The organism is Muribaculum gordoncarteri (assembly GCF_004803695.1).
Taxonomy (GTDB): domain Bacteria; phylum Bacteroidota; class Bacteroidia; order Bacteroidales; family Muribaculaceae; genus Muribaculum; species Muribaculum gordoncarteri.
On the sequence record NZ_CP039393.1, the window covers coordinates 2,249,186 to 2,479,871 of the forward strand.

At 51.7% G+C, this 230,686-nt stretch carries 200 protein-coding genes, 2 tRNA genes, 3 rRNA genes and 1 pseudogene (2 of these 206 cut by a window edge); 97 read left to right on the forward strand and 109 right to left on the reverse strand.

Features of this window, described 5'->3' with window-relative positions; all coding sequences use genetic code 11:
• A protein-coding gene (locus E7746_RS09965; RefSeq protein ID WP_136410698.1) for a SusC/RagA family TonB-linked outer membrane protein crosses the window boundary here: on the reverse strand, positions 1–496 show its 5' portion. 2,525 nt of this gene lie to the left of the window's left edge; only the first 496 of its 3,021 coding nucleotides appear in the window; it begins with the start codon at positions 494–496; the stop codon falls past the left edge of the window.
• 48 nt (positions 497–544) lie between these two features.
• Entirely contained in the window at positions 545–3,004 is a 2,460-nt protein-coding gene (locus E7746_RS09970; RefSeq protein ID WP_123396209.1) for a glycoside hydrolase family 127 protein, read from the reverse strand.
• Between the two features lie 293 nt (positions 3,005–3,297).
• Between E7746_RS09970 and E7746_RS09975 the strand changes: the two genes are divergently transcribed.
• From E7746_RS09975 to E7746_RS10010, 8 genes are all read left to right on the forward strand, one after another.
• Positions 3,298–6,021, forward strand: coding sequence for a glycoside hydrolase family 97 catalytic domain-containing protein (locus E7746_RS09975; protein WP_136410699.1), 2,724 nt, complete (start codon positions 3,298–3,300; stop codon positions 6,019–6,021).
• Between the two features lie 13 nt (positions 6,022–6,034).
• The gene (locus E7746_RS09980) at positions 6,035–8,440 is read left to right on the forward strand and encodes a family 43 glycosylhydrolase (protein ID WP_136410700.1); all 2,406 of its coding nucleotides are present in this window, start codon (positions 6,035–6,037) and stop codon (positions 8,438–8,440) included.
• An 11-nt stretch (positions 8,441–8,451) separates the two neighbouring features.
• Positions 8,452–10,860 (forward strand): glycoside hydrolase family 127 protein, encoded by a 2,409-nt coding sequence (locus E7746_RS09985; RefSeq protein ID WP_123396206.1) that lies wholly within the window; start codon positions 8,452–8,454, stop codon positions 10,858–10,860.
• Positions 10,861–10,979: 119 nt separating this feature from the next.
• Positions 10,980–12,107 (forward strand): aminotransferase class I/II-fold pyridoxal phosphate-dependent enzyme, encoded by a 1,128-nt coding sequence (locus E7746_RS09990; RefSeq protein ID WP_123396205.1) that lies wholly within the window; start codon positions 10,980–10,982, stop codon positions 12,105–12,107.
• Entirely contained in the window at positions 12,104–13,477 is a 1,374-nt protein-coding gene (locus E7746_RS09995; protein WP_123396204.1) for a pimeloyl-ACP methyl esterase BioG family protein, read from the forward strand. The genes E7746_RS09990 and E7746_RS09995 overlap by 4 nt, the downstream gene beginning before the upstream one ends.
• Entirely contained in the window at positions 13,477–14,103 is a 627-nt protein-coding gene (gene bioD, locus E7746_RS10000) for a dethiobiotin synthase (protein ID WP_123396203.1), read from the forward strand. Before E7746_RS09995 ends, bioD begins: the two co-directional genes overlap by 1 nt.
• Before the next feature lie 128 nt (positions 14,104–14,231).
• The gene (locus tag E7746_RS10005) at positions 14,232–14,864 is read left to right on the forward strand and encodes a 3'-5' exonuclease (RefSeq protein WP_123396510.1); all 633 of its coding nucleotides are present in this window, start codon (positions 14,232–14,234) and stop codon (positions 14,862–14,864) included.
• A 19-nt stretch (positions 14,865–14,883) separates the two neighbouring features.
• On the forward strand, positions 14,884–15,096 hold the full coding sequence (locus E7746_RS10010; RefSeq protein WP_123396202.1) for a hypothetical protein: 213 nt from the start codon (positions 14,884–14,886) through the stop codon (positions 15,094–15,096).
• 275 nt (positions 15,097–15,371) lie between these two features.
• Here E7746_RS10010 and E7746_RS10015 read toward each other — a convergent pair whose 3' ends face one another.
• The 7 genes from E7746_RS10015 to E7746_RS10045 all read right to left on the reverse strand — a co-directional run bounded on the left by E7746_RS10015 (position 15,372) and on the right by E7746_RS10045 (position 24,304).
• A complete protein-coding gene (locus E7746_RS10015) occupies positions 15,372–17,888 on the reverse strand; it encodes a TonB-dependent receptor domain-containing protein (protein WP_168184360.1) in 2,517 nt (838 codons plus the stop codon).
• Between the two features lie 59 nt (positions 17,889–17,947).
• Positions 17,948–18,622: a DUF4974 domain-containing protein gene (locus E7746_RS10020; protein WP_168184361.1), complete on the reverse strand. Its 675-nt coding sequence runs from the start codon at positions 18,620–18,622 to the stop codon at positions 17,948–17,950.
• Entirely contained in the window at positions 18,612–19,127 is a 516-nt protein-coding gene (locus E7746_RS10025) for an RNA polymerase sigma factor (RefSeq protein WP_136410703.1), read from the reverse strand. The genes E7746_RS10020 and E7746_RS10025 overlap by 11 nt, the downstream gene beginning before the upstream one ends.
• Before the next feature lie 124 nt (positions 19,128–19,251).
• Positions 19,252–19,360: ribosomal RNA gene (rrf, locus tag E7746_RS10030) — 5S ribosomal RNA — on the reverse strand.
• Positions 19,361–19,536: 176 nt separating this feature from the next.
• Positions 19,537–22,431: ribosomal RNA gene (locus E7746_RS10035) — 23S ribosomal RNA — on the reverse strand.
• 140 nt (positions 22,432–22,571) lie between these two features.
• Positions 22,572–22,645: transfer RNA gene (locus tag E7746_RS10040), tRNA-Ala, on the reverse strand.
• A gap of 121 nt (positions 22,646–22,766) precedes the next feature.
• Positions 22,767–24,304: ribosomal RNA gene (locus E7746_RS10045) — 16S ribosomal RNA — on the reverse strand.
• The 16S, 23S and 5S rRNA genes sit together here with 1 tRNA gene alongside, the layout of an rRNA operon.
• 580 nt (positions 24,305–24,884) lie before the next feature.
• Between E7746_RS10045 and E7746_RS10050 the strand changes: the two genes are divergently transcribed.
• Entirely contained in the window at positions 24,885–25,751 is an 867-nt protein-coding gene (locus E7746_RS10050; protein WP_136410704.1) for an N-acetylmuramoyl-L-alanine amidase-like domain-containing protein, read from the forward strand.
• 108 nt (positions 25,752–25,859) lie between these two features.
• Here the strand turns inward: E7746_RS10050 and eno are convergent, their stop codons facing one another.
• The 38 genes from eno to E7746_RS10240 all read right to left on the reverse strand — a co-directional run bounded on the left by eno (position 25,860) and on the right by E7746_RS10240 (position 49,207).
• Entirely contained in the window at positions 25,860–27,152 is a 1,293-nt protein-coding gene (gene eno / locus E7746_RS10055; protein WP_123395787.1) for a phosphopyruvate hydratase, read from the reverse strand.
• Positions 27,153–27,356: 204 nt separating this feature from the next.
• On the reverse strand, positions 27,357–27,857 hold the full coding sequence (gene rplQ / locus E7746_RS10060) for a 50S ribosomal protein L17 (protein ID WP_123395786.1): 501 nt from the start codon (positions 27,855–27,857) through the stop codon (positions 27,357–27,359).
• Positions 27,858–27,863: 6 nt separating this feature from the next.
• Positions 27,864–28,856, reverse strand: a complete 993-nt coding sequence (locus E7746_RS10065; protein WP_136410705.1) for a DNA-directed RNA polymerase subunit alpha — start codon at positions 28,854–28,856, stop codon at positions 27,864–27,866.
• A 21-nt stretch (positions 28,857–28,877) separates the two neighbouring features.
• Positions 28,878–29,483, reverse strand: a complete 606-nt coding sequence (gene rpsD / locus E7746_RS10070; RefSeq protein WP_123395784.1) for a 30S ribosomal protein S4 — start codon at positions 29,481–29,483, stop codon at positions 28,878–28,880.
• Positions 29,484–29,639: 156 nt separating this feature from the next.
• The gene (rpsK, locus tag E7746_RS10075) at positions 29,640–30,029 is read right to left on the reverse strand and encodes a 30S ribosomal protein S11 (RefSeq protein WP_123395783.1); all 390 of its coding nucleotides are present in this window, start codon (positions 30,027–30,029) and stop codon (positions 29,640–29,642) included.
• 9 nt (positions 30,030–30,038) lie between these two features.
• The gene (gene rpsM / locus E7746_RS10080; RefSeq protein WP_136410706.1) at positions 30,039–30,419 is read right to left on the reverse strand and encodes a 30S ribosomal protein S13; all 381 of its coding nucleotides are present in this window, start codon (positions 30,417–30,419) and stop codon (positions 30,039–30,041) included.
• Positions 30,420–30,455: 36 nt separating this feature from the next.
• Positions 30,456–30,572 carry a type B 50S ribosomal protein L36 gene (gene ykgO / locus E7746_RS10085; protein WP_068961805.1) on the reverse strand — a complete coding sequence of 39 codons (117 nt, stop codon included), beginning with the start codon at positions 30,570–30,572 and terminating at the stop codon, positions 30,456–30,458.
• A gap of 15 nt (positions 30,573–30,587) precedes the next feature.
• Positions 30,588–30,806, reverse strand: coding sequence for a translation initiation factor IF-1 (gene infA / locus E7746_RS10090; protein WP_121699817.1), 219 nt, complete (start codon positions 30,804–30,806; stop codon positions 30,588–30,590).
• A gap of 9 nt (positions 30,807–30,815) precedes the next feature.
• On the reverse strand, positions 30,816–31,598 hold the full coding sequence (map, locus tag E7746_RS10095) for a type I methionyl aminopeptidase (protein ID WP_135946843.1): 783 nt from the start codon (positions 31,596–31,598) through the stop codon (positions 30,816–30,818).
• A gap of 35 nt (positions 31,599–31,633) precedes the next feature.
• A complete protein-coding gene (gene secY / locus E7746_RS10100) occupies positions 31,634–32,977 on the reverse strand; it encodes a preprotein translocase subunit SecY (protein WP_123395814.1) in 1,344 nt (447 codons plus the stop codon).
• Between the two features lie 5 nt (positions 32,978–32,982).
• Positions 32,983–33,429 carry a 50S ribosomal protein L15 gene (gene rplO / locus E7746_RS10105; protein ID WP_123395780.1) on the reverse strand — a complete coding sequence of 149 codons (447 nt, stop codon included), beginning with the start codon at positions 33,427–33,429 and terminating at the stop codon, positions 32,983–32,985.
• Positions 33,430–33,442: 13 nt separating this feature from the next.
• Positions 33,443–33,622, reverse strand: coding sequence for a 50S ribosomal protein L30 (gene rpmD, locus E7746_RS10110; RefSeq protein ID WP_123395779.1), 180 nt, complete (start codon positions 33,620–33,622; stop codon positions 33,443–33,445).
• A 14-nt stretch (positions 33,623–33,636) separates the two neighbouring features.
• Entirely contained in the window at positions 33,637–34,155 is a 519-nt protein-coding gene (gene rpsE, locus E7746_RS10115) for a 30S ribosomal protein S5 (protein ID WP_123395778.1), read from the reverse strand.
• A 5-nt stretch (positions 34,156–34,160) separates the two neighbouring features.
• The gene (gene rplR / locus E7746_RS10120) at positions 34,161–34,502 is read right to left on the reverse strand and encodes a 50S ribosomal protein L18 (protein ID WP_123395777.1); all 342 of its coding nucleotides are present in this window, start codon (positions 34,500–34,502) and stop codon (positions 34,161–34,163) included.
• A 17-nt stretch (positions 34,503–34,519) separates the two neighbouring features.
• The gene (gene rplF / locus E7746_RS10125; RefSeq protein ID WP_136410707.1) at positions 34,520–35,074 is read right to left on the reverse strand and encodes a 50S ribosomal protein L6; all 555 of its coding nucleotides are present in this window, start codon (positions 35,072–35,074) and stop codon (positions 34,520–34,522) included.
• A gap of 20 nt (positions 35,075–35,094) precedes the next feature.
• Positions 35,095–35,493 carry a 30S ribosomal protein S8 gene (gene rpsH / locus E7746_RS10130; RefSeq protein WP_123395775.1) on the reverse strand — a complete coding sequence of 133 codons (399 nt, stop codon included), beginning with the start codon at positions 35,491–35,493 and terminating at the stop codon, positions 35,095–35,097.
• A 74-nt stretch (positions 35,494–35,567) separates the two neighbouring features.
• Entirely contained in the window at positions 35,568–35,837 is a 270-nt protein-coding gene (rpsN, locus tag E7746_RS10135; RefSeq protein WP_136410708.1) for a 30S ribosomal protein S14, read from the reverse strand.
• Positions 35,838–35,845: 8 nt separating this feature from the next.
• Complete coding sequence (gene rplE / locus E7746_RS10140; RefSeq protein WP_123395773.1) at positions 35,846–36,397, reverse strand: 50S ribosomal protein L5; 552 nt, start codon at positions 36,395–36,397, stop codon at positions 35,846–35,848.
• Entirely contained in the window at positions 36,397–36,717 is a 321-nt protein-coding gene (rplX, locus tag E7746_RS10145) for a 50S ribosomal protein L24 (RefSeq protein WP_123395772.1), read from the reverse strand. The genes rplE and rplX overlap by 1 nt, the downstream gene beginning before the upstream one ends.
• Before the next feature lie 25 nt (positions 36,718–36,742).
• Positions 36,743–37,108, reverse strand: coding sequence for a 50S ribosomal protein L14 (gene rplN / locus E7746_RS10150; RefSeq protein WP_123395771.1), 366 nt, complete (start codon positions 37,106–37,108; stop codon positions 36,743–36,745).
• 2 nt (positions 37,109–37,110) lie between these two features.
• Complete coding sequence (gene rpsQ / locus E7746_RS10155) at positions 37,111–37,371, reverse strand: 30S ribosomal protein S17 (protein ID WP_123395770.1); 261 nt, start codon at positions 37,369–37,371, stop codon at positions 37,111–37,113.
• A gap of 9 nt (positions 37,372–37,380) precedes the next feature.
• Complete coding sequence (gene rpmC / locus E7746_RS10160) at positions 37,381–37,578, reverse strand: 50S ribosomal protein L29 (protein WP_136410709.1); 198 nt, start codon at positions 37,576–37,578, stop codon at positions 37,381–37,383.
• A gap of 6 nt (positions 37,579–37,584) precedes the next feature.
• Complete coding sequence (gene rplP, locus E7746_RS10165) at positions 37,585–38,016, reverse strand: 50S ribosomal protein L16 (RefSeq protein WP_121699831.1); 432 nt, start codon at positions 38,014–38,016, stop codon at positions 37,585–37,587.
• 21 nt (positions 38,017–38,037) lie between these two features.
• Positions 38,038–38,766: a 30S ribosomal protein S3 gene (gene rpsC / locus E7746_RS10170; RefSeq protein WP_123395768.1), complete on the reverse strand. Its 729-nt coding sequence runs from the start codon at positions 38,764–38,766 to the stop codon at positions 38,038–38,040.
• 3 nt (positions 38,767–38,769) lie between these two features.
• Positions 38,770–39,183 (reverse strand): 50S ribosomal protein L22, encoded by a 414-nt coding sequence (gene rplV, locus E7746_RS10175; protein WP_123395767.1) that lies wholly within the window; start codon positions 39,181–39,183, stop codon positions 38,770–38,772.
• 49 nt (positions 39,184–39,232) lie between these two features.
• Entirely contained in the window at positions 39,233–39,502 is a 270-nt protein-coding gene (gene rpsS, locus E7746_RS10180; protein WP_123395766.1) for a 30S ribosomal protein S19, read from the reverse strand.
• 19 nt (positions 39,503–39,521) lie between these two features.
• Positions 39,522–40,349, reverse strand: a complete 828-nt coding sequence (gene rplB, locus E7746_RS10185) for a 50S ribosomal protein L2 (protein WP_123395765.1) — start codon at positions 40,347–40,349, stop codon at positions 39,522–39,524.
• A 6-nt stretch (positions 40,350–40,355) separates the two neighbouring features.
• Entirely contained in the window at positions 40,356–40,646 is a 291-nt protein-coding gene (rplW, locus tag E7746_RS10190) for a 50S ribosomal protein L23 (RefSeq protein WP_123395764.1), read from the reverse strand.
• A 27-nt stretch (positions 40,647–40,673) separates the two neighbouring features.
• Entirely contained in the window at positions 40,674–41,294 is a 621-nt protein-coding gene (gene rplD / locus E7746_RS10195) for a 50S ribosomal protein L4 (protein WP_123395763.1), read from the reverse strand.
• Complete coding sequence (gene rplC, locus E7746_RS10200) at positions 41,294–41,911, reverse strand: 50S ribosomal protein L3 (RefSeq protein WP_123395762.1); 618 nt, start codon at positions 41,909–41,911, stop codon at positions 41,294–41,296. Before rplC ends, rplD begins: the two co-directional genes overlap by 1 nt.
• A 46-nt stretch (positions 41,912–41,957) precedes the next feature.
• Entirely contained in the window at positions 41,958–42,263 is a 306-nt protein-coding gene (rpsJ, locus tag E7746_RS10205; protein WP_123395761.1) for a 30S ribosomal protein S10, read from the reverse strand.
• An 18-nt stretch (positions 42,264–42,281) separates the two neighbouring features.
• Positions 42,282–44,408 (reverse strand): elongation factor G, encoded by a 2,127-nt coding sequence (gene fusA / locus E7746_RS10210; protein WP_136410710.1) that lies wholly within the window; start codon positions 44,406–44,408, stop codon positions 42,282–42,284.
• 33 nt (positions 44,409–44,441) lie between these two features.
• Positions 44,442–44,918 carry a 30S ribosomal protein S7 gene (gene rpsG, locus E7746_RS10215; RefSeq protein ID WP_123395759.1) on the reverse strand — a complete coding sequence of 159 codons (477 nt, stop codon included), beginning with the start codon at positions 44,916–44,918 and terminating at the stop codon, positions 44,442–44,444.
• 174 nt (positions 44,919–45,092) lie between these two features.
• Positions 45,093–45,497, reverse strand: coding sequence for a 30S ribosomal protein S12 (gene rpsL / locus E7746_RS10220; protein WP_121699841.1), 405 nt, complete (start codon positions 45,495–45,497; stop codon positions 45,093–45,095).
• A gap of 394 nt (positions 45,498–45,891) precedes the next feature.
• The gene (locus tag E7746_RS10225) at positions 45,892–46,614 is read right to left on the reverse strand and encodes an MBL fold metallo-hydrolase (protein ID WP_136410711.1); all 723 of its coding nucleotides are present in this window, start codon (positions 46,612–46,614) and stop codon (positions 45,892–45,894) included.
• A 97-nt stretch (positions 46,615–46,711) separates the two neighbouring features.
• A complete protein-coding gene (locus E7746_RS10230; RefSeq protein WP_136410712.1) occupies positions 46,712–47,422 on the reverse strand; it encodes an energy-coupling factor ABC transporter ATP-binding protein in 711 nt (236 codons plus the stop codon).
• Between the two features lie 6 nt (positions 47,423–47,428).
• Complete coding sequence (cbiQ, locus tag E7746_RS10235; protein WP_136410713.1) at positions 47,429–48,226, reverse strand: cobalt ECF transporter T component CbiQ; 798 nt, start codon at positions 48,224–48,226, stop codon at positions 47,429–47,431.
• Positions 48,227–48,232: 6 nt separating this feature from the next.
• Complete coding sequence (locus E7746_RS10240; RefSeq protein WP_238337173.1) at positions 48,233–49,207, reverse strand: energy-coupling factor ABC transporter permease; 975 nt, start codon at positions 49,205–49,207, stop codon at positions 48,233–48,235.
• A 201-nt stretch (positions 49,208–49,408) separates the two neighbouring features.
• Here E7746_RS10240 and E7746_RS10245 point away from each other — a divergent pair, with 201 nt between their 5' ends.
• Positions 49,409–50,587, forward strand: a complete 1,179-nt coding sequence (locus E7746_RS10245) for a putative sugar nucleotidyl transferase (RefSeq protein WP_136410715.1) — start codon at positions 49,409–49,411, stop codon at positions 50,585–50,587.
• A gap of 2 nt (positions 50,588–50,589) precedes the next feature.
• Here the strand turns inward: E7746_RS10245 and E7746_RS10250 are convergent, their stop codons facing one another.
• The 18 genes from E7746_RS10250 to E7746_RS10335 form a co-directional block, all read right to left on the reverse strand.
• The gene (locus tag E7746_RS10250) at positions 50,590–51,510 is read right to left on the reverse strand and encodes a tRNA-dihydrouridine synthase family protein (protein WP_168184362.1); all 921 of its coding nucleotides are present in this window, start codon (positions 51,508–51,510) and stop codon (positions 50,590–50,592) included.
• Between the two features lie 22 nt (positions 51,511–51,532).
• Positions 51,533–53,701, reverse strand: coding sequence for a cation:proton antiporter (locus tag E7746_RS10255; protein ID WP_123395752.1), 2,169 nt, complete (start codon positions 53,699–53,701; stop codon positions 51,533–51,535).
• A 154-nt stretch (positions 53,702–53,855) separates the two neighbouring features.
• Positions 53,856–54,869, reverse strand: a complete 1,014-nt coding sequence (locus tag E7746_RS10260; RefSeq protein WP_123395751.1) for an aspartate-semialdehyde dehydrogenase — start codon at positions 54,867–54,869, stop codon at positions 53,856–53,858.
• A gap of 61 nt (positions 54,870–54,930) precedes the next feature.
• A complete protein-coding gene (argB, locus tag E7746_RS10265) occupies positions 54,931–55,722 on the reverse strand; it encodes an acetylglutamate kinase (RefSeq protein ID WP_123395750.1) in 792 nt (263 codons plus the stop codon).
• Between the two features lie 6 nt (positions 55,723–55,728).
• Positions 55,729–56,851 (reverse strand): peptide chain release factor 2 gene (gene prfB / locus E7746_RS10270; protein ID WP_136410716.1). Its coding sequence is split into 2 segments (ribosomal slippage): positions 55,729–56,787 and positions 56,789–56,851, totalling 1,122 coding nucleotides; the frame shifts between segments, so codons are not numbered across the junction.
• Between the two features lie 50 nt (positions 56,852–56,901).
• Positions 56,902–58,710, reverse strand: a complete 1,809-nt coding sequence (locus E7746_RS10275) for an AMP-dependent synthetase/ligase (RefSeq protein ID WP_136410717.1) — start codon at positions 58,708–58,710, stop codon at positions 56,902–56,904.
• Between the two features lie 207 nt (positions 58,711–58,917).
• Complete coding sequence (locus tag E7746_RS10280) at positions 58,918–59,436, reverse strand: outer membrane beta-barrel protein (protein ID WP_136410718.1); 519 nt, start codon at positions 59,434–59,436, stop codon at positions 58,918–58,920.
• Positions 59,437–59,583: 147 nt separating this feature from the next.
• The gene (locus tag E7746_RS10285; protein ID WP_136410719.1) at positions 59,584–60,891 is read right to left on the reverse strand and encodes a sensor histidine kinase; all 1,308 of its coding nucleotides are present in this window, start codon (positions 60,889–60,891) and stop codon (positions 59,584–59,586) included.
• Positions 60,888–62,240, reverse strand: a complete 1,353-nt coding sequence (locus E7746_RS10290; RefSeq protein ID WP_136410720.1) for a sigma-54-dependent transcriptional regulator — start codon at positions 62,238–62,240, stop codon at positions 60,888–60,890. Before E7746_RS10290 ends, E7746_RS10285 begins: the two co-directional genes overlap by 4 nt.
• Before the next feature lie 41 nt (positions 62,241–62,281).
• Entirely contained in the window at positions 62,282–63,766 is a 1,485-nt protein-coding gene (locus E7746_RS10295) for a TolC family protein (RefSeq protein ID WP_136410721.1), read from the reverse strand.
• Positions 63,767–63,791: 25 nt separating this feature from the next.
• On the reverse strand, positions 63,792–65,027 hold the full coding sequence (locus E7746_RS10300) for an ABC transporter permease (protein ID WP_168184363.1): 1,236 nt from the start codon (positions 65,025–65,027) through the stop codon (positions 63,792–63,794).
• Positions 65,028–65,032: 5 nt separating this feature from the next.
• Complete coding sequence (locus E7746_RS10305) at positions 65,033–66,295, reverse strand: ABC transporter permease (protein ID WP_123395742.1); 1,263 nt, start codon at positions 66,293–66,295, stop codon at positions 65,033–65,035.
• Positions 66,296–66,311: 16 nt separating this feature from the next.
• Complete coding sequence (locus E7746_RS10310) at positions 66,312–67,553, reverse strand: ABC transporter permease (RefSeq protein ID WP_136410723.1); 1,242 nt, start codon at positions 67,551–67,553, stop codon at positions 66,312–66,314.
• A gap of 12 nt (positions 67,554–67,565) precedes the next feature.
• Positions 67,566–68,864 carry an ABC transporter permease gene (locus tag E7746_RS10315; RefSeq protein ID WP_136410724.1) on the reverse strand — a complete coding sequence of 433 codons (1,299 nt, stop codon included), beginning with the start codon at positions 68,862–68,864 and terminating at the stop codon, positions 67,566–67,568.
• A 28-nt stretch (positions 68,865–68,892) separates the two neighbouring features.
• Positions 68,893–69,558: an ABC transporter ATP-binding protein gene (locus E7746_RS10320; protein WP_135946856.1), complete on the reverse strand. Its 666-nt coding sequence runs from the start codon at positions 69,556–69,558 to the stop codon at positions 68,893–68,895.
• A gap of 73 nt (positions 69,559–69,631) precedes the next feature.
• Positions 69,632–70,936, reverse strand: coding sequence for an ABC transporter permease (locus tag E7746_RS10325; protein ID WP_136410725.1), 1,305 nt, complete (start codon positions 70,934–70,936; stop codon positions 69,632–69,634).
• 6 nt (positions 70,937–70,942) lie between these two features.
• On the reverse strand, positions 70,943–72,244 hold the full coding sequence (locus tag E7746_RS10330) for an ABC transporter permease (protein ID WP_136410726.1): 1,302 nt from the start codon (positions 72,242–72,244) through the stop codon (positions 70,943–70,945).
• Between the two features lie 2 nt (positions 72,245–72,246).
• Positions 72,247–73,494: an efflux RND transporter periplasmic adaptor subunit gene (locus tag E7746_RS10335; RefSeq protein WP_123395737.1), complete on the reverse strand. Its 1,248-nt coding sequence runs from the start codon at positions 73,492–73,494 to the stop codon at positions 72,247–72,249.
• Positions 73,495–73,681: 187 nt separating this feature from the next.
• Here E7746_RS10335 and E7746_RS10340 point away from each other — a divergent pair, with 187 nt between their 5' ends.
• Complete coding sequence (locus E7746_RS10340; RefSeq protein WP_136410727.1) at positions 73,682–74,344, forward strand: B3/B4 domain-containing protein; 663 nt, start codon at positions 73,682–73,684, stop codon at positions 74,342–74,344.
• A 1-nt stretch (position 74,345) separates the two neighbouring features.
• On the opposite strand, the gene E7746_RS10345 is transcribed toward E7746_RS10340, so the two are convergent.
• Positions 74,346–76,061 (reverse strand): ArnT family glycosyltransferase, encoded by a 1,716-nt coding sequence (locus tag E7746_RS10345; RefSeq protein WP_136410728.1) that lies wholly within the window; start codon positions 76,059–76,061, stop codon positions 74,346–74,348.
• A gap of 106 nt (positions 76,062–76,167) precedes the next feature.
• Here E7746_RS10345 and E7746_RS10350 point away from each other — a divergent pair, with 106 nt between their 5' ends.
• Complete coding sequence (locus tag E7746_RS10350; protein ID WP_123395734.1) at positions 76,168–77,817, forward strand: fumarate hydratase; 1,650 nt, start codon at positions 76,168–76,170, stop codon at positions 77,815–77,817.
• Positions 77,818–77,889: 72 nt separating this feature from the next.
• Positions 77,890–78,390, forward strand: a complete 501-nt coding sequence (locus E7746_RS10355) for a hypothetical protein (RefSeq protein ID WP_136410729.1) — start codon at positions 77,890–77,892, stop codon at positions 78,388–78,390.
• Here E7746_RS10355 and E7746_RS10360 read toward each other — a convergent pair.
• Both E7746_RS10360 and E7746_RS10365 read right to left on the reverse strand, forming a co-directional pair.
• Positions 78,380–78,751 (reverse strand): DMT family protein, encoded by a 372-nt coding sequence (locus tag E7746_RS10360; RefSeq protein ID WP_123395732.1) that lies wholly within the window; start codon positions 78,749–78,751, stop codon positions 78,380–78,382. The two genes, E7746_RS10355 and E7746_RS10360, sit on opposite strands and share 11 nt — an antisense overlap.
• Before the next feature lie 10 nt (positions 78,752–78,761).
• A complete protein-coding gene (locus tag E7746_RS10365; protein WP_136410730.1) occupies positions 78,762–79,838 on the reverse strand; it encodes a C45 family peptidase in 1,077 nt (358 codons plus the stop codon).
• Between the two features lie 105 nt (positions 79,839–79,943).
• Here E7746_RS10365 and priA point away from each other — a divergent pair, with 105 nt between their 5' ends.
• Positions 79,944–82,424, forward strand: a complete 2,481-nt coding sequence (gene priA, locus E7746_RS10370) for a replication restart helicase PriA (protein WP_136410731.1) — start codon at positions 79,944–79,946, stop codon at positions 82,422–82,424.
• Between the two features lie 6 nt (positions 82,425–82,430).
• Here priA and E7746_RS10375 read toward each other — a convergent pair whose 3' ends face one another.
• Positions 82,431–83,828, reverse strand: a complete 1,398-nt coding sequence (locus E7746_RS10375) for a C1 family peptidase (protein ID WP_123395729.1) — start codon at positions 83,826–83,828, stop codon at positions 82,431–82,433.
• 407 nt (positions 83,829–84,235) lie between these two features.
• Between E7746_RS10375 and E7746_RS10380 the strand changes: the two genes are divergently transcribed.
• The 3 genes from E7746_RS10380 to E7746_RS10390 are packed head-to-tail and all read left to right on the forward strand — an operon-like array spanning position 84,236 to position 89,039.
• Complete coding sequence (locus E7746_RS10380) at positions 84,236–85,354, forward strand: MraY family glycosyltransferase (RefSeq protein WP_136410732.1); 1,119 nt, start codon at positions 84,236–84,238, stop codon at positions 85,352–85,354.
• An 18-nt stretch (positions 85,355–85,372) separates the two neighbouring features.
• The gene (locus E7746_RS10385) at positions 85,373–87,904 is read left to right on the forward strand and encodes an SLBB domain-containing protein (protein ID WP_394347698.1); all 2,532 of its coding nucleotides are present in this window, start codon (positions 85,373–85,375) and stop codon (positions 87,902–87,904) included.
• A gap of 4 nt (positions 87,905–87,908) precedes the next feature.
• The gene (locus tag E7746_RS10390) at positions 87,909–89,039 is read left to right on the forward strand and encodes a Wzz/FepE/Etk N-terminal domain-containing protein (protein WP_136410733.1); all 1,131 of its coding nucleotides are present in this window, start codon (positions 87,909–87,911) and stop codon (positions 89,037–89,039) included.
• Positions 89,040–89,119: 80 nt separating this feature from the next.
• On the opposite strand, the gene fabD is transcribed toward E7746_RS10390, so the two are convergent.
• Positions 89,120–89,998: an ACP S-malonyltransferase gene (fabD, locus tag E7746_RS10395; protein WP_136410734.1), complete on the reverse strand. Its 879-nt coding sequence runs from the start codon at positions 89,996–89,998 to the stop codon at positions 89,120–89,122.
• Between the two features lie 135 nt (positions 89,999–90,133).
• On the opposite strand from fabD, the gene E7746_RS10400 reads away from it, so the two are divergent.
• Genes E7746_RS10400 through E7746_RS10410 form a run of 3 tightly spaced genes read left to right on the forward strand, consistent with a single transcriptional unit; the run spans position 90,134 to position 92,625 of the window.
• Positions 90,134–90,364 (forward strand): Sec-independent protein translocase subunit TatA/TatB, encoded by a 231-nt coding sequence (locus tag E7746_RS10400; RefSeq protein ID WP_369698990.1) that lies wholly within the window; start codon positions 90,134–90,136, stop codon positions 90,362–90,364.
• Positions 90,348–91,178 (forward strand): twin-arginine translocase subunit TatC, encoded by an 831-nt coding sequence (gene tatC, locus E7746_RS10405; RefSeq protein ID WP_136410735.1) that lies wholly within the window; start codon positions 90,348–90,350, stop codon positions 91,176–91,178. Before E7746_RS10400 ends, tatC begins: the two co-directional genes overlap by 17 nt.
• A gap of 58 nt (positions 91,179–91,236) precedes the next feature.
• Complete coding sequence (locus tag E7746_RS10410; protein ID WP_136410736.1) at positions 91,237–92,625, forward strand: MFS transporter; 1,389 nt, start codon at positions 91,237–91,239, stop codon at positions 92,623–92,625.
• Here E7746_RS10410 and E7746_RS10415 read toward each other — a convergent pair.
• The 7 genes from E7746_RS10415 to E7746_RS15140 form a co-directional block, all read right to left on the reverse strand.
• The gene (locus tag E7746_RS10415; protein ID WP_136410737.1) at positions 92,600–95,071 is read right to left on the reverse strand and encodes a bifunctional UDP-N-acetylmuramoyl-tripeptide:D-alanyl-D-alanine ligase/alanine racemase; all 2,472 of its coding nucleotides are present in this window, start codon (positions 95,069–95,071) and stop codon (positions 92,600–92,602) included. The two genes, E7746_RS10410 and E7746_RS10415, sit on opposite strands and share 26 nt — an antisense overlap.
• A gap of 167 nt (positions 95,072–95,238) precedes the next feature.
• Positions 95,239–95,493 (reverse strand): type B 50S ribosomal protein L31, encoded by a 255-nt coding sequence (locus E7746_RS10420; RefSeq protein ID WP_123395722.1) that lies wholly within the window; start codon positions 95,491–95,493, stop codon positions 95,239–95,241.
• Between the two features lie 136 nt (positions 95,494–95,629).
• Complete coding sequence (locus E7746_RS10425) at positions 95,630–97,501, reverse strand: biotin/lipoyl-containing protein (protein WP_123395721.1); 1,872 nt, start codon at positions 97,499–97,501, stop codon at positions 95,630–95,632.
• 220 nt (positions 97,502–97,721) lie between these two features.
• Positions 97,722–98,123: a hypothetical protein gene (locus tag E7746_RS10430; protein WP_136410738.1), complete on the reverse strand. Its 402-nt coding sequence runs from the start codon at positions 98,121–98,123 to the stop codon at positions 97,722–97,724.
• 147 nt (positions 98,124–98,270) lie between these two features.
• Positions 98,271–98,744 (reverse strand): hypothetical protein, encoded by a 474-nt coding sequence (locus E7746_RS10435; RefSeq protein WP_136410739.1) that lies wholly within the window; start codon positions 98,742–98,744, stop codon positions 98,271–98,273.
• Between the two features lie 28 nt (positions 98,745–98,772).
• Complete coding sequence (locus E7746_RS10440) at positions 98,773–100,452, reverse strand: T9SS type A sorting domain-containing protein (RefSeq protein WP_168184364.1); 1,680 nt, start codon at positions 100,450–100,452, stop codon at positions 98,773–98,775.
• 13 nt (positions 100,453–100,465) lie between these two features.
• Positions 100,466–100,684 (reverse strand): hypothetical protein, encoded by a 219-nt coding sequence (locus E7746_RS15140; protein WP_168184365.1) that lies wholly within the window; start codon positions 100,682–100,684, stop codon positions 100,466–100,468.
• A gap of 498 nt (positions 100,685–101,182) precedes the next feature.
• Here E7746_RS15140 and E7746_RS10445 point away from each other — a divergent pair, with 498 nt between their 5' ends.
• On the forward strand, positions 101,183–101,941 hold the full coding sequence (locus E7746_RS10445; protein WP_136410741.1) for a tyrosine-protein phosphatase: 759 nt from the start codon (positions 101,183–101,185) through the stop codon (positions 101,939–101,941).
• Between the two features lie 16 nt (positions 101,942–101,957).
• On the opposite strand, the gene E7746_RS10450 is transcribed toward E7746_RS10445, so the two are convergent.
• Both E7746_RS10450 and E7746_RS10455 read right to left on the reverse strand, forming a co-directional pair.
• Entirely contained in the window at positions 101,958–103,178 is a 1,221-nt protein-coding gene (locus tag E7746_RS10450; RefSeq protein ID WP_136410742.1) for an S-adenosylmethionine:tRNA ribosyltransferase-isomerase, read from the reverse strand.
• Between the two features lie 75 nt (positions 103,179–103,253).
• Entirely contained in the window at positions 103,254–104,048 is a 795-nt protein-coding gene (locus E7746_RS10455) for an META domain-containing protein (RefSeq protein WP_136410743.1), read from the reverse strand.
• A 144-nt stretch (positions 104,049–104,192) separates the two neighbouring features.
• On the opposite strand from E7746_RS10455, the gene E7746_RS10460 reads away from it, so the two are divergent.
• Together E7746_RS10460 and E7746_RS10465 are read left to right on the forward strand one after the other, a co-directional pair.
• A complete protein-coding gene (locus tag E7746_RS10460; protein WP_136410744.1) occupies positions 104,193–105,230 on the forward strand; it encodes a DUF2027 domain-containing protein in 1,038 nt (345 codons plus the stop codon).
• The gene (locus E7746_RS10465) at positions 105,227–106,009 is read left to right on the forward strand and encodes an EFR1 family ferrodoxin (protein ID WP_136410745.1); all 783 of its coding nucleotides are present in this window, start codon (positions 105,227–105,229) and stop codon (positions 106,007–106,009) included. The genes E7746_RS10460 and E7746_RS10465 overlap by 4 nt, the downstream gene beginning before the upstream one ends.
• Here E7746_RS10465 and surE read toward each other — a convergent pair.
• Positions 105,986–106,753 (reverse strand): 5'/3'-nucleotidase SurE, encoded by a 768-nt coding sequence (surE, locus tag E7746_RS10470; RefSeq protein ID WP_136410746.1) that lies wholly within the window; start codon positions 106,751–106,753, stop codon positions 105,986–105,988. The two genes, E7746_RS10465 and surE, sit on opposite strands and share 24 nt — an antisense overlap.
• Before the next feature lie 193 nt (positions 106,754–106,946).
• On the opposite strand from surE, the gene E7746_RS10475 reads away from it, so the two are divergent.
• From E7746_RS10475 to E7746_RS10495, 5 genes are all read left to right on the forward strand, one after another.
• Complete coding sequence (locus E7746_RS10475; RefSeq protein WP_136410747.1) at positions 106,947–107,735, forward strand: ParA family protein; 789 nt, start codon at positions 106,947–106,949, stop codon at positions 107,733–107,735.
• A gap of 48 nt (positions 107,736–107,783) precedes the next feature.
• Positions 107,784–108,680, forward strand: coding sequence for a ParB/RepB/Spo0J family partition protein (locus tag E7746_RS10480; protein ID WP_123395710.1), 897 nt, complete (start codon positions 107,784–107,786; stop codon positions 108,678–108,680).
• 73 nt (positions 108,681–108,753) lie between these two features.
• Positions 108,754–109,650 (forward strand): DUF5683 domain-containing protein, encoded by an 897-nt coding sequence (locus E7746_RS10485; protein ID WP_136410748.1) that lies wholly within the window; start codon positions 108,754–108,756, stop codon positions 109,648–109,650.
• 22 nt (positions 109,651–109,672) lie between these two features.
• Positions 109,673–111,388: a LysM peptidoglycan-binding domain-containing protein gene (locus tag E7746_RS10490; protein WP_238337174.1), complete on the forward strand. Its 1,716-nt coding sequence runs from the start codon at positions 109,673–109,675 to the stop codon at positions 111,386–111,388.
• 151 nt (positions 111,389–111,539) lie between these two features.
• Complete coding sequence (locus E7746_RS10495; RefSeq protein ID WP_136410749.1) at positions 111,540–114,773, forward strand: S41 family peptidase; 3,234 nt, start codon at positions 111,540–111,542, stop codon at positions 114,771–114,773.
• A gap of 207 nt (positions 114,774–114,980) precedes the next feature.
• On the opposite strand, the gene E7746_RS10500 is transcribed toward E7746_RS10495, so the two are convergent.
• From E7746_RS10500 to E7746_RS10510, 3 genes are read right to left on the reverse strand one after another with little or no spacing between them, the layout of a single operon-like run.
• On the reverse strand, positions 114,981–115,538 hold the full coding sequence (locus E7746_RS10500; protein WP_123395706.1) for an FKBP-type peptidyl-prolyl cis-trans isomerase: 558 nt from the start codon (positions 115,536–115,538) through the stop codon (positions 114,981–114,983).
• A gap of 23 nt (positions 115,539–115,561) precedes the next feature.
• Positions 115,562–116,146, reverse strand: coding sequence for a LemA family protein (locus tag E7746_RS10505; protein WP_123395705.1), 585 nt, complete (start codon positions 116,144–116,146; stop codon positions 115,562–115,564).
• 44 nt (positions 116,147–116,190) lie between these two features.
• Complete coding sequence (locus tag E7746_RS10510; protein WP_123395704.1) at positions 116,191–117,735, reverse strand: glycine--tRNA ligase; 1,545 nt, start codon at positions 117,733–117,735, stop codon at positions 116,191–116,193.
• Between the two features lie 250 nt (positions 117,736–117,985).
• Here E7746_RS10510 and E7746_RS10515 point away from each other — a divergent pair, with 250 nt between their 5' ends.
• From E7746_RS10515 to E7746_RS10650, 28 genes are all read left to right on the forward strand, one after another.
• On the forward strand, positions 117,986–120,619 hold the full coding sequence (locus E7746_RS10515) for a DNA gyrase/topoisomerase IV subunit A (RefSeq protein ID WP_238337386.1): 2,634 nt from the start codon (positions 117,986–117,988) through the stop codon (positions 120,617–120,619).
• A 21-nt stretch (positions 120,620–120,640) separates the two neighbouring features.
• Positions 120,641–121,486: a DUF3316 domain-containing protein gene (locus E7746_RS10520; protein WP_136410751.1), complete on the forward strand. Its 846-nt coding sequence runs from the start codon at positions 120,641–120,643 to the stop codon at positions 121,484–121,486.
• Between the two features lie 9 nt (positions 121,487–121,495).
• Entirely contained in the window at positions 121,496–122,518 is a 1,023-nt protein-coding gene (locus E7746_RS10525; RefSeq protein ID WP_123395702.1) for a S41 family peptidase, read from the forward strand.
• Positions 122,519–122,590: 72 nt separating this feature from the next.
• Positions 122,591–123,217, forward strand: coding sequence for a thymidine kinase (locus tag E7746_RS10530; protein WP_202877154.1), 627 nt, complete (start codon positions 122,591–122,593; stop codon positions 123,215–123,217).
• Between the two features lie 27 nt (positions 123,218–123,244).
• The gene (locus tag E7746_RS10535) at positions 123,245–123,694 is read left to right on the forward strand and encodes a YhcH/YjgK/YiaL family protein (protein ID WP_136410752.1); all 450 of its coding nucleotides are present in this window, start codon (positions 123,245–123,247) and stop codon (positions 123,692–123,694) included.
• A complete protein-coding gene (locus E7746_RS10540; protein ID WP_136410753.1) occupies positions 123,694–124,458 on the forward strand; it encodes a DUF3108 domain-containing protein in 765 nt (254 codons plus the stop codon). The genes E7746_RS10535 and E7746_RS10540 overlap by 1 nt, the downstream gene beginning before the upstream one ends.
• A gap of 102 nt (positions 124,459–124,560) precedes the next feature.
• The gene (gltX, locus tag E7746_RS10545) at positions 124,561–126,084 is read left to right on the forward strand and encodes a glutamate--tRNA ligase (RefSeq protein WP_136410754.1); all 1,524 of its coding nucleotides are present in this window, start codon (positions 124,561–124,563) and stop codon (positions 126,082–126,084) included.
• Positions 126,085–126,108: 24 nt separating this feature from the next.
• Positions 126,109–127,341, forward strand: a complete 1,233-nt coding sequence (locus E7746_RS10550; protein WP_136411340.1) for a 3-deoxy-D-manno-octulosonic acid transferase — start codon at positions 126,109–126,111, stop codon at positions 127,339–127,341.
• A 138-nt stretch (positions 127,342–127,479) separates the two neighbouring features.
• Positions 127,480–129,324: a glutamine--fructose-6-phosphate transaminase (isomerizing) gene (gene glmS / locus E7746_RS10555; RefSeq protein WP_136410755.1), complete on the forward strand. Its 1,845-nt coding sequence runs from the start codon at positions 127,480–127,482 to the stop codon at positions 129,322–129,324.
• Positions 129,325–129,385: 61 nt separating this feature from the next.
• Positions 129,386–129,467: transfer RNA gene (locus E7746_RS10560), tRNA-Leu, on the forward strand.
• Positions 129,468–129,702: 235 nt separating this feature from the next.
• Complete coding sequence (gene rplM, locus E7746_RS10565) at positions 129,703–130,182, forward strand: 50S ribosomal protein L13 (RefSeq protein ID WP_123395696.1); 480 nt, start codon at positions 129,703–129,705, stop codon at positions 130,180–130,182.
• Between the two features lie 5 nt (positions 130,183–130,187).
• The gene (rpsI, locus tag E7746_RS10570) at positions 130,188–130,574 is read left to right on the forward strand and encodes a 30S ribosomal protein S9 (protein WP_123395695.1); all 387 of its coding nucleotides are present in this window, start codon (positions 130,188–130,190) and stop codon (positions 130,572–130,574) included.
• A 129-nt stretch (positions 130,575–130,703) separates the two neighbouring features.
• Positions 130,704–131,543: a 30S ribosomal protein S2 gene (gene rpsB, locus E7746_RS10575; protein ID WP_136410756.1), complete on the forward strand. Its 840-nt coding sequence runs from the start codon at positions 130,704–130,706 to the stop codon at positions 131,541–131,543.
• Positions 131,544–131,603: 60 nt separating this feature from the next.
• On the forward strand, positions 131,604–132,596 hold the full coding sequence (tsf, locus tag E7746_RS10580) for a translation elongation factor Ts (RefSeq protein ID WP_136410757.1): 993 nt from the start codon (positions 131,604–131,606) through the stop codon (positions 132,594–132,596).
• Positions 132,597–132,746: 150 nt separating this feature from the next.
• Positions 132,747–133,655: a GumC domain-containing protein gene (locus E7746_RS10585; RefSeq protein WP_168184366.1), complete on the forward strand. Its 909-nt coding sequence runs from the start codon at positions 132,747–132,749 to the stop codon at positions 133,653–133,655.
• A 6-nt stretch (positions 133,656–133,661) separates the two neighbouring features.
• Entirely contained in the window at positions 133,662–134,396 is a 735-nt protein-coding gene (locus E7746_RS10590; protein ID WP_136410759.1) for an MgtC/SapB family protein, read from the forward strand.
• 35 nt (positions 134,397–134,431) lie between these two features.
• Positions 134,432–136,726 (forward strand): cation:proton antiporter, encoded by a 2,295-nt coding sequence (locus tag E7746_RS10595; RefSeq protein WP_238337175.1) that lies wholly within the window; start codon positions 134,432–134,434, stop codon positions 136,724–136,726.
• Positions 136,727–136,730: 4 nt separating this feature from the next.
• Entirely contained in the window at positions 136,731–137,606 is an 876-nt protein-coding gene (locus E7746_RS10600; protein WP_136410760.1) for a DMT family transporter, read from the forward strand.
• Positions 137,607–137,692: 86 nt separating this feature from the next.
• Positions 137,693–139,216, forward strand: coding sequence for a glutamine-hydrolyzing GMP synthase (gene guaA, locus E7746_RS10605; protein WP_136410761.1), 1,524 nt, complete (start codon positions 137,693–137,695; stop codon positions 139,214–139,216).
• A 171-nt stretch (positions 139,217–139,387) separates the two neighbouring features.
• A complete protein-coding gene (locus E7746_RS10610; RefSeq protein WP_136410762.1) occupies positions 139,388–140,221 on the forward strand; it encodes an EcoRI family type II restriction endonuclease in 834 nt (277 codons plus the stop codon).
• 12 nt (positions 140,222–140,233) lie between these two features.
• The gene (locus E7746_RS10615) at positions 140,234–141,238 is read left to right on the forward strand and encodes an adenine-specific methyltransferase EcoRI family protein (protein ID WP_136410763.1); all 1,005 of its coding nucleotides are present in this window, start codon (positions 140,234–140,236) and stop codon (positions 141,236–141,238) included.
• 281 nt (positions 141,239–141,519) lie between these two features.
• A complete protein-coding gene (locus tag E7746_RS10620) occupies positions 141,520–141,825 on the forward strand; it encodes a helix-turn-helix domain-containing protein (protein WP_370640282.1) in 306 nt (101 codons plus the stop codon).
• 257 nt (positions 141,826–142,082) lie between these two features.
• Complete coding sequence (locus E7746_RS10625) at positions 142,083–142,289, forward strand: helix-turn-helix domain-containing protein (RefSeq protein ID WP_123395688.1); 207 nt, start codon at positions 142,083–142,085, stop codon at positions 142,287–142,289.
• Complete coding sequence (locus tag E7746_RS10630; RefSeq protein WP_136410765.1) at positions 142,289–142,612, forward strand: HipA N-terminal domain-containing protein; 324 nt, start codon at positions 142,289–142,291, stop codon at positions 142,610–142,612. The genes E7746_RS10625 and E7746_RS10630 overlap by 1 nt, the downstream gene beginning before the upstream one ends.
• Positions 142,613–143,130: 518 nt before the next feature.
• Entirely contained in the window at positions 143,131–143,583 is a 453-nt protein-coding gene (locus E7746_RS10635) for a DUF4494 domain-containing protein (RefSeq protein ID WP_136410766.1), read from the forward strand.
• A 22-nt stretch (positions 143,584–143,605) separates the two neighbouring features.
• Positions 143,606–144,277 (forward strand): YggS family pyridoxal phosphate-dependent enzyme, encoded by a 672-nt coding sequence (locus E7746_RS10640; RefSeq protein WP_136411342.1) that lies wholly within the window; start codon positions 143,606–143,608, stop codon positions 144,275–144,277.
• Positions 144,278–144,406: 129 nt separating this feature from the next.
• Positions 144,407–145,822 carry an MFS transporter gene (locus tag E7746_RS10645; protein WP_136410767.1) on the forward strand — a complete coding sequence of 472 codons (1,416 nt, stop codon included), beginning with the start codon at positions 144,407–144,409 and terminating at the stop codon, positions 145,820–145,822.
• 52 nt (positions 145,823–145,874) lie between these two features.
• Positions 145,875–147,905 (forward strand): transketolase family protein, encoded by a 2,031-nt coding sequence (locus E7746_RS10650; RefSeq protein WP_123395682.1) that lies wholly within the window; start codon positions 145,875–145,877, stop codon positions 147,903–147,905.
• A 189-nt stretch (positions 147,906–148,094) separates the two neighbouring features.
• Here the strand turns inward: E7746_RS10650 and E7746_RS10655 are convergent, their stop codons facing one another.
• The 3 genes and pseudogenes from E7746_RS10655 to E7746_RS10665 all read right to left on the reverse strand — a co-directional run.
• A complete protein-coding gene (locus E7746_RS10655) occupies positions 148,095–148,844 on the reverse strand; it encodes a succinate dehydrogenase/fumarate reductase iron-sulfur subunit (protein WP_135946792.1) in 750 nt (249 codons plus the stop codon).
• 31 nt (positions 148,845–148,875) lie between these two features.
• Positions 148,876–150,822: a fumarate reductase/succinate dehydrogenase flavoprotein subunit gene (locus E7746_RS10660; protein WP_123395807.1), complete on the reverse strand. Its 1,947-nt coding sequence runs from the start codon at positions 150,820–150,822 to the stop codon at positions 148,876–148,878.
• A gap of 362 nt (positions 150,823–151,184) precedes the next feature.
• Positions 151,185–151,844 (reverse strand): annotated as a pseudogene (locus E7746_RS10665) (succinate dehydrogenase cytochrome b subunit); the annotation flags it as partial.
• 585 nt (positions 151,845–152,429) lie between these two features.
• Between E7746_RS10665 and E7746_RS10670 the strand changes: the two are divergent.
• From E7746_RS10670 to creD, 21 genes are all read left to right on the forward strand, one after another.
• Entirely contained in the window at positions 152,430–153,224 is a 795-nt protein-coding gene (locus E7746_RS10670) for a DUF5715 family protein (RefSeq protein WP_136410769.1), read from the forward strand.
• On the forward strand, positions 153,196–156,633 hold the full coding sequence (locus E7746_RS10675; protein ID WP_136410770.1) for a hypothetical protein: 3,438 nt from the start codon (positions 153,196–153,198) through the stop codon (positions 156,631–156,633). The genes E7746_RS10670 and E7746_RS10675 overlap by 29 nt, the downstream gene beginning before the upstream one ends.
• A complete protein-coding gene (locus tag E7746_RS10680) occupies positions 156,630–157,373 on the forward strand; it encodes an HAD family hydrolase (protein ID WP_136410771.1) in 744 nt (247 codons plus the stop codon). Before E7746_RS10675 ends, E7746_RS10680 begins: the two co-directional genes overlap by 4 nt.
• Before the next feature lie 14 nt (positions 157,374–157,387).
• Positions 157,388–158,452 carry a 3-dehydroquinate synthase gene (aroB, locus tag E7746_RS10685; RefSeq protein WP_136411343.1) on the forward strand — a complete coding sequence of 355 codons (1,065 nt, stop codon included), beginning with the start codon at positions 157,388–157,390 and terminating at the stop codon, positions 158,450–158,452.
• A 116-nt stretch (positions 158,453–158,568) separates the two neighbouring features.
• Positions 158,569–159,165, forward strand: a complete 597-nt coding sequence (locus E7746_RS10690) for a YceD family protein (RefSeq protein ID WP_168184367.1) — start codon at positions 158,569–158,571, stop codon at positions 159,163–159,165.
• A 19-nt stretch (positions 159,166–159,184) separates the two neighbouring features.
• Positions 159,185–159,370, forward strand: a complete 186-nt coding sequence (gene rpmF, locus E7746_RS10695) for a 50S ribosomal protein L32 (protein ID WP_123395675.1) — start codon at positions 159,185–159,187, stop codon at positions 159,368–159,370.
• Positions 159,371–159,496: 126 nt separating this feature from the next.
• Positions 159,497–160,480, forward strand: coding sequence for a beta-ketoacyl-ACP synthase III (locus E7746_RS10700; RefSeq protein WP_136410773.1), 984 nt, complete (start codon positions 159,497–159,499; stop codon positions 160,478–160,480).
• A 239-nt stretch (positions 160,481–160,719) separates the two neighbouring features.
• Positions 160,720–161,046, forward strand: coding sequence for a PadR family transcriptional regulator (locus E7746_RS10705; protein ID WP_136410774.1), 327 nt, complete (start codon positions 160,720–160,722; stop codon positions 161,044–161,046).
• An 11-nt stretch (positions 161,047–161,057) separates the two neighbouring features.
• The gene (locus E7746_RS10710) at positions 161,058–162,089 is read left to right on the forward strand and encodes a PspC domain-containing protein (RefSeq protein ID WP_136410775.1); all 1,032 of its coding nucleotides are present in this window, start codon (positions 161,058–161,060) and stop codon (positions 162,087–162,089) included.
• A gap of 49 nt (positions 162,090–162,138) precedes the next feature.
• On the forward strand, positions 162,139–162,615 hold the full coding sequence (locus E7746_RS10715) for a cytidine deaminase (protein ID WP_136410776.1): 477 nt from the start codon (positions 162,139–162,141) through the stop codon (positions 162,613–162,615).
• Positions 162,616–162,877: 262 nt separating this feature from the next.
• Positions 162,878–163,792, forward strand: a complete 915-nt coding sequence (locus tag E7746_RS10720) for a GLPGLI family protein (RefSeq protein ID WP_123395669.1) — start codon at positions 162,878–162,880, stop codon at positions 163,790–163,792.
• Positions 163,793–163,800: 8 nt separating this feature from the next.
• Positions 163,801–166,398 (forward strand): TonB-dependent receptor, encoded by a 2,598-nt coding sequence (locus tag E7746_RS10725; protein WP_136410777.1) that lies wholly within the window; start codon positions 163,801–163,803, stop codon positions 166,396–166,398.
• 162 nt (positions 166,399–166,560) lie between these two features.
• The gene (locus E7746_RS10730; protein WP_136410778.1) at positions 166,561–169,383 is read left to right on the forward strand and encodes a TonB-dependent receptor; all 2,823 of its coding nucleotides are present in this window, start codon (positions 166,561–166,563) and stop codon (positions 169,381–169,383) included.
• A 233-nt stretch (positions 169,384–169,616) separates the two neighbouring features.
• Complete coding sequence (gene pheT, locus E7746_RS10735; RefSeq protein WP_136410779.1) at positions 169,617–172,079, forward strand: phenylalanine--tRNA ligase subunit beta; 2,463 nt, start codon at positions 169,617–169,619, stop codon at positions 172,077–172,079.
• A 46-nt stretch (positions 172,080–172,125) separates the two neighbouring features.
• Positions 172,126–172,851, forward strand: coding sequence for a YebC/PmpR family DNA-binding transcriptional regulator (locus E7746_RS10740; protein ID WP_136410780.1), 726 nt, complete (start codon positions 172,126–172,128; stop codon positions 172,849–172,851).
• Positions 172,852–172,937: 86 nt separating this feature from the next.
• Positions 172,938–174,125 carry a mechanosensitive ion channel family protein gene (locus E7746_RS10745; protein WP_136410781.1) on the forward strand — a complete coding sequence of 396 codons (1,188 nt, stop codon included), beginning with the start codon at positions 172,938–172,940 and terminating at the stop codon, positions 174,123–174,125.
• Positions 174,122–174,904, forward strand: a complete 783-nt coding sequence (locus E7746_RS10750) for a TIGR02757 family protein (RefSeq protein WP_238337176.1) — start codon at positions 174,122–174,124, stop codon at positions 174,902–174,904. Before E7746_RS10745 ends, E7746_RS10750 begins: the two co-directional genes overlap by 4 nt.
• An 82-nt stretch (positions 174,905–174,986) precedes the next feature.
• Complete coding sequence (locus tag E7746_RS10755) at positions 174,987–175,367, forward strand: DUF1573 domain-containing protein (RefSeq protein WP_123395663.1); 381 nt, start codon at positions 174,987–174,989, stop codon at positions 175,365–175,367.
• Positions 175,368–175,376: 9 nt separating this feature from the next.
• Positions 175,377–176,456 carry a DUF1573 domain-containing protein gene (locus E7746_RS10760; RefSeq protein ID WP_123395662.1) on the forward strand — a complete coding sequence of 360 codons (1,080 nt, stop codon included), beginning with the start codon at positions 175,377–175,379 and terminating at the stop codon, positions 176,454–176,456.
• A gap of 23 nt (positions 176,457–176,479) precedes the next feature.
• A complete protein-coding gene (gene meaB / locus E7746_RS10765; protein WP_135946780.1) occupies positions 176,480–177,577 on the forward strand; it encodes a methylmalonyl Co-A mutase-associated GTPase MeaB in 1,098 nt (365 codons plus the stop codon).
• A gap of 30 nt (positions 177,578–177,607) precedes the next feature.
• The gene (gene creD, locus E7746_RS10770) at positions 177,608–178,999 is read left to right on the forward strand and encodes a cell envelope integrity protein CreD (RefSeq protein ID WP_136410782.1); all 1,392 of its coding nucleotides are present in this window, start codon (positions 177,608–177,610) and stop codon (positions 178,997–178,999) included.
• 85 nt (positions 179,000–179,084) lie between these two features.
• On the opposite strand, the gene E7746_RS10775 is transcribed toward creD, so the two are convergent.
• The 3 genes from E7746_RS10775 to E7746_RS10785 all read right to left on the reverse strand — a co-directional run bounded on the left by E7746_RS10775 (position 179,085) and on the right by E7746_RS10785 (position 184,345).
• Complete coding sequence (locus E7746_RS10775) at positions 179,085–179,804, reverse strand: DUF4919 domain-containing protein (RefSeq protein ID WP_123395659.1); 720 nt, start codon at positions 179,802–179,804, stop codon at positions 179,085–179,087.
• 162 nt (positions 179,805–179,966) lie between these two features.
• Complete coding sequence (locus tag E7746_RS10780; protein ID WP_136410783.1) at positions 179,967–182,087, reverse strand: HD family phosphohydrolase; 2,121 nt, start codon at positions 182,085–182,087, stop codon at positions 179,967–179,969.
• Between the two features lie 14 nt (positions 182,088–182,101).
• Positions 182,102–184,345: a RelA/SpoT family protein gene (locus E7746_RS10785; protein ID WP_123395657.1), complete on the reverse strand. Its 2,244-nt coding sequence runs from the start codon at positions 184,343–184,345 to the stop codon at positions 182,102–182,104.
• Positions 184,346–184,485: 140 nt separating this feature from the next.
• Between E7746_RS10785 and E7746_RS10790 the strand changes: the two genes are divergently transcribed.
• Entirely contained in the window at positions 184,486–185,673 is a 1,188-nt protein-coding gene (locus E7746_RS10790; RefSeq protein WP_136410784.1) for a MalY/PatB family protein, read from the forward strand.
• A gap of 86 nt (positions 185,674–185,759) precedes the next feature.
• On the opposite strand, the gene E7746_RS10795 is transcribed toward E7746_RS10790, so the two are convergent.
• The 6 genes from E7746_RS10795 to E7746_RS10820 form a co-directional block, all read right to left on the reverse strand.
• Positions 185,760–186,554, reverse strand: coding sequence for a formate/nitrite transporter family protein (locus E7746_RS10795; RefSeq protein WP_123395655.1), 795 nt, complete (start codon positions 186,552–186,554; stop codon positions 185,760–185,762).
• A gap of 5 nt (positions 186,555–186,559) precedes the next feature.
• Positions 186,560–187,519, reverse strand: a complete 960-nt coding sequence (locus tag E7746_RS10800; protein ID WP_123395654.1) for a Rossmann-fold NAD(P)-binding domain-containing protein — start codon at positions 187,517–187,519, stop codon at positions 186,560–186,562.
• A 157-nt stretch (positions 187,520–187,676) separates the two neighbouring features.
• Positions 187,677–189,368: a peptide MFS transporter gene (locus tag E7746_RS10805; RefSeq protein WP_136410785.1), complete on the reverse strand. Its 1,692-nt coding sequence runs from the start codon at positions 189,366–189,368 to the stop codon at positions 187,677–187,679.
• Between the two features lie 61 nt (positions 189,369–189,429).
• A complete protein-coding gene (locus E7746_RS10810) occupies positions 189,430–189,873 on the reverse strand; it encodes a SufE family protein (protein ID WP_123395652.1) in 444 nt (147 codons plus the stop codon).
• 19 nt (positions 189,874–189,892) lie between these two features.
• Complete coding sequence (locus E7746_RS10815; RefSeq protein ID WP_123395651.1) at positions 189,893–190,888, reverse strand: M28 family peptidase; 996 nt, start codon at positions 190,886–190,888, stop codon at positions 189,893–189,895.
• An 80-nt stretch (positions 190,889–190,968) separates the two neighbouring features.
• Entirely contained in the window at positions 190,969–192,399 is a 1,431-nt protein-coding gene (locus E7746_RS10820) for an ATP-binding cassette domain-containing protein (RefSeq protein ID WP_136410786.1), read from the reverse strand.
• A 174-nt stretch (positions 192,400–192,573) separates the two neighbouring features.
• Between E7746_RS10820 and tyrS the strand changes: the two genes are divergently transcribed.
• Complete coding sequence (gene tyrS, locus E7746_RS10825; protein WP_136410787.1) at positions 192,574–193,866, forward strand: tyrosine--tRNA ligase; 1,293 nt, start codon at positions 192,574–192,576, stop codon at positions 193,864–193,866.
• A gap of 313 nt (positions 193,867–194,179) precedes the next feature.
• Here the strand turns inward: tyrS and E7746_RS10835 are convergent, their stop codons facing one another.
• Complete coding sequence (locus tag E7746_RS10835) at positions 194,180–194,626, reverse strand: DUF6291 domain-containing protein (protein WP_136410788.1); 447 nt, start codon at positions 194,624–194,626, stop codon at positions 194,180–194,182.
• Positions 194,627–194,780: 154 nt separating this feature from the next.
• Positions 194,781–198,353 carry a pyruvate:ferredoxin (flavodoxin) oxidoreductase gene (gene nifJ, locus E7746_RS10840; RefSeq protein WP_136410789.1) on the reverse strand — a complete coding sequence of 1,191 codons (3,573 nt, stop codon included), beginning with the start codon at positions 198,351–198,353 and terminating at the stop codon, positions 194,781–194,783.
• A gap of 334 nt (positions 198,354–198,687) precedes the next feature.
• Between nifJ and E7746_RS10845 the strand changes: the two genes are divergently transcribed.
• Entirely contained in the window at positions 198,688–199,419 is a 732-nt protein-coding gene (locus E7746_RS10845; protein WP_238337177.1) for a hypothetical protein, read from the forward strand.
• Between the two features lie 37 nt (positions 199,420–199,456).
• On the opposite strand, the gene E7746_RS10850 is transcribed toward E7746_RS10845, so the two are convergent.
• From E7746_RS10850 to glpA, 8 genes are all read right to left on the reverse strand, one after another.
• On the reverse strand, positions 199,457–199,840 hold the full coding sequence (locus tag E7746_RS10850; protein ID WP_136410791.1) for a DUF3037 domain-containing protein: 384 nt from the start codon (positions 199,838–199,840) through the stop codon (positions 199,457–199,459).
• Positions 199,818–200,600 carry a HipA family kinase gene (locus E7746_RS10855; protein ID WP_136410792.1) on the reverse strand — a complete coding sequence of 261 codons (783 nt, stop codon included), beginning with the start codon at positions 200,598–200,600 and terminating at the stop codon, positions 199,818–199,820. Before E7746_RS10855 ends, E7746_RS10850 begins: the two co-directional genes overlap by 23 nt.
• A gap of 198 nt (positions 200,601–200,798) precedes the next feature.
• The gene (locus E7746_RS10860) at positions 200,799–202,136 is read right to left on the reverse strand and encodes a porin (RefSeq protein ID WP_136410793.1); all 1,338 of its coding nucleotides are present in this window, start codon (positions 202,134–202,136) and stop codon (positions 200,799–200,801) included.
• A gap of 33 nt (positions 202,137–202,169) precedes the next feature.
• Positions 202,170–203,648 (reverse strand): glycerophosphodiester phosphodiesterase family protein, encoded by a 1,479-nt coding sequence (locus E7746_RS10865; RefSeq protein WP_136410794.1) that lies wholly within the window; start codon positions 203,646–203,648, stop codon positions 202,170–202,172.
• A gap of 27 nt (positions 203,649–203,675) precedes the next feature.
• Complete coding sequence (gene pgtP / locus E7746_RS10870; RefSeq protein WP_136410795.1) at positions 203,676–205,070, reverse strand: phosphoglycerate transporter protein PgtP; 1,395 nt, start codon at positions 205,068–205,070, stop codon at positions 203,676–203,678.
• A gap of 23 nt (positions 205,071–205,093) precedes the next feature.
• On the reverse strand, positions 205,094–206,368 hold the full coding sequence (gene glpC / locus E7746_RS10875; RefSeq protein WP_136410796.1) for an anaerobic glycerol-3-phosphate dehydrogenase subunit GlpC: 1,275 nt from the start codon (positions 206,366–206,368) through the stop codon (positions 205,094–205,096).
• 4 nt (positions 206,369–206,372) lie between these two features.
• Complete coding sequence (gene glpB, locus E7746_RS10880; RefSeq protein ID WP_136410797.1) at positions 206,373–207,614, reverse strand: anaerobic glycerol-3-phosphate dehydrogenase subunit GlpB; 1,242 nt, start codon at positions 207,612–207,614, stop codon at positions 206,373–206,375.
• Positions 207,615–207,626: 12 nt separating this feature from the next.
• On the reverse strand, positions 207,627–209,282 hold the full coding sequence (gene glpA / locus E7746_RS10885; protein ID WP_136410798.1) for an anaerobic glycerol-3-phosphate dehydrogenase subunit A: 1,656 nt from the start codon (positions 209,280–209,282) through the stop codon (positions 207,627–207,629).
• Between the two features lie 584 nt (positions 209,283–209,866).
• Between glpA and E7746_RS10890 the strand changes: the two genes are divergently transcribed.
• Positions 209,867–210,646, forward strand: a complete 780-nt coding sequence (locus E7746_RS10890) for a DeoR/GlpR family DNA-binding transcription regulator (RefSeq protein ID WP_136410799.1) — start codon at positions 209,867–209,869, stop codon at positions 210,644–210,646.
• Between the two features lie 9 nt (positions 210,647–210,655).
• On the opposite strand, the gene E7746_RS10895 is transcribed toward E7746_RS10890, so the two are convergent.
• Genes E7746_RS10895 through prmC form a run of 3 tightly spaced genes read right to left on the reverse strand, consistent with a single transcriptional unit; the run spans position 210,656 to position 212,729 of the window.
• Positions 210,656–211,354, reverse strand: coding sequence for a ComF family protein (locus tag E7746_RS10895; RefSeq protein ID WP_136410800.1), 699 nt, complete (start codon positions 211,352–211,354; stop codon positions 210,656–210,658).
• Between the two features lie 15 nt (positions 211,355–211,369).
• Entirely contained in the window at positions 211,370–211,861 is a 492-nt protein-coding gene (locus tag E7746_RS10900; protein ID WP_136410801.1) for a regulatory protein RecX, read from the reverse strand.
• Complete coding sequence (gene prmC / locus E7746_RS10905) at positions 211,854–212,729, reverse strand: peptide chain release factor N(5)-glutamine methyltransferase (RefSeq protein ID WP_136410802.1); 876 nt, start codon at positions 212,727–212,729, stop codon at positions 211,854–211,856. The genes E7746_RS10900 and prmC overlap by 8 nt, the downstream gene beginning before the upstream one ends.
• 58 nt (positions 212,730–212,787) lie before the next feature.
• On the opposite strand from prmC, the gene ribD reads away from it, so the two are divergent.
• From ribD to E7746_RS10985, 16 genes are all read left to right on the forward strand, one after another.
• Entirely contained in the window at positions 212,788–213,801 is a 1,014-nt protein-coding gene (ribD, locus tag E7746_RS10910; protein WP_136410803.1) for a bifunctional diaminohydroxyphosphoribosylaminopyrimidine deaminase/5-amino-6-(5-phosphoribosylamino)uracil reductase RibD, read from the forward strand.
• A gap of 172 nt (positions 213,802–213,973) precedes the next feature.
• On the forward strand, positions 213,974–215,503 hold the full coding sequence (locus tag E7746_RS10915) for a DUF6242 domain-containing protein (protein WP_136410804.1): 1,530 nt from the start codon (positions 213,974–213,976) through the stop codon (positions 215,501–215,503).
• A 25-nt stretch (positions 215,504–215,528) separates the two neighbouring features.
• The gene (gene porG, locus E7746_RS10920; RefSeq protein ID WP_135946757.1) at positions 215,529–216,230 is read left to right on the forward strand and encodes a type IX secretion system protein PorG; all 702 of its coding nucleotides are present in this window, start codon (positions 215,529–215,531) and stop codon (positions 216,228–216,230) included.
• A gap of 16 nt (positions 216,231–216,246) precedes the next feature.
• On the forward strand, positions 216,247–216,993 hold the full coding sequence (locus tag E7746_RS10925; protein ID WP_135946756.1) for an isoprenyl transferase: 747 nt from the start codon (positions 216,247–216,249) through the stop codon (positions 216,991–216,993).
• Positions 216,994–217,040: 47 nt separating this feature from the next.
• The gene (locus E7746_RS10930; RefSeq protein WP_136410805.1) at positions 217,041–219,662 is read left to right on the forward strand and encodes a BamA/OMP85 family outer membrane protein; all 2,622 of its coding nucleotides are present in this window, start codon (positions 217,041–217,043) and stop codon (positions 219,660–219,662) included.
• 75 nt (positions 219,663–219,737) lie between these two features.
• Positions 219,738–220,253 carry an OmpH family outer membrane protein gene (locus E7746_RS10935; protein ID WP_136410806.1) on the forward strand — a complete coding sequence of 172 codons (516 nt, stop codon included), beginning with the start codon at positions 219,738–219,740 and terminating at the stop codon, positions 220,251–220,253.
• A gap of 100 nt (positions 220,254–220,353) precedes the next feature.
• Entirely contained in the window at positions 220,354–220,848 is a 495-nt protein-coding gene (locus E7746_RS10940) for an OmpH family outer membrane protein (RefSeq protein ID WP_123395627.1), read from the forward strand.
• Positions 220,849–220,975: 127 nt separating this feature from the next.
• Positions 220,976–221,830 (forward strand): glutamate racemase, encoded by an 855-nt coding sequence (murI, locus tag E7746_RS10945; protein WP_136410807.1) that lies wholly within the window; start codon positions 220,976–220,978, stop codon positions 221,828–221,830.
• On the forward strand, positions 221,827–222,996 hold the full coding sequence (gene neuC, locus E7746_RS10950; RefSeq protein ID WP_136410808.1) for a UDP-N-acetylglucosamine 2-epimerase: 1,170 nt from the start codon (positions 221,827–221,829) through the stop codon (positions 222,994–222,996). The genes murI and neuC overlap by 4 nt, the downstream gene beginning before the upstream one ends.
• Positions 222,997–223,005: 9 nt before the next feature.
• The gene (locus E7746_RS10955; RefSeq protein ID WP_123395624.1) at positions 223,006–223,707 is read left to right on the forward strand and encodes an acylneuraminate cytidylyltransferase family protein; all 702 of its coding nucleotides are present in this window, start codon (positions 223,006–223,008) and stop codon (positions 223,705–223,707) included.
• Positions 223,704–224,759: a nucleotidyltransferase family protein gene (locus E7746_RS10960; protein ID WP_136410809.1), complete on the forward strand. Its 1,056-nt coding sequence runs from the start codon at positions 223,704–223,706 to the stop codon at positions 224,757–224,759. Before E7746_RS10955 ends, E7746_RS10960 begins: the two co-directional genes overlap by 4 nt.
• Before the next feature lie 52 nt (positions 224,760–224,811).
• A complete protein-coding gene (gene obgE / locus E7746_RS10965) occupies positions 224,812–225,999 on the forward strand; it encodes a GTPase ObgE (RefSeq protein ID WP_123395622.1) in 1,188 nt (395 codons plus the stop codon).
• Positions 225,974–226,738 (forward strand): peptidoglycan editing factor PgeF, encoded by a 765-nt coding sequence (gene pgeF / locus E7746_RS10970; RefSeq protein ID WP_168184369.1) that lies wholly within the window; start codon positions 225,974–225,976, stop codon positions 226,736–226,738. Before obgE ends, pgeF begins: the two co-directional genes overlap by 26 nt.
• A 250-nt stretch (positions 226,739–226,988) precedes the next feature.
• Positions 226,989–228,506, forward strand: a complete 1,518-nt coding sequence (locus E7746_RS10975) for an ATP-binding protein (protein WP_136410811.1) — start codon at positions 226,989–226,991, stop codon at positions 228,504–228,506.
• A gap of 223 nt (positions 228,507–228,729) precedes the next feature.
• Positions 228,730–229,224 carry an RNA polymerase sigma factor gene (locus E7746_RS10980; protein WP_136410812.1) on the forward strand — a complete coding sequence of 165 codons (495 nt, stop codon included), beginning with the start codon at positions 228,730–228,732 and terminating at the stop codon, positions 229,222–229,224.
• Positions 229,225–229,242: 18 nt separating this feature from the next.
• Positions 229,243–229,791 carry a hypothetical protein gene (locus tag E7746_RS10985; protein WP_123395619.1) on the forward strand — a complete coding sequence of 183 codons (549 nt, stop codon included), beginning with the start codon at positions 229,243–229,245 and terminating at the stop codon, positions 229,789–229,791.
• Between the two features lie 86 nt (positions 229,792–229,877).
• On the opposite strand, the gene ispG is transcribed toward E7746_RS10985, so the two are convergent.
• Positions 229,878–230,686 carry the end of a (E)-4-hydroxy-3-methylbut-2-enyl-diphosphate synthase gene (ispG, locus tag E7746_RS10990; protein WP_136410813.1) on the reverse strand. 853 nt of this gene lie beyond the right edge of the window, so only the last 809 of its 1,662 coding nucleotides appear in the window; its start codon lies beyond the right edge, outside the window; the stop codon is at positions 229,878–229,880.

Consider the following 230,686-nt stretch of genomic DNA (forward strand, 5'->3'; position numbering starts at 1 on the left):
CTTTACCTTTCACAAGTTCCGAAGCGTCACCGATTGCACCTACGGTGAAATCTTCAGCCTTAATTGATGACACGGCCGATGTCACATCGCCTTTGCGCTGTGTACCGTAACCGATCACGACTACATCGTCGAGCATCTGTGAGTCCTCCTCAAGCACGATGTTGAGCGGTGAGCTGCCCACGGTGACGGTGACGGGCTTGTAGCCGATTGATGAGATGGTGATTTCCTGTCCGGCCGATGCCTTTACGGTGAATCGTCCGTCAAGATCGGTGGCGACACCTTCCGATGTACCCTTAACGATTACACTGGCGCCGATGATCGGTTCACCCTGTGAATCGGTTACTACACCCGATACGGTTCCGTTCTGAACTGACTGTGTCGCTTGCAATGGTTCGGCGTAGGCCACGGGAGCGCTTATCGCGGTCCCGATGGCTAAGCACGCCGCAACTTTCAGTAAGTCTTTACTGAAATGGTTTAGATTTACATGCGGTTTCATTTAGTTGCTTGTAAGGTTAGAAAAATTATAAGATTAGATTATTTATAATCATGATTGGGGTCCCTCGTTGACCTTCCACTCGATTACGCCTCCGCTCTGTCCGTCCTGCAGCTTTGCGGCAAGTTTCAGCGCGGTAGTCGTGACGGGCTCGATGGTCACGTGGTTGTAGCGGTCCTTCTCGGTGCCGTAGGCCGATGTCGCCTTGACTTCGCGCCAGCGGTTGGAGGAGTCCTTGTAGTAGAGCTGCCAGCTTTCGGGCACTCGGTAGTTGCCGTCGTAGTGGTCAAATTCAAGCCAGTAGACATCGACGTCACGCACCTCGACGGGCTCGTCAAATGCATAGCACAGATTCTCGTTGGTGCCGTTGCGCAGCCACCAGTAGTGGTAGGGCTTCGAGGTGTCGGCGCTCGATGTGGGTTCCCACTGGTCGTTGTAGCCCCATGCCCACTGCAGGTTGGAGGTGGCGGCGGGAGCGTCGGAGGTGAGCGAGGTGGGCTCGGAGAACATGCGTGCGCGACTTGCCACTGTGGGAGCGGGAGTTGCGCGGGCATATTCGGCTGCCTCGGGAATCCACACTGCCATCTGGTCGGCTCCGCGGTTGTTCCATGTGCTGTAGGGTATTGCCTTGACTTCCACATCCTTGACTGTGCCGTCGGGGAGAATCTGCTTAGCATTGGCCGAGAGAGTCATCACGCCGTTGAGCAATTCGGGCTCGTAGGCGGCGGTGAAGGCGGTGCCTTCGGGGATGAACTTGTCAAAGACAGTGCTGTCGGCCTGGTCGCGGCCTTCGAGGCAGAACATCACGGGGCCGCGCTGTATGGCGAGCTTGCCGCGGTCGTCGGCCACGTTCTCATGAGCGCGTACCTGGCGCACATCCATCGGCAATTCAAGCTCGACTACATCGCCGGCCTTCCATGTGCGGCGCACTGTGGCGTAACCGTCGCCGTCAAGCACGCGTGCGCTTGTGCCGTTGACCTTCAGCGTGTAGGGTTGCTTGGGAGCCGAAGTAAAGGTGTAAAGGTCGGTGGGAACGGGTGACTCGCCGGCCCATCCGGGAATGCGGAGGCGCAGAGCCCATTCACCCTCGTTGTCGGGGGTGATGGTGAATGTCACCTTGCCGTCCCAGGGATAGTCGGTTGTCTGGGCTATTGTCACGCGGTTGTTGTCGGTGGCTATTTCGGCGCTCGACTGGATGAAGAGGTTCACGAGCACATCGTCGCCCTGAGTGGCATACATGTAGTTGGGCACGCTGGCCATGAAGCGGGTAACGTTGCCCGGGCAGCATGCACAGCCAAACCAGCGCTGACGCTCGTGCTGTCCCATCGATTCGAGAGGATTGTCGTAGAAGAACTTGTCGCCCGACAGTGACACACCCGAAATCACGCCGTTGTAGAGGGCGCGTTCATATACATCGGCATATTTTGCATCGCCGGTGGCGAGGAACATGCGGTAGTTCCAGTAGACATTGGCTATGGCGGCGCAGGTTTCGCAATAGGCGGTGTGGTTGTTGAGCTCGTAGTCGGGACCGAAGCCTTCGCCCTGTGCGCGGCTTCCGATGCCTCCCGTTATATATAGTTTGCGCGAGGCCATGTTGTCCCATATACGGGTGAGTGCGTTGAAGTAGGCGCTGTCGTTGGTGAGAGCCGCTACATCGGCCACTCCCGAATAGAGGTAGCCAGCGCGCACTGCGTGACCCACGATTTCATCCTGGGTGAGGATGGGCTTGTGGTCCTGCGAGTATTCGCTCAGGCGGTGTCCGTCGGTACCGCGACCTGTTTCCTCAACAAAGTACTTTGCGGTGTTGAGATACTTTTCGTCGCCCGTCACCTTATATAATTTAGCGAGAGCCATCTCGGCGATGGGGTGACCTGAAGGCACGTGCTTCTGGTTTTCGGCGGGACCGAACACCTCACACACGAGGTCGGCGTTCTTGATGGCCACATCGAGCAGGCTGCGCTTTCCGGTGGCGAGATAGTGGGCTACGGCCGCCTCATAGAGGTGTCCGCTGTTGTAGAGTTCATGGCTGTTGATCTTCTCCCAGCGGTGAGTTCCCCACCATCCTGAAAGGCGCGTACACTTATTGGTAACGCACGTGGTGAGATAACCGTCGGGTTCCTGGGCAGCCGCGATGAGAGTGATTACGCTGTCGAGATAAGCGTCGAGCTGCGGGTCATACTGAACCGCGAGCGAGTACGATGCACCTTCGATGATTTTGTAGGGGTCGGTATCGTCAAACGAGAAATCGCCGCGGTGCTCACCTTTCATAAGACCGCCGGCAATCGCGAAGTTGTCAAACCGTCCGTTCTTCTCACACTCCTTGAATGCCGAGGGAATCGACACGAGGCGGTTGGTTTCGATACGTGGTGCCCAGAACTTATCATCAATGTGTACTTGCGTGAAGGCAACCTCCTTGACCGGAGCGTCGGGAGCCTGGTAGGTGCCCTTTGTGCAAGCCGTGACCGTTAAAGCCACAGCACATGCAGTGATGAAATGGGGTACTAGATTCATTTCTCTTTTTTTGGTTAAAAATTGATTACTATATTCGACGGCAAATGTAGCGAAAGAGATTTTAGACAAATGAAAAATTCGTCCAATTTGATGCAAAAATCGTACACTATCGGGGTCTAAACAGCTGTTTTGGACGATTTTTCCATAGGTTTGGACATTTTTGTCAGTTTTATTCACGGCAATTTGCTTAATTTGCAATGTAAACATTTTTTCAATTTTCCACACGCCCGATGTAACAGATGTTACAATGCCGCAGGTGGACATTTTAGTAATTATATACCATCAATGCCAGCATGAAAATTTGCAGAAAAACATTAACGGTGCTATTGGCCGCGTTAACCTCAATCGCTGTTTGGGCCAAATCCTATACCGTGACATCACCCGACGGAATGCTTGAAGCTACCGTCGACGACACAGGCAAGGCAATCACACTGGGAGTTTCACGCGACGGCGTGGAGCTCATCAAGCCGTCGCGCATATCGCTCGACATCGAGGGCCGCAAGGATGCCTCGGCGATAAAGAGCGCGCGCTCGCGACGCAATGTCACCGAAGCCGTCGACGCCGAGTTTTACCGTCAGAAACATTTCGACATAACCTACAACGAGCTGTCGCTGCGGCTCGACAACGGCACCGGCCTGGAGCTGCGTGTATTCAACGACGGTGTCGCCTATCGTTACGTGACGCGCGACAAAGGCAAGCGCCTCACCATTGCCGGCGAAACAGCACAGCTCGACATCCCCGGCGACCCCACGGTCTATCTCCCCTACACTACCAACGACGAGAAGCCCATGGCAATGGCGTTTCAGAACATCTACGATATAACGCCGCTGAGCCACGCCAAGGACAAGCTCATATTTCTTCCCGCGACGGTCGACTACGGCAACGGGCTTAAACTCACGATCCTTGAGTCGGACCTTGAGGCCTACCCCGGAATGTGGCTGAAGGCCGACACCGTCAACGGCCGCCTCGACGCAAAGTTTGCCCCCTACCCCGTCAAGACCGACTTCTATCCCTGGCGCGTGCAGGAGTACGTGACCGAAACCGCCCCCTACATAGCACTCGCCGACGGCGCACGCACCTATCCGTGGCGCATCATGGCCGTCACCACAAGCGACACCCAGATGCCCGTCAACAACCTCGTCTACGCCCTCGCGTCACCTTCGCGTGTGCCCGACACTTCGTGGATCAAGACCGGCAAGGTGGCCTGGGACTGGTGGAACGACTGGGGGCTGAAAGGAGTGCCCTTCAAGGCGGGAATCAACACCGACACCTATAAATACTACATAGACTTCGCTTCGCAGAACGGCCTGGAATTCGTCGTACTCGATGAAGGATGGTATGACCCGAAGAGCGGCGACATGCTCACCGTGGTGCCTGAAATCAACCTGCCCGAGCTTATCGAGTACGGCCGCAAACGCGGTGTCGACATCGTGCTGTGGACAGTGTTCAACGTTCTCGACCGACAGCTTGAGGAGGCCTGCAGGAAGTACAGCGACATGGGCATAGCCGGATTTAAGGTCGACTTCCTCGACCGTGACGACCAGACAGCCGTCGAGATGACCTATCGCCTCGCCGATGCTGCCGCCCGCCACAACCTCACGCTCGACTATCACGGAATCTACAAGCCTGCGGGAATCAACCGCACCTACCCCAACGTGCTCAACTTCGAGAGCGTCTTCGGCATGGAGGAGGTGAAGTGGACCGACATTGCCAACGACATGCCGCGCTACGACGTGACATTCCCCTATATACGCATGATGGCCGGTCAGGTCGACTACACCCCCGGAGCTATGCGTAACGCATCGAAAGCCGACTGGAAAGCAGTCTATTACAACCCCATGAGTATGGGCACTCGCTGCCATCAGCTCGCCGCCTACATCGTGCACGACTCCCCTTTCACCATGTTGTGTGACGCTCCCACCAACTATCGGGGCGAAGAGGATTGCGTGGAATTCATTGCCGGATTGCCCGTGACATTCGACGAAACCAAAGTGATATCCGGCGAGATGGGCAAGCACATCGTGACTGCCCGTCGCAACGGCGGCAGCTGGTTTGTGGGCGGCATGACCGACTGGGAGCCGCGTGACATAACCGTCGACTACTCCTTCCTGCCCGAAGGCGCCACGTTCAAGGCCACAATGATGGTCGACGGAATCAACGCCGACAAGCAGGCGCAGGACTACGCCAAGACCACCGCCACCGTTACCCGCGACACAAAGACATCGGTGCATTTGGCCTCGGGAGGCGGATTTGCAATCCGTCTTGACCCGATGCCCGCCGGCCACGGCACAGTCACCGCGATTCCCGCCGAAAAGCGTGCGGCGATTCCCGATTTCTACAAGAAGTACATCGAAAGCGACGGCTTCTATGTCGTGTCGTCCGACAAAGTGAGCGACGAGGCGCTCGGACTGGCGTGTGACATCATCGGCTACATGCTTCTGAAGCGTCCCGATGTGAAGCGTCACATGGTACAGCGCGGAGCCCACCTGATGGTGATAGGCAAGGACGAGCAGACCTGCGACATACCTGAGTTTCAGCACATCTGCACCACCGATCCCGACTCTATAGCATTCTGGAACTGGCGCGCACGAGGCTTCGGCGGTGCGCCCGAGGACGAACTGTCGTCAAGCTGCGGCGAGGAGAATCTGCTTGCGCTGCCCGGCGACAAGTATGAGGGCGAAAACATTCTGATTCATGAGTTTGCCCACCTCATCCACATGCTCGGAATCGCCGAGATTGAGCCCGATTTCAACGACCGACTCGAAGCTCTGTGGCTCAACGCCAAGAAAAAGGGATTGTGGGAGGACACCTATGCGCTCTCCAACAAGGAGGAGTACTTCGCCGAGGCCGTGCAGTCATTCTTCAACTGCAACCGATATGCCGAACCGGCCAACGGAATCCACAACCATGTCAACCGTCGTGCCAAGCTGAAAGCCTACGACCCCGACATCTACAAGCTCCTGAGCGAATATTTCTACGAAATCGAAATTCCTATAAAAAACCAAATTCACAAATAACCAGCAACACAGTATGAGAAGACTGACAGCATGGCTCGTCACCGCCGCAGTAAGCCTCGGCAGTGCATCGGCCGATGTGCCCTACAACGCCCCCGGGGCTATGAATCCCGTAATTCCGGGATACTTTGCCGACCCCACGGTGAAGAAATTTGGCGACACATATTATATGTACGCCACTACCGACGGCAGCGGCGCCGGTTTCGGACCCGCCCAGCTATGGTCGAGCAAGGATTTCGTAAACTGGACCCTGATGCCCATGAACTGGCCCGACAGCCACTGGATATGGGCTCCCGATGTTATGCTCAACAAGAACGACGGCAAGTACTACTATGTCTACTGCCAGCCGTGCCAGATACATGTAGGCTCAGGCGAAACCCCGCGCGGCCCGTGGCACAACATCCTCGGCGAGAGCGAGGCGGTGCTTGTCCCCGACCGATTCGTCACCAACGCCATCACCCTTGACGGACAAACATTTGTCGACGACGACGGCTCGATATACATGTATTGGGGCACATGGGGAATATATGACGGTTTCGGCTGCGGTGCAGGCAAGCTCACCCCCGACATGAAGGGATTTACCGAAACCCGCCTCATCCCCAACACCGAGGTGACCGACTTCTTTGAGGCTCCCTTTGTGCTGAAGCGCAACGGCACCTACTACTTCATGTACTCGTCGGGCTCATGTCACGACCACACCTACCGCGTGCAATACGCCACCTCCGACAAGCCCCTCGGCCCCTACACCTACCGCGGCTGCCTGCTTGAGAGCAACGCCGACGGCACCGTACACGGCCCCGGGCATCACAGCGTACTGCAGGAGGGCGACAACTACTACATCGTTTATCACCGTCACGACAACCCGCACTCCAACCGAGGTTTCCACCGTCAGCTGTGCATCGACAAGCTTGAATTTGCCGCCGACGGCTCGATCAAGCCCATCACGCCCACCCACAAGGGCATCGGCGCTCTCGCCAAGAGCAGCGTGACATCGCCCAACCTCGCATTCGGCAAGAGCGTGAAGGCATCGTCATCCTACGACAATGACTTCAAGGCCGAATATGCCGTCGACGACAACAACGGCACCCTGTGGCGTCCCAAGGGCATGGGCCAGGAGTGGCTTGAAATCGACCTCGGTAAAAAAGAGGACATTCGCACGATATGGACTCAATGGGAGTACGGCACCCAGTTCTATCAATACCTCATCGAAACATCGCTCGACGGCAAGTCGTGGGACATCTTCGCCGACAAGCGTGACAACCGCCTCGCCGGAAGCCCCATGGTCGACTTCGGCAACACCGAGGCACGTTACGTGAGAGTGACATTCACCGGCGGCCAGAAGAACGGATTCGGCGGCGCGATATGGAACATCAAGATATTCGGTGACATCGAGGAATCATGTCCGCAGCAATGGCTGGGACTTACAGCCGCCGACTGGGACGGTCGCCGCTGGAACAACAACGAGGGTCAGCTCGGAGGCTATTTCACGCTGAAGTCGGGTGAGGCGCGCTCATGCCGTGTCGACGGCCGCGATGCGCTTGTGCTTCAGCCCGGTACGGTGCTTGAATATGCCAATCCTTTGTTGTCGCCTGCCAAGCCCCACACGCTCAGCGCAATGGAGCACATCAACGGCAAGTGGACGGCAGCCGACCTCGGCAACGCGCTCACCGACGGACGAATAACCATCAGCAGCGGTGACCGTCAGCTCACTATAACCAATCTGCGCTTCTATAACTGGAAGCAGGAGCCGGTGGAAACCGAATTTGACCTCACGACCGACATTCGCCGCATGCCCGTGGCCGACAACTTGCTTAACGGAATCGTTGTCGACATCAACGCCGACAACTTCGCTACGGGCGACACAATCCCCTATTTCGACAACAACGGTGTCGAAGGCTACTTTGAAGCCATGTCACAGCCGGCCGTAATCACCGAAATCGAAGGAAAGAAGGCGTTCAAGTTTGACGGCTCGCAAGTCTACATGTCATCATTCGCGTTGCCGGCCACCCTGCGCGACAACGCTCCTTACACTCTGGAAATGTGGATTCTGAATCCCGAAATCGCCGAAAACGAGTGCATCGCCGACTTCACCACCTCACACGACGAGCTTGAAAAGATAATGGCCGTGAACGGCACCGAGCCACGATGCGGAGTGATGCAGCACTACGGATGGTATGAGGACGCGGGCTGGAAGGATGTCAAGAACCTCGAAGGCAAGTGGCAGCATGTCTACGTGTGCTTCGACGGCCGAATGGAGCGCGTCTACATCAACGACAATCTGGTCAGCGAAAAGGACATACAGTTACTTGTCAAACCGTCGCAATACATAACCCTCGGACGCAATGCCGAGCGCGATTGGCCCTTTACAGGTTATCTGCATTCACTGAAACTCTGGGACGAATATATACCATATAATAAATAATCATTATCATCATGAAAAAGTTATTAGCAACAATGCTGTTGACAGCAGTCGTGGCAAGTGCCTCGGCCAAGTCGCCAAAACAGCAATCGCACGGATACCCCATCGACCCCGTGCCATTCACTTCGGTGAAAGTGACCGACAATTTCTGGGGCCAACGCCTTAAAGCAAGCCGTGAGGTGACTATTCCCCTCGCATTCAGCAAGTGTGAGGAAACGGGTCGCTATCAGAACTTCATCAACGCAGCCCACCCCAGCGACACAATAAAGGTTGGCGGCCTTGCATTTGACGACACCGATGTCTACAAGACAATCGAGGGCGCAAGCTACCTGCTGCAGACCTATCCCGACAAGAAGCTTGAACACTATATCGACAGCGTGCTCGTGATCGTGGCCGCAGCCCAGGAGCCCGACGGCTACCTATACACAAGCCGCACGATGAACCCCAAACATCCCCACGAATGGGCCGGCTCAAAGCGCTGGGAGATGGTGGAGGATCTGTCGCACGAGTTCTACAACCTCGGCCACATGGTTGAAGGAGCAATCGCCCACTACCAGGCTACCGGAAAGCGCAACTTCCTCGACATCGCAATCAAGTATGCCGACTGTGTGTGCCGCGAAATCGGCGACAATCCCGGACAGGTTGTACGCGTACCCGGACACCAGATTGCCGAAATGGCGCTTGCCAAGCTCTATCTCGTGACCGGCGACAAGAAATATCTCGACCAGGCAAAGTTCTTCCTCGACAAGCGAGGCTACACCACCCGCACCGACGAATACAGCCAGGCCCACAAGCCTGTTGTGGAGCAGGATGAGGCTGTAGGTCACGCAGTTCGTGCCGCCTACATGTATGCCGGAATGGCCGATGTGGCTGCGCTTACCGGCGACTCGGCCTACATCAACGCAATCGACAAGATCTGGGACAACATCGTAGGCAAGAAGTACTACATCACCGGCGGTATCGGTGCCACCAGCAACGGCGAGGCATTCGGCAAGAACTATGAGCTCCCCAACATGTCGGCCTACTGCGAAACTTGCGCAGCAATCGGCAATGTATATGTCAACTACCGCCTGTTCCTGCTTCACGGCGATTCAAAGTACTACGATGTGCTTGAGCGCACACTCTATAACGGTCTCATTTCGGGCGTGTCGCTCGACGGAGGAGGCTTCTTCTACCCAAATCCTCTTGAATCGATAGGTCAGCACCAGCGTCAGCCCTGGTTTGGCTGTGCCTGCTGTCCCTCCAACATCTGCCGCTTCATCCCGTCGCTTCCCGGCTACATCTATGCCGTTAAGGACCGTGATGTTTACGTGAACCTCTTCATGTCCAACACCGCCGACCTCGATGTCGCAGGCAAGAAACTCGTTCTCAGCCAGTCGACCCGCTATCCCTGGAACGGCGATGTTAACATAAAGGTCGACAAGAACAATGCCGGCAAGTTTACAATGAAGATCCGCATCCCCGGATGGGTTCGCAATCAGGTGGTTCCGAGCGACCTCTACACCTATTCCGACGGAAAACGCCTCGGCTACACCGTTACTCTTAACGGAACTCCACTCACCGGCGAACTAAAGGACGGCTATTTCTGCATCGACCGTCAATGGAAGAAGGGCGACCAGGTTGACGTTCACTTCGACATGGAACCGCGCACAGTGAAAGCCAACAACAAAGTTGAAGCCGACCGCGGACGCGTGGCTGTTGAGCGCGGCCCCATCGTGTACTGCGCCGAGTGGCCCGACAACGACTTCGATGTACTGAGCGTGTTCATGAACCGCAATCCCAAGTTTGAAGTTGTAGAGAAACCCGAACTTCTCTACGGCATCAATGAACTTGTAACCGATGCCCAGACACTGGGATATGACGACAAGGGCCGACTCACCACTACCGATGTCAAGCTCACCCTCATCCCCTACTACTCATGGGCTCACCGCGGATCGGGCGCAATGGCCGTGTGGTTGCCTCAGGAGCTTTCGGCTTCTCGTCCCACAATGCCCGCAACCCTTGCCTCGGAAAGCAAAATCAACGCATCGCACATGGCATCGTCAATCTCGGCAATCAACGACCGTCTTGTTCCGAAAGACGAAAACGACCGCTCTATGCCCTACTACCACTGGTGGCCCAAGCAAGGCACTACCGAGTGGATAAGCTACGAGCTGCCGCAGCCCTCAACCGTACAAAGCTCGACCGTGTACTGGTTTGACGACGCACCTTGGGGCGGTTGCCGTGTTCCCAAGTCGTGGAAAATATACTACCGTGACTCACAGGGTCAATGGCAGCCCGTAACAGGAGCCGACAATTACGGCACTGTAAAGGGAGCGGCCAACACCGTCAACTTCGACCCCGTGAAGACATCGGCTGTCAAGCTCGAAGTCACCCAGCCCGCCGAATACTCATCGGGACTCTTTGAGTGGGAAGTGAAGTAAGTAAGTCAACTCAATAACAATCCGCTTAACGGCAGTCGGAATCACCACCGGCTGCCGTTGCTTTTATAATTTGCGGTGTGAGTTATTTTAAGTAATTTTGTAGCCGAATTTATCATTGCATGACACATTACAGCGACATTCTAAACCAACTTCAATCCACAGGCAACTACCGTGAGATTCCCGCCGACGGAGATTTCCGGGGCATCGACTTCTCGACCAACGACTACATGGGGCTGGGCAACGACCGGGAGCTGCAAAGGCAGTTTTTTGACAATGTCGACAACCGCGCAATACCCATGACCTCGTCGGCGTCACGCCTGTTAGCTTCACGCCAGCACGAGCATGAAGCGCTTGAGCGGTTGCTCTCTGACCTATACGGTCGCAGCACGTTGCTGTTTAACAGCGGCTACCACGCCAACACCGGAATCATCTCGGCCCTTGCCGATTCGGGAACCTACATCGTGGCCGATAAGCTGGTTCATGCAAGCATAATCGACGGCATAGTGCTGTCACGCGCACCGTTCACAAGGTTCCGTCACAACGATTACGACCATCTGGAGCGGATACTGCAACGCATAGCCGACTCCCACGAGCGCATACTCGTAATAACCGAGTCAATCTTCAGCATGGACGGCGATGCGGCCGACATAGACCGGCTGACCGACATTAAGCGACGCTTCAACAACGTGATTCTCTACATCGACGAGGCCCATGCATTCGGCGCCGCCGGACATCGTGGGTTGGGATTGTCGCGCGACAACGCCAACTACAACGATGTCGACATCATAGTCGGCACATTCGGCAAAGCGGCAGCTTCGTCGGGAGCCTTCGCGGTAGTCGATTCCACAATAAAGAATTTCCTCATCAACCGCTCACGCAGTTTCATATTCTCAACCGCGCTGTCGCCCATGACATGCGCATGGACATCCTTTGTAATCGAGCGGCTTGTCACGATGGATGCTGAGCGCGACCGCCTGGCCATGCTCGGAAAGCACTTTGCCGAGAAGCTTTCGGCCATCTCAGCGAAACCGGTTGTGGAGAGCCACATAATACCCTTCATCGTAGGCGATGCATCGCTTACGGTCGACATGTCATTGCAGCTTCGCGCACTCGGCTACAAAGTGCTGCCGATACGCACCCCCACAGTCCCGGCCGGAACCGAACGACTGAGATTCAGCCTTAGCGCATCGATGGATGTCAGCGACATCGACAGAGTTGTAAATGCAATAAAAAGCATCATGAAATGAAGCAGGAATTCATAACCCGTCATAGTGGAAACCGCAGGCTCATACTCATCTTCCTGGGATGGGGCATGACCGATGCCGTGCTCAATTCGGTTGAACGGCTCGACGGCTATGACATCATGGCTGTGTGGGACTACCGCGACGAATCGTTTGATGCCGAAATCATCAACTCCTATCGTGAGATATTCGTATTCGCATGGTCGTTTGGCGTATTCATGGCCGCACGCACCCTTGCACGCAACAGTTCACTCCCAGTAGCGCTGAAGGTGGCGATAAACGGCACACTGAATCCCGTTCACGACACACTCGGCATACCCTCGGCCATATTCCACGGAACACTTGCCGGATTGAACGAGCGATCACTCGCAAAGTTCTATCGCCGGATGTGCAGCGACATCTCCCAATTCAACGAGTTCAAGGGCAACTATCCCGAACGTGACATCGACGGCCTCAAAGATGAGTTGACAGCAATCGAGCGTTACGCAGCCGACGGCTCACCGCTCGACACTTCATGGCACCGCGTAATCATCGCTGCCGACGACAGGATATTCCCTCCTGAAAACATGGCGAAGGCGTGGGAACACACTCCACGCACAAGCAAAATCGCAGGCGGGCATCTCCCGCAATGGCAAAAGATACTAGAGAGCGAAATAATCAACAAGAAGGCTGTAGGTGAAAAATTTGAGAGCAGCGCCTCGACCTACGATGAAAACGCGATTGTCCAGAATCGCATAGCCGCTACCTTGTGGAAACTTTGGCGCGAGAACATGACATCGCAGCCGTGCAGCATACTTGAAATAGGTGCCGGAACGGGAATGTTGACAAGAGAATATGCACCGGTGCTGACCGATGCCGACATAACCACCTGGGACTTGACCAATGCGATACGCCCGCTTCCGACCGGCAAAGCGGTCACAGGCGACGCCGAGGAGCTTGTCTACGACGCTCTCCCCGACAGCTTCGACACAATCGTGTCGGCTTCAACATTCCAATGGTTCAACTCTCTGCCCATGTTCCTGAACAACGCATCACGCATCATGCGACGGGGCGGCATACTGGCATTCTCGACATTCGGCCACGACAACATGAAGGAGCTGTCGGCGATAACCGGCTCATCATTGCGATATTTCAGCAAGCAGGAGCTGTGTGACATGATTCCTGAAGGATTTGAAATATGCGAAGCTCTTGAAGAGCGGATTACAATGTACTTCAATTCGCCGCGTGACATACTGGTGCATCTGCGCGACACCGGAGTTAACGGAGTGTACACTCCGTCCAACAACCTCGCACGCATAATGCACGAATATCCGCGACACGACGAAGGATGTCCGTTGACCTATCATCCAATCTACATAATTGCAAGAAAAAAATAATGGGAAAGACAATTTTCATATCGGGCATCGACACCGATGCCGGAAAGACATACGCCACAGGATGGCTGGCAAAAAACTACATGGACAAAGGGCTCTCGGTAGCCACTCAAAAGTTTATCCAGACAGGCAACAAGGAGTTCTCGGAGGACATTGAAGCCCATCGCAAAATAATGGGCATAGAGATGCTGCCCGAGGACATCGACCACACTACCGCTCCGATAATATTCAACTATCCCGCGTCGGCCCAGCTGGCGGCCCGAATCGACGGCAGGGAGATTGACCTGTCGCTTGTCGACAAAAGCCGTGAAACACTGTCGTCGCGCTACGACATATTGCTTATCGAGGGTGCCGGCGGACTGATGGTGCCCATAACCGACGACTACTTCACGATCGATTACGTGGCCGACCGGAATCTGCCCATAATACTTGTGACCAACGGCATTCTCGGCTCGATAAATCACACCATACTGTCGCTCGAGGCGATCAGCAAGCGCAACATCAAGCTACATTCGGTAATCTACAACACCCACTTCGACAAGGACAAGGTAATTGCCGAGGACACGCTCGGATTCATACAACGATATGTAGCTAAACATTTTCCCAATAGCGAAGTGCTGGTCATGTAGTTTTGATTTAATATCCGTTAATATAAGTCAAACTAACTTATACCGCAAACTCTGTTAAAACACATTTTATTATCTTTGAAGCGACACATATATACTAATTGGACATCAACGAGAAATCTAACATACAGATGAATGTCAAAACTATAATACTATCAATATCAAAAGAGCAGCTTGCAGCTCTACCGACCGTTACCTACCCGGGGCACATCGTGGTAGTGAATACGGTAGAGCAGGCAACGAGCGCCCTTGAGATAATAAAGAGGTATCCCGTAGTAGGCTTTGACACTGAAACCAAACCTTCATTCCGCAAAGGACGCACCAATCAGGTGGCTCTAATACAAATATCTACGGGAGATTGCTGCTATCTTTTCCGAATAAATAAATTCGGTTTTATCCCTGAATTGTGCCGATTGATCGAGGACGAATCGACAACCAAAGTGGGACTGTCGTTAAAAGACGATTTTCAGGTTCTGCACAAGATTCAGGAGTTCTCTCCTAAAGGTTTTATAGACCTTCAAAGCATGGTAAAGGAGTATAACATACAGGATTGCAGCCTGCAGAAGATATATGGCATAATATTCAACGAGCGCATTTCCAAGAGCCAAAGGCTATCCAACTGGGAAGCATCGACACTCACCGCTCCCCAGCAGATATATGCCTCAATCGACGCCTGGACATGCCTCAAGATATACAATCACCTTATATCAGGAAACTTCAAACCCGAAGAATCACCATATAAACAATCACAAGAATCTCAATAATAAAACCAATTTGCAATCCATGAAAAAATCGACTTACATCCCATTGCTGCTTACCATCTATCTGGGAGTAATGAGCTATATAGGACGTGATGAATTTTATGCGGGGAATTATGTATATTATTTCAGCATAATAGGAGCTACATTGCTGTGCATAGTGTTGCTGCACTTCTTTCTCAAGAAGCGTGACAAGCTTGCTCAGGAACGTAAGGACGACATGAACAAGAGCCGTTGAAACCCCGCGACCGGAAGAGTGCGATGTCAGTATAGATACTCATTGATCACCCTGTAGGTCAACTCGTTTTCCCGACCGATTTCCCTAACAGGCGGGCGCATGGCTTTAGAGCGGCACTCGTCATTATGCGGCTGCGCAGCCCGGCTTGGCTGTGCGGGCTCACAGGCACGTGCCGGTTGGGACGGTTTTCCATGACATTATCTTTTCTCACAAAGATAATAGCACGAAATGTCCGATTTCACCCCATAATGTCGCGAATCGCATTTTTAAGCTTGTCACATGCGGTTCTTTTCGGCTTGCCCGGCACCGGTGCCCTTGTACTTGGAGCGGGAAGTGTTGATGTTGTATCGCAGTGTAAGCATTACATTTCGGGATTCCTGATAATTTACCGTGGTGACCTTAATATCGCCATTGTACATCACTATGCGCTCATTATTTGTGTCAAATATATCGTTGGCATTAAATTGAATAGAAAACATGTCATCGAAGAATGATTTACGCACTCCGAAATTAAGGTAGCTTCTCGCCTTAAGATAGCAATTTTCGGCGCTTCCCGAAGTCTGTACCATAAAATCGGCATCGATTATCCATCCATGAGGAAGAGATATGGCGTTATCCCAATTGAAAATCAGAATCGGTCGATTAAGCTTCATTTCCCGGTCAAGAAAACGAGTGGCGTAACGACTGCAATATACGCCAATTGTGGGCTGTGGTGACCAGCAACCTACATGGGGTTGCGCACCTATGGCAAACTGATATTTATGACGCGCCTTACTGTTTTCAAATTTGATAAGCTTCACCAACGGGTCATCGTTGTAGCGGTGAGCCGTATAAAATATAGGATTCTTTTCATAAGAGTATATTGCCTGAGCAAAGAAACAGCTCCATTGTGCCATCAGTTGCACGGAGTATATGTCGACCGGTTTTAGTGAAGGGTCGCCACTCTGATAGCTATATCTGTTTATATATTGCAGCGCACCGTCAAGCTGATAATAAGAGGGGCGAGTTGTTCGACTTGTTATGTTAAGCGACAATCCCACTCGTCCTATTTTGGTGGATGCAAAAACCGAAGGGAACCAGTTGTTATATGTCCGGCTACGATCTTCGTCAAGGCGGCCGCCCTCATAGTATTTGTAACGTACATGCTCAAAACGGACGCCCAATCCGGTCTGAAATTTTCCGAAAGTCTGTGTCAACTCGACAAATGCCGAAATATTGTCCTCATTGATTCTTGTATCGCTTCCCGAAATATCGGCTCCCGTGTAAACTGAATTATAACTCACTTTGGAATTAGTGTACTCCTCACCCACTTCGATTTGACCATTCCATAGAGGATAAGACACATTGAGTTTTTCGGCCAACAACCTTTTGCGATTGTCGGCGTCAGTAATCACCGTCCGCTCACTATTGTTTTCGTCAGATTCAAAATGTGTAAAATCCTTTTTTGAATTATTCTCTACATAGTCGGCATTAAAGTCAACATAACCCTCCCCGATTTTGCCGCTATAATATACATTGGCTTCATGTGATGGCATTGTCCTTTCAACAGCCGACTGTATAGTGGACAGCTTCTCGTAGGGTTTTCCGTCATTGGTCACGACCGATTCGATCCTGCCATTCGGCTTGGCTTTCATGCTGCCGCTTTCAAAATATCCACCAAACGAATGATTCTCGCCTATCTGGTAATTGAATCCTATTTTGCCTGAAAAATTCCGAATAGTGTTTATAGTATAAGCATTAATAAGTTGCTCAAAAACACTTTCACCATAGGTTGTCATGCTTGGGACATCATGAAACCGCCTCTTTCCACCATGGAAATACCCATTGGCAAAAATCTCCAATCCTCCATGCCGATACTTCAATGACACATTATCGGTGTTCAAAGCGAAATGGGCCACTTTTAGCCTATTATACAGCGCAATACTGAATCCCTCGCCCTTAGGAGGAAGAGTGACAATGCGGATAACGGCATTAGTTTCAGCCGAATACTTGGCTCCGGGATTACTTATAACCTCGATGGACTTGATTTCGGAAGAGCTTAATTGGTCAAGCGCACTCGGATTAGTAACAACCTTGTTGTTGATGTATATTACCGCCGAACCTCGTCCAAAAACCGAATAATTACCGTCAGAGCCGAAGACAAGAGGAATTCCGGCAAGTACATCATTGGCTGTTCCGGCACTTGCAAGCACCGTGTTGGCTATGGTTGTAATCATTGCGTTTCCGACTATGCGGGTCATGGGCAATTCGCCTTCCACAACAACATTCTGCAACTTCACCGGACTTTCAGAGAGTGATATAACTCCACAATTACCCGATGGAGGAACCTTCATTGAAAAATCATCATATCCGAGATATGATATTTTCAACGTAACATCATTGCTGTCACACGGAATTTTGAAAGCTCCGTCATTGTCAGTGATACCGTAGGTCAACGGTTTTACTTCATCGCCCGACAAAATGTATATGACACCGGCCACCATCGGCTCTTTATCGCCATCCACAACACGGCCATGTATGGTGTAGTGGCCATGCTGAAAGGCTTCGACATAGTAATCGTCACCTTTCTTTATCACCGAAACGGGGTTTATTCCGATTGTTTGGCGCAATGCGTCATAAACATCATCAGTGTTGATTTTAGCCGATACAGTGTAGTTGTCAAGTTCCTTGTAGATGAACGAGATGTTTATTTCGGGGTGATCTTTACTGATTCGCACTATGGCATCAGATATAGGCACATTGTTGAATGTATAGGAATATTCATAAGCACCGGCCGAAATATAGGTCACCATTATTATGAAAGCGGTCAGCAGACTTCGCTTGACTGACAAATGATAAATCAACGACATTTTCAATCAATAATTAATGTGTCATCTTCTTGTTTTATATCTATGCGCTCAAATGTATTAAGCTGCGACACTACTTCATCGAGAGGCAATGCCGGGTCAAGTCTATAATAGAGATGCAGGGATGCGGTTTCTCTACTGTTGAACTTCACTTCAACACCGTAAGCCCTGGCAACCGTTTCCATTATTGCTTCAAGAGGCTCATTTTCAAACATTATAGGCCCTGCTGCCGATATTATCGTATCGGCCGGTGCAGTTATTAAGGAATCGGCTGATGCTACAACCGGTGATTCCAGACGATCGACATCATTTACAGTTGTTGATTGAGGCTTGCGCTCTATCACAGCAACAGTGACAGCAATTCCTGCAGCGACCGCCACAATGGAAGTGCATACCAACGCCGCAATCGAGGCTGCGCGACTTCCAAACCACAAAAGGTAACGACGAGGATTTACAGTGTGCTTACGAGAAAAAGCCTCCCACTCGGCATCGACATCAACAGCTTTGTCAACCTCTATTGCTGAATCGGTCTTGCAGAGGAGATTGTAGATTTCCCTTAACTCAGAATCGGAGAATATTTCATTCAGTTTCTCCTCGGTATATCTCTCGGGATGCTCGATAATGTCAAGCACAAGGGCATATTTACTGGTGCCCTTCGGATCGTCTAAATTACTGTTCATTTTCATTGAGCTTTTGACGGATGACAGTTAATGCATGACTTAGATGACGATAGACGGCTGTTTCACTTATGCCCATTGCAGCAGCGATTCGGGCAAACGGCATTCCCTCGGAAAACCGAAGTTCCATCACCTTGCGGGCCTGTGAGGATATATCCGACTTTATAAGAGCGTATATGCGAGCAATGGTTTCATCATCAGGCCAATCCTCGGTGTCGTATTCCTCGTTGTCGAGAAAGTAGCGATTGGCTATGCGCTGATGAATCTCACAATCCCTGATGTGGTTAAGGCAACGGTTTCTTACCGCTTTAAGAAGATAACCTCCGGCAAGAGTGATGTCGGCATCGGCCAGGGCTGCAACCCGCATATCTCCGCTCAACAAGGCTGCAAAGACATCATGTACAATGTCACATGCAAGATCCTCGTCGTGCAGGAGTGCAACAGCCAATCGATGCATTTTCGCATAATGAGCTTTGAAAAGCCTCTCTATGTCATTTCTGCTTGTCATACACTAATAAGACACATAACATTTTCAAAACTCAACCTTGAGGGATAATTTTTTTTATTAAAAATTTCGGGGAGGGTATAAAAAGAATCAGGCCGGCTGCGATGTGCAGTCGGCCTGATTGTGAAGGGGGCGGTTACCTACTCTCCCACTTTCGCAGTACCATCGGCGTGGCGGGGTTTAACTTCTCTGTTCGGAATGGGAAGAGGTGGAACCCCCGCGCTGTCACCACCTTAGTTTTTCTCTTTTTCCTGTCGTCGCCATCTCTTAGGCGACCGGTGTGGTGGAGGAAGCGGACTTCCTGGAAGCTGATACGGGTCTTCGACTCAATCGAAGCCTCGGACTGTGCATTGCGACCGTCCCGCGGCGGCGTGGCCTGCGGAACCTTTGCATTGAGCACGGGGACTTGCGTCCCGGAAAGGGTTCGGGCGATTAGTATTGCTCGGCTCTGGACGTTGCCGCCCCTGCACCTGCAACCTATCTACGTCATCGTCTTTGACGGCCCTGTGTGGAAATCTTATCTTGGGGAGGGCTTCGTGCTTAGATGCTTTCAGCACTTATCCTGACCAGACGCGGATACCCGGCGGTGCACCTGGCGGTACAACCGGTAAACCGGAGGTCTGTCCAACACGGTCCTCTCGTACTAGTGTCGGAGCCCCGCAAATTTCCTGCGCCCACAGCAGATAGAGACCGAACTGTCTCACGACGTTCTGAACCCAGCTCGCGTGCCACTTTAATAGGCGAACAGCCTAACCCTTGGGACCTTCTCCAGCCCCGGGATGTGACGAGCCGACATCGAGGTGCCAAACCACTCCGTCGATATGAGCTCTTGGGAGGGATCAGCCTGTTATCCCCGGAGTACCTTTTATCCTTTGAGCGATGGCCCTTCCATGCGGAACCACCGGATCACTATGCTCTAGTTTCCTACCTGTGCGACTTGTGAGTCTCCCAGTCAAGCACCCTTGTGCCATTACACTCTGCGGCCGGTTACCAATCGGCCTGAGGGTACCTTTAGAAGCCTCCGTTACTCTTTTGGAGGCGACCACCCCAGTCAAACTACCCACCAAGCAGTGTCCTCGATTGCCGAGTTAGAGACCAAATGTGCGAAGGTCAGTATTTCAACATCGGCTCCACAGGGACTGGCGTCCCTGATTCACAGCCTCCTGACTATCCTACACATCGCACACCCGGTCACAGTGCTAAGCTGCAGTAAAGGTTCACGGGGTCTTTTCGTCCCGCTGCGGGTAATCGGCATCTTCACCGATACTACAATTTCACCGAGCTCATGGTTGAGACAGTGTCCGGATCATTACACCATTCGTGCAGGTCGGAACTTACCCGACAAGGAATTTCGCTACCTTAGGACCGTTATAGTTACGGCCGCCGTTTACCGGGGCTTCAATTCAACGCTTCTCTTGCGATGACGTCTCCTCTTAACCTTCCGGCACCGGGCAGGTGTCAGGCCATATTCTTCGTCTTTAAACTTTGCATGGCCCTGTGTTTTTGTTAAACAGTTGCCTGGACCTATTCTCTGCGCCCCTCCCTGGGGAGGGGACCCCTTATCCCGAAGTTACGGGGTCAATTTGCCTAGTTCCTTAACCATGATTCACTCGAGCGCCTAAGTATGTTCTACCCGACCACCTGTGTCGGTTTGCGGTACGGGCCCGTCACGGATTGCTTAGCGGGTTTTCTCGGGAGCATGGTTACCACCGCTATCCGCTTGCCCGGGGGCTCGCGGTACTATCCCGTTTCACCAGGCGGCGCGTACTTCACTACGCCGCCTATAGCTACGCGGTTCAACGCACTATTCCGTCAGTGCGCGGGTGTGTCACTTCTCCGTCGCCGCATCGCTCCGTGCCGGGGTGCCGGAATGTTGACCGGCTGTCCATCGGGTCCGCCGTTCGGCTGCCCCTTAGGTCCCGACTGTGCCTGAACCGATTAGCGTTGTTCAGGAACCCTTGGTCTTTCGGCGGGGAGGTTTCTCGCCTCCCTTGTCGTTACTTATACCTACATTTGCTTTTCCGATGCCTCCAGCACGCCTTGCGACGCACCTTCAAGGGCCTACGGAATGCTCCCCTACCAATGTCGCTCTAAGCGACATTCCACGGCTTCGGCAGCGGGCTTATGCCCGATTATTATCCACGCGGGATCACTCGACTAGTGAGCTGTTACGCACTCTTTAAATGAATGGCTGCTTCCAAGCCAACATCCTAGCTGTCAAGGCAATCCCACCTCGTTATGGTCTTCAACTTAGCCCGCATTTGGGGGCCTTGGCCGGTGGTCTGAGTTGTTCCTCTCTCGGACGCGGACCTTAGCACCCGCGCCCTCACTCCCGGGATTCGTGCCGCGGCATTCGGAGTTTGTCAGGACTTGATAGGCGGTGAAGCCCTCGCATCCTATCAGTCGCTCTACCTCCGCGGTACATGTCCCGAGGCTGCACCTAAATGCATTTCGGGGAGTACGAGCTATCTCCAAGTTTGATTGGCCTTTCACTCCTACCCTCAGGTCATCCGAAAGCTTTTCAACGCTTACCGGTTCGGTCCTCCAGATGGTGTTACCCATCCTTCAACCTGCCCGAGGGTAGATCACTTGGTTTCGCGTCCACCTCCGCCGACTCAGCGCCCTGTTAAGACTCGCTTTCGCTTCGGCTCCGTGCGTCCTCGCACTTAGCCTCGCCGGCGACGGTGACTCGTAGGTTCATTATGCAAAAGGCACGCCGTCACCACATTACGTGGCTCCGACCGCTTGTAGGCACATGATTTCAGGGTCTGTTTCACTCCTCTGTTCGAGGTTCTTTTCACCTTTCCCTCACGGTACTGGTTCGCTATCGGTCTCTCGGTAGTGTTTAGCCTTGCGAGATGGTCCTCGCGGATTCACGCAGGATTTCTCGTGTCCCGCGCTACTCAGGTGCCGCCCTTGTCGCGTTCACGCTTTCGGGTACGGGGCTGTCACCCTCTCCGGCCCGGCTTTCCAGCCGGTCCCCCTAGCGTTCGCGCGTCCTTGACGGGCGGTCCTACAACCCCCGGTGCCGCCTCGACGGCCCGGGTTTGGGCTACTCCGCGTTCGCTCGCCACTACTTGCGGAATCATTGTTATTTTCTCTTCCTCCGGGTATTGAGATGTTTCAGTTCCCCGGGTTCGCCCCCGGCCATGAGCCGGGTGCCGGAATCGCTTCCGGCGGGTTGCCCCATTCGGAGATCCGCGGATCAATGGGTATTTGCCCCTCCCCGCGGCTTATCGCAGCTTATCACGTCCTTCTTCGCCTCCGAGAGCCAAGGCATCCTTCATGTGCCCTTGTCTCCTTTCCTTAGAGTTTATTTTTTTCGCCTACTCAATCTGTCGCATCGTATATGCATACCTAATGCTTTGATTTCGTCATTTGTTTCACTCGTATCTTGATTCTGATTGCTCAGAATCGCTTCCAGCATGTCAATGTCCTCTTCCTGAGTGGAGAATAACGGATTCGAACCGTTGACCCCCTGCTTGCAAAGCAGGTGCTCTAGCCAGCTGAGCTAATCCCCCCTCGACCCCCTGACGGGGATACAGGTTATGGTGTAAACGGACAAGAAGCACAAGAGCCTCAAATCGTCGTGACCAAAAAGGTCGGAAACCTCGCAGCTCCAATTGACTGCGGACGCTCCAGAAAGGAGGTGTTCCAGCCGCACCTTCCGGTACGGCTACCTTGTTACGACTTAGCCCCAGTCACCGGTTTTACCCTAGGGCGCTCCTTGCGGCAGCGCACTTCAGGCACCCCCGGCTTCCATGGCTTGACGGGCGGTGTGTACAAGGCCCGGGAACGTATTCACCGCGCCGTGGCTGATGCGCGATTACTAGCGAATCCAGCTTCATGGAGTCGGGTTGCAGACTCCAATCCGAACTGAGACAGGCTTTCGGGTTCCGCTCCCTGTCGCCAGGTGGCTTCCCGCTGTACCTGCCATTGTAACACGTGTGTCGCCCCGGACGTAAGGGCCGTGCTGATTTGACGTCATCCCCGCCTTCCTCGCAGCTTGCGCCGGCAGTCTCGACAGAGTCCTCAGCCTAACCTGTTAGCAACTGTCGATGGGGGTTGCGCTCGTTATGGCACTTAAGCCGACACCTCACGGCACGAGCTGACGACAACCATGCAGCACCTCGACACAGGCTCCGTAGAGCCGACCCCTTTCAGGGCCGTTCCTGTGTCGTTTGAGCCCGGGTAAGGTTCCTCGCGTATCATCGAATTAAACCACATGTTCCTCCGCTTGTGCGGGCCCCCGTCAATTCCTTTGAGTTTCACCGTTGCCGGCGTACTCCCCAGGTGGAATACTTAACGCTTTCGCTGTGCCACCCAGGGCCCATTCGCCCCGGACAGCTAGTATTCATCGTTTACTGCGTGGACTACCAGGGTATCTAATCCTGTTCGATACCCACGCTTTCGTGCTTCAGCGTCAGTTGGGCGCCGGTATGCTGCCTTCGCAATCGGAGTTCTGCGTGATATCTATGCATTTCACCGCTACACCACGCATTCCGCATACTTCTCGCCCACTCAAGACCGTCAGTTTCAACGGCGGGCGGAGGTTGAGCCCCCGTATTTTACCGCTGACTTGACAGTCCGCCTACGCACCCTTTAAACCCAATAAATCCGGATAACGCTCGCATCCTCCGTATTACCGCGGCTGCTGGCACGGAGTTAGCCGATGCTTTTTCTTCGGGTACTCTCGACTCCGCCACGCGTGGCGGAATTTGCTCCCCGACAAAAGAGGTTTACAACCCGTAGGGCCGTCATCCCTCACGCGACTTGGCTGGTTCAGGCTCGCGCCCATTGACCAATATTCCTCACTGCTGCCTCCCGTAGGAGTCTGGTCCGTGTCTCAGTACCAGTGTGGGGGACCTTCCTCTCAGAACCCCTAGACATCGTCGCCTTGGTGGGCCGTTGCCCCGCCAACTAGCTAATGTCACGCATGCCCATCCGTTGCCGGAATCGCTTCCTTTGGCCCCAGGGCCATGCAGCCCCGCGGCATTACGCGGTATTAGACGGGATTTCTCCCGATTATCCCCCTGCAACGGGCAGGTCGCATACGCGTTACTCACCCGTGCGCCGGTCGCCGGCGGCAAGGATTGCTCCTCGCCCCGATGCCCCTCGACTTGCATGTGTTAGGCCTGTCGCTAGCGTTCATCCTGAGCCAGGATCAAACTCTTCGTTGTTTGTATCTTTTCTTTTATTTTTCTCTGTTGTCTTGCGACCACAGTCGGCTTCAGGTTCCGCTGACCTATTGAATCACGTAGATTGACTTGAGGCGTCAGTCATTTAAGACTGACTGCTCTTGTACTACTTCTTGTCTATTTAACTCTTTCAATGTTCTCGTTGCTTTCGCTTCACCGCGCTTGGTGAAGTGCTTCAAAATTTAGAAGCGGAAAGGTTTTGCAAAGTTATATCAAATTTTTGGATTGGCAAAATTTTTAACAACTTTCTCACTGCAATCTTTGTTCTTAACTTTTCAAGCGGGCTTTTCAGAGCCTCGCAATCTCCATTGCATTACCCTTGATTACCAAAAGCGAGTGCAAAGTTAGAGGATTGATTTTAATTCTCCAAACATTTTGACCTTAAATTTTCAAATTATTTTTCATCGAATCACCAACGCCCTACCCCACAACCGATTACCGCGAAAATAAATTTTAGCCGGCAAATTGCAAAATCATGCATGATACGGAAATGAGCGGCTACGACGTTTGGTAATTACTGCTCTTTTTCGTAATTTTGTCATGTATAAGTACAGGAAAAATCATGAAAGGATTCTTAACAAGCATAATATTCACGGCAGCGGCATTGAGTGCAGCCGCATCGAGTCCGTCGGAGGTGAGATTTCACAATGAGGAATCGGACACCTTGCGCATAAACGAGATATTGATATCGGCCAAAGCGGAGAACGGCAATGCCAAACCGGAAGTCCTCATATCATATATAGGCAAGCAGCTTCTGGGTACTCCCTACGAGGCGTCGACTCTCGAGGGCTCGCCCGAGAGAATAACGGTGAACATGGACGGCATGGACTGCACGACATTTGTGGAAAATGTGGCGGCAATGGCCTATACCGTGAACGAAGGCCGCACTTCATGGCGTGACTTCCTATATAATCTTGAAAGAATGAGATACCGCGGAGGCAAGCTTAACGGATATGCGTCACGCCTGCACTATGTGAGCGACTGGATAATCGACAACGCGCACCGCGGTATAATTAAAGAGGTGACATCAAACTTCCCGGGAGTGCAATATGCCGTAAAGACTATCGACTTCATGTCGACGCACCGTGACCGATATCCGGCATTGGCCGACTCGGCGGAGTATGAGCGCATGAGGAGCGCAGAGATAGGCTACCGAAGCCACCGATACCCCTACATCAAGTCGTCGAAGTGCTCGTCGAAGGATGTGATAAAGGCAATGCGTGACGGCGACATAATTGCGATAACGACTAAAACGCCGGGGCTGGATGTGCAGCATTTAGGCATCATAGTGATGAAGGACGGGGTTCCGCACCTGATGCACGCGTCATCGGCCAAGAAATCGGTTGTAATCGACAGTGAGCCGCTGTCGGAATACATGAGAAAGAATCGCTCGGCATCGGGAATAAGGATAATACGCCTGGTGTATTAAGCGCCCTACCCCATAGTCTAAACAGAAGCAACGACATACAGCTATAAAAAACAATCGGCCGACTCAATGAGTCGGCCGATTTATTATTTTCAATGATTCAGGAATCAATTAAGCCTGAGGCATCTTGGTGCGCTTGCCATAACCGTAAGCGGCATCGCTACCGAGCTCTTCCTGGATGCGGAGAAGCTGGTTGTACTTAGCCATACGGTCGGAACGGCTTGCAGAACCGGTCTTGATCTGTCCGGCGTTGGTAGCAACTGCGATGTCGGCGATAGTAGCATCCTCAGTTTCACCAGAACGGTGAGAGATAACTGCGGTGTAGCCATTGCGCTGAGCGAGTTCTACGGCGCGGAGAGTTTCGGTAAGAGAACCGATCTGGTTAACCTTTACAAGGATTGAGTTGGCGCAACCCATGTCGATACCCTTCTTGAGGTACTTAACATTGGTAACGAAGAGGTCGTCACCTACAAGCTGGCAACGGTCGCCAATCATGTCGGTAAGAATCTTCCAGCCTTCCCAGTCGTTTTCGGCCATACCGTCCTCGATAGAGTCGATGGGGTAAGTTTCAACGAGAGTCTTGAGGTATTCAGCCTGCTGAGCAGAGGTGTACTTGGGACCGTCGGCCTGCTTCCAGGTGTAGTCGTAGATACCGTCCTTGTAGAACTCAGAAGAAGCGCAGTCAAGACCGATAGTAACATCCTTTCCGGGAACATAACCGGCCTTCTCGATAGCCTGCATGATTACGTTGAGGGCATCCTCAGTACCGTCAAGGTTGGGAGCGAAACCACCTTCGTCGCCGACAGCGGTAGAGAGGCCGCGAGCCTTAAGAACTGACTTAAGGTTGTGGAATACTTCAGTACCCATGCGGATACCTTCCTTGAAGCAGCAAGCACCGATGGGACGAATCATGAATTCCTGGAAGGCAATGGGAGCATCAGAGTGCGCACCACCGTTTATGATGTTCATCATAGGCACGGGAAGAGCGTAAGAGTTGCAACCGCCGATGTATTTGTAAAGGGGAAGGTCAAGATAGTCGGCAGCAGCCTTGGCAACGGCGAGTGATACACCGAGGATGGCATTTGCACCGAGGTTTGACTTAGTTTCAGTACCGTCGAGGGCGAGCATTGTTTCGTCGATCTTGATCTGGTCAAGAGCTGACATACCAACGAGAGCCTCGGCGATAGGACCGTTTACATTGGCCACAGCCTTTGTAACACCCTTGCCCATGTAACGGCTCTTGTCGCCGTCACGGAGCTCGAGAGCTTCATTAACACCGGTAGAAGCGCCGGAGGGAACAGAAGCACGGCCGCGTGCACCTGATTCAAGAATTACATCTACTTCAACAGTGGGATTGCCACGAGAGTCGAGGACCTCACGTCCAATGATTTTTTCGATTTTCATAATGTTAAAACTAAAATTATGTTGTTGGGATTTTTTGGTCAAATTTCTTGATGACAAAGTTACAAAAAAAAGGAATAGCCATTAACAAATTTCGTTAATAATATTATCGATTACATTTAATTATAGATAAAAGGGGGCAAAAAAATCGCCGTGCGCAATGCACGGCGATTAACGATATTAACAATTGAATGTAATTGTCGATATTTATTCGGCTGCGGGAGCCTCGGGTGCTGCAGTAGCCTCGGCAGCGGGTGCTGCGGGAGCTTCGGCTGCGGGAGCTGCAGTGCTCTTGCGAGAGCGGCGAGTGCGGCCCTGCTTCTTTGCGCCCTTCTCCTTGAGCATGTTTTCGTTGTAGTCAACGAGCTCGATGAAGCAAGTCTTGGCGTTGTCACCAAGGCGGTTGCCTGTCTTAAGGATGCGGGTGTAGCCACCGTTGCGGTCAGCGATCTTCTGAGCGATTTCGCGGAACAGCTCAGTAACGGCATATTTGTTCTGGAGATGGCTGAAAACAAGACGACGGTTGGGAGTATTGTCTTCCTTGGCGCAGTTAATAAGGGGTTCAGCGTACATGCGAAGAGCCTTAGCCTTGGCAAGCGTAGTGAAGATGCGCTTGTGCATGATGAGCGAAACGGTCATATTAGCGAGCAAAGCATCGCGGTGAGCTTTCTTGCGGCCAAGATGGTTGAATTTTTTATTATGTCTCATCGTTTATTACTCTTTATCTAATTTATACTTTGAAATGTCCATTCCGAATGACAGGTTAAGGTTGGCCAGAAGCTCATCGAGCTCGGTGAGAGATTTCTTACCGAAGTTGCGGAACTTCAAGAGATCGGTCTTGTTGAACACTACAAGTTCGCCAAGGGTTTCCACTTCAGCACTCTTCAAGCAGTTAAGCGCACGGACTGAGAGGTCCATGTCGACGAGCTTAGACTTGAGGAGCTGACGCATGCGGAGCACTTCTTCGTCAAACTCTTCGTTGCTGTCGTTTTCGGTAGCTTCGAGAGTTATCTTCTCGTCGGAGAATAGCATGAAGTGGTAAATCAAAATCTTAGCGGCCTCCTTAAGGGCGTCCTTAGGAAGAATGGAACCGTTGGTTGTAATCTCAATAATCAGTTTTTCGTAGTCGGTCTTTTGGTCAACGCGGAAGTTCTCAACGGTGTACTTCACATTTTTGATGGGAGTGTAGATTGAGTCGATCGCGATTACATCGATAGCATCGTTGGGGGTGCTATTTTCATCGGCGGGAACCCAACCACGACCCTTGTTGATTGTGAGGTCAAGCTGGAAACTTGCGTTGGGATCCAAATGACAAATGACCTGGTCAGGGTTGAGAACCTCAAATCCTGTAAGCGCCTTGCCAATGTCACCGGCCTTGAACACCTCCTGGCCCGACACGGTGATGGTAGCCTTTTCAGATTCGGTATCTTCGACAATCTGCTTGAGGTCAACCTTCTTGAGGTTGAGGATGATGTTGGTTACATCTTCCTTGACACCGGGCACGGTGTCAAACTCATGCTTAACGCCATCGATGCGAATCGAGGAAATGGCAAAACCCTCGAGCGAGGAGAGGAGAATGCGACGGAGCGCATTACCTACAGTTATGCCATATCCGGGCTCCAATGGCTTGAACTCGAACTTACCGAAGAAATTATCGGCTTCCAACATGACGACCTTGTCAGGTTTTTGAAATGCTAAAATAGCCATGGATCTACGTTTTTTAATTGATTACTTAGAATACAACTCGACGATTAGCTGCTCCTTAATGTTTTCAGGAATGTCTTCGCGAGTGGGCACATGGAGCATCTTTCCTACCTTAAGAGCTTCGTCCCATTCGAGCCAGGGATACTTGCTGTGGTTGAAACCGGCGAGAGCGTCGGCGATAACCTCGAGCGACTTAGAGCGCTCGCGAACACCGATAACATCACCGGGGTTTACATGATAGGAAGCGATGTTCACAACACCACCGTTAACAGTAATGTGGCGATGAAGCACGAGCTGACGAGCAGCTGCACGGGTGGGAGCTATGCCAAGACGGTATACGATGTTGTCGAGGCGTGACTCAAGGAGCTGTAGGAGCACCTCACCCTTGATACCCTTAGTGCGTGATGCACGCTCAAAGAGATTGCGGAACTGCTTTTCGAGGACTCCGTAGGTGTATTTAGCCTTTTGCTTCTCACGGAGCTGAACGCCATACTCAGAGGTCTTGCGGCGCTTGTTGACGCCGTGCTGGCCCGGAGGATAATTCTTGTGAGCGAGAACTTTGTCAGCACCGAAGATAGGCTCGCCGAATTTACGAGCAATCTTAGTTTTTGGTCCAGTATATCTTGCCATTTTTTTGTCTTGAATTTTAGGTTTGATTGAGGATTGACACCTTAGTGCAGCCGCGACCACAGAGAGGTGATAAAAATTGTGGTCTATTCACATTCAATGCTTATCCGCAGTCAAGCCGTAATTTTATAAATTAGTGAATTTACAGGAATTGACGGATTATACACGACGACGCTTGGGAGGACGACATCCGTTGTGGGGCAGCGGAGTAACGTCGATAATCTCGGTTACCTCAATGCCTTGTCCATGAACCGTGCGGATAGCAGATTCACGACCGTTTCCGGGGCCTTTCACATAGGCCTTCACTTTGCGCAGACCGAGGTCGTAAGCGACCTTAGCGCAATCCTGAGCTGCCATCTGGGCTGCATAAGGAGTATTCTTCTTTGAGCCACGGAAGCCCATCTTACCTGCGCTTGACCAAGAGATCACCTGACCTTCAGAGTTGGCTAAGCACACGATAATGTTGTTGAAAGATGAGTGAACATGGAGCTGACCGTTTGCGTCAACCTTAACGTTTCTCTTCTTTGCTGCGACTGTCTTTTTTGCCATACTAATTTATTATTTTGTAGCTTTCTTTTTGTTAGCAACTGTTTTCTTGCGACCCTTGCGAGTGCGGGCATTGTTCTTAGTGCTCTGACCGCGCACGGGCAGACCGATACGGTGACGGATGCCACGATAGCAACCGATGTCCATAAGGCGCTTGATGTTTAGCTGGATTTCGCTGCGGAGGTCACCCTCTACTTTGTAGTCGCGGCCGATAACTTCACGGACAGCTGCGGCTTGAGCGTCGGTCCAGTCTTTAACCTTAATGTTTTTGTCCACTCCGGCTTTCTCAAGGATAGAGTTTGCGGCGCTACGACCGATGCCGAATATATAAGTCAAGGCGATTTCACCTCTTTTGTTTTGGGGGAGGTCCACTCCCACGATTCTAACTGCCATATTGTTTGACTAAATTTTCTGCAAAAATAACAAAATTTATCCTTGACGCTGTTTATACTTAGGATTTTTCTTATTAATCACGTAAAGGCGACCCTTGCGACGCACGATTTTGCTGTCGGGAGTACGCTTCTTAATTGAGGCTCTTACTTTCATATCTTATGCTTTTTATTATTTGTATCTAAATGCGATTCTGCCTTTGGACAAGTCGTAGGGAGACATTTCCACCCTCACCTTGTCACCTGGCAATATTCTGATATAATGCATACGCATCTTGCCGGAGATGTGGGCAGTGATTTCATGACCATTCTCCAATTCTACACGAAACATTGCGTTGCTCAATGCCTCGACAATTGTTCCGTCTTGTTCTATTGCAGCTTGTTTTGCCATATAATAAGTTTAAATTGCTCTATCGCCCAACACTTGGTCAATATAATCAAAGGTAGTTAATATTTCAGTTTCTCCGTCATGCACGGCCACTGTGTGCTCGTAGTGAGCCGATGGCTTGCGGTCCTTGGTGCGACATGTCCAGCCGTCCCTTTCGATTACGATGTTTCGGCTTCCCAGATTAATCATGGGCTCGATTGCGATGCATAGTCCATTTTTAATCATGGGGCCAACACCGCGGCGTCCGTAATTGGGCACTTCGGGATCCTCGTGCATCTTCTTGCCTATTCCGTGTCCGCACATTTCGCGAACTACGGTGTAGCCGTGACGCTCGCAATATGTCTGGATGGCGTTGGCGATATCGCCGATGCGGTTGCCTTGCTTGCAGGCGGCGATGCCTTTGTAGAGCGACTCCTTGGTTGTCTTCATCAGCTGCAGCACCTCGGGGGCTACTTCACCCACGGGGAATGTGTAGCATTGGTCGCCGTTGTAGCCGTTAAGCTCGACGACGCAGTCAAGGCCAACGATGTCGCCCTCGCGCAGGGCATAGTTGGACGGAAATCCGTGAACGACTATCTCATTGACCTCGATACAGAGCGTACCGGGGAAACCGCCATAACCGAGACAAGCGGGACGACCGCCATTGTCCTGAATGAATTCACGGGCAATGGTGTCAAGCTTGAGCGTAGTGATGCCCGGAGCCACCCACTTGGCGACTTCGCCAAGTGTGCGACTCACGAGGTCACATGCCTCTCGCATCAAAGCTATTTCTTCAGGTGTTTTAAGATAGATCATTATATACTTAAAAAGTAGCTTTTAACGATTTTACATCAATAAGCACTACCGGTTGTGCGTCCCTTGATCTTGCCGTTTTTCATAAGGCCGTCGTAGTGGTGCATCATCAGGTGTGATTCAACTTGCTGGAGAGTGTCGAGCACTACACCAACGAGAATCAGCAGTGATGTTCCACCGAAGAACTGCGCGAAATTCTGGCTTACGCCGAAGAGGCGCGCGAATGCCGGCATTATGGCAACGATACCGAGGAACAACGATCCGGGCAAAGTTATGCGTGACATTATCGAGTCAAGATACTCGACAGTCTTCTTACCGGGTTTTACTCCGGGGATGAAGCCATTGTTGCGCTTCATATCCTCAGCCATCTGCGCGGGGCGCACTGTGATGGCGGTGTAGAAGTATGTGAACGCTACAATCAAGATGAAGTAAACGAGGTTGTAGGCGAATCCGTTGATGTCGGAGAACTTCACGAAGATGCTGTTTTCCTGGGCACCGAATCCGGCGAGTGTGATGGGGATGAACATTATCGCCTGGGCGAAGATGATAGGCATCACACCTGCTGCATTTACTTTAAGGGGTATGTACTGACGGGCGCCTCCATACTGCTTGTTGCCGACGATGCGCTTTGCATACTGCACGGGCACCTTGCGGGTTCCCTGTACGAGCAGTACAGCGCCTACAGTTACGGCGAAGAGGAGTATGAGCTCGACGATGAACATTACAAGACCGCCTTCAGAACCGGTTGAACCGGGCAAACGGCTTACGAATTCATAGTAGAGCGCCTGGGGCAGACGGGCGATAATACCCACCAAGATTATGAAAGAGATACCATTTCCTATACCGCGATCGGTGATGCGCTCACCAAGCCACATGATGAACATGGAGCCTGCGGCAAGTATGATAGTCAAGTAAGCGACTGTCCAAAATCCCATTGCGGCATGACCTCCTGCGCTGTTGACCTGAATCTGAAGGTTGATCAGATAGGCAGGACCCTGGAGCAAGAGAATAAATACGGTGAGATAACGGGTGTATTGGTTCAGTTTCTGGCGTCCGCTCTCGCCTTCCCTTTGCATCTTCTGGAATGAAGGGAGCACCATGCCGAGTAACTGTATCACGATCGAAGCCGTGATGTAGGGCATGATACCCAATGCAAAGATGGAGGCTTGCGAGAAGGCACCTCCCGAGAACATATCCAAGAGCTGCATCAGACCGCTACCGGCCGTGAAGTTGGCCAAGGCATCAAGGTCGTCGGGATGGATACCCGGCAACACAACGTAACATCCCAGTCGGTACACGAGTACCAAGAGGAATGTCACGATGAGGCGCTTGCGCAGCTCTTCGATTGTCCAAATATTCTTTAATGTCTGAACAAATCTCATTAGCATTAAACTTTAGCGATTGAACCACCGGCAGCTTCGATAGCCTTCTGAGCGGCTTCGGAGAATGCGTTGGCTTCAACAGCGATTGCACGAGTGATTGTTCCGTTAGCAAGAATCTTCACCAATTGCTTGCGCGAAATGAACCCTGCGGCACGAAGGTCGTCAAGGGTAACCTTTTCAAGGCCCTTTGCGGCAGCAAGAGTGTCAAGGTCGCCAATATTGATGGCCTTGTACTCAACACGGTTGATGTTCTTGAAACCGAACTTGGGAAGACGGCGCTGGAGGGGCATCTGACCACCTTCAAAACCGATCTTGTTCTTGTAACCTGAACGAGATTTTGCACCCTTGTGACCACGGGTTGATGTTCCTCCACGGCCAGAACCGGGACCACGACCAACACGCTTCTTATCCTTAACAGAACCTACTGAGGGTTGAATATTATTTAATTCCATAACTTCACGAAAATTATGCGTTGGTCACTTCTACGAGGTGACGAACTCTGTTAACCATACCCATCACATCGGGAGTGTCTTCCTTGATTACGGTGTGATGCATTTTTCTCAATCCGAGAGCATCGAGAGTGCGCTTCTGCACTGCAGGAGCGTTGATGCGGCTCTTTATCTGAGTGATTTTAATCTTTGCCATTGTGTCAAGTGATTTTAACCGTTATATACTTTTTCCAGTGATATACCACGATTCTGCGCTACCTGGAGCGGGCTGCGCATTTCACCGAGAGCCTCAATGGTGGCCTTTACCAGGTTGTGGGGGTTGGATGAACCCTTTGACTTGGCAAGCACGTCGGTGATACCCACGCTCTCGAGCACGGCACGCATTGCACCACCGGCCTTAACTCCGGTACCGTGCGATGCAGGCTTGAGGATTACGCGTGAACCGCCGAACTTGGCTTCCTGTTCGTGAGGAATCGTGCCTTTGTGCACGGGTACACGGATAAGGTTCTTCTTGGCAGCTTCAACACCCTTGGCGATTGCTGCAGTGACTTCATTGGCCTTTCCAAGACCCCAGCCTACGATACCGTCTTCGTTACCTACAACTACGATAGCAGCGAAGGTAAATGTGCGGCCACCCTTGGTAACCTTGGTAACGCGGTTGATGGCAACAAGGCGGTCCTTCAACTCTAAATCGTTGGTTGATTTTACTCTGTTATTCTTATATGCCATTTTTCTTAAAATTTAAGTCCGCCTTCGCGAGCTGCGTCAGCCAATGATTTAACACGACCGTGGAAGAGGTATCCGTTGCGGTCGAAAACTACCTCAGTAATACCGGCGGCGAGGGCCTTCTCAGCGATAGCCTTGCCAACCTTGGCTGCCATTTCGATTTTGGGAGCAGCCTCGAGGCCCTTTGACGAAGAAGCGCAGAGAGTCTTTCCTGCCTCGTCGTCGATGAGCTGAACATAAATCTGCTTGTTGCTGCGGAACACCGTCATGCGAGGACGTGCGGCGGTGCCAGACACTTTACCACGGATACGGGTCTTGATTTTATTTCTTCTTTGTATCTTTGATATCATGATTCTGTCTACTTTAATTATTTAGCACCTGCCGACTTACCCGACTTGCGACGGATAACTTCGCCAACAAACTTAATACCTTTACCCTTATACGGCTCGGGCTTGCGGAGTGAGCGGATCTTAGCGCACACCTGGCCGAGGAGCTGCTTGTCGTCGCTCTCGAGGATGATAAGGGGATTCTTGTTACGTTCAGTCTTTGCCTCTACTTTCACTTCCTTGGGAAGCTTGATGTATATAGCGTGGGAGAAACCGAGCGACAGTTCGAGAACCTGTCCTTCAGAGGTGGCGCGGTAACCTACACCGACCAACTCCATTTCCTTGCGATAACCCTGCGACACGCCTACCACCATGTTGTGGATGAGGGCGCGGTACAAACCGTGCTGTGCACGGTGCTCGCGGTCATCGGAGGGACGGGTTACTACTACGTGTCCGTCCTCAACCTTTACAGTGAGATCGGAATTTACTTTCTGCGAGAGTTCGCCCTTGGGGCCCTTTACTGTAACGAGGTCGCCGTTTACGGTGACAGTTACACCGGCAGGTATTTCAATGGGAGCTTTACCTATTCTTGACATTGTAATTTCCTCCTATTAAATTAGTATACATAACATAATACTTCGCCACCAATCTTGAGCTCACTGGCTTTCTTGTTGGTCATAACACCCTTTGAGGTTGACAGGATGGCGATACCTAAACCGTTCAAAACTCTCGGCATATCTTTGTAGCCAGTGTACTGGCGTAGACCCGGACGAGAAACACGCTTGAGATTCTTGATTGCGTTCACCTTGTCAACAGGGTCATATTTTAAGGCTATCTTGATTGTGCCTGCGGGATTTTCACCCTCTACAAACTTATAGTTAAGAATGTAGCCTTGTTCAAAAAGAATCTTGGTGATTTCTTTTTTCAAGTTTGAGGCGGGAACCTCCACTACTCTGTGTTGAGCTTTGATTGCGTTCCTCAATCTTGTTAAATAATCTGCTATTGGATCAGTCATTTTATAAATTGTTTAAATTGATTCGGGTTACTCCGAACAATATTTAATACTCTCTTAATCGATGGGTATAAGCGTTACCAGCTTGCTTTCTTAACTCCGGGGATAAGACCAGCCGATGCCATTTCACGGAACTGGATACGTGAAATTCCGAACTGGCGCATATAACCCTTGGGACGGCCTGTGATGCTGCAACGGTTGTGCAAACGCACTGAAGAAGCATTCTTGGGAAGCAACTGGAGAGCCTCGTAGTCGCCGGCGGCCTTGAGAGCGGCCTTCTTGGCGGCATACTTGGCAACGAGCTTGGCTCTCTTGACTTCACGAGCCTTCATTGATTCTTTAGCCATAATATAGTTTAGTTTTTAGCGTTCTTAAACGGCAGACCGAATTCCTTCAACAGTGCATAACCCTCTTCGTCGGTGTTGGCCGAAGTTACGAAGGTGATGTTCATACCCATCATCTTGGAGATGGTGTCGATGTTGATTTCGGGGAAGATAATCTGCTCTGTGATACCCAAAGTATAGTTTCCACGGCCGTCAAGCTTGCTCTCGATGCCCTTGAAGTCACGGATACGGGGAAGAGCGACACGGATAAGACGCTCCAGGAACTCGTACATTTTGTCGCGACGCAGTGTAACGCGTACACCGATGGGGTTCTTTTTACGCACCTTGAAGTTAGAGATATCCTTCTTTGACAAGGTGGGAACAGCTTTCTGTCCGGTAATTGCGGTCAACTCGTTGATAGCGGTTTCGATGATCTTCTTATCCTGAGTTGCAGCTCCAAGACCTTGATTGATTACAATCTTCTTGAGGCGGGGCACCTGCATTACGGTTGAGTAGTTGAATTCTTTTTCAAGGGCGGGAACGATGCGCTCCTTATAGTCTTTCTTAAGGGTGGTTGTGCTCATTACTTAATCTCCTCTCCTGATTTTTTAGAATAACGTACTGTCTTTCCCTCCTCGTTCTTGCGACGACCTACGCGGCAGGGCTTGCCTGTCTTGGGGTCGAGAAGCGCGAGATTAGAGATGTGCACCGGAGCTTCAATCTTGATGATGCCGCCCTGCGGATGCTTTGCATTTGGCTTGGTACTCTTGGATACCATGTTGATACCTTCAACGATAGCGCGGCACTTGCTTACCTGCACGGTGAGCACACGACCGGTCTTACCGCGGTCCTCGCCTGCAAGAACGTATACTGTGTCGCCCTTTTTAATATTAAGTTTGCTCATTGTGGTTTACTTCTTTTACTATGGTTTAAAGTACTTCGGGGGCAAGTGAAACAATCTTCATGTTTGTAGCGCGGAGTTCACGTGCCACCGGACCGAAGATACGGGTTCCGCGAAGCTCGCCGGCGTTGTTGAGCAATACACAAGCATTGTCATCAAAGCGGATGTATGAGCCATCGGGACGGCGCACTTCTTTCTTGGTGCGTACTACTACGGCCTTAGATACAGTACCCTTCTTTACGTCGGAAGAGGGGATGACATTCTTCACCGAAACTACGATGATGTCGCCCACTGAGGCGTAACGACGACCTGTACCACCAAGTACGTGGATGCAAAGGGCTTCCTTGGCACCACTGTTGTCTGCAACGGTTAAACGGGTTTCTGTCTGTATCATAATTACTTAACTTTTTCGATTATTTCTACTAATCTCCATCTTTTGGTTTTGCTCAACGGACGAGTTTCCATCAGCCTTACTGTATCGCCAATGCTGCACTCATTCTTTTCATCGTGAGCGTGGTATTTCTTTGTCTTGTTGACAAACTTACCATAGATGGGGTGTTTCTCCTTCCACTTCACCATAACGGTGATGGTCTTGTCACCCTTGTTGGACGATACAACCCCAATACGTTCTTTTCTTAAGTTTCTCTTTTCTTCCATTTCTTGGGATTATTTATTGTTAAGTTCACGCTGACGCAACTCTGTCTTCATGCGTGCAATGTTTTTACGGTCTTGTGTAATCTTTGAGGGATTATCGATGGGAGAAATCGTGTGGTTTATCTTTTGCTGAAGATAATCCTTTTGAGCCTGTTCAAGACGATCCTTGAGGTCCTGAGTGCTGAGTTCCTTTATTTCTTCGTTCTTCATAATCTATTACACATTTTGAGTTGGGTCATAATCGCGACGCACGATAAACTTGGTGGTCACGGGGAGCTTCTGAGCTGCAAGGCGGAGTGCTTCCTTTGCTACATCGAAGGGAACTCCTTCGAGCTCGATAAGGATGCGGCCCGGGGTAACAGGCGCAACGAATCCTTCGGGGTTACCTTTACCTTTACCCATACGCACTTCGGCGGGTTTCTTGGTAATGGGCTTATCTGGGAATATGCGGATCCACACTTGACCTTGACGTTGCATGTAACGTGTCACAGCAATACGCGCGGCCTCAATCTGACGACCGGTGATCCACTTTGATTCCAAAGTCTTAATGCCGAACGAACCGAAGGCGAGCTGATTGCCACGCTGAGCGTTGCCTTTCATGCGGCCTTTCTGTTGACGGCGGAATTTAGTTTTCTTTGGTTGTAACATTGTTGTGATGATTCAATTCGTTTAACGGTTGTTTTTAGGTTTGCGGAAACCACGACGAGGTGCGCCATTGTTACCGCCACGGCTTTCCTTGCCGGTGTTGGTGAATGAGGGAGCGAGCTCACGCTTGCCGTAAACCTCACCGCGGCAAATCCACACCTTTACTCCGATAACTCCCACCTTGGTGTGAGCTTCAACGAGAGCGTAGTCGATGTCGGCACGGAGTGTGTGAAGCGGTGTACGACCTTCCTTGAACATCTCGCTGCGCGCCATTTCAGCACCGTTAAGACGGCCGCTGACCTGAACCTTGATGCCTTCGGCACCGCTGCGCATTGTAGCTGCGACTGCCATCTTCACTGCACGACGGTAGGCGATTTTGCCTTCGATCTGGCGAGCGATGTTGGCTGCTACGATCTGAGCATCGAGTTCGGGACGCTTTACCTCGAAGATGTTGATCTGAACATCCTTGTCGGTGATCTTCATGAGCTCTTTCTTCAGCTTGTCGACATCCTGTCCGCCCTTACCGATGATGAGTCCGGGGCGTGAGGTGCAGATTGTGATTGTGATGAGCTTGAGTGTGCGCTCGATTACGATGCGTGAAACGCTTGACTTGGCTAAACGGACTTCAAGGTACTTGCGTAACTTTGAATCCTCGAGCAGATTGTCACCGTACTTCTTGCCACCAAACCAGTTAGAGTCCCAACCACGGATGACACCCAAGCGGTTGCTTATTGGATTTACTTTCTGTCCCATTTCTTATGCCTTAGTTTTAGCGTTATTATCTATTGTGTCTACAAACAATGTCACGTGATTGGCACGCTTGCGAATTCTGTAGCCACGGCCTTGAGGAGCCGGACGGAGGCGCTTCAACATCGGAGCGGGATCAACGAAGATTGTGCTGATGTACAATTCGCCGTTTTCGGCCTTTCTTTCGTTCTTTGCCTCCCAGTTGGCTATTGCTGAGCGGAGCAGCTTTTCTACTCGTGCTGCAGCTTCTTTATTTGAGAATTTAAGGATACCCAATGCACGGAACACTTCCTGACCACGCACCATGTCAGCGACGAGGCGCATCTTGCGAGGCGAAGAAGGGATGTTGAGAAGCTTGGCAAATGCCTGCGTCTTCTGGGCTTCCTTCCTTAATTCAGCTGATTGTCTTTTTCTTACACCCATTGTATTTAATTTCTTTTTTTATCAAAAATTTTTATATCAATGGCCCTTGTTATTTCTTCTTATTACCGCCGTGTCCACGGAAATTGCGGGTGGGTGCAAACTCGCCGAGCTTGTGTCCTACCATGTTTTCGGTGACATATACGGGAATAAATTTATTACCATTGTGCACTGCAAAAGTATGTCCAACAAATTCAGGAGAAATCATTGAAGCGCGGCTCCAGGTCTTGATGACCGACTTCTTGCCGCTTTCCTCCATTGCTTGGACCTTCTTCTCCAGCTTTACGCTGATATATGGGCCTTTTTTTAATGAACGACTCATAGTTACTTAATTAATCAGATTACTTTTTTCTTCTTTCAATAATGTACTTTGAAGAATGCTTCTTCGGTGCACGTGTCTTAAGACCCTTAGAGTAAAGACCCTTGCGTGAGCGAGGATGTCCTCCTGAGGCGCGGCCTTCACCACCACCCATGGGGTGATCGACAGGGTTCATTACAACACCACGGTTGCGGGGACGACGGCCGAGCCAGCGTGAGCGTCCGGCCTTGCCCGACTGCTCGAGTGAGTGCTCGCTGTTGCCTACAACGCCGATGGTAGCCTTGCATGCGGCAAGTATCTTACGTGTCTCACCTGAAGGTAATTTGATAATTGCGTAATCCCCTTCTCGCGAAGTCAACTGTGCGAAAGTACCGGCTGAGCGAACCATGAAGGCTCCCTGGCCGGGGCGCAATTCGATGTTGTGGATAACAGTACCTACGGGTATCTTGCTCAAGGGAAGAGCGTTGCCTACCTCGGGAGCTGCGTCGGGTCCACTTACCACCTTGTCGCCAACCTTTAAGCCGTTGGGTGCAATTATGTAAGCTTTTGCTCCGTCAACATAGTAAAGAAGAGCGATACGAGCCGAACGGTTGGGATCGTATTCGATCGACTTCACCACTGCGGGTACACCGTCTTTTGTTCTCTTAAAGTCTATGATACGGTATTTGCGCTTGTGGCCACCACCAAGGTAACGGGTGGTTAGGTGGCCTTCGGAGTTACGACCTCCTGAAGCCTTTCTACCGACTGTAAGAGATTTCTCTGGCGTACGGGCAGTTATCGTACCTTTAAATACGCCAATAACCTTGTGTCTTTGCCCCGGTGTAGTGGGCTTGAATTTTCTTACTGCCATTTCTTATTATATATTGCTATAAAAGTCAATAGTTTCACCATCAGCAAGCGTGATGATGGCTTTCTTGTAGTCCGATGTTTTACCCTTGATAAGGCCGCTGCGGGTGTAGCGGGCCTTATTCTTTCCTCGTACTATCATCGTGTTAACCTTAACAACGTGTACGCCGTAGAGCTTCTCTACCAAGTCCTGGATCTGGAACTTGTTGGCCTCGGGGGAAACACGGAAAGTGTAGCGATTAAGCTTTTCGGTAAGCATAGTCGCTTTTTCGGTAACGATAGGTGTTATTTCAAATTCCATTGTTGTAATATTTTCCTCCTATGTTGTTTAAAGATTGTTAATTACCTCAAGACTACCTTCGGTAAGGATGATAGCTTTGTTGTTGAGCAAACTATAAGTGTTTACATCTGAAGCAGTTATAATTTGCGCTCCGGGCACATTTCGAGCCGACAAATATACGTTTTTATTTTGGTCTTTTAAAACCAAAAGTACTTTTTTATCAGCGAGTTGTAGATTTTTAGTAAAATTTACAAATTCTTTAGTTTTGGGTGCTTCAAAGTTGAAGTCCTCCACTACGATTATCTGATTGTCCTGAGCCTTATAGGTCAAAGCTGAGCGACGGGCGAGCGCCTTGAGCTTCTTGTTGAGCTTGAAGCGATAGTCGCGGGGACGGGGACCGAACACGCGGCCACCACCTACGAGCACGGGTGAGTTGATGTCACCGATACGGCTGCCGCCGCCACCCTTCTGCTTGTGAAGCTTACGGGTTGAGCCTGACACTTCGCTTCTTTCCTTGGACTTATGTGTGCCCTGACGCTGGTTGGCAAGATACTGCTTTACATCGAGATAAACGGCATGCTCGTTAGCTTCGATGGCAAACACCTCGTCGTTGAGCTGTGCCTTGCGACCGGTGTCTTCTCCTTTTACATTATATATTGCGAGTTCCATTATTTCTCAATTAATACGATTGAACCTTTACTTCCAGGGATTGAACCCTTTATCAACAATAGATTGTGGTCGGCGATCACCTTAAGAACCTGAAGGTTCTGAACGGTTACGCGCTCGTTACCAAGCTGACCGGCCATACGCATGCCCTTGAACACCTTTGCGGGGTAAGAGCAGGCTCCGATTGAACCGGGCTTGCGAAGACGATTGTGCTGACCGTGGGTAGCCTGACCCACACCGCCGAAGCCGTGACGCTTTACGACACCCTGATAGCCCTTACCTTTTGAAGTGCCTGCAATGTCGACAAAGTCGTTTTCGTTGAAGAAGTCAACGCCAATGGTGTCACCAAGGTTGTACTCACCTTCAAATCCTTTGAACTCGGCCAAGTGGCGCTTGGGGGTTACTCCGGCTTTCTTGAAGTGACCTGCCTCGGGACGGGTGGTGTGCTTGTCCTTCTTGTCCTCGAATCCGAGCTGAAGGGCTGCATAGCCGTCGTTCTCGACTGTCTTAACCTGAGTAACTACACAAGGACCTACTTCGATAACAGTGCACGGTACATTCTTACCGTCGGCACTGAAAACGGATGTCATTCCGATTTTCTTTCCTAATAATCCTGGCATTTCTCTTGATTGTTTTAATGATTACCTTTTTCTTTTAAAATCTCATTTAGACCTTTACCTCAACTTGTACGCCGCTGGGGAGTTCAAGCTTCATCAACGCGTCAACAGTCTTGGCTGTTGAGTTGTAGATGTCGATGAGGCGCTTGAATGATGACAGCTGGAACTGCTCGCGTGACTTCTTGTTTACAAAAGTCGAGCGGTTTACAGTGAAGATGCGCTTGTGGGTGGGCAGAGGTATAGGACCGCTTATCACCGCACCGGTTGCCTTTACAGTCTTTACAATCTTTTCAGCCGACTTGTCGAGCAAGTTGTGGTCGTAAGATTTTAATTTGATTCTGATTTTTTGGCTCATATTGTTTCTAATAAAGTATTATTTCAATAAGTCTACACGGCCCTGGCATTCAGTGAGTACGTTCTTGGCGATTGAGCTGCTTACTTCAGCGTAGTGCGAGAACGACATTGTGCTGGTGGCACGGCCTGAGGTGATTGTACGCAATGCGGTTACGTAACCAAACATTTCGGCGAGAGGAGCCTTGGCCTTTACGACACGGGCACCGCTGCGGCTGGTTTCCATACCCTCTACCTGACCGCGACGCTTGTTCAAGTCACCGATCACATCACCCATGCTCTCTTCGGGGGTTACTACCTCGATCTTCATGATGGGCTCCATGAGCACGGGACCGGCCTTTTCCGAAGCCTTCTTGAAGGCCTGGATGGCACAAAGCTCAAATGACAACTGGTCAGAGTCAACCGGGTGGAACGAACCGTCGATTACGGTAACCTTGAGCTGCTCTACGGGATAGCCGGCGAGAACACCGTTCTTCATTGCAGCCTGGAAGCCCTTCTGGATTGAGGGGATGAATTCCTTGGGAATGTTACCGCCCTTAACCTCGTCGATGAACTGGAGGTTGCCCTCGAAGCCTTCGTCAACGGGCTCTACGCGTACGATGATGTCGGCAAACTTACCACGACCACCGGTCTGCTTCTTGAATACTTCGCGAAGCTCAACGGGCTTGGTGATTGCTTCCTTGTAGGTAACCTGGGGACGACCCTGGTTGCACTCTACCTTGAACTCACGACGAAGACGGTCGATGATGATGTCGAGGTGAAGCTCACCCATACCTGAGATAACGGTCTGTCCGGTTTCTTCGTTGGTTTCAACACGGAAGGTGGGGTCTTCTTCAGCAAGCTTCTGCAAGCCTACTCCGAGCTTGTCGAGGTCCTTCTGAGTCTTGGGCTCTACTGCGATACCGATTACGGGATCGGGGAACTCCATAGCCTCAAGCACGATGGGAGCATCCTCGGCGCAAAGGGTGTCACCTGTGCGGATATCCTTGAATCCTACTCCGGCACCTATATCGCCGCACTCGATCATCTCCTTGGGGTTCTGCTTGTTGGAGTGCATCTGGAACAGACGCGAAACACGCTCCTTCTTGCCCGAACGGCTGTTGAGAACGTAGCTTCCTGCCTCGATGTTACCCGAGTAAACGCGGAAGAAGCAAAGACGGCCTACATAGGGGTCGGTTGCAATCTTGAACGCAAGAGCACACATGGGAGCTTCGCTTGAGGGCTCGCGGGTGAGTATCTCATCAGAGTTGCCTACTGCGTGACCTTCAACTGCACCGGCATCGGTAGGACAGGGAAGATATGCGCAGACTGCATCGAGCAGGCACTGAACGCCCTTGTTCTTGAACGAGCTACCGCAAATCATCGGAACAACCGACATCGAAAGAGTGGCTGCGCGGAGAGCCTTGCGAATCTCCTCTTCGGTGATTGTGCTGGGGTCGTCGAAATATTTTGCCATGAGGTCATCGTCAAATTCGGCGATCTTCTCAAGCATCTTGTCGCGCCACTCCTCGGCCTCGTCGCGGAGGTTGGCGGGGATTTCCTCTACTGAGTAGTCGGCACCCATTGACTCGTCGTGCCAGTAGATGGCCTTCATTGTGATCAGGTCGACAACGCCCTTGAAGGTTTCCTCAGCACCGATAGGAATCTGGATGGGAGCGGGATTTGCTCCGAGCACTTCCTTGAGCTGACGAACAACCTCGAAGAAGTTGGCACCCGAGCGGTCCATCTTGTTGACATAACCGATACGGGGTACATTGTACTTGTCGGCCTGACGCCATACGGTTTCCGACTGAGGCTCAACACCGCCTACAGCGCAGAAAGTGGCAACGGCACCGTCAAGCACGCGGAGCGAACGCTCTACCTCGACAGTGAAGTCAACGTGTCCCGGAGTGTCAATGAGGTTGATTTTGTACTTGTCACCGTCATACTTCCAGAATGTGGTAGTGGCGGCTGAAGTAATTGTAATACCGCGTTCCTGCTCCTGCTCCATCCAGTCCATTGTTGCAGCACCGTCATGAACCTCACCAATCTTGTGGGTCAAACCGGTGTAGAAGAGGATGCGCTCCGACGTGGTAGTCTTACCGGCGTCGATGTGAGCCATAATACCGATATTACGGGTATATTTTAAGTTATCGTCTATTTTTGCCATTATCGTAAAGATATTAGTGAATCATATAATGTATTAGAATCGGAAGTGTGCGAATGCGCGGTTGGCCTCAGCCATCTTGTGCATATCCTCTTTGCGCTTGTAAGCACCTCCTTGTTCGTTGTATGCGTCTACGATTTCAGCTGCAAGCTTGTCGGCCATGGTCTTTCCACCGCGCTTGCGTGCGTAAAGAATGAGGTTCTTCATAGATATTGACTCTTTACGGTCGGGGCGGATTTCAGTAGGAACCTGGAATGTTGCACCACCTACACGACGCGACTTCACCTCCACCTGGGGAGTGATGTTTTCGAGAGCCTTCTTCCATATTTCGAGGGCGGTCTTCTCTTCGTTGGGCATCTTCGACTTCACAGTTTCAAGAGCCGAATAAAATATTGTGTAAGAGGTATTCTTCTTGCCGTCATACATCAAGTGGTTAACGAACTTTGATACTCTCACATCATTGAAAACGGGATCCGGCAGGATAACCCGCTTTTTGGGTTTTGCTTTTCTCATTTGTTAATTAAATTGTTGTTTTTGGTTGCTTGGTTGCTTTCTACTTTCTTCAACTCGGCTCTCTTGCCTCGTTTACTCAACCGAAATTGCTAAGCCAATAAATCAAAAACGAAGTTGTAAAATAACTGGGTTTTGTTTATCTCTTTGTTCAGCTTTATCGCGCAGGGCCGTTAATTACTTCTTGCCCTTTGCTGCGGGTGCTGCTCCCGGTTTCGGACGCTTTGCTCCATACTTTGAGCGACGCTGTGTGCGATCCTTTACACCGCTTGTGTCAAGTGTTCCGCGAACGATGTGATAACGTACACCGGGGAGGTCCTTAACACGGCCACCGCGAACGAGAACGATCGAGTGTTCCTGAAGGTTGTGACCTTCACCGGGGATGTAGGAGTTAACCTCCTTACCGTTAGTCAATCTTACACGAGCTACCTTACGCATAGCTGAGTTAGGCTTCTTGGGAGTGGTTGTGTAAACACGAACGCATACGCCACGACGCTGGGGACAGCTGTCAAGCGCAGGCGACTTACTCTTATCCTCAAGAGCTACACGACCTTTTCTTACTAATTGCTGAATTGTAGGCATCTTAGTTCTTGTTTTACTTAAATTTTTATTTTATCGTTATATAGTTTCGTTTATTGTCAGCATACATATAGATGCCGGCTACCGCATTGTCATTCAACATTATACGTTGCCCGGCACATAATCGCCCTCAAAAACTTTGCAAAGTTAGCTACTAAATTGCTATTTTCCAAATATTTCCAACTTAAAAATGCGAAAAACGTTTTTCGGCATCGATTTGTTTATTTTTGAATTGATGTTTTGTCGCATTTTGCATGCTTTAACATCTTTTAGCCGTTATTTCACCTCGACGCACTCGCAGGCGTGTCGGCCGGGCCGCAAAATGGAGCGGCGGCCGCCATGAAGCATTGTCGCTCCACAACTGCCGCCGCTGTTATTCTTTCGTTATTTATGCCTGTTATCTGAGCTCCACGGTTTCGCCCGGTTTATGCAGGCAATGGAATGTCGTTTCGGGACTTTCGGCATATTCCGAGAAGTCGCAAGCCTCTTTGTAGTCGCCGCCGAAGTGCATCGGGAAGAAGTCGTCGACCTTTATAGCCTTCAGGAACAGCTTGGCGCCTCGGGCGAAGTCGCTGCCTTGCCTTACATCGACAGGAAACATGGCTATATTAATCCTGTCGTTTTCCGATGCTATGCGGTTGAGAATCTTCTTGAATAGCTCGTCGGCCACTCTTGCCTCACGCTCGGTCGACTCGTCCTGCCAGTGCCAGTCGTTGAAATCGCCGGCATGGTATATGGTGGTTCCGTCGGCTGTCGTGACAAGGAAGCTAACGCCCTCGTCGGTCGACTTGTAAGCCTTGACCTTTATTCCGCCGGGAAGGTTCTCCAGGATGTCACCTGCGCTCATTCCGGCAACGGAGAGTGTCGACGGAACCTTTTCGGCCAATATGTCGTTCGACAGCACATAGGTGCGTTCATGATTCTGCGCTATCTCGAATATTCCGGTATTGTAGTGATCATGGTGATGGTGGCTTACAAAGAATATTACAGGAAGCTCGGCTTTCTTCTCAAGAATTTTATGGAGAGCATGAGCGGGGTCGCGATAGTAGTCAAACACCATTATTACATTGGGCAAGGTTACCACGAATCCGCTATGGTCCAAATAAGTGATTTCGGTCATGATTATATTAGTTTTGGTTGTTACAATCCTCTGTGGTGGACATCTTCATGTCCACTGATTATAACACCGGGCATCGGAGCTATGTTCATCCGTGATGTCACACAAGGCCTCCCTGACACAGCACCTCTTCGTCACGAAACACATCCTCTGTAGCGCCGTCGGCTATTATGCGCCCTTCGGCCATGACTATGGTGCGTGCACACAGCTCCTTTACCATGTCGATGTCATGGGTTGTCACTATGCAGGTGTGCTTGAATCGGCGCAATTGCTCCATCATCAGTCGGCGGGAATGTGGATCGAGATTGCTCGACGGCTCGTCGAGCACCAATATGTCGGGCTCCATCGACAACACGGTGGCTATGGCCACACTGCGTTTCTGCCCTCCCGAAAGCTGATAGCTCGCACGCTTGCGCAACGATGTCGCACCCACCGCCTCGAGCGCCATCACCACGCGACGCTCCACCTCGTCCTCGGGAAGCTTCATGTTCACGGGGCCGAAAGCCACATCCTCCTCCACGGTGGGCATGAAGAGCTGGTCGTCGGGATTCTGGAACACGAGCCCCACCGTCTGCCTTATTATCGGAAGCGTTGACTTCGTTATGGGGATGTCACCTATTGTCACGCTCCCCGAGGTGGGTTGAAGAAGCCCGTTGACATGGAGCATCAGCGTCGACTTTCCGGCGCCGTTGGCTCCTACTATGGCCACCTTTTCACCGTGGCTTATGTAGAGCGACACATCCTTGAGAGCCTCATACCCTCCGGGATAGGTGTAGCTTACGTGATCAAATTTTACATAGTGGTGACTCATATCAGGCTATCTTGTAAATGGAAACAATCCCGACACATCGCAGAAGCGACCCGCCGCAAAGAGAAGGCACCACACGACAACGTAAATCGTGTCGCTAAGCCGCCAGTGCATGTTGCCGCGCATCAATATCTTTCCCGTAAAACCTCGCGACAACATCGCCCGGTGTATGCGCTGGGCCCGTTCTACCGTACGCAGGAGCAACTGCCCGATGAACGTGCCCCACATCTTCAGCCCGTACTTCTTGCGCCCGTAGCTGCGTGACTTCCTCGCGCGGTCCATGCTCAAAGCCTCGTCCAGCAGCACGAATATGTAGCGGTAGAGCAGCATCAGCTGCGTAGTGAATATCGACGGCACACCAAGCTTGCCCATAGCCGCACACAGCCGGTTGAACCCCGTCGACATTATAAGAAGCAGCACGGCCTGAACCGACAGCAATCCTCTTATTATTATCGACACAAACTCGACCCAGCCCCTCGATATGGCCATGTCACCTATATAAAGCATGGGCTCACGGTTGAATATTGGGTTGAATATGCCTATGAACATTATGAACGGGAGCGTGTAGAGCGACTTGACGAAAACGGCATTGTAGCTTATTCCCGACATGGCGCTCACTATTATCGGAAACACCCAGAAAAGTATTATCCCCGCCGGCGAATCAAGGGAGAACGACAGCACAGCAACGATGTAGATTACCGTCACGATGAGCTTCGCCCTCGGGTCGATCGAATGCATGCGACTGCCCGTGCAGGCCATTCGCTCCACCTCGTTCAGCTCGGTCAATGCCTTTTCCAGCGCTCCCATACAGGTTTAGGCTTTGGAACCCACACTCTGATGTCGGCCGAGCAACGAAGCCACGACCCACACTATGGCCACGACGACAAGACACCCTATTATTCCCGACCATGTGCTGTCGTAGTCGGGCAGCAGTGATGTCGTGGACTGAACTCCCGCAAGGGTGTCGGCGACTTTGCTCCCCACTCCACCGGTCAGCTCACTGCTTCCCGTAAGATTCTCAATCGACCACTCAAGGCCGTCGGGATTGCTCGATGCAATCCACGTAAAGGCCACTCCGAGAAGCAGCGCGATGCTGATGAACACTATCGCGGCCTTGCCGTAGTGACCGCGGTGGCCTGCGCCGGCCTCGGCGCGACATTCGAGAAGCGAAGGCTTGTATCGCAGCACAAAGTAGAGCACGGCGGCAGTGGCGAGCCCCTCACCGATTCCTATAAACAGGTGTATCGATGTCATCAATGCAAGGAAATCACCAGTAGGCAACGCCGTGACTCCCGAGAGTTCGGTTTCGAGCGTCACGAGCACGGCGCCAAGTTCCAGTCCCACCACGCTTGCGGCTATCGACGCAACAATCATGCGCCATGTCGATGTGCCGTGTCCCATAATGGGCTTGAACACCAGCGGATAAGCTATAAGTGTCGACACTACTCCCATGTTGAGTATGTTGCAGCCAAGCGCCATAAGGCCGCCGTCGGCAAATATAAGGCACTGGACCACAAGCACCGATGCAAGCGTCAGCAGCGCGGCCCATGGCCCGAGTATTGCACCGAGCAGTATTCCTCCTACGATGTGTCCGCTCGACCCCGTCCCCGGAATGGTGAAATTTATCATCTGTGCGGCGAATATAAATGCGCCCATCACCCCCATCAGGGGCACTACACTACTGTCCGATGATTCTTTGCGTATTTTTTTCGCAGCGACCACCAATAGCGATACCGATACTACTGCGGCGACACCGGCAACTGCCGGCGACACCAATGCGTCAGCCATGTGCATAATCGTTCTGTGTTAAATCTATTTCTTAAATTAATTAACACGCCAACCGTCATTAAGTTTAGAGCCAGTTCGACAATAAATATTACCGGCTCTTATGGATCGCCACTGTCAAAAATTGCTATTGAAGGTGACAAATTTCTCGATTCGGCTTTTTTTTGCTATGTTTGCACATATTTAAAACCATCATCAATCACAATGCGCAACATTATTCTTTTCGATGAAACTGCGACGCGTGAAAATCTTCTCCCCATCACATTTACGCGCCCCGTATCCGATATCCGATTCGGAATACTTACCATCCGCCAGAAATGGGAAAAAGCCTTCCCCGGCACCTACTCCTATGCTACGGCCGAATACCTCTCGATAAAATATCCCCGCGTCGAGGCCGACCGTGACAACGACTACCACATAGTCGGCAACGTTTGCCCCACCCCCGAGTTTGTGACGATGCTTGAGAACCTCCATCCGGGACAAGCCGTGACATGCAAGGGCAAGACCATCGCCTACCGTGGCGAGAACCCCGCCGAGTCATTGGAAATCGCCGAAGCGCCCCTCGCCATAAACATGCTTCCCGACATATTCATGCTCAACGAGCAGGCTCTTCTCGACGACTTCATGACCATAACACGTAACGCCAAGAGCCAAAAGCTCAGCTCGACCTGCACCGTCATCGGCGACCCGTGCTTCCCCGACGGAACGCCCAAGATATTCCTCGAAGAGGGAGCCAAGGCCGAAGCCGCAATACTGAATGTCAACAAGGGCCCGATATACATAGGCCGTGAGGCCGAAATCATGGAAGGCAGCTGCATTCGCGGGCCTCTGGCTCTGTGCGAGCACGCTTATGTCAACATGGGCACAAAAATCTACGGAGCCACCACGATAGGCCCCTATTGCAAAGTGGGAGGCGAGCTGAACAATGTCGTCATGATCGGATACAGCAACAAGGGTCACGACGGATTCCTCGGTAACGCTGTAATAGGCGAATGGTGCAACCTCGGAGCCAACTGCGTGGCGTCAAACCTCAAGAACGACTATTCCGAAACCAAGCTTTGGAACTATCCCGCCCACCGGTTCCTGCGCACGGGACTTCAGTTCTGCGGACTTATCATGGGCGACCACACCAAGGCCGGAATCAACACGATGTTCAACACCGCCACCGTAGTGGGCGTGGGCTGCAACATCCACGGCTCGGGATTCCCGCGCAACTTCGTGGCATCGTTCAGCGAAGGCGGAGCGGCAGGATTCAACGATGTGTCGCTATCCAAATTCTTCGACATTGCACGCCGCGTAATGGCACGCCGCCATGTCGAGCTTACCGATGTCGACATCGAAATCTTCAACTCAATCTACGAAATAGCCGAAACCTACAAGTAGAATCACCCTATTGAGGCGACAGCCTTTTCATACTTTTCAATCGATGTCGCCTTCTTGATCATTTTAGCCGTTTTGTGGCCTATCTCCCATTCGAGATACTCCCAGAACGGCTTTATTTTTGACAACACCTGTGCGTCACCGCACAGTGTCGTACTGTAATGTTGGAATATCCCTGCGTGAAGCTGCAACAGGTGATCGACGCGCTCTTCACTGCTCCAATCCCTGCCCTCGCGCATCTCGGCGATAAGCGACGGACAGGCAAGAACACCCCGCCCTATCATGATGCCGTCAAGGCCGGGAAATGAATCGGCTATCCGCGCCGCATCGTCACGTGACATTATATCGCCGTTATACACCACCCGGTGCTGCAATTGCGAGAACATCGCGGCAAACGCATCCATGTCGACACTGCCGCCGTAACGCAAGGCTGCGACACGCGGATGCACCGTCACGTGCTCAAGACGCATGGCGTTTATGATGTCCACTATGTCACGCCACTCATCGTAAGCCGATATGCCGGGACGCATCTTGACCGAAAATGTCATGTCACGCTCTGCGTCAATCCGCTCAGCCACTTTCTCAAGTAACGCCTTGTTGCGTAACACTCCCGCGCCACGCCCCTTGTTGACCTGAGGCGGGAACGGACACCCCATGTTGAGGTCGACGCGGCGGCAACCGGCCTCCTTCAATGCCCCTATCAGGAGGTCAAATTCATCGATGTCACGGAATATTATCTGAGGAACCACATCATGATTGTCGTTCAGTTGCGATGTGACATCCCTCATGTCACGATGACGCGGCTCACCATGCTCAATTCTCAAAAAAGGAGTGTAATATCGGTCGGCGGCCCCGTATACCGATGCGTGACAATGCCTGAAAGGCGCTTCGGTGAACCCCTGAAGCGGTGCTACGTAAACATTCATTTCGTGAGTCGACATCTACAGTCTAAAGGTCTATCTTCTTAACCCTCTTGCGGTGGGTGAAACGCTTGCGCAACTGCACTAGTCGACGATAATAGCTTGCCATGGTGAGCCACAATCCGCCGGGAGCACCCGATATGTCACTCGACAACGGGTCGACAAACGATGTGAGAGGAACTTCATCGCCAAACTGCTCGGGATAGAGCACTATCAGGTTGTTGCGCGAGAAATATTTCTGCAAGAATCCCGGCAGCTCGTCCATCGACGAGTTAAACGACACCGATGTGCGACGTGCGCTGATCACGATAAACAGGTCATCGTCAAGAATCCTGTTGGCCAGCAGTACAAAGTCATCCCACTCCTCGACATCGCGATACTCACTGCGTATGTCGTAACGCTCATGACGCAACACGCCCCTGATGTAGGGCTGCACCTCGGGGTGACAACAGAATATGACGCGACATCCTATCTGGCGGGCGAGATTGGCTATCGTCATCACCCATGCCTTGAAACCGGTTTCAAACTGAGCCTTATCGGGTACCGACACCACTATTCGCGTTATCGTGCTCACCGGGATGAAGCATCGCGTTATGACAATCATCTTGTTGGTCGACTTCAGCAACTGCTCCACCTTGGAGCCGAAGAAGGAGTCTATCACCGTGGTTTTGCGATGCATGCCTATGATTACCTGCGATATGTCACGCTCCTCTATGGTATTCACAAGGCCGGTCACCACATTCAGGTCGTAACGCTCGATAGGCGTGAGCTTGGTGTCGACGCTTGCAGCCGTCTGTTCGGCTACATCGAGCGAATTGCGGCCTATCGCTCTCGAGCCCGCCGAATTGTCGTTACGCACGTGGAGGGCATAGAGCTTGTTGCCGTAGCGTTCGTTGCGCATCAGTATGGCAAGGTCTACAAGCGATGAAGCGGTTATGGGATTGGCAACCGAAATAAGGGTGTGACATGTGCGGTTTTCACTCGACATCTGCGACGAGTTATCGTCACGCAGCATATCGAGCTTCATCTTGGCGGCGGCTCGCTCGGTCACTATCGACGACACGGCACAGGTGACGAGTATCATCACAATCGTTCCGTTAAGCACCGATTCGTCAAAGATGCCTATGTTGAAACCAATCATCACGGCTGCAAGAGTAGCGGCCGCCTGAGCGTTGGATAGGCCAAACATCATGTTGCGGTCGGTCGAGGTCATGCGATAGCTCTTCTGCATGAGCCACGCGGCAAGCCACTTAACCAGCGTGGCGACAACCGACATCACCACCGCCACGTAGACGGTGTTCCAGTTTGACACGATGACATTGACATTTATCAGCATGCCCACTCCTATAAGGAAGTATGGAATGAAGATGGCGTTACCCACAAACTCGATGCGGTTCATCAGCGACGACATGTTGGGGATGTAACGGTTCAGCACAAGACCGGCATAGAAGGCTCCGAGCACGCTTTCAAGCCCTATCATCTTGGCCGAATAGCTGGCGAGGAACACCATTGCAAGCACATATATGAACTGCGTCACATTGTCGCTATACTTCTTAAAGAACCACCGAGTGAGGCGGGGAAACACATATACTATCACAAGACAGTAGACGACAAGCATCAGCAACAGCTTGAGCAGGTCGGCTACATTGAACGATCCCTCGTTGTAGATGCCCACAACCCCGGCAAGCACAATCAACGCGCCAAGCACCGTAACGATGGTACCGGCGATGGTTATGATGACAGCCGGCGACTTGGTGAGTCCGAAACGAGAAACTATCGGATAGGCTATCAAAGTGTGGGAAGCATACATCGAAGCCAGCAATATCGAAGTGAGCCAGTCGAAGTGCAGCAGATAAACCGATGTGAGCGTACCCACTATCATAGGCACCATGAAGGTGTACATTCCGAAACACAGTCCCTTGCTTAGATTCTTCTTGAGATGATACATGTCAATCTCGATTCCCGCAAGAAACATAAGGTACAGGATACCCACCTGACCGAATATCTCGAAACTGGCGTCACGCTCAAGCAATCCTATTCCGTAAGGGCCCACGACAATACCCGCCACAATCATTCCTATGATGTGGGGAATCTTCAACTTGTTAAGCAACAGCGGTGCGAGCAGAATTATGACCAGTACGATGAAGAATATCAGTACCGGATCAGTCACCAGGGGCAAAGTCGCTTTAAGCATCATAATTGTGGCTCGATATTTTTTACTGTTACAAAATTAAACATTTTTTCGCAATAACAAAAAAGGGAAGCGGCTCTCGCCGACTCCCTTCCTTAATAAAATAAAGGCTTAAATTAATATAAATCTTATTTGTACAGAGGTTCTTTCCAATTATTGCCTAAAATTTCTTGCCGTGGGCAATCATGTATTGGGCAATCTGCACTGCATTCAGTGCTGCGCCTTTCTTGATTTGGTCGCCAACCACCCAGAACGAAAGTCCGTTAGCGCAAGTCAAGTCCTTGCGAAGACGACCCACGTATACGGGATCCTCGTTGGCTATATCAAGGGGCATGGGATATTTCTTCTGTGCGGGATCGTCAAGCACTACGACTCCTTCGGCGTTGCTCAATGCCTCACGGGCCTGCTCTATCGAAATAGGCTGTTCGGTTTCAATCCAGATTGATTCGGAGTGAGCACGCATCACGGGGACACGAACGCAGGTTGCGCTCACATCGAGCGAGGGAGCATGCATAATCTTCTTGGTTTCGTTATACATCTTCATCTCCTCCTTGGTGTAACCGTTGTCGGTGAACACATCGACCTGAGGGATGACATTGTAAGCGAGCTGATAGGCAAACTTCTCAATCGTGGGCTCTTCGCCGCGCACAAGTTGCGCATGCTGCTCCATAAGCTCGTCCATTGCAGCCGCACCTGCGCCGCTGGCTGCCTGATAGGTTGCCACATGCACGCGCTTTATGGGCGAAATGTCGTTGAGGGGCTTGAGAGCGACCACCATCTGGATTGTGGTGCAGTTGGGATTTGCTATTATGTTACGGGGAGTGTTGAATGCATCATCACCGTTAACCTCAGGAACCACCAAAGGCACATCCTCGTCCATGCGGAATGCGCTTGAATTGTCAATCATGATAGCTCCATGCTTTGTAATAGTTGAAGCATATTCACGCGAAGTGCCGGCTCCTGCCGATGTAAAGGCGATGTCAACGCCTTCAAAGTCATCGTTATGCTTGAGCTCCTTGACTACGATATCCTTTCCTCGGAAAGTATACTTGCGTCCTGCACTGCGGCTTGAGCCGAAAAGCAATAACTCGTCAATCGGAAAATTCTGCTCGTCGAGCACTCTCAGGAATTCCTGACCTACAGCTCCACTCGCTCCTACAATAGCAATTCTCATAGATTACCGTTTTTCTTAAATTCGCTGCAAAATTAGCTAAAAACTTCTTTTACACAAAAAATTATATCATTTTGTTATCTACAATGTGGGTTCCGGCATCAAGATTGCCGAGTGACGATGCTTTTGTGATGATAACCTCGCTTACACCCGAGTCTATTGCATCAAGAGCATTCTCAAGTTTAGGCAGCATCCCTCCGCTCACAATTCCCTCATTTTTAAGTTGACCGAAAGCGGCTCGGTCGATTCGCGCTATCACCGAATCGTCATCGTTTTCGTCACGCAACACTCCGGGCTTTTCAAAACAGAACACAAGGCGCACATCGAAGTAAGGAGCAAGCCCCCGCGCCGTGCTGCCGGCCATCGTGTCGGCATTGGTGTTCAGCAGATGTCCCTCACCGTCATGAGTCAGAGGAGCGATAACAGGCACCACGCCCGAGCGTATCAGCGCTGAAAGAGCCTCGCCGTTGACGCGCTCAACATCGCCCACCCAGCCGTAGTCGACACTCTTTACCGGGCGCTTGCGGCTCAATATTATGTTCATGTCGGCACCGGTCATTCCCAGAGCATCCACTCCGAGCGACTGCAGTCGTGCAACGACACTCTTGTTGACAAGGCCGCCATAGACCATCGTCACCACCTTGAGCATGTCGTCGTCGGTAATCCTTCGTCCGTCGACCATCTTGGTTTCGATGCCGAGGTCGGCAGCCACTTTTGTGGCCGACCGTCCCCCACCGTGTACCAAAAGCTTGAATCCCTCTATCGAGGCGAAGTCGGCAAGAAGCTGACGCAAGGATTCTTCCTCCTCGACAATCTTTCCGCCAACCTTAACTATAGTAAGTTTGTCCTTTGTCATCCCACATTAAGCATTGTCGCCTTCAGCGGCAAATTCCATAAGATAGGCTTTTATAAATCCGTCAAGATCACCGTCCATCACGCCGTTCACATCGCTCGTCTGCCAATTGGTGCGATGATCCTTGACCCGTCGGTCGTCAAACACGTAGCTCCTTATCTGCGAGCCCCACTCGATTTTCATCTTGCCGTCCTCGATTTTACGCTGCTCGGCAAGACGATGCTGGAGTTCCTTGTCATAGAGTATCGACCTCAACTGACGCATGGCGTTCTCCTTGTTCTTGGGCTGGTCGCGGGTTTCGGTGTTTTCAATGAGAATCTCCTCCTTCTCGCCGGTATAGGGGTCGGTAAACTGATAGCGCAGGCGCACGCCCGACTCAACCTTGTTCACATTCTGACCGCCGGCACCGCCGCTTCGGAAAGTGTCCCACGACAGTAACGCAGGCTCAACCTTCACTTCGATTGTGTCGTCGACAAGCGGAGTGACAAACACCGAGGCAAACGATGTCATTCGCTTACCCTGTGCATTGTAGGGCGACACCCTCACAAGACGGTGCACACCGTTTTCACTCTTAAGGTAACCGTAGGCAAACGGTCCGTCGACCTCAATCGTAACCGACTTTATTCCAGCCTCATCACCTTCAAGAATGTTGGCAATGGCGGTCTTATAGCCCTTGGACTCGCACCAACGCAGATACATTCGCATCAACATCGACGCCCAGTCCTGGCTCTCGGTTCCGCCCGCGCCTGAATTTATCTTCAATACCGCACCGAGAGAGTCCTCTTCGCGGCGCAGCATATTACGCAGCTCCATGGCCTCCAGCTTTGAAATCACATCGGCATACATTGTGTCAAGCTCGCTCTCCTCCACGAGTCCCTCCTTCAGGAAGTCCCATGCAAGCGACAGCTCGCCCACCGCCTTGTCTATTTCATCGTAGCCGTCAATCCACTGGTGCAGCTCTTTTACTTTCTTCATCTGGGCTTGCGCCTCCTTCTGATGTTCCCAGAAATCGGGTACATGAGTGCGCAACTCCTCCTCTTCTACTTCGACACGCTTGCTGTCGATGTCAAAGATACCTCCCCAGCGCATCCTTGCGCTCTATCGTCTCTTTTAGCTGCTCGAAAGTTATCATAGCAAATTTATATGTATATGTTGTTTTGTTGAAAAAATGTAATTCGTCAATTATTGAGCGTACATCGCCTCGATTTCGTGAGCGTACTTGCGATTGATCACCGGACGGCGTATCTTAAGCGTATTGGTGAGCTCGCCGGTTTCCATCGAGAACTCCTTGGGCAGCAGCGTGAACTTCTTCACCTTCTCATAGTTGGCAAATCCGTTCTGAAGCTTGTCGATGCGCTCCTGTATCATGCGGCGTATCTCGCTGTTGTTGACAAGGTCGTAGACCGACTTGTACTGAATCTTCTTCTTGCGGGCATACTCCTTAAGAGCCTCAAAGGCGGGTATTATAATCGCAGTCACATACTTACGCTGGTCGCCTATCACAGCCACCTGCTCGATGTACTTGTCCTCGCCCAGACGGCTCTCGATAGCCTGCGGAGCGATATATTTTCCGTTGGAGGTCTTGAACAGGTCCTTTATGCGCTCGGTGAGGATGAGTGCGCCGGTGTCGTCGATCACTCCGGCATCGCCTGTGCGGAACCATCCGTCTTCGGTAAACGCATTGGCTGTTTCCTCGGGCTTGTTGAAGTAACCCGTCATCACGGTGGGGCCCTTGACCAGTATCTCGTTATCGGCGCCGAGCTTCACCTGTATTCGCGGAAGTACGGTGCCCACGGTGCCTATCTCGTAGCCCACGGTGGGGAAGCACGTAACGGTGGCGGTGGTTTCCGACAAGCCGTAACCTATCACGATGTTTATACCGCACGAGTGCAGAAACTCCACGATGTTGGCCGACAGCGGAGCGCCGGCGGTCGGGAATATGTTTCCGTGCTCAATGCCTATCACCTTACGCATGGGCGCAAACACCTTGCTGTCGTAGAAACGGTACTGTGCGGCAAGCCATGCCGGAACCTTGCGGCCGAGGCGCACATAATCAAGGTTGCGACGGGCACCCACTTTAAGAGCACGCTTCACGAGCAGCTTCTGCAACGGATTCATGCGTGAAATCTTGGCCTGAACCGCAGCGTAGACCTTCTCCCAGAAACGCGGCACACTGCACATACATGTAGGATGCACCTCGCGTATCGAATTCTGGATGTCACGCGGGTCATGGTTGATGTACACCTTCATGCCCTTCAACAGGCAGAAGAATGTCCACGCCTTCTCAAAGATGTGACTCAACGGAAGGAAACAGATCGAAGTATACTTGTCAGACAACATCGGCAATCGCTCAAGGTGAATGTCAAGCGCGGCATTGAAGCAGTCGTGAGTAAGCATCGCACCCTTGGGCTCACCGGTAGTACCCGAAGTATAGAGCAGAGTTGCAAGGTCGCTTCCTGTGGCCGACGACCTGCGTGACTCAACGACTTCGTGACATGACTCACCTGCGGCCTCTCCGAGTTTCAGAAATGACTCAAATGTCATCGTGCGGCAATCGTCGGGCTGCAGATTTATGTTCTGATACACTACAATCTGCTGAATGTGACGACTGCGTTTCTGAACCTTTCGGGCTATGTGATACTGCTCCTCGTTTCCCACAAAGAGCATATTGATGCGGGCATCGTTGACTATGTATTCAACCTGCTCCTCACTGCTTGTCGAGTATATGGAAACCGGCACCACCCTGTTGGCAAAGGCGGCGAAATCGGTAATAAGTATCTCAGGACGGTTGGCCGAGAAGACTCCAACAGTAGCCTCCGGTTCCATGCCCAGTATCTCTAATGAGCATGCAGCCATGTCGACCTTGTGGCTGAATTCATTCCAGGATGTGTCAATCCACTTTCCCTGCGGCTCAGCCTTAAAGCTAAATGCAGCGCGCTCGCCGTACTTCAAGGTTTGCTTGCCTATTAAGCTTGTCAATATATTTGGCATAAATACAAAATTTAGCGACAAAGTTATACACTTACCTTATTATTTAACAGCTAAACGCGAGAAATCGAGCCACGGGTTAACATTCATTTACAACCCATGATTGATTACACTTGCACATTTAACAAATTTTCATATTCACACCTGCTCCGCAACACAAAAAAGGCGGGTTGCCAAGCAATCCGCCTTGAATCGACAATAAATAGAGTATTACAGATTAAACTTGAATCCGACCTGAAGCAAACCCTGAGCACCGAAACCAAGCTCGCCAAACATCGAAACGACATTGCTTATGCCCACCTGAGCACCCAGCGGGTTGATCTGGAATGCGAAGTAGCCGTTGTTCTTGGAGCTGTCATCCCATGTCTGGTGCGAGATGATTGTTCCGATACCGCCCTTACAGTACAATGTCACGATTGAATTGCGGTAATAGTTGTAACGACCGTTAAGCATGATTGCGTGATAGTAGAACTTGTTGTCGGAATTGTGCTTGCGCGTAGTGCTTGAGAAAGTGTAGGAAGGGCCAATCCAGAAGTTGGGAGCTACATTGAAATTCACGCCCACGTTAAGAGCACCCCAGGCAGTGTTAACATCATGACCGCCGTCATGGCAATCCATGGCATCCATCTGAGTGTATCCGCCGTAGCTTACAGTCAATTCAGTACGTTGAGCCTGAGCGGCAGTAAAGATTCCCATTATAGCGCACAGCGCAAGTAAATACTTCTTCATAATTGTTAGTCTTTAAAATAAGTGAAAGTATCGTTAGTTACCTTAATAACATCTATAATCAGTTAAAGTTGACGCCGCAAGTGTTAAAATTTAACTTAGCCCCAGTTCCCCCAATATTTGTTAACGCCGGGAACGGGGGATTACGCATCATTTAAACCTTATACTGAAGCGAGTAAGTCCGTCATCAAAAGTACGTAACGAGAACAAACAATTATGTTTTGTGAGCACATCGCTGATAAATATCAATCCGAGCCCCTGTCCGTCGGGCTTGGATGAGAAGAAGGGGCTGAAAAGCTTGTTTTCTATGTCGGGGCTTATGCCGGCCCCGTTGTCGGCAATAGTGAGTGTGGCCGGTTTGGCGGTGGTGGTGATGTAGACATCGCCGTCGCTGCCGATGCTCTCGATGGCATTCTTGAGGATGTTGACAAGGGCCTGCTCAAAGAGCACGTTGTCGATCTTAACCTGCACACACTCGTCACACAGCTGCACGTGGAGGCGTATGTCACGCTCGTTGCACATGCTCTCCATGAACTCCTTGCAGGCATACACACGCTCGTTGAGGTCGGTAAGCATCAGGTTGGCTTCGGGTATCTTCACGACATCGGCATAGGAAGTTATGAACCGGCTCATGGTCAAGCAACGCTCCTGACACACCCTCAGCACATCGGCCGTGGCGTGCAGCGCGTCGTCGCTCTCCTCCTCGAGCATCGAAGCCACGGTGTCGAGCGTGGAGTTTACGCCGGCCACCGAGTTGTTGACCTCGTGGGCTATCATCCTTATCACCTTCTCGTAGGCTTTCTTCTCGGCCTTGACCATTTCGGATGTAAGATGCTCGATGAGCACAAACGGGTGGGCGTATCCGCTGTCCATGAACGACAGCCGCGAACAGCGGTATATCTTGGAGTTGCTGAGGCGCACAGTTTCTATCGTTTCGGGCTGCATGCCCTTTATCACTGCGGCAAGTGGCGACGGAATGCCTATGAGCTTGCGCCCTATCAGGTCGCTGCTGTCGTCATAGCCGAAAAACGACGCGGCGGCCTTGTTGCCCATCGTTATTACCTCCGACTGGTCGAATATCAATATTCCCATCGGCGACGCACCTATGAGCAGGTCAAGGAAATGATTCTGCTCACGCAGCTTCAACCGCTCGTTTTTCAAGCTGTCCATCATGCGGTTGAACACATCGACTATGCGGTCGGCCTCACGCTGGTTTACGTGGGCAAGACGGCTGCTGAAATCCTGTTCGCGAAGCAGGTCCATACCGTTGGACACCGACCTTATCAGTCGCATTGTCGTGCGATAGAACAAAAGCAGCACGACAAGACAGAATAGCATTATGCCCTCGACGATGTAGACTACCCATTGCGATGACACTTCATTGAGGGTCATCGCAAGGATGACACCCGCAGCGATAACCATCAAGGCAACGAGAGCAAACATCCATCTCAGCTTCATAGGCCGATGTGGTATTTTTCCATGCGGCGGTAGAGCGACTGGCGGGTTATGCCGAGCGCCTGTGCCACCTGCGACAGATTGTTGTTGTACTTCTCAAGCGCGTCGACAATCGTGCGCTTCTCGATTTCATCGAGCGTGAGGCCGTTGAGCGACATCATCTTGCCGGGCAGTTCCGACGACTGCTGCGCATACTGACGCTCAAAGTGCGACGCCTTCAGCTCATCGGCTCCACCCACGAGCAGAGTGCGCTCGACCAGATTCTTAAGCTCGCGAATGTTGCCCGGATAGGGCAACTTCGACAGATAGCTCATCGCCGTCTTGGCTATCTTCACCGGCGGCATGTCGTTGAGGCGGCATATCTCGTCGGCAAAGTAGCGCACGAGGAGCGGAATGTCGCTTCGACGCTCCCTCAGCGGAGGCAGCGTCACGGTAATAAGATTTATGCGGTAGAAAAGGTCTTCGCGGAATGTGCGGTCACGCACCATCTGCGCCAAATCGGCATTGGTGGCACACACCACCCTTATGTCGACCTTGCGCGGAGTGCTCTCGCCGAGCACCTCGAAAGTGTGCTCCTGAAGCACCCTGAGCAGCTTCACCTGACAGCTCATGTCGAGGTCGCCGATCTCGTCGAGGAATATCGTGCCCTTGTCGGCCACCGAGAAGCGCCCTTCACGGTCGGCGGTGGCACCCGTGAAGGCACCCTTCTTGTGTCCGAACATCTCGCTCTCAAACAGCGAGTGTGACACACCTCCGAGATTCACCTTGACAAAGGGCTTGCTCTTGCGTCGGCTGTTGACATGGAGCGCCTGGGCTATCAGCTCCTTTCCGGTTCCGTTCTCGCCCATTATCAGCACCGAGGCGTCGGTCTTGGCCACCCTCTTGATGGTGTCGAGCACGGCAAGCAGCTCGGGACTGTTGCCGATGATGAACGAGCGGTCAAATCCATCGGAGTCAACCGCCGCCCCGCCCTCATCGTCACGGCCGGCGATGTCGAGCAGCGTGCTTATGCGCTGTAGAAGCAGCTGATTGTTCCACGGCTTGGTGATGAAGTCGCTTGCACCCGCCTGTATGCCCTGCACCGCAAGGGGAATGCTGCCCCATGCCGTCATGAGGATTACAGGGACGGCCGGGCGAAACAGCTTTACCTGACGGAGCAGAATCAGCCCCTCGTCACCCGAAGTCGAACGCGAGAAGTTCATGTCCATCAACACCAGCTGCGGAGAGTTGCCGCGAACATAGTCAATGGCATCGGCCTGATTGCTTACCGAAGTCACTTCATAGCCGGCACGCTTCAACAGCAGCTCAAGCGACAGGCACACCGCCCTATCATCGTCAATTATAAGTATCATCGGTGCAAATTTACTCATTTCAACCCTATCGGCCTATTTTTTCAATGTTTAATTATCGATTCAATGTCGGCGTCAATGCTGGTGCTGCTGTCGAAATCCCACAGCGTCACGCTCCTCAACTGATAGTAGTAGTACCAGTAGTAGAAGAGTTCATTGATGTAGTCCCTTCTCGACTCATCCTTCTTGGCCTGCGAATCGTTGAGGTCGAGAGTCGAAATCTTGCCTATCATGAAGGTTTCCACATTGGTGTTGTAGCGTTTCTGTGCTATCTGGTCGGCCATGTCGGCGATATTGAGCTGTGCGCGCTGATTGTTGAAACGCTCTACGAGGATGAAGAGGTTCTGGTTGAAATCCATCGTTTCCTGACGCAGACGGTTCTCCACCACCTCGCGGTTGCTCTCGGCCACCTTCACCTGTCCGCGGCGTTTTCCCCAGTCCAGGATGGGAATCTTGAATCCCACCTCCACAATCTGGTTGTCCTTCAACCCGCTGTAGGCCATGTCAAAGTTATCGGCGGTTCCGGTGTATCCCACCTGAGCAAACAGCGTTATCTGGCGCAGATTGCCCTTTGCCCTGGCCACCTCGTAATCGGCCTCAAGCTGACGGCGACGGATGTTCTTGGCAAATGAGTTGTTGGAAAGCGCCTTATCGAGCGCATCGTCATAGTGTACCATCACTTCGGGCACTGTGCCGGGCAACACCGGCTCAAGATCCTCCGACTCGTCAAGGGCGAGGAATGAACGCAGCTGAAACATATTGTTTTTCAACGAGCTCTCGCTGTCGGTAAGGGTCGACTGGGCGTTAAGCTTGTTTAGCTCAAGCTGCAGCAGGTCGTTCTCGCTTATCTGACCCATCTGCCGCTTTGCCAGCGCAACCTCATAGAGCTTCTCGGCGTTGGCGAGATTCTGCTTGGCCACATTGACGCTCTCCTTGCTCATCAGCAGATTGAAGAAGTGGTTTATCGCAGTCATGGCCACCTGCTCGGTTGCCGACAGGAACGCGGCCTTGGCCTCCTCGTAACGCACCGGCTCTATGCGGCGGCTCCACTTGATGTGGTTGACGCCGAATATGGGCTGATTCAATGTCAGCGCGATGGGAATCGACATGAATCGGTTGTACTTGTCGCCCTCGAGCTGCTTCAGGAAGTCGAGCGAGGTGTTGAGCGACAGCGTACCGCCCGTAAACCAGATGTTCTGTGAAATCGACAGCTCACCGTTCATCTGCATGTAGTTGTTGCGCACAAATGTGTAGGAACCGTCGTCGAGCTGATAGGGTGAGTAGCTCTTATAGTAGCCCGGCAACTTAGCCGAGAAATTGACCTCGGGAAGCAGATCGGCGCGGAAAGTGCGATATTCCCAGTAAGCGGCCTTTAGCTCGTTAAGCGCCACAGCGGCGTTCACGCTCTGTGCGCGGGCCAGGTTGATGGTTTCCTCAAGTGTTATGTTACGCTTGGTTTCCTGCGCGTAACCGCCCTGCCAGGCCGCGGAGGCCACAAGCAGGCAGGCAAATATCTTGTTCAGTTTCATAATCGGTAATTTATTTAACGGGTTTTCATTCATCATGCAGTGTTTCAGCCGGGTCAAGATTCATGGCCTTACGGGCCGACGGATATATCGCAGCCACAATCACCAGCGCAAGCAGCAGCGCCGCAGTGCCAAAGGTTACGATGAACAGCAGTGCCGACATGTCGGTCAACGTGTTCACCGTGATGTCGGCGTTGATAATGTTAAGTGCCACGACAAGCGCCGGCAGCAATGCCAGTGCAAGCAGCAGTAGCCCCTCGCCCATCAGCTGCAGCATCACCATTCGGCGTGAGCTGCCCATGGCCATGCGTACACCTATCTCGCAGCGGCGGCGACGCGTGCGCATCATAAACGAGCCGAGCACGATAAGGAATACCATGAACATGAAAAACGCGATGAAAATGTAGGTAGTGTTGAGGTAGTTGACCGTTCCGTGCGACAGGTCGTAGGCTTCCTTCCTGGCCGACAACGGCTCGGCTCCGAGCAGGTAGAATACACCGCGTTCAAGAGGCTGACGCATGTCGGCATAGAACTTCTCGGCAAACGTGGCGCGATTCTCGGGCTTGACACTCACGACGATGTTGCTGTAGGGCAACGCCTCAGGCTGATTGGGCATGTAGATCATCTTCTCGTAACGGCTGTAGCCGAAAGGCTTCTGATCGGCTACCACCGCCACCACCTTGTAGTTGGTCGAAATGTTGGCCATCAGATAGTAGGGGTTGTAGCAGGTCTTGCCTACCGCCCGGGATGCATCGCCAAACACCGAGTCGGCCAACTCGCGTGTCATGACCACCGGCACGGGATACTCACCCTGCGACCAATGCTCGCTGTCGATTGAGCCGTAGATCGGCTTTACGTTGTAGACATCGAAGAACTCCGGACTGACAAGCCTAATAAAGGTTGACACCGTGAACGTTGAATCGCTGTGAGGCGTGAATCCCTCATACATGCGGTTGTCGCTGAACGGCTCGTCGCCCCTGTAATAGCATATCTTGTCGACAAGCGGATAGTCCTTTATGAGATTGTATATGGTCCGGTTGTCCTCATCCAGGGTTGAGTCGGCATTGGTGGTCCAGTTGTAACGCAGCTCGATGTTGTACAGGCCGTCGACATCATATCCGAGCGGCTTGCGGGCTGCGGCCTCATAATTATATATAATGTCGAGCGCAAACCACAGCAGCACGCTCACCACGAGCAGCACCGCCCATATCCAGGCATTTGAACGACGCGCGTTCCACAACTGCTTTAATACTTGATTGAACATAATCGTCACTCTCCTCCTTTCAAGGTTATTGCAATACTGCGGTGAGTCGACATCCATGCGGGAACCACCGTGGCAACCGTGGTAAACACAAGGCAGGCCGCAAGGGCGTAAAGGGCTATGACAGGATGCACAAACAGGCTGCCGTCAAGGCCTATGTCGCCCATCGTTCCCGACATGCGGTCGGTCATCTCGGCAAATATCCACCGGCGGCATGCCCACACGAGCAGGCACGACAGGATGTAACCGATGACCGCTCCGATGAATGTAGCTACAAGATTCTCGGCAAACAATCGGCCCATTATGCCACGATTGGTGGCTCCGTAGGCCTTGCGGATTGCAATCTCGCCGAGGCGCGACTGCATCTGCGCGTTGATCAGCCCCGACAGTCCGAGCGCGGGCACTATCAGCAGCACGGCTATGAGAAGTCCGTAGACAAGACGCGGATTTATCATCGCATCGCGGAAGAAGGTGTAGTCGACATGGTTGTACAACCGCTCCAGATGGAACACAAAATCACTTCCACGGGAGTTGAGCATCTCCTCACGCCTCGCCACCTCACGGGCCACATCGTCGACATCGGCTCCGGGAGCGAGCAGCAGCACACCCCGGCGGCGACCCGCCAAGCCGCCCATTGCTACGTTCTTCTCACCGGTAAACGGCAGCAGCACATCGCTGTAGGCAGTCTGAAACACCTGACTCACATCCTCATACACGCCCGTCACCTTGACCGGGCGGAAATTCACCAGAATTTCACGCCCGACGATCGAGGCAGGGTCACCGCCCGTAAGCTTGCGTGCAACAGTGCGGCTCACCACAGCCTCACGCGGATGACCGTCATACTCGGCTTCGATAAACGGCTTGCCGGCAATAAAGTTGTAGTCAAACATGTCAAACCAGTTGGCGGCCACATCGTTGACAAAGAAACGATGCTTGTCGGCACCGCCGGGCATCGACACCGACGACTCGGCCAGATAGCCGCTCCACGTGGCCAGCTCGACTCCGGGACAGGCCGTAAACAGCGCGTCAAACGGAATCTTGCCCATGCCCGAGGAGTGATTGGTGCCGTCGACCATGTTGATGTGGCCCGGTGACATGTAGACCGTGCGGCTGCGGTGGCTCTCGGGAGCGAGGTCAGCCGCACGGAAATCAAATGTCATCACCACCATCATCACAAACGCCATTGTAACGGCCGTGCCTACAATCACGATCGACGAGTGCAGCTTGTTTTCGGCAAGCAGATTGAATGTCTGCCTAAAGAATTGTTTCATTATCGGTTGTCAGTCGTTATTCATCATGCAGGGCTTCAGTAGGCTGGATGTGCATTGCACGATAAGCCGGGAAAGCGATACCTACACTTATCATTATGGCCATCAGCACATAGGATATCAGCACACACAGCGAAGTGCGTCCCCATGAAAGATATTTGTTGCCGTTAAGCCATTGGTTGAGTTCAAGATAGGATATGAGTATATCGAAGCCTATTGCAACCACCGTCACTACGGTAAGTATCAACAGTCCCTCGCCTATGAGGCGGCCGAATATCGAGCTTCGTGTTGCGCCGTTGACCATGCGTATGGCTATTTCGCTGACACGCTGCTGGGTGCGGAACCAGAAAGTTCCGAGCAGTCCGAGGAAAATGTTGAGCAACAGGAAGCCCATGCCCACACAGAAGTTTCTTATCTGGTTGGTATATGAACGCTGGTAATTGTCACGTATCTGGTCGAACGACTTTACATCGGTGATGTAGAAGTTGCCCACGCGATAGAGCCTGTCGGCATCATCCATGAAATTTTTAATGAAATCCTTGGTATAGCCCTCCTTTACACGCACACAATACTCTTGACCATAGTCGATGACATCGCGTGAAACCACCAGTGTGAGGTCGTCGCCCCATCCGCCGTAGTCGTTATACTGCACTTCATTGAGCGCAGCACCTATGCGATAGGTACGTGTAGTGTCACCGTCGAGATACAATCCCTCGCCTACGATGTCTACGCCTTTAACGTTGTCATACATGAAGAGATTGTCGGAAATCAACACCTCGCCCCTGTTGAGCATCTCGGCAAGTTGGGCCGGAGTTTCTCCGCGAGCGCCCTCGTAACGGAACACCTGCACAAAGTCGGGTGTGACATTGCGATACACCGCAAAATTACGTGGGTATATAGTGTCGTATCTTATCGATGTTCCGCTATTGGATCCGTTGTAGGGATAGGAATTTGACGATAACGACACAAATTCCACCTCAGGACGCATTCTTATGCGGCTCAGCAGTGTTTCAACATCCTGCCTGATTTCATCGCCTGAACGATCGGGAATGTATTCGGGACTCTTGTCGGTGAGCTGTGCCACACCTATTCTATAACAATTGCTTGCATCAAAGCCTCGCGGAAGATTGTAGTTGTAGATCGTGACATAGAAATAGTCGACTACAAACCACAGCACCACGCTTACTATGAGCATCTCGAGAGCGAGCCACAGATTGCTGCGCCACTCATTCTTTATCTGTGTAAAAAGTTTCTTGAACATTGTCGTGACGAATTAATGTTTGTTGCCGTTAAGAGCCTTGACTATATCGGTGCGTGATGCTCGCAGCGAGGGAATGCCGCTGCTAAGCACATTCAGGATGAAGCAGAACAGCAACGCCCACAGGAATGTCGACGGCTGAATGAGCATCGATGCATCGACTGCAGGAGGATTGAATGTACTGCCATAAGGCTCGGAGAACAACAGCGAGTTGCACAGGTAGGAGAACACCACGCTCATGAGCAATCCGAGAATACCGGCAATAAGCGTTATGAACATGTTTTCACCAATTATCTGAAACACTATCTGCTTGCGTGAGCAACCAAACGCACGGCGCACACCTATCTCCGAAATGCGTCGGCGCAAACGGCTCTCGGTCATGCTGCTGAGGTTGACGGCAGGCACTATCAGCAGAATCAGGTACACAATGTAACGCGAGCGTCTTTCGGCCTTTATGTCAGGCTCGACATTGGCACCGAAGGCATAAGCATCCTTCTCGGTGGTATAGGGTCGGCCCAGATCGATGAACTTCCATCCTGTAGGCTCCTCAATCTCCTTGTTGTAACGGTCGTAGTTGCGAAGCACCGATGCCCTGATTTCGTCGAAGTCATCCTCGTCATGGGCAAGTATAGTGACACATAGACCACCCATCACACCGTTCCAAGTGTTATTTACAACCTCGGTCGAGGTAAACGGAATCCACACCTGTCCGTAGGCATGAGTGGCGAGTGTGGAAGCATCCTGGACCACCGCCGCCACCTTATAGGGAGCGTGACCTATAAGCAACTCCTTTCCGGCAACATCGTCACTGCCGAAAACCGCACGGGCCACACTGCGGCTTATCACAGCCACCGGAAGTCCGGCCTCAAAATCGGCCTCGTTGTAGGGCTTTCCTGAAATTACCTTGAAGTCGAATACTCGCCAATACACATCGTCGGTCTGACGGAGATCTACCTCAACGGGCGGTTTGCCGGGAAATGCAACGACTTCCCTTTCGGTACTGGGACAATATATGGTCACAGCCTCGGCCTCTTCGATATCCTTGTACAATGCCTTGGCACTCTGATAGCTCAACGGGCCGTTGCTCGACCAACCCTGACTCTCATCGACACTCTTGATCGAGGCCCATGTGGCGTGGAGCATGCGGTCGCGATTGCTCTCGGGCGAATAGGGAGCCACCTTGACCTGCTCTATCATCACCACAATCATGATGAGGAATATAGCAAGGGCGGTACCCACGATGGTGACAATACTCAGCATCGACTGCTGCCTCATCGCCGTCCACGATTGCTTTATGAAATTAATAAGCTTCATTACTTAATCCTTTAAATAAATGTGTGTTTTACTGTACTTGACGGCCGTCGAAGAAACGCACGATGCGGTCGGTCTGCTTGGCCTGCTCCTCGTTGTGGGTCACCATGACGATTGTGCGCTTGTCCTCCTTGTTGAGCTTGTGGAGCAGCTCCATCACCTCGGCACCCATCTTAGAGTCAAGGTTACCGGTGGGCTCGTCGGCAAGGATTATCTCGGGATTTCCCACGATGGCACGCGCAATTGCCACGCGCTGGCACTGACCTCCCGAAAGCTGAGTGGGCATGTGACGCATGCGATGGCTAAGTCCCACGCGTTCAAGCACCTCGCGGGCCATGCGGTTGCGGTCGCGAGCCGACATTTTACGATAAAGCAGCGGCAGCTCCACATTATCAATTACGTTGAGCGAGTTGATGAGGTGGAAGCTCTGGAACACAAAGCCCAACTCCTTGTTGCGGAATGCTGCAAGCTGCTTATCCTTCATGTCCTTTACCAAAGTGCCGTCGATTTCAACGGTTCCGCTTGTGGGCGAGTCGAGAAGACCCACGATATTGAGGAGTGTCGACTTTCCGCAACCCGACGGGCCCATGATGCTGAGAAATTCACCTTTAGGCACTTCTATGTTTACGTTTTCCAGTGCAAGAGTTTCGATTTCGTTTGTGCGGTAGATCTTGTTGATTCCGCTAAGCTTGATTATTGACATAATTTTATTGGTTTTTATTGGTTTTTATTGGTTTTTGTTTATTTCTTGATTTTTATTGATTTTGAGTTTATTCGTCACGCAGTGCGTCAACCGGCTTTACACGGCTTATGCGACTTGCGGGAATCGATATGCCCACGGTCACGACAATCAGCAGCATCACGTAGACCACGAGCGACACCACGGTGAAGTGGATGCCGAAGTTGGAGGTCCATGACGGGTCGTAATCGTAGTAGTCGGCGATGTTGTGGGTATGGGCAAGTCCCTCGGCCAAGGCATATTGCAGGTAGAGGAAACATCCCACGACCCATGCGACAGTGGTGAGCAACCATCCTTCGCCGAGCATCATCTTCACGATATAGGAGGGAGTGGCTCCGAACGAGCGCATCACTCCGGCGTCCTCGGAACGCTTGCGGGTCTGCAACACAAATGTTCCCACTACCCCAAGACATAGGTTGACGAAAAAGAACACGGCAAGCATTGTTTTGAGGCGTATCGTATTTGTCCATCCCGCCGAATAGCAGGTTTCTTCAAGAATCTCCTCCTGAGCCTCGGCGTCACTCAGGTAGTAGTTGCCGGCTTTCAGCTCATCGGCATGATTCTCCTTCAGTTCACGAGCAAATTTACGCGAATCGACTCCCGGTTTCAGTCGCACCATGTAACCGCCACCAACATCCAACGGAAGTGCCTCTCTCGGCGAAAATATTGTAAGCGCAACCGACTGGAACGGGTCGGGACGCACATCCTCCACTACACCCGCCACCTTGAAGTCCCACTCGCCGGGCTGGAAATCCTCTATATTTTCATTAAGATAGTGCCCTATGGGATTTGGGACTGAAGGAAACATAAGCTTGGCGAGGCTCTCGGTAATTACACACTCACCTGGTGAGGCATAGCTCATTGTTGAAAGCTCCTCGGCCGACGGACTGCCCGGCAACGACTTGATGCCATGGGTAGTGAAATAGTTATCTCCGCGTGTGAATGAAATTGTGCGTGACATGATGTACACAGTGTCGACCTTGAATGAATTTGACGAATAGCTTGTACCGCCCAATCCGGTGTAGGTCTTGCGTGTCACGCTCTCTATCTGAGGATTGCTTTTGAGCCGATTGTAGATGCGCATAGCATTTTCGGCCAATGAAGCCGAGTCGGTCTGACTTTCGTCATAACCCGACATACCATAGGAGTAGGAGCCCATGCTTATATCGACAAGACGGTCGGTGTCATATCCGTAGGGAGTCGTCTTGACCACCACAGCCATTACAAGAGGGTCGATTATCACCCAAGCCACTACTGTCACGAGTATAAGCTCGGCAAGCAGCCATCCGTTACGCTTGCGACGGCTCCAAAGATTTTTTATTATAAGTTTAAACATAGCCTGTTATCTTTTTTCATACAGTGAAGTAACGATAGGCCGACGCATGGCTCGCCATGTGGGGATGAACGCCGACATAAGATTCAGCATAAGGCACAGCACAAGAGCTCCGCCGAATATCACGGGGCTGAAGAGCATTTCGCCCGACAGGTGCACATCGGTTACTGATGAACCCGGATTGTTTTCAAACAGCTTGAAAATCCACTCACGCTCAAGCGCCAGGACTATCCATGCGGCGGCGAGCCCTATGACTCCGCCGGCCACAGTCCACAAGAAATTCTCAAACAGCACCTGCTTCATCAAAATTCCGCTGCCTGCGCCGTAGGACTTGCGTATTCCCATCTCCGACATGCGGCTCTCCATTCGTCCGGCTATCATTCCGCTAAGATTGAGCGACGGAATCAACAGCAGCACAAGCAGTATTATTATATTGCGTCGTATTACACTGCTCCACGAGAAATCATCGGTAGGCGACTCCCTCAATGCCACTTCAAAGTGACTTGACGGCTGATTGTAGAGGTTTACTTCCACTGTGCCCCCCGATGTGTTGAATTTATGGGCAATTTCCTGCACTTCGCGTTTCAGTGCCTTGACTTGATCATCGTCCTTAACAGTCATGTAGACCAGGAAGTTTCCCATATTTGTCAACTGGCCGTTCATTCCCCAGCCCGAATCGTAACCGGGTAGACACATATAGGGATAGTAGATCTGCGAATAGCTCGCCGGAGTAAGGCGGCTCGCCTCCTTTACCACGCCTTTTACAACAAATTCCTGTATGCTGATCTTGAATGTGCGTCCTGTAACACCCTCATCGGTGCCAAACAGCTGTCGGGCGACCCGGTCGGTTATCACGGCTACAGGCAAATTCTGTTCCTCTTCGGTAAACGGTTTTCCCTCGACAAATTCAAGATTGAACACCTTGAAGAAATCGGGATCGACTCCCTTTGACGACATTCTCACACCCTCCTTATTATTATCGGTGTAGATGGTCATGCCGCCCAACGATGTCATAGCCGTTACATGCTCGACATTTTTGAGCGTGTAGAACCACTCCTTTACGGCATTATATCCGAGGCGTCCGCTCATCGAGCTGTAATTGGTCGTATCCCTGAATGTGACATATTCGATGCTGTAGGTGTTGGCTCGATTGTATTCGGGATAGATGGGGGCCATCTTCACAAAATATATCACTCCAAATATCATTGTAAGCGCAATGGCAAGAGCCACACCCGCAATGTAGAGCGAGGTGTACACGCTGTGCTGCCGGGCCTCGTTCCACGCCTGCTTACAAGCCTGAGTCCAGTTCATGATTATTTCAGTTTAAGTTTATTGGAGTTCTTGTAGTCGCTCATGTCGCTCACAACCACCTGATCGCCGGGTTCAAGGCCGCTCACCACTTCGACAAACTCAAAGTTGCTGTCGCCGAGGCGCACCTTGCGCTTTACAAGCTCATCACCGCCCGTCACTACAAAGAGGTCGTAATCGCCCTTGCCCATGTAATAGGAACCGTTGGCAATGCGCACCACATCCTCGATTACATCACACATCACATACACATCGGTCTTCAGTCCCGAACGGAGTCGCGCATGGCTGTCGTCGTCGAGCTGAATCGAGAATGCAATCACGCCGTTGCGCGACAGCGGAGTCACGTTGCTCACCGTTCCGTCGAGCTTCTCGCGGCCAATCTTCACGATGGCATGGCTGCCCACGCTTACACGGTCACCGTAGGAGTCGGCAATCTCGCCGTCAACCTTGAAGTGGCTGAGATCCGATATTATCGCAATCTGCTCACCGGCTCCGATCTGCTGTCCCACCTGGTTGTTGATGTAGGTGAGCGTGGCCTTGCGGGGCGACTGCACCTGAGCCTCGCTGAGGGTGCGGCGCATCTCGGCAAGATTCTTGTTGTGGATGTTCAGTTCAAGCTCCTTTACACGCAGGTCGGCGTCACGCACCTGACGCTCGTTTTCAAGCTGCTGGCGCAGCTGCTCAAGCTCAAGCTTACCGGTGTTGTAGGCCAGTTCGACCTGACGCACCTTGTCGCCTGTACCCGAGCCGAGGCTGTCGAGGTAACGCTCGTTGCGCAACTCCACCTCCATGCGGCTTACTGCCATGGCCTTTACCTTTACATTCATGGCGAGGTCGCTCAGGCGGGTGTTGTTGTTGAGCTTCATCTGTTCGATTTCGTACTGTTTCATCTGCGACTGGTCGAGCAGCTTGTTAAGCTCGGTTTCGGTGCTCTGAAGGTCGAGGCGGAGCAACGGTGTGCCCACATCCACGCTGTCGCCGGCCTTGCGGTAAACCTCGACGATGCGGGTGCTGATAGGCGAGTTTATGACCTCCTCAAATGCCGGAGCCACTTTACCCGAGGCACTTACGCTCGATTCGATTGTTCCACGGTCGACTGTAGCCAGCACAATGTCCTTTTTATTGACACTGCTGCGCATCAGCGACATAACCACAGCAATTACTACAACCACCGCACCAACTGCCACAGCATACTTGATGATTCGATTGCGGCGCTCTTTGTCGCGCACTTCTTTTGGAATTTCTCTGTCCATTATCGGTCTAAAATTAATATTCTGCAACATTATACTACATTAATCGTGCCAAAATTATAAACCGTTAACAATCAGCGATTTCACATTTTTAAGCGGTGTCCGATTCCGTACATCTGTCCGTTTTCGCACATCACGCCGTCACATCTCCGCGATTTTTATTAAATTTGTCGCTATAAACGACTGAACGATGGAAATAAAAATAGAGGACATTGTGCGTAACGCGGCCCCTGACCTGCAGGTGGTCACCATAGAGGCCAACGTGACCAACCACCCCACCACACCCAAGCTGAAAGAGGAATTTCTCGCGCTCGGGGAGGAGATAAAACGCCGTTACACAATGCCTGACATCAACAAGCGACCCGCAATAGCCGCCACCCGCGCAGCCTACAAGGCGCTCGGCAAGGAGCCCAACCGCTACCGCCCGTCGAGCGAGGCGTTGTGCCGGCGCATCGTAAAGGGCATGGAGCTATACTTCATCAGCGACCTCGTCGACCTGATAAACGTAGTGTCGGTGGCTTCGGGATATTCAATTGGCGGATTTGACGCCGACAAGATCGCAGGCGACACTCTGTCGCTCGGTGCCGGACGCGAGGGCGAGGATTTTGAAGCGATAGGACGCGGACAGCTCAACATTGCCTGCATGCCGGTCTATCGTGACGAGGTGGGAGGCGTAGGAACTCCCACAAGCGACAATGAACGCACCAAACTGTCTGACGACACCCGGCGTCTGCTGATGTGCATCAATGTCTACGGCGAGGAGATGCCGGTTGACGACACGGTGGCTCTCGCCACACGACTCCTTGAGGAGTACTGCAGCGCAACCGACATAAAGGTCACCACCTATCGATAAGTTATTTTTCCCTGAATTTAAGCAACAACATCGGCTGACGCGTGTCGCAACTGCGCTTGCGGAAGTGACGCACCATGTAGAAGTCATAGTCATCGGCATGCTCCGGAAGGAATGTGCGGGCGTCTTCTACACCTATAAGCAGATAACCCGAAGAGGGCTCGGCCGACTCGAAGGGCTTTATGCGGTCGCCGGTATAGTAGTTGGCCGTGAAGAAGCGTAACATGTCGGTCGACACGTGGGCGTAGACATCGCCCTCGGGCTGCAGCCTGTTTATCACCTCGGCTACCGGCTTGTCGCTCTTGGCGTTAAGTATTGCGGGCTGGTACACTCCGGCAAATGCCCAATAAATCGACACCGTGACGCCCATAGCCATGAGAGCCGATGATATCGCGCTCTGGCGGCGCAGTCGCCACAACACCACGATTCCCGCTATGGCCGACAACTCGACAAGAAGCCACTTGGCAAGCGACGCATACTGCTCAAGACCGGTAATCATCATGGCATTGTCGAGTGCGTGACGACCCTTCAGCACTCCGTAGGGGAACCATCCGCACTGAATCACCAGGAACACCAATGAAGCTACCAGCGCAATCGAAGCCATCACCCCGGCATAGATTTTCAACGCGCGGTGTCCCCGTTGTGCAAGATATGTTATGTAGTCGGCGATGAAGAGCGCGATAAAGGGATATATGGGAAGCAGGTAGACACTACGCTTGCTCTTGGGAATGCAGTAGAACACAAAGATGACGACAATGCACACGAGCGCAAACTTTCGTGCCGGCTCCATGGCCTTGAAGTCGCTCCACAAGCGTGACACACGGCTGCGGCGCAATCCATCCAACGCATTTATACGCCCCCACGGAATCAGCGACAACAGAATGAGCAGTGTATAGGGCACGTAACCCGTGATGACGGTGATGAAGTTGTACCACACGGGCTTCACATGCGAGTCGTAGCTCATCGTACCGGTGAATCGTCCGAAATTCTCCTCCATGGCGAGCCTCAGGAATTCGTCACCACCCTGGCGATAGGCCGCCACATACCACACGGCAGGCAACACAAGCGCGGCAAGTGCCGGCAGCAGAAGCTTGATGAAAGCCTTGCCGAAGTTCACGCCCTGAAGCAGCATGAACACACCCGCCACGGCACAGGGAAGCAACACTCCCACAGGCCCTTTGGTGAGCATGGCGCCGCTCATCATCAGCACGGCAAGCCACGGAAAACGCTTGAAACCGTTCTGCCAATATCCGTATAGCGAATAGAGCGCACCCACGATGAACATCGTAAGCAGCATGTCGACCCGGCAAGCAAAACCCGCTCTGTAAACCTCAAAGGCGGTGAGCGTGACAACCGAGCAAAGGAATGCACGCGACCAGCTGTAGTTACGGGCAAAAAAACGGTAGCTCCACAGTACGAGTACAATCAAGGCAAGCGCCGACGGCAGTCGCGAGGTGTATTCGGTCACGTGGCCTGCAAGGAGCGAGAACAACGCTATGCACCAGGCCATGAACGGCGGCTTGTAGGGAATTACGTCGCCGTTGCTCACCGGCAGAATCCAGTCGCCCGAATTGAGCATCGACACAGCCACGATGGCCTCACGCGGCTCACCCTTGGAGTTGAACATTGTTTCGCCGAGAAAAGGCAACAGGGTCGCGATGACAATCAACGCAACAAACCAGAACGCATTACGCGAATTGATATGCACTACAGGCAGCATGGTTGAAAATAATGTTTTAAGTGCAAATGTAGCAAATATTTTTGCTTTGTAGATGCCGAATTACTATATTTGCACAATATAAAACCCCTTAGATTACTTATATAATATGGCACAGAAACCTTTTGTATATCAGGAGCCATTCCCGATGTCGCCCGACACTACCGAGTACTATCACCTGACATCCGACTATGTCAAGGTTGAGAACTGGGGCGGTCACGAGATGCTCGTAGTCGACCCTGAAGCACTGCGTGTGCTTGCACGCCAGGCCACTCACGACAACTCATTCATGCTTCGTCGCGAGCACAACGCCATGGTGGCCAAGATTCTCAGCGACCCCGAAGCGAGCGAGAACGACAAGTTTGTGGCTCTCACCATGTTACGCAACGCCGAAATAGCATCAAAGGGACAGCTTCCCTTCTGCCAGGACACCGGTACGGCAATCGTAATCGGCAAGAAAGGCCAGAACGTTTACACCGGCGGCAACGACGAAGAGCAACTCTCGCACGGTGTATATGACACCTATACCGGCTGCAACCTGCGCTACTCGCAGAATGCTCCCCTGAACATGTATGACGAGGTGAACACCGGCTGCAACCTTCCGGCACAGATCGACCTCTATGCAGTGAACGGCAACGAATACAAATTCCTCTTCGTGGCAAAAGGCGGCGGCTCGGCCAACAAGACCTATCTCTATCAGGAAACCAAGGCCTTGCTTAATCCCAAGACTCTCGTTCCCTTCCTCGTGGAGAAGATGAAGTCGCTCGGAACAGCAGCATGTCCTCCCTACCATATCGCATTCGTAATCGGCGGTACATCGGCCGAAATGAACCTTGCCACAGTTAAGAAGGCTTCGGTAAAATACTACGACAACCTTCCCACCACGGGCAACGAATACGGTCGCGCATTCCGCGATGTAGAGCTTGAGCAGACACTGTTAAAAGAGGCACAGAAGATTGGCCTCGGCGCACAGTTTGGCGGCAAATACTTCGCTCACGACATCCGCGTCATCCGTCTTCCCCGTCACGGCGCATCATGCCCCGTGGGCCTCGGCGTAAGCTGCTCGGCCGACCGTAACGTGAAAGCCAAAATCAACAAGGACGGATTGTGGATCGAGAAACTCGACACCAATCCCGGCGAACTCATTCCCGCCGAACTTCGCAACCAGGGCGAAGGCGATGTAGTTAAAATCGACCTCAACCGCCCGATGCCCGAAATACTCGCCGAGCTCACCAAGTACCCCGTGTCGACACGCCTGTCGCTCAACGGTACAATCATCGTGGGCCGCGACATAGCTCACGCCAAGATCAAGGAGCGCCTCGACCGCGGAGAGCCCATGCCCGACTACCTGAAGGATCACCCCATCTACTACGCAGGTCCCGCCAAGACTCCGGCAGGAATGCCTTCAGGCTCATTCGGCCCCACTACGGCAGGACGAATGGACTCCTATGTCGACCAGTTCCAGGCTGCAGGCGGCTCGATGGTGATGATAGCCAAGGGTAACCGCAGCAAGCAGGTGACCGACGCATGTCACAAGCACGGAGGCTTCTATCTCGGAAGCATCGGCGGTCCCGCCGCAATCCTCGCTCACGACAGCATCAAGAAGGTAGAGTGCCTCGAATATCCCGAACTCGGCATGGAAGCCATCTGGAAAATCGAAGTGGAGAATTTCCCCGCATTCATCCTCGTCGATGACAAGGGCAACGACTTCTTCACCCAGATAGCCGAACGCTGCCAGGGCTGCCCGATAAGCAAGTAACCACCATTAACCTTATAACCGAAAGCGGCCTCATCGGAAACCAATCCGGCGAGGCCGCTTCATTAAATAATTATGGAAACCGAGATTTTCAAGGTGAGCACATCGACCTATATGCGCACGCTCATGACTATGTGGATTAAGCGCAACTGGTGGGCCATAGCTCTGCCGGTGGCGGCGTGCATAGCCTTGGCACTGACGGTCGATGTGAAATTTGTCTATGTGGCGCTGATGATGGTGTTTGTCGTCATACCGCCCATCATGATGATCGTCTACTTCTATCACGCACTGTCACCCGAGTCAAGAATGTCGATACTGTCGCACAAGCTGACGCTTGACGACAACGGAATAACGGTGACCTACGAGCCCATCGACGAGGACACTCCGGCTCCCCGCCCCGCTACACTTGCATGGAGCGAAATAAAGTGCGTCACCTACTCGCGCAACGCAATGGTGTACCGCCTCACATCGGGGCGTTACCGCATACTCTATCTGCCCTACACTTCGTTTGCTTCAAAGGAAGGGCTAAGACAATGGTCGGCTGCGGCGTCACGCCACCTCGCCGTCACTTCATAAACACAAGGTACACAGCAGCAATCAGCAGCAGGAAGGCCAATATGTGATTCCACCTGATCACCGTCCCTTCAAACATCAGCACGCTGAAAATCGTGAACACTACGAGCGTTATCGCCTCCTGCATCACTTTCAGCTGAATCAGCGAATAGGGACCGCCGTTACCGTCAAATCCCATGCGGTTGGCGGGAACCTGAAAACAATACTCGACCAGTGCGATGCCCCAGCTTATCAATATCACCGTATAAAGAGGCCAATTGGATGAAACTCCCGTTGATTGGAGCTTAAGATGCCCGTACCAGGCAAATGTCATGAATACATTGGCAACAATCAGAAATACAACAGTCAATATCGCCGCTTTCATCTCTTTATCTCTATTTTCTATTCAAAAGTTCTTTGTTAATTCTATAATTTTCAAGGCTCACCTGTCGGCACGAATCATTATAGTGACGGAGTGCCTCCACATTTATGTAATGGCTTCCGCTGCCGCGCGTAACGGGAAACACCTTGCACTTTCGTGCCACGACATCGTCACACAGCTTGCTGCGCCATGTCGAAGGTGACGGCTGCAGCTCCTCGGGCACATCGGCCACCGTCACCGGCAGCACGTAGGAGCATGGAGGATAACCCACCGCCGACCACATGACGGCACTCTCGGGACTCTCGCCCGGCAGTAGACCCTCGACCACGATCGACGCGCTCGACGAGTTGCGCGGAATGAAATCCTGGTCGATAATCCATTCCGGGTCGCCGGCAAGAGCGTCACATTTAAGCATCGAGTGATAAAAACTCCTCGACAGGACTTCGGTGAATGTCGCAGGCTCCACGCTTGCCGAAGTGACATACGGGCTGAGCAGATGACAAGCGTTGGCTTCGCGTATGTAACCGAATCCTGTGTCAGAAGCGCCCGAGCATGAATAGTTGGTGCGTACAAGCACACCGTCGGGAGCATCGGCAAGGTCATACTTCACATATCCGTCGTCGCAGGTTTCATAATAAGCGCCGGCACCCGACGCATCTATAGCTCCGAAATTGGCCTGCACACCCATTGGTCGTGACAAGGTGTCGAGAAGCATCTCAAAGTCGGCAAGGGAGCGACACTGCTTCAGCGCAAGCGTCATCACATAACCCTCGCGGTCACGATACACAGCCGTGTCGGGCACAAGGTTGTAGGATGCAGTATTCATGACTGCAAATCCTGCCGAGTTAAGTCCTATCCACGCTTCGGCAAGCAGCGAATCACCGGCATTGAACAGGGCCACGTAGTCCAGCTCGCCGGGGCGGGCAGCCACAACGCGCTGCACAAAGTTGTCCTCGGTTCCGGTGTCACGGTGTTTCCACAACATCGGTCGTCCGTTGGCCGTGACCTTGCCGCTGACTATTGCCGATGTACACGGCCATGCGCAATCAAGCGTGACAAAGCATATAATGATGAATAATAGTCGTTGCATCACGATAGATTAAGTTTACATCGCCACAAAGTTAGCAATACTTGACGAGTATATCCCATTTTTTTGTAACTTTACTTTTCAAACTTCAATAACCGCGCGACAACGATGCCATCCAAAGCCCGTCTATATGCCGAGGTGATACTGCCTCTGCCGCTCTTCGGAACCTTCACCTACAGCATTCCCACGACACTGGAGGGGAAAGCCGCAGTGGGACACCGCGTCATCGTGCCTTTCGGGCGGAAGAAGTATTACACCGGAATCATCGAGTCGATAACGCCGGTGGCTCCCGAGGAATTCGAGGTCAAGGACATATCATCGGTTCTCGACCCGTGGCCGGTGGTGAAGCATCCGCAGCTGAAACTGTGGGAATGGATTGCTGAATACTACCTTTGCACCGCCGGCGATGTCTACAAGGCTGCTGTTCCGGCCGGACTTAAGGTCGAGAGCGAAACATTCATCGAGCTGAATCCCGACTACGAGGAGATACCCGACGCCCGAATGACCGACCGCGAAGCTATAATAATGCAGTCGCTCGACCATAACGGCAAAATGACGCCCGCCGAGATAAGCAAGAAGACAGGACTCAACTCGATTGAATCGACCATATCGTCGATGGTAGAGCGTCGCATGCTTATAATAGCCGAAAAGCTGATTGAGCGTTACCGCCCGAAGAAAGAAACGCTGGTTCGACTGGCCGTCGACCGCAACGACAACGAGGCGATGCACAAGGTTTTCGATGCTGTCAAGGGTGCGAAGAAGCAAGAGATGATGCTCATTACCCTGCTCGACAACCTCAACAAGCGTCAGCAACAGCAATTGCCGCCCGAGGTTCCTCGGCAACATCTGCTTGAACAGAGCGGTTTGTCGCCGGCCATTCTTGCCGCACTCGCGTCGAAAGGCATCGTGGAGATTTTCACCCGCGAAATCAACCGCTTCAACTACACGGGAACCGAGCAGGGCGAACTCCCGAAACTGAGCGCACCACAGTCCGAGGCCCTCGACAGCATCCATCGGATGTTCATCGACAAGAATGTCACCCTACTCCATGGCGTGACATCGAGCGGCAAGACCGAGATATACATCCACCTGATCGACTACATCCTCAAGAAAGGCTCGCAGGCGTTATACCTCGTGCCCGAAATAGCACTTACCACACAGCTTACACGCCGCTTGCAGAAGGTATTCGGCAAACGAGTGATCATATACCACTCCAAGTTTTCCGACAACGAGCGCGTCGACATCTGGAAGCGTATGCTGCACGACCCGTCACCATGCGTTGTAATCGGTGCACGCTCATCGCTTTTCCTGCCGTTTTCAAGGCTCGGACTTGTCATCGTCGACGAGGAGCATGAGTCAAGCTACAAGCAATTCGACCCCGCGCCGCGATACAATGCGCGTGACTGCGCGATAGTCCTCGCTTCGATGCACGGAGCGAAAACACTGCTCGGAAGCGCAACCCCGGCCATCGAAACATATTACAAGGCTCTTAACGGCCGCTACGGACTTGTCACGCTAAGCGAGCGTTACGAAGGAGTGCAACTGCCTTTGATAGAGATTGTCGACCTCAACGATGAGCGACGACGCGGACGCATATCGGGCCCTATGAGCGCACGGCTGGCCATGATGTCACGCGAGGCCGTGAAAGGTGGCGAACAGGTAATCCTGTTTCACAACCGCCGAGGCTTCGCACCCGTAGTCGTGTGCAAGCAATGCGGTTACGTGCCCAAGTGCCAGAACTGCGATGTGTCGCTGACCTATCACCGCAAGGCCGGAGAGATGGTGTGTCACTATTGCGGCGCAACCTACAAGCTGCCTACAATATGCCCGGCGTGCAAGGAGCCTGCGATAGAGGTCTACGGCTACGGCACCGAGCGCATCGAGGAGATAGCCGAAAGCTCATTCCCCGGCGCACGCATAATGCGCATGGACCTCGACACAACGCGCAACAAGGACAGCTACCTCAATATAATAAATGACTTTTCGCTCGGTAAAGCCGACATACTGGTAGGCACACAGATGGTGACCAAGGGGCTCGACTTCGAGCGCGTGAGCCTTGTTGGAATCCTAAACGCCGACAACCTTATAAACTTTCCTGACTTCCGCGCATCGGAACGAGCCTTCAACATGCTTGAACAGGTGGCAGGGCGAGCCGGACGCCGCAACAAGCGCGGCCTTGTGATAGTACAGACATCGCAACCGGCCCACCCTATATTGTCCTACCTCCAAGCACACAACTACGAGGGATTCTACGAGCATGAACTTGAAGAGCGTAGGCGTTACGGCTATCCTCCGTTTACGCGCGTCATCAACATCTATCTGAAGCACCGTGACGAAGATCTGCTCATAAAGGCGGCGGCAGGTTACGCCGAAACACTCCGTCACCTCTTCGGTAATCGAATCCTCGGACCCGACGAACCGCACATCGCACGAATACAGTCACTCTATATACGCAAGATTATGCTCAAGGTTGAAATTCAGGCGTCGATGAGCAAAGTAAAGGCCATACTGCGCAGCGTTTATGAAGCGCAGATGGCCGATAAGTCGTTGAGGTCGTTGGTCGTGTACTACGATGTCGACCCTATGTAACGCACGTTATTGCTCTTCGCTGAACATCGGATCCCATGCGGGAAGCATGACGGGTTTCTGCTTCAGCAAAGCAAGCACATTCTCGGGAACATACTTCTTGTTCACCACAAGTCGGAACATGTATTCATTGAACCAGTCGTCGGTCATTATCAGGTGACCGTCATTGGCACCGGGACCCCAACTGTTCTCCACCATCCATTTACGCGGCTTTCCGTTTTCATCGAGATCCACGGCCATAAGCGTCATGGCATGTGACGATGCGCTTGAATGAGTGAGTATGCGTTGGCGCTTGTCCATGCCGAACTTAACGCCGAAGAGCGACTCATAGTCGAAATTATCGACATCGAGCAATCCGCGCTCACGGTCGATGAACTTACCCACATCACACGAAAAGTACATCATGGTGCTGTCCTTTATCGATGCAATAGCCATCTCCTTTATATCTTCAATCGGGAGGTTGACATAGGTCCAGTTCTTACCGTCGTAATTGTGTCGGTCGTAATCAATTTCATACACCTTATAATATTCGCGAGTGGGATCGTTCATGAGCATTACGTAATCATTTTTGAGGTCGTTACCTGCATATTCGGCATAGAACGACTGCGGTGTATAGGTGCGCGTGTCTATGATTTTGCCCGATTCATCCTTGCGTGTCCATGTAAATTCGGCCGGTGGTTCGCCGAGATTCAGCACTAACATTCGGTAAACCTCGCCAAGCATAGCCACCTTACGCTTCTCCACATCACCTTTTTTGGCACCGCCGGCAATCATGTCACGCAGCTCAAGACCGTCTTCCTTTAGGCGCAGACTTATGAGATTGCGCATCTTGCTCGTATTGGCTGCACTATAGGTGTCGACCATGACCTCGACCGGCACAACGCCATACTTCATTATGTTCTCGGAAATTCCGGTGTATTGCCCGCCGTCGCTCAACGGATTGGCAAACAACCAGTCGACGGTCTTGTCATCCATGGGTCGGTCGCTTGTGTCAATGACCCCCTGCAGGAAAAGATTGGCCTTTTCAAGCTGATCCCAGAAAAAGTTGTAGTTCTGCGACAATTCAAGCTTGGGTAGATTGTGCTGTGACATCATCTGCGCACGCAACACATTCAACCCGGTAAACAACCAGCAGCGACCCGACGAACGCTGATTTGTGATGCCTTTACTTTTCACGCGATGAGAAAAATTGGTGTCAAATCCGTTTTTATTGGCCGCATTCACCGCCAATTCGTCAATCCCGTTATTGGCTATTGCGTTATGAATAGCCTTGTCGGCCGACGAACCTTCATAGGCACTGCGTATCTCCGACATCATCTCGGGAGTAATCGCACCCTTAGGCGCCGAAGCCCATAAATTGATGCCTCCGGCTGCCAGAAGCATCATTATCAAAACTTTTCCATTCATATATATAACTGCATAATGTAATTGGCTATCGATTGTAGATGACCGCAGAGTGTCACCATTCGCAAATTTATAAAATAACCGTCAATAAAACCAAAATCAACACTTCTAAATACCCTCATTGCAGGCCTATAGGCCAATATATCTTTATGTCATTTGGTGTAGTGGATAAAAGTTACTATCTTTGTAACTGTTAAAAAAGACTTTTTTACTATCTGAAATGATGTTTCACACGCATCATATATGTGAAATCAATCAACAATTGTTGATTCTTGAATTATCGGAGTTTTGTAAATTGCGCTCCGATGGTTGTCTTGTGCGCTGCGAGAGCGGCTCACCTGATTGTAAACGATTAATTAATAGGCGTAATTTAACTTTTCGGAGATAAAAAATTCACTTAGCTAAGAACTATGGATTATTGGATACTCAATTCAACCATCGCATTTCTGCTTTGTATAACGTTTGCGGGATTCCTTATACCCCAGATTCTTCTAATTTCATTTCGTAGGAATCTCTTCGACGAACCCGATGAACGCAAAATCCATCACGGCACAGTTCCACGCCTCGGCGGAATAGCATTTACCCCGGTTATATGTTTCTCCATATCACTACTGCTGGGTATGAGCATTCTGTTTGGTGACGCACGGCTTCTTGGACTTATGACCTATAACTCACGGTCATTGGCATTCGGATTTTGCGCTCTTTTTCTTCTCTATGTAGTAGGCATGGCCGACGACCTGATTGGAATTCGCTATCGTGCAAAATTCGTGGTGCAGATAATCTGCTCCATCCTCGTCATAGCTGGCGGCCTTTGGGTACAGAACCTTTATGGATTGTTTGGCATCCATGAGATTCCTGATTGGGTGGGAATACCCCTTACAATCCTTATCATGGTCTATGTAATCAACTCAATAAACCTAATCGACGGTATCGACGGACTCGCATCAGGTCTTTCAGCGGCCGCTTTCATCACCTACGGCGTAATGTTCCATCTGATAGGCCGTCACGCCTATGCCATGCTGTCGTTTGCCTGCCTTGGAGTATTGGTCCCGTTCTTCTACTTCAACGTATTCGGTGACCCTTCTCGCCGCCAAAAAATTTTCATGGGCGACACGGGCAGTTTGACAATCGGCTTGCTTTTAGCATTTCTCGGACTCGAACTTATGTTGGTGTCACCCGACCGATACCCGGTATTCGGCAATAATCCGCTCATATTAGCGTTGTCGCCTCTCATCGTTCCCTGTTTCGATGTTACTCGAGTATTCATTCATCGAGTACGTAGTCACGGAAAACCATTCCTACCCGACAAAACCCACATTCACCACAAGTTACTTGCACTCGGGTTGCCCCAGCGTATTGCAATGGTAACAATAGTGGCAGTGGCACTTCTGTTTAACTGTGTCAACATCTTACTGTCACGCTACATCGACATAACCATACTCTTGCTTCTCGACATAATAGTGTGGACATTAGCCAATATAATATTGTCAAATCAAATAAAGAAACATAACGCAAAAAATAATAAATAACAATCTAAGAAATAGGTAATGAAAGGAAAAAACGCATTCTCTGCTGTACGTTTGCTCCCGCTGCTATTCGCCATTTTTCTGGCTATGCCACAATATGTGTCAGCAAAAATGACCGATGAGCAGGTAATTTCGTATGTAAAACAAGCTACAGCCCAAGGAAAATCCCAGCAGCAAATAGGAAAGGAATTGCTTGCCCGTGGAGTTACCTCGGATCAAGTTGAACGATTGAAAGCCCGTTTTGAGTCGGAGCAAGGCGCACAGACCACCAATTCGGCACAGGAGATAACAACTCGTGAACGCAAGACCACCGATCAGGAATCAGGTCCTCAAAGGAGAAGATCAGACATTCAAAAGCATGAATCAGGCACTCAAAGGAATGAAACAGGCGTTCAAAGAGGTGAATCAACCTACAATAGGAACATTTCGGAAGAATTACCTACCCCATACGATGAAATTGCCCTGGAAATCCAGGCAAACGAAAATAAACCTCGTTCGATTTTCGGTCACGAAGTGTTCAATAATCAAGCCCTCTCATTCGAGCCTAACGAAAACGTCGCAACACCCCGCAACTATCGACTCGGTCCCGGCGATGAAGTAGTTATCGACATTTGGGGAGCCAACGAAGACCATATACGACAGTCCATTTCGCCCGAAGGTAGCATAATGGTTTCGCAGATAGGCCCGGTATATCTAAGCGGAATGACAATTGAGGAAGCCGGCAATCACATCCGCTCCTCATTCCAGTCAAAATATGCAGGAATCGGCGGCGAACAGCCCGACTCTGAAATAGCCGTCACACTCGGTAACATCCGCACCATACAAGTAGACATAATGGGCGAAGTAGCCATACCGGGTACTTATCGTCTGTCACCATTCTCTACAGTGTTTCACGCTCTGTACAAATCGGGAGGCATCAATGACATAGGTTCAATGCGTAACATCCAGGTGCTTCGCGACGGTCGCCGCCTCGTAGGTGTGGATGTTTATGAGTACCTCTTTAACGGTAAGCAGACCGGAAACGTTCGTCTGCAGGAAGGCGATGTTATAATCGTTCCTCCCTACGAACAGCTCGTAACCATAAACGGAAATGTAAAACGACCGATGTCCTATGAAATGAAACCCGGTGAAACACTGGCCGAACTAATCGACTACGCCGGAGGATTTTCAGGTGACGCTTACACTGAACAGGTAAGACTATCTCGCCAAACAGGACGCGAAAACGAACTCTACAACATAGTAAACGGCGACTTTGCGTCATATAAACTTAACGACGGCGACCAAATCACAGTAGGAACGATTCTTGACCGTTTCGCCAACCGTGTTGAAATCAAGGGCGCCACATTCCGTCCCGGAATATACGCAATTGCTCCCGGACTCCGCACAATAAAGGATCTTATCAACAACGCCGACGGATTACTTGAGGATGCGTTCACCACACGCGCTATTTTATATCGCGAAGGTGACGACCTGTCGCTTGAAGTTCTTCCGCTCAACCTTGAAGCAATAATGTCGGGTAAGGCTCCCGATGTAACTCTTCGCCGTAACGATGTACTGTTGATTCCTTCAATTCAGGATTTGCAGGACCGTGGCGAACTGACAATCGCAGGACAAATAGCCAATCCCGGACAATATCCGTTTGCCGACAACATGACAGTCGAAGACCTCATCATCCAAGCCGGCGGTTTGTTGCGCGGAGCATCAACCGCACGAATTGATGTGTCACGCCGCTTAATTGATCCCGATACACTTGAACCTACAAGCCAGACTGCCGAAATATTCACCTTCGGAGTCAAGGACGGATTTGTTGTAGACGGAAAGCAGGATTTCATATTGCAACCCTACGACATAGTTGAGGTGCGCCGCAGCCCCGGTTATCAGACACAAAGAAGAGTATCGGTTGACGGAGAGGTGGTGTTTGACGGAAACTACACGCTTCAATCCAAAAATGAACGACTTAGCGATGTAATACGCCGTGCAGGAGGCATCACAGAATATGCATATCCCCGTGGAGCACGCTTGATGCGAAAGATGTCCGAAGATGAAGCTGCCGCCCGCGATGAGGCAATGCGACTCGCTATGCAAAGCCAAGGAGCCGATTCAATATCCGTTTCAAAGCTTCAGATGGGCAACACCTACAGCGTAGGTATAGAACTTGAAAAAGCACTCGCCATGCCGGGAAGCGACTATGATATCGTATTGAAAGAAGGCGACCAAATAATGGTGCCTGAACTTGTAAACACCGTGAAGATATCGGGTGATGTCATGTTACCCAACACGGTGGTGTTCCAAAAAGGCAAAAAGCTTAAACACTACATAGATCAAGCCGGTGGATACGGCTCGCGAGCACGCAAGAACAATGTGTTCATCGTATATATGAACGGAACAGTGGCTAAAGCCAAGGGAAGTACCCCCATCGAACCGGGATGCCAAATCATAGTTCCGTCCAAGACCGATAAAGAAGGCTTCAACTGGGCTCAATTCATAGGCCTCGCAACCTCATTTGCCTCACTCGGAACAATGGCGGCAACCATCTCTAACCTATTAAAATGATAGTATGACACAGCAAAACGACAATATCGACAATATGCCGAATCAAGAAGAGGAGATAGATCTTCTCGAACTTGCGCGCAAACTGTGGGACTCGCGACGAATGTTGATACGTTGGGGCATTGCCGGTGCGGTGATAGGACTAATCGTAGCATTCAGCATACCTCGAGAATACACGACTACAATAAAACTCGCTCCTGAAGCCAATGACGGCAAGGCCGCAAGCGGAGGACTCGGAGCCCTCGCCTCAATGGCCGGAATATCCATGGGCACCGGAGGCGGAGCCGATGCCGTGTATCCTCAACTGTATCCCGATGTCGTAAGCTCGGTGCCCTTTGTCGTAGGTTTGTTTGATGTAAACCTTGTTGACAAGGAAGGTAACGCCACTACTGTGCGTCAATACCTTGAGGAAGATACTTCGGCTCCATGGTGGAGCGCAATAATGTCGCTTCCCGGAACTGTCATAGGCGGTGTAAAATCACTATTTACCTCCGATGACGAAGTCGCTGAGGGCGATTCTATAAATATTTTCCATCTTTCACCCAAGGAAAACGACATCGTTCTCGCTCTGAGCAGCCGAATCTCGGCAAACGTGGACACAAAGACTTCGGTCATCACCCTGTCGTCGACAATGCAGGATCCCGTAGTATCGGCAATGCTGGCCGACACCATAGCAATGCGACTCCGGGAGTATGTAACCGAATACCGCACCAACAAGGCCCGTCAGGACATGGAGTATGCCCAGAAGCTCAATGATGAGGCGCGCGACGAGTATTACAAGGCGCAACAACGCTATGCCGACTATACCGACAAGAACCAAGGATTGATTCTGCGGTCGGCACAGACTGAACGCGACCGCCTTCAGAACGAGTCATCGCTCGCATTCAACCTGTACAACCAGACTGCCCAGCAGCTTCAGATGGCCAAGGCAAAAGTACAGCAGACGACTCCCGTGTACACTGTTGTTCAGCCGGCCACAGTGCCTTTGCGCCCGTCAAAGCCCTCCAAGGTGCTAATTCTTGTGGGATTTGTATTCCTTGCAGTCGTGGCTGCATCAGCGTGGATTCTATTCGGAAAGGATATGGTCAACTCATTCCGCAACAAAAAAGTCGAAGAGAAAGCAGAACCCGAACAATAGAATATTCTATTACACATAAAAACATCAGGGTCGCCAACATCACGTTGACGACCCTGACTTTTTATGTTAGAATCAATATATTATTGACGGCCTGATACATTCATTCCCTTGGCAATCTTTGCCACGAGGCCTTGAAGAACCTTACCCGGACCGAGTTCGATAAACTCGTCAGCTCCGTCAGCTACCATGTTCTGAACAGTCTGAGTCCAACGAACGGGAGCGGTGAGCTGGGCAACAAGGTTAGCCTTGATTTCAGCGGGGTCGGTGTGAGGCTTAGCGTCCACATTCTGATATACGGGACAAGTGGGAGTGTGAACAGGAGTACGTTCGATAGCCTCGGCGAGTTCGGCACGAGCCGGTTCCATACAGGGGCTGTGGAAAGCGCCACCCACCTTAAGCTTCAAAGCACGCTTAGCTCCGGCTGCAAGAGCCTTTTCGCAAGCTGCATCGATAGCAGGTTCTTCACCTGATATTACAAGCTGTCCGGGGCAGTTGTAGTTGGCACATACAACAACACCGTCAACCGATGCGCATATCTCCTCAACAGTTTCATCGGGCAGAGCCAGTACGGCTGCCATTGTCGACGGCTTCATTTCACAAGCCTTCTGCATAGCCTGAGCACGTGCGCTCACGAGCTTAAGTCCGTCCTCGAAGCTGAGGGCTCCGGCTGCTACAAGAGCCGAGAACTCACCAAGCGAATGGCCGGCAGCCATGTCGGGCTTCATCTCATTCTCAAGAGTCTTGGCGAGAATAACCGAATGGAGGAATATTGCAGGTTGAGTCACCTTAGTCTGGCGAAGATCTTCATCGGTACCGTTAAACATCAAGTCGGTGATGCGGAATCCAAGAATGTCATTAGCTTTTTCAAACATTTCACGGGCTACGGGATTGTTATCGTAGAGGTCCTTGCCCATACCTACGAACTGCGCACCCTGACCGGGGAATACAAATGCCTTCATAATGTCTATGTGATTGGTAAATTGTTAAATAAGGCTACAAAATTACGTATTTTTCCTCAATTACGAAGCCATTTAGGGCTAAATTCGTATCTTTACATCCATAAACTCCACATTTTAACCTCAATAGATTGACCAATGACTAATATAGTGAACATGATTCCACTGCTTTTCGGCAATATAGGCATGGGCGAAGTAATAATAATCGTATTCGTAGTGCTGCTTCTTTTCGGCGGCAGAAAGATTCCCGAACTTATGCGAGGACTCGGAAAAGGAGTGAGCAGCTTTAAGAAAGGGATGAACGAAATCCAGGATGAAATAACCAAGCCCGCAAACAATACCGAAGCAAAGGATGCCGACAACCGATAATACGGTAAGTTCATCGACAGCCAACGACAAGGAGCAACTCGTCGAGATGACATTTTGGGATCATCTCGATGCGATGCGTAGCGTCCTTTTGCGTGCGGCCATTGTCGTGACGGTGCTCTCGGTCGGATTCTTTACCGTAATGCCCGACCTGTTTGACCGGGTGATACTTGCGCCATGTCGAGGCGACTTCGTTCTATACCGGTTGTTCAACTCCATCACCCGATTGAGCGAATGGCTTCCCGATTTCTCGACCGACGACTTCCATGTGGAGCTCATTAACATCCAGCTCGCATCGCAGTTTTTCATACACATATCAACCTCATTCTGGCTGGCACTTGTATTTTCCTGCCCGATAATCCTGTATCTGCTGTGGGGATTCATAAGCCCAGCCCTATATTCAACCGAGCGTCGTAGCGTTCAAGCGGCTTTTGTAGCCGGCAACCTGATGTTCTTTCTCGGAGTGGCGGTGGGATACTTCATCGTGTTTCCCGTTACGTTACGCTTTTTAGCCGAATATCAGGTAAGCGCGAGCGTACCCAACCAAATATCACTCGACTCCTATATGGACAACTTCCTTATGATGATATTTGTCATGGGACTTGTGTTTGAACTCCCCCTTTTAGCATGGCTGCTCGGCAAGCTCGGGCTTGTGACGCGTGACATGTTTCGCAACTACCGTCGCCATGCCATCGTGGTGTTGCTCGTTCTCGCCGCCCTGATTACACCCACCGGCGCTCCATTCACCCTGATGGTGGTGTTTTTGCCGCTATATCTGCTTTGGGAAATCGGAGCCATGGTAGTACCGTCGCGATGACGAACCATCAACGAAGCGTAAGCGTTTAGTATCTATAAACAATTACGTTTCAACTGTCATGGATAAAAACAGCGTCAATGTGGCCGACATGCCCCTGCGATGGGGTCATTTCAGAGTATTGATTGTAGCATCACTCGGCCAAACCATCGGACAAGGACTTGCAACTCTCGTGGGCATCATCATCCCCATGATGCAGCTCATGATGCATCCCGAACTCTCGGCGGGAATGCAGGGAATTCTCGGATGCACATCACTCATCGGACTTATGATAGGAGCAATCGTATTCGGTAAGCTAAGCGACCGTTACGGTTACCTGCTATTCTTCAGGCTATGCCCGTTGCTGATGATAGCAGCTTCGCTTGTGGCCTACTTCTATCACCAAATACCGGTGTTGCTCATTTGCCTGTTTGTAATGGGATTTGCCGTAGGCGGTGAATACAGCCTCGACTCCGACTACATATCGGAACTGATGCCCGACCGATGGAAACTCTTCATGGTGGGAACAGCCAAAGCCTCGGCATCGCTGGGTGGAGCCGTTGTAGCTACAGTGTGCTTCTTTCTTATCAAAGCATGGGACAAAGCCTCACCATGGCCCAACTTGCTTTTCATCATCACGGCCATAGCCGGACTCATGCTCCTGCTGCGAATACGTTTCGCACAAAGCCCCGGATGGCTGATGTCAAAAGGCATGACCGCCAAAGCCGAGCAGTCGGTAAAGTATTTTCTCGGCCCCGATGCAGTGATGACCGTTCCGCCTTCGACCGACAAAGCGTCACCCGACTCCGATGAATCAATGGGTGATTTCCTGAAACGTAACGCGAAAAAATTGGTGTTCAGCGGTGTGCCCTGGGCTTGTGAAGGACTTGGAGTATACGGCATAGGCATATTCCTTCCTATTCTCATAATGGCATTAGGAATCGACAATCTTCCTCCTCACGCTACCCAAATCAACCATATCGTTAATTCCGTGGAACTCACCATCTGGCTGAGCATAATAATGATGGTTGGATTCATGGCCGGACTACTGCTGCTCAACAAGCTCTACCAGGTAAGCATGCAGTCATGGGGATTCTTCCTATCGGCCGCAGGGTTGGCGCTTCTGCTCATAGCCTATAAGCTTCACTGGGCTTCATGGACAGCCATAACAGGATTCATGATCTTCGAGCTATTCCTTAACGCAGGCCCCCACCTCATCACATTCATACTTCCGGCACGAATATATCCTGTAGCCGACCGAGGCACCGGAGTGGGCGCATCGGCGGCAATAGGCAAAATGGGAGCAGTGGTCGGAGCTTTTTTCATTCCGGTTCTGCTGCGATGGGGCGGTTCGACGCTTGTGTTGCTCGTGTCGATTGCCGTAATGCTTATAGGCGGAATTATCACTGCGGTAATAGGCCCGCAGATACTCCCGAAGTCAAAGGTTACTCGCGATAATAAACCCTCTTGACACGCGATGACACCGAAGTGAGCACCTCGTAGGGAATCGTTCCGAGAACATCGGCAATCTCCATGACCGATATATTGTTTCCGAATATCTCGACCTGATCGCCTACGGCACACGACGCGTCGGTAACATCAATCATGCATATATCCATGCAGATGTTACCCACCGTGGGGCAGCGATGGCCGTTAATCCACACTGACATACGCCCGTTTCCGAGATGACGATCAAGGCCGTCGGCATATCCTATCGGTATAGTGGCGATGCGTGACTTGCGATGCAACACTCCCTTGCAGCTGTAGCCTATTGTGGTTCCGGCCTCCCACTCCTTTATCGATATGATGGCTGTGTGCATCGAACTTACCGGCTTCAAATCGCCCTGCGAACCGTCGGTCAGCGTGGGAATTCCGTAAAGGCATATACCAAGACGCACCATGTCATATTGATATTCGGGGAAACGTGTTATGCCGGTGGAGTTCAGGATGTGACGCAGTATGTGGTAGTCAAATGCTCCCTGCAGCTGCTCACAGCATCGGGCGAAGTACTCAAATTGTCCGCGTGTATAATCGTCAAGTTCAGGACAATCGGCGGCGGCAAGGTGGCTGAATACCGAGCGAGGCTTTATTACATTCTGGCTCTTAAGCACTCTTACAAGCTCAGTCATGTCACTCTCAAGAAATCCCAATCGGTGCATTCCGGTGTCAAGCTTTATGTGCACCGGATAATCGGTTATGCTGTAACGCCGTCCCTCACATATTATCTCGTTCAGAATGTCAAATGAATATATCTCCGGTTCAAGCCTGTAGTTGAACAGCGACTTGTAGTTGACAACTCGCGGATTGAGCACCATTATAGGCATCGTTATTCCCGCCTTCCTCAAATCTACTCCTTCATCGAGCACCGCCACGGCAAGATAAGCCGCACCCTGGCTCTGAAGCGTCTTTGCAAGCTCGTAGGAACCGGCACCATAACCCGAAGCCTTCACCATGGCGACGATTCCGGTCGCAGGACGCACCTGCGCACGGAAATTGTTGAAGTTATGCACCACCGCGTCAAGGTTGACCTCAAGCACCGTTTCATGCTGTCGCGCCTCAAGAATGTCGACAATCCTGTCAAACCTGAAGTCACCCGCTCCCTTTATCAGCACCAGCTCATGGTCGAAGTCACTCGTGGTAGTTTCGCTCAGGAACTCGTCGGTCGAACGATAAAACTTGGCGTCACCTCCGAAGCAGGATGCGTGACGCGATATTTCAGGACCGATGCCGATCACACGGTCGATGTGACGGTTCTGAAGCAGTTCGGCTATGCTGCGGTAGAGAGCGTCGGAGTTCATATCCTCATGCATGACATCGCTCAATATCACCGTCGATGTGCGGTCGGCGGTCATGCGTCGCCCCATAAAGGCCAATGCCGGATTCAGTGAGTGATAGTCGCTCGTATAGGCATCGCATATAAGCATGCAGTTGTTGACACCCTCCATGACATTGAGGCGTGTGCCAACGGGTGTGAGTCGTGACATTCGCTCGGCAATGACTTCATCCGACACTCCCAGCAGGCTCATCACGGCTATGCAATGTATCGCATTCTCGATATCGCTGTCGGCCGTAAACGGAATCGTCACCGAATTCGATCGGTTGTCATATACATAGTCTATCACAGTCGATCCGTCACCCTTTTCAACGTGCTTGACATAGAGTCGGCAACCGCTGTCCTTGAACGACCAGGCACAACGCTCCTTGTCGCCAAACTCCTCGTCCATCACCTTTTTCACAAGCGGGTCGTCGTCACAGTATATCAATCGGTCGCAATCGACAAAGAGGCCGGCCTTCTCCCGGCACTTCTCCAGCATCGACTCAAACCCCTCGGCATGCTCGCCGCCCACATTAGTCAAAATTCCTATGGTGGGCTTTATCATACGCTGCAGCGACTGCATCTCGCCCGGCATCGATATACCGGCCTCGAATATGCCAAGGTCTATATCATCATTCATCTCCCACACCGACAGCGGAACACCTATCTGACTGTTAAAGCTGCGGGGGCTGCGCACTATGCGGAAATCGCTCTGCAGCAGCTGATAGAGCCACTCCTTTATGGTAGTCTTGCCACGGCTTCCCGTGATGCCGATAACGGGCACATCAAACCTGTCACGGTGACGGCAGGCAATCGTCTGTAACGCACTCTTGACATCGTCCACCACAAGGAAGTTGACATCGGCAGCATCCTTAAGCGAATCGGGCACCCTCTCGACCACAAAGTTGCGCACGCCCTTGCCGTAAAGCTCCTCGATGTAACGATGTCCGTCGTTATTGCTCGTGCGCAGCGCGAAGAACAACGATTCCGAAGGATATATGAGCGAACGCGAGTCGGTCAGCAACAAAGACACTTCATAATCGGGACATGACACTCTATCGATGCCAAGTTCGGCCGATATCCGTGATATAGAATATTTCATATTGTTTCGTAACGTTTATAAGACCGACAAAGGTACTTGATTTTAGCAATATGTCAAAACAATTGGAGCCGTTAACACATTAAAAAAAGTCCCTGACCCGAAGGTCAAGGACTTTATAATCGTTTTGGAGCAGCGTGCATCGGCGGCACGCTTTAGCGAGGCAAGACTTATTTCTTCTTGCGGTTGCCGTAACGGCTCATGAACTTGTCCACACGACCGGCAGTATCGACGAGCTTCTGCTTGCCGGTGAAGAAGGGGTGAGAAGAGCTTGTGATTTCAAGCTTCACGAGAGGATAGGTTACGCCATCTACCTCGATAGTTTCCTTAGCGGCTACTGTTGAACGAGTAATGAAGATTTCGTCGTTTGACATATCTTTAAACACTACTTCGCGGTAGTTGGAAGGATGGATGTCTTGTTTCATCTTATTGCTTTATTATTTGATTGTTTTATTCAAAGTGGTCTAAATCACGCTGGTAAGGCGATAATTCGTAATGGCGTGCAAATTTACGCATTTCTTGCCACTCGACAAAACTTTCTGTGAATTTTTTATAAACAAGTTATTCAAACTCAACCAATACTGCTTCGGGAGCGAAGATGTCGCCGGGCTTTACGAATACACGCTTAACAGTTGCATCGTGACCAGCCTCCACGTTATTTTCCATCTTCATTGCCTCATAAACGAGCAATACGTCGCCCTTATTTACCTTGTCGCCGGGCTTAACGTTTACCTCGATTACAGTACCGGGAAGAATCTGTGCGGTGACAACCTCGCCGGTTATAGGCTCGTCATCGGCCTTTTCAGCCTCGGCAGCGGCATTGGCGGCAGCTTCCTCAGCCTTCTTGGCAGCATTGGCGGCTTCCCACTCCTCGGCGCGACGACGCTTCAGGAATCCGTTGGCTACGCTCGGGAGCAATTCAAGCAGCAGATACTCCTCATCGTTTGCGGCAAGCTTTACGCCTCCGTATTCAGGGAGCACGGGATTTTCAGGCTTCTTGTACTTCGACACATCGTAAGCCTTCTCCTCGGGACTGCCTGTAATCTTTGCGCGGAACTCGGGATCTACAGCCACGGGAGTGTGTCCGTACTCACCCTTCACAAGCGAGATAAACTGATTGGAAGGATTGGAGTAATCGGGATTTCCCTTCTTGCGGTCGAGAGCCACACTCACGGCCTGGCTTCCCACAATCTGGCTTGTAGGCGTTACGAGAGGCACAAGACCTGCATCGCGGCGAACCTTGGGAATCAAGCGCATTGCATCGTCGAGAAGATCCTCGGCCTGCAAAGCCTTCAACTGAGCGACCATATTGGAGTACATACCGCCGGGCACCTCAGCCTCCTTTACAAGAAGATTGGGCTTGGGGAATCCGAAGTAATCCTCGATAGCGTGACATGCGTCAAGCAACTCAGCCTCGTTGTCGGCCTTGGCCGCTTCGATTGCCTTGTCGAACAAGGCATCGATTTCAGCGGGAAGAGTATCGGTCAACGGGTCAAACTCCTTCGGGAAGTTCTTCACGAGGTCGAATGCATGCAGCTCCTCACGCACTGTGCGCAACTCCTTGCGTATGCGTCCCACAGCCTCCATGTTCACCTCAACCTCGATACCGAGCTTGTTGGCAAATACATATATCAACTCAAGTGCGGGAGCAGCCGAACCGCCACCAAACCACCAGATGTTGGTGTCAAGAATGTCTACACCGTGAATCATTGCCATAAGCGATGAGGCAAGACCGTAACCGGGCGTACAGTGGGTGTGGAAGTCCACGGGCACGGTAAGTGCGGCCTTAAGCTTGGGCATGATTGACGCGATACGTGACGGATTGACCAATCCGGCCATATCCTTGAGCGTTATGATCTTGGCTCCGTAGGCCTCCATTGCGCGAGCCTTCTCAACAAAGTACTCGTCGGTGAATATCTTTTCAGGCTTTTTGCTGAAGAAGCGGCTGAAAAAGCCCTTGTTGTCATCCTCGTCCTTGGGGTCGACGGTATAGCACACCGCTCCGTCGGGTATGCCGCCAAGTTCATTTATCATGCGTATCGACTCCTTGACATTGTCAAGGTCGTTGAGAGCGTCAAATATACGCATCACGTTCAAGCCGTTCTTTATTGCCTCCTTGTAGAATCCTTCAAGCACACTGTCGGGATAGGGCACATATCCAAACAGATTACGTCCGCGTGACAATGCCGAAAGAAGCGAATGTCCCTTCATGGCCTTGCTCGCCTTTCTCAGGCGTTCCCAAGGCGACTCATCGAGATAGCGCATTACGGAATCAGGTACTGCACCGCCCCACACTTCCATGATGTAGAAGTCGGCTCCCTCATACAGTGGCAACAAGCGGTCGATGCTCGCCTGTGTCATACGGGTGGCGAAAAGCGACTGCTGTCCGTCGCGCATAGTCAAATCTCTGATTTTCAATTTCCTTTTTTCCATATCCAAAAGGGGTTTAATTGGGGTTATGTTTTAGAACAGCAAAATTAGGCATTTACATTCAATTACGGAAATTTATCCGTAATTATTTCATCGCGTAGAGTCAACAAGCAAGTACACTCAAAATAAGGTTAAATAACTTCTATTAATATCTTATTGCTTAAAGTATTGTCACTCAGCGTGCCGCGGACTACATGCTTAGGGATTATTCATCGTCTTCATCTTACACAGGATGATGGTAAGCAATACAAGTCCATTTGTCCCAGCCTCCTCCTTTCTCAATGAATTCAGGGTCATCGGGAATTCCTCCATATGAAGCCAAATAGACTCCTTCGTAAGTACAGAACCACCCTAACGTAGAAGTGAATGGATACCAAAGATAATAAGCACGCCGGCCATCCCATGTTCCCTCGCATACAATATATCCAAGCCCTTGCATATCATCCTCCAAAATCCATTCTTGCAGCCATTCAGGCAGCTCATCCATATTAGCCGGGACATAGGCAACCTCCGCTCCCCCTATAACCTTTATGGATTCCTCTACATAATTTTCATCATTGGAGCAGCTTACTGTCACCATCGCCAGCATACATGCCGCCAACATCCATAATAAGTTCTTTTTCATAATACTTTAAATTTATGGTTTGTAAAATTATTTAATTAATATCTTCTTGCTTAAAGCATTGTCACCCAGTGTGGCACGGACTACATGCTTAGCCGTGCAATTACGTTTCTCTCCATTACACGGCTAAGCATGGAACTTACTGAGGGATTATTCCTCGGCTTCCTCGCTTTCCTCGGCTTCCTTGCCTATAGGATAATGTAAAGCAAGACAAGTCCAATTGTCCCAGCCTCCTCCTTTCTCAATGAATTCCGGGTCATTGGGATTTCCTCCATATAAAGCCAAGCAGACGTTTTCGTCAGAAATGAAGACCCCTAACGTTGAAGAGAATCCATGCCAAAAAAAATAAGCATGCTGACCATCCCATGTTCCCTCGCATAGAAGATATCCAACCCCTTGCGCAGTTTCCGTCAAAATATCTTCTTGCAGCCATTCAGGCAGCTCATCCATATTAGCCGGGACATAGGCAATCTCCGCTCTCGAGGCACCGCTACCCATAACCACTTTCCCATTCTCAAGTCTCGGTCCCGTGGGTTCCTCCACATAATTGTCATCATTGGAGCAGCTTACTGTAACCATCGCCAGCATACATGCCGCCAACATCCATAATAAGTTCTTTTTCATAATACTTTAAATTTATGGTTAGTAAAATTTATTTAATTAATATCTTCTTGCTTAAAGTATTGTCACCCAATGTGGCACGGACTACATAGATGCCCGGAGTCCAGCCTGAGGTATTTATTGAAGTTTCGGTGCTCATTACTTTACCAGAATACACCATCCTACTATTAACCGTATCGTACACCTCAAGAGTCCACTCCAATTCTTCTGCCGATGCTTGAACGCCAACAGTGGAAAACTTCTGAGCAAGAGCGTCAGAATTTTCATTACCAATACTTACATTTAAGTTATCTCCGTCCATTCCTGCGGAAAGGCTGTAAGAACGAGCTTGATTTAGTACAATTATTCTATATTCTCCGGCTTCACAATTCACTGTGATGACGAATGCTTGGGCTCGTGTATCTGAATCAAAACGGACATTTATGTAGCCGTTGTAATCGTCATATACCCAACGAGTAGGAACCATATCGCCATCATAAGCAACCGTGGCATTTATTAGATTAAGAGAATATATATTTAATCCCTGCCCTTTATGAGTGGATTGACGATATATGATATAAGGATAGTCAAGTGATTGCTTATTGTTTGGATCCGTCCAGTCATAGGTGGCTTTAAATCCTGAATAGGCATGTATGGTTTTTGTCACTGTTGTTGCCACATGTCCATTATAATGTAAGGTGGCGGTAAGTGTGGCATTGTCCATATCACGGTTGGTGGCACGTGTTATGGTGCAGCTCCCGTTGGCATCCACAGTCATGCAGTTTTGTGCATAATAGCTGTCGGAAAGACTCCATGTTACGCTATACCCCGGAGGTAACAGGTCAATGGAATATGTGCCACTTGATGATGTTAATACCGGTCCGTCAATAGTCGGTCTATAACGCTTGTAATATTTTCGTGATTTACCATATTCCTCGGGGACATTTGTAGGCGTATGTTTAACCAAGCATCCGGCTCCCCATTTGGATACATATTGGTTACTGTTTATGCGCCGAGCAGAATGCCAGCACTTATAATACCAAAAATCTGACGAATCATAATAAAGCACCACTTCCCCTTCTTTTTCAGGAACTTCATAGTACAATCCGCTTTCCCAATAAATACTGGGATTGTTCAGCCAGAGCCGTTCACTGTTATGTATACTTTGCATATACCATCCATAAAAATGACAATTATAAGTATATGTCGCATCTTCGACAAATTCCACTTTATAAACATTAATTGCCCAATTTTTATAGTTCTTTTTCTCGGAGGAAGAGAAATCACCGGATACTAACTCTTTAATATATACTAAATATCCATTGGGGATTGTTCTCGTTGCGTCATTATATACGGGATTTGAGAGTAAAGATATGCCACTTTTCTTAACTCCCGTACGATATGAAATCCCAAAAATATCGGGATATGCCTTCATCTTTGTGGCGGCTTCCCTTATTGAGGCGGCAAACTTTGCTGACTTTTCCGCATCAAGGGAGCTTGTTACCTTGTCAATCCCCATCATATGGAACAGGATATAGCACTTGAAGGAGTAATCGCCTTGGGTAACTTCGTCTTTGTTCAGGATGGACGCTATCCCGGCGGGAATCGCTTCGCATTTTTTCAATAGGGCATCAGTCAGGTCTTTTCGTGTCAACAGTTCACGGTAGCCGTTGAACTCCTTGCACACGGCATTAAAACCGACCTCCGGATAATCATACGCCAACATGTCCATAGCGTAGGGAAAGTCAAGACATACAGTAAGCAAATCCGCAGTCGTAAGGCTTTTCAGTTTGTCCTCCGGAATCTGTAGTGCCCGCCACTCTTTCTTTCGCTGACGAGTAGGATTTCCACTGTGCGTCGCCGATTTTGAATGGAAATTCAAATCCGGCTGTGGCACGCTCACTGACTTGCCCCACGGCATAAAGGCAAGAGAATGTAAACAAGAGGAGAAATAATTTCTTCATAATTATTCAATGATTAAGGTTAATCAATTTTGGTTATTGGATTTTCTTAGTCCAAGTCAGCCGACCCTCGTAGTCGCCTCCGGCAGAGGTGCTGATTGCAAGGTGGTAGGATTGCAAGAATTAGCAAATTTAACTTTTTCATGACAATTAAAATGCATTTTCGCAAAGATAGTATTTAGTTTGCGAAATACATCAATATTTGTTGAGTTTTTTACGTAATTTGCAATTTAATTAGCTTATAGTGAAGAATTACCGCATCCCGGTCTTTCGGTGAGCTTGGATGTTTTCCAAACACTTTTTTATAACCGTTTTCTGATAGATGGCATTTCCACTCAATGACATATTAATCATATCCGCGTTTTGCCGGTGAAAGATAGGGTAATATTTCAGGTTTTATTGTAACTTTGTCAAGTACAGCGTAAATAGGTTCTTCCTTATGAAACCACTTCTATATTTGTGACGGATTACGACAGTAACCACATAAAACCGGAAGTCATAATGACAAGCATATTCAATAGCCTTTTCAAGCGGCAACGGCAACCGCTCTTTTTCGCCACCGACATTCATTGCCACATATTGCCGGGCATCGACGACGGAGCTCCCGACGCCGATTACGGCGCGGAACTTGTCATGAGAATGTCGGCCTGGGGATTGTCACGCATAATCGCGACACCCCATGTCGTAGGCGAAGTCTATGAGAACACGCCCGAATCAATCTCGGCAGCCCTGACCCGACTGCAAGAAAGCATGCACGCAAAGGGCATCCCGACTACCGTCCAATCGGCTGCCGAGCATCGTCTTGACGACCTGTTCAGCCGCAACATCATCGCCGACACCCTAATAAGTCATCCCGGCAAGCATGTCCTCATCGAAAACTCATTCATGCAGGAAGCGCGTGACATCGACAGCATCGTCATTCGCCTCACCAATCGAGGTTACATCCCCATCATGGCCCACCCCGAACGCTTTGTCTACTATCACTCAGCCAACCTGAAGCGTTACTTCGAGCTGCATCGGCTCGGCGTCAGGTTCCAGGTCAACCTGCTTTCAATTGCGGGGCGTTACGGTTCGGAGCCAAGACACGTGGCCGAGCGGCTGATTGAGGCCGGAATTGTCGACTTTTTCGGCACCGATGTTCACCGTCACGAACACTGCGACGCCATCGAGGCATTCCTGTCGTCACGCAATTACGACAAGCTGCTCAATGCCATAAAGAAAAGGCCGTGCCTTAACGACACAGCCTTTAATGTATCATAACGTAATCCGTATCCGCTTACGGCAACAGCAGCGACGCGTCGCCGTAGCTCAAAAAGCGGAAATCACGCTCAAGCGCGAAGTCATACATGTCACGCCAATTTCCACCCACAAACGCCGACACGAGCAACAGCAGCGTCGACTGCGGCTGATGGAAGTTGGTTATGATGCCTTTCACAATCTTGAATTCATATCCCGGGGCGATGATTATGCGCGTATCACCTACAAGCGTCGACAACCCGTCACGGTCAAGAGCGTCAACGATGCAATGCAACGCCTCGGCAGCCGACAGTCGGGGATGATCCTCGCTATAGGGGTACCATTGCGGCACTTCGCCCGTCCATTTGCCCTGATACATCAGGCAACCGATGTGGTAAAGGCTCTCCAGGGTGCGCACCGAGGTGGTGCCTACAGCTATCACCTGACGGCTTGTATCGGCAAGCTCGGCAATCAGGTTCCTATCCACGGCAATGAACTCGCTGTGCATCTCATGCTCGCCTATCGAGTCGCTTTTGACAGGCTGGAACGTTCCGGCTCCCACATGAAGTGTGAGCTCACGCCTCGGGATGCCTCGTTGCGACACCCGGTCGAGCACTTCGGGCGTGAAGTGAAGTCCTGCCGTAGGCGCGGCCACCGAACCGTCAATATGACTGTAGACCGTCTGGTAGTCGGTCGAGTCGCTCTCCTCGGTCGAACGGTTGAGATAAGGCGGAATGGGAATCTCCCCGACCGCCCCTATAACATCGGAGAATGTGACATTGTCGTCATCCCAGCTGAAGCGCACCACCGATGCATTGCCTTCACGGCCCGTGCGCTCGGCAGTCAGCGTTATTTCGATTTCGCCCACGGTGACCTTCTGCGTCAGCACGCCCTGCTTCCAACGCTTTGAGTTGCCCACGAAACATAGCCATGAGCACTCGCGGGTCGATGCGAAGTTGACCGCATAGTCAACCGGCGACACCGGTTCAAGGCAGAAAATCTCAATCAACGCTCCCCCATCGCCCTTGCGGAAACGCATACGTGCGTTTATCACACGCGTGTTGTTGTACACGAGGATGGAGTCGGAGGGAAGCAAAGCGGCAATATCGGCGAACAGATGCTCGCTGATATTGCCGTGTGAATCGCGGACGAGCAACTTGCACTTGTCACGCTCGGCAAGAGGGTGACGGGCAATGCGCTCATCGGGCAAAGGATAGTTGTAATCCTCTATCTTTATGTCTTGGACTGACAGTTGTGACATATCAAATAACTTTAATTCGGTGCAAAGTTACTCACCTTACGGCGCATTATCAACTATCAGCCACAATTTATCACTTTAGAGCGACGACTCCTTAACCATTGTCACAACAGGAATATTCTCCTTATTGAACAAGGTAAGCAGTGTGTCGGAAGTGATCTTGAAGGTCGACACATCGTTGATAACGGTCTTGATGTTATCCTCGAATGCCATGTTTTCGCAAGCCATCATAGTGGCTGTTACCGAGAAGAATTCCAGCTCATTGGCCTCCGACTTGAACTGACCGCTCAGGTTGTTGCAGTCGGTAGTCACGAAGAATGTCATGTCGTTCAAGTTGAAAGTGAACTGATAGGGCTTGCCTTCGGGTGATTCAACCGGGGTATCGGCCAAAGTCTTTACGTTCCACACTCCGTTGAGCTCGCGAGCCGACACCTGCGGGTCACGCTTCTCAAGAAGCATTACAGCCTTTCCGTCGGCATTTGACAGCTGAATGTCACCGTCGGCGGTCAATGAATATGATTTAACCTGGCCGAAAGCCTCAAGTATCTTCTGCTCAAGAGCCATGTCGGGACACATGCGGCGAGTGCTTGCCATTCCCGAGAAATCGATCACGCCGGGAGCTGCGTTAATGTCAAACGAACCCATAAGATAGTTACAACTTGCATTACCATATAGCTGACCCTCAGTGGTGTCAAATCCTATAAACGGAGCATCCTGATCTTCAGGCACGGTAACATCTTCGCCATCAACACTTACAATATTCCACTCTCCCTTGAGGTCGGACAATGTTGCCTTTACAGTCTTAGACGACTGACATGCAAACAATGCGGCCATCGATGCGGCCACACATGCAATAAAGATTTTTCTCATCATTAAAATGAAATTATAATTAGGTTACATTATATATAACACATTTCATGCCAAAATATTTCCTGACCATGCAATTTATTAAATTTGGTTAACATGTGCGATTTATGTACCCACCATAATTAACTTTACAAAAATTTTATTCACGACATGGCACAAATAGGAGATATAGTGCGTTACCTCAACTCGGTAGGGGGAGGCCGCATAGTGAAAATCGAAGGCAATATTGCCTATGTGGACGAAGACGGATTTGAAACTCCCGTCATGCTGCGAGAGTGTGTGGTTGTGACACCTGCCACTCCCAAGGCCAAGGAGAGCAAGTATGTGGCACCCACGATAGTTCCCGAACAGCCCGCCAAACCGAAGCCCGAGGAGATCGAAGAAACCGAAACAGGCGACAAGCTCAACATCGTGCTCGCCTATGAGCCCGAGGAGATAAAGCACCTCAACACAACGGAGTATGACGCATACCTTGTCAACGACTCCAACTACTTCCTCTATTTCACCTACCTGACACGCGCCGACGGTCACGACTGGGCCACACGCTATGCTGGCATCGTTGAGCCAAACATACAGATACATCTCGAGCACGTGACGCGCGAGCAGCTGCCCGACATGGACCGCGTGGCCATACAATACGTGGCATTCAAGCGTGACAAGGAGTTCAAGCTCAAAGCTCCGGTAGCCGTTGAATACGCACTCGACACTACAAAGTTCTTCAAGCTACACTGCTTCCGCGACAATGTATATTTCGACACACCCGTCATAGCGCTGGACATCGTAAAGAACGACATCCCGCAACGCTCGATGGTCATCGACAGCAGCCGGCTTGAAGAGTCGATGAAGGCAAAACGAATCGCCGACAAGCCGCAACGCCGCCCGGTGGAGAAGAAAAACCGCCGTCACGAAATCATCGAAGTCGACCTGCACATCAACCAGCTGCTCGACACCACGGCCGGACTGAGCAACACCGACATGCTCCAGGTTCAGCTGAAGGAGTTTAACCGCGTCATGACCGAGAACATCAAAAACAAGGGACAGAAAATCGTGTTTATCCACGGCAAAGGCGAGGGAGTGCTGCGTAACGCACTACTTAAGGAGCTGAAACACAAATATCCCCACTGCGACACACAGGACGCATCATTCCGCGAGTACGGATTCGGAGCAACGCAAGTCACGATAAGATGATAATATATTTCAGCGGGACAGGCAACTCCCGTCACGTGGCATCGCTGCTGCAACAAAGGATGAAGGGCGAAATGGTGAAAATCGACGCCAAGTCAATCGACACGGCATCGACGACCCACCTGTCGCCCGACAGCGACGAACCGCTTATATGGGTATTCCCCATATACTCATGGGGAGTGCCTCCGGTGGTTGTGAAATATATGTCGGCAATCAACGGCGATCTCGCCCGTAACAAGCACTACATGGTGTGCACCTGCGGCGACGACATAGGCCTCGCCCACGAGCAGTGGCGTGACATAATGCGGAGCCGGGGGTGGAACGCGGTAACGGCCTACTCGGTGCAGATGCCCAACACCTACGTTACGTTTCCCGGATTTGACATCGACACCGAAGAGGTGGAGGCCGACAAGCTGTCGCGATGCGACAAGCGCGTCGACCACATCGTGTCGTGCATAAAATCAGGAACGCCCGGCGACGATGTAGTCACCGGAGGCATGAAATGGATTAAGTCACGCATGATTTATCCGCTATTCATAAGACGCATGATGTCACCCCGGCCGTTTCACTGCCTCGACAATCAATGCATAGGCTGTGGACTATGTGCCAAGGCATGCCCCATGGACAACGTGACGCTCGATGAAAATCATCGCCCGCAATGGAGCGACAATTGCGCCATGTGCCTTGCATGCTACCACGCATGCCCGAAACACGCCGTGGCCTACGGCAGGCTGACGGATAAGAAAGGACAATACCGACTACCCGAGCAAATCGCTGATTAGCCCGATTTCGTTGACGGCCGACTGGTCGGGACGGCACGGCACAACCGAGGCATATCCGCGGTCGGTCCAGTAGAGGTCGGTTTCGGGATTGTCGGGCTCCACATTGTGGAACTTTCCTGTGAGCCAGTAGAAAGGCTTTCCGTGTGGGTCGACATATTCGGCATACTCCTCAGTCCAGAATCCGCGTGCGGCACGCGTCACCTTTATGCCCTCGACCTTGCTGCACTTCGGAATGTTTACGTTAAGGCATATATCGGAGGGCAATCCCTGCTCCATTACGCGGCTCGTTATCTTCTCCACCACCTCGCGGCAAGCCTCAAGGCTATAAGCCTGGTTGTGGCTGTGGAACGAATAGCCTATCGACGGAATGCCGAGCATACATCCCTCAAGCACCGCGCCCATCGTTCCCGAATATATGATCGAGTTACCCGAATTGGAACCGTGGTTGATTCCCGACAGGATGAAATCGGGACGGCGGTCAAGCACGGCGTGCATTCCGAGCTTCACACAGTCGACCGGGGTACCGTTGACCGAGTATATCGCAGCACCGTTGTAATCTTCGTGGCGATTTATCTGAAGCACCTTGTTGACCGAAATAGCCGACGACTGCCCCGAATGGGGTGCATCGGGAGCAATGGCTACCACATCGCCCATCGACTTTACATAATCAATGAGCAGATGAAGACCGGGTGCAAAAACGCTGTCGTCGTTGGTAATTAATATGAGAGGGCGGTTGGTTGGCATAGCTTTATAGCGCTGAAAAATTAGTGATTTACAAAAATACGGATAATTTCCTATATCCGCAATCGGGCATCGGAGGCATAGTTATCAACAAAAAGTGGCATTTATCAACATTTAACTCATTTTGAGCACAATAGTAGAGGCTTCATTGATTATATTTTTTTTATCTTTGCAATGCTAATTGTAACTACACACTATGGGTAAAATCATTGCAATCGCCAATCAGAAAGGCGGCGTGGGAAAAACCACAACAACAATCAATCTTGCCGCCTCACTTGCCAATCAAGGCAAGAAAGTGCTCATAATCGATGCCGACCCGCAGGCCAACGCCACATCAGGCTATGGCATAGACCCCAAAAGCATGTCATCGTCGATCTATGAGTGCCTTGTCGACGACTACCCCATCGACGGCTCGCAGGTTGCCACCTGTGTCAAGGGGCTTGACCTCGTTGGCTCGCGCATCGACCTTGCGGGAGCCGAGCTTGAGCTCGTGAGCAAGCCCAATCGCGAAAAAATCCTGCGCAACGTACTCGCCTCGATAAGCGACAAATACGACTATATACTCATCGACTGCTCGCCGTCGCTCGGACTGATAACCGTCAACGCCCTCACAGCGGCCAATTCCGTGATAATACCGGTACAAGCCGAATACTTCGCCCTGGAAGGCATCAGCAAGCTGCTCAACACCATACGCATAATCAAGTCGAAGCTCAATCCCTCGCTCGAAATCGAAGGATTCCTGCTCACGATGTATGACGCACGCCTGCGCCTCGCCAACCAGATATACGAAGAGCTGAAAGGCCACTTCGGCGACATGGTGTTCAACACCGTCATTCCCCGCAACATCAGGCTCAGCGAAGCTCCGTCACACGGACTCCCCGCCCTCATCTACGACCCGGAAAGCCGAGGAGCCACAAGCCACACCATGCTGGCCAAAGAGCTCATCGCAAAGTCGCGAAAGGCCGCCGTCGAGCAACCTGCATAATTTACATTTTGTTTCACTCTCCTAAACCTCTCTACACAACGACAAGACATGGCATCACCTAAACGTAACGCACTCGGGCGAGGACTTGACTCGCTAATATCGATGGACGATGTTCCCGCACGCGGATCATCGGCTATAAACGACATCGATGTCGAACTAATATCACCCAATCCCGACCAACCACGAACCACATTTGACGAAGAGGCTCTTGACGAACTCGCCACATCGATTCGCGAGTTGGGAATAATACAGCCCCTCTCGTTACGTAAAACCGGGCCCAATTCCTATCAGATAATCGCCGGCGAACGACGCTACCGCGCCGCCATAAAAGCCGGACTGACATCGGTGCCGGCCTATATACGCACGGCCAACGACAGCGAGCTCACCGAGATGGCCCTGATTGAGAACATACAGCGCGAGGACCTCAACGCCATTGAGATAGCCCTTACATTCCGCAAGCTCATCGACCAGTACAACCTCACTCAGGAACGCCTCAGCGAGCGCATCGGAAAGAAACGCGCCACCGTGGCCAACTTCCTGCGCCTGCTCAAGCTGCCCGCCGAAGTGCAGCTCGGACTTCGCGACAAGCGCGTCGACATGGGTCACGCACGTGCGCTGCTCACCATCGACAAGCCATCGCTGCAGCTGAAGCTATATAACGAAATCATAAAACAGGGACTTTCAGTGCGAAAAGTCGAAGAGCTGGCCAAAGCCTATCAGGCCGCCGAAGAGAACGGAGAGATGCCACCCCGCCAATCCAAGCCGGCAATGAGCAACAAGGACTTCGACATTCTTAAAAAACATTTAAGCGCATCGTTCCGCACCCCCGTTCAGTTCACCTGCAACCCTCAGGGACGCGGAAAAATCACATTTCCATTCAAGAATGAGGATGAACTTGCGCAATTAATTGCTATCTTTGACACAATAAAACATTCCGACAACTGACATGCCGGGAATCGATTGATTTCGCTCATTATGCTATAGCCATTCAATCGACTGTTCATCAACAACATAAACAATGAGCAAAGGTCAAGACCGCAATAAATACGATAAATTGGACCTATCGACGAGAATAGTGATTTTAGGATTAATATTCACGTTGGTATTCCCTTTTAACATTTTTTCAGCAACTGATTCACCACAACGGCCTCAACTTCCACGGAAACCGATAAAAATCGAGGAGCCCGACAATACCACTCCCAATGATCCCGTTCAGGCTGAGCCCGACTTGAGCGAATTTCCCGACTCGATGTGGCTCACCGTGCCGCGTCATCAGCGCGTGGAGGTAGTAGGCGACTCGGTTGAGTTTACCGGCGACAGCCTTAAAGTGACGCAGATAGCAGTAGTGCCTGTCGAAACCGACACCACGGCAACCGCGAAAAATCCCGACGACGAATTTGACCCCGACTACGTGGTGAGGGACTTCAACCCCGACCCCACGAGGGCTGTGTGGATGTCGGCGCTGTTTCCCGGCCTTGGACAGCTCTACAACCGCCGCTACTGGAAACTCCCCATCGTAATAGGCGGATTCATGGGCCTCGGCTACGCCACATCGTGGAACAACCGCATGCTCAACGATTACACCCAGGCCTATCGTGACCTGATGGACAACGACCCGTCGACCAAAAGCTATATGGACTTCTTCCCGCCCAATGCAAAGGAAGAGGATCTCAACCGCTCATGGATGGAGCGCACCTTCAAAGCCCGCAAGGACTTCTATCGCCGCAACCGCGACCTTTGCATAATATGCATGGTAGGCGTCTATCTCATCGCTATGGTCGACGCCTATGTCGATGCGTCACTGTCGCACTTCGACATCTCTCCCGACTTGACAATGGATGTGTATCCCACTCTGATTCCCGACACCCGCAACTCAAGAGTAGGCATCGGGCTACAGTGGGCTCTTAATTTTTAATCTCTACCACCTGACCACCGAAATGAATAAATTTGTCACATCGTTATTGCTTATAGCATCGTCACTGGCAGTAAGCGCCGCCTCATCGATTCTGACTTTAAAAAATTCGATTACCGACAATTCAATCATATATCCCGAAAGTTTTGAAACCGACACCCACAAGATGATGCAAAACTGGTACCTTAAGAACTATGCGGTTCTTAACGACAGTTATGCCAAAACACCTGTGGTGAATGCAACCGACGAGGAGTACATAAAGCGTCTTTCATCGATGCCCACCGAAATCGAGATGCCCTACAACCAGGTTGTGCGCTCCTACATCAACATGTATGTGCAGCGTCGTCGCGACCTCGTGGAGAGCATGCTCGGAATGAGCCTCTACTATATGCCGATATTCGAGCAGGCACTCGAGCGGAAAGGTCTTCCCCTCGAACTGCGTTACCTCCCGGTGATTGAGTCGGCGTTGAACCCCGATGCGGTGTCACGCGCCGGAGCCACTGGACTGTGGCAATTCATGCTCCCCACCGCAAGAGGACTTGGACTGGAAATAAACACTCTCGTCGACGAGCGTCGCGACCCATACGCGTCGTCGGAAGCCGCCGCCACCTACCTTAAGCAGCTCTACGACATGTACAACGACTGGTCGCTCGCCATCGCCGCCTACAACTGCGGCCCCGGCAACGTTAACAAGGCATTGCGTCGTGCAGGAGGCGAAAACAAGGACTTCTGGAGCATCTACTACCTGCTGCCGGCCGAAACCCGAGGCTATGTTCCCGCCTTCATCGCTGCCAACTACGTGATGAACTACTACAACCAGCACAACATAAGCCCGGCACTCGCCAAGCGTCCGATAATAACCGACTCGGTACACGTGAACAAGCGCGTGCATCTGCAACAGATTGCCGACATACTCAATCTACCCATCGAAGAGATACGTGTGCTGAATCCGCAATATCGCCGCGATGTGATTCCCGGTGATGTGCGCCCCTACTCCCTCGTGCTGCCGTCGATGCAGGTCTACAGCTACATCATGAGCGAGGACAGCATCCTGTCGCACGACTACAACCGTTACGCCCGACGCAAAGTGGTCGAGCCCGTGACAACAATCGACGACGACCCCGACAGCGACTATGTGACAAAACTTGTTGTCAAAAGACACGTAGTGAAAAAAGGCGAAACACTATCGAAGATAGCAAAGCGCTACGGAGTCAAGACAGCCGACATAAAGAAGTGGAACGGACTGCGCAAGAACTCGCTTCGCGCCGGTTCGACACTGAAGATAAACACCTACGAGCGTGTTGCACGTGTAAAGGAACCGGAACCCGAACCCAAAACGGAAACTACCGACGACAGCAGCCTTGCAGCAGCCGAAAGCACGCAAGCGCAGGACGACGAGCCTAACTCGGGCACAGTGCAGCCGGCCGAAACCTTAGTGACCGACTCGACCGAAACAGCCTCGCAGGAAAGCGCAGCCCCCAAAGCCGAGAAGCCTGTTGAAAAAGAGAAAACCGTAGAAAAGCCCGCGCCCAAGAAGAGCGCAGCCAAGGAAAAAACCGCAGCCAAGGAGAAGGCCGCGGCAAAGCCCTCCTACACCTATCACACCGTAAAGAGAGGTGAAACACTCTCCAAAATCGCCCGCAAATACCGAGGCGTGACAATAGCCGACATACAGAAAGCCAACGGCATCAGCGGCTCGGCAATTCAGGCAGGACAGAAACTGAAGATTCCCCGCAAGTAATCCCGCTCAAAAAAACATATTCCCATAAGCAAGGTGCATCGTTTACAAATGATGCACCTTGCTCATTTTTACGCCAAATAACTTTACCGTCCACAAATATTTCAATAACTTTGTAACTCATTGCATTATAAAAAACCAATCAATACATAGAATGAAAAAATTACTTTTACCATTGGCCTTTGCATCAATTGCAGCGACCTCATGGGCTGTCACTCCGCTATGGTTGCGCGATGTGAAAATATCGCCCGACGGCAGCTCTATTGCGTTCACCTATAAAGGTGACATATACAAAGTGGCGGCTAACGGAGGCACGGCACAACGCCTCACCACCCAACCGTCCTACGAATCCAACCCCGTGTGGTCGCCCGACGGCAAGAGCATCGCGTTTGCCAGTGACCGTAACGGCAACATGGATGTCTACCTGATGTCGGCCAACGGAGGTAAAGCCACCCGACTTACGACCAACTCCACCAACGAGATTCCCGAATCATTCACTCCCGACGGCAAAAACGTGCTCTTCTCGGCCGCGATACAGGATGTAGCATCAAGCGCACAGTTCCCCTCGTCACGCCTCACCGAGGTCTACAGCGTGCCCGTGACGGGAGGCCGCATAACACAGCTTCTCAGCACACCCGCATTGCAGATAAGCTACTCGCTCGACGGCGACTTCTTCCTCTACAACGACCAGAAGGGATTTGAGGACGAATGGCGCAAGCATCACACCTCATCGGTGACCCGCGATGTGTGTCGTTACGACACAAAGACCGGCAAGCACACCAATCTCACCAACCGCGCCGGCGAGGACCGCAATCCCGTCATGTCGGTCGACGGCAAGACCGTCTACCTGCTGAGCGAGCGCAACGGCAACACGTTCAATGTCTACTCGTTCCCCATCGACAATCCGTCGGCGGTAAAGCAGCTCACTAACTTCAAGACCCATCCCGTGCGCTTCCTTTCACAGGGCGCCGACGGAACTCTCGCATTCACCTATGACGGCGAGATATACACCAAGAAGGGCGATGCCGCACCGCGCAAAGTCAACATCGACCTGATGCTCGACGAGGAGAATCCCATAAAGAAATACAGCGTAAGCTCATCCAACGAAGCCACTGTATCGCCCGATGGCAAGCAGGTGGCCTTCGTCAACCGAGGCGAACTGTTTGTGACATCGGTTGAATACCCCACCACCAAGCAGATTACATCGACTCCGGCCGCCGAGCGTCAACCGGCATGGGCTCCCGACAACCGCACAATCGCCTACACAAGCGAGCGCGAGGGACACCCTAATATATATGTGGCAAAAATCAACCGCAAAGATGACGCCAACTTCCCCAATGCAACACTCATCGATGAAACTCCGCTCGTAAAAGCCAATGATGGCGTAGAGCGCACCTATCCCAAGTATTCGCCCGACGGCAAGGAGATAGCCTTCATCCAGGATCGCCGCAAGCTCATGGTGATGAATCTCGACACCAAGAAAGTGCGTCAGATTACCGACGGCTCGACCTATCCCGAGCGTAACGGCGGATTTGACTACAAGTGGTCGCCCGACGGAAAGTGGTTTGTCATCGAATTGACCGGCAACGGACACGAACCCTACAGCGACATCGCAATCGTAAACGCCACCGGCACCCCGAAGGTCACCAACATCACCCGCTCATCCTACTTCGACATGGAACCCCAATGGGTAATGGACGGCAATGCCATCGCCTTTGTTTCCGACCGTTACGGCTTGAGAAGTCACGCATCATGGGGCTCGCAGAACGACATCATGCTTGCATTCCTCAACCAGGACGCCTACGACAAGTATCGTCTTAGCAAGGAGGATTACGAGTTGCGCAAGGAGCTCGAAAAGCAGCAGAAGAAGGACAAGAAGAACGACGACAAGAAAGAGAAGTCGGCCGAAAGTGACGACGATACCGATGACATCGTTGTGGAGCTTGACGGAATCGAGGACCGAATCGTTCGTGTAACTCCCGCGTCAAGTGACATTGGCGGATACATCTTCAGCAAGGACGGTGAGAACCTCTACTACCTCGCTGCATTTGAAAAAGCCTACGACCTGTGGAAAATCAATCTGCGCAAGCGTGATGTAAGGCTTATCAACAAGCTCAACACATCGCCTCTCAACTTCGGAATGGACAAGAAGGGCGACAACATATTCCTTCTCGGAAGCTCGTCGCTCAAAAAGATGAATGCCAACTCCGAGTCAATGACCCCGATAACATTCTCGGCTATATTGAAACTCGATCCCGCAGCTGAGCGCGAGTACATGTTTGACTACGTTAAGCAGGAGGAGAAGGAGCGTTTCTACAACAAGAACATGCACGGCATCGACTGGGAAGCAATGACCAAGGCCTATCGCAAGTTCCTGCCCCACATCAACAACAACTACGACTTTGCCGAACTGCTCAGCGAATTGCTCGGCGAGCTTAATGTGTCACACACCGGCGGACGCTATCGCCCCTCATCGTCGGGCGACCGCACGGCAAGCCTCGGCCTGCTCTACGACTGGACCTATACCGGAAAGGGTCTTAAAGTGGACGAGATTATCGAAAAAGGCCCGTTTGACCGCAAGAACAGCGACATAACCGTAGGATGCATAATCGAAAAGATCAACGGCGAAACTATCGACAACAATACCGACTACACCGCGATATTCAACGATATTGCCGGCAAGAAGACGCTCGTGACAATCCACAATCCGGCCGACAACAAGACTTGGGACGAGGTTATACTCCCCATCAGCTCGGGCACGATGAACACCTTGCTTTACAACCGCTGGGTTAAGCAACGCGCAGCCGATGTCGACAAATGGTCGGGCGGCCGTCTTGGATACGTACACCTTGAGTCGATGGACGATGCAAGCTACCGCACAATCTATGCCGACCTGCTCGGAAAGTATGTCGACAAGGACGGAATCGTAATCGACACACGCTGGAACGGAGGCGGACGACTCCACGAGGATATCGAAGTGCTGTTCAGCGGCAAGAAATATCTCACTCAGGTGATACGCGGAGAGGATATATGTGACATGCCGAGCCGTCGCTGGAACAAGCCCAGCATCATGGTACAATGTGAGGCCAACTACAGTAACGCGCACGGAACTCCCTGGGTCTACAAGCACCTCAACCTCGGCAAACTCGTGGGAATGCCCGTCCCCGGCACAATGACCAGCGTCAACTGGGTGACCATGCAGGATCCCTCGCTCGTATTCGGAATCCCCGTCATAGGCTACCGCACAGCCGAAGGCAACTATCTTGAAAACAGCCAGCTTGAGCCCGATTTCAAGGTTGTCAACGAGCCCGGAGTCATCGTGACAGGAGAGGACCAGCAGCTTCGCAAAGCCGTCGAAGAACTCCTGAAGGAAATCGACGCAAAATAACGACAAACTTCATTATCTTTACATCGCCTCCGATGTGTCGACTGACATTCGGAGGCGATGCTATTTTATACCTGCTCCTGCGGTTGTCGTGTCATGTATAGGTCAGAGCATAAAAAGAACTGCACCCCAAAGTCCTTGTATCGGACTTTGGGGTGCAGTTTATCATGACACTGACTCGCCGTTTATCAAGTCAGTAAAAATAATGTACTATTCTTCAATTTCCCAGAAAGGAACGTTTACAAGCTTGACGCCAAACTTCAGGTTGCTGTAGGGAGGAATCGAGCCTGAACCCGATGCTCCGTAAGCCGACTGGTAAGGAATCAGCACCTCCACCGAGTCGCCTACATGCATCTCCTGAAGGAGAATGGTCCATCCGGCAATCACACGACCCACCTTTGTGCGGAAAATCGAATCGCCGTAGTCGGCCATAAGCGTATAACTTGAGTCAAACGGCTCATCGTTATAAAGTCGTCCGATATACTTGACATCGACCGTCGAAGTGTAGTAAGGCTTCAGATTGCCCTGTGTGAGCTTGCGGTCGTTAAACCAGTGTGCAAGCACATATTGGCCTTTGTCGTAATCGGGGCGAATAGTATCATAATATCGAGTACCGTCAGGATTGAGGCGCTTTCCCTGCTCGGTAAGCCAGGCATTGTTGGTGTTGCGCCACTCCTTGTACTCATTCCAGTTTTCATCTTCCTCACTGCAAGAAATGAATCCCACTACGAGTCCGATAAATAAAAATATCAGAGGTAATTTTTTCATTGAAAATAATTGGTGTTATCGCTTTAGAACTGGACGGTGGGAGCCTGCTCGGCACCGGCAGCCGCCTTGAACTGGGGCTTGGGGTCAAATCCGAACCATCCGGCATAAATATTTGTAGGGAACTTCTTTATCGATGTGTTGTAGTCCTTGACCGATTCAGTGTAGCGTCCGCGAGCTGTAGTAATGCGATTTTCGGTTCCCTCAAGCTGCACTTGTAGGTCACGGAAATTCTCATTTGCCTTCAGGTCGGGATAGGCTTCGGTAACGGCGAGCAACGACTTCAGCGCACCGGTAAGCTCGTTCTGAGCCTCCTGGAAACGCGCAAGAGTTTCCTCGTTCAGGTCATTTACATCGATGTTGACCGATGTAGCCTTGGCACGCGCCTCGGTCACCTTGGTGAAGGTTTCCTGCTCGTGTGCGGCATAGCCCTTTACGGTGGCCACGAGGTTAGGTATGAGGTCGGCACGACGCTGATACTGGTTTTCCACTTCAGCCCAACTCTGATCGACACTCTGCTGCTTGTCAACGAGTGAGTTGTAGTTGCACGACGAGAGGCCGAGCACGCAAGCGGCTCCGACAACCATGAATTTAAGTCTGCTAAGATTCATAAGGAGGGGGTTTTAGTAAATGTAAGTTTATGTTCATGCACTCTTTAACCGAGCTTGCGGAGGAGAGCATTCATGCTCACATTGTCGTGAATCAGTCGATGCAGGTCGTCGATGTTGACGCGCTTCTGCTCCATGGAGTCACGCTCACGCAGTGTCACGGTGTTGTCCTCAAGTGTCTGATGGTCCACTGTCACGCAGTAGGGAGTACCAATGGCATCCTGACGACGATAACGCTTTCCGATTGAATCCTTCTCCTCATAGTGGGTCGGGAAGTCAAACTTGAGGTCATTGACAATCTCACGCGCCTTTTCGGGAAGACCGTCCTTGCGTACAAGGGGCATAACGGCACACTTCACCGGAGCCAAAGCGGCGGGCAGATGCAGCACCACGCGGGTGTCGCCGCCTTCAAGCTGCTGCTCCTCGTAGCTTGAACAGAGCACCGAAAGGAACATGCGGTCGACGCCAATAGATGTTTCTATAACGTAAGGAGTGTAACTTTCGTTTAATTCGGGGTCGAAGTATTGTATTTTTTTGCCCGAGAACTTCTCGTGCTGCGACAAGTCGAAGTTGGTGCGTGAGTGGATTCCCTCAACCTCCTTGAAACCGAAGGGCATCTCAAACTCGATGTCGGTAGCGGCGTTGGCATAGTGGGCAAGCTTCTCGTGATCGTGGTAACGGTACTTGTGATCGCCAAGACCGAGAGCCTTGTGCCACTTCAAGCGTGTTTCCTTCCACTTTGAGAACCATTCGAGCTCCTGACCGGGACGCACAAAGAACTGCATCTCCATCTGCTCAAACTCACGCATGCGGAATATGAACTGACGGGCTACAATCTCGTTACGGAAAGCCTTACCTATCTGGGCGATACCAAACGGGATGCGCATGCGGCCTGTCTTCTGCACGTTAAGGTAGTTTACAAATATACCCTGAGCGGTTTCGGGACGCAGATACACTGTCATTGCACCTTCGGCGGTAGAACCCATCTCGGTGCGGAACATCAGGTTGAACTGACGCACCTCGGTCCAGTTCTTGGTTCCCGAAATGGGATCGACAATCTCCTGGTCGATTATTATCTGGCGCAGCTCATCAAGATCGTTGTCGTTCATTGCCTTGGCGAAACGCTCATGCAGCGCGTTACGCTTTGCCACATGTTCCTGTACGCGGGGATTGGTCTCGCGGAAAAGAGCTTCATCGAAATTCTCGCCGAAACGCTTGCGAGCCTTTGCGACTTCCTTCTCAATCTTGTCGTCCATCTTGGCAATCTCCTCCTCTATCAGCACATCGGCGCGATAACGCTTCTTGGAGTCGCGATTGTCAATCAACGGGTCGTTGAATGCGTCAACGTGTCCCGACGCTTTCCATATCGTAGGGTGCATGAAGATAGCCGAGTCGATGCCCACGATGTTTTCGTGAAGCAATGTCATGGCATCCCACCAATAACGCTTGATGTTATTCTTCAGCTCCACGCCGTTTTGACCGTAGTCGTAAACAGCCGAAAGTCCATCGTATATTTCGCTGGAAGGGAACACAAAGCCGTATTCTTTGGCATGTGATACAATCTTCTTGAATGAGTCTTCTTGTTGTGCCATCTTATTTATGTTATTAATCAATGATTTTCAGCTGGCAAAGATACACAAAAATGCTTGAATCGACAAAATTTCAATCGCTACACAGCGTCATTCCATCGCCGAAATTAAAGAATTATACCTTTACAAGGGCTCATTTGCGATTTTTTTAGTATTTTTGTAGGAATGCATGACATGCATAAAGTTTTACTCTCGAAATCATTATCACCAAATGAGCGACGAAACATATACTCCCGACGACGCCGAAGAAACGATGCCTGACGAAGGCGTCACCTCATCCCACGGCAAGCAATGCATCACAGTCGACACATCCAACGACATCGTGCGCCATCAGCTGCGTGGAATGTACCAAAGCTGGTTTCTCGACTATGCTTCCTACGTTATACTTGAACGTGCCGTACCCCACATAACCGACGGTCTGAAGCCCGTACAGCGACGCATCCTGCACTCGATGAAGACACTCGACGACGGACGCTTCAACAAGGTGGCCAACATCGTGGGCAACACCATGCAGTATCACCCTCACGGCGACCAGTCGATCAACGACGCGCTCGTTCAGCTCGGACAGAAGGAGCTGCTCGTGGAAACCCAGGGTAACTGGGGTAACGTGCTCACCGGAGCTTCGGCTGCGGCAGGGCGTTACATAGAGGCGCGGCTCTCGCCTTTCGCTCTTGAGGTGTTGTACAATGCCAAGACCACCGACTGGACGGTGTCCTACGACGGACGCAAGCCCGAGCCCGTGACATTGCCGGCAAAGTTCCCGCTGCTGCTCGTGCAGGGAGTCGAGGGAATCGCCGTGGGACTGTCGTCGAAAATCCTGCCCCACAACTTCAACGAGATAATCGACGCGGCAATCGCCTATCTGCGCGAAGAGCCGTTTACGCTCTATCCCGACTTCGTGACGGGAGGATTCCTCGATGTCACCAAGTACAACGACGGAGAGAGAGGCGGCTCGGTGAAGATAAGAGCCAAAATCGAGAAAATCGACAACCGCACGCTCGCCATTACCGAAATACCCTTCGGCAAGACCACCGGCACCATAAGCGACTCGATAATCCGTGCGGCCGAGAAGGGCAAAATCAAGGTGCGCAAGGTCGAGGACATGACCTCGGAAAATGCGCTAATCCTTGTTCATCTGCTTCCCGGCACATCATCGGACAAAGCCATCGACGCGCTATACGCCTTCACCGACTGCGAGCTCAGCATATCGCCCAACTGCTGCGTCATCTCGGATAAGAAACCTCACTTCCTCGGCGTAAGCGATGTGTTGCGTCACAGCGTCGACACTACAAAGAATCTGCTTAAGCGCGAACTTGAGATACAGCGCGGTGAAATCGAGGAGAACCTTCACTTTGCATCGCTCGAACGCATATTCATCGAGGAGCGCATCTACAAGGACAAGGAATTTGAGGAGGGTGAATCGATGGACGATGTGTTGCTACACATCGAAAAGCGACTTGAGCCCTTCACCAAGTCGTTGATTCGTGACATTACCCGCGACGACCTGCTCAAGCTCATGGAAATCAAGATGAAGCGCATCTTGAAGTTCAACAGCGAGGAGGCCGACCGGCTGATTGCATCCTACAAGGAACGCATAGCCGCCATCAACGATCATCTCGCCCACCTTGTCGACTACACCATAGCATGGTACACCTCGCTCAAGGAAAAATACGGCGACGCCTACCCGCGACGCACCGTGATACGCGGATTTGACAACATCGAGGCCGCAAAGGTGGCCGAAGCCAACGAGCGACTCTACATCAACCGCGAGGAGGGTTTCATAGGCACATCGCTTAAAAAGGACGAATATGTGTGCAACTGCTCCGACATCGACGACATAATCATATTCTATAAGGACGGAAAGTACAAGATCGTCAAGGTGCAGGAGAAGATGTTCATTGGCAAGAACGTGCTCTATGTCAACGTGTTCAAGCGCAACGACCAGCGCACTATATACAATGTAATATATCAGAACGGAAAGGGCGGCATCTATTATATGAAGCGATTTGCCGTAACGGGCATTACGCGCGACAAGGAATATGACCTGACGCAGGGACTGCCCGGCTCAAAGGTAATGTGGTTCACCGCCAATCCCAACGGCGAGGCCGAAGTGGTGAAGGTAATACTGAAGCCCAAGCAACGCCTGAAGACACTGCAGTTTGATGTCGACTTCAGCGAACTCACCATAAAGGGAAAGCAGTCGCAAGGCAACATCGTCACGAAGAACGAAGTACACCGATTTTCGCTTAAAGAGAAAGGCGCATCAACGCTTGGAGGCCGCGAAGTGTGGTTTGACCCCGACATATTGCGACTCAACTACGAGAAACGAGGCACATTCCTCGGCGAGTTTGCAGGCAACGACCAGATACTCGTAGTGCTGAAGAGCGGCGAATACTACATGTCGACATTCGACGCCACCAACCATTACGAGGACAACATCCTGCGCATAGAGAAGTATCGCCCCGGGCATGTGTGGACGGCCGTGCTTTACGATGCCGACCAAGGCTACCCCTATCTGAAGCGCTTCACATTCGAGCCCACCAACAAGCGCACACGGTTCATCGGCGACAACGAAAAGTCACGTTTGCTCCTGCTTAGCGACGCCGAAGGTTGCCGACTGTGCGTGACATTTGGCGGCGGCGATGAATTCCGAGGCTCAATGGAGGTGGATGCAGTCGATTTCATAGCGGTGAAGAGCTACAAGGCCAAGGGCAAGCGACTCACCACCTACGAAGTGGCATCGATAACCGAACTCGAGCCGCGCGAAGTCGACCTGCACGATGAAGAACCGCCGGCCCCCGACGATGACAACGACGCACCCGTAGAGCCCGAACGCTCCGACGATGAAGTGCGTGACGAAATCAACGGACAACAACGCATATTTTAATGCGACAAGACCAATAGAATCATGACACGTTTACTCTTATCAATATTGTGCGTGATGTTGTCGGCCATGGCATTCGCCCAGGATGAGCCGGCCACATTGCGCCCCGTGACATCGTCCTACACCTACGAAATAGGAGGAGCCACACTCGCCAACACCTATCTCACTCCGCTCAAATACAAAGGATGGGACATGGCATTGAACTACGAGCGCATGCAGGCGATGAAGTTCAATCCTGAAAAGTGGGTGATGAGGCTCACTGCTGGCATCGACCTCAACCGCACCGACAACCCCGCAAAAAACGCGACAATGTGGAGGCTTGTAGCCGACTTCTCATGGGGAATGACCTACAGATTCAAGCTCCCCCACAACATAACGCTGGCCGGAGGCGGCAGCACAAGCCTTGACCTGGGATGTGTGTATAACGCACGCAACGGCAACAATCCCGTAGCCGTCGAAGCCGCCTGGACAGTCAACCTCACCGGTTACGCATCGTGGAATGTCAAGATAGGACGCCTACCCGTGACATTGCGCTACCAGCCCACAATACCCTTGACGGGAGTATTCTTCTCGCCCGACTACGGTGAGCTGTTCTATGAAATCTACCTCGGCAACCACTCGGGACTGGCCCACTGCGCATGGTGGGGCAACTACTTCAGGATGGAAAATTTCGTGACGGCCGACCTGCACCTCGGCGCGACATCGTTACGTGTAGGATTCCGCAACAACATCCTGTCGACATCGATAAACGACATCACGACACGCACCATCACCTATTCGGCCGTGATAGGCGTGACAACCGAGTGGATCAGCCTCAATCCGTCGCGCAAAGCCGACAACAACGCACGCATTATCTCAGCACTATATTGACACTGAATCATGAACCGTATATATGCATATCTGATATTGGCCCTCCTCACGCTCTCATCATGTCACAGCCTTGAAGAGTGGGACGACAATCCTCGGGGCAACTTCGAGGCACTGTGGAAAATAATGGACGAGCATTACTGCTTCTTTGAGGAAAAGGGCGTTGACTGGGACGAGGTCTATGCACGTTACAGCCCCAAGGTGAGCAACCAGATGACCTCCAAGGAACTATTTGACGTGTGTGCCGATATGCTCAACGAACTGCGTGACGGTCACACCAATCTCACCGCCACATTCAACACATCATATTACCGCAAATGGTGGAGCGACTATCCCGAAAACTACAGCGCACGACTTGTCGAGGAGCACTACCTCAATTTCAACTATCTGTCGACTTCGGGCATCGACTATGCCATTCTTCCCGAAAACATAGGCTACATGCGTTACGGCAGCTTCGGCTACACGATAGGCGAAGGCAATCTCGACCAGATACTCTTCTACCTTAACTCATGTGACGCTCTTATAATAGACATACGTGACAATGGCGGCGGCAACATGACAAATGTCGAAACTCTTGTGCGCCGATTCATAACCGAGCGCACACTTGTGAGTTACATTTCGCACAAGACCGGCCCCGGTCACAAGGATTTCTCCAAGCCCTACGCCTACTATTTCGACCCGGCCGAGTCGGGACGCATAATGTGGGGCAAGCCCATAGCCGTACTCACAAGCCGAGGCACCTTCAGCGCAGCCAACAACTTCGCCTCGATAATGAAGCTGCTGCCCCGCGTCACAATGATAGGCTCAACCACCGGCGGAGGAAGCGGAATGCCGTTCAACTCGGAACTGCCTTGCGGCTGGGGCGTAAGATTCTCGGCCTGCTCGGTACTTGACGCCGAGGGCAACACCACCGAAAACGGCATCGAGCCTACGGCCGGATGCGCAATAAACCTCGATCCTGCGGCGGCCATAAACGGCCACGACACCATACTCGACTTTGCGATAGAGTATCTCACTTCGGGCGGTGGAAAATAACGCACCGTGACGCTAATTTGCAAAGCGAATCAACTATTTTTCATAATTTTACGTTTGTATATCAATTGGACAATGATGAATCGAAAAGGCAAACTATACTTCCGATACGGAACCATGGGGTCGGCAAAGACCGCCCTGCTGCTCACCCAAGCCTATAACTTCGAGGAGCGCAACATGACCTATTCCTGCCTGAAGCCGATAATCGACACGAGGGAGAAGGATAACGTAATACGCTCGCGCATAGGCATCGAGCGCAAATGCCTATGGATCTATCCCGACACCGACCTCTACCTTCTCGCCCAGGAGATGTTTGAGGGAACGATGACGGTAATCGACTGGTTCCTAATCGATGAAGCGCAGTTTCTCAGTGCCGACCAGGTTGACCAGCTCGCCCGAATAGTCGACGACTACGGAAGCAACGTAATATGCTACGGATTGCGCACCGACTTCCAGACCCACCTCTTCGAGGGATCACGCCGACTTTTCGAGATAGCCGACTCAATCGACGAGATAAAGAGCACCTGCAGCTGCGGACGCAAGACAATCGTCAACGCACGCATCGACTCCAACGGCGACTTCGTTGTCGAAGGCGACCAGCTTGAGATAGGTGGTAACGACCGTTACATAGCCGTTTGCCGCAAGTGTTGGCGCAACAAACGCATCGAGCAGGCCACCCGTCACGCACTTCCCTTCATTTGACATAACCCGATAACAACCGATTCCCCTATGATACTTGCCGATTTAAAAGACACAACCTACAGCGACCGCCTGTCACCCGAAATAGCACGTGCGCTGAAATGGATCAACGAGCATCGTCACGACCCGTTCATGACCGGCTCGATATTGCTTGACGACAACGGCGACATCCGCGTAAACCGCGAGGAGGTCAATCTGCGTAACGCCGACGACGCTTTGCTTGAAGCACATCGCCGTTACCTTGACATCCACGTGCCGCTGAGTGGTCCCGAAACGATAGGATGGTCGGTCACCTCCGGCCTCAGCCTTGTCGAGCAACCCTACGACAAGGAACGTGACATGGCTTTCTTCAGCGACAAGCCGCAATGTTATGTCACTGTAACTCCGGGACAATATATAATATTGTTTCCCGAGGACGCCCATGCGCCAAACATAGGTAACGGAACACACCACAAATTTTGCGTAAAAATAGCACTGTAATGCGACACATTTATCTAACCCTCCTCTTGATTGCAGCCGTAGCGGGACAAATGCTCGCTTACGACCTGCCCGATGAAGACCTCCACTACAGCATCCTCTACAAATGGGGGCTTATAAACAAGCAGGCTGCAACCGCCGTGTTGTCATTGCGCAGCGACGGCCAACACTATCACGCCAAGCTGGCAGCCAAGACCGTGCCTTGGGCCGACAAAGTGTTCCGCGTGCGTGACACTCTCGAATCGACCATGCTGCGACAAGGATGCCTGCCGCAGATTTACAAGAAGAACACCCACGAGGGCGGCACTTACAATCGTGACATAGTGCGTTACTCCCGCAACGGCGACGAAGTGTCGGGATATGCGTCACGCTACCGGCGCAAGAAAAACGGACAGGTATCCGAGTCCGACACCGTGCTGCACGCCATAGGGATGACGGTCGACATGCTGTCGGTGTTTTACTACCTGCGCACAATCGATTTCGCCGACATGGCCGTGGGCTCGGAGATACACCTCAACGTGTTCTCGGGCAAGAAAGTAGAGAAACTTCGAGTTAGATATGACGGAATCGAAACGATAAAAATCGAGAAAAAAGCATGGCAGGCCTACCACCTCAGCTTTGCATTCACTCATAACGGCGAACAATCATCGGACTCAATGTCAACATGGATATCGGCCGATGACAACCGAATTCCAATAAAACTTGAAGGCATACTCGCCCTCGGAAAGGTACACGCCTACTTTACCGGAGCACAAAACGCGGAATAGTAGGTCAAAAACGTCTCAATAACCTAACATGTGGATGCAGTTTGGGATTTTATTCTTAACTTTGCAACCACTTTTAAACATTGTCTAAAAATCATAGTAGAAATGGACCGTAAAGTAAGAGTAAGATTTGCACCGTCACCTACCGGACCCCTTCACATAGGAGGTGTACGCACAGCGTTATATAACTATCTTTTTGCCCGTCAGCATGGCGGCGACATGATTCTCCGCATCGAGGACACCGATTCGACCCGCTTCGTTCCCGGCGCCGAAGATTATATCAACGAAGCACTGGCATGGCTGGGCATAGGAATCGACGAAGGTGTGCGCAAAGGCGGCAAATACGGTCCCTACAAGCAGAGCGAGCGTCGTGACATCTACCGTGAACACGTAAAGATGCTGCTCGACAACGACAAAGCCTATATAGCATTCGACACCCCTGCCGAGCTTGAGGCAAAGCGTGCCGAAATCCCCAACTTCCAATATGACGCATCAACAAGAATGTCGATGCGCAATTCATTGACCCTTCCCAAGGAAGAGGTTGACCGACTCATCGCCGACGGTGAGAAGTATGTCGTGCGATTCAAGGTTGAGCCGGGACGAGATGTAGAGGTAAACGACCTTCTGCGCGGAAAAGTGACCATAAACTCATCTATTCTCGACGACAAGGTTCTCTACAAGAGCGCCGACGACCTGCCCACCTATCATCTCGCCAACATAGTCGACGACCACCTGATGGAGATAACTCATGTGATACGCGGCGAGGAGTGGCTGCCTTCGGCACCATTACATGTGCTGCTGTATGAAGCATTCGGATGGAGCGACACCGCACCATCGTTTGTACATCTTCCCTTGCTGCTCAAGCCCGACGGCAAAGGCAAGCTCAGCAAGCGTGACGGCGACCGCCTCGGTTTCCCCGTATTCCCCCTCGAATGGCATCCCGAAGGTGGCGAGGTGTCATCGGGCTATCGCGAATCGGGTTATCTTCCCGAAGCCGTTGTCAACTTCCTCGCCCTGCTCGGCTGGAATCCCGGCGACGACAGCGAAATCATGTCAATGGACCAGCTTATCGAAAAATTTGATCTCGCCCACTGCTCGCGTTCAGGCGCACGCTTCGACTACGAGAAGGGTCGCTGGTTCAACCACGAGTACCTTCAGCAGCTTCCCGACGACCAACTCGCACAGCTGTTCAAGCCCGTACTCCGCGACAACGGCATCGACCCCGATAATTTCAGTGACGACTACATAGCACGCGCCTGCGGTCTTGTAAAAGGACGCATCTACTTTGTGCGTGACCTCTGGGACCAGGCCAAGTTCTTCTTCAAGGAGCCCGACAGCTATAACCCCAAGGACATCAAGAAACGCTGGAGCGAGGACACTCCCCGCATTATGGGCGAGCTGATCGAAACGCTGCGCGGCATCGATGACTTCAGCTGCGCGTCGGCCGAACCGATAGTGCTCGACTGGATTGCATCCAAGGGCTATCACCTCGGCAATGTCATGAATGCGTTCCGTCTTGCGGTAGTGGGCGAATGCAAGGGCCCCCACATGTTTGACATCACCGAGCTTCTCGGCAAAGACGAAACCATACGCCGCATCAATCTCGCCGTCGAGCGCATCAACGCATAAACAACATCGTCTTAGCACGTGCCAATGACACCTTTCTACGACTTCGCAATACACCTCTACTCATTAGGCGTAAAAATAGCATCGTTGCGACATGAGAAAGCCCGTAAAATCATCGACGGGCAAGCAGTCACGATGCAGCGCCTCAAGAAGGAACTGTCGCCTGAAGGAGGTTACATCTGGATTCACGCCGCATCGCTCGGAGAGTTCGAGCAGGGGCGTCCGTTGATCGAGATGATTCGCCGCAATCATCCCGATGCCAAGATATTGCTCACATTCTTCTCACCGTCGGGCTACGAAGTTCGACACAATTTCCCGCTTGTCGACGCAGTTGTGTACCTTCCCTTCGACACCAAGAAAAATGTAAGGCAATTCCTCGACACAGTAAAACCCCGCATGGCGATATTCGTCAAATATGAGTTCTGGGGCAATTATCTCAACGAGCTGAAGCTGCGCGGGATTCCCACCTATATAATATCGGCCATATTCCGCAAGTCGCAACCTTTCTTCAAGCCTTGGGGAGGTGAGTTCCGCAAAATGCTCACCTACTTCACCCACATCTACGTGCAGGACGAAGGTTCACGCGAACTTCTTGCCGGAATAGGCATCAAAAATGTAACCGTGGCAGGCGACACCCGCTTTGACCGCGTGACCGACATAATGGAGAGTTGCGTAGAGATACCCCAAGCCGCAGCCTTGACCCGCGATGCATCGCTCACGCTTGTGGCAGGAAGCACCTGGCCGCCCGATGAATCGTATCTGCTGCCGTGCTTCAACGCCCATCCCGAAATGAAGCTCATCGTAGCGCCTCACGAAGTGAATGAGGAGCGTATCGCCGCGATAGAATCGCAGCTCAACCGCCCCTCGTGCCGCTTGTCGACAGCATCACCCGAGGAGGCCGCCAAGTGCGACTGCATAATCGTGGATTGCTACGGAAAGCTGTCGAGCGCCTACCGTTACGGCAACATCGCCTACATAGGCGGAGGCTTCGGCGTAGGCATACACAACCTCAACGAAGCGGCGGTCTATGACATCCCCGTAATCTTCGGCCCGCATTACCACAAATTCAAGGAAGCCCGCGACTTAATCAAGTGCAAGGGCGGATTCTCGTTCAGCAACAAAGAGGAGTTTGATGCCATAATCGAACCCATTATCAATGACAAAAAACTTCGCGAACAATACGGCAAAAACGCCGGAAATTACATAAAAGAGAATCTCGGCGCCACGCGAATCATCTATGCCGACATAATAGGCCGATAACGGCCGTCGACATAGGCTAAACCAACTTTAAGGGTGTATCTTATTGAATATTCGGATATTTTACATACCTTTGCATACCAATTTTCAATTGCCGACCTCATATTAACGTTTATAAATACTTTTAGCTAATATAATATTATGTGTGGTATAGTAGGATATATCGGCCAACAAGAGGCCTATCCCATCCTTATTAAAGGATTACACAGACTTGAATACCGCGGATATGACAGCGCCGGCGTAGCATTGATAAATGCTGCCGGTGACCTTCATGTCTACAAGACACATGGCAAGGTAAACGACCTTGAGCACTTCTGTGAATCCAAAGACACGACCGGTACAATCGGTATAGCACACACACGCTGGGCGACTCATGGAGAGCCCAATGATGTGAACGCTCATCCCCATTACAGCACCAACGGCAAAATAGCCATCGTGCACAACGGGACAATCGAGAACTACAACGTACTCAAGCAAGCCCTTGAGGAACACGGATGCACGTTCCGAAGCGAAACCGACACCGAAGTCGTAGTGAAGTTAATCGAATACATCCAGTCGACCAACAATTGCGAGCTCATCGACGCAGTGCGCGAAACCCTCAACCAGGTTATCGGCGCCTACGCAATCGCAATAATCGACAAAGACCAGCCCGACACAATAATCGCGGCACGCAAGAGCTCACCGCTCGTAATCGGCATCGGTGAGAATGAAACATTCATCGCATCCGACGCAACCCCCATCATCGACTACACCAATCAGGTGGTGTATCTGCGTGACGATGAAATCGCGATTATCAAGCGCGGCGAGCCGTTGCGTGTAATCACCAACGCCAACGAGCCCTCGAAGATTGATATCCAGACCTTGCGTCTGTCGGTGTCACAGCTTGAAAAGGGGGGCTACCCCCACTTCATGCTCAAGGAGATCTACGAGCAGCCCAACACGATATTTGACTGCATACGCGGACGCGTGGTCAACAACGCCACCGAAATAAAGCTTTCGGGAGTAATCGACCACTCCGACCGTTTCATCAACGCCCGCCGCATAATAATCGTAGCCTGCGGCACCTCGTGGCATGCCGCCCTGATAGGCCAGCGCCTTCTTCAGGACATCGCCCGCATACCCACCTCGGTGGAATATGCAAGCGAATTCCGCTACAGCAACCCCGTGCTGACATCCGACGACATAGTGATAGCCATATCGCAGTCGGGAGAAACAGCCGACACGCTTGCCGCCATCAAGCTGGCACGCGAAAACGGAGCATTCGTCTACGGCGTATGTAACGTAGTAGGTTCATCAATCGCTCGCGAAACCGACACCGGCACATATATACATGTCGGCCCCGAAATCGGTGTTGCATCAACCAAGGCATTCACCGGCCAGGTGACAGTGCTTGCAATGCTCGCACTCGCCGTGGCTCAGCTTCGAGGTACCATCTCACAAGAAAAGCTGTCGGAGTTCTCACGCTCCATCGAGCAGCTTCCGTCGCTCATCAAGGAAACCCTCAAGCTGAACGACGCCATCGAGAAGCTTTCGAGCACCTACACCTATGTGCGCAACTTCCTGTACCTCGGACGAGGCTACAACTACCCGAGCGCACTCGAAGGAGCATTGAAGCTCAAAGAAATCAGCTACATACATGCCGAGGGATACCCCGCAGCCGAGATGAAGCATGGCCCCATCGCCCTGATTGACCGCGAGATGCCCACAGTGGTAATCGCTCCGTCGGACGAACTGCATGAGAAAATCATCTCCAACATCCAGCAGGTTAAGGCCCGCGGAGGTTCGGTGATAGCAATCGTGACACGCGGCGACACAACCATTCCGGAGATAGCCGACCACACACTGGAAATTCCTCCGGTACCCGAGGCGCTGTCGCCCATCATTGTTTCGATTCCGCTTCAGCTCCTCGCCTATCACATCGCTGTAATGAAAGGCTGCAACGTAGACATGCCCCGCAACCTTGCAAAATCAGTGACCGTAGAGTAAAATTACCATCCCAAATAGTTGCAAAGTCGGTTTTAAATGACTACCTTTGCAACCGAATTCAGCGCACGTGGCGTAATTGGTAGCCGCGCTAGACTTAGGATCTAGTGTCTGACGACGTGGGGGTTCGAGTCCCTTCGTGCGCACCGCTCGACAGTCAGGGTTGTCAACATTGATGTTGACAACCCTGACCTTTTTTATGCCGTCGCCGAGGGATGATGTTATTTATTGTTAAAACAGTTTTGCCAAGCGACGAAAAAGTCGTACCTTTGCACACCGATTATGTCCAAATTAATAACCCGATTCAAAGCCAGCGAGGTTTTTGGCCGAACCGCCGCCGACGGAGAATCAACTTATTCATCTATTAATTAAACATTTAACGTGGATACTTTAAGTTACAAGACACTTACCCCCAATGCACAGAGCATCGAGAAGGAATGGGTAGTAATTGACGCTACCGACCAGGTACTGGGTCGCCTTTGTGCAAAAGTAGCTCTCATCCTGAGAGGCAAGAACAAGCCCACCTACTCTCCCTTTGTAGAGTGTGGCGACAACGTAATCATCATCAACGCCGACAAGGTGCGCCTCACCGGCAAGAAGATGACCGACCGTGAATATCTGTCATACACCGGCTATCCCGGCGGACAGCGTGTTACAACCCCCGAGCTTCTCATGAAGAAGGCCCACAACAAGCACATCAAGCCCGGCTACAACCCCTTGTTCATCAAGGTAATGAAGGGTATGCTTCCCAAGAACCGTCTTGGTCGCCGCATCATCGAGAACATGCATGTATATCTCGGACCGGAGCACCCCCATGCAGCACAGAATCCCAAAGTTATTGACATCAACACAATCAAATAAGAAGTATGGAAAAGGTAAATGCAGTAGGCCGTCGTAAGGCCGCTATCGCCCGCGTAATCGTAGGTGAAGGCAATGGCGCAATCACCATCAACAAGCGTCCCCTCGAAGTATATTTCCCCTCATCTATACTTCAATATATCGTAAAGCAGCCCCTCAACACACTTGATGCAGCATCAAAGTATGACATCAACGTAAACCTTGACGGTGGCGGCTACAAGGGCCAAGCCGAGGCACTTCGTCTTGCCATCGCCCGCGCTCTTGTAAAAATCAACCCCGAGGACAAGCATGCACTTCGCGTGGAAGGCTTCATGACTCGCGACCCGCGTGCCGTAGAGCGTAAGAAGCCCGGTCAGCCCAAGGCCCGCAAGCGCTTCCAGTTCTCCAAGCGTTAATATTTGGACAGTCATTATCAATCGTCTGTTTTCAGATAAAATCGTGTTTAGTATCTAAATCCAGGAGATGGACACGTTCCCTACCCCCGGATTGTAAATTAAAAAAGAACGTAAACAACAACCAAAACAATGTCAACACCTACATTTGACCAACTTTTAGAGGCAGGTTGCCATTTCGGTCACCTTAAGAGAAAATGGAATCCTGCCATGGCTCCTTACATTTTCATGGAGCGCAACGGTATCCACATCATAGACCTCTACAAGACCGCAGCCAAGGTTGAAGAAGCCGCTGCTGCCTTGAAGAGCATCGCAAAATCAGGCAAGAAAGTACTCTTTGTTGCCACCAAAAAGCAGGCCAAGCAAGTAATCGCCGACAAGGCTTCATCAATCAACATGCCCTACGTAATCGAGCGCTGGCCCGGTGGTATGTTGACCAATTTCCCCACTATCCGCAAGGCAGTGAAGAAGATGGCGTCAATCGACAAGATGACCAAGGACGGAACATTTGACAACCTCTCAAAGCGTGAAAAGCTTCAGATTTCGCGTCAGCGCGCAAAGCTTGAGAAGACTCTCGGTTCAATCGCCGACCTCAGCCGTCTTCCTTCAGCTCTCTTCGTAGTCGATGTTCTTAAGGAGCGCATCGCAGTTGCCGAGGCCAACCGTCTTGGAATCCCCGTATTCGCAATGGTTGACACCAACTCCGATCCCACCAACGTTGACTTCGTAATCCCCGCCAACGACGACGCATCAAAGTCAATCGAGATAATCCTCGACACCGTATGCTCGGCAATGGCTGAAGGTCTTGAAGAGCGTAAGGCTGAAAAGGTTGACGCTCCCGCAGCCGAAGGCGAAGAGGCTCCCGCAGCTGCAAAGGGCGGTCGCCGTCGCGTAAACCGTCGCGCTGAAGAGGCTCCCGCAGCTGAAGAAACAGCAGCCGAGGCTACCGAAGCTACTGAAGCTGAAGCCTAATAAGCTCACACTCTCCTCAAAAACAATATTTTATAAACCCTGATAAAAAGTAAAACAGATATGGCAGTAACAATGGCCGATATTACCAAGCTCCGCGCTCTCACCAGCGCAGGCTTGATGGACTGCAAGAAAGCCCTTGCAGAAACCGACGGCGACATCCAGGCAGCCGTAGAAATCCTCCGCAAGAAAGGACAGGCGGTAGCAGCAAAGCGCGAAGACCGTCAGGCAGCCGAAGGTTGCGTGCTTTCAAAGAGCACCGGCAAGTTTGCCGCTATCATAGCTCTTAACTGCGAAACCGATTTCGTGGCACAGAACGCAGGATTCGTAGCCCTCACCCAGAAGATTCTCGATGCAGCTGTAGCTGCCGAGGCCAAAACAATTGAAGAAGTTAAGGCTCTTCAGCTCGACGGCCAGACAATCGAGGCTCTTGTAGTAGAGGAAAGCGGAAAGACCGGCGAAAAGACCGAAATCAGCGCTTACGAGAGCATCGCCGCTCCTTCAACCTCATCCTACAACCACTTCAACAACAAGCTTGCAGCCATCGTAGGCTTCAACCTTGAAGGCGTTGACGAGAAGGTTGGCCGCGATGTTGCAATGCAGGTTGCTTCAATGAACCCCGTTGCAGTTGACCGCGACAGCGTTCCCCAGTCGGTAAAGGATTCAGAGCTCAGCGTAGCAATCGACAAGACAAAGGCCGAGCAAGTAAAGAAGGCCGTAGAGGCAGCCCTCAAGAAGGCAGGCTTCAACCTCTATATCGCCGAGAACGAAGAGCACCTCAACGAAGGCATCATGAAGGGTAACATCACCGAGGCTCAAGCCGAGGATATTCGCCAGCTCAAGGCTAAGGTAGCCGAAGAGAAGGCAGCCAACCTTCCCGAGCAGATGGTCAACAACATCGCTCAGGGCCGTCTTAACAAGTTCTTCAAGGAATCTTGCCTCATGGAGCAGGATTTCATCCAGGATGGCGAGTTGACCGTAGGAAAGTATCTTGAAAAGATACAGAAAGGCCTCGTGGCAGTTGACTTCAAGCGCGTCAACCTCAACCAGGACTAATCAACAAGATAGTCATAACAATTTTTTAATAAAGAAAGTCCCGTCGACCAAGTTGTTGACGGGACTTTCAATTTTTACCACCGAAGTGGCTCTTCTATAAGGGATATTTCGTAAATTTGCATAAATTTTGCACGCATCATGAATGATAAAATGAAGAATCCCAAATACCTCCGATGGGGTATACTCGCCTTAGCCACGCTATTGGTGATAATTATAGCCGCTTTCATCCTGACGACAAAATCAATCAACGACAAGGCTGAAGAGGCTGCGCTTGCCAATGAGCAGCTCCAGCTGACCAACGAACAGCTCCAGCTCGCCAACGAATACCAGGCTCTCAACGTAGAGTTTCAGCAATATGAAAACCAGTCACAGCTGCTCGCCAACGACTCGCTCGTAACAAAATATGCCGCTGCCAAAAGCAAAGTGGAGAAGCTGCTTCAGGAGCTCAACTCCGAAAAGAAGAAAAGCGCCCAGCACATAAAGAAACTGCAGGACGAAATAGGTACACTTAAGAACATCCTGCGTCACTATGTAGCGCAAATCGACTCGCTCGGAAAGGAAAATGCCGGACTGCGTGCCGAGAATGCCGAAATAAAGCAGCGCAACCAGCAGCTGAGAAATCGCGTGGCAACCGAATCGAAGCGCAATGAGATTCTGTCGGAGCGCATGACTCTCGCCGAAAAGCTGAATGTAACCGGCGTCACGCTAAATGCGCTTAAGAAGAACGGAAAGATTGAAAAGAACGTTACCAAGGCCAAGCAGCTTGAAGTGACATTCACCATACCGCAGAACAACTCAACACCCGTAGGCGAAAAGACAATCTACCTGCGCATAACAAATCCCGAAGGTGCCCTGCTCGGTGCAGGCGGCACATTCAACTTTGAAGGCGCATCGCTGCAATGCACTGCACGCAAGACCATCGAATATGCCGGTGAAGAGATTGGCGGATTACGCATCTACTGGGATGTAAACACCACCCTCACCCCCGGCGACTACACCGTCGAACTATTCGCTGACAATTTCCGACTTATATCACGCCGCTTCACTTTGCGCAAATAGACCACGATGTCGACACTTATCAACCTGTTCACAACCATATACGACTCCATCAACTCAATCGAGGTCAATGTCGTGTCGTCGATTTTCAAGCTGTGTCTTAGCCTTATGCTCGGATGCTGCGTGGGCTTTGAGCGCAAACGCAAAGGCCAGATAGCGGGAGTGCGCACATTCGCGCTTATATCGATGGGCGCCACATTGGCAATGCTACTGTCGATCTACGTTCCGCAGGAGTACATGGGGCTGAAAAACGGCGACCCGGGCCGAATCGCTGCTCAGGTGGTGACAGGTATAGGTTTTCTCGGAGCCGGAGCCATCATACAGATGAAGGGCTCGGTGCGCGGACTCACCACGGCGGCCGGAATATGGATGATTGCAGCCATAGGAATGGCCGTAGGCGTGGGCATGTACACGATAGCCATCATCGCTACCGGACTCATACTCGTAGTGCTGGTCGTGGTTGAGCGTTGGGAACACCGCATAAGTGCAGGCGTGGAGTCACGCATCATACGCATCAAACTGTCGGTCATAGCCGAGGACATCGACGGCTATCGCGAAGTGCTGAATCGTCACCATGTACACCTGAGCAACGTATACGTGGAGTATGACTACATGGAGCCGGTAACCCGACTGAATCTTGTAGTGCTCATGAAAGAAAGCACCAACTACATGATGCTATTCAAGGATTTGCGTCAGGTAAAGCCGACGATAGCAATATCGTTGGCCAACCAAGTGAGCATATAACGCCATAACAACCCATCACAACATCATCACTGACAATGATATTCAACCTCATTTCGGCACTTGTATCGACGGCAACTGATGCAACGGCCGAAAATCCTGAAATAATGTCGGACATACAACTGGAAACACTCATATCCGACCTTGCATTCATCCTCATACTCGGCGCCGTAGTGACCGTGCTGTTCAAATGGCTGAAACAGCCTGTCGTGCTCGGCTACATTGTCGCAGGATTTCTCGCCAGCCCACACTTTGAATATCTCCCGTCGGTGACCACCGAAAGCAACATCGAGTTCTGGGCCCAGCTTGGAATCGTGGTGCTGCTCTTTTCGCTCGGACTCGAATTCAGTTTCAAGAAGCTGCTCAACACCGGCGGCTCGGCCGTAGTGACGGCGTTGATAATAGTGATAGGCATGATGGCGGCCGGATTCGGAATAGGTCACGTGCTTAACTTCTCCAACATGAACAGCCTGTTTCTGGGAGGAATGCTATCCATGTCATCGACAACGATCATCATAAAGGCATTCACCGACCTGAATCTGCGGCAGAAAAAGTTTGCGTCACTTGTGTTTGCCGTCCTCATTGTCGAGGACCTCTTTGCCGTCCTCATGATGGTGATTCTGTCGTCGATCGCGGTAAACAACAGTGTCGAAGGCGGAGAGATGCTGTTCAGTGTCAGCAAACTGGTGTTCTTCCTCGTAATCTGGTTTTTGGTCGGAGTCTACCTGCTTCCTACTTTGCTCAACGCCATACGCCGTTACCTCAACAACGAAACGCTCCTCGTGGTGTCGCTGGGATTGTGCTTCGGCATGGCGGTGTTCTCGGTATATTGCGGATTCTCACTCGCACTCGGAGCATTTGTCATGGGTTCGATAATAGCCGGAATAAGCTATGCCGAGCGTATCGAGCAGGTGATAACGCCGGTCAAGGACCTGTTTGGTGCCGTATTCTTCATCTCGGTGGGCATGATGGTCGACCTGCATGTAATCGAAGAGTACATCTCACCCATACTCATACTGTCGTGTGTCGTAATCGTAGGCATGATTGTTTTCGGCACATTCGGAATGCTTATCACGGGACAACCGTTGCGCATAGCCATGGAGTCGGGCTTCTCACTAACCCAAATCGGTGAATTCGCATTCATCATCGCATCGCTCGGCATGTCACTCGGCGTCTTGAATCCGATAATCTATCCTATCGTGGTGGCCGTGTCGGTGATAACCACCTTCACCACCCCCTACTTCATACGTATGGCCGACCCGGCCTACAACTTCGTAGAGAAGCATCTGCCGCGAAAACTGCATTTCCTTATCAACCGCTACACCACCAACGCGACATCGGAATGTGAAACACGAGTGCTCTGGAAAACGGTGCTGAAACGCTACTTATGGCGCATACTGCTGTACTCAAGCGTCATCATCGCAATAATATTGATCACGCTCAGGTATCTGCTTCCATGGCTTGAAACCATCATTCCGTCATGGAGCCGACTTATAGCCGATGTGGTGGCCCTTTCATGCATGTCGCACTTCCTGCTCGCCTTAGCCATGCCGGCGTCACGCAAGACCGAGCGTGAACGACTCATAGCCGCCAATGCGCGATTTGATGTCCCGCTCATCGTCATGTCGTTGTTCCGCATGTTGCTGTCGCTCGGCTTCATCATCTACACACTGAGTGCAATTCACTCAATGCGAGTAGGTTGGATAGTGGGATTCCTGATATTCATGTTGATGCTCATAGCCCTGTCGGGACGACTGCGCAAGCACATGCGTCGCATTGAATCGACATTCTTCAACAATCTGAACGAGCGTGAGCTGCGCCGCAGCGGACGCAACAACAACCTTGTAAGCGACATGCACCTCGCCTACATCGAGGTGGGTTACGGATGTCCGTTTGTCGGCGACCGACTTATTGATTCAAATCTTCGACAGCGTTACGGCGTGAACGTGGCCAGCATACAGCGTGGCAGCTCATTCATAGCGGTGCCCAACGGAACAATGCGAATATTCCCCGGCGACATCCTCGGAATTATCGGTACCGATGAACAGATACAGGCTCTGCTCCCGATTATCGAGCAGGGTAACGAAACTGGGGGCGAAAACGAAAACCGTGCCGACGACATAAAGCTGACCAACATCCTGCTGTCGGAAACATCACCGCTTATAGGCAAAACATCGGCCACCTCGCAGATTCGCGACAAATACAAGGCGCTGCTGGTTGCAATACAGCACTCCGACGGTACCTACGACCACCCTACAGGCAACAACCTGTTCAATCCCGGCGACATACTGTGGCTCGTAGGCGACCCCAAGCAATTAGAATCACTGAAATAAGACCATGTGGATAGTCCTTGCCATAGTATCGGCGTTGTGCCTCGGCGTCTATGATGTGTTCAAGAAACTGTCGCTCAACGCAAACAATGTACTCATCGTACTTTTCCTGAACACGCTCTTCAGCTCGCTGCTGATGGCGCCCATCATCGTAAGCGGACTCGTTGACGGTGACATAGGGCTCGGCGGCAACATCACGGGTCACCTCTACATCGTGGTCAAGGCATTTATCGTGCTCACCTCCTGGCTGTTGGGCTACTACGGCATCAAGCATCTTCCGCTCACGATAGCCGGCCCCATCAATGCGTCACGACCGGTAATTGTGCTCGTGGGCGCACTCTTAATATTCGGCGAACGGCTCAATCTCCTGCAGTGGATAGGTATCGCGCTCGGTTTATGGTCGCTCTACTTCATCAGCCGCATAGGAGGCAAGGAGGGATTCTCGCTCAAGCACAGCCGCTGGTTGTGGATGAGCCTCGGAGCCACTTTCATGGGAGCGGTGAGCGCACTCTACGACAAATATCTGCTGAAACATTACGAGCCGCTGGAGGTTCAGGCATGGTATTCGTTCTACCAGTTCATAATAATGGGCATAACGATAGCCATAATGCTGCGCGCCACCAAGAATCACACCAAATTCCAGTGGCGGTGGACCATACCGTGCATATCACTCTTCCTCACCATAGCTGACATCGCCTACTTCTACTCACTGTCGATCGACGGCTCAATGATATCGGTGATTTCAATGATACGCCGAGGCAGCGTCATCGTGTCATTCCTCTACGGAGTCATGGCCCTCCACGAAAAGAATGTAAAGATGAAACTGATCGATCTGTCGGTACTTCTTGTGGGACTTGTATGCCTTGTTCTCGGAAGCCGCTGATTTCGGTCGAGCCTATGTCGGCATATATCATTTTTATTTTGTAAATTTGCACAAAGTAATTTTCATCAATCCATCACATTTGGACTATGCAAGAGAAAATCATCATTCTTGACTTCGGCAGTCAGACGACACAGCTAATAGGCCGTCGAGTGCGCGAACTCAACACCTATTGCGAAATTGTGCCCTACAACAAGTTTCCGCATGACGATCCGTCGGTAATAGGCGTCATTCTTTCGGGTAGCCCGTTCTCCGTTTATGACGAAAAAGCCTTCAAGGTCGACCTGAGCAACATCCGCGGCAAATATCCCATTTTGGGCATCTGCTACGGCGCTCAATTCATGTCCTACACCAACGGCGGAAAGGTAGAGCCGGCAGGCACTCGTGAATATGGCCGCGCCCACCTTGAAAAGTTTGATCACGAGAATCCCCTGCTCCACGGGCTACGTGACAACTCACAGGTGTGGATGAGTCATGGCGACACGATTACCGCCATCCCCGACAATTTCAAAATCATAGCATCGACCGACAAAGTAGCCGTTGCAGCCTATCAGGCTGAAGGCGAGAAGCTATGGGGAGTACAGTTCCACCCCGAAGTATATCACACCGAGGACGGAACCCAGCTGCTCAAGAACTTCGTAGTCGATATATGCGGCAGCCGTCAGGACTGGAGCGCAGCATCATTCATCGAAAGCACTGTGGCCGAACTCAAAAAGCAACTCGGCGACGACAAGGTTGTGCTGGGACTTAGCGGCGGTGTCGACTCATCGGTAGCGGCAGTGTTGCTCAACAAGGCCATCGGCAAAAATCTCACCTGCATATTTGTCGATCACGGAATGTTGCGCAAAAACGAGTTCAAGAATGTGCTTCACGACTATGAATGTCTTGGACTGAATGTCATAGGAGTTGACGCAAGCAAGAAATTCTTCAGCGAACTTGCAGGCGTTACCGAGCCCGAGCGCAAACGCAAAATCATAGGAAAAGGCTTCATCGATGTATTTGACGAAGAGGCCCACAAGATAAAGGATGTAAAGTGGCTTGCCCAGGGAACCATCTATCCCGACTGCATCGAGTCGCTCTCCATAACAGGAACCACAATCAAGAGCCACCACAATGTGGGCGGACTCCCCGAAAAGATGAACCTCAAGCTTTGCGAGCCGCTTCGCCTCCTCTTCAAGGACGAAGTACGCGCCGTAGGACGCGAGCTCGGAATGCCGGAGCATCTCATCAAGCGTCATCCCTTCCCCGGCCCCGGACTTGCAGTGCGCATACTCGGTGACATAACTCCCGAAAAGGTGCGCATACTTCAAGATGCCGACGACATATTCATCCAGGGACTTCGTGACTGGGACCTCTATGACAAAGTATGGCAAGCCGGAGTGATACTGCTTCCCGTGCAGAGCGTAGGCGTAATGGGCGACGAGCGCACCTATGAACGCGCCGTAGCACTTCGCGCAGTCACCTCAACCGATGCCATGACCGCCGACTGGGCCCACCTGCCCTACGACTTCATGGCGAAAGTGAGCAACGACATCATCAACAAAGTGAAAGGCGTAAACCGAGTTTGCTACGACATCTCCTCCAAGCCACCGGCAACAATCGAGTGGGAGTAAACTCGAATTTTTCGTCACAAACGCAAATGGCTATTATACAGTTGCTTATATTCTACATTTAAGAATCTAAGCAACTGCTATTAATCTAAATGCATAATAAAAAATTTCTAATAGCATACTGTAATTGCACCCCACATTTTTTTCGTATTTTTGCATTATAGACTAAAAAATATGGCAAAAAAGAACCAATCTAAAAGATTAACCCAACAACATAAAACCACTCACGGTGTAGTGGGTATATTTGGTGAAGGAGCAAAATTGCACGACATGACAGTTGGGCAGGTATCACATATGGTTCTAACTCAACTTAAAACTGATTTTCCTACATTATCGTTTAGATATAGAAATAGTATTCGCAAGGAAGAAATTAATTTGGCACTACAAAAAGTTGACAAAGAATTGGGTCAAACATTATTTGTTCCAAATTCCAGTATTATTCCAGATGGCGGTATAATAGAAGTCAAAGATGATTATGACGAATGGCGCGTAATCTTGGTATCAGAAGCTAAACATCAAGGGAAAGATATAGAAAATATATTGGCAGGTAAATTAGTTGGCAAGAATAATGACCAAGATTTAATGGCGGCCGGAAATGCTATTGAGAGATCTCACAAAAACATCTCAGAGATAGCAAATTTTATGTTAGGTGAATCACACTTTCCCTATGTCCTTTTTCTGGAGGGCTCCAACTTTTTGACGGAAACAATTAGAATTACCCGTCCTGACGGGCGTATGGTTGTTCTTGAGTATAATTCTGGAATGCTTAATAGATTAGACCGACTAACTGCTGCAAATTATGGATTGCCTATAAATACAAATCTATGTAAAAATAGGTTTGTTCACCATAAAGATAGAACAATAATGATCCAAGCTGCATCCATTTACACCCAAGGTGACGGAGGGCATTGGGCAACTGAGCAGATGTTCTATATCATGTTAGAAATTGCAAGAACATCTATCCAAGTTCTTTACAGCGATTTATTTTGTCAGGTTCAAAACAAATAAAGTTACTTTTTTATGGCAAGAAAAGCGACTAATACGATTTTACATAAAGCAAAGAGCTCAAAGAGTGATGAGTTCTACACATTGCGTGAAGATATTGAGCGAGAACTGACATTTTACAAAGATTCCTTTCACGGAAAAACTGTATATTGCAACTGTGATAATCCAAAGGAAAGTAATTTCTTCAAATACTTCTTTGAGAATTTTAAGCTCATCGGTTTAAAAAAGCTTATTGCATCATACTTTGTTCCTAATACCCAAGATTTATTTAACGAATCAGAGCCTAAGCATGGCAGTTATATATCGGTAACTTTAGACGACCTCGACACCAATATATCAGACTTGCCATGCAAACCTCTCAAAGGGAATGGTGATTTCAGAAGTTATGAATGTACTTCATTATTGAAGCAATCTGACATAATCGTAACAAATCCACCATTTTCTCTTTTTAGGGAACATATTTCACAAATTGTTCGATATAGAAAACAATTTCTTGTTATTGGCAACATAAATGCAATTACATATCAAGAGGTATTTAATCTGATACAATCAAACAGAGCATGGTTGGGAATACATCTTGGGAGGGGAATCTCAGGGTTTAAAGTTCCCGATCATTATGAAATGTATGGAACTGAAACACATATATCAAGTAACGGTGATCGAATTATTTCACCAAACAATTGCTTATGGCTCACAAATATTGATATTCAATCCAGACATGATCTTCTACCGCTGACAAAAATATACCGTGGAAATGAGGATTTATACCCTAAATATGATAATTACGATGGCATTAATGTCAACAGAACTCAAGATATACCAATGGACTATGAAGGTGCCATAGGTGTGCCTATAACTTTTCTACACAAATATAATCCATCACAATTTGAGATTATTCAGTTCAGAAAAGGCAATGATGGTAAAGATCTTTCAATCAACGGTAAATGTCCTTACTTTCGTATCCTTATAAAAAACAAGGAGCCTATCAAGGCAACTTATCAAAGTTCTTTGTTTGCTTAATTATTTGCAGTAGAAGAAACCTGCTATTTTCAGATTATTTCATTTGAATTAGCTGGAATATAGCTAATCTACAGAGGGTTAACCTCAACCAGATTTTCGTAATCGTGCCAAAATGCGCCCTGACAATGATAAAACTAACTTATAATGCTGATAATCAATCCTTCTGCATTATCGAGTTGGAGTAAACCAACGCAACGCAAACGCCATAAAATCATAAAAAACAGCTGAACATTTACTCTATAATATTTGTCTGATTATTACTAATTAGTTATATTTGCGACATGAAATTAGCCACGCTCCCTACTGCAAATAAGATGCTCGATGAAAAATACGGCGAATTGGGTTCTCTTTCGCGAGAACAGTTCAACGAGGAATCTATCGCGTGGTTCTATGGCAATATGATTCGTGAACGCCGTAAAGAATTGAAAATGACCCAGAAGCAGATAGCTGACAAAATTGACCGTGAGCAAAGTTATATCGCACGAGTAGAACAAGGCAAAACCGACATACAATTATCGAGTTTCTTTCGCATAGCTGCCGTGCTTGGTATCCAATTTATCCCAACGTTTGTTTCGGTTTTAAAATAAACAAAGATTCGATCAAAACAGCACCCCGTCAATGACGAGGATAACATATAATGCTGAGCATCAACACATCCGCATTATAGAGTGGGAGTAGCTTTGTTTCCGTCAGACGACAAACTTATCATAAGCCCCGGCTATGCCGAGGCTTATTTTTTTATCTCGCAGAGGACTCAACAACAAAATCACAACATATTGTGATTTTAGCTCTATTTATCAAATATTTTTTCGTATATTTGCAAAAACCACAATATATTGTGAAAATGGAATCCATAGGAGAACGAATAAAACAACGCCGCAAAATGCTCAACATAACCCAAGAGCAGCTTGCCGACATTGCGGAAGTAGGCATAAACACCTTGACGAAAATAGAACGTGACGAGGGAAATCCGACCTTGAAAGTCCTGCTAAAAGTACTTGACACCCTCGGCCTTGAAATAAAAATAACCATTAAAACTATGAATCAATAATGAGAATGGCAAACGTATATATAAACAATGTATTGGCCGGAGTAATCGTTGAAAATAATCGCAATGATTACATATTCCGGTATGATAACACATACTATCAAAACCGTTCAAATCCACCGGTAAGCCTGACGCTTCCGCTTACTCGGCAAGAGCATCGTTCCACTCACCTGTTTCCGTTCTTCTCCAACATGTTATCGGAAGGAAGCAATCGTCGCATTCAGTCCCGATTCCTTAAAATTGACGAAAACGATAATTTCGGACTATTGTTGGCAACTGCACAATACGACACTCCGGGAGCCATTACCATAAAGCCCATTAAATGATGGAAATAAATCACTGCCCCTCACTTCTCATTCCGGGTTATTCAACCTATTCTCAAACAGCGTTGAAAAGGCTCACATCAGGACTTCCGGTAAGCCACGTGCTCCCCTATACTTCTCTTGCATCAAATGAAGTAATAACTAAATGCCTCGTTCCTGTCGGATGAGCTAAAACGCACATATCGACTGATATATCGCACACGATTGAAAAGTTACCTCCAGGCGGGCATTGATTGAGCGGAAATATTATGGTTCATTAAGAATTGACTCCATGAAAATAAAGTTTAAGCATTGCCGGCGGAAGTTACCTTCGCCTCGGCCACTCGTTGGCGATTTTCCTCATCTCTTTCGGTCACGATGGAACCCCATCGCTCCCTCAATAGCTAAAGAAAATCACTTAACAATTGACCGCCCTGCCATTAACATTTATTGTCGTACCGGCTCTATAGTGTGATTGACTTTTTTTCGTAACTTTGTATTACAATTACAATTTCATTTAATAATTAAACTGAACAGAAAAAATGGCACAATGGTTTGAATGTAAAGTGCGCTACGATAAATTGATGGAAAACGGTATGCAAAAGAAGGTCAACGAGCCTTACATGGTTGACGCTCTCAGCTTTACCGAAGCCGAAGCACGCATAATCGAGGAAGTAACCCCGTTCATTTCAGGCGACTTTTCAGTATCGGCTGTAAAGCGCACCAACATATCGGAAATATTCTGGGACGACTCAGCCGACAAGTGGTATCACGTAAAAGTAAACTTCATCACCATCGATGAAAAAAGTGCGGTAGAAAAGAAAACCACATCCCACATACTCGTGGCCGCATCCGACTTCAAAGGCGCACTCGACAACTTCATGGAAGGCATGAAAGGCACAATGGCCGACTTCGAGATAGCATCCATCGCCGAAACCACTATAATGGATGTTTACAAGGCCAAGCTGTCATCGACCTCACCTGCTGAAGCATAACAAAATCACTCCTCGGCTCGCCATGAACGACATAGCGCAACGCATACACGACATCAAAGCCAATCTCCCCGGAAACGTGGAGCTGGTAGCTGTGTCAAAATTCCACCCCAAGGAAGCCATAATGGAGGCTTACGAAGGTGGTCACCGAGTATTCGGCGAAAGTCGTGCCAATGAACTGGTCGAAAAAGCACGTTCACTGCCCGATGACATAGAGTGGCACTTCATAGGCCACCTGCAGACCAACAAGGTGTCAACCGTAGTACCCTACGTGAAGATGATTCAAAGTGTCGACTCGGAGCGACTGCTTATTAAGATCAACAATGCAGCATGCGACACATCCCGTCAGGTTGATGTGCTCCTTCAGCTTCACGTGGCCTTGGAAGAAACCAAATTCGGATTCACACTCGATGAAATCGACGCGCTGCTCGGCACCGGGTTGCTCGACCGGCTCAACATGGTAAAGGTAAGAGGCGTCATGGGCATGGCCTCGAATGTCGACGACGAAAACAGAATACGACAGGATTTCATGGCCATAAAATCGGCTTTCGACGCGCTAAAAGGGAAATATTTCGCTGACGACAGTGATTTCAACATCATAAGCATGGGCATGAGCCACGACTATGAAACAGCCGTGGAATGTGGCAGCAACATGGTCAGAATAGGGACAACAATATTTGGAGAGAGAGAATATTAGTAATTCAGCCGATTTGCATTATGTTTTATAGCATCATTGCAATGTCGGCTGAAATTTTTTAGTTAAATTTACGCGATTATACTGATATCTTAAATTAATCATCAAATAACCACCTGTTCATAACAAACAATGGAAACAACTCAATCTAAATCGAACGGACGATTAATCGCAATCATTGCAATGTTCTTCATATTCGCAATGATATCTTTCGTCACAAATCTTGCTGCCCCAATCGGCACTATATGGGGAAATGAATTTGAAGGTAACAGCGTGCTCGGAATGATGGGCAACATGATGAACTTCCTCGCCTACCTCTTCATGGGTATCCCGGCAGGAAACCTTCTCGTTAAAATCGATTATAAAAAGACCGCACTGTGGGCCATGGCAGTGGGCGTAATCGGTCTTTTCGTTCAATATCTTTCAGGAGTGATCGGTACCGACACCGCCCTCTTCTCAATGACATCAAGCATCGATGAAGGCGGACAAATGGTAACCAAGGAATTTGTAGTTCGCTTGAACTTCTTCGTATATCTGCTCGGAGCATTCATCTGCGGTTTCTGCGTGTGCATGCTCAACACTGTTGTAAACCCCATGCTCAACCTTCTCGGTGGCGGCGGTAACAAAGGCAACCAGCTTCTCCAGACAGGCGGTGCGCTCAACTCACTCTCGGGAACTCTTACTCCCCTCTTCGTAGGCGCACTCATCGGCCAGCTCTCCAAGTCAACCACAATGCAGGCCGTTGCTCCCCTGTTGTTCATCGCAATCGGCGTATTCGTTGCAGCATTCATCGTAATCTCATTCGTAAGCATACCCGAACCCAACCTTGCCAAGTCGGGCGCCAAGAAAGTAAAATACAGCCACAGCCCCTGGAACTTCCGTCACACCGTACTTGGTGTAATCGGTATATTCATCTACGTAGGTATCGAAATCGGCATCCCCGGCACCCTCAACTTCTACCTTGCCGACCAGAAGGCATCGGGAGCAGGCGTGATAGGTGACGCATCGACAATCGCCGGAGCCATTGTAGCAATCTACTGGCTGCTCATGCTCGTAGGCCGAAGCCTCAGTGGAGCCATCAGCGGCAAGATATCGACCCGCATTCAGCTCATCACCGTGTCGGCAGTAGGTATATGCCTCGTCATCGCAGCTATATGCCTTCCCAAGAGCATCACCGTTAGCGTGCCCTCATTCATCTACAGCGGCCCTGCCGGCGAAATAGCTTCGGTACCCGTAAGCGCCTATCTCCTCGTATTGTGCGGACTCTGCACATCGGTAATGTGGGGCGGCATCTTCAACCTTGCAGTTGAAGGCCTTGGCAAATACACCGCTCAGGCATCGGGCATCTTCATGATGATGGTTGTAGGCGGTGGCGTACTGCCTCTCGTTCAGCAATTCATAGCCAAGGAAGCCGGTTACATGACAAGCTACTGGCTCATCGTGGCATGCCTCGGCTATCTTCTCATCTACGGCCTCGTAGGTTGCAAGAATGTCAACACCGACATTCCCGTCGACATCGAGGAGGAGCTTAAAGAAGAACTCGTATAATGTAAATAAACATTATTAATCCTAATATAACAACCTAAACTTAATTAACCTTATGGACAAAAACGTTTTAAATCGCGCAGCCGACAATATCCGTGTCCTTGCAGCTTCAATGGTGGAAAAGGCTAAGTCAGGCCACCCCGGAGGTGCTATGGGCGGTGCCGACTTTGTCAACGTGCTCTACTCTTCTTTCTTAGTAACCGATCCTGACAATCCCACCTGGATTGCACGTGACCGCTTCTTCCTCGATCCCGGTCACATGTCATCAATGCTATATGCAGTGCTCGCCCTTACCGGCAAGTACACCGTTGACGAGCTTAAGGAATTCCGCCAGTGGGGAAGCGTAACTCCCGGTCACCCCGAAGTTCATCCCGAACGTGGCGTTGAAAACACCTCAGGCCCCCTCGGACAAGGTCATGTAATGGCAGTAGGTAGCGCAATTGCCGAGCGCTTCCTCCAGGCTCGTTTCGGCGACTGGATTGCCCATAAGACTTACGCATTCATCTCCGACGGTGGTATCCAGGAAGAGATTTCACAGGGCGCAGGCCGTCTTGCAGGATATCTCGGACTGAACAACCTCATCATGTTCTACGACAGCAACGACATCCAGCTCTCTACCGAGGTTAAGGCCGTTACTGCCGAAGACACCGCCGCCAAGTATCGCGCTTGGAACTGGAACGTAATCGAAGTTGACGGTACCGATCCCCTTGCAATGGCAGGAGCTCTCGAAACCGCCATCGAGGAGAAGCATCGTCCTACAATAATCATAGGCAAGACCGTTATGGGTCGCGGCGCAGTCACCGCCGAAGGCGAGTCTTACGAAGGCAAGTGCTCAACCCACGGTAACCCCTTGAGCAAGTCAGGTGCATCCTACGAAAAGACCATGGAGCACCTCGGAGCCGATCCCAAGGATCCCTGGCACATCTGGGAAGACACCAAGAAGCTCTATGCCGACCGTGCCGAAGTGCTTCGCGCAACAGTGAAGCTCCGTCACGAAGAGGAGAAGGCTTGGCGTGCAGCCAATCCCGAGCAGGCTGCTCTTCTTGACAGCTACATTGCAGGCAAGCTTCCCGAAATCGACTGGAAGGCTATCGCCCACAAGCCCAACATCGCAACCCGTCAGGCATCGGCCGATGTACTCGGCGAGCTCGCAAAGAAGGTTGGCAACATGATTGTAGCTTCAGCCGACCTTGCCAACTCTGACAAGACCGACGGATTCCTCAAGAACACCCACGCCCTCACTCACGGCGACTTCAGCGGCGCATTCCTTCAGGCAGGTGTTGCCGAGCTTACAATGGCAGCCATCATGAACGGTATAGCACTCCACGGAGGTTGCATCGCAGCTTGCGGTACATTCTTCGTATTCTCCGACTACATGAAGCCCGCAGTGCGTATGGCAGCCCTTATGGAACTTCCCGTTAAGTACATCTGGACACACGACGCATTCCGCGTAGGCGAGGACGGCCCGACTCACGAACCCGTTGAGCAGGAAGCCCAGATACGCCTCATGGAAGAGCTCCGCAACTTCAAAGGCGAACCCAGCATGCTCGTTCTCCGTCCCGGTGACGCTGCTGAAACATCGGTTTGCTGGAAGATGGCCATGGAGAACACCAAGACTCCTACCGCCCTCATCCTCAGCCGTCAGGACATCCCCGACCTGCCCGCAGCAAGCGGCGACCGCTACAACGAAGCACTCGGCGCTGAAAAGGGCGGTTATGTGGTAGTAGACGCAGCCAACCCCGATGTAACCCTCGTTGCCAACGGTTCAGAAGTATCACTTCTCGTAGAGGTTGCCAAGCTTCTCGGCGCCGAAGGCGTAACTGCACGCGTTGTGTCAGTTCCCTCAATCGGCCTGTTTGAAGTACAGCCTCAGGATTACCGCGACAGCGTTATTCCCGCCAACGGCAAGGTATTCGGTCTTACCGCCGGTCTTCCCTCTACCCTTCGCGGCGTAGTAGGTCGCAACGGCGAAGTATTCGGTCTTGACCACTTCGGAGCATCGGCACCCTACAAGGTACTTGATGAGAAGTTCGGCTTCACCGCTCCCGCAGTTCTTGCTCAGGTTAAAGCCTATCTTGCAAAATAATTTGCATCGACAATCTTGATTAAAATAAGCAGGGGATGCCCGTAAAGGCATCCCCTGTTCTATTTATATCATCGCCCAAACGTAGGTTCTTGCGAGAACCGATTATGAACCGTATACACCACTAAAAGAAAAGGATTCAATCCCCACTAAGGGAATTGAATCCTTTTTAAGTATTGGATAAGGGAATTATTATTCCTTGATCTTAGCCTTGATGAACTCGCGGTTAAGACGAGCGATGTTGCTCAGCGAGATGCACTTGGGACATTCAGCGGCACAAGCACCTGTGTTGGTACAGTTACCGAATCCAAGCTCATCCATCTTCTTAACCATTGCACGAGCGCGACGGGCACGCTCAACCTGACCCTGGGGAAGAAGAGCAAACTGGCTTACCTTAGCCGAAACGAAGAGCATTGCCGATCCGTTCTTACAAGCAGCCACACAGGCACCGCAACCTATACAGGTAGCCGAGTCCATAGCAGCGTCAGCTGCAGTCTTGGCGATAGGAAGGCTGTTGGCATCCTGAGCGCCGCCACAGTTGAACGATACATAACCGCCGGCCTGCTGAATCTTGTCAAATGCATTACGGTCGACCATGAGGTCCTTTATAACGGGGAATGCAGCCGAACGCCAGGGCTCTACGGTGATTGTTTCACCATCGTGGAAGCGGCGCATATAGAGCTGGCATGTTGTAGCTCCGGTAGCGGGTCCGTGGGGATGTCCGTTGATATAGAGTGAGCACATACCGCAGATACCCTCGCGGCAGTCGTGGTCGAAGACTACGGGCTCTTCATGATTCTCAACGAGCTGCTCGTTAAGGATGTCAAGAGTTTCAAGGAAAGAGGTGTCGGTATCGGTCTCGACTGTATAAGTCTTGAATTCACCCTTAGCCTTTGGCCCGGCTTGACGCCAAATCTTAAGATTAACAGTTATATTTGCCATTTGAGTTTACTTTCTAATGTTGTGTGAAATTTTATGACTTATAGTTACGTGTCTGAACCTTGATAGCCTCATAGTGCAGGGGCTCCTTGATGAGTTCGGGCGCCTTTTCGTCGCTTCCCTGGTAATCCCAGCATGAAACGTAGAAGTAGTTGGCGTCGTCACGCTTGGCCTCGCCCTCTTCAGTCTGATACTCTTCACGGAAGTGACCGCCGCAGCTTTCGTTACGGTTAAGAGCGTCATAAGCGATGAGCTCACCCATGGTGATGAAGTCGTTCAGGCGGAATGCCTTGTCGAGCTCAACATTCATGCCTTCGGCAGTACCGGGCACATAAAGGTTGGTTTCAAATTCCTTACGTATTTCTTTCAGGCGCTGAAGAGCAATCTTCAAGCCCTCTTCGTTACGTGCCATTCCGACATACTCCCACATAACGTGTCCGAGTTCCTTGTGGATAGAGTCGACCGAACGCTTTCCGTTGGTCTTGAGGAGCTTCTCCTGAGCGGCGATACACTTGGCCTCGGCTTCGTCAAATTCCTTGGTGTCGGTTGAGAAGCGGGGAACTGTAATCTGATCCGACAGATAGTTCTGGATTGTGTAGGGAAGCACGAAATAACCGTCGGCAAGACCCTGCATAAGAGCCGAAGCACCAAGACGGTTGGCACCGTGATCCGAGAAGTTACATTCGCCGATGGCAAACAAGCCCTTCAACGAAGTCTGCAACTCATAGTCAACCCAGATACCACCCATTGTATAGTGGATAGCGGGGAATATCATCATCGGTTCGTCGTAAGGCGATACATCGGTGATCTCCTCATACATGTCGAAGAGGTTGCCGTAGCGCTGTGCCACTGCATCCTTGCCAAGACGGTTGATGGCGTCGCTGAAATCGAGGAACACGGCAAGACCGGTGTTGTTGACACCGAAGCCCTTGTCGCAGCGTTCCTTGGCGGCACGCGATGCAACGTCACGGGGTACGAGGTTACCGAATGCCGGATAGCGGCGCTCGAGATAGTAGTCGCGATCCTCTTCGGGAATCTGCGAACCGCGAATCTCACCTGCCTGAAGCTTCTGAGCATCCTCAAGTTTCTTGGGAACCCAGATGCGGCCGTCGTTACGAAGCGACTCCGACATGAGGGTCAGCTTTGACTGCTTGTCGCCGTGTACGGGAATACATGTGGGGTGAATCTGAACGTAGGCGGGGTTTGCGAAGTATGCGCCCTTGCGGTAGCATGCCATAGCAGCGCTACAGTTACATCCCATTGCGTTGGTCGAAAGGAAGTAAGCGTTACCGTAACCGCCGGTGGCGATAACCACTGCGTGAGCAGCAAAACGCTCAAACTTACCTGTTACAAGATTCTTGGCGATAATACCGCGGGCACGGCCGTCGATCATAACCACGTCGTGCATCTCGTAACGGTTGTAGCTCTTCACCTTGCCGAGCTGAATCTGACGGTTAAGCGAAGAGTAGGCACCGAGAAGGAGCTGCTGACCGGTCTGGCCCTTGGCATAGAATGTACGTGACACCTGGGCACCGCCGAATGAACGGTTGGCAAGCAAGCCGCCGTATTCACGTGCGAAAGGTACGCCCTGAGCCACACACTGGTCGATGATGTTGTTTGACACCTCGGCAAGACGATAAACGTTGGCCTCGCGTGCACGGTAGTCACCACCCTTTACAGTATCATAGAATAGACGATACACCGAGTCACCGTCGTTCTGATAGTTCTTTGCTGCGTTTATACCACCCTGCGCTGCAATTGAGTGAGCACGACGGGGAGAATCCTGAATGCAGAAATTCAATACGTTGAATCCCATTTCGGCAAGCGAAGAGGCAGCCGAAGCTCCGGCAAGACCGGTACCTACGACGATGATGTCGAGGCGACGCTTGTTGGCGGGGTTCACGAGTTTTTGATGAGCCTTGTAGTTGGTCCATTTCTCAGCGATAGGACCTTCCGGGATTTTAGAATCGGCCGGATTCATCACTTTAACGTTTTCTTTAGTATTTTCCATATCGCTAATTAGTTTTCGGGTTGTTCTTCAATCGGTTGAGCGGCAGGAGCTGCTTCATTGTCAATCATGAAGTAGTCGAGGAACGCCTTGGCATGCTGATACTTCGACAGCAATTCCTGATGTCCTTCGGGAGTAAGACCGGTCTGCATCTGAACCTGAGGATCGCTGAGCTGAGCGGCAAACTGAGGATCGCTGAGCACATTTAGGTTCTGCTCGATAACCATCGGGAGCTGCTCGGTTGAAACGCGGTCAACGGGAAGACCTACCATCTTGCCGATAACGCCTACATACTGGCTGCGGAGTGCATCGTCAGTCTTGTAGAAATCGTTGTGAGCGTTTACGGTGAACACTACTGCCTGAGCAATGAAGAGGGCAATAACGATTGTTGTCCACCAGCAAGAAATCTTCTTGAGGCGAGGAAGCCAGGTGTCATTGTCCCAACCGCATGACTGGAACATCGACCAGAAACCATGGTTCATGTGGAACCACAATGCGATGAAGCCGATGATGTAGACGATCGGAGTGTAAACCATGGAGAAAGCCTCCTGGATGAACAGCGTACCCATCGACGGAGGAAGTGTGCCTTCCACACCGCGAATTTCCTGAAGCTGCATCTTGGCCCAGAACTGGATGAGATGCACAACAAGGAATGCAAGTACAACGATACCGAGCACGAGCATGTTCTGCGAAGACCATTCTACGCTCTTGGGCTTGGCGGTTACAGCATAGCGGTCGTTACCGCGAGCCTTACGGTTTTGAAGTGTCAACCACACTGCATAAATAATGTGTATGATGAAGAGAAGCGCAAGACCGGCCGAGGCAGCAAGTGCATACCAGTTGGCGCCAAGCAACTCACATATTACATTGTAAGATGCCGGCCAGACAATGGCTACTGCGTTCATCAAGCAGTGAAACGTTACAAATAGGACGAGGCACGCTCCGGTGATAGCCATGACGAGCTTCCTTCCTATAGATGAGCTTGTTAACCACATAGTAGTTTTGAAATTAGAAAATTAGAAAATTAATTGATTATTGTAAGTTACTTAAAAGCTATCGATTACTATGCAAAATTAAGATAATTTATGCGCTGCTACAAATATTAAAGAAAAAATTCATTATTAAATGTGTCTTTTTGATACCGTGACATCGAAAATATATGTTATAAAACATAAACGCGTTTTTTTGCCGATAAAAATTGTGTAAATACAATCAAAAATACTTAAACTTGCACTGTGAAATTATACAAACCAAAACAATTAACTAAAACAACAATTATATCGTTATTTTTAACCCTCTTTTTCACCTAAGCAAAACAGATGATAAAACGCCTGTTTATTTTTGTAGCACGAAAAAAGGCGACCTGAAAAAATCATGTAAATACCACCAGACAACATTCAAGTAAAAACATTCAAAGAATCCATCAATAATAGTAGATAGATTTCTCATGAATTTAAGGACGGCAGGGCTTGTGATAAGTAATGCCGTCTGTTTTTTGTGTATTAGACGGTTTATGTGTAATTTTACACCCTTAAACGGCCGATTGCCGTCAACAACATCACAATCACAGTAATCGTAAAATGAATCATATAACCCGATACATCACTGCGGCTATAGCGTTAACGGCCATCGTTTGGCTCACGGTACTATGCACAAGAAGCTGTTCAAGCGACTCTTCACAGGCTTTTCCGTCGACGGTGGACACAATCAACAACTTCTATACTCATCTCGATTCGATGCCCGACGGAGGGTGTGTAAAGCTGAAAATCAACCCGATAGGCGGTTCTTTGCCGCGAGTGTTCAACGACAGCAACTACATTCATCTGAACGAAGCACAGGCTATAGGCATAAAACCCATCTCCAATCCGGCCGACGCATGGCACATAAATCGTCCGTTGCGTCACATAGGCACCTGCCGCGAATATTACCTCGACGACCTCACCCACTCGCTCCCGTTTCTCGTGCCCGAAGCGGCCGACCTGCTGCGTGACATAGGCCAACGCTTCAACGACTCGCTCATGGCCCGTGGTGGCGGCAGCTACCGATTGAAAGTGACGAGCGTACTACGCACAGGCAGCAGCGTCACCAGCCTGCGCCGCCGAAATGTCAACGCGGTAGAGGCATCGGCCCATCAGTACGGAACCACCTTCGACATCAGCTATGCCAAATTCATCTGCGACTCGGTGACGGTGGCGCGCACACAGGAAGACCTAAAAAACCTGCTTGCCGAGGTTTTGAAGCAACTTCGCGACGAGCAACGCTGTTATGTAAAGTATGAGCGCAAGCAAGGTTGCTTCCACATAACCGCCCGACGGCCTAAAAACGACAACATAGAATCATCATACGATGGAAAAGAACAAGCAAAAGAGTCCTAAGCCCCTTTGGCGCAAGCTGCTGAAAGCCGCAGCTTGGATTGTAGGCGTTGTGCTGCTCCTCATGGTGCTTACGCTGGGAGGCATTGTGTGGATTCTCACGCCGCAAAAGCTGACACCGCTGATCGAAAAGACCGCCAACGGCTACATCGACGGACGCCTCGACCTGTCACGCGCCGAGCTCACTGTGTGGAAAACATTCCCTCATCTCTACATCGACATCGATTCGCTCACTCTCACTGGCAACGCGTTCAACTCACTCGACCCGGCACAGCGCGAGTCGCTGCCCGTGTATGCCGACACAATAGCCACTGTCGACCGCTTCCACGGCGGAGTAAATGTAATGGCGCTCCTCATCGGCAAGATTCGCCTCTACGATGTGGAGCTTAAGTCGATGCAGCTTAACGCCGTTGTCTACGACAGTGTCACGGCCAACCACAACATCGTTCCTCCAAGTCCCGATGACAATTCGGAGGCCGCAACTTCGATTCCCGACATAACCATCAACCGGTTTGACATAATCGACGCTCTCGATGTGCGATATTTCTCGGCAGCCGACAGCATCGATGTCGCACTACGGCTCAGCAACTCCCGCCTTAAGGGCAACGATCCGGGCTACGACATAACGATGGACAGCCGCCTGTCGGCCATGATTTCGCCCGACATAAACATCGACTCGCTGCGTGTGGGCATCAACGGACGGCTTGACTGGCATCACGACCGACCGCAGGAGCTCGAACTGAAGGATTTCACCCTGGCTGTCAACGAGCTGTCGACACGTTTCGACTCCAGGCTCAAGCTTTGGGACGAATTCACCGTCGAAGACCTCGACTTGACCGTAACGCCATTCTCGCCAGCTCAGGCACTTGCCTCAATCCCCGCACAATGGAGGCCCCAACTGCCTGCATTTGACACCGACATGAACATAGCGATGACGGCCAAGCTCGCCAAGCCCTATGTTCCGGCTACCGACAGCCTGCCATCGATGACCGTGACGGTCGACATTCCGCGATGCTCGGGTTACTACGACAAATATCATTGGGACGCCTTATCTCTTGAGGCCGAGGCCAATGTCAACGGCGACGACATCGACAAGTCGGTGGTTACGGTGAAATCGCTCACCGCATCGGCCGACGGCATGAAACTGTCGCTCAACGGCACGGCCACGGCATTGACGACCGATCCCGCAGTCGACGCCGACATTGTGGCATCGGCCGATTTCAACCGAATGGCCAAGGCCATGAAATCGGACATCCCGGGCACAATCGCCGGAAAGCTCGACATCGACACCCACGTAAAGATGCAACTGAGTCACCTTAACAAAAACTCTTTCCACAACATGCTGCTCAACGGCACGCTCACGCTTAAAGAGTTTGACTACGACTCACCCGACACCGACACGCGCATCTACACTCACCTGTCGGAGTTTAAGCTCGGCACCAACGAAAGCTTCGTCCGCGACACCAATCGCGTCGACTCACTGCTTACGGCATCGGTCAGCATCGACACCGCCGCCTTCACCGGCCGGGGAGTGTCGCTTTTCGCCAGGTCGCTGAAACTCGGAGCCGGATGCAGCAACAACTCATCGTCATCCGACACCACTGTCGTGACTCCCATCGGCGCAACATTCCGTGCCGAATACATAAACTTCCTGTCAAGCGACGACTCCACCAAAGTGAAGTTGAACAACATCCGCGCCTACGCCGCGCTGAAGCGTTACGAAGGTCAGGCGCGAGTGCCGCAGCTCGGCATGAACATAGCCACCGAACAGGCTCAGTATGCCGACCGTTACAATCGCCTCATACTGCGTGACGGACAGTTCAACATATCGGCCCACCTCAGGCAGACCCCTGTCGTAAACCGCAGGCTGAAAATGCGCTACGACTCGCTGCGCGCACAACATCCCACCCTCTCGACCGACTCCATAATCGCAATGATGCGGAAAATGTCGTCACGCAACAGCCGTCACGACTACGAAACCCTCGACCTCACCGTAGGCACCTCCATGCAACGGCTTCTGCGCCAATGGGATGTGAAGGGCTCCATAAAGGCCAAGCGCGGAGGCATGTTCACGCCGTTCTTCCCAGTGAGAAACAGGCTCAGCAATGTCGTCCTTGAATTTACCACCGACAGCGTCACGCTCGACAGCGTGAGATACGATGTAGGCCGCTCCGACTTCATGATTTCGGGAAAGTTGCGCAACATCAGGCGCGCATTCACCTCGGGAGGCACCCTGCAGGCCGACCTTAACGTGACAAGCGACTCACTAAATGTCAACGAAATCGTGCAGGCCGCCTACGCCGGTTCGGCTTTCGCCGAGAAGGCCGGCGAAGGGGTTGTCACAACTGCGACTGTCGACAACACCCATCAGCTCGACAGCCTCGCTTCGGCGGCTGCGGCCTCAGGCGAAACGAGCGCACTGCTCGTTCCCACCAACCTGCGGGCCAACATATCGGTCAAGGCACATAACATCATATACTCCGACCTGGCGATGCACGACTTCAACGGTGAACTCATAGTGAACCGGGGAGCCATAAACCTGCGCGACCTCTCGGCGTCGTCCGACATAGGAAGCGCTCGCCTCACCGCGCTCTACTCGGCACCCCGCAAGAGCGACATCCGATTCGGCATGGGACTCGTGCTCAACGGTGTCAACGTGCACCAGTTCCTCAACATGATGCCCGCCGTCGACTCGCTGATGCCGCTACTCAACAGCTTCGAAGGCATAATCGACGCCGACATAGCGGCCACCGCCGACATTGACTCGCTGATGAACATCGAGCTGCCGTCGCTTGAAGCGGCAATAAAGCTCTCGGGGCGTGACCTAGTGCTTCTCGATGCCGAAACCTTCCGCACCCTATCCAAGTGGCTCATGTTCAAGGATAAGAAAGTCAACCGCATAGCATCGATGGATGTCGAGATGCTTGTCGAGAACTCGACGGTCGAGATGTTCCCCTTTGTCTTCGACTTCGACCGCTATCGGCTTGCGGTGATGGGCTCCAACGACCTCGCCCTCAACTACAAGTACCACATATCGGTGCTGAAGTCACCGCTGCCGTTCAAGTTCGGACTCAACATTTCGGGCAACGCCGACAAGATGAAAATCAGGCTCGGGGGCGCGAAATACAAGCCCAATCAGTCGGGCGAGCGCATAGCGATCGTCGACACCACGCGCATCAACCTCATGCGCGAAATCGAGCGCGTATTCCGCCGAGGCACCAACGCCGCCCGTGTAGGCCGACTGAATGTAAGCCGTCGCCCCGAAGCCGTAAACTTCAGTGCCGAGGGCGACACAATATCCCACGCCGATTCGCTCATATTTATAAAGGAGGGTCTTATTCCGGCTCCGCCGAAACCCGAACCTGCCCCCGACGAGCAAAAGGATAACAAGAAAAAATCACGCAAGAAATGATTGACGAGCAAAAAGCAATACTTAACTACCTCTCACGACGCGACCTGATGAGCTTCTCCCCTGTGGCGGCGCTTATCGACATGGACGGTACCCTATATGACTCGATGGGACACCATGCCGACGCATGGTATCGCCTCATGACCGAGGAGGGCATTCCCACCGACCATGACGAGTTCTATCTCTATGAGGGCCGCACGGGTGTGTCGACTATCAACCTGCTGTTTCAGCGCACATTCGGTCATGACGCCACTCCCGAGCAGGCCGCCGAGCTATATCACCGCAAAACGCTATATTTCAGCGCGATGCCGCCGGTAGAGCCTATGCCGGGCGCAAAACGCATGGTCGACCTGCTCATGTCGCGCAACATCACTACGGTACTCGTCACCGGTTCGGGCCAGAACTCGCTTCTAAACCGCCTCGATGCCGACTATCCGGGAGCGTTTCCGCCCGACCGCAGGGTCACCTCGCGCGATGTGAAGCACGGCAAACCCAATCCCGAGCCCTTCCTCAAGGCCATGGAACTTGTCAACGCATATCCCGAAAACTGCATAGCCATCGACAACGCTCCGCTCGGGGTAATGTCAGGACACGCATCGGGAGCATTCACCATAGGAGTTGTCACAGGCCCCATCCCCGAGCAACAGCTCATCGATGCGGGAGCCGACATCATCTATCATTCGATGCCGCAACTCGCCGAGCGACTTCCGCTGCTGCTCGACACTTTCAACACATCAATCTGAAATACATGACGATGATGAAACATCAAGACATAATATTCACCAACTCCGTTGCCGAGCGGCTCTCCTCGATGATCGAAGGCATGAACTGCTCGGGCACATTTATCCTCGTGGATGAAAACACCGATAATCATGTGTTGTCAAAGATTGTCGGACAATTTCCCGCAATCGACAACGCTACAGTCATAAAGGTAAAGCCCGGCGATGTCAACAAGAATCTCGACTCGCTCGTCCATATATGGAACGAATTGCAGCGTGCCGGAGCCAACCGCCGCTCCCTGATGGTCAATCTCGGCGGAGGCATGGTCACCGACATGGGAGGCTTCGCCGCCGCCACATTCAAGCGCGGCATCCACTTCATCAATGTGCCCACCACCCTGCTGTCGGCCGTCGACGCAGCCGTGGGCGGAAAAACCGGAATCAACTTCAACGGGCTTAAAAATGAGATAGGCTCATTCCGCGAAGCCGATGCCGTCATAATCTCCACCTGCTTCCTCGACACACTCCCCGTCGAGGAAATCCGCTCAGGCTATGCCGAAATGCTGAAGCACGGCCTCATCGACAGCGCCGAAGCCTATCACCGCCTGCTTGAATGTGATGTCACGTCAATCGATAGCGAGCGCATGCTTGCACTGCTTGAGGAGTCGGTGAGCGTGAAGCGCCGAATCGTGGAAGAGGACCCCACCGAGAAGGGCATACGCCGCGCCCTCAACCTGGGTCACACCGCAGGTCACGCCTTCGAGAGCCTCGCAATGCGACGCGACAACCCCGTGCCTCACGGCTACGCGGTAGCTTGGGGATGTGTCGTGGAGCTCGTGCTGAGTCACCTTGCCATGGGATTCCCCAGCTCGGAGCTGAAGCGGTTTGCCGACTATGTTTACAACAACTACGGCATATTCCCCATAACCTGCGACGACTACCCCGCATTGCTGGAGCTGATGCATCACGACAAAAAGAACACTTCGGGCGACATCAATTTCACCCTCCTGAGCGAAATAGGCCGTGTGCACATTGACTCGATATGCAGTGAGGACGACATAAAGACAGCACTCGACATATTCCGCGACCTGATGCACATTTAGGCCCCTCACGGCCGTCAACACCCGCCCGCACACCCGTCTTGCACGAAAAAATGCGGCAAAAGTTGATTAATTGGAAGATAATGTATAACTTTGCGGCGGATTTTCAAAAAACTATCGTGGGAAAATTTTCAGCTTATAAGCTCCCGTTAAAGTCATTGCCTGTTGGCAGCCAAGAATTTGACTACCATCTTGACAAGCAATTCTTCGTGGATATGGAGAGTTCCGACATCCACGGAGCCGATCTTGATGTACATGTAACAGTAGTCAACAAAGGCGACATCTATGACATGACCATAGACATTGCCGGCGAAATAACCTTGGTATGCGACCGCTGCCTTGACGACCTTGAGTGGCCCGTTGATACGAGCTACCACATCTTCGTCAAGTATGGGCCCGACTTCAACGACGACTCCGACGAGTTGCTCGAAATCCCCGAAGGCGACGCCTATCTCAACATCGCCTACATGATTTATGACACCGTTGCTCTCACAATCCCCATCAAGCACGTGCACCCGCTCGGAAAGTGCAACCGCGCAATGAGCACACTGCTCAAGAAGCATCGCGCACAAGGCAGTGCAGGCGAAGAGGACGAGGATGAAGAGATGATGGACGAAATCATGGAGGAGGTCGATGACACTATCGACGACGCATCATCCGACGACAACACCGATCCTCGTTGGGACGAACTTAAGAAACTTAACGACAACAATTAAATAAATACAATAAACAAAAATGGCACATCCTAAACGAAAACAATCAAAGACTCGTACAGCTAAGCGTAGAACTCATGACAAGGCTGTAGCTCCTACTTTGGCAATCTGCCCCAACTGCGGTTCATGGCACGTATACCACTGCGTATGTCCCGAATGCGGATACTATCGCGGAAAAGTGGCTATCGAAAAGAGTGCTGCCGTATAACGTAGCTTTATCACGGCATTTGGGCTCAAGTTTTGAGCCGTCAAAAAAACAACATCGTCACCGGGCATCTGGCTTTGCCCGGGCGATGATTTATTCATTCTGAAGCCATAAACCACAAGATAAAGCATGCTTTACCCAAGAATTGCAGGCATTGCCTCATACACTCCCGATGACATCCTCGACAACGAAATGCTGTCGAAAATGGTTGACACCAGCGATGAGTGGATTACAACACGTGTCGGCATCAAACAACGACGCATCCTGAAATTGGAGAATGAAGGTTCGTCCTACCTTGGCATCAAGGCTGTCAACAAGCTTCTTGAATCAACAGGCACAAATCCCGAGGAAGTGGATCTGTTGATATGTGCGACTTCCAACCCCGATTACCGATTCCCCTCCACGGGCTCGATAATAGCCCACAACTGCGGGCTCACCCACGCCTACGCCTACGACATTCAGGCCGCATGCGCGGGATTCCTTGTTTCTCTTCAAGATGCAGCAGCCTACATCCGCTCGGGAATATACAAGAAAGTCATCGTCGTGGCTGCTGAAAAAATGTCATCGATGACCAACTATAGCGACCGCACCACCTGCCCTCTCTTCGGCGATGCTGCAGGTGCTATGCTCATTGAGCCTTCGGAAGAGAAGGTGGGCATAATCGACGGTGTGTTCCACATCGACGGCACCGGACTCCCCCACCTGCTCATGAAAGCGGGAGGTTCGGTTCATCCGGCAACTCACGAAACCGTAGACAACAACGAGCACTTCATCTATCAGGAAGGCCGTGCAGTCTACAAGCACGCAGTTACCGACATGCTCACCTCGTCAATCGATGTCGCAACCCGCAACGGATTGACTATGGACGATGTAAACTGGCTCATACCTCATCAGGCCAATCTTCGCATAATCGAAGCCGTGGCCGAGCGTGCAGGCATCGACCACTCCAAGGTACTCGTCAACATCGAGCACTACGGCAACACATCGGCCGCCTCGATTCCCTTGTGTATCGATGAGTACAAAAACACCCTCAAGAAGGGCGACAAGATTATACTCACAGCATTCGGAGCAGGATTCACCTGGGGTGCTCTATATATTATATGGGATCTCTGATGCTCTGACTCCATTCATCACTCACAATACAACGCCGTGCCTTTTGACACGGCGTTTTTTATTGCCCTGCGCTAACCTTCAGTGCCCCGTTCCCCAATATTTGTCAACACGGAGTTCTCAATACTTCAATCCTGGTTACCCACCTCCTTGTGTTAATTTCTGCTAATTATAGTACTTTGTATTGCATAGTACTATAATCGCCCCTATCTTTGCAGCGTAATCACCATTTTTCACATAAAATGAATCCCGATAACATCAAATCACAAATGCGAAAAGGCCTGCTTGAATACTGCATCCTTCTTTTGCTGCACAGGCACAAGGCCTACTCTACCGACATCATAAGCTCCCTGAAGGAAGCGTCGCTGATTGTCGTAGAAGGGACTCTCTACCCTCTCCTCACCCGGCTCAAAAACGAAGGACTGCTGACCTACGAATGGAAAGAGTCGACATTAGGCCCTCCACGAAAGTACTACTCTCTCACTCCCCAAGGCGAGTCATTTCTCGATGAGCTCGAGAAATCCTGGAATGAAATCAACAACACTGTAAACCATCTACGCAACTATTAATCGACAAAACAATGGAACGTACAATCACCATCAATATGGGCCAACGCACATTCGTCATCAACGAAGATGCCTACTATATGCTCAAGGACTACCTCACCACACTCCGACAGGTTTTCGCCGGCAACAACAGTTCCGATGAAATCATAAGCGACATCGAAAGCAGCATAAGCGACATCTTCGCCGAAAAATACGGTACCGAGCCTGGAACAGTGATAACAATCGATGATGTACGCGAGGTCATCAACCGCGTCGGACGCCCCGAGGACTTTTCGTCATGCGACAACGACGAGGGCGACGAATGTCATCAGGCATCATCAGCCAAATGCCGCAAGCTTTTCCGCGATCCTTGCAACAAGGTGTTGGGCGGAGTGTGCAGCGGATTGGGAGTCTACCTGAATGTCGACCCCATGTGGATACGCATTCTCTTTGTATGCCTCACTCTCTTCACCAATATAATCACTGTAGTCCTCTATGTAGTCCTGTGCATCATAATACCCGAAGCCAAAACTCCGGCCGACCGAATGGCAATGGAGGGCCAGGCCCCTACACTCGACAACATAGCCCAGACAGTGACCCGGCAGTATGACAAGGCACGCGACTACATCAATTCTAATGATGTCAAATCGAAATTCAACAATGCATGTCATGGCACAAAATCGGTTTTTAATACAATTTTCAAGGTTTTATTTATCCTAATAGCCATAGCAAGCATTGTTTTATTCGGCTATATCATCGTCGGATTCAGCTCCATTTTTTTGGACCCCATCTTAGGCCTATTCTCTATGAGCATTAATTCCTTTGGAGTATGCACATTCCCCAATCTCCCGTTCATTTGTATCGGCGCAATACTCTTCATCGGCATTCCATTGCTCGCCTTAATCATGCTGATCTACAACATCATCTTCGCCTCATCTAAGCCGATAAGCAAGGCCGGCCGCATCATTCTCCTCTCACTCTGGATAATAGGAATAGTATTAATAATCGCAAGCTTTGTGTTAAATCATTTCGCAATACTACCTACATTCTCCTTTAGTTTTTCATAATCACGAACAAAAGCGTTACATTTGCATTAATACATAACACGCTTGCGATATGAAAGAACTGCAAATAACCACCCCGATAGTAGTCATGCAATATGATGAACTCGACCCGACCGACCGCTCGCTCGTCGATGCCGCACGCCAGGCCACATTCCGCGCCTACTCACCCTACAGCCATTTCTCGGTAGGCGCTGCGATACTCCTCGACAACGGAGAAACAGTCACAGGCTCCAATCAGGAGAATGCTGCCTACCCGTCGTCGCTCTGTGCCGAGCGCACCGCCGCCTATTACGCCCACTCACGCTATCCCGATGCCAAATTCATGACCATCGCAATAGCTGCACGCGAAACATCGGGCAACGAAATCAAGACGCCTATATCGCCGTGCGGAGCCTGTCGGCAGGCATTGCTTGAATACGAAACGCTCGCGGGCCACAACGTGAAAGTGATTCTTGCCGGAGCCGGCGAATGTTACATCCTTCCGTCGGTAAAATCACTCATGCCGTTGTCGTTCACCGAGTTTGAGTAAACGAGGCAAGCACAACTAAACCATAGAGAGCGAGGCTGTGTCACAAAACCCACCGACACAGCCTCGCTTTAATATATACGTACTCATCATTATATATGTATATACCACATATATGTATATACCACTTGGCAACATGTATTACGACATGACAACAGTCATCACTATTTTTTGACATAAAGTATGTTAAATCGATAACTAAAATTTTAGGTTATCTCGAAAAAGAGATATATTTGCACCGCAAACTAAGATTATAGTTATCGTTATGAAATCATTTCACATCTATGCAATGGCCTTTGCGATAATTGCAATGCCCACAATCACAGCCCAAGCGCAATCCGACGAGATACGCGTAACAGGGACATCGGCCGTCAAGAAGAATCCCACTTCCGACAACCCTCCTAAGGAATACACCGCCCTTGGCAATTCACTCTACGAATGTGTCTATCAGTACGACATCATGGCAACCGCCAAAAGCGGCGAAACAGTCCCCGAAACCTACTCGACCATCCTGCAGATTGGCAACAATTCGGCAAAATTCACCGACATGGCCACCTACTGCATCGATTCTCTTGCGATGAAGCCCGATGCCGACGGCAATGAGATAGCCGAACTCACCAACAAACGCAACAAAAAAGAATTCCTGTTTACCGGAGAGGTCTACCAAAACATTCCCGAAGGCAAAACCACCTATACCGACATCGTTATTCCCAACATCGTGGAGTATGAGGAGGATTTCGCCCCGTTTGAATGGACTTTGACCGAGGACACGCTCACCGTGTGCGGATATCCTTGCATGAAAGCCACAATGACCTACGGAGGCCGCAACTGGGAAGCTTGGTACACCGAAGAGATTGCATCGAGCAACGGCCCGTGGAAATTCGCCGGCCTGCCCGGACTTATAATGAAGGTGAGCGACGACAAAGGCCGGCACACATTCACCGCCGTATCGTTCCGTGAATCGGCTATGCCCATGGGCAAGTTACGCAACATAAATATCCAGAAAACTTCGCGTGACAAGTTCCTTCAATCGAAGAACTACATGGAGGAGGACCCGATGCGTCGCATCTCAACCGAATCGATCAGCAACATAACCGTCACCGCCAACAAATCGATACTCATAAACGGAGTACCGCTTATACAGCGCCCCAACGGCTACACCCCCATCGAACTTAAATAACCGCTGCCATGAACGCACGACCGCTGATCACATTTCTCATGACTATTTTCGGCATCGTCACCGCCCTGCCCCAGGTGACGATAACAGGCAATGTTGAAGATGCCGACAAGCAGCCTCTTCCGGGAACGGTCGTGCGCTTATACTCCGAGGGCCGCATAAAGGCCTTCGCTTCAGCCAACTCCAAAGGCGAGTTCTCGCTTAAAGTCCCTGCCCTTGCAGCCGACTCGCTCGATGTGACGGCACAATGCATCTCCTACGACAAGGCGACGTTGCGCATTGCCAACAGGCAGCAGCACCTAAGCGTAACGCTCCACCCCGCCGAAAACAAGTTGAAGGAGGTCACCGTAGCGGCCCCGATGATAAACGAGCGCGGCGACACACTCGTCTACAGGCTGGCATCGTTCCTCGGCAAGAGCGATGTGACGCTTGAGGACGGATTGAAGAAACTCCCCGGAATAAACGTAAGCGGCAACGGCCAAATCAGCTACCTCGGCAAAAGCATCAGCAACTTCTACATCGAGGGCATGAACATGCTCGGAGGCAAATACAATCTCGCCACCCGCAACATGCCGGCCAAGTATGTCAAAAACGTAGAGGTGCTGAGCAACCATCACGATGCACTCGTCGACAAGGGCAAGCCAAGTGACGATGTAGCATTGAATGTCACGCTCGACAACAGCGTGAGGTTCAAGCCGGTCGGCACCTCCGAGATGCTCGTCGGTTACGGCGACGAGTGGCTCTATCGCATCGGAGTCACAGGCATGATGTTCACCCCGCAGTTCCAGACAATCGTTTCGGCCAAGGCAGGCAACGATCGCCAGTTTGCCATAGCCGATGCCTACGACCACATCACAATCCCGGGAGCCGACAATGAAAGCCTGGCCTCACAGGCGCTCGGCTCACTGTCGGGAAGCCGACCGCCCCTGAAAGGCTACCGTTACATCTCGCCCGACGACCGGCTTGTCAATGCGTCATTCATGCGCAAGTTCACCGATGTGTCGTCGCTGAAAGCCAACGCCACTTACGCCTATAGCGCAACCGACTACTCCTACAGTCAGTTCAGCCGATACTACGCCGGCGAGGAGATCGTGACATTCAATGAAGCAATATCGCCCTACAGTCGCACCCATCGCCCGTCGCTCGATGTCACCTACAACCACAACAGCGCGTCACGTTATGTCGACAACCGCTTCTCGGCCCGCGCCGACTTCCTCACCGAACGCATCTCGACAATCGAGGACAACCGTGACATAAACCAGTTGCGCAAAGCACGCACGGTCAACCTCTCCAACTCATTTTCATGGCGCATCAACCGAGGCCCCATGCAGTGGAACCTGTCATCGTCACTGAGATACCGCATCGCACCCGAAGCCGACCTCAATGTCGCCTTACAAAACAGCGACGACAACGACACCGAGGCCACGCAGCACCTCTCAAGCAACCGGCTCGAGTTCTCGGCCAATGCATCGACAGCCTACAACCGACGGCGCTCCACAATGTATCTGCCCCTCTCGGTGAAATACTCACGCTCACGGCTCAAAAGCGACCTCGTCGGAACATCGCATCTCAACGACATTACGGGAAATTTCGGCAACTTATCCCTGTCGCCAAGCTACCAATACGTAGCCCCGGCTCGCAAAGTGGAACTCGACCTCCACATGACGCTCAGAATGATGGTCATGCACGCCCGCAATCACGCCACAGGAAGCAAAATCGACTACGACCGCCCTCTGTTTGACCCCTCGATGCGCCTGAAGTACAACATTTCGGGCAATTCGTCACTGACCGTGAACTCATCGCTTAACCACAGCATCGGTGATGTGCTCGACCTGATGACGGCTCCCGTCATGACATCCTATCGCACCAACAGGGCAGCATCGGGACTGCTCGCACGAAGCCGCACCTTTTCATCGGGATTTCGGTTTGAATTCAAGAAGCCCATGGATTTCTGGTTTTTCAACGCATCGGCCAACTACTCCGACGCCAAGCGCAATCTCATGAGCTCTCAGATTGTCGACTCAAGCGATATTGCCACAAGCGCAATAGCCGCCGACAACTCCTCACAGTCGCTGTCGACATCGGCATCCGTCACCAAGCAGATAATCCACATTGGAGCAAAAATCACATTGTCGGGCAACTACTCGTGGTCGCGCAACAAAATGATGCAGCAAAACCGACCCATACCCTACTACGGTCAATCCTACAGCATCAGTGCCGACATAACGCTGGCTCCCTGGCGGCTTATCGAGATTCGCTATTACGGGAATTACAGCAAGTCATTCAGCCATTACCTTTCAAGTCACAGCTCATTTGACATGATGTCACACGACATAAAGCTATCGCTCTATCCGCTTGACGGAATGGAGCTCTTCGGACAGACCGAACTGCTGAGAAAGCAGATAACCGCCGACGAACACAAGAGCATATCGCTCTTCGACCTCGGCATAAGCTACAAGCTGAAGCAATTCAAGTTCACGTTACGCGCCGACAACATCCTCGACACCCGCAACTACTATTACACCGTTTACAGCGCACTCGACACCTACAGCTACTCCTACAGGCTGCGTCAACGCTCGTTCACGTTTAGCGTCACATTCACCCGCTGATGTCTATTAACAACCGTAAATACAGGGCAATTGTCGTAAATATCAGCCCGTTTATAGAAATTTGCCATTTTTTCGCCAAAATAAATTAAACCTTTATTTAGTTAGAAAGTCATAGTAACTGTAAATTGAAATTAATTACCAACCTATTTATACTGATTTAAAATGCGACGAATACTCATCGCCTTACTCTTTACGGTGTTTTGTGCCGCGGCCGTGACAGCCGCCGACATAAAAGGAAAGGTCATCGACGAAACCGGTGAACCCCTAATCGAAGCTACCGTAAAGCTGCTTGCTGCAAAAGACAGTGCGTTTATCAAGGGAGTGACAACCAATGTCAACGGACGATTCACCATCTCCAATGTCAAGTCAGGAAAATACATTCTGCAATGCGTATACATCGGTTACGCCAACTCCGACTCCAACTTAACCGTAGGATCATCCAACCTGCAGCTCAAGGACATTGTCATGCGGGAGTCATCGATCATGCTTAAGGAAGCCGTTGTCACGGCCGTCAAGACCGAAATCACAGTGAAAGAGGACACCATAGAGTATAACGCCGGTTCCTACAAGACCCAGCCCAATGCCGTGATGGAGGATCTTCTTAAAAAACTTCCGGGTGTCGATGTCGACTCCGACGGTAAGATTACCGCAGGAGGTAAGAGCGTCACCAAGATTCTTGTCGACGGCAAGGAGTTCTTCGCCGACGACCCCAAGGTGGCATCCAAGAACCTGCCTGTCGACATGATTGAAAAGCTTCAGGTGATCGACCGCAAGAGCGACCTTGCACGACTCACCGGTGTCGACGACGGCGAGGAGGAAACCGTGATCAACCTGACGGTGAAGAAGGATATGAAAAACAGCTACTACGGCGTTGTGAACGCAGGTTACGGTACCGACGACCGCTATGCCGGCAACTTCTATATCAACCGTCTTTGGAACGACAATCAGTTTACATTCATCGGCAACTTCAACAACGTGAATCAGCTTGGATTCACCGATGGTGGCGGACAATTCATGAACTTCGGCGGTGGCAACGGTATAACCACTTCGCAGTCGCTGGGCGTGAACTTCAACGTAGGAAAATCCGATGAAACATTCCGCGTGGGAGGTAATGTCGACTACAGCCACACCGACCGTGACACACGTACACGCAGAAACCGTCAATACCTCTTCCCCGACTCTACATCATTCAATGAAAGCGCGTCAAGCACCCGCAACAAGGGTCACAACATACGCGGTAATTTCCGCATCAAGTGGGAAAAGGACACCCTCACTACATTTGAGTTCCGTCCCCGATTCTCGTTAAACTACAACCGCTACCTCAGCGGCGACTCTTCGCTCACTCTCGCAGGCGATGCCAACCGCTCCAAAGTGACACGAAGCTTGAACTCCGGCTCATCGAAGGGTACATCTTACAGCGCAGGCGGCGACATCTGGTTCAACCGCAAGTCGGGCTCACATCCCGGACGATCCTTCTCGCTGTCGTTAAACTACAATCTCAGCAACACAACCGAGGACTATGACAGCTACTCGTTCAACCGCTTCTTCCTTCTGAACGACTCGATCGACCTCTACGACCAGTACACCGACAATCACACCTGGAGCAACCGCGTGGGATTGCGCGCCACCTGGACCGAGCCGCTGGGCAACATCAAGAACGCCCGCTTCCTTATATTCAGCTACAACCTGAACTACCGCTGGAACAATGCCGACAAGCTCGTCTACGACCATCCCGTCACATATCCCGAGGTAGGCGACCCGATAATCGACTACGACAACCTCGTGTTCAACGACTCGCTCAGCAACCGTTTCCGCAACGACTTCTTCACCCAGCGCATACAGATTGGATTCCGACAGGTGCGCAGTACCTACAACATGGAAGTCGGCTTGACACTTACGCCCTCGATGTCACGCAGCGACGATTTGATCAACTCGGAGCGCAACATCCCCACCCGCTGGGTATGGAATCTCGCGCCCTACATGCGTTATCGCCACAAGTTCACCAAGTCACGCACACTCAATGTCGACTACCGAGGCAACACTTCCGAGCCCTCGATGCAACAGTTACAGCCTGTGGCCGACAAGAGCAACCCGCTGCGCATCGTAATCGGTAATCCCGACCTGAAGCCCGCGTTTACCCACAACATCCGCATCCGCTTCAACGACTTCAACATGGAGGCACAGCGTTCAATCATGGCGATGCTCAACTTCAGCATGCGACAGAACAGCATCGTTTCCAAGACCACGTTCAGCCCCGAAACCGGCGGTCAGGTGACTACCTATACCAATGTCAACGGCAACTGGAGTTCGTCACTCTTCTCGATGCTGTCGCTCCCCTTCCGCAACAAGAACTGGCAGTTCAACGCCAATATGCACGCATCCTACAACCAGAACATAGGTTTCAACAACGGTCTTCGCAACCGCAGTAACTCGCTCAATCTGCGCCCGTCGATAGCTATTGCATTCCGTCCCGAGGCTTGGGAATTTGAGCTCCGCCCCTACTACGGCTTGCAGAACACCCGCAACACCCTGCAATCGGCCGTCAACCGCAATGTACAGGACTACGGAGGAAGCTTCTACGCAGTATGGTACGCTCCGTTCGGACTCGTAATCAACAGCGACTTGACCTTCTCGACAACCAGCGGTTACTCGGCAGGTTACGACCAGAAGCAGTGGATGTGGAACGCATCGATCTCCTATCTGTTCCTCAAGGGACGCGAAGCCACTGTAATGTTGCGCGGATATGACCTCCTGCAACAACGCAAAAACATATCGCGCAGCGTCACCGCCAACTACATCGACGACTCAAGCTACAACTCGCTCACCCGTTACTTCATGCTCTCGTTCTCCTACCGTTTCAACACATTCGGCAAGGGTAGCAAAAACTCCAACCGAGGAGAGTTCGGAGGTCCCGGCGGATTCGGCGGACCCGGCCATGGCGGAGGTCGTCCCGGTGGAGGCGGAGGTCGTCCCCCTCGTCGATAACTCATAGTCATCACCATAACCGATGGCGGCAGTAGACCCTACTGTCGCCATCGCTTTTTAAGAGCCGGCTCCATTATTTGTTAATGCTTGACCGCACCGGCGTGAACAAATATTGGGGAGTGGGGTCTTATTCTTTATCTCAGGTTGAGTGATTACCACTTTTTTTTTGTAAATTTGCGCGAATTTATGTGTGGAGCATCCATTCATCACCTCCACAATCAAGACATTATAAAATGAACATATCATATAACTGGCTTAAACAGTACATCGACTTCTCGCTCACGCCCGAGAAACTCGCCGATGCACTCACATCAATCGGCCTTGAAACGGGAGGCGTAGAGGAGGTCGAATCGATTCGCGGAGGATTGCGCGGAATCGTAATAGGCAAAGTCCTCACATGCGAAGAACACCCCAACAGCGACCACCTTCACATAACTACGGTCGACCTCGGCACGGGAGAACCCACACAGATTGTGTGCGGCGCACCCAATGTTGCGGCCGGACAGACTGTGGTCGTAGCCACTGTAGGCACAACGCTCTACGACGGCGACAAGGAGTTTGTAATCAAGAAATCCAAGATTCGCGGCGTCGAGTCAATGGGCATGATATGCGCCGAGGACGAAATCGGCATCGGCACAAGCCATGACGGCATCATAGTCCTCGACCAAGAGATTAAGCCCGGCACTCCGGCTGCCGAATACTATAACCTCAAGAGCGACTACGTTCTTGAAGTGGATCTCACCCCCAACCGCATCGATGCCGCATCGCACTACGGCGTGGCACGTGACTTGAGCGCATGGCTAGCCTGTCACGACAACGCCTCACAGCTTCACCGCCCTTCGGTCGATTCATTCAAGGCCGACCGCAACGACGGAGCCATAGCCGTGGAGGTGGCCGACGCCCAGGCTTGTCCGCGATACTCGGGACTCACCATACGCAACATCAAGGTGGCTGAAAGCCCCGAATGGCTCAAGACACTCCTCTCGGCCATCGGACAGCGCCCCATCAACAATGTTGTCGACATAACCAACTTCATCCTGCACGGAATGGGCCAGCCCCTGCACTGCTTCGACCTCGCCAAGGTAAAGGGCGACAAGGTGGTAGTGCGTCACTGCCCCGAAGGCACCCCCTTCACCACCCTCGACGGCGTTGAGCGCAAACTCGATGCACGCGACCTGATGATATGCAACGCCGAGGAGCCAATGTGCATCGCCGGTGTATTCGGAGGTCTTGATTCTGGCGTAACTGAAGAAACCACTTCGGTGTTCCTCGAAAGCGCCTACTTCAACCCCACCTCGGTGCGCAAGACTGCACGCCGTCACGGACTGAACACCGACGCTTCATTCCGCTATGAGCGCGGCACCGACCCCAACGCCACCGTTTACTGCATCAAGCTTGCAGCACTGATGATCAAGGAGCTTGCAGGCGGTGAGATATGCGGCGACATCATCGACCTCTATCCCGAGGTGATCAAGCCCTTCCCCGTCAAGCTCGACTACGGTTACTTCAACGCCCTCGTAGGAAAAAACATCCCCGCCGAAACAATCGATTCCATAGCCGCTTCGCTTGAAATGGAGATTACCAGCCACGAGGACAATGCCGTAAACCTTCTCGTGCCCACCTATCGCGTCGATGTGCAGCGTCCCTGCGATGTAGTGGAGGATGTGCTTCGCATCTACGGCTACAACAACGTGGAGTTCTCCAGCGAGCTTCACTCGTCGCTGTCGTTCAAGACCATGACCGATTCATCCAACGACCTCCGCGAGCTTATCAGCAACCAGCTGTCGGCAACCGGATTCAACGAAATACTCAACAACTCGCTCACAGCCGAAAGCTACTACGAAGGCTTGACCGACGAACACAGCGCACCCGTAAAGCTTCTCAACCCGCTGAGCAACGACCTCAACGTGATGAGAATGTCGCTCCTCTTCGGCGGTCTTGAAGTGATCGAGCACAATGTCAACCGTCGCGACGGCGACCTCATGCTCTATGAGTTCGGCAAGGTTTACCAGTGCGACACCACCGTCGAGTCGACAGCCGAGAATCCCATAGCTCCCTACAAGGAGTGGGAACGACTCGGATTGTGGCTCACCGGCAACATACGCACCGGCAACTGGGCCCGTCCCGAAGAGAAAGCCACAATCTACGACCTTAAGGCCGTTGTAGCCAACATATTGGCGCGCCTCGGCATCTCGGAGCGTGAAATCGAACTCAAGAAGACCGACGACAAGCTCTACAGCGCGGCTCTCGCCATAACCACCCGTTCAGGCAAGAACCTCGGCGTGATGGGCATCGTGAGCAAGTCGATGCTTAAGCGTTGCGGCGTAAAGCAGGAAGTGTTCTTCGCCGAACTCGACTGGAATGCAATCGTCAAGCTCTCGATTAAGAAGAAGGTGACATTCTCGCCCCTGCCCAAGACCCAGGCTGTAAAACGCGACCTCGCGCTTCTGCTCGACAAGGCCGTGACCATGGCTCAGGTCGAGAAGGTGGTGCGTGACAGCGAAAAGCGCCTGCTTCGCGAAGTAACCCTGTTTGATGTCTACGAAGGCAAGAACCTTGAAGAGGGCAAAAAGAGCTACGCGATAACAATGATGTTCCAGGATGATGAAAAGACCCTGCAGGACAAGCAGATTGAAGCCATGATGACTAAAATCATCAACAACCTGCAGAAACAGCTCGGAGCGTCACTTCGATAAACCGATAAATAAATCAACAATAAAAACTCAAAAATAATAAACCGATATGGGAAGAGCGTTTGAATACCGCAAAGCAAGAAAACTGAAACGCTGGGGCAACATGTCCCGCACATTCACCCGCATAGGCAAGGAAATAACAATTGCAGCCAAGGCCGGAGGACCCGACCCCGACACCAACCCGCGTCTGCGCGTGTTGATGCAGAACGCAAAGGCCGCCAACATGCCCAAGGACACCGTTGAACGCGCCATCAAGAAGGCAACCGACAAGGATGCGGGCGACTACAAGGAAATCGTATACGAAGGATACGGCCCCTATGGAATCGCAATCGTAGTGGAAGCCGCAACCGACAACAACACCCGCACCGTGGCCAACGTGCGCTCCTATTTCAACAAGCACAGCGGCACACTCGGAACACAGGGTTCGCTCTCATTCCTCTTCGAGCACAAGAGCGTCTTCAAGATCAAACCCAAGGACGGTGTTTCGATCGAGGATCTCGAACTTGAACTCATCGACTACGGTGTCGACGAAGTTGAGCCCGATGAAGAGGAAATCGTACTCTACGGCGCATTTGAGGAGTTTGCCAACATCCAGAAGTATCTTGAGGAGAGCGGCTACGAAATCATCAGCGCCGAGTTTGAGCGCATCCCCAACGACCTCAAGGAGGTGACTCCCGAGCAGCGCGTGCAGCTCGACAAGCTTCTTGAGAAGTTTGAGGAGGACGAGGATGTCCAGAATGTATTCCACAACATGAAAGAGGACGACTCCGAGTAACAACTCATCAACCAACCCATAGACTATTGAGGGCGACCGGATATCCTGTCGCCCTCAGTCATTACACAACAATAACAATTCAATCAATGGCCCCCGACATCTGGATTGCCGACACATTCGGCATCGATTCCGACTCCATAAACACAATCACCCACAAGCTTATCGTTCTGGCAATAGTGCTGCTGGTAGCCTTCGGCGTCGACCTCTTCTGCCGAAAGGTCGTAATACGCGTAATCCACCGCGTCACCTCGGCCACCGCAACCAGGTGGGACGACTACCTGCTCAGCGACAAGATACTGCGCAACGCTTGCAGCCTCATCCCGCCTATAATCATCTACTTCTTCATTCCCATAGTGCTTGAAGGGTGCGTGACCGCACTATCCTATGTCCTGAAACTGCTCCAAATCTACATCATAGTCCTGATCATCAGGTTGCTGTGCTCATTCCTTGAAGGACTTTACCGGGCCGGTTCCGAGGAGGAAGGGCTGCGTCATCATCCGCTGCGCGGCCTCTATCAGATGTTTAAGCTCATCGCTATCGGAATAGGCGTCATCATCGGGATAAGCACACTGCTCGACAAGAATCCCATAACGATTCTCACCGGACTCGGAGCATCGGCGGCCATACTGATGCTGGTGTTCAAGGACACCATACTCGGACTTGTGGCCGGCGTGCAGCTTTCGGCCAACAGCATGCTCCACGACGGCGACTGGATCACAATACCGTCACGCAATGTCAACGGCATTGTCAAGGAGGTGACGCTGACAACCGTAAAGGTGCAGAACTACGACAACACCATCGTCACCGTGCCGCCCTACGCGCTTGTGAGCGAGTCGTTCCAGAACTGGCGCGGCATGCAACAAAGCGGTGGCCGACGCGTAATGCGCTCGCTCAACATCGACATGAACACGATACGATTCTGCACGCCCGAGGAGATGGAGCGTTACGAAGAGCTCGGATGGCTTGAGGGATTCACCCGCACGGGACATGCCGAGGTCAACCTTCACGTGTTCCGCAACTATGTGGAGCGTTATCTTGCGTCACATCCCGATGTCAACACCGCAATGATGATCATGATACGCCAGTTGCAACCCACGGCCAACGGACTCCCCGTGGAACTATACTTCTTCACCGACGGAACCGAATGGAAAGCCTATGAGTACACCCAGGCTGCCATATTCGACCACGTTATAGCAATGATCAACGAGTTCGGACTCAAAATATTCCAAAGCCCCACAGGCGACGACATAACCCGTTCAATTTACCGACAATGACCGACAACGACCTGAAGGACCTCCTCGACCGGGAGGCCATGCGCATAAACAATATCGACTTCATCGACCGCGACCCCGTGCAGTTTCCGCGACGATTCAGCAAGCTGCAGGACATAGAGATCGCATCGCTGCTCAGCGCCACAATAGCGTGGGGCAACCGCAAAATGATATGCCGCGACTGCGACCGCATGCTCGCGCTGATGGACAACGACCCCTATAACTATGTGATGGATGAAGGATATGAGGAGCTGCCCGACATGAACATCCACCGCACATTTTTCGCCAAGAATATGCGTCACTTCCTCAGGGGACTGCACGCCGTCTACAGCCGTCACGCGTCACTTGCCGACTTTGCAAAAGCCGAGGCCATAGCCGACGACGAACTGCCGTCGTGGAAACTTGTCGCCTCGCTAAACCGAGAGCTTGCCACCGCCAACAACGGCGAGGCCGATTGCCGCTGCCTGCCCGGCAACCTCACGACAACGGCACTGAAGCGCGTCAACATGGCCCTGCGATGGCTCGTGCGCGACGACGGAATCGTCGACATGGGCGTGTGGGATGTCATCACCCCCTCGCAGCTCTACATTCCGCTCGATGTACACGTAGGCAACACCGCCCGCGAGCTGGGACTGCTCAACCGGAGATCCGACGACAAGAAGGCCGTGCTCGAGCTCACCTCGCGGCTGCGTGACTTCCGTCCCGAAGACCCGGTGTGGTACGATTACGCACTCTTCGGGCTCGGTGTCGACAATATGCTCCCCGAAGTTACGTTAACCTAAATTAACGCAATAATCCCGAGGTTGAAAATCTTACTTTGTATCTTTACGTGTTATAATGGTTAGACATAAATATTGCATCACAATGAAAAAAATACTTATCACAATCATCGCTGTCGCCATGAGCGCAATCGCTTACGCAGGCAATCCACAGATCAAGTTCAAGGAAACATCATTCGATTTCGGCAACATACGTGAAGCCGACGGCCCCGTGAGCCATGACTTCATAATCGAGAATGTAGGCACCGATCCTCTCATTATCATATCGGCATCGGCAAGCTGCGGATGCACCACCCCGGTAATCCCCAAGGAGCCCATCAAGCCCGGCGCAAGCGCCAAGATACGCGTGACATTCGACCCCGCGGGACGACCCGGCGACTTCGACAAGACCATCCGCGTAAAATCCAACACCAAGGAGAAGCGCAAAAACATCAAGATAACAGGTTGTGTAATCCCCAAGAAATAAACAACAACGATGATCAACTGCAAGTCAATATTGTGCGCATCTATGATGGCGATTGCGGCTGTCGCACAGGCCGCCCCCGAAGCCACCTGGCTTACAAAGTCACACGATTTCGGAGCATTTGACGAGGACATGGGCAAAGTGTCGTGTGACTTCAAGGTAGTCAACACCGGCGACGAGCCGCTCATGATTCTTGCTGCACGCGCCACCTGCGGATGCACCGTACCCGCCTATACCCGCGACCCCATAGCCCCCGGCGACACAGCCACAATCACCGTGACCTACGACCCGGCAGGCCGACCCGGAAAGTTCACCAAGAAAATCCATGTCGACACCAACACCGAGCCGAGCCGCATGACATTGGCCATAAAGGGAGTAGTGATAGGTGCCACCAACACCCTCCGCGCACGCTTCCCCATCGAAGTGGGCCCGCTTAAGCTCCGCAACACCATGGTGCCGTTTGGCGAAATAGCCAAGGGACGCGTAAAGACAGCATTCCTCGACGCCTACAACCAGAGTCCCGACACGATTTATCCCTCGGTATCCAATCTGCCCGACTACATCAAGGTCGATGCAGCTCCTGCGGCAGTACCCCCGGGCGAGCAGATGACATTCACATTCTTCTACGACTCGTCACGTTCCGACGACTGGGGCCTCTGCACTGATGAAATCATAATCCTCTCCGACAACGAAACACCGGTGACAATGCCCGTGTCGCTGACCGCCATCCTGAACGAGGACTTCAGCAAGCTCACTCCCGAGCAGCGCGAAAAAGCCCCGCGCATCGCACTGTCGACCAATGCCGTCGACTTTGAGGAGATGTCACGCGACAAGATTCACACAGCCGAAGTGACTGTCGACAACTTCGGCAAGGAGCCGCTCATAATCCGCAAGGCCTACTCGGTCGATCCCGCCGTGACCGTCAAGGTCAACAAGGACAAAATCAAGAACGGCGGCCAAGGAAAGATTGAAATCAAGGTCGACCCGTCAAAGTCGGCCGACGAGCTGCTCAACGCACGCGTCATCATAATAACCAACGACCCCGACCGTCCACAGTCGACCGTGCGCGTCGTGGGAGAATACATTGACTAAACTTTTACCCAAAAACCTCACCCATGAATCAACATCATCACATAGAAAACGACGACAAATACAGCGGATTGACCGTAAACAGCGGTGTCACCCAACCGCCATCGGTCAATCCCTACCTGAAACCCCGACGCCGCAAGCCGCTTCCCACTTCGGGAGAGCTCGTCGAGGGAATACTTAAAGGCGATGTCACAATCCTGAGCCGCGCCGTCACGCTTGTCGAGAGCCTTTCGCACGAGCACCAGGCGATAGCCCAGGAGGTGATTGAGAAGTGCCTCCCCTACTCGGGAAATTCACGACGCATAGGCATAACCGGAGTCCCGGGTGCCGGAAAGTCGACATCGATCGATGTATTCGGACTGCACATACTGAAGGATGGCGGCAAACTCGCCGTCCTCGCCATAGACCCATCAAGCGAACGCACCAAAGGCTCGATTCTCGGCGACAAGACCCGCATGGAGCGTCTTGCCGTGCATCCGTCGGCATTCATCCGCCCCAGCCCGTCGGCCGGAAGCCTCGGCGGCGTGGCCCGCAAGACCCGCGAAACAATTGTGCTGTGTGAAGCCGCCGGCTACAACAACATATTTGTGGAAACCGTGGGCGTGGGACAAAGCGAAACCGCCGTGCACTCGATGGTCGATTTCTTCCTGCTCATCCAGCTTGCCGGAACAGGCGACGAACTGCAGGGCATCAAGCGAGGCATCATGGAGATGGCCGACGGAATAGTGATAAACAAGGCCGACGGCGACAATGTCGACCGCGCCCGTCTTGCTCAGGCCCAGTTCCGCAGCGCACTGCACCTCTTCCCGCCCACAATGTCGGGATGGATTCCCGAAGTGCTGTGCTACTCGGGTTACTACGACCTCGGCATCGCCGAAGTGTGGGAGATGATCGACCGTTACTTCAAGTTTGTAAAGGACAACGGTTACTTCGAGCGCAAGCGTCAGGAACAGGCCCGCTACTGGATGTATGAAACAATCAACGAGCAACTGCGCAACCACTTCTACAGCAATCCCGAAGTAGAACGGTTGCTGATCGAGAAGGAGAACCGCGTGCTCTCCAATGTCCAAAGCTCGTTCACGGCGGCTCGCGATGTGCTCGACTACTATTTCACGCAAAAATAAACCAATCACATCATCTAAAATCACATTACAATGGAAACAGTTCCTCCTCCTGTACCGCCCATGCCTCCCATACCGCCGAGGCCGTCGGGCTACAATCCCGTGCCGTTCACATCGACGCTTACATTCAAGATTATATTCATTGTAATCCTGTGCATACTGCTGTTGATTCCCGATGCCTTCCTCTTCGCGCTTACCGATGACCGCGAGGAGCGTCAAAAGGACACCGTGACCGAAATCAGCGAATCATGGAGCGGCCCCCAGACGATAATAGGCCCAATCGTCACGATACCCTACCACAACAAGGGCGCTGTCGACTCGGTGGGCGTAGTGACGCTGCTCCCGGCCTCACTTGATGCAAAGGCCGCGATCGAATCGCGCAAGCTGTCACGCAGCATCTACGAAACTATCGTCTACAACAGCGACATAACGCTCTCAGGAAATTTCGACATGACCTATCTCGAAAAGACCGGAATCCCGTTAACCGCTCTTAAGCTCGACAACGCGCGCGTCAACGTTGTCATCGGTGAGCTGAAGGGCATCGAAACTCTGTCGGCCTTCCGCATGGGCAGTGAAAGCTGCGAAATGGAAGGAGGTTCCGACTACGAGCCGATCGAGGACTATGAGGTAATATCAACCTATTCCACCAAAGAGAGCGACAGCCGGGGATGGCGCAACGCACTGTCGGCGCCGATCAACCTCTCGCAGTTGGCCGACTCGACATCGGTACCCTATTCACTGTCGATTACAGCCAAAGGCTCCAAGGAGATAGGATTTGCTCCCGTAGGCAAGGCAAGTGACATAACCATCGAAGGCACCTGCAAGTCACCCTCGTTCAAGGGCATGATACTTCCCTCGGAGCGCACTGTCGATGACGGCAAATTCAGCGCCAACTGGAAGCTCAATGCCATAAACCGCAACTATCCGCAAGCATTCACCGGCTCCAACACCTACAACATCAATGAATCGGTTGTAAGCGTGGACATGCTTGTTCCGGTCGACCGTTATCAGAAGACGTCACGCGCATTGAAGTATGCGACACTCGTAATACTGCTCACATTCATCGCCGCACTGTTTGCCGAAACGATTACCAAGCATCCCATATACGTGTTCCAGTACCTGCTCATAGGCCTTGCCCTGGTGCTATTCTACTCGTTGCTGCTGTCGCTGTCGGAGCACATCGGCTTCGGCGTAAGCTATCTTGTGGCGGCAGTGATGACCATCGCGCTCGTGGGACTCTACATCTTCGGTGTGCTCAAGTCACGCAAGGCGGCCTTGGTCATCAGCGGACTGCTGTCGATAATATACATCTACATCTATGTACTGCTCAATCTCGAAACCTATGCGCTCCTTGCCGGAAGCGTGGGATTGTTCATCGCACTCGCAGCCATAATGTACGGCTCGCTCAAGATGAAATGGAAGTGACGACTGTCGTCACACTATGTCAATAAATAGAAAAGGCTCGGATTGAATAATCCGAGCCTTTTTCTTTTATCTGTGGTGCTTGCCGTTACTTGCTGTCGGGGAACTTTCGGTAATACTCCTGCAATATGTACAGCACATTGAAGTAGAATCCTTTCGGGTCCTTGGAGTCCTCCTGGTTCACCGTTATATAGTCGTAATGTGGCGGCTTATACTCCTGCGACTTGGCAATATAATTCTTGAAGTTCAGCAGATTGTATTCATGTTGAGGATTTATCACTATCCAGGCGTTCTCCTCGTCAAGACCGGTGCCGGTCGACACTATCGCCTCAAGAATGTGATTAAGTTTATATTGCCATATATTGGCGAGATTGTTCTTCTGCTTCTCTCGATAGGCATATATCAGAAACGACATCTGACGCAGGTCAAAGGGATCGTCCTTCAACGACAGCTCGGCATACTTTATGATAGTGTCACACTCGGCCGGAGTGTGCTTATCCTTATAGTAAAGATCCTCAACCTTGTTGGTGTGTTCGCTTTTGCGATAGGGATTGTAATCCTCCTGGAATACATAACCGAGATAGAGGTGACGATACTGGTCAAGGTCGAGCAAAGTATCGTTGGTTTCAAAATTCTTCATCAACAGCGGATAGTAGTACTTCGACGAAGGGTCGTTGACCTCCTCGCGAATCTTCTCCATATCGGGCTTCTCGAATTTCTGCTTTTTAGTGTCACGTGGTGCCGCACCCATCCCTGAAGCCGAAGCAAGGACGATGACTGATATAAACAGTAATGCAATTCTTTTCATGACGGAACCAATATTATAAAAATATGCGACAACACGCAATCGGGAGTCACGCACTCGCCAATCCGGTCGTCATTAACAAAATTACTGAAATTTTTGTAATATCGTCCCGATTAAACAAGTATTAACTCAATCATAAAAAGTAGTTTAACGCCACAGCGCAGGTCACTTTGATGTCGCGGTAGTGTCACCCTCGGTTTTCACCTCGGGCTTTGTATCGGCGGGCAGAGCGGGCTCGGCCGGCTTTTTCAGGTCGGGATAGCTCACTCTCACGTGATACATCGTACGCAGTCGCTCCACAAAAGCCTCCTTTATGATGTTGACGTCACGGAACGAAATGGTCGACTCGTTGTGAAGTCCTTCGGCAATCTGCGCATCGATTATGCGGTTGACAAGCGCCGTTATGTTCTCCACCGTATGCTCCTTCAGCGAGCGTGACGCAGCCTCTACGGCATCGGCCATCATCAGTATGGATGCCTCGCGTGTCTGAGGATTGGGACCGGGATAGGTAAACGCAGCCTCATCCACCTCTTCGCCCGGGTGAGCGTTACAGTAGGTGTTGTAGAAATATTTTGCCTTGCCGGTTCCGTGATGCTGGGTTATGAAGTCCTTCACCACATCGGGCAGCTGAGCCTTCTCGGCCCTCTTCAGTCCGTCGATGACATGGCCTATCACCACACGTGCGCTCTGCATGGGATTGAGTGCGTCATGCGGATTCACGCCATGCTGATTCTCGGTAAAGAATGCGGGATTGTTTATCTTGCCTATGTCGTGATACAAAGCTCCGGTACGCACAAGCTGCACATTGGCGTTTATGCGGTGGGCGGCATCGGAAGCGAGCGTACTCACCTGCATCGAATGCTGGAATGTTCCGGGACACTCCTCCGAGAGCTCGCGGAGAATGGGGTTGTTGACATCGCTCAGCTCGACAAGCGAAACCGACGACACGAATCCGAAAATCTTCTCAAGCACAAACACCAGTATGTAGGTAAACGATATGAGCACGGCATTGATCGCAAAGCAGCCAAACATCCTTGTGTTCAGCTTCTCAAGCGTTCCCACCTGCATGACCTCCACAGCCGTATAGGAGATGCTGTAAGCGAGGAAAATGAAGAGTGCCGAGCGCACAAGCTGCGACCTGCGGTCGAGATTTTTGAGCGAGGTGATAGCCGTGATGCCGGCAATCAACTGCACGAAGATGAACTCGAGCGGGAAATTGGAGATTATCGTACACAGCATAATCTCGGTGATGTAGACAAAGAATGCCGTGCGGCCGTCGAAGAACACCACCATCAGGATGGCCACGATGGTAAACGGCACCATGTACAATCCGCTGCGGAATGTGTCGCCCATACCGTAGGAGAACACCACAAATGCCGTGATAAGCGCCATTATAAGCACCATGGCACGGGTGTTGCCAAATATGCGCCAACGGAAATATCCGAGGAAGAAATAGAGCGAGGCAAGCAGTATCATCACATAGAGCAGCTGCCCTAAGATGGGGTAATAGTGACGGTCGACCTTGCTCGCCGAACGTTGTCCGGTCATCGAGTCGTAGGTCTGCAACAGCGAGTAAAGCTCGGGGGTGACAATGTCGCCCTTGTCGATTATTCGCTCACCTTGCTGAATCACGCCCACGGGAGCCATGGCCTTTTGCAGCATCTCGTCGTAAAGACGCTCGGTGGCCACTGTGTCACGCACGATGTTGGGGACAAGGAATTGCGACATTGCCGTCAGCTCTATCGCCCGGCGGTAATGCTCCTCGCTGAATATGCTGTCGAGCCGCTCGTAGGCCACGCGGGCCGACATGAATCCGTCGGTGGGTATGTAGATCGATGTATTGTCATGGATGAAACGCACCTCAGGCAATCGCCCCGACTTAACCTCCTGATAGGTTTCCTGATCCACGATGCCGCTTTCAAGCAGTGTGCGCAGCGTATTTATCAGTCGGTTGCGTTCGAGCGGACTCAGGCCGAGCGACTCGGTGTTGTTGACTCTCGTAGCGTAGGCGGCCACTGCCGACTTCTCGATGTTCTGGTCACGCTCATATACGGGACGGAACGACGCGTCTATGCTGTCGCGCACGTGACGTGCACTTATCGTGTCAAGGTATATGGGCATGTCGCTTGGCGCCGTTAGCAGTGAATAGGCCCAGGGCTTTCCCATCTCGTAGTGGTAGGTGTTGGTGTCCTTGCGGGGAAGGAAACCTATTATAATCACAACGGCACCGATGAAAAGCAGCGCCCTTATGATGTTGTTTCTTGAAAAAAGATTGTTCATCATCATCCTTGAAAATAATGTCAGTTCACTCGGCTGGCTCGTTGCACACCACGTATCTGCTTCACCTTATTGCACAGGTCGGTCACTACATTTGTGTCACTTACAAGCACCGAAAGGTCGCAATGAAACACTTCGTTCTCGGCCTCGATGTCAAGCTTGCGGATGTCGATAGCCATGTGCATCGATATCATCTGTATGATCTCCTGAAGGATGCCGAAGCGGTCGATACCCTCCATTCTTATATTGGCAAGGAACTTGTGGGTCTGCTCGGCCCACTCCGTATTCAATATTCTCCTTCCATAACTTGCCTTCAGCACCTGTGCGCGGGGACACGTGAGCGCATGCAACTCCACATCGCCGTCGTCGTTTACCCATCCCATTACATCATCGCCGGGAATGGGGCTGCAGCAATCCGATATCTTAAAGTTGTTGCCATCCTCGCCACATCGCAGAATGTAGGTTTCCTTCATGTTGATGGGAGCCTTGGCGGGGGCGACATCCTCGTTGTTTTCGCCCGACTTCTTTCCCTTGTTACCTTTGAGCGGACGGAGTATCTTTGATATAAGCGACGACGATACCGGGCGTAGCATCTTGACCAGATATTGCGGGAGCGTCACTTCTCCGTTGCCGAGAGCGGTGAACAGTGTTTCGCGATTTTGGAAATGAAGCGCTCCGAGAATCTTGGTAAGCACCTCGTTGTTCTCCATTATCGAATGCTCCTTCAGGAAATTATCATATATCTCCTTACCCTTCTCGATAATAGGCTGCAGCTCCTTGCGCAGCACGGCACGCAATCTTGTCTTGCCCTTTGCGGTGGCAAGGAAGTTGACCCACTCGGGCTTGGGGGTCTGCGACTGCGATGTGAGCACCTCCACCTGGTCGCCCGAGCGCAGCTTGTGGCTCAGCGGCACAAGCTTGTGATTGACCTTGCCTGCAATGCAGTGCATTCCTATCTGCGAGTGAAGCTCAAATGCCACGTCGAGCACCGTCGAGTTATTGGGGAGCGTGAGCAATTCGCCCTTAGGGGTGAACACCACGATTTCCGAGGCAAACAGATTCAGCTTAAGAGTGTCGAGAAAGTCGATGGCGTTGGGCTCGGGATTCTCAAGGATGTCCTTGATTGTCGACAGCCAGGCATTAAGCTCGCTCTCCTCGTCGCCCTCGCCTATCTTATATTTCCAGTGTGCGGCAAATCCGAGTTCGGCAATCTCGTCCATGCGTCGCGAACGAATCTGCACCTCGATCCAGTTGCCGTCGGGGCCCATCACGGTAAGATGCAGAGCCTGATAGCCGTTGGCCTTGGGGTTGCTTATCCAATCGCGCGTGCGCTCGGGATGCAGCTTGTAGAGGTCGGTAATGGCGGCATATATCTGCCAGCATATAGCCTTCTCCTTGCTCTGGTCGGGGCAGTCGAATATTATGCGCATGGCATAGAGGTCATACACCTCCTCAAACGGGATGTGCTTGGTTTCCATCTTGCGCCATATAGAATAGACCGACTTAAGCCGAGCCTTGGCATCATAGGTTATTCCCATCTCGTTGAGCTTCTCCTTGATGGGCAGCGAGAAGTCGTTGTAGACGGCGGCACGCCTCGACTCCGACTCCCTTATCTGTTCGCTTATACGCGAGTATGCGGCCGGATGCTCATATTTGAAGCTGAGATCCTCAAGTTCGGTCTTTATTGCAAACAGGCCGAGTCTATGGGCCAGCGGAGCATATATGTAGAGTGTTTCACCGGCGATCTTATACTGCTTGTTGGGCGACATTGAACCGAGAGTGCGCATGTTGTGCAGTCGGTCGGCCATCTTTATAAGCACCACGCGTATGTCCTCGCTCATGGTGAGCAGCAGCTTGCGGAAGTTCTCGGCTTGGGCCGATGCCTTGTCGCCGAATATACCGCCCGAAATCTTGGTGAGCCCGGCTACGAGCTGTGCAATCTTCTTGCCGAAATGCTGCTCGATGTCCTCGACCGTGTACTCGGTGTCCTCGACCACATCATGCAGCAAGGCGGCACAAATCGAGGTCGAGCCAAGGCCGATTTCCTGACTCGCGATCTTGGCTACGGCTATAGGATGCAATATATAAGGCTCTCCCGACCTGCGTCTGATGCCCTTATGGGCCTCTTTTGCAAATCGGAACGCTCTTTCTATTATTTCCACCTTCTTGCGGTGATTACTCGCAAGATAGCCGTTAAGCACATCCTGAAATTCGGCTTCGACGAGCCTGTCTTCTTCTTCGGGAGTAAGTTTTCTGCGTTCGTCCATCGCTGTAAGCCAGTTTTTGTTGTAATGTAATACAAACTTAGCAAAAAAGATTGAATCAATCGCACTAAAAATCGTATATTTGCAAAAAAATAAAGTGTAAGTGAAACCCGCGAGGTTTCTTTAGTAAATTAAATACCACAATGGGAAAATACAATTTCGATCAACTTATCGACCGCCACGGAAGTGGTGCTATGAAAGTAGATTCACTAAATGAATTTTTTGGACGCGACGACCTGCTCGGCTTATGGATTGCCGACATGGACTTTGCCGTGTCGCCACGCATCCGCGAAGCACTGTCGCGACGCATCGAGCACCCCGTCTACGGCTACGCCGGAGCACCCCAAAGCTATTGGGACTCAATCACAGGCTGGCTTGCACGCCGCCACAACTGGAATGTAAAACGTGAAGAGATTACCTATATACCCGGAGTTGTAAAAGGCATTGCGCTTGCTATCAACTTCTTCACCCAGCGCGGCGACAAAGTGGTGATACAGCCGCCGGTATATCACCCGTTCCGCATGGTGACCGAAGGCAACGACCGAGTAGTGGTCAACAATCCCCTGATATTTGACGGCGAAAGCTACCGCATGGACCTCGAGGGACTTGAACGCATATTCCGCGACGAGCACCCCAAGATGATGATTCTCTGCAACCCCCACAACCCCGTGGGCATCCAGTGGAGCGTCGATGTGCTTCAGGAAGTTGCTCGACTCGCCAAGAAGTATGGCGTGACGGTGGTAAGCGACGAAATCCATGCTGACCTCATGCTCTACGGCAAGCCCCACTTCCCCTTCGCATCGGTAAGCCCCGAGGCAGCCGAAGTGTCGATTACCCTGGGAGCTCCCTCCAAGACATTCAACATCGCCGGCCTTGTAAGCTCATGGTGCGTGGTGAAGAATCCCAAGCTGCGCGAACCCTTCTTCCACTGGCTCATGGTGAATGAATTTGACGCTCCCACATTCATAGCCACCATAGGCACCGAAGCCGCCTACACCCAAGGCGAGGATTGGCTCGACGAGATGCTTGAATACATCGAAGGCACAATCGCCGAAGTGGAGGAAATCGTAGCCGAGAAGCTGCCCGACATAAAGGTAATTCGTCCCGAGGCATCATTCCTTGTGTGGCTCGACTGCCGCGGGCTGTGCATGTCGCACGACGAGCTCATAAAGCTCTTTGTCAACAAGGCTCATCTCGCGCTCAACGACGGAGCGATGTTTGGAGCCGAAGGCAGCGGATTCATGCGCCTCAACATAGGCTCTCCGCGCTCGGTAATACGCTATTCGCTTGAATCGCTTGCCGACGCACTCGCATCGGTGTGCGCCGAATAAGCATATCAACAAGCAAGATAACAACAGGCGGCGTGTCGTTTTCAATAACCCGACACGCCGCCTGCTTTTTTTTATCGTTCAGTAATTCAGGACTTGACGCGATGTAGATATACGTGCACACATCCCACCAGCAAGGCACCTCCTATAATGTTGCCTATCGTGGCGGGAATCAGGTTGTCGCACACCATTTGCCACGGAGTGACCGATGCCCCCTCAAGCATTCCGCAAGGGATGAAGAACATGTTGGCAATCGAGTGCTCGTAGCCCAGCGCAACGAAAGCCATGACAGGAAGCCAGCAGCCAAACATCTTGGCACCGCTGCTCTTGGCGGCCATAGCAAGCCATATCGCAAGACACACGCACCAGTTGGCTCCGATACCTTTCACCATGACCGTAAGCCACGGCATCGACACCTTGGCCTCGGCTATCTTCACTATTGCGGCATGATAAGGCTCGGGAGACATAAGCCCCGTGACATAGACAAACACATATACGAAGCCTATAGCTCCCACGAAGTTGCCAAGATAGACCAGCGCCCAGTTAACGGCGACATCGCGCCATGAGCACTTACCGGCCATGAGCGGCGGCATGAGCAACGCATTGTTGCCGGTAAACAGCTCGGCGCCGAGCACCACCACAAGTATAAGTCCTATCGGGAACGCAGCTCCGCTAAGCAACTTCTGAAGACCGGGGTTGCCGGCCGTCAGTTCGGGAAATCCGTATCCGAGAATCACCGACAGCGTGCCTCCGAATGCGATGTAGACACCGGCAAGAACCGTAAGCAGCGCAAATCGGCCGAAGTCACGCGACGGCAACGCCACCTTGTTGCATCCTGTGACAAGAGCGGCATCTATCACCTCCTTGGGGCTCTTCGTACTCATCGGCTCTATTTCTGCAATCCTTCAAGAATACGCTTCAACACCACCTGAGCCGAAATCTCACGGTTGGCGGCTTCGGGAATCACCAGCGACCTCGGGCCCTCGATTACATCGTCGCTAACAATCATGTTGCGGCGCACGGGCAGGCAGTGCATGAAGTAAGCGTTGTTGGTCAGCGCCATCTTCTCGGCCGTCACGGTCCAGCTGCGGTCGGTGCTTATCACCTTGCCGTAATTGGGATCCATGTAGGCGCTCCAGTTCTTGGCATATACGAAGTCGGCACCCTCAAGAGCCTTGTCCTGATCATACTCAACCTTGGCATTGCCCACAAACTCGGGAGCGAGTTCGTAGCCGTGGGGGTGCGTTATCACGAAGTCGTAGCCGGCGGCGTTCATCCACTCGGCAAACGAGTTGGGTACAGCCTGGGGAAGAGCCTTGGGGTGAGGAGCCCATGTCATCACCACCTTGGGACGCTCAACGGTCTTGTACTCCTCGATGGTTATCAGGTCGGCAAACGACTGCAACGGATGACGCGTAGCCGCTTCCATCGAGAACACGGGGCGGCCTGAATATCGGATGAACTGGTTGATTATCTTCTCCTCGTAGTCGTCGGCCTTGGACTCGAAACGCGCAAACGACCTGACGCCTATCACATCGCAGTAGCATCCCATAACCGGAATGGCCTCAAGCAGATGCTCGGGCTTGTCGCCGTCCATGATGACTCCGCGCTCGGTTTCAAGCTTCCATGCTCCCTGATTGACATCGAGCACCATCACGTTCATGCCCAAATTCATGGCAGCCTTCTGGGTGCTCAATCGGGTACGCAGCGATGAGTTGAAAAAGAGCATGAGCAGGGTCTTGTTCTCACCGAGATTTTTGTAGCCGAATCGGTTGGCTTTCACTTCAAGCGCCTCGGCCACAGCAGTGCGGAGGTCGCCTATGTCATGTACATTGGTAAAATTTCGCATTACAGGTATATTTTTTCTCTTTAAATCGAGTGCAAGTTAATCATTTATTCGCTAACCAGCGGCAATTTGTCAACTAAAATTAACAAGCAAGGCAACCGTAGCGGTAAAATACCTGCGGTTGCCTTGCCGTTTTTATTAGTCAAGTCGACGGGTTATATCATATAGCGTCATCCTCAACATTGTCCACGGGATCAAGCGCGGGAGCATCGGATGTAGCGGCCTCGAGCTTCTTCATTATAGCGAAGATAAATGTAGCCGAGATGCCGCAGATGATGATGAGGATTCCCCAAAGCCATGCAAGCGAAATCTTGCCCCAAAGCAACATGGGTATCGACACGAGGTAGTTACCGATGGCCGTAGCTGCAAACCATCCGCCCATCATGGCGCCCTTGTACTTGGGAGGAGCCACCTTTGACACGAAGGAGATACCCATAGGCGACAACAGAAGCTCGGCAAATGTGAGCAACAGATAGGTCGAAATCAGCCAGTTGGGCGATACGGCTCCCTGAGTTCCGGCAAGGCCGAGCGAACCGATAACCATGACACCGTAAGCGATACCGGCCATTACCATACCGTAGCCGATCTTGCGGGGTGCCGAAGGCTCCTTCTTGCGCGAAGCGAGCCATCCGAACAACGCGAGCGACACCGGAGTGAGCGCAACCACATAGAACGGGTTGAACTGCTGATACTGCTGAGGCTGGATGCCTTCAACCACTTCAGGAGTTATATTGTAGATGTAAACGAGAGCACCTGCTACGGCTGCAAGGATCAGAGCCGATATTGCGCGACCTGAGTTGCTGCGGGTCTGGAAGAGGTTGAAAAGTGCATAAACGCCGATGAATATAGCGGTAAGAGCCCACACGTTGAATCCGATTCGGGTCCATCCTGTAGCTTCGGGCGAAGTACAGCTCTTGGCAAATTCAGTGAGAGTGGCACCGTTCTGATGGAATACCATCCAGAAGAAGATGACAACAGCAAACACGAGAAGAAGAGCGATGATGCGGCTCTTGGTCTGCGAGGGAGTGAGTTCGGGACCGTTATTTACAGCCGATGCGGCCGATGCCGACTTCTTGTCGGTGATTACCTGAGCGTAAGCGCGACGGCCGATAATGTAGACAAGGAAGCTGACAATGAGCGAAACACATGCCACACCGAATCCGTAGCCGTAGCCGGTCGACAGGGTGTCGATATATTTCAAGCAGAACTCGCCGAGCGATGCGCCCACCTGCATTCCGCTCTCATTGATCGTAGCCACGAGGTCGGCGGCGTTTTCATGTCCGTCAAGATATGCGTTACACAGTGCGGGAAGCTTCTGATTGTAGACAAGACCCTGACCCTTCATGGCCATGTTACACATAGCGGTGGCGGTCATGGGCGCATACATCGAGCCGATGTTGATTGCCATGTAGAAAATCGAGAATGCCGAGTCGCGCTGCGACGAGTAACGGGGATCGTTGTAGAGGTCGCCCACCATAACCTGGAGATTACCCTTGAACAATCCCGTGCCGACGGCAATCAGCGCAAGAGCGGCACATAGCACAATCAGCGACGAAGTGCTGCGTATTTCAGTGGGGATGGCCATTATCAGGTAGCCCACAAACATGATGCAGATACCCGTGACGACACACTTTGAGAAACTCCACTTGTCGGCAACCCAACCTCCAATCAGAGGCATAAAGTAGACCAAGGCAAGGAAAATGGCATAGATTTGACCTGAAACTGCGGCATCGAAGCCGAATTTCGCCTGCAGGAACAGCAGGAAGATCGCGAGCATGGTGTAGTAGCCGAAACGTTCGCCCATATTGGCAAGCGACAGCACATACAAGCCCGCAGGTTGATTTTTAAACATAAGTTGACTTTTAATTATTTATAATGATTGGAATATTTCTTTACGGGTGACCGGTAGAAGCTCATTGGGCCGCGCCTTCGGCCTGCTGCTTGGCAAGGAATGCCACGGCATAGAGCCGCATCTGCTTCACGAGGGCGGCGAGTCCGTTGCTTCGCGTCGGCGACAGGTTCTCCGACAGGCCTATGCGGTCGATGAAGTATAGGTCGCTGTCAACGATTTCACGCGGAGTGTGACCCGACAGCACCTTTACAAGCATGCTTATGATTCCCTTCACGATTATAGCGTCACTGTCGGCGGTGTACTCGATTTTTCCCTCGGGGGTCAACTCGGCATGGAGCCATGCACGGCTCTGGCAGCCCTCGATAAGATGCTCGGGTGTACGATAGGCCTCGTCGATGGGAGGCAACGCATTGCCCATGTCGATTATATAGGCGTAACGGTCCATCCAGTCATCGATGTCGGCAAACTCTTCAATTATTTCGTCCTGTAGCTGATTTATAGTCATTGTATATGTAGTTTTGTTGTTATTCGGCTTTTTCGTGATATAATACGTTGGCCACGGTCTGTCCCACCGCCTTAAGCGTGTTCTTGTCGATGTGCTCCATGTCATCGTTTACGGTGTGCCACACAGGCGAGAATGTACCAGTTTCGGGATGGCCACACTCGATGATGTCGATGCAGGGGATACCGGCACGGTTGATAAACGTGTGGTCGTCGATAAGACCGCCGCGCTGATCGTTACTGAACACCTTGCCGTAACCCGAGGCCGAGGCCATGCTCCATACCTTGTCGTTGACCGCGCGGGCATAGTAGTCCGACACATATTCACGCGGGAATGTGGCATCGATGCCGCCCACCATGTCGAGCAATATTCCGTAGCGGGGAAGCGTGCTTTGCGTGTAAGGCATATTCTTAATCCAGTACTGGGTTCCGATGCACCACGTTTCCTCCGACGCGCCCCATCCGTCGGAGCGGCCTGAGTCCTCACCGTCGACAAAGAGGATGTCAACTCCCACATCGGGACGCTTGGCGCTCATCTGACGCGCTATTTCAAGCAGCACACCCACTCCGCTGGCTCCGTCATTGGCTCCGGGCACGGCTCTCGCCCTGTTCTCGATATTGGGGTCATTGTCGGCCCAGGGACGGGTGTCCCAATGCGCCACGAGCAGCACTCTCTTGGGCTTGTCGACTCCGTATCGGCCCATTATGTTTATAATGGGCATGGCGCCGTCGAGATAATTCTTCAAAGCAGCCCGCTGCACGATGACAGTGTCGGCGCCATAGCGCGACAGGCTGTTTATCAGGTAGTCGGCACAAGCCGCGTGTCCCGTAGAGCCGGGAACCCTCGGCCCGAAATCGACCTGGGTCTTGACATATTTATACGCGCTGTCGGCATTGAAATTCACGATGTCGATAGTCGCCGGAGCCTCGATGACTTCAACTGTCGATTGCTTCTTTGCGCCTTTACAGCCTGCGATAAACATTGCAAGAATGATTATAGCAAAATGAAGTGATTTCATATATTTATAGGTATCCAATTTGTCAAAGTTACAAAAAAGTAACAGTTTGACAACGATTCAATCTCTCACCCCGCCCGCTTTTATACATTTTTTAACTTTTCAAGAGTCTTGGTGAACGAAACACACTCAGGCACCTCGGGCAGGAAGTGGGTCACATATATCAATGTGGGCGAGTCGCGATGCACAAGCGCGTTGACAACCGCTCTCACGCTGCGCTTGCGTGCGGCATCGAGTCCGTGCAGGGGTTCGTCGAGAATCAGCAGGTCGGGGTGCTTGATGAGCGTGCGTGCAATCAGCACCATCCGCTGCTCACCTGTCGACAATGTGGAGTAACGCCTGTCGGCAAATGACTCGAGATGAAACAGCTCAAGCCAGCGCATAGCGGCTTCATAGTTGGAGGCGTTGGTGCGTCCGAAGCTACCCAGCGTGTTTCCAAGACCCTGAGCAACGACATCGGCCACAGTGCCCTGGTGACGGAAATAGAGGTGCATCTCGGGCGACACATATCCTATGCGGCTCTTTATGTCCCAGATGCTCTCGCCGCTTCCTCGCTTGCGGTCAAAGATAGTGATGTCGTTGGAATAGGCCTGCGGATTGTCGGCATACACAAGGCTGAGCAACACCGACTTTCCGGCACCGTTTGGCCCGGCAAGAGCCCAGCATTCGCCGCGGCGCACGGTCCACGACACATTCTCAAGAATCATGCGTCGGCCATATTTCACATTGCAGCCGCGAAGCTCGAGTGCCACCTCGTAATGCTTTGTCACGCGAGTCGACTTGGGGATGCGCTCAAGGTCGACGGCATAATCCATAAGCGACATGACGCGGTTGCGCACAATCTGCACATCGCCCTCGCGCGTTATCGGCTCGCCTATGCGCATGTCGATCATCGGTATCACCGTGTCGACCACTGCCGGTATCTCGCCGGGATTGCACAACAGCAGCATCACCGAGATGCCTCGCGACGACATGTCGGCTATAGCCTCGTCGAGCAGGTCGCGCGACGCAGCATCAAGACCTATGTAGGGATTGTCCATTATAAGCAGGTCGGGCGACTCAAGCAGCACGTTGACCACAAGGAGCTTGCGCAGCTCGCCGCTCGACAGGAAGTTGACCTTCTTGTCCTCGATTCCCTCAAGGCGCATCCGGCGGCAATAGATGTCCCATTGCGGCATGTCGATGCGTTGTCCCATAAGCTCCCTCACCGTGGGGACTTCATCGTTCATCGTAGCCTCGTGACGCTGCTGGTAGTACTCGACATGAAAACCGCTGAGCGAGTGTATGTCGCCAAACTCGATGAACTTCACCTTCAGGTCGGGACGACACGGACGCACAATGTTGGTGGCAATGTTCCATCCCTTCTCAAGTATTCGCCCGAGCGTCGACTTGCCCGAGCCGTTGGCGCCTATCACCGCAGTCACACCCGACTTCACGGTGACAGGGCAGGGATTGTCAACCGACAACCCCATATAACGCAACTTATCGCTTTCAAGCTTTATCAAGTCATTCATTTCAATGCCTTTTATACCCGGCGGCAATCGCCGCCATTACAATTCAAAATCATAATTGCACAAATTTAAGTTTTTTACGCCAATTACATTGCGCAATGTCATGATAAATGATTAATTTTGCAACTCAAAATCCACTTGATACATTTAGATACAAACTATATTTTTTATCATTCGATGAATTTTATCGACGAACTTAAATGGCGCGGGATGGTACACACCATGATTCCCGGCACCGAAGAACTGCTTGAAAAAGAGCAGGTCACCGCTTACGTGGGTATCGACCCCACTGCCGACTCACTTCACATAGGCCACTTGTGCGGAGTGATGATGCTCCGTCACCTTCAGCGTTGCGGCCACAAACCGCTCGCACTCGTGGGCGGCGCCACCGGCATGATAGGCGACCCTTCGGGCAAGTCGACCGAGCGTAACCTGCTCGACGAAGCCACCCTGCGTCACAATCAGGAATGCATAAAGAAGCAACTCGCAAAGTTCCTTGATTTCGAGTCAGACGCTCCCAACAAGGCCGAGCTCGTCAACAACTACGACTGGATGAAGGACTTCTCGTTCCTCGACTTTGCCCGCATCGTGGGCAAGCACATCACCGTCAACTACATGATGGCGAAAGACTCGGTGCAGAAACGCCTCAACGGTGAGACTCGTGACGGACTTTCATTCACCGAGTTCACCTATCAGCTCCTCCAGGGATACGACTTCCTCCACCTATACGAAACCAAGGGCTGCAAGCTGCAAATGGGTGGCTCTGACCAGTGGGGCAACATCACAACCGGTACCGAGCTTATTCGCCGCACCAACGGCGGTGAGGCTTTCGCGCTGACTTGCCCGCTTATCACAAAGGCTGATGGTGGAAAATTCGGAAAGACCGAGAGCGGCAACGTATGGCTCGATCCCCGATACACTTCACCCTACAAGTTCTACCAGTTCTGGCTCAACGTGTCGGATGCCGATGCCGAGAAATATATCAAGATCTTCACCGAGCTTACCCGCGAAGAGATCGACGAACTTGTTGCCGAGCAGGCCAAGGATCCCGGACAGCGTCCGCTGCAGAAGCGCCTCGCCAAGGAGGTCACCACTATGGTACACTCGGCTGCCGACTACGAAGCCGCTGTGGAGGCATCGCAGATTCTCTTCAGCAACAAGGCCGGCGACATCCTGCGCCGCATCGACGAGGACACACTCCTTGCCGTATTTGAAGGCGTGCCCACATTTGAGATTGCAAAGGCCGACCTCGACGGCTCGGTTAAAATCGTTGACCTGCTTACCGAAAAGGCTGCCGTGTTCCCCAGCAAAGGCGAGTTACGCAAGCTTGCACAGCAGGGAGGCTTCTCCATCAACAAGGAGAAAGTGACTGAAATCAACGAGCCCGCAACTCAAAGTTTGCTCCTCAACGACAAGTATATACTCGTTCAGAAGGGCAAGAAGAACTACTTCCTTTTGATTGCCAAATAACCAAATTTAGCAGCAAAATATTGCATAGGTCGAAAAATCTCCTTACCTTTGCAACGCTTTAGGCCTAACGGCTTGAGCAATAAGGATTGTCTTATGGTGTAATGGTAGCACTGCAGTTTTTGGTTCTGCCTGTCTAGGTTCGAATCCTGGTAAGACAACACCCTCCCAAGGAGCTAAGCAACACGCTTGGCTCCTTGCTTATTTTATGCACCCACGTATTGTAGGGACGCGATACATCGCGTCCACATCAACAACGGGTAATTCACGGGCAACATGGATAATTCAACCTCCGTTCAACATTTATGGGCATTAACTATTTGCGGACGCGATGTATCGCGTCCCTACGTTTGCGGCGGAGCAGCTTGTCAAGCTTGCTTCGGCCGGATTTTTGTTGTTGAATGACAGGCTGTGGCTGAGTGGGTGTCGGTTGAGCAGTTGTCGGCTGCGTGGGTGCCGGCTGCGTGGGTTCTGTGGGGCGTGAAGGTGCGGATTTGGTGGCGGTTTTGCGGGCGCGGGCAAGGCGTCGCAGTTCACGGGCGCGGTAGCGGCGACGGATTGTGGGCATGATGAGCATGAATATGGCGCGGGGCACTCCGGAGGTCACCTCGATTATCGTCAGGTCGCGCTGATAGGCTTCGATTGCGGCGCATATTTCGTCGCGATAGTGTTTAGGCAGACGATCGACTGCATCTTTCCACTCCTGATCAAACTTCAGATTCTTGCCCTTGCGGCTCGATGTTTTGGTTGTTGCGTTTTCCATAATTACTTTTTTCAGCAAATATATTACACCGAAGCCCCGCATTTCACCCCATAATGTCGCGAAGCGCACTTTTTTGTGCAAAAAAACAGGCGGTCGATTCTCTGAAGAACCGACCGCCGTTGTCTATTGGGTCACTCTTTTAAGGAGCGGCTTATTACTTGTTTTCAAGTGTTTCAACTTCCGGGTCAACACCCCACTGCTGCTGAGCAAGGCGACGATAGTTGTTGTAACGCCACTTGGCATTAGCCTTGGCTGCCTGGAAGAGCTCCTGAGCCTCAGCCGGATACTGCTTCATTACTGAAGCGTAGCGCACTTCACCCTTGAGGAAGTCCTCAAATGCATCCCAGTTGGGTTCCTTGCTGTCGAGAGTGAACGGATTCTTGCCCTCAAGCTCGGCTGCGGGGTTGTAGCGCCACAACTGCCAGTAACCGCAAGCTACTGCGTTAGCCTCTTCCTGCTGTGCCTTACCCATACCGGCCTTGATACCGTGGTTGATACAAGGAGCGTAGGCGATGATAAGCGACGGTCCGTCGTAAGCCTCAGCCTCGCGGATAGCCTTGAGGGTCTGAGCCTGGTCGGCACCCATAGCAATCTGAGCTACATATACGTAACCGTAGGTTGTTGCGATAAGACCAAGGTCTTTCTTGCGGATGCGCTTACCTGCTGCGGCAAACTTGGCGATTGCACCGATAGGAGTAGCCTTTGAAGCCTGACCACCGGTATTTGAGTAAACCTCGGTGTCGAGAACGAGGATGTTGACATCCTTGCCCGATGCGATAACGTGGTCAAGACCACCGAAACCTATATCGTAAGAAGCACCGTCACCACCGATTATCCACTGGCTGCGCTTTACGAGGAAGTGCTTGAGTTCAAGAACCTTCTTGCAAGCGTCGCAACCGCAAGCTTCCATCAACGGAACGAGCTTGTCGGCGATTTCGCGGCTCTTGGCAGCGTCGTTCTTCTCATCGAGCCAGTTGGTGGCGAGAGCCTTGATCTCTTCGCTGCATACGGGGCAGTCAAGAACGCCGCGCATAGCTGCGTCAAGACGCTCACGCATCTTCTCGTTGGCGATGTTCATACCAAGACCGAATTCGCAGAAGTCCTCGAAGAGCGAGTTAGCCCATGCGGGACCGCGGCCGTTCTCATCCTTGGTGTAGGGAGTCGAGGGAACAGAACCCGAGTAGATTGAGCTACAACCGGTAGCGTTGGCAACGATTTCACGGTCGCCGAAGAGCTGGGTTATAAGCTTAACGTAGGGAGTTTCACCGCAACCCGAGCAAGCACCCGAGAATTCAAAGAGCGGAGTTGCAAACTGCGAGTTCTTGACATTGGCCTTTACATCAACGAGCGAAGCCTTTGACTTAACGTTGTCAACACAGTAATCCCAGTTCTTCTGGATATCAAGCTGAGTTTCGAGAGGCTTCATTGCGAGAGCCTTCACGCCCTTCTTGCCGGGACATACATCAACGCAGTTGCCGCAACCAAGACAGTCGAGAACATCGACAGCCTGCATGAAGCGCATTCCGGTGAATGTCTTGCCGATTGCAGGTATTGTAGCATCTTCGCCGAAGGGAGCTGCTGCGAGTTCCTCGGGAGTGATGACGAACGGACGGATAGAAGCGTGAGGACAAACGTAGGCACACTTGTTACACTGTATACAGTTGTCCTTGTTCCATTCGGGAACGAATGCGGCAACACCGCGCTTCTCATACTTGGCAGTACCCTGAGCCCAAGTACCGTCAGCATCGTTGATGAATGCCGATACGGGCAGAAGGTCGCCGTCCTGAGCGTTGATGGGGCGAACCACCTTGTTGATGAATTCGGGGTCGTTGTTGGCAACCACTGCATCATCGGGAAGTGATGCCCATGCGGGATCAACATCAAGCTTCTTGTATTCGCCACCGCGGTCAACAGCTGCATAGTTCTTGTCGACAACATCCTGCCCCTTCTTGCCGTAACTCTTTACGATGAACTTCTTCATCTGCTCTACTGCAAGGTCAACGGGGATAACCTCGGTGATGCGGAAGAATGCCGACTGAAGGATGGTGTTGGTGCGGTTGCCAAGACCGATTTCCTGAGCAATGCGGGTTGCATTGATGTAGTAAACGGTGATGTTGTGCTCGGCAAAGTAACGCTTAACCTTGTTGGGAAGATTCTTTGCAAGCTCCTCACCTTCCCAGATGGTGTTGAGAAGGAATGTACCGCCGTCGCGAAGACCGCGAGTCACATCATACATGTGCAGGTAAGCCTGTACGTGACATGCCACGAAGTTAGGAGTGGTCACCAGATAGGTCGAGCGGATGGGCTTGTCGCCGAAACGCAGGTGAGAGCAGGTGAAACCTCCCGACTTCTTGGAGTCGTAAGCGAAGTAAGCCTGGCAATATTTATTGGTGTTGTCACCGATAATCTTAACAGAGTTCTTGTTGGCACCTACAGTACCGTCGGCACCAAGACCGAAGAACTTAGCCTCATAGGTGCTCTTGTCGCCGAGAGCAACCTCAGCCTTCATCGGAAGCGACATGTAAGTAACATCGTCTACGATACCGAGAGAGAAGTTGTTCTTGGGTTCGGGAAGAGCGAGGTTTTCGTAAACCGAAAGTATCTGAGCGGGAGTGGTGTCCTTTGAAGCAAGACCGTAACGGCCGCCTACTATCATAGGCGCGTTCTCAACTCCGTAGTAGCAGTCAACTACATCGAGGTAGAGAGGCTCACCCTTGGCTCCGGGCTCCTTGGTGCGGTCAAGCACGGCGATGCGCTTTGCAGTCTTGGGCACAGCGGCAAGGAAGTGCTTTGCCGAGAAGGGACGATACAAGTGAACCGAAACAAGACCCACCTTCTCACCCTGCTCTACAAGGTAGTCGATGGCTTCCTGAGCGGCCTGTGTAACCGAACCCATGGCAATGATTACGCGCTCAGCGTCGGGTGCTCCGTAGTAGTTGAACAAGCCATACTTGCGTCCGGTGATTTCCGAAATCTTGTTCATGTAATCCTCTACGATTGCGGGCACTGCATCATAGTACTTGTTGCAGGCTTCGCGATGCTGGAAGAATACGTCGCCGTTTTCAGCCATACCGCGTGCTACGGGATTTTCGGGGTTGAGGGCGCGTGAGCGGAAGTCGGCAAGAGCCTCACGGTCGAGAAGCGGAGCGAGATCGTCGGTTTCGAGCATCTCGATCTTCTGGATTTCGTGAGATGTGCGGAATCCGTCAAAGAAGTTGACGAAGGGCACGCGTGACTTTATGGTCGAAAGATGAGCCACACCTGCGAGGTCCATCACTTCCTGTACCGAACCCTCGGCAAGCATTGCGAAACCGGTCTGACGAACCGACATCACATCCTGATGGTCGCCGAAGATGCTAAGAGCGTGAGAAGCCAATGTACGAGCCGACACGTGGAATACGCAAGGCAGCAACTCGCCGGCAATCTTATACATATTGGGAATCATCAACAGCAAGCCCTGCGAAGCAGTGTAAGTTGTTGTCAAGGCACCGGCCTGAAGAGAACCGTGAACCGCACCGGCGGCACCGCCTTCCGACTGCATTTCCTGCACCAAAACGGTTTCACCGAAAATGTTTTTGCGGCCTGCGGCAGCCCATTCATCAACATACTCAGCCATTGTCGACGAAGGAGTGATAGGATAGATCGCGGCAACCTCCGAGAACATGTAGCTCACGTGAGCGGCAGCCTGATTACCATCACAGGTCAAGAATTTCTTTTCTTTACTCATAATCTTGTAATCTATTTTATGAAAAATATGAATATTAAATTACTTAATCGTGTCAACGGAATGATGCAACGAAGCGTCTTTCCGTTTCAGCTTACAAATTTAATGATTAATCGGTTAACCGCCAAAACAATCCCCTATCTTTACGAATTTTTGTATCATAAATGACATAATATAACACCTCGTAACCCCAATCTAACATAGTCCGAGGTCAACGGGACATGACGCATGTTTAAATAAGCCAAAGTGGCGTTAAAAGCGGCAAACGCGTTTTCACGGCACGAAATTTATGCTTACCTTTGCACTCCCGTTACAAAACAATACGATGAAAATCAAAATGCGAATACTCATTTCAGCCATAATAACGATGTGCGCCGCGCTAATGTGCTCGGCCGAAACAGCATCTCCGATAAAAAAAGTGTGGATACTCCCCGAAGTCGACAACGACAGCATCCAATGCATGGCAATCCATGTCGACTTCAATCTTTCAGGAGTCAAGGGAAAGGACATCGAATGTCAGGCAATATTCTACAGCAGCCCCGGAGGCTGGGCGTTGCGTGACGCCAACGACAACTACCGCCTGTCGCCGTCGCTCAACTACGTGGCGGCCCAAAGCATGTTCAAGGCCAAGAAGGACGAATACAACGTGCCCGACCAATCGATTCTGATACCCATCGACGAGCTTCACCTGAAGCCCGGCCGCAAATACCGAATCTACGCAAAGGTGTCGCTCTACTGCAATCCGGGCCGCAACGGTCAGTTTCTCGGCGAGAGCGAGTATGTGCCCATAATCGTCGACTTGAAAAATCCCGACCAGCCTCATGTGATGCAGGATCTCGGCAAGATTCCCACCCCCACACGCACCGTCAAGGGAACCGTAGCCTCACGCAAGGGAGGCTCGTCGCAGGAAATGGCCATGTCGACCTCCGATGCTGTGACACCCACCGAGGACGACAACACATTCACTTCCCACAACAGCAAGGTCAAGAAGAAGCCCATCGACAAGGCTACATTCTGGGTGAAGGAAGAGGTCGACTCGGCTTCTCTTCCCAAGCTTTACATCGAGTAAGGCTCAGTCACAATTAGGAAACGAGGTGTAAGGAGCGTCACTTCACAAGCTCCTCCATAAGCCGTGCAAACGTGGCGTCAAGATTGTCGGTGATGCCCGGATGCGGACGCGATGTCTGCACACACGCGCTCTTCACCGCCGTCAGCCACCTGAAACGCTCTTCAGCCTCCAGCAACGCTATGCTGCCGCCCTCACTGCGTCCCTCCCCTATGAGGGTGAAAGCACTGAGCTGTTGCGCCAATTCATCGCGAGTAAGCTCACAATCGTGCACGGCCATCTTGCGCTCGTCGATCCACAGCTCCACACGCAGCCATCGCCGGCGCTTGCACATCATTATAAGCCCCACATTGATAAACTCCTCACGCTCCACGCGAGGCACATAGCGTATTACCGCGTATTCATACAAGTGCTTGTCGTGCATCTATCGCCTGTTTTAAGAATATGTGAGAATTTTTCAATCGCTCGGTGAGGAAAGTCTTGTAGACACCCCTTATCTCGTCGGGAGTAAGCTCCATGCCGTCCCATTGCAGCCACTCGTCGGGCACAAGGTCAACTATCTCGGCGAGCTTGTCGGGAGTAAGCAGCTCACGACACTCCCGGTCGGCCTCCTCAAGATGTGACGCTTTTCGCAGCAACGCATGCTCCTTTATATAGGGAAACGGCGACAACATGGCCTTCTCCCAGTCGCGCCACGAGTGGTGGAAGTAGAGCGATGCGCCATGGTCGATAAGCCACACCTCGCGATTCCACATCAGCATGTTGGTGTTGCGCACCGTGCGGTCGACATTGGTCAGGAACGCGTCGAGCCACACGATACGCGACGCAAGGTGCTCGTCGACCTGATTCACGACCGGGTCGAGCGTCAACGCTCCCGACAGGAAATGCAGCCCCACATTCAGCCCGCGACTCGCCTGAAGCAGATCTTGAATCTCCTCATCGCCCTCGGTGCGGCCGAAGTCCTCGTCGAGGTCAAGCATGACGAGTTCGGGCACCTTAAGCCGCAGCGCACGCGCCACCTCGCCGCCTATCAGTTCGGCAATCAACGCCTTGGTGCCGTGACCGGCGCCCCTGAATTTCACCACATACTTGAATCCGTCGTCGGCCTCGGCAAGAGCCGGAAGCGAGCCTCCTTCGCGCAATGGCGTCACATAACGCGTGACCTGCTGTCGTCGTAGTTCCATGTCACTGAATTTTGGGATATGCAAATATAACACTTTTACACCTTATCAGGTCGACCGCATATCCTCTAAATAGCACAAAAGCCACGACCGTATAGACCATTTCGGAGTTAAAATACTAAAAAGAGAGGCCGTGTCATGCGACACAGCCTCTCCCGGCAGACTAATTGAAAGATTTCTTTATTGTGTGTTACTTGCTGTTTAGAATGAGAACATGAGGCGACCCTGGATGCAGTTGAAGTTGGAATCGCTCATATACTTGTCACGGTCAAGGTGATTGTAGTTGTACTCAAGCATCACCTGGACAAACTTGTTGAACGAGTAGTTGGCTCCGATAGTGAACGAATGTAGGTTACCGCCGCCTACGCTGAGTGATGTAGCGGGATAGTCGGCAATCACGCCGTTGGGATAGTACTGGTCGCGTCCGGCCGAGTAGTATTCACCGTCAACGAGGTCGTTCAATCCGGTGTAGCTATAACGGGCCACAATCTCAAGCGAGCGTCCGCTAAGACCGCCAAGCAATCCCTCGGCACTATTGTACTTGTAGTCGGGACCGAAAATCTTGTATCCGGCTTCTACATAGGCACCGTTGAAGCTGTTGCTTCCGAGAGGATTTCCGGCCTGCCATGACTCAAGAGTTCCCCATGAGTCGATGGAGCCGAGATTGGCCTCAAACAGTGTCTGGTCGTCGCGCTTCTTGGTGACATGCTTCCACATGTACTCACCGCGGGCAAAGAACTTGGGACTTACATACATCAATTCGGCGTTGATGTTGTAGACATTGTTGGCGTAAGGAAGTATGGCCTGAACAAACTCAGTGGGGTCAACAGCCGTTTCCATGGGAGTGCCGAGAATGAGCACCGTCTTCTTCACATTGTCGACGGTTTCACCCGAGTTGAGATGTCCGTAATGGAATGCAGCACCGATGTGGAAAGCCGTAGTGCCGTCATTTATGGGTCGATAGAGCCATCGTCCGCCCACGGCCACGCCTTGGAATCCCGAAATCTGATTGTTGTAGGGATTCTCGGCAAACACGCCGACATTGGAGTAGAACGGATTGTTGTAGTAGCGGTAGGCAAGTCCGAGCTCACGGCCGGGGCACAGTGCCACGGCAGGCGCCGCACGCGATATGAAGTGATAGCTTCCCATCGAAGTGTTGCGCGACAATCCGAGCGGGTCGTTGAAATAACCGGCCTTGAACGAGCTTATACCGTCGTACTTGTCGGGAGCCAGTGAATACTGCAGGAATATGTTCTTCTGGGTGAACTTGCCGCCCGAGAAGTCAAAGTCGGCATAGAAGTACCAGTCCTGGAATGTCATCGATGTGCGTATACGGGCATCGGTAAGCTTGGCACCCGACTTCATGGGAGTGTAATCGGTGTGATACCACGCTGCATCCATCATCATGCGCGCACCCACCGTGAAGTGGAGGTCCTCTTCCTTATTGTCAATCTTTATTGTGGGATTGGTGTCAAAATCCTGTGCAGCTACCGAGAGTGAACATGCTGCTATCAACGAGAGAAATATTTGTTTTTTCATTTTGATATACGTGTTAGTGAAGTATGTTTAACTTTAGTAGCCAAGTCGTTCAAGAGTTTTAAGAGGATCAGGCACATAAGCGGGAGCATATTCGTTGCCGAACTGCGGGTTGCAGCGGAAGCCGTTTTCGATGAGATAACGCAGTGTCAGCTCCGAGCGGTTGGTGAAAAGACCGTCAAGGTACACAGTCCACAACTTGCCGTTGACCGTAACACCGAGCAAATCGTCAAACTGAGTGGGATTACCGAAGTTGTACTGTCCCATGTACTTACCCATCTGGGCATAGGAGTCAAATGAATAGGGGTGGTTGAGCATTCCCGAGCGGGCGATCAGGTAGGCCTGCCAGGGTGCGTCAAGCTCGCCGTAGTTGTTGGGAGCGCCGGCAATCGACGGGCCAATGATGTGGGCCTTGTATTCGAGAGCCATGTTGATGAAGTCGGCATAACCCTGGGGAGTGTTGAACTTGAGGTCGGTAGCACCCTTGCCTTCCCATAGCAGGAAGCACATAGGAATCTTGCCCTGGAACTCATCGGCCGTGCGGCGCAGCGATTCAAGCGAGAATGTCTGCAGCACTACCTTACCGTTGGAGTTACCCACGTTGACCTTTCCGTCCTTATAGTTAGGCACACCGTCACAAGGCTTGGTGATTATGTTCCATCCAAGACGGTCGAGCTCCTGATATACACGGTGCTCAAAGTCCTTGGGGTTCAGCCATGACTCCTTGAACTCGATGTAGACACCGGGGCGGTTGCCTGTATCCTGGGGGTCGGGCTCGTATTCAAGATGATAGGTGAGGCAATCGTAGGGATTGTTGGCATCCCACTTGCCGGTGATGCTGTATATGCGCTCGCCCTGCGAGTTTCTCTTCAGGATTTTACCCTCGGCAAAAGCGATCTGGTCGGAAAGGGCCGACACATATTGATGCTGTCCCATGGGGTTGGAGGGCGATGCAGGCTCAAAGTTGGGGCGCGCCTGTTCAAGGCTCGACTGGTTGAACCATGTTCCGGCATCAAGAGCAAGAAGCTCGTCATACATATATGACATGGCGTAGTAGGGTCGGAAACTTGCCACATCCTTTTTATAAAGCTCCTCGGCCTCGGCGGCAGTACAGCCGTGGTCCATGTAGAACTGCTTACGGGTCTGCGGCACATACTCACCGTAGACATTCTCGATGTTGGTCGTGCGACACAGGTTTTCATCATGGTTGGCGAGAATCACGCCGTCCTTCGTACACTGGAGGTCCGATTCAAGGTAGTCGGCACCCATCTCTCGGGCCCATCGCCATGCAGCTTCGGTTTCCTCAGGTCCCCAGAATGTAGACCCTCGGTGAGCCATCACTGCATACATGGGCACGTAGTCACGCACCTTTGCCATCTCCTCGGAAATGGTGTTGACTTGTACGCGTGTGGCATCGACATTTTCATTTGTAAAGTCCTGTTCCTCCTGGCATGAAGTGAAGGCCAAAACTGTCAAAGCGGAAACTAAACCGACTTTAATAAAACATTTGCTCATAAACGTGAATTTTGTTATTTGGATAGTTTATTGATTTTTATTTTGCAAGAGATAACGTTCTTCCTTAGCGGTAAACGAGATAAACAAGATGGAGAGAGCACAAGCCGCCAAGAGGAGGACAAAGGTCCAGTCCCAGCCCACACTGCCGGCTACATAACCGATAACTATGTTTGCAAGAATAGCGGTTCCGAAGAAATATCCGAAGAAACCCGTGAGTCCGGCGGCGGTTCCGGCTGCATTCTTTGGTGCAAGGTCAAGAGCCTGAACTCCGATAAGCATAACCGGGCCGTAGATGAAAAATCCGATGCCGATCAACGACAGGGTAACGATAGTGTAATTGTAGGAGAAACGCCAGTAGAGCAGGATGAACACAGCCACGAGAGCCATGAATATTATCGTGGTGATGGCTCGACGGCCCTTGAACACCTTGTCGCTCAACCATCCGCACACGAGCGTGCCGGGAATAGCCGCAAACTCATAGGCGAAGTAAGCCCAACCTGCGTCCTTGATGTCGTAGCCCTGCGAGTCCTTCAGGAACGCCGGAGCCCAGTCGAGGCATCCGTAACGCACCATGTAGACGAATGCGTTGGCAATGGCGATAAACCAGAGCATCTTGTTGTTAAAGACATATTTGAAGAATATCTCCTTGGCGGTAAGCACCTGCTCGTGCTTCTCGCTGTAATTCTTGGGATAGTCGTTGCGATACTTCTCGATCGAAGGCAGTCCGCACGACTGAGGGGTGTCGCGAATGAGTATGTAGGCAAGTATCGCTATGAATATTGCCACAGCTGCCGGGAAGGCATAGGTACCGATAAGGAAGTAGTACTTGGTCTGGCTGCCGTAGAACCATGAGCCGAACCAAATAGCGCCGTACACTGCCATGGGGCCCACGAGTGCGCCGCCAACGTTGTGTGCGCAGTTCCATATCGACATCTTTGTGCCGCGCTCCTTGATTGAGAACCAATGGGTCATGACGCGTCCGCACGGAGGCCAGCCCATTCCATTGAACCATCCTACAAGGAAGTTCAACACTGCCATAAGCGCAATGGCCCACATCTTGTGTTCGGGACCGATAGCAGTCACAGGCACAATCATGAACGCCATTGAAATAGCGGCCAGCACAAGTCCGAGCGGCAGGAATACACGTGCGTTACTTCGGTCGGAAACGCTGCCCATCAAGAATTTAGACAAAGCATAGGCGATTGCGTTCATCGACAATACGATACTAAGTTCTCCGGTTTCAAAGCCGAACGGTGCAAGCTCCGGTATGGCCATGGAAAAGTTCTTTCGCACGATGTAGAAACCCGCATAACCGATGAATATGCCCAAGAACACCTGCCATCGCAGTTTCTTATAGTTAGAATCGACCTTTTCCGCCGGCATTTCAGCCTTATAAGCCGGTGGAGCTAAAAATTTCCACATAATCTATAGTTTTAATTGGTTTGCTATTTTAGATTTACTGAGTTGGCGCGTCGAGTTGCCTCTATGTCAAGGGCATCGGCGATTATGGAAATGGGGTTGGCGACGGGCATTCCGGTCGACATCTCTATCTGCCATTTGCAGGTTTCGCAATCGGTGGCCACGAGGTCGACATGCTCTCCGAGAATCTGGTTGAACAGCGGTCGGCCTATGTCCTGCGAATAGTTGTAGTTCTCCTTCTTGAATCCGTAGGTTCCGGCGATTCCGCAGCAGTTCGACTCAAGAGGCACATAGTCAAGTCCCGGAATCATCTTCAGCAATGAAGTCGAGTATATGGTCCATCCGAGTTTCTCCATGTGACATGGCGTGTGGTAGGCTACCCTCTTTTTATAATCGTCGCGGAACACGAGCTTAGCCTTGCCTGAGTCGATGAGATTGTAGAGGAATCGGGTTGCGAGCATCACCTCGTCGCGCACATCGGCGTTGTCAAGGTCGAGCAAGTGGGGATACTCGTCACGAATCGTGAAGGTGCAGGTGGAGCTTGTGCCTATTACGGTGAGGTTTTCCTCAAGCACGGCACGGCGTATCTGCTCGAGATTTATCTTACCGTCACGCTTGGCCTCGTCGATCAATCGGTTGGAAATCTTTGCAACGCCGCAGCACTTCTCGTCCTCCAGCAGCTTGATGCCGTAGCCTACCGCATTCATCACCGTGACAAGGTCCTTGCCAAGCTGCGGATAGTTGTAGTTTACGTAACATCCGTGGAAATAGGCCACCTGACGGGGATAGCGGCTCTGGTTGAGCCGTGCCTCCTTCTTGAACCATGTCGTGAACTTCTCGGAAGCGTAGGAGGGAAATGTGCGGTGGGCGTCGATGCCGAGAGTGGCATCCATTATCTTTTTCACCGGTTTCAATCCCAGCGTGGCGTTGACTACGGGAGCGACCAGGGTGGCCATGTTGCCCATGAAGTCGGTGTTGGCGAGCATGCGGTCACGCAATCCGGGCGATTTCTTGCTGTACTTGATGCGTGCCGACTGGATTATGTCGCCAATCTTCACATTGGATGGGCACACTACCTCACATCGCTTGCAATTAAGACAGTATTTAAGTGCCTCGTCATAGAAGAAGGGCTTCTTAAGCCTGTAGCGCTCACCGTCGGGGCCGGCCTGCTTCGGACCCGGGAAATCGGGATTGACCGGCGTTACGGGACAATAGACCGTGCAGATGGTACACTTTATACACTGCTCGAAGTTATTGTCGCTTATATTGCTTTTCTGATAGTTAACTGTCGAATCGTCCATAGTGTCATCGGGCTAAAATGTTATCAACAACCTTCATGGAAGTCATCAGCGCAACTCCGGCGCCCGACTCCTCCTTCATCGAATTGCAGCCGCCGAGCACCGCGCCCACGGCATACATGTTGTCAAGAGTCCGGCCATCCTTCATGACGCGGAACTCATCATCGGTCGTCACTCCATACTTCATGTAGGCGTGATCTTTGAAAATATCCTTATGGTACCACTCGCTCCTCGTTGTCGGAGCCTTAATGTCAAGCCCGAATATAGGCTCGTATATCGACACCGGGTTGGCCATGATGCCGTAGCTGAAGAAACTTCCGCTCGCGAGGATGAAGTAGTCGGCCGAAAGCTCCATGTCCCCGAGATTGACCGTAAATATCTTCATCATCCTGTCGCCCTCGGCAACTCCGTTGGTGACGCTGTCGCCAAGCAGATAGGTGCCGCCGAGCTTTTTAAAGTAACGGCGCAGGCGTATCTGCGAACGCATTCCGCCCACCGACATGGGCTGCGTCGACACAAAGTAGAGCGGACGGTCAACCTTCTCGCGCAGAAGCTTGACGGGTTCATCGTCAAAGAGTCCGATGACGGCCGGCATCAGCACCGTGTCGGCATCGCCGGCAAGGCGGTTGACCTCACGGGCCACATCGCCGATGACATCGCCCACGATGACACGCGCTATATTGGCGGCGCGCATCTCGGTTGAGCTCTTGCGCAGGGTTTCGAGCTCAGGCAGCGTAAACGATTTCAGCGAGCAGCTCAAACCGGCTTCCTCAAGCCCCTTGGCAATGAAACTCGGATAGAAATCGAGATAGCCGTTAAAGTTGATTATGGCCACCTTTCCCCATGGAAGATTGTCAGGCTTTCCCACTGTGGCATAGTCGTCGATCGTGAGCCAGGCAGGCTTGAAAGCGCCTATGGGAGTTAGGCGGTAATGATTGCGCTCCTCGCTGCCGTGGGTGTTGATTCCCGCCTCGGCAAAGAGAGGCTTTACACGCTTTACGTAATCGGTTATCGCATCAATGCCCACCTTGCGGTAGGGGTGTGACGCGGGGAGTTTTGCGATTGCCTCCAGGGGACGCTCCACAAAGTTTCCGTCACGCTGCCCGAACAGGCCGAAAGAGCCCGAACTGAAATGCAGCGCGCTGTGTCCCGAAGATACTATGGCGACCTTGCGGCCTGCCTTTGTCAGCAAAATACCGCTCACGAGTCCGCTAAGTCCGCCTCCTATTATTACAATGTCGTACTTCATACGTGATTCATGTTATTGTTCGTCAATCTTATCCTCAGGCTCGGCTATTCGGTCAAGTCCGCACACACCTTCGTAGAGCCACGACATGAGCTGCGCCTCGACAAGCGACTCGCCCCATGCCACGGGGTACATTCCCTTCCAGCGCTCGTTGATGAACGCCGACAGGTCGCGCAACGTGCGGTCGACACACTTGTTGGCCTTAACGAGTATTCCGGCGGCGCGGCAGGCACACAGCTCGCCCTGGCACGTGCCCATTCCCAGTCGTGTGCGACGACGCAGATTTATAAGGTTCTCGACATGAAGCTCGTCGATGGCATATTTTATCTCGCCCACCGAAACCTGTTCACACTCACACACCACAGCCTCGTCCTCCTCGGTTTGATAGGCAATGTGGCTGCTCAGTGTGCCGTGACGCCCTTCGGCGGCCTTCTGGTCGGTGCTGAGCTCTATGATGTGGGCCTTGTGGTGATGCTTGGCCTCGGCCAGGTCGGCTGTTTCCGAACCCGGGAGCGGGGTTTCAGCCGTAACGCACTTCACATCGCGACCAAGCTTGCGGCATGCCATGTCGGTAGCCCACTCGGCCATCAGGCGGTAGGTCATGAGCTTGCCGCCGGTTATGGTTATGAATCCCTCAAGACCGTCACGCGTGGCATGATCAAGACACACGATGCCTCGGCTTATGCTTCGGCCCGACGGGTCGTTGTCGGCGGCCACAAGGGGGCGCACACCGGCATAAGCACGCAGGATGCGCGTATAGGCTATGCTCGGCGCTATCTTTATACCCTCCCTCATGAGTATGTCAACCTCCTCGGGAGTCACTTCCATATTGTCGATTTGATCGTAAGGTATGCGGCTCGAAGTTGTGCCTATGAGCGAAATTGTGTCGCCCGGCACAAGGATGTCGGCATCGGCCGGCTTGCGACAGCGGTTGATCACTACATTGTTGATGCGGTGACCGAAGATGAGCAACGCGCCCTTGGCCGGGAACATGTTGATGCGCACTCCGGCAAGCTCGGCAATGAGGTGTCCCCATATACCGCCGGCGTTTATCACGAGGTCGGAGTAAACGGTCGACTCTTCGCCGGTCTTGTTGTCGCGCAGCTTTACGCCCATCACACGGTTTTGCTCGATGACAAATCCCACTACCTGATTATAGGTCATCACATCGGCTCCGTGACGACGGGCATCAATCACATTGGCAACCGTAAGCCTGAACGGGTCAATGGATCCGTCGGGAACCTTTACCGCTCCTATGAGCCGATGGTTGACAGCCGGCTCTATGCGTATGGCCTCATCGGGATCGATTATCTCGGCGTTGATGCCGGCCTTGTGACATGCCTCCACAAATGTGGCCTGATAGCCAAGGTCGTCATCGGGGAGAGTGATGAACAGTCCTCCGGTATCCTCAACGCAATGTCGGGCGATTTTGCGGAGTATCATGTTCTCCTTTATACACTCAGCGGCCGACTCCGGGTCGGTGACAGCATATCGCGCTCCGCTGTGGAGAAGTCCGTGATTGCGCCCTGTGGCACCTGCGGTAAAGTCAAACCGCTCGACAAGAAGAGTCTTCAACCCTCTTATCGCGCAGTCACGCGCTGTACCGGCTCCGGTGGCACCGCCGCCTATCACGATGACATCGTAATGTTTTTTACCGAGATTATTATCCATGTAACTTTTATGTTTTTTGATTTATATTGAATGCCGCCAGACCGACCTACCAATAGTGCTTCATGGTTAGGAAGGTAACGTTTAACTTTAACTGCATTTTAAAAGTCTTTGTTCATCAATCTCTAAATTTGTATTAATCGACAATCCGGCAAAACGACTAATATTCATTTATTGAGTTTTTCAGCAGATTTATCGATTAAGTTTTGCTTTGAAAGTCTTACTTTCGTTGCAAAAGTAAATACTTTTTTATTTAAAAACAAAAGATTTATCAAAAAGTTCACAAAAATCTTTCAACAGAACAAACATGATACTGCATATCAATGTATTATCCTTATATATTAATTTATTTCGCCATTTTACAACTTTCATATAGAAATAAAATACTTTCATAAACATTTCATTATCCACCAACTCAAAACCAATAAGCATATCATTGCGAAACTTTTAAAGAGAAAAACGCTCTCGCCAAAAAGCGTTGCAAACTTTAGCGAAAAACGGTTACGAAACGCTTATAAATATTGCTAATTCAATAATTTTCACTAAATTTGCGAAACAAAAATCTCCCACAAACTAAACAATCCCCAATGACCAAAGACGAGCGCCACAAGCTTATTATCGATACCTTGATGATGCATGAATCCATCCAAGTATCGGATCTTTCCTTACTCCTCGATGTATCGGCAGTTACGATTCGCAAGGACCTGACCGAGCTCGAGAAACTCAACAAGCTATATCGAAGCCACGGAAGAGCCATCCTCATAAACCCCTACATCAACAACCGCTCGGTAAACGAAAAAGAGAAACTCGCACGCAGCGAAAAAGAGCACATAGGCCGAATGGCGGCTTCGCTGATAACCAAGGACGACTCCATAATAATAGCATCGGGCACCACGGTGCTTGCCTTTGCGCGTTGCATACGCCCCATACACCGGCTTACCGTAATCTCGGCCTCGATTCAGGTGTCGGAGATACTTGCCGCCAACGAGTCGATCGATGTAGTGCAGCTGGGAGGGTCGTTACGCACAAGCAGCCTCTCGGTAGTAGGAAAATACGCCGAGTCGCCCCTTGCCGAGTTTTCATGCAGCAAGCTTTTTCTCGGTGTCGACGGAATAGACCTCGACTTCGGGATAACCACAACCGACATACGCGAGGCCGACCTCAACAAAATCATGATGCACACGGCTCAGAAGACAATCGTGCTTGCCGACTCGTCGAAATTCCGCCGCCGAGGATTCAGCAAAATCGCCAACATGGATGAAATAGACCTGATAATAACCGACGAAGGAATATCGGACAAAATAGCCAACCGCATCGAAGAGCTCGGAATCGAGCTGACAGTGGTGCCTGTGACACAAAAACAATAGAGCTGTCCGTCACGACAGATGCGCCACCCCGAGGGCAAGCACCGACAGCCGCGCCGACGGCTCGACACGGTGTATCGCCTCACAGCAGGCAAGCAGCGTGGCCCCCGTGGTGATGACATCATCGACCACCAATACATGCCGACCCGCCACACTTGCTCCATCGCGCAACTCATACACACTTCCCGCATTAACCCATCGCTGATAGCTGTTACGCGCCGTCTGCGTGGCGTGACCTCTCGACGCCACAAGCGAGTGCGACACCTCAAGTCCCGTGACATCGGCAATGCCCCGCGCTATATAGTCGCTCTGGTTGTATCCGCGACGCATCAGCTTCCACCGGTGAAGAGGCACCGGGACAATCATGTCGATGCCGTCGAAGAATCCGTCACGCGACAGCTCCCTTGCAAACCGTCGCGCTATCTTTCGCGCCACCACGGGGCGTGACGAATACTTGGCCTGATGAATCAGCTTCACATAGGGGCTCTCCTTATAATAATGGAAATATCCGGCGGCACGCTCTATCGCCACCGTGGAGGCCAGGCGTTCATGGAGCAGGTTGAAGTCGTCGCCGTTGGAACTTACACGCGGCAACTGACGCAAACAGTGCAGGCACATCACATCCTCGCCACGGCACAACGAGCGTCCGCACACTTCGCACACCTGCGGATATATCATCCTCAACACCCCGTCGATCCACTTCACATCCATGACTACACATATTAATCATTCATCATCGTCATCATCACAATCGACCGTCCTGAGCGCGTCGCCCACAAGGCCCGGTTCAAAACCTCGCTGAACGCCGAATCGGAAGAGCCGCATACGGTCGTCACGCCCGACAGGCCGCTCCATGCCTCGCGCCTTAGCCCGCAACAGCGACCTCAGGGCAACAAGATAATCCTCCTCGTCGATTTCGTCACGCAACGCCTCATCGGCCACATCACGCGGAATGCGCTTGGAGGCAAGTCCGAGAGCGATCTTGCGCCGACCCCAGCGGCTGAATATGAACTTGTCACGCACATAGGCCCGTGCATAACGCTCGTCATCGACAAACCGCCGCTCGATAAGTCGCTCAACAATGGCCTCGCGCTCGGCGGCAGAGATGCCCCATGTCACAAGCTTGCGGCGCACCTCGCTTCTGCACTGCTCGGAACGGGCGCACAGTGTTTCAAGCCTCACGCGGGCTTCATCGGCGGTAACGGCACGCTTAGCCATCGTCACGCGGTGATTTAGCCTTTACAAACCGCTGACGCCCCTCGGCGTCGGCCCACGACTCCACATCGACAAGTCCCTCGCCCTCCAGCATCGTCACAAGAGTGTCGCGATAGAGCGGATTTATCTCAAAGTAGAGCTCCCCTCCCGCGCGCAACGAGGCCGCGGCATAACGCCCTATCGCCTTGTAGAAGCGCAACGGGTCGTTGTCGGGGACAAAAAGCGCCAAATGCGGCTCATAACGCAACACATTCTGCTCCATGTCACGCTTCTCGTTTTCGGCTATGTAGGGAGGATTGCTTACGATAATGTCCCACAACGGCTCGGCCGGACTCTCCATGGCGAGCGCATCGCCTTGACGAAGCGTCACATTCACCTTCAGCTGCGTGACATTGTCACGTGCGACACCCAACGCAGCCTCCGAAATGTCGATTGCGGTAACATCGGCCCACTTCAGCCCGCGTGCGAGTGCTACGGCGATACACCCCGAACCAGTGCAGACATCCAGCACCGACAGGTCGGAACGATCGCCCCACTCCTTCACTATGCAGTCGACAAGCTCCTGAGTTTCGGGGCGCGGAATAAGCACATCGGGAGTCACCTTTATCTCCAGCCCGCAGAATCGAGCCTTGCCGAATATATACTGGACAGGCTCGTCATTAAGAAGCCTCTCCACAACTTTATCTATCTTCTCCTGCATAAAAGGAGAAATTATGCTATCTTTGTGCAGCACAACATCCACCGGCTCATAGTGCAGCAGCTCCTCGACGACTATGCGCGTCAGAGCCTGAGCCTCGCCGGGAGGATAATGCGCCGACAAGCGGTCACGCACTCCGTCGGCACATTGCTTCAATGTAATGTCAGCTGTCATAACAGTACTATTTTACCAATTACAAATATAAGAATATTTGACGAAACACTATTAATTAATGATGGAAATCGACACTCGATATATGAAGCGTGCCATCGAGCTTGCGCGACACGCGGGATTAGCCAACACATCGCCCAACCCCATGGTGGGTGCCGTGATAGTGCGCGACGGAATGATAATAGGCGAAGGCTACCACCGCCGATGCGGAGAGGGACACGCCGAGGTCAACGCCATCGCATCGGTATCGGACCCGGAGCTGCTCAAGGACTCGACAATCTACGTGACGCTCGAGCCATGCTCCCACTACGGCAAGACCCCGCCATGCTCGCAGCTCATAATCGACAAAGGCATACCTCGTGTAGTCGTAGGCTCGCTCGACCCCTACGAAAAAGTGAGCGGACGCGGAGTCAAGATGCTGCGTGACGCCGGCATCGAGGTGACGACCGGAGTTCTCGAAGATGAGTGCAGGGCCGTCAACCCGGTGTTTATGACAGCCCACTCGCTGCGCCGCCCCTGGGTAACGCTGAAATGGGCCCAAAGCGCCGATGGCTACATCGACAGGCTTCGCGACCCGTCACAGCCGCCCGCACAGCTGTCGACACCGCTCACCGCCACACTCATGCACCGTCAGCGCACGATGCATGACGCCATAATGGCGGGCAGCAGCACCGTGATAAGCGACAACCCCTCGCTCACGCCACGGCTATGGCCGGGACGCAACCCCAAGAGAGTCATAATGTCGCGTCACAACTCCATTCCAGCCGACTGCCGACTGCTCACCGACGGACTGCCCGTCACCGTGTCACGCTCAGGGAGCGTAGCCGAAGAGCTTGAGAGGCTCTATGCCGAAGGGACGACATCGGTGCTCGTCGAGGGTGGCGCAAAGCTTTTGCAGTCGTTCATCGACGCGGGACTTTGGGACATGATGCGTGTCGAAACTTCGCCATTGACACTCGGCGAAGGCGTAAAAGCCCCCAAGGTCGATAAAATTCCCTCACAATCATTAACAATCGACAACAACCGCATCGACTATTTTGTCCGTGACGGCCTTCTTGGCGTTAAAAACCTATAAAAAGCGTCAATATAGACCTAATTGTCTACATTTACGATGCCGATTTAAGGATAAATTGTAATTTTACGGTCAATTTTCACAATATGCTCAATGCGATTTTAGCAATAATCTCACTTCAATTTATGAAATTGTTGCTAAATTTGCAGTTTGAAAAATAACGCCTGTATATAATATGACAAGAAAATTAACAGCATACGCTCTGATGGCAATCATGTTTGTCGCCTCTTTTACAGCGTGCAACAGCAGTGATCCCATAGAGATAGATGACAACGGCTATAACATCGAGGTGCTATATTCCAACACGGCCATAACCTCGTTCAGCCTTAAGCCTAACACAAAAGTACTTGCCAATCTCGACTCGGTATACTTTACAATAGACCTTGTGGGCGCACGCATATTCAATGCCCAGCCGCTCCCCTACGGCACAAAGATCACCAAGCTCCTTGCCGACATAGGCACCAACGGAAGCTCCAAGATAGAGGTGAAGGTGACCGACAGCAAGGTGATGAAGGACACAACACTCGTCTACAACACATCGTCGATCGACAGTATCGACTTCAGCGCCAATGTGTCGATCATCGTCACATCGCTCAACGAGCTGCAGAAGCGCACCTACGACGTGAAGGTAAACGTTTACGATGTAAAGCCCGACTCACTCTACTGGGGCAAGACCGAATGGGCCAAGCTGACCGACAACGGCACTCCCAAAGCTCAGAAGGCTGTCGAATACCTCGACAAGGTGTACAGCTTCGTAAAGACCACCGACTACTCGCTCACCGTAATAGACGGTGACATGGAAACTACCGAAGCCGTGACATTCCCGGCCGAACCCAACCTGCGCACTCTCACAGCGTCGTCCAATGCACTCTACGTGCTGTCGACCACAGGCGATATGTATAAGTCGACCGACGGCAAATCATGGAGCGCCACAGGCATGAAATGGAACCACATCTACGGCGGTTACGGCGACAAGATAATAGGCAACAAGTACGAAAACGGCAAATACATCCACACAATGTATCCCGCCTCGGCCGACTTCACCGAAAGCGAAGTCGCAACCGACTGCCCCGTATCGGGCACCAGCGACATGCTGCTGTTTGACAACAAATGGAGCACCAACCCGCAGACCCTCATGGTGGGCGGCCGCAAAGCCGACGGTTCACTGACAGGCGAAGCATGGGGATTTGACGGATCGAAATGGTCGCGCATCAGCGAAAAGAGCATCCCCACCCCCTGCGAAGGCATGTCACTCTTCCCCTACTTCACGTTCAAGACCTCGACATCCAACTGGCACGTGACCGAGTACACCACACTCTTTGCACTCGGCGGACGCAAAGCCGACGGCGTCAACTCACCCACCGTGTACATATCGCTCGACCAGGGCATAACATGGAAGGTAGCCGACGAGCTCGCCAAGTTGCCGATGTATATTCCGTCAATGGCCTATTCGCAGGCAATAGTGCGCAAGAGCATTCTCACCGCCCGCTCCGCTTCAGGCAAATGGCAGGAAACAGCGCCCATCGCCCTGCCGGCATGGTGGATGATCGCCGACAACGGAGCTTCAAGCCGCGCGATAGCACCCATAAAAGAGTGGGAATGCCCCTATGTATATCTATACGGAGGTATCGACCGCTACGGCAATGTATGTAACACGGTTTGGCGCGGAGTCATAAACCGACTCACGTTCAAGCCGCTGCAATAAGCCACAGCCAATCGTCCTTCCGGCCATGTCACGTTGCATCATAGCAAGTGCCGCCTCTTGGGCGATTGCCATCATATTGTCGGTAACGGCAACGCTGCCGACGCAAGCACAGGAAACGGCCTACCGATTTGACCTCGGAGCCGGACTCGGAACAAGCGGTTACCTCGGTGACGCCAACACGAGCAACTTCCTGAAGCATCCGGGCTTTGCCGCCCAGGTGAGCTTCCGCTACCTCATCGATCCCCGCTGGTCGATAAGAGCTACGCTTCTCACCGCCGGATTAAGCGGCAACAGTGCCGACATGACAAACGTTCTGCCCGGAGGGGCGGAATACCGATTCACCTCACAGGTCTACGACCTCGGAGCGCGAGTCGAATTCAACTTTTTGAACTACGGCATAGGCGAATCCTACCGTAAGCTGAGCCGATGGAGCCCTTACATCGCACTGGGTGCGGGTGTCACGGTGGCATCGTCGGGAGGCACGTTTACGGCCATGAATCTGCCTATGGGTGCAGGAGTGAAGTACAAGCTGCAACAGCGCATCAATCTCGGGCTTGAATGGACTATGACAAAGGTGCTCGGCGATCGTGTCGACGGCGAAGTCCTCGACGATCCCTACATGATCAAGAGCTCGTTTATCAAGAACACCGACTGGTACTCGACAATAATGATTACAATCAGTTACGAGATAGGTCAACGTTGCCGCAACTGCTTCTATATTGATTAAACATAAACGACCGACAATGTCACGGAACCACAACATAGACCCCAAGCGACTTCCGCGTCACGTAGCCATCATCATGGACGGCAACGGACGCTGGGCACGTGCACGCGGCCTCGACCGATCGGAGGGCCACGTGGAAGGGGTAAATACTGTGCGCAAGATTACCGAAGCCGCTTCGGAAATCGGCATAAAGTACCTGACACTTTACACTTTCTCGACCGAAAACTGGAACCGTCCGCAGGAGGAAGTCGACGCTCTGATGAACCTCATAGTCATCGCAATCGAGCGTGAAACCGCCGACCTGATAAAGAACAACGTGCGACTGACAATGATAGGCGACTTCGGACGAATGCCCGACTTTGCCCGCCGCCGTCTTAGCAAGTGCATGGACGACACCGCCCAATGCACCGGGCTCACTCTCGTGCTCGCCCTGAGCTACTCGTCGCGATGGGAGATAACCGAGGCCGTGCGCAACATCGCCGCAAAGGTACAGGCCGGAAGCCTCGACCCCGACGACATCACCGACGACACCATCAGCCGCAACCTGTCGACCGCCGACATGCCCGACCCCGACCTGCTCATACGCACCGGCGGCGACTTCCGCGTGAGCAACTTCCTGCTGTGGCAGATTGCCTACAGCGAAATATATGTCACCTCTACCTACTGGCCCGACTTCACCAAGGACGACTTTCTTGACGCCCTGGAGCAATTTCAGTCGCGCGAGCGCAGGTTTGGCCTCACAAGCGACCAGGTGCAACAACAATAAACAACAATAACGACAAAACAAGATAATAAATCACTCAAAGTCAGATTATGCGTCATCAGCTGCTAATCATATTAATCGCTCTCTTCAGTGCAAGTTCATTCGCACAGAATGCCCCCACTGACACCGTCTACAACCCTAAGATAATCTACACCGGAATGCCGAGCACCTACGAAATCGCAGGCATCAAGGTAACCGGAGTACCCAACTACGAGGACGACATCGTGATAGGATACTCGGGACTCAACGTAGGCGACTTCATCGAAATACCCGGTAACGACATAACCAACGCCGCAAAACGATTTGCCCGTCAGGGACTCTTCTCGTCGATTCAGATAAAGGTCGAGAAGATGTATGGCGACAAGGTGTGGCTCGAATTCGCACTGAAGCCGCAGCCCCGCATCGCAGCCATAAACTACCACGGCACAAGCGGCGGTGAGCGCAAGGATCTCGAAGAGAAGCTGCAGCTGATGAAGGGTAACCAGATAACCCCCAACATCGTAAACCGCGCAAAGCAGATAATAAAGGCCTTCTACTCGCAGAAGGGCTTCGGTAACGCCGATGTGCGCATCGAGCAGACTCCCGACCTGTCGGCACCCGGCGAAGACATTGTCGACATCTATGTCAACAAGAACAACAAGGTGAAGGTACACAAAATCTACATCGACGGCAACGAGGTGTTGAGCGACAACGCCATCCAGCGCACGATGAAGAAGACCAACGAGAAGGGCAAGCTCATCAACCTCTTCCGCCAGAAGAAATTTGTTGAAAGCGACTTCCAGGACGACTTGAACCGCATCATCGAAAAGTATAACGAAAAGGGCTACCGTGACGCAAAAATCCTGAGCGACAGCGTAGTCCCCTACGACGACAAGACCGTCGACGTCTACATCACCCTTGAAGAGGGCAAGAAGTACTACATCAGCTCAATCGACTGGGTGGGCAACACCGTCTATCCGAGCGACTTCCTTGACTATGTACTCGACATGAAGCCCGGCGATGTCTACAACCAGAAGATTCTCGAGAAGCGCACCGACCCCAACAAGGGCGATGACGACAACATACCCAACATCTATCAAAATCAGGGTTATCTCTTCTATCAGCTCATACCCATCGAGAAGAACGTACACGGCGACTCAATCGCCCTTGAGATGAGAATGATCGAGGGACCAAAGGCCACCATCAACAACGTGATCATCAACGGTAACGACCGCCTTTATGAAAAGGTCATACGCCGTGAGCTGTTTGTAAAGCCCGGTGAGCTGTTCAACAAGCAGGACCTCATCCGCTCGGCCCGCGAAATAGCCCAGACAGGCCACTTCGACCCCGAAAACATGGACATACGCCCCGAGCCTAACGCAGAGAACGGTACAGTCGACATCATCTTCGACCTCGAGTCAAAGGCCAACGACCAGATTGAGGTGTCGTTCGGTTGGGGACAGACCGGTCTTATCGGTAAACTCGCCCTCAAGTTCACCAACTTCTCAATCAAGAACCTGTTCAACCCCGGCTCCTACAAGGGACTCATACCTCAGGGTGAAGGACAGACATTCACCATCAGCGCACAGACCAACGCAAAATACTATCAGAGCTACGCAATATCGTTCCTCGACCCGTGGTTTGGCGGCAAGCGACCCAACTCGCTATCCATCTCGGCATGGTACAGCCGTCAGACCGGTATCAACTCCTCGTTCTACAACCGTCGCTGGATGAACTCAGGCTACGGCTACGGCGGCATGTGGGGAGGCTATTTGGGCAACGACTATTACCAAAGTACCATCGAAGATGCCTACGACCCCAACAAGGTACTCCAGATGGTGGGTATCAACGTAGGTATCGGTAAGCGACTCCACTGGCCCGATGACGCATTCACATTCCAGGCCGAAATCGGCTATCAGTGGTACTACCTCAAGAACTGGGATTACCTCTATTATATGAACAACGGTACATCCAACTCGATTGTACTCGGTCTTACTCTCGCCCGTCAGTCAATCGACCAGCCGCTCTACACCCGCCGCGGATCAATCTTCTCGGTAAACCTTCAGCTCACTCCTCCTGCATCGCTCTTCAGCGGCAAGAAGGACTGGGAGAAGCTCTACAAGGAGAACACCGTCGAGTCGAAGAAGCAGCTCTACCGCTGGATCGAGTACTGGAAGCTCCGCATCAAGTCACGCACCTATACACCGCTCACCGACCCCGACGGCAAGTGGACCCTCGTGCTCATGACCCGCGCCGACTTCGGATTGCTCGGCAGCTACAACAAGTGGCTGAAGTCACCGTTCGAAACATTCTACGTGGGTGGTGACGGTATGTCGGGCTCCTACACCTACGCAACCGAAACCATCGGTCTTCGCGGTTACGAGAACGGACAGTTCACCCCCTGGACCAAGGAAGGCTACGCCTACTCGCGTGTCGGAGTCGAGTTGCACTTCCCCTTCATGCTGTCGGCATCGACCACCATCTACGGTCTTACATTCCTCGAAGCCGGTAACGCATGGACCGATGTCAAGAGCTTCTCGCCCTTCGACCTCAAGCGCAGTGCCGGTGCCGGTGTGCGCATCTATCTGCCTATGGTGGGTATGATGGGTATCGACTGGGCCTACGGTTTCGACACCGTATTCGGCCGCAAGGGAGGAAGCCAATTCCACTTCATCCTCGGTCAGGAGTTCTAAAAATTCTTAAAAAGGATAAACCAAATTCGCGCCCAAGCGTCATATTATCATAAACCCATTTAATTGAATCACAACATGAAAAAATTGACAATCGCGCTCATCGCAATAATGGCTTGCGTATTTGGCGCATCGGCACAGAAGTTTGCGCTCATCGACATGGAGTATATCCTAAAGAACATACCGGCTTATGAAGTAGCCAACCAACAGCTCGACCAACTGTCGCAACGCTGGCAGAAAGAGGTCGAGGCCAAAGCTACCGAAGCCCAGAACATGTACAAGAGTTTCCAGAACGACATGGTGTTCATGACCGATGAACAGAAGTCGCAGAAAGAGGCTCAGATCGTGGCCAAGGAGAAAGAGGCCACCGAACTTCGCTACAAGTATTTCGGTCCCGAAGGCGAACTGTTCAAGAAGCGCCAGTCGCTCATAGCTCCCATTCAGGACGAAATTTACAACGCAGTGAAAAAAGTGAGCGAGGAACGCGGCTACATGTGCATCTTCGACCGCGCATCGTCGGCCAACATAATCTTTGCGTCACCGCGCATCGATGTGAGCAACGAGGTTCTTGCCAAGCTGGGTATAGGCAACTAAGCATTTTTGCTTGCGTCCATTGGCATAAATCAATATAGTTTATTATCTTTGCAACGACAAATTAACTTAACCGGAAAATTTTAACAATTCTAAAGCCGATATGAAGAAAATTTTACTCGCTCTCCTTGTAGCGATTCCTATGTTTGCCTTTGCGCAGGCTCCCAAATTCGGTGTTGTAAACACCCAGACCATCGCCGAGGCAATGCCCGAACTCAAAGCAGCTCAGGAGCAGGTTCAGGCCTCAACCCAGAAGTATGAAGAAGAGCTCAAGAAGCTTCAGGAAAAGATTGAAAAAGACTTTGCCGACTTTCAGGCTCTCGACGCCAGCACTCCCGAGTCAATCAAGGAGCGCCGCATGCAGGACATCCAGCAGCAGGAGCAGAAGATGCAGCAGTTCCACTCTACCGCCATGCAGGACCTTCAGCGTCAGCAGGCAGCCCTGATGGCTCCCATCCAGGAGAAGATTCAGAGCGCCATCCAGGCAGTAGGTAAGGAGAACAACCTCACATTCATCTTCGAGAGCAACGTTCCCCTCTATGTAGGCACCGATGTTACCGATGTAACTTCAATGGTGCGCACAAAGCTCGGTATCTGATAATCCGACTTTCATCGACCTAAAAGCACAATAGGCCGCTCCCTTAACCGGTGCGGCCTATTTTTCAATAATCCCACCTGCAAATCGAGCAACCGACTTCGCGCGATTTCACGTAACGAAATGCCGAATGGATAAATCAACCGCCAACAACCAACACAGTGTACCCGGGCCTATAGGAGTCTTCGATTCAGGCTACGGCGGACTCACAATCCTCAACCAGATAAGGGAGCTGCTGCCGCAGTATGACTACATATATCTCGGCGACAACGCACGTGCGCCCTACGGCACGCGCTCGTTTGACATCGTGTACCGCTTCACGCTCGAAGCCGTGCGCTACCTCTTCGACCAAGGATGTCATCTGGTGATTCTCGCCTGCAACACCGCATCGGCCAAGGCGCTTCGCACGATTCAGCAGAACGACTTGCCGCTCATCGATCCCGACCGCCGCGTGCTCGGCGTCATACGCCCCACCGTCGAGAAGGTGGGCGAAATATCGCGCAACGGCAACATAGGCATCGTGGGCACGCCCGGCACAATACGCAGCGGCAGTTACGAGCTCGAGATAACCAAGCTGCATCCCACGTTTCACACCTACACCCAGGCATGTCCCATGTGGGTGCCGCTCGTTGAAAACCGCGAAGCCTCGTCGCCCGGCGCCGACTACTTCGTCAAGCAGGAGGTCGACCGACTAATGGCCAAAGAGCCGGCCATCGATACTATCATACTCGGTTGCACCCACTATCCGCTGCTCTACGACAAGATACGCCGTTATGTGCCCGAAAGCGCACGTGTGCTTCCGCAAGGCGAAATTGTTGCCGAGAGCCTCGTCGCCTACCTGAAGCGTCATCCCGAGATGGAGGCGAAGTGCAGCAAGGGCGGCACATGCAGTTACCGCACGACCGAGAGTCCCGACAAATTTGCCGAACTGGCGTCGCTCTTCATCGGAGCGCCCGTCACGGCTACACAAATCGACTGCCTATGAAGCGAAAAGTGTGCATTGCAACCGGAACCCGTGCCGAATGGGGCCTGCTGAGCGGCATTGCCCGTGAGCTCGCGTCGCGCGACGACATCGAGCTGCAGCTGCTCGTGACCAACATGCACCTCAGCGACCGTTACGGACACACCGTCGACGAAATCATCGCCGACGGATTTACCGTCGATGCCGAAGTGCCCATGCTCAACGACAACGACGATGACAGCGCGGCAGCCACCGTGCGATCCATGAGCCGGTGCATGGCCGGAACAGCCGATGCCCTGAGCCGACTGTCGCCCGACCTGCTTGTTGTGCTCGGCGACCGTTACGAGATGCTCACCGTGGCCTCGGCGGCATTGATTTTCCGAATACCCATAGTACACATTGCCGGAGGCGAAATATCGGAAGGAGCCTACGACGACAGCATACGCCACGCCATAACAAAGATGGCGTCACTACACCTGACGGCCACCGAGGAAAACCGCAATCGCGTAATCCAGATGGGTGAAGAACCGCAACGTGTCATAAACACAGGCGCGATAGGCGTGTACAACATCATTCATGAACCTGTCATGTCACGCGAGGAGCTTGAAGAGTCGATAGGCATGACCGTCGACCGCAACACGCTGCTCGTGACCTATCATCCGGCGACGCTCGACCCTACGCCCGTGAATCAACAATGCGCCGCGCTTCTTGAAGCTCTCGACCGCTTCCCCGACAACAATGTCATAATCACCTACCCCAACAGCGACACCGCCGGACAGGTGATAATCGACATGATCGAGCGTTACGCCGCCACCCGGCAGCATCGCGTCAAGGTGGTGCCTTCACTTGGCAAACGGCGTTACCTCTCGGCACTGCACTATGCAGGCGCGGTTGTTGGCAACTCGTCGAGCGGCATCGTGGAGGTGCCTTCGATGCACATCCCCACAGTCGACATAGGCATACGCCAGCGCGGACGGCTCGCCGCTTCGTCGGTGCGTCACTACAGTTGCACGCCCGACGACATAGCACGTGGAATCGCATATTCGCTCAGCGAGGAAGGGCGCAACGAGGCCGCCGTCGCCGAAAATCCCTACGCAAAGCCCGATACATTGCGACTTATAGTCGATGCGATAGCCAACACCCCGTTGTCGGAGCTATCGGGAAAGAAGTTTCACGACATTCACCATTGACACCATAGTATGACCGACCAATCAACACTCTATGTAATAACGGCCCGAGGCGGCAGCAAGGGCATTCCCCACAAAAACATCAAGCCGCTCGGAGGGAAACCGCTGATACTCTACTCGGTGGAAATAGCCCGACAGCTTGCCCCCGACAGCCTCATCGCCGTGTCGACCGACGACCCGGCCATAGCCGATGTAGTGCGCGGGGCCGGACTTGAAGTACCCTATATGCGCCCGGCCGAGCTTGCTACCGACACTGCAGGGTCGCGCGAGGTCATCATCGACATCATGGACTACTGGCGCGACACGCTCCACCGTCCATTCGACAAAGTGGTGTTGCTCCAGCCCACATCGCCGTTCCGCACAGTCGACGATGTAAGAGGCTGCCTTGAGCTATACTCGCCCGATGTCGACATGGTGCTCTCGGTTATGGAAGCGTCGTGCAATCCCTACTACAACTGCTTTGAAACGGGCGACGACGGATGCCTCCACGTGTCAAAGGGCGACGGCCTCTACACCCGCCGCCAGGATGTCCCCAAGGCATGGGAGCAGAACGGCGCCGTCTACGTAATCAATCCCGAGAGCCTTCGCCGCTATCCGCTCGGCATGATGCCTAAGCGACTGCCATTTGTCATGCCACGCGAGCGAAGCATCGACCTCGATACACCTACCGACTGGCTGATTGCCGAATCAATGATAAACAACAACACGAAATGAGCTACGACGATCCACACATAATAAACGACGGCATAACGATACTTGACGCTCTCGACGCCCTCAACAAGCTGTCGGGCGAAGTCATGACACTCCTCGCCGTCGACGCCGAAGGCCGCATGACCGGCACTCTCACCGACGGTGACATACGCCGATGCCTGCTTCAAGGCTCGGGACTGCTCGACAAGGTGCGCAGCGTCATGCACCGAAATTTCCGATACCTCCATTCGGGCGAAAGCAATGTCGCCGAGCTGCGCCGGTGCCGTCAGCTTGGGATATCGCTGCTGCCGGTGCTCGACGACAATGGATGCATACAGCGCATAATCGACCTGACGCGCTGCCGGTCGGTGCTCCCCGTGTCGGCAATACTCATGGCCGGAGGCCGTGGCGAACGCCTGCGCCCGCTTACGCTCACCACGCCCAAGCCCCTGCTCAAGATAGGGTCGCGCCCGATTATCGACTACAATGTCGAGTCGCTCGCGGCTCACGGCATAACCGACATAACGGTCACCACCAACTATCTGGCCGAGATGATTCACGAGCACTTCAGCGAGCCCCGTTACGGAGTGAACGTTAAATGCCTGCGCGAAACAGCTCCGTTGGGTACACTCGGTGCCGTGTCGCTCGTCGAGCGTGACGACAACGGAGTGACATTGGTGATGAACTCCGACCTCCTCACCACGATCTCCTATGAGGACATGTATCTGAAGCACATCGAGGATAAGGCCGACATAACGGTTGCATCGGTGCCTTACATGGTCTCGGTGCCCTACGCCATACTGATGACCGACGGCAGTCATGTCAACTCAATCGAGGAGAAGCCCACCTATACCTATCAGGCCAATGCGGGAATATACCTCATCAACAACCGTCTGCTCAACACCTTGAAGCCGGGAGAGCGCATCGACACACCCGAGCTGATCGAACGCGCCATAGCCGACGGCCGACGGGTGAGCTTCTTCCCCATAAGCGGACTGTGGATGGACATAGGTTCACCGTCGGACTTCAAACAGGCTCAGGAACTTATGCGTCATCACCACGACCTCACCCACTGAACCCTACCGGGAAATAAAACGTTTCATTTTTATCGACAAAACTCAAGCATTTATGGCTGACAGCAATTTCATAGACTATGTAAAAATCCTGTGCCGCTCAGGCAAAGGCGGTGCCGGATCACGTCACTTCTACCGCGCCAAGTACATTCCCAAAGGCGGTCCCGACGGCGGCGACGGAGGTCGCGGAGGCCACATAATCCTGCGCGGCAATAAAAACATGTGGACACTCCTGCCGCTGAAGTATCAGCGTCACGTGTTTGCAGGCAACGGACAGAGCGGAACCGGCAACCGCAGTTCGGGCAAGGACGGCGAGGACAAGATTATCGAAGTTCCTTGCGGCACAGTGGTGTTCGACTCCGAAACCGGCGACTTCCTGTGTGAGGTGACTCAGGACGGCGAGGAGATAAAGCTTCTGCGCGGCGGTCGCGGAGGACTCGGTAACTGGCACTTCAAAAGCTCGACCAACCGCACTCCGCGTTACGCACAACCCGGCGAACCCGCAATCGAGAAATCGGTAATACTCGAATTGAAGCTGCTCGCCGATGTGGGTCTTGTAGGATTCCCAAATGCGGGAAAATCGACACTGCTTTCAGCCATCTCGGCGGCCCGCCCCAAGATTGCCGACTACCCCTTCACCACAATGGAGCCGCAGCTGGGCATAGTGAGCTACCGCGACAACCGCTCGTTTGTAATGGCCGACATCCCCGGTATAATCGAGGGTGCGAGCGAAGGCAAGGGCCTCGGACTTCGATTCCTGCGTCACATCGAGCGTAACGCAGTGCTGCTGTTCATGGTTCCGGCCGATGCCAACGACATCCGCAACGAGTATGAGATTCTGCTCAACGAACTTGCCCGATTCAATCCCGAGCTGATGGACAAGCAGCGTGTGCTCGCCATAAGCAAGAGCGACCTGCTCGATGAAGAGCTCATGGCCGAAATCGAGAAGGAGCTGCCCGACGACCTGCCCCATGTGTTCATCTCGGCGGTGTCGGGTATGGGACTCACGGCCCTGAAGGACATCCTGTGGCGCGCCATAACCGACGAAGCCAACCGCGCCGAGCCCATGACCATAACCCATCGACGCCTCGACGGTCATCACCGTGTGCGCGAAGAGGACGAATTCATATTCGAGAACGCGCCGGCTCCCGAACCCGACGAGGATATGCTCGATGACGAAGAGTGGGACGACGAATGGGACGACAACTGGGAGGACTATGACAGCGAAGAGCCCCAATCCTGATTGGCTTAACACGATAGAGCTGTGTGACGGCGTAAAGGCGTGGTACACCTCACGTGGCGACAATGCCGACCCCGACGACGCATACTCTCACTTCAATATATGTCACTACACAGGCGACAGCGAGGCTCACATCGCCTCCTGTCGCCATGCTTTATGCAATGCCGTGGGTATAGAGCCGGAACGGCTCATCGTCCCGCGACAGACCCACTCAATCAACTGCGTCACCATCGACCGCCTGCCCGTCGACAACGACATGCTCCAGGGCGTGGACGCACTTGTGACATCGCTCGACAACACGGCAATAGGCATCTCCACAGCCGATTGCGTGCCTGTGCTTATGGCCGACCCCGTAAACTGCATAATAGCGGCGGCACATGCCGGATGGCGCGGAGCCATAGGCGGCATTGCCAACGTAACGCTGTCGCAAATGCTTGCCAAGGGCGCCGACATTTCATGCATCCATGTAGCAATGGGCCCGTGTATATGCAGCCGCTGCTTCGAGGTGGGCGATGAAGTGGCGTCGCAATTCCCAGCAAGCTGCGTCACCCGCAACCCTGTGACCGGCAAGCCACATGTCGACCTCGCGGCCTATCTGCGACAGTCACTTATCGAAGCCGGCATAAAAGAGGAGAACATAACAATGCCGCCGGGCTGCACACGCTGCAACCCCTCGCAGCTCTTCTCGGCACGCGTGCTCGGCATCAACTCCGGCCGCATATTCACCTTCATCATGCAATAACCCCTCCCCCGCTTGAAAAACATTTAAAGAGAACTTTTGCCAAATATCTTCAGCATAATCGTAAAGTATCAAAACAAATTATTAGCTTTGCATTATACATCAACGCATTGTGATTAATCAGCACTATAACATTGCTTGTATGTAAATACAAAAAATCAACAAGATAAAAGTTGAGTTAGTTAAGAATAGCTGAGCCGATGTTCAAATCCGACCCACTCAGTTGGAAACTTTAAAATAATAAATTAACACTATGACAATCGATGATATAAAGACATTGATTGCTTCCGATGAGTCGCGGACTTTGGAGCTTAAGAAGAGTACCGGGGAATTGAAAGACGGTATGCACTCGGCATGCGCATTTCTCAACACTGATGGAGGTTGGCTAATATTTGGCGTGACACCTAAATCGTTGAAAATAGTCGGTCAAAAAGTAACGGACAATACACTTCGTGAAATTGCCCAAGCCCTTTCCGGATTGGAACCGGATGTAGATGTCCGCGTTGAGTATATCGATATGCCCGACCATAACGAAAACAAGATTATAGCAATGCACTTTGACGGTTGGGTATGGGGTGAGCGTCCGCATACATTTCACGGATGTCCGTATTATAAGGTCGAGAGCACAACTAAGGTTATGCCACATGAAATGTATGATGAGCGTATCAGAGCACATCAACCCCAAATGTACGCATGGGAACGCCAGATAGCAGAAGGTGTCACACTTTCCGATTTGAACGAGAAGCACATAAGAGGTTGTGTCCGTCTTGGGGTCGAAGGAGGGAGGATTCCGACAAGCGCAATAAGCACTCCAATTGATGACATATTGGCAAAATGGAAACTGCTGAAGAACGGGATTCCTACCAATGGAGCAGTAATGCTGTTCTCCGACAATATTGACGAGTATCCACAATTCAGGCTTAGAATGGCCCGCTTCATGGGAACTGACAAGAATGAGTTTGTTGATAACCAACGAGCTGAAGGAAATTTCTTTGACCTGCTTGACGCCGGAATGGCTTTCTTTTTCAAACACTTGAATCTCAGCGGCAAAATCACTAACCATAGCCTACAACGCGAGGAACGGCTTGAGATTCCGTATCATGCTTTGCGAGAGGCTCTGATTAACAGTTTGTGCCACCGTCAATGGGAAAAATATAACTTGACCGGTAGCATCGCTATCTATGATGACCGTATAGAGATAGCCAATCCTGGCATATTCCCCGCACAAATTTCACCTGAATCAATCAAAGAACCACATGAGTCCTATCCTTATAATCTGAAGATTGCTGAGGCTCTTTATAAATCAACCTATCTGGAGAGCTGGGGTTCCGGAGCAAAACGCATCATTGATGCTTGTCGTGAACAAGGAATTGAAGAACCATTTTGGAGATGGGACGGAGGCTTCGTAACAGTCACATTCAAACGCCCAAGCAAGGATTCCAATAGAATTCCGACTGAAAATAACATTAAAGAAAACGACAAAGAAAACAACATACAATTTACTTATTCAGACAAAGAAATACGACAAAGAAATCTTTCAGAAATTCAACTACACATCTTAGGACTAATCAATGGGCAGCCTTCTATAACATTTAACGAGCTGTCTATCAAGCTTGAGATGTCCATATCAGCGTTACGCAACCAACGTCGTCAAATGGAAAAGAAAGGCGTGTTTCTTTGCCGTAAAGGAGCGACAAAGAAAGGGATTTGGGAAATAATTCTTAAACAACCTACACATTTTGACCATCACATTGACGATAGTTTGGATTGACAGACCCATGTATATGTAATTCGTAGCTACAACAATAATTCCTAAGGATAAATTCAAATTGCTACAAATATTTAATAGACATGAGTTTCCCATATAATAGAATTACAATGATTTATGTAGCAAATTACATGATTTGCTTCCTGATGAAGAGTTGAAAAATTTTTACTTTTAGGGAACTATACCGAGAACGATGCGTCTAACGGGATAAACAACCCAATCAACGATGCAAAACAACGACGCTAAAGAGCAATCATTCATCCGGCTTATAAAGGAGTACGGGCCTACGATAACCAAAGTATGCTACTTCTACGCCGTGGACTCCGACGATCTCAACGACCTGAGGCAGGAGGTTATGATTAACCTTTGGCGCGGATTTGACCGCTATCGCGGCGAGGCGTCGCCGTCGACATGGATTTATCGTGTGAGCCTCAACAGCTGCGTGAGTTACTTCCGCAAGCACAAGAGGCATCAGAGCGAATACACCTCCATCGACTCCATTCCTGAAATTCACGATTCAGGCAGCGAAAAGCCCGACCGAATGCGCGAGATGTATAACCTTATCAACCGCCTCGACCGAGTGGAAAAGGCTCTTATACTGCTGTGGCTGAGCGACCACAAGTATGACGACATAGCCGACATCATGGGTATTCCGCGCAACACCGTGGCCTCGCGATTGCATCGTATCAAGGAGAAACTGGTAAAATACTCCAATGAATAACTATTAAATATTCACAATATGGATCCCGAAGAAATGAAACAACAATGGAACGACCTCAACAAGCGCATTGAAGCTCTTGAGGATGCCAATTCATGGCAAATCGACCGGATGCGTCTTTCAAAACTGAAAACAGCCCAGGATCGGCTCGTATCGACCTATCAACGATTCTCCATAATCGCTCCGTTAATGGTGCTCCTATCATTAATGTGGATCGAAAACCGCTTTATAGGTCCTACAATCGCCTGTTATTTCATGGTGTTTTTTGCAATTGCAGGATTTATGGATCTCTACCTGTGGAAATCATTGAAACGGCTCGACTTCAACACAATGGGCGTTGAAACCATTGCCGAGCAGGCTCGATTCTATCGCAAGCGTCACCATCTGTTTCAGGTGATACTGATTATAATTGCCATTCCTCTATTGACAATGCTTATAATCCACAACATAAACGACAAATACATGCTTGCCGGATGTCTGTGCGGATTGATTATAGGAGTTTTAGTAGGATTAAACGCCTACTACCGCATCATGAACGACTACCGGGAGTTGATATCGTCCTACCGTTGACCGCTGTGACAATAACAGAGGGGAGAAGCTTCACATGAAAAAAAGCTTCTCCCCTTTTGTTATGAATATAAGCTCTTAAACGCTAATCAGGGATCTACCCAGTCGCCACACTCCTTGATGAGAGCAATAAGATGGGGAATAGCCTCGGCCTGAGGAATGTTCTTCTCGACACACTCCTTGCCTTTATAGAGGCTTATGTGACCTGCTGCGGCACCTACATATCCGTAATCGGCGTCGGCCATCTCGCCCGGGCCGTTCACTATACAGCCCATCACGCCTATTTTCAATCCTTTAAGATGTGATGTAGCCTCACGCACAGCCTTCAATGTCGACTGCAGGTCAAATAGCGTGCGTCCACATCCAGGACAGGCTATGTACTCGGTGCGGCTTATGCGCAATCGCGTAGCCTGCAATATGCCGAGCGACAAGCGCATTACAGCGTCATCATCAAGGCTTGCAGCCTTAAGCCACATGCCGTCACGCAATCCGTTGAGCAACAATGCCCCGAAATCGGCGGCAGCCATCAAAGCCACATCCTCATAACCGGCATTACCGTAATCAATCATCGGTATTACAGGATTGCGGAATCCCTTGCGGGTCATGGCATGGGCCATAGCCTCTATCGAGCCGGTAACATTAACGTGTGACGATGTAATCACCACCACCTTGTCGGGATTGGCAGCGAGCAACTCCACATAGTCGTCGACAGGCCTTGAAGCATCAATCAACAGATAGTCGTCAAGCACGCGCTCACCCTTGGCTATCACCACGGGAGGACGGTTGCCGCCTATGCCGTCAATCTCTACACTCTCGCGTCGTTGCGGTGCAATGCGGTCATATCCGTCGGCCGGAACTCCGTCTATCTCGGGAGAGCCTTCGCGACGGCCTATATATT

Coding starts and splice junctions, on each gene's coding strand:
- E7746_RS09970 (WP_123396209.1), bottom strand. CDS start 3,004: ATGAATCTAGTACCCCATTTCATCACTGCATGTGCTGTGGCTTTAACG.
- E7746_RS09975 (WP_136410699.1), top strand. CDS start 3,298: ATGAAAATTTGCAGAAAAACATTAACGGTGCTATTGGCCGCGTTAACC.
- E7746_RS09980 (WP_136410700.1), top strand. CDS start 6,035: ATGAGAAGACTGACAGCATGGCTCGTCACCGCCGCAGTAAGCCTCGGC.
- E7746_RS09985 (WP_123396206.1), top strand. CDS start 8,452: ATGAAAAAGTTATTAGCAACAATGCTGTTGACAGCAGTCGTGGCAAGT.
- E7746_RS09990 (WP_123396205.1), top strand. CDS start 10,980: ATGACACATTACAGCGACATTCTAAACCAACTTCAATCCACAGGCAAC.
- E7746_RS09995 (WP_123396204.1), top strand. CDS start 12,104: ATGAAGCAGGAATTCATAACCCGTCATAGTGGAAACCGCAGGCTCATA.
- bioD (WP_123396203.1), top strand. CDS start 13,477: ATGGGAAAGACAATTTTCATATCGGGCATCGACACCGATGCCGGAAAG.
- E7746_RS10005 (WP_123396510.1), top strand. CDS start 14,232: ATGAATGTCAAAACTATAATACTATCAATATCAAAAGAGCAGCTTGCA.
- E7746_RS10010 (WP_123396202.1), top strand. CDS start 14,884: ATGAAAAAATCGACTTACATCCCATTGCTGCTTACCATCTATCTGGGA.
- E7746_RS10015 (WP_168184360.1), bottom strand. CDS start 17,888: ATGGTGACCTATATTTCGGCCGGTGCTTATGAATATTCCTATACATTC.
- E7746_RS10020 (WP_168184361.1), bottom strand. CDS start 18,622: ATGAACAGTAATTTAGACGATCCGAAGGGCACCAGTAAATATGCCCTT.
- E7746_RS10025 (WP_136410703.1), bottom strand. CDS start 19,127: ATGACAAGCAGAAATGACATAGAGAGGCTTTTCAAAGCTCATTATGCG.
- E7746_RS10050 (WP_136410704.1), top strand. CDS start 24,885: ATGAAAGGATTCTTAACAAGCATAATATTCACGGCAGCGGCATTGAGT.
- eno (WP_123395787.1), bottom strand. CDS start 27,152: ATGAAAATCGAAAAAATCATTGGACGTGAGGTCCTCGACTCTCGTGGC.
- rplQ (WP_123395786.1), bottom strand. CDS start 27,857: ATGAGACATAATAAAAAATTCAACCATCTTGGCCGCAAGAAAGCTCAC.
- E7746_RS10065 (WP_136410705.1), bottom strand. CDS start 28,856: ATGGCTATTTTAGCATTTCAAAAACCTGACAAGGTCGTCATGTTGGAA.
- rpsD (WP_123395784.1), bottom strand. CDS start 29,483: ATGGCAAGATATACTGGACCAAAAACTAAGATTGCTCGTAAATTCGGC.
- rpsK (WP_123395783.1), bottom strand. CDS start 30,029: ATGGCAAAAAAGACAGTCGCAGCAAAGAAGAGAAACGTTAAGGTTGAC.
- rpsM (WP_136410706.1), bottom strand. CDS start 30,419: ATGGCAGTTAGAATCGTGGGAGTGGACCTCCCCCAAAACAAAAGAGGT.
- ykgO (WP_068961805.1), bottom strand. CDS start 30,572: ATGAAAGTAAGAGCCTCAATTAAGAAGCGTACTCCCGACAGCAAAATC.
- infA (WP_121699817.1), bottom strand. CDS start 30,806: ATGGCAAAACAAGCTGCAATAGAACAAGACGGAACAATTGTCGAGGCA.
- map (WP_135946843.1), bottom strand. CDS start 31,598: ATGATCTATCTTAAAACACCTGAAGAAATAGCTTTGATGCGAGAGGCA.
- secY (WP_123395814.1), bottom strand. CDS start 32,977: ATGAGATTTGTTCAGACATTAAAGAATATTTGGACAATCGAAGAGCTG.
- rplO (WP_123395780.1), bottom strand. CDS start 33,429: ATGGAATTAAATAATATTCAACCCTCAGTAGGTTCTGTTAAGGATAAG.
- rpmD (WP_123395779.1), bottom strand. CDS start 33,622: ATGGCAAAGATTAAAATCACTCAGATAAAGAGCCGCATCAACGCTCCT.
- rpsE (WP_123395778.1), bottom strand. CDS start 34,155: ATGGCATATAAGAATAACAGAGTAAAATCAACCAACGATTTAGAGTTG.
- rplR (WP_123395777.1), bottom strand. CDS start 34,502: ATGATATCAAAGATACAAAGAAGAAATAAAATCAAGACCCGTATCCGT.
- rplF (WP_136410707.1), bottom strand. CDS start 35,074: ATGTCAAGAATAGGTAAAGCTCCCATTGAAATACCTGCCGGTGTAACT.
- rpsH (WP_123395775.1), bottom strand. CDS start 35,493: ATGACTGATCCAATAGCAGATTATTTAACAAGATTGAGGAACGCAATC.
- rpsN (WP_136410708.1), bottom strand. CDS start 35,837: ATGGCTAAAGAATCAATGAAGGCTCGTGAAGTCAAGAGAGCCAAGCTC.
- rplE (WP_123395773.1), bottom strand. CDS start 36,397: ATGAGCACAACCACCCTTAAGAAAGACTATAAGGAGCGCATCGTTCCC.
- rplX (WP_123395772.1), bottom strand. CDS start 36,717: ATGAGCAAACTTAATATTAAAAAGGGCGACACAGTATACGTTCTTGCA.
- rplN (WP_123395771.1), bottom strand. CDS start 37,108: ATGATACAGACAGAAACCCGTTTAACCGTTGCAGACAACAGTGGTGCC.
- rpsQ (WP_123395770.1), bottom strand. CDS start 37,371: ATGGAAGAAAAGAGAAACTTAAGAAAAGAACGTATTGGGGTTGTATCG.
- rpmC (WP_136410709.1), bottom strand. CDS start 37,578: ATGAAGAACGAAGAAATAAAGGAACTCAGCACTCAGGACCTCAAGGAT.
- rplP (WP_121699831.1), bottom strand. CDS start 38,016: ATGTTACAACCAAAGAAAACTAAATTCCGCCGTCAACAGAAAGGCCGC.
- rpsC (WP_123395768.1), bottom strand. CDS start 38,766: ATGGGACAGAAAGTAAATCCAATAAGCAACCGCTTGGGTGTCATCCGT.
- rplV (WP_123395767.1), bottom strand. CDS start 39,183: ATGGGTGTAAGAAAAAGACAATCAGCTGAATTAAGGAAGGAAGCCCAG.
- rpsS (WP_123395766.1), bottom strand. CDS start 39,502: ATGAGTCGTTCATTAAAAAAAGGCCCATATATCAGCGTAAAGCTGGAG.
- rplB (WP_123395765.1), bottom strand. CDS start 40,349: ATGGCAGTAAGAAAATTCAAGCCCACTACACCGGGGCAAAGACACAAG.
- rplW (WP_123395764.1), bottom strand. CDS start 40,646: ATGGAATTTGAAATAACACCTATCGTTACCGAAAAAGCGACTATGCTT.
- rplD (WP_123395763.1), bottom strand. CDS start 41,294: ATGGAACTCGCAATATATAATGTAAAAGGAGAAGACACCGGTCGCAAG.
- rplC (WP_123395762.1), bottom strand. CDS start 41,911: ATGCCAGGATTATTAGGAAAGAAAATCGGAATGACATCCGTTTTCAGT.
- rpsJ (WP_123395761.1), bottom strand. CDS start 42,263: ATGAGCCAAAAAATCAGAATCAAATTAAAATCTTACGACCACAACTTG.
- fusA (WP_136410710.1), bottom strand. CDS start 44,408: ATGGCAAAAATAGACGATAACTTAAAATATACCCGTAATATCGGTATT.
- rpsG (WP_123395759.1), bottom strand. CDS start 44,918: ATGAGAAAAGCAAAACCCAAAAAGCGGGTTATCCTGCCGGATCCCGTT.
- rpsL (WP_121699841.1), bottom strand. CDS start 45,497: ATGCCTACAATTCAGCAATTAGTAAGAAAAGGTCGTGTAGCTCTTGAG.
- E7746_RS10225 (WP_136410711.1), bottom strand. CDS start 46,614: ATGACCGAAATCACTTATTTGGACCATAGCGGATTCGTGGTAACCTTG.
- E7746_RS10230 (WP_136410712.1), bottom strand. CDS start 47,422: ATGAGTCACCACTATGTAAAATTTGATCACGTAAGCTACACCTATCCC.
- cbiQ (WP_136410713.1), bottom strand. CDS start 48,226: ATGGGAGCGCTGGAAAAGGCATTGACCGAGCTGAACGAGGTGGAGCGA.
- E7746_RS10240 (WP_238337173.1), bottom strand. CDS start 49,207: ATGGCTGACGCATTGGTGTCGCCGGCAGTTGCCGGTGTCGCCGCAGTA.
- E7746_RS10245 (WP_136410715.1), top strand. CDS start 49,409: ATGCGCAACATTATTCTTTTCGATGAAACTGCGACGCGTGAAAATCTT.
- E7746_RS10250 (WP_168184362.1), bottom strand. CDS start 51,510: ATGAATGTTTACGTAGCACCGCTTCAGGGGTTCACCGAAGCGCCTTTC.
- E7746_RS10255 (WP_123395752.1), bottom strand. CDS start 53,701: ATGATGCTTAAAGCGACTTTGCCCCTGGTGACTGATCCGGTACTGATA.
- E7746_RS10260 (WP_123395751.1), bottom strand. CDS start 54,869: ATGAGAATTGCTATTGTAGGAGCGAGTGGAGCTGTAGGTCAGGAATTC.
- argB (WP_123395750.1), bottom strand. CDS start 55,722: ATGACAAAGGACAAACTTACTATAGTTAAGGTTGGCGGAAAGATTGTC.
- E7746_RS10275 (WP_136410717.1), bottom strand. CDS start 58,710: ATGCCAAATATATTGACAAGCTTAATAGGCAAGCAAACCTTGAAGTAC.
- E7746_RS10280 (WP_136410718.1), bottom strand. CDS start 59,436: ATGAAGAAGTATTTACTTGCGCTGTGCGCTATAATGGGAATCTTTACT.
- E7746_RS10285 (WP_136410719.1), bottom strand. CDS start 60,891: ATGAAGCTGAGATGGATGTTTGCTCTCGTTGCCTTGATGGTTATCGCT.
- E7746_RS10290 (WP_136410720.1), bottom strand. CDS start 62,240: ATGATACTTATAATTGACGATGATAGGGCGGTGTGCCTGTCGCTTGAG.
- E7746_RS10295 (WP_136410721.1), bottom strand. CDS start 63,766: ATGAAACTGAACAAGATATTTGCCTGCCTGCTTGTGGCCTCCGCGGCC.
- E7746_RS10300 (WP_168184363.1), bottom strand. CDS start 65,027: ATGTTCAATCAAGTATTAAAGCAGTTGTGGAACGCGCGTCGTTCAAAT.
- E7746_RS10305 (WP_123395742.1), bottom strand. CDS start 66,295: ATGAAACAATTCTTTAGGCAGACATTCAATCTGCTTGCCGAAAACAAG.
- E7746_RS10310 (WP_136410723.1), bottom strand. CDS start 67,553: ATGTTCAAGAAACTTTTTACACAGATAAAGAATGAGTGGCGCAGCAAT.
- E7746_RS10315 (WP_136410724.1), bottom strand. CDS start 68,864: ATGAAGCTTATTAATTTCATAAAGCAATCGTGGACGGCGATGAGGCAG.
- E7746_RS10325 (WP_136410725.1), bottom strand. CDS start 70,936: ATGTTTAAACTTATAATAAAAAATCTTTGGAGCCGTCGCAAGCGTAAC.
- E7746_RS10330 (WP_136410726.1), bottom strand. CDS start 72,244: ATGAACTGGACTCAGGCTTGTAAGCAGGCGTGGAACGAGGCCCGGCAG.
- E7746_RS10335 (WP_123395737.1), bottom strand. CDS start 73,494: ATGGACAGAGAAATTCCAAAAGAAGTGCGCGACAAAGAGCGCCGCAAT.
- E7746_RS10340 (WP_136410727.1), top strand. CDS start 73,682: ATGGAAATAAAAATAGAGGACATTGTGCGTAACGCGGCCCCTGACCTG.
- E7746_RS10345 (WP_136410728.1), bottom strand. CDS start 76,061: ATGCTGCCTGTAGTGCATATCAATTCGCGTAATGCGTTCTGGTTTGTT.
- E7746_RS10350 (WP_123395734.1), top strand. CDS start 76,168: ATGGCACAGAAACCTTTTGTATATCAGGAGCCATTCCCGATGTCGCCC.
- E7746_RS10355 (WP_136410729.1), top strand. CDS start 77,890: ATGGAAACCGAGATTTTCAAGGTGAGCACATCGACCTATATGCGCACG.
- E7746_RS10360 (WP_123395732.1), bottom strand. CDS start 78,751: ATGAAAGCGGCGATATTGACTGTTGTATTTCTGATTGTTGCCAATGTA.
- E7746_RS10365 (WP_136410730.1), bottom strand. CDS start 79,838: ATGCAACGACTATTATTCATCATTATATGCTTTGTCACGCTTGATTGC.
- priA (WP_136410731.1), top strand. CDS start 79,944: ATGCCATCCAAAGCCCGTCTATATGCCGAGGTGATACTGCCTCTGCCG.
- E7746_RS10375 (WP_123395729.1), bottom strand. CDS start 83,828: ATGAATGGAAAAGTTTTGATAATGATGCTTCTGGCAGCCGGAGGCATC.
- E7746_RS10380 (WP_136410732.1), top strand. CDS start 84,236: ATGGATTATTGGATACTCAATTCAACCATCGCATTTCTGCTTTGTATA.
- E7746_RS10385 (WP_394347698.1), top strand. CDS start 85,373: ATGAAAGGAAAAAACGCATTCTCTGCTGTACGTTTGCTCCCGCTGCTA.
- E7746_RS10390 (WP_136410733.1), top strand. CDS start 87,909: ATGACACAGCAAAACGACAATATCGACAATATGCCGAATCAAGAAGAG.
- fabD (WP_136410734.1), bottom strand. CDS start 89,998: ATGAAGGCATTTGTATTCCCCGGTCAGGGTGCGCAGTTCGTAGGTATG.
- E7746_RS10400 (WP_369698990.1), top strand. CDS start 90,134: ATGACTAATATAGTGAACATGATTCCACTGCTTTTCGGCAATATAGGC.
- tatC (WP_136410735.1), top strand. CDS start 90,348: ATGCCGACAACCGATAATACGGTAAGTTCATCGACAGCCAACGACAAG.
- E7746_RS10410 (WP_136410736.1), top strand. CDS start 91,237: ATGGATAAAAACAGCGTCAATGTGGCCGACATGCCCCTGCGATGGGGT.
- E7746_RS10415 (WP_136410737.1), bottom strand. CDS start 95,071: ATGAAATATTCTATATCACGGATATCGGCCGAACTTGGCATCGATAGA.
- E7746_RS10420 (WP_123395722.1), bottom strand. CDS start 95,493: ATGAAACAAGACATCCATCCTTCCAACTACCGCGAAGTAGTGTTTAAA.
- E7746_RS10425 (WP_123395721.1), bottom strand. CDS start 97,501: ATGGAAAAAAGGAAATTGAAAATCAGAGATTTGACTATGCGCGACGGA.
- E7746_RS10430 (WP_136410738.1), bottom strand. CDS start 98,123: ATGAAAAAGAACTTATTATGGATGTTGGCGGCATGTATGCTGGCGATG.
- E7746_RS10435 (WP_136410739.1), bottom strand. CDS start 98,744: ATGAAAAAGAACTTATTATGGATGTTGGCGGCATGTATGCTGGCGATG.
- E7746_RS10440 (WP_168184364.1), bottom strand. CDS start 100,452: ATGGACATGTTGGCGTATGATTATCCGGAGGTCGGTTTTAATGCCGTG.
- E7746_RS15140 (WP_168184365.1), bottom strand. CDS start 100,684: ATGAAGAAATTATTTCTCCTCTTGTTTACATTCTCTTGCCTTTATGCC.
- E7746_RS10445 (WP_136410741.1), top strand. CDS start 101,183: ATGACAAGCATATTCAATAGCCTTTTCAAGCGGCAACGGCAACCGCTC.
- E7746_RS10450 (WP_136410742.1), bottom strand. CDS start 103,178: ATGTCACAACTGTCAGTCCAAGACATAAAGATAGAGGATTACAACTAT.
- E7746_RS10455 (WP_136410743.1), bottom strand. CDS start 104,048: ATGATGAGAAAAATCTTTATTGCATGTGTGGCCGCATCGATGGCCGCA.
- E7746_RS10460 (WP_136410744.1), top strand. CDS start 104,193: ATGGCACAAATAGGAGATATAGTGCGTTACCTCAACTCGGTAGGGGGA.
- E7746_RS10465 (WP_136410745.1), top strand. CDS start 105,227: ATGATAATATATTTCAGCGGGACAGGCAACTCCCGTCACGTGGCATCG.
- surE (WP_136410746.1), bottom strand. CDS start 106,753: ATGCCAACCAACCGCCCTCTCATATTAATTACCAACGACGACAGCGTT.
- E7746_RS10475 (WP_136410747.1), top strand. CDS start 106,947: ATGGGTAAAATCATTGCAATCGCCAATCAGAAAGGCGGCGTGGGAAAA.
- E7746_RS10480 (WP_123395710.1), top strand. CDS start 107,784: ATGGCATCACCTAAACGTAACGCACTCGGGCGAGGACTTGACTCGCTA.
- E7746_RS10485 (WP_136410748.1), top strand. CDS start 108,754: ATGAGCAAAGGTCAAGACCGCAATAAATACGATAAATTGGACCTATCG.
- E7746_RS10490 (WP_238337174.1), top strand. CDS start 109,673: ATGAATAAATTTGTCACATCGTTATTGCTTATAGCATCGTCACTGGCA.
- E7746_RS10495 (WP_136410749.1), top strand. CDS start 111,540: ATGAAAAAATTACTTTTACCATTGGCCTTTGCATCAATTGCAGCGACC.
- E7746_RS10500 (WP_123395706.1), bottom strand. CDS start 115,538: ATGAAAAAATTACCTCTGATATTTTTATTTATCGGACTCGTAGTGGGA.
- E7746_RS10505 (WP_123395705.1), bottom strand. CDS start 116,146: ATGAATCTTAGCAGACTTAAATTCATGGTTGTCGGAGCCGCTTGCGTG.
- E7746_RS10510 (WP_123395704.1), bottom strand. CDS start 117,735: ATGGCACAACAAGAAGACTCATTCAAGAAGATTGTATCACATGCCAAA.
- E7746_RS10515 (WP_238337386.1), top strand. CDS start 117,986: ATGCCTGACGAAGGCGTCACCTCATCCCACGGCAAGCAATGCATCACA.
- E7746_RS10520 (WP_136410751.1), top strand. CDS start 120,641: ATGACACGTTTACTCTTATCAATATTGTGCGTGATGTTGTCGGCCATG.
- E7746_RS10525 (WP_123395702.1), top strand. CDS start 121,496: ATGAACCGTATATATGCATATCTGATATTGGCCCTCCTCACGCTCTCA.
- E7746_RS10530 (WP_202877154.1), top strand. CDS start 122,591: ATGATGAATCGAAAAGGCAAACTATACTTCCGATACGGAACCATGGGG.
- E7746_RS10535 (WP_136410752.1), top strand. CDS start 123,245: ATGATACTTGCCGATTTAAAAGACACAACCTACAGCGACCGCCTGTCA.
- E7746_RS10540 (WP_136410753.1), top strand. CDS start 123,694: ATGCGACACATTTATCTAACCCTCCTCTTGATTGCAGCCGTAGCGGGA.
- gltX (WP_136410754.1), top strand. CDS start 124,561: ATGGACCGTAAAGTAAGAGTAAGATTTGCACCGTCACCTACCGGACCC.
- E7746_RS10550 (WP_136411340.1), top strand. CDS start 126,109: ATGACACCTTTCTACGACTTCGCAATACACCTCTACTCATTAGGCGTA.
- glmS (WP_136410755.1), top strand. CDS start 127,480: ATGTGTGGTATAGTAGGATATATCGGCCAACAAGAGGCCTATCCCATC.
- rpsI (WP_123395695.1), top strand. CDS start 130,188: ATGGAAAAGGTAAATGCAGTAGGCCGTCGTAAGGCCGCTATCGCCCGC.
- rpsB (WP_136410756.1), top strand. CDS start 130,704: ATGTCAACACCTACATTTGACCAACTTTTAGAGGCAGGTTGCCATTTC.
- tsf (WP_136410757.1), top strand. CDS start 131,604: ATGGCAGTAACAATGGCCGATATTACCAAGCTCCGCGCTCTCACCAGC.
- E7746_RS10585 (WP_168184366.1), top strand. CDS start 132,747: ATGAAGAATCCCAAATACCTCCGATGGGGTATACTCGCCTTAGCCACG.
- E7746_RS10590 (WP_136410759.1), top strand. CDS start 133,662: ATGTCGACACTTATCAACCTGTTCACAACCATATACGACTCCATCAAC.
- E7746_RS10595 (WP_238337175.1), top strand. CDS start 134,432: ATGATATTCAACCTCATTTCGGCACTTGTATCGACGGCAACTGATGCA.
- E7746_RS10600 (WP_136410760.1), top strand. CDS start 136,731: ATGTGGATAGTCCTTGCCATAGTATCGGCGTTGTGCCTCGGCGTCTAT.
- guaA (WP_136410761.1), top strand. CDS start 137,693: ATGCAAGAGAAAATCATCATTCTTGACTTCGGCAGTCAGACGACACAG.
- E7746_RS10610 (WP_136410762.1), top strand. CDS start 139,388: ATGGCAAAAAAGAACCAATCTAAAAGATTAACCCAACAACATAAAACC.
- E7746_RS10615 (WP_136410763.1), top strand. CDS start 140,234: ATGGCAAGAAAAGCGACTAATACGATTTTACATAAAGCAAAGAGCTCA.
- E7746_RS10620 (WP_370640282.1), top strand. CDS start 141,520: ATGAAATTAGCCACGCTCCCTACTGCAAATAAGATGCTCGATGAAAAA.
- E7746_RS10625 (WP_123395688.1), top strand. CDS start 142,083: ATGGAATCCATAGGAGAACGAATAAAACAACGCCGCAAAATGCTCAAC.
- E7746_RS10630 (WP_136410765.1), top strand. CDS start 142,289: ATGAGAATGGCAAACGTATATATAAACAATGTATTGGCCGGAGTAATC.
- E7746_RS10635 (WP_136410766.1), top strand. CDS start 143,131: ATGGCACAATGGTTTGAATGTAAAGTGCGCTACGATAAATTGATGGAA.
- E7746_RS10640 (WP_136411342.1), top strand. CDS start 143,606: ATGAACGACATAGCGCAACGCATACACGACATCAAAGCCAATCTCCCC.
- E7746_RS10645 (WP_136410767.1), top strand. CDS start 144,407: ATGGAAACAACTCAATCTAAATCGAACGGACGATTAATCGCAATCATT.
- E7746_RS10650 (WP_123395682.1), top strand. CDS start 145,875: ATGGACAAAAACGTTTTAAATCGCGCAGCCGACAATATCCGTGTCCTT.
- E7746_RS10655 (WP_135946792.1), bottom strand. CDS start 148,844: ATGGCAAATATAACTGTTAATCTTAAGATTTGGCGTCAAGCCGGGCCA.
- E7746_RS10660 (WP_123395807.1), bottom strand. CDS start 150,822: ATGAATCCGGCCGATTCTAAAATCCCGGAAGGTCCTATCGCTGAGAAA.
- E7746_RS10670 (WP_136410769.1), top strand. CDS start 152,430: ATGAATCATATAACCCGATACATCACTGCGGCTATAGCGTTAACGGCC.
- E7746_RS10675 (WP_136410770.1), top strand. CDS start 153,196: ATGGAAAAGAACAAGCAAAAGAGTCCTAAGCCCCTTTGGCGCAAGCTG.
- E7746_RS10680 (WP_136410771.1), top strand. CDS start 156,630: ATGATTGACGAGCAAAAAGCAATACTTAACTACCTCTCACGACGCGAC.
- aroB (WP_136411343.1), top strand. CDS start 157,388: ATGAAACATCAAGACATAATATTCACCAACTCCGTTGCCGAGCGGCTC.
- rpmF (WP_123395675.1), top strand. CDS start 159,185: ATGGCACATCCTAAACGAAAACAATCAAAGACTCGTACAGCTAAGCGT.
- E7746_RS10700 (WP_136410773.1), top strand. CDS start 159,497: ATGCTTTACCCAAGAATTGCAGGCATTGCCTCATACACTCCCGATGAC.
- E7746_RS10705 (WP_136410774.1), top strand. CDS start 160,720: ATGAATCCCGATAACATCAAATCACAAATGCGAAAAGGCCTGCTTGAA.
- E7746_RS10710 (WP_136410775.1), top strand. CDS start 161,058: ATGGAACGTACAATCACCATCAATATGGGCCAACGCACATTCGTCATC.
- E7746_RS10715 (WP_136410776.1), top strand. CDS start 162,139: ATGAAAGAACTGCAAATAACCACCCCGATAGTAGTCATGCAATATGAT.
- E7746_RS10720 (WP_123395669.1), top strand. CDS start 162,878: ATGAAATCATTTCACATCTATGCAATGGCCTTTGCGATAATTGCAATG.
- E7746_RS10725 (WP_136410777.1), top strand. CDS start 163,801: ATGAACGCACGACCGCTGATCACATTTCTCATGACTATTTTCGGCATC.
- E7746_RS10730 (WP_136410778.1), top strand. CDS start 166,561: ATGCGACGAATACTCATCGCCTTACTCTTTACGGTGTTTTGTGCCGCG.
- pheT (WP_136410779.1), top strand. CDS start 169,617: ATGAACATATCATATAACTGGCTTAAACAGTACATCGACTTCTCGCTC.
- E7746_RS10740 (WP_136410780.1), top strand. CDS start 172,126: ATGGGAAGAGCGTTTGAATACCGCAAAGCAAGAAAACTGAAACGCTGG.
- E7746_RS10745 (WP_136410781.1), top strand. CDS start 172,938: ATGGCCCCCGACATCTGGATTGCCGACACATTCGGCATCGATTCCGAC.
- E7746_RS10750 (WP_238337176.1), top strand. CDS start 174,122: ATGACCGACAACGACCTGAAGGACCTCCTCGACCGGGAGGCCATGCGC.
- E7746_RS10755 (WP_123395663.1), top strand. CDS start 174,987: ATGAAAAAAATACTTATCACAATCATCGCTGTCGCCATGAGCGCAATC.
- E7746_RS10760 (WP_123395662.1), top strand. CDS start 175,377: ATGATCAACTGCAAGTCAATATTGTGCGCATCTATGATGGCGATTGCG.
- meaB (WP_135946780.1), top strand. CDS start 176,480: ATGAATCAACATCATCACATAGAAAACGACGACAAATACAGCGGATTG.
- creD (WP_136410782.1), top strand. CDS start 177,608: ATGGAAACAGTTCCTCCTCCTGTACCGCCCATGCCTCCCATACCGCCG.
- E7746_RS10775 (WP_123395659.1), bottom strand. CDS start 179,804: ATGAAAAGAATTGCATTACTGTTTATATCAGTCATCGTCCTTGCTTCG.
- E7746_RS10780 (WP_136410783.1), bottom strand. CDS start 182,087: ATGATGATGAACAATCTTTTTTCAAGAAACAACATCATAAGGGCGCTG.
- E7746_RS10785 (WP_123395657.1), bottom strand. CDS start 184,345: ATGGACGAACGCAGAAAACTTACTCCCGAAGAAGAAGACAGGCTCGTC.
- E7746_RS10790 (WP_136410784.1), top strand. CDS start 184,486: ATGGGAAAATACAATTTCGATCAACTTATCGACCGCCACGGAAGTGGT.
- E7746_RS10795 (WP_123395655.1), bottom strand. CDS start 186,554: ATGAGTACGAAGAGCCCCAAGGAGGTGATAGATGCCGCTCTTGTCACA.
- E7746_RS10800 (WP_123395654.1), bottom strand. CDS start 187,519: ATGCGAAATTTTACCAATGTACATGACATAGGCGACCTCCGCACTGCT.
- E7746_RS10805 (WP_136410785.1), bottom strand. CDS start 189,368: ATGTTTAAAAATCAACCTGCGGGCTTGTATGTGCTGTCGCTTGCCAAT.
- E7746_RS10810 (WP_123395652.1), bottom strand. CDS start 189,873: ATGACTATAAATCAGCTACAGGACGAAATAATTGAAGAGTTTGCCGAC.
- E7746_RS10815 (WP_123395651.1), bottom strand. CDS start 190,888: ATGAAATCACTTCATTTTGCTATAATCATTCTTGCAATGTTTATCGCA.
- E7746_RS10820 (WP_136410786.1), bottom strand. CDS start 192,399: ATGAATGACTTGATAAAGCTTGAAAGCGATAAGTTGCGTTATATGGGG.
- tyrS (WP_136410787.1), top strand. CDS start 192,574: ATGAATTTTATCGACGAACTTAAATGGCGCGGGATGGTACACACCATG.
- E7746_RS10835 (WP_136410788.1), bottom strand. CDS start 194,626: ATGGAAAACGCAACAACCAAAACATCGAGCCGCAAGGGCAAGAATCTG.
- nifJ (WP_136410789.1), bottom strand. CDS start 198,353: ATGAGTAAAGAAAAGAAATTCTTGACCTGTGATGGTAATCAGGCTGCC.
- E7746_RS10845 (WP_238337177.1), top strand. CDS start 198,688: ATGCGAATACTCATTTCAGCCATAATAACGATGTGCGCCGCGCTAATG.
- E7746_RS10850 (WP_136410791.1), bottom strand. CDS start 199,840: ATGCACGACAAGCACTTGTATGAATACGCGGTAATACGCTATGTGCCT.
- E7746_RS10855 (WP_136410792.1), bottom strand. CDS start 200,600: ATGGAACTACGACGACAGCAGGTCACGCGTTATGTGACGCCATTGCGC.
- E7746_RS10860 (WP_136410793.1), bottom strand. CDS start 202,136: ATGAAAAAACAAATATTTCTCTCGTTGATAGCAGCATGTTCACTCTCG.
- E7746_RS10865 (WP_136410794.1), bottom strand. CDS start 203,648: ATGAGCAAATGTTTTATTAAAGTCGGTTTAGTTTCCGCTTTGACAGTT.
- pgtP (WP_136410795.1), bottom strand. CDS start 205,070: ATGTGGAAATTTTTAGCTCCACCGGCTTATAAGGCTGAAATGCCGGCG.
- glpC (WP_136410796.1), bottom strand. CDS start 206,368: ATGGACGATTCGACAGTTAACTATCAGAAAAGCAATATAAGCGACAAT.
- glpB (WP_136410797.1), bottom strand. CDS start 207,614: ATGAAGTACGACATTGTAATAATAGGAGGCGGACTTAGCGGACTCGTG.
- glpA (WP_136410798.1), bottom strand. CDS start 209,282: ATGGATAATAATCTCGGTAAAAAACATTACGATGTCATCGTGATAGGC.
- E7746_RS10890 (WP_136410799.1), top strand. CDS start 209,867: ATGACCAAAGACGAGCGCCACAAGCTTATTATCGATACCTTGATGATG.
- E7746_RS10895 (WP_136410800.1), bottom strand. CDS start 211,354: ATGGATGTGAAGTGGATCGACGGGGTGTTGAGGATGATATATCCGCAG.
- E7746_RS10900 (WP_136410801.1), bottom strand. CDS start 211,861: ATGGCTAAGCGTGCCGTTACCGCCGATGAAGCCCGCGTGAGGCTTGAA.
- prmC (WP_136410802.1), bottom strand. CDS start 212,729: ATGACAGCTGACATTACATTGAAGCAATGTGCCGACGGAGTGCGTGAC.
- ribD (WP_136410803.1), top strand. CDS start 212,788: ATGATGGAAATCGACACTCGATATATGAAGCGTGCCATCGAGCTTGCG.
- E7746_RS10915 (WP_136410804.1), top strand. CDS start 213,974: ATGACAAGAAAATTAACAGCATACGCTCTGATGGCAATCATGTTTGTC.
- porG (WP_135946757.1), top strand. CDS start 215,529: ATGTCACGTTGCATCATAGCAAGTGCCGCCTCTTGGGCGATTGCCATC.
- E7746_RS10925 (WP_135946756.1), top strand. CDS start 216,247: ATGTCACGGAACCACAACATAGACCCCAAGCGACTTCCGCGTCACGTA.
- E7746_RS10930 (WP_136410805.1), top strand. CDS start 217,041: ATGCGTCATCAGCTGCTAATCATATTAATCGCTCTCTTCAGTGCAAGT.
- E7746_RS10935 (WP_136410806.1), top strand. CDS start 219,738: ATGAAAAAATTGACAATCGCGCTCATCGCAATAATGGCTTGCGTATTT.
- E7746_RS10940 (WP_123395627.1), top strand. CDS start 220,354: ATGAAGAAAATTTTACTCGCTCTCCTTGTAGCGATTCCTATGTTTGCC.
- murI (WP_136410807.1), top strand. CDS start 220,976: ATGGATAAATCAACCGCCAACAACCAACACAGTGTACCCGGGCCTATA.
- neuC (WP_136410808.1), top strand. CDS start 221,827: ATGAAGCGAAAAGTGTGCATTGCAACCGGAACCCGTGCCGAATGGGGC.
- E7746_RS10955 (WP_123395624.1), top strand. CDS start 223,006: ATGACCGACCAATCAACACTCTATGTAATAACGGCCCGAGGCGGCAGC.
- E7746_RS10960 (WP_136410809.1), top strand. CDS start 223,704: ATGAGCTACGACGATCCACACATAATAAACGACGGCATAACGATACTT.
- obgE (WP_123395622.1), top strand. CDS start 224,812: ATGGCTGACAGCAATTTCATAGACTATGTAAAAATCCTGTGCCGCTCA.
- pgeF (WP_168184369.1), top strand. CDS start 225,974: ATGACAGCGAAGAGCCCCAATCCTGATTGGCTTAACACGATAGAGCTG.
- E7746_RS10975 (WP_136410811.1), top strand. CDS start 226,989: ATGACAATCGATGATATAAAGACATTGATTGCTTCCGATGAGTCGCGG.
- E7746_RS10980 (WP_136410812.1), top strand. CDS start 228,730: ATGCAAAACAACGACGCTAAAGAGCAATCATTCATCCGGCTTATAAAG.
- E7746_RS10985 (WP_123395619.1), top strand. CDS start 229,243: ATGGATCCCGAAGAAATGAAACAACAATGGAACGACCTCAACAAGCGC.